181 protein-coding genes and 11 pseudogenes (1 of these 192 cut by a window edge) are annotated in these 230686 nt (G+C 60.2%); 77 read left to right on the forward strand and 115 right to left on the reverse strand.

Features of this window, described 5'->3' with window-relative positions:
- Positions 1-72: 72 nt before the first annotated feature.
- The 6 genes and pseudogenes from KJQ96_RS13825 to KJQ96_RS13850 all read right to left on the reverse strand — a co-directional run bounded on the left by KJQ96_RS13825 (position 73) and on the right by KJQ96_RS13850 (position 8635).
- The gene (locus KJQ96_RS13825) at positions 73-3312 is read right to left on the reverse strand and encodes a bifunctional cytochrome P450/NADPH--P450 reductase (protein WP_213287148.1); all 3240 of its coding nucleotides are present in this window, start codon (positions 3310-3312) and stop codon (positions 73-75) included.
- Between the two features lie 208 nt (positions 3313-3520).
- Positions 3521-4516, reverse strand: a complete 996-nt coding sequence (locus KJQ96_RS13830; RefSeq protein WP_213287149.1) for an alpha/beta fold hydrolase — start codon at positions 4514-4516, stop codon at positions 3521-3523.
- Between the two features lie 10 nt (positions 4517-4526).
- Positions 4527-6070 (reverse strand): annotated as a pseudogene (locus KJQ96_RS41365) (wax ester/triacylglycerol synthase family O-acyltransferase).
- Positions 6071-6225: 155 nt separating this feature from the next.
- Complete coding sequence (locus KJQ96_RS13840; protein ID WP_235782844.1) at positions 6226-6960, reverse strand: triacylglycerol lipase; 735 nt, start codon at positions 6958-6960, stop codon at positions 6226-6228.
- 68 nt (positions 6961-7028) lie between these two features.
- The gene (locus KJQ96_RS13845) at positions 7029-7280 is read right to left on the reverse strand and encodes a DUF6489 family protein (protein WP_065744106.1); all 252 of its coding nucleotides are present in this window, start codon (positions 7278-7280) and stop codon (positions 7029-7031) included.
- A 101-nt stretch (positions 7281-7381) separates the two neighbouring features.
- Positions 7382-8635 (reverse strand): FAD-binding oxidoreductase, encoded by a 1254-nt coding sequence (locus KJQ96_RS13850; RefSeq protein WP_213287150.1) that lies wholly within the window; start codon positions 8633-8635, stop codon positions 7382-7384.
- 197 nt (positions 8636-8832) lie between these two features.
- Between KJQ96_RS13850 and KJQ96_RS13855 the strand changes: the two genes are divergently transcribed.
- From KJQ96_RS13855 to KJQ96_RS13910, 12 genes are all read left to right on the forward strand, one after another.
- The gene (locus tag KJQ96_RS13855) at positions 8833-10422 is read left to right on the forward strand and encodes an ABC transporter substrate-binding protein (protein ID WP_213287151.1); all 1590 of its coding nucleotides are present in this window, start codon (positions 8833-8835) and stop codon (positions 10420-10422) included.
- Positions 10423-10524: 102 nt separating this feature from the next.
- Positions 10525-11505, forward strand: a complete 981-nt coding sequence (locus tag KJQ96_RS13860; RefSeq protein ID WP_028350075.1) for an ABC transporter permease — start codon at positions 10525-10527, stop codon at positions 11503-11505.
- Positions 11506-11516: 11 nt separating this feature from the next.
- Complete coding sequence (locus KJQ96_RS13865; protein WP_213287152.1) at positions 11517-12488, forward strand: ABC transporter permease; 972 nt, start codon at positions 11517-11519, stop codon at positions 12486-12488.
- On the forward strand, positions 12485-13483 hold the full coding sequence (locus tag KJQ96_RS13870; protein WP_213287153.1) for an ABC transporter ATP-binding protein: 999 nt from the start codon (positions 12485-12487) through the stop codon (positions 13481-13483). Before KJQ96_RS13865 ends, KJQ96_RS13870 begins: the two co-directional genes overlap by 4 nt.
- Entirely contained in the window at positions 13480-14478 is a 999-nt protein-coding gene (locus tag KJQ96_RS13875) for an ABC transporter ATP-binding protein (RefSeq protein ID WP_213287154.1), read from the forward strand. Before KJQ96_RS13870 ends, KJQ96_RS13875 begins: the two co-directional genes overlap by 4 nt.
- A 200-nt stretch (positions 14479-14678) precedes the next feature.
- Positions 14679-16484: a gamma-glutamyltransferase family protein gene (locus KJQ96_RS13880; protein ID WP_213287155.1), complete on the forward strand. Its 1806-nt coding sequence runs from the start codon at positions 14679-14681 to the stop codon at positions 16482-16484.
- Positions 16485-16496: 12 nt separating this feature from the next.
- A complete protein-coding gene (locus KJQ96_RS13885) occupies positions 16497-17207 on the forward strand; it encodes a DUF1028 domain-containing protein (protein WP_213287156.1) in 711 nt (236 codons plus the stop codon).
- Positions 17204-18193 carry an ABC transporter ATP-binding protein gene (locus KJQ96_RS13890; protein WP_213287157.1) on the forward strand — a complete coding sequence of 330 codons (990 nt, stop codon included), beginning with the start codon at positions 17204-17206 and terminating at the stop codon, positions 18191-18193. Before KJQ96_RS13885 ends, KJQ96_RS13890 begins: the two co-directional genes overlap by 4 nt.
- Positions 18194-18362: 169 nt before the next feature.
- Positions 18363-19472: an ABC transporter ATP-binding protein gene (locus KJQ96_RS13895; protein WP_213287360.1), complete on the forward strand. Its 1110-nt coding sequence runs from the start codon at positions 18363-18365 to the stop codon at positions 19470-19472.
- A 22-nt stretch (positions 19473-19494) separates the two neighbouring features.
- Complete coding sequence (locus tag KJQ96_RS13900) at positions 19495-21006, forward strand: ABC transporter substrate-binding protein (RefSeq protein ID WP_213287158.1); 1512 nt, start codon at positions 19495-19497, stop codon at positions 21004-21006.
- 183 nt (positions 21007-21189) lie between these two features.
- Positions 21190-22131 (forward strand): ABC transporter permease, encoded by a 942-nt coding sequence (locus KJQ96_RS13905; RefSeq protein WP_028350083.1) that lies wholly within the window; start codon positions 21190-21192, stop codon positions 22129-22131.
- A gap of 4 nt (positions 22132-22135) precedes the next feature.
- Positions 22136-23023: an ABC transporter permease gene (locus tag KJQ96_RS13910; RefSeq protein WP_213287159.1), complete on the forward strand. Its 888-nt coding sequence runs from the start codon at positions 22136-22138 to the stop codon at positions 23021-23023.
- A 204-nt stretch (positions 23024-23227) separates the two neighbouring features.
- Here KJQ96_RS13910 and KJQ96_RS13915 read toward each other — a convergent pair whose 3' ends face one another.
- The 4 genes from KJQ96_RS13915 to KJQ96_RS13930 form a co-directional block, all read right to left on the reverse strand.
- Positions 23228-23971, reverse strand: a complete 744-nt coding sequence (locus tag KJQ96_RS13915; protein WP_213287160.1) for a hypothetical protein — start codon at positions 23969-23971, stop codon at positions 23228-23230.
- A gap of 122 nt (positions 23972-24093) precedes the next feature.
- A complete protein-coding gene (locus KJQ96_RS13920; RefSeq protein ID WP_213287161.1) occupies positions 24094-27186 on the reverse strand; it encodes a MexW/MexI family multidrug efflux RND transporter permease subunit in 3093 nt (1030 codons plus the stop codon).
- 106 nt (positions 27187-27292) lie between these two features.
- Positions 27293-28486: an efflux RND transporter periplasmic adaptor subunit gene (locus KJQ96_RS13925; protein ID WP_213287162.1), complete on the reverse strand. Its 1194-nt coding sequence runs from the start codon at positions 28484-28486 to the stop codon at positions 27293-27295.
- A gap of 1 nt (position 28487) precedes the next feature.
- Positions 28488-29189, reverse strand: a complete 702-nt coding sequence (locus KJQ96_RS13930) for a TetR/AcrR family transcriptional regulator (RefSeq protein WP_213287163.1) — start codon at positions 29187-29189, stop codon at positions 28488-28490.
- A 345-nt stretch (positions 29190-29534) separates the two neighbouring features.
- Here KJQ96_RS13930 and KJQ96_RS13935 point away from each other — a divergent pair, with 345 nt between their 5' ends.
- The 5 genes and pseudogenes from KJQ96_RS13935 to KJQ96_RS41995 all read left to right on the forward strand — a co-directional run.
- Complete coding sequence (locus KJQ96_RS13935; RefSeq protein ID WP_213287164.1) at positions 29535-30755, forward strand: cytochrome P450; 1221 nt, start codon at positions 29535-29537, stop codon at positions 30753-30755.
- Positions 30756-31243: 488 nt separating this feature from the next.
- Positions 31244-32704 carry a Spy/CpxP family protein refolding chaperone gene (locus KJQ96_RS13940; RefSeq protein WP_249734049.1) on the forward strand — a complete coding sequence of 487 codons (1461 nt, stop codon included), beginning with the start codon at positions 31244-31246 and terminating at the stop codon, positions 32702-32704.
- Between the two features lie 151 nt (positions 32705-32855).
- A complete protein-coding gene (locus tag KJQ96_RS13945) occupies positions 32856-33206 on the forward strand; it encodes a cytochrome c family protein (protein WP_249734051.1) in 351 nt (116 codons plus the stop codon).
- Between the two features lie 114 nt (positions 33207-33320).
- The gene (locus KJQ96_RS41990; RefSeq protein ID WP_213287167.1) at positions 33321-33611 is read left to right on the forward strand and encodes a GNAT family N-acetyltransferase; all 291 of its coding nucleotides are present in this window, start codon (positions 33321-33323) and stop codon (positions 33609-33611) included.
- A gap of 1 nt (position 33612) precedes the next feature.
- Positions 33613-33807: pseudogene (locus KJQ96_RS41995) on the forward strand (GNAT family N-acetyltransferase); the annotation flags it as partial.
- A gap of 107 nt (positions 33808-33914) precedes the next feature.
- Here KJQ96_RS41995 and KJQ96_RS13960 read toward each other — a convergent pair.
- The 12 genes from KJQ96_RS13960 to KJQ96_RS14015 form a co-directional block, all read right to left on the reverse strand.
- Complete coding sequence (locus tag KJQ96_RS13960) at positions 33915-34295, reverse strand: hypothetical protein (RefSeq protein ID WP_213287168.1); 381 nt, start codon at positions 34293-34295, stop codon at positions 33915-33917.
- A gap of 189 nt (positions 34296-34484) precedes the next feature.
- Positions 34485-34775: a hypothetical protein gene (locus KJQ96_RS13965; RefSeq protein ID WP_156908787.1), complete on the reverse strand. Its 291-nt coding sequence runs from the start codon at positions 34773-34775 to the stop codon at positions 34485-34487.
- 234 nt (positions 34776-35009) lie between these two features.
- Complete coding sequence (locus KJQ96_RS13970) at positions 35010-35873, reverse strand: sugar phosphate isomerase/epimerase (protein ID WP_213287169.1); 864 nt, start codon at positions 35871-35873, stop codon at positions 35010-35012.
- Positions 35873-37066, reverse strand: coding sequence for a dihydrodipicolinate synthase family protein (locus KJQ96_RS13975; protein WP_213287170.1), 1194 nt, complete (start codon positions 37064-37066; stop codon positions 35873-35875). The genes KJQ96_RS13970 and KJQ96_RS13975 overlap by 1 nt, the downstream gene beginning before the upstream one ends.
- A gap of 12 nt (positions 37067-37078) precedes the next feature.
- Positions 37079-38230, reverse strand: coding sequence for a Gfo/Idh/MocA family protein (locus KJQ96_RS13980; protein ID WP_213287171.1), 1152 nt, complete (start codon positions 38228-38230; stop codon positions 37079-37081).
- Positions 38227-39630, reverse strand: a complete 1404-nt coding sequence (locus tag KJQ96_RS13985) for a hypothetical protein (RefSeq protein WP_213287172.1) — start codon at positions 39628-39630, stop codon at positions 38227-38229. Before KJQ96_RS13985 ends, KJQ96_RS13980 begins: the two co-directional genes overlap by 4 nt.
- An 11-nt stretch (positions 39631-39641) precedes the next feature.
- Entirely contained in the window at positions 39642-40490 is an 849-nt protein-coding gene (locus tag KJQ96_RS13990) for an ABC transporter ATP-binding protein (RefSeq protein ID WP_028350100.1), read from the reverse strand.
- A 156-nt stretch (positions 40491-40646) separates the two neighbouring features.
- Positions 40647-41645, reverse strand: a complete 999-nt coding sequence (locus KJQ96_RS13995) for an ABC transporter substrate-binding protein (RefSeq protein ID WP_065744176.1) — start codon at positions 41643-41645, stop codon at positions 40647-40649.
- 55 nt (positions 41646-41700) lie between these two features.
- Positions 41701-42510, reverse strand: a complete 810-nt coding sequence (locus tag KJQ96_RS14000; RefSeq protein ID WP_213287173.1) for an ABC transporter permease — start codon at positions 42508-42510, stop codon at positions 41701-41703.
- 273 nt (positions 42511-42783) lie between these two features.
- Complete coding sequence (locus tag KJQ96_RS14005) at positions 42784-43491, reverse strand: TetR/AcrR family transcriptional regulator (RefSeq protein WP_213287174.1); 708 nt, start codon at positions 43489-43491, stop codon at positions 42784-42786.
- 247 nt (positions 43492-43738) lie between these two features.
- Positions 43739-44647, reverse strand: a complete 909-nt coding sequence (locus KJQ96_RS14010; protein ID WP_213287175.1) for a VOC family protein — start codon at positions 44645-44647, stop codon at positions 43739-43741.
- The gene (locus KJQ96_RS14015; protein ID WP_213287176.1) at positions 44644-45903 is read right to left on the reverse strand and encodes a Glu/Leu/Phe/Val dehydrogenase; all 1260 of its coding nucleotides are present in this window, start codon (positions 45901-45903) and stop codon (positions 44644-44646) included. The genes KJQ96_RS14010 and KJQ96_RS14015 overlap by 4 nt, the downstream gene beginning before the upstream one ends.
- Before the next feature lie 238 nt (positions 45904-46141).
- Here KJQ96_RS14015 and KJQ96_RS14020 point away from each other — a divergent pair, with 238 nt between their 5' ends.
- Complete coding sequence (locus tag KJQ96_RS14020) at positions 46142-47035, forward strand: sugar kinase (RefSeq protein WP_213287177.1); 894 nt, start codon at positions 46142-46144, stop codon at positions 47033-47035.
- Positions 47036-47059: 24 nt separating this feature from the next.
- Positions 47060-47974: a ribokinase gene (gene rbsK / locus KJQ96_RS14025; protein ID WP_213287178.1), complete on the forward strand. Its 915-nt coding sequence runs from the start codon at positions 47060-47062 to the stop codon at positions 47972-47974.
- Positions 47975-47989: 15 nt separating this feature from the next.
- Here rbsK and KJQ96_RS14030 read toward each other — a convergent pair whose 3' ends face one another.
- On the reverse strand, positions 47990-49210 hold the full coding sequence (locus KJQ96_RS14030) for an NAD(P)/FAD-dependent oxidoreductase (protein WP_213287179.1): 1221 nt from the start codon (positions 49208-49210) through the stop codon (positions 47990-47992).
- A 269-nt stretch (positions 49211-49479) separates the two neighbouring features.
- Here KJQ96_RS14030 and KJQ96_RS14035 point away from each other — a divergent pair, with 269 nt between their 5' ends.
- A complete protein-coding gene (locus KJQ96_RS14035) occupies positions 49480-50271 on the forward strand; it encodes an enoyl-CoA hydratase/isomerase family protein (protein WP_213287180.1) in 792 nt (263 codons plus the stop codon).
- Positions 50272-50447: 176 nt separating this feature from the next.
- Here KJQ96_RS14035 and KJQ96_RS14040 read toward each other — a convergent pair whose 3' ends face one another.
- On the reverse strand, positions 50448-52154 hold the full coding sequence (locus KJQ96_RS14040) for an IlvD/Edd family dehydratase (RefSeq protein ID WP_213287181.1): 1707 nt from the start codon (positions 52152-52154) through the stop codon (positions 50448-50450).
- Positions 52155-52452: 298 nt separating this feature from the next.
- Here KJQ96_RS14040 and KJQ96_RS14045 point away from each other — a divergent pair, with 298 nt between their 5' ends.
- On the forward strand, positions 52453-53145 hold the full coding sequence (locus KJQ96_RS14045) for a GntR family transcriptional regulator (protein ID WP_213287182.1): 693 nt from the start codon (positions 52453-52455) through the stop codon (positions 53143-53145).
- Here KJQ96_RS14045 and KJQ96_RS14050 read toward each other — a convergent pair.
- Positions 53142-53966, reverse strand: a complete 825-nt coding sequence (locus KJQ96_RS14050) for an NAD(P)-dependent oxidoreductase (protein ID WP_213287183.1) — start codon at positions 53964-53966, stop codon at positions 53142-53144. The two genes, KJQ96_RS14045 and KJQ96_RS14050, sit on opposite strands and share 4 nt — an antisense overlap.
- Before the next feature lie 93 nt (positions 53967-54059).
- Between KJQ96_RS14050 and KJQ96_RS14055 the strand changes: the two genes are divergently transcribed.
- Positions 54060-55028, forward strand: a complete 969-nt coding sequence (locus KJQ96_RS14055; protein ID WP_213287184.1) for an SMP-30/gluconolactonase/LRE family protein — start codon at positions 54060-54062, stop codon at positions 55026-55028.
- Positions 55029-55030: 2 nt separating this feature from the next.
- Here the strand turns inward: KJQ96_RS14055 and bla are convergent, their stop codons facing one another.
- The 3 genes from bla to KJQ96_RS14070 form a co-directional block, all read right to left on the reverse strand.
- Positions 55031-55921: a subclass B3 metallo-beta-lactamase gene (gene bla / locus KJQ96_RS14060; RefSeq protein ID WP_213287185.1), complete on the reverse strand. Its 891-nt coding sequence runs from the start codon at positions 55919-55921 to the stop codon at positions 55031-55033.
- A 147-nt stretch (positions 55922-56068) separates the two neighbouring features.
- Positions 56069-57499, reverse strand: a complete 1431-nt coding sequence (locus tag KJQ96_RS14065; protein ID WP_213287186.1) for an aldehyde dehydrogenase family protein — start codon at positions 57497-57499, stop codon at positions 56069-56071.
- A gap of 300 nt (positions 57500-57799) precedes the next feature.
- On the reverse strand, positions 57800-60166 hold the full coding sequence (locus KJQ96_RS14070; RefSeq protein WP_213287187.1) for a transketolase: 2367 nt from the start codon (positions 60164-60166) through the stop codon (positions 57800-57802).
- 137 nt (positions 60167-60303) lie between these two features.
- Here KJQ96_RS14070 and KJQ96_RS14075 point away from each other — a divergent pair, with 137 nt between their 5' ends.
- Entirely contained in the window at positions 60304-60765 is a 462-nt protein-coding gene (locus KJQ96_RS14075; RefSeq protein WP_213287188.1) for an Lrp/AsnC family transcriptional regulator, read from the forward strand.
- Positions 60766-61467: 702 nt separating this feature from the next.
- A complete protein-coding gene (locus tag KJQ96_RS14080; protein ID WP_213287189.1) occupies positions 61468-62361 on the forward strand; it encodes a LysR family transcriptional regulator in 894 nt (297 codons plus the stop codon).
- Between the two features lie 12 nt (positions 62362-62373).
- Here KJQ96_RS14080 and KJQ96_RS14085 read toward each other — a convergent pair whose 3' ends face one another.
- A complete protein-coding gene (locus KJQ96_RS14085; protein WP_213287190.1) occupies positions 62374-63813 on the reverse strand; it encodes an FAD-binding protein in 1440 nt (479 codons plus the stop codon).
- A gap of 426 nt (positions 63814-64239) precedes the next feature.
- Between KJQ96_RS14085 and KJQ96_RS14090 the strand changes: the two genes are divergently transcribed.
- Entirely contained in the window at positions 64240-65385 is a 1146-nt protein-coding gene (locus KJQ96_RS14090; RefSeq protein WP_213287362.1) for a DJ-1/PfpI family protein, read from the forward strand.
- Positions 65386-65514: 129 nt separating this feature from the next.
- On the opposite strand, the gene KJQ96_RS14095 is transcribed toward KJQ96_RS14090, so the two are convergent.
- The 11 genes from KJQ96_RS14095 to KJQ96_RS14145 all read right to left on the reverse strand — a co-directional run bounded on the left by KJQ96_RS14095 (position 65515) and on the right by KJQ96_RS14145 (position 77949).
- Positions 65515-66597: a zinc-binding dehydrogenase gene (locus KJQ96_RS14095; protein WP_213287191.1), complete on the reverse strand. Its 1083-nt coding sequence runs from the start codon at positions 66595-66597 to the stop codon at positions 65515-65517.
- Between the two features lie 165 nt (positions 66598-66762).
- Positions 66763-69651, reverse strand: a complete 2889-nt coding sequence (locus KJQ96_RS14100; RefSeq protein WP_213287192.1) for an autotransporter domain-containing protein — start codon at positions 69649-69651, stop codon at positions 66763-66765.
- A gap of 244 nt (positions 69652-69895) precedes the next feature.
- Positions 69896-70837: a DMT family transporter gene (locus KJQ96_RS14105; protein WP_375293168.1), complete on the reverse strand. Its 942-nt coding sequence runs from the start codon at positions 70835-70837 to the stop codon at positions 69896-69898.
- 198 nt (positions 70838-71035) lie between these two features.
- Positions 71036-71893 carry a CoA ester lyase gene (locus KJQ96_RS14110; RefSeq protein WP_213287194.1) on the reverse strand — a complete coding sequence of 286 codons (858 nt, stop codon included), beginning with the start codon at positions 71891-71893 and terminating at the stop codon, positions 71036-71038.
- A 4-nt stretch (positions 71894-71897) separates the two neighbouring features.
- Positions 71898-72353, reverse strand: a complete 456-nt coding sequence (locus tag KJQ96_RS14115) for a MaoC family dehydratase (protein WP_028350125.1) — start codon at positions 72351-72353, stop codon at positions 71898-71900.
- Positions 72353-73129, reverse strand: coding sequence for an enoyl-CoA hydratase/isomerase family protein (locus KJQ96_RS14120; RefSeq protein ID WP_213287195.1), 777 nt, complete (start codon positions 73127-73129; stop codon positions 72353-72355). Before KJQ96_RS14120 ends, KJQ96_RS14115 begins: the two co-directional genes overlap by 1 nt.
- A 69-nt stretch (positions 73130-73198) precedes the next feature.
- Complete coding sequence (locus KJQ96_RS14125; RefSeq protein ID WP_213287196.1) at positions 73199-73915, reverse strand: ABC transporter ATP-binding protein; 717 nt, start codon at positions 73913-73915, stop codon at positions 73199-73201.
- Complete coding sequence (locus KJQ96_RS14130; protein WP_213287197.1) at positions 73912-74670, reverse strand: ABC transporter ATP-binding protein; 759 nt, start codon at positions 74668-74670, stop codon at positions 73912-73914. Before KJQ96_RS14130 ends, KJQ96_RS14125 begins: the two co-directional genes overlap by 4 nt.
- Positions 74671-74672: 2 nt before the next feature.
- On the reverse strand, positions 74673-75695 hold the full coding sequence (locus tag KJQ96_RS14135) for a branched-chain amino acid ABC transporter permease (RefSeq protein WP_213287198.1): 1023 nt from the start codon (positions 75693-75695) through the stop codon (positions 74673-74675).
- Positions 75692-76594: a branched-chain amino acid ABC transporter permease gene (locus tag KJQ96_RS14140; protein ID WP_213287199.1), complete on the reverse strand. Its 903-nt coding sequence runs from the start codon at positions 76592-76594 to the stop codon at positions 75692-75694. The genes KJQ96_RS14135 and KJQ96_RS14140 overlap by 4 nt, the downstream gene beginning before the upstream one ends.
- Positions 76595-76689: 95 nt before the next feature.
- Positions 76690-77949 (reverse strand): ABC transporter substrate-binding protein, encoded by a 1260-nt coding sequence (locus KJQ96_RS14145; protein WP_213287200.1) that lies wholly within the window; start codon positions 77947-77949, stop codon positions 76690-76692.
- Positions 77950-78118: 169 nt separating this feature from the next.
- On the opposite strand from KJQ96_RS14145, the gene KJQ96_RS14150 reads away from it, so the two are divergent.
- The 5 genes from KJQ96_RS14150 (at position 78119) to KJQ96_RS14170 (ending at position 84126) form a co-directional block, all read left to right on the forward strand.
- Positions 78119-79615, forward strand: coding sequence for an AMP-binding protein (locus KJQ96_RS14150; protein ID WP_213287201.1), 1497 nt, complete (start codon positions 78119-78121; stop codon positions 79613-79615).
- Positions 79612-80262 carry a TetR/AcrR family transcriptional regulator gene (locus tag KJQ96_RS14155; protein WP_213287202.1) on the forward strand — a complete coding sequence of 217 codons (651 nt, stop codon included), beginning with the start codon at positions 79612-79614 and terminating at the stop codon, positions 80260-80262. The genes KJQ96_RS14150 and KJQ96_RS14155 overlap by 4 nt, the downstream gene beginning before the upstream one ends.
- A complete protein-coding gene (locus tag KJQ96_RS14160; protein WP_213287203.1) occupies positions 80259-81032 on the forward strand; it encodes an SDR family NAD(P)-dependent oxidoreductase in 774 nt (257 codons plus the stop codon). The genes KJQ96_RS14155 and KJQ96_RS14160 overlap by 4 nt, the downstream gene beginning before the upstream one ends.
- A 14-nt stretch (positions 81033-81046) precedes the next feature.
- Positions 81047-82957 (forward strand): NAD(P)/FAD-dependent oxidoreductase, encoded by a 1911-nt coding sequence (locus tag KJQ96_RS14165; RefSeq protein ID WP_213287204.1) that lies wholly within the window; start codon positions 81047-81049, stop codon positions 82955-82957.
- Between the two features lie 539 nt (positions 82958-83496).
- Positions 83497-84126 carry a 2-hydroxychromene-2-carboxylate isomerase gene (locus KJQ96_RS14170; RefSeq protein WP_213287205.1) on the forward strand — a complete coding sequence of 210 codons (630 nt, stop codon included), beginning with the start codon at positions 83497-83499 and terminating at the stop codon, positions 84124-84126.
- Between the two features lie 156 nt (positions 84127-84282).
- Here the strand turns inward: KJQ96_RS14170 and KJQ96_RS14175 are convergent.
- Positions 84283-85436 (reverse strand): annotated as a pseudogene (locus KJQ96_RS14175) (epoxide hydrolase family protein).
- A 448-nt stretch (positions 85437-85884) separates the two neighbouring features.
- On the opposite strand from KJQ96_RS14175, the gene KJQ96_RS42000 reads away from it, so the two are divergent.
- Positions 85885-86091 carry a hypothetical protein gene (locus KJQ96_RS42000; protein ID WP_375293169.1) on the forward strand — a complete coding sequence of 69 codons (207 nt, stop codon included), beginning with the start codon at positions 85885-85887 and terminating at the stop codon, positions 86089-86091.
- A 531-nt stretch (positions 86092-86622) separates the two neighbouring features.
- Here KJQ96_RS42000 and KJQ96_RS14180 read toward each other — a convergent pair.
- Entirely contained in the window at positions 86623-87153 is a 531-nt protein-coding gene (locus tag KJQ96_RS14180; protein ID WP_213287206.1) for a hypothetical protein, read from the reverse strand.
- 153 nt (positions 87154-87306) lie between these two features.
- Here KJQ96_RS14180 and KJQ96_RS14185 point away from each other — a divergent pair, with 153 nt between their 5' ends.
- Positions 87307-88557 carry a GTP-binding protein gene (locus tag KJQ96_RS14185; RefSeq protein WP_213287207.1) on the forward strand — a complete coding sequence of 417 codons (1251 nt, stop codon included), beginning with the start codon at positions 87307-87309 and terminating at the stop codon, positions 88555-88557.
- 809 nt (positions 88558-89366) lie between these two features.
- Positions 89367-95051 (forward strand): DUF4082 domain-containing protein, encoded by a 5685-nt coding sequence (locus tag KJQ96_RS14190; RefSeq protein WP_213287208.1) that lies wholly within the window; start codon positions 89367-89369, stop codon positions 95049-95051.
- A gap of 133 nt (positions 95052-95184) precedes the next feature.
- Here KJQ96_RS14190 and KJQ96_RS14195 read toward each other — a convergent pair whose 3' ends face one another.
- Positions 95185-95772, reverse strand: a complete 588-nt coding sequence (locus tag KJQ96_RS14195) for a DapH/DapD/GlmU-related protein (protein WP_213287209.1) — start codon at positions 95770-95772, stop codon at positions 95185-95187.
- 912 nt (positions 95773-96684) lie between these two features.
- On the opposite strand from KJQ96_RS14195, the gene KJQ96_RS14200 reads away from it, so the two are divergent.
- The 5 genes from KJQ96_RS14200 to KJQ96_RS14220 all read left to right on the forward strand — a co-directional run bounded on the left by KJQ96_RS14200 (position 96685) and on the right by KJQ96_RS14220 (position 101913).
- A complete protein-coding gene (locus KJQ96_RS14200; RefSeq protein WP_213287210.1) occupies positions 96685-97497 on the forward strand; it encodes a metallophosphoesterase family protein in 813 nt (270 codons plus the stop codon).
- 1450 nt (positions 97498-98947) lie between these two features.
- Positions 98948-99349, forward strand: a complete 402-nt coding sequence (locus KJQ96_RS42005; RefSeq protein ID WP_375293170.1) for a UDP-N-acetylglucosamine--LPS N-acetylglucosamine transferase — start codon at positions 98948-98950, stop codon at positions 99347-99349.
- Positions 99346-99828: a glycosyltransferase gene (locus tag KJQ96_RS14210; RefSeq protein WP_213287212.1), complete on the forward strand. Its 483-nt coding sequence runs from the start codon at positions 99346-99348 to the stop codon at positions 99826-99828. Before KJQ96_RS42005 ends, KJQ96_RS14210 begins: the two co-directional genes overlap by 4 nt.
- A gap of 29 nt (positions 99829-99857) precedes the next feature.
- Positions 99858-100967 (forward strand): Gfo/Idh/MocA family protein, encoded by a 1110-nt coding sequence (locus KJQ96_RS14215; protein WP_213287213.1) that lies wholly within the window; start codon positions 99858-99860, stop codon positions 100965-100967.
- 28 nt (positions 100968-100995) lie between these two features.
- Complete coding sequence (locus KJQ96_RS14220; RefSeq protein ID WP_213287214.1) at positions 100996-101913, forward strand: hypothetical protein; 918 nt, start codon at positions 100996-100998, stop codon at positions 101911-101913.
- A 342-nt stretch (positions 101914-102255) separates the two neighbouring features.
- Here the strand turns inward: KJQ96_RS14220 and KJQ96_RS14225 are convergent, their stop codons facing one another.
- From KJQ96_RS14225 to KJQ96_RS14245, 5 genes are all read right to left on the reverse strand, one after another.
- The gene (locus KJQ96_RS14225; protein WP_213287215.1) at positions 102256-103305 is read right to left on the reverse strand and encodes a 2OG-Fe(II) oxygenase; all 1050 of its coding nucleotides are present in this window, start codon (positions 103303-103305) and stop codon (positions 102256-102258) included.
- A gap of 601 nt (positions 103306-103906) precedes the next feature.
- Positions 103907-105220, reverse strand: a complete 1314-nt coding sequence (locus KJQ96_RS14230; protein ID WP_213287216.1) for an HlyD family type I secretion periplasmic adaptor subunit — start codon at positions 105218-105220, stop codon at positions 103907-103909.
- The gene (locus KJQ96_RS14235; protein ID WP_213287363.1) at positions 105205-106920 is read right to left on the reverse strand and encodes a type I secretion system permease/ATPase; all 1716 of its coding nucleotides are present in this window, start codon (positions 106918-106920) and stop codon (positions 105205-105207) included. Before KJQ96_RS14235 ends, KJQ96_RS14230 begins: the two co-directional genes overlap by 16 nt.
- A 316-nt stretch (positions 106921-107236) precedes the next feature.
- Positions 107237-110482, reverse strand: a complete 3246-nt coding sequence (locus KJQ96_RS14240) for an Ig-like domain-containing protein (RefSeq protein WP_213287217.1) — start codon at positions 110480-110482, stop codon at positions 107237-107239.
- 738 nt (positions 110483-111220) lie between these two features.
- Positions 111221-112258 carry a glycosyltransferase family 2 protein gene (locus tag KJQ96_RS14245; RefSeq protein ID WP_213287218.1) on the reverse strand — a complete coding sequence of 346 codons (1038 nt, stop codon included), beginning with the start codon at positions 112256-112258 and terminating at the stop codon, positions 111221-111223.
- Positions 112259-113355: 1097 nt separating this feature from the next.
- Here KJQ96_RS14245 and KJQ96_RS14250 point away from each other — a divergent pair.
- The gene (locus tag KJQ96_RS14250) at positions 113356-113748 is read left to right on the forward strand and encodes a hypothetical protein (protein ID WP_249734053.1); all 393 of its coding nucleotides are present in this window, start codon (positions 113356-113358) and stop codon (positions 113746-113748) included.
- A 95-nt stretch (positions 113749-113843) separates the two neighbouring features.
- Positions 113844-114866, forward strand: coding sequence for a UDP-glucose 4-epimerase GalE (galE, locus tag KJQ96_RS14255; protein WP_213287219.1), 1023 nt, complete (start codon positions 113844-113846; stop codon positions 114864-114866).
- Positions 114867-115044: 178 nt separating this feature from the next.
- On the opposite strand, the gene KJQ96_RS14260 is transcribed toward galE, so the two are convergent.
- The 9 genes and pseudogenes from KJQ96_RS14260 to KJQ96_RS14295 all read right to left on the reverse strand — a co-directional run bounded on the left by KJQ96_RS14260 (position 115045) and on the right by KJQ96_RS14295 (position 121941).
- Complete coding sequence (locus tag KJQ96_RS14260) at positions 115045-115662, reverse strand: FkbM family methyltransferase (protein ID WP_213287220.1); 618 nt, start codon at positions 115660-115662, stop codon at positions 115045-115047.
- Between the two features lie 397 nt (positions 115663-116059).
- Positions 116060-116182: pseudogene (locus tag KJQ96_RS14265) on the reverse strand (transposase); the annotation flags it as partial.
- A 10-nt stretch (positions 116183-116192) separates the two neighbouring features.
- On the reverse strand, positions 116193-116918 hold the full coding sequence (locus tag KJQ96_RS14270) for a polysaccharide deacetylase family protein (protein ID WP_213287221.1): 726 nt from the start codon (positions 116916-116918) through the stop codon (positions 116193-116195).
- Positions 116915-117976 carry a glycosyltransferase family 4 protein gene (locus KJQ96_RS14275; protein WP_249734054.1) on the reverse strand — a complete coding sequence of 354 codons (1062 nt, stop codon included), beginning with the start codon at positions 117974-117976 and terminating at the stop codon, positions 116915-116917. Before KJQ96_RS14275 ends, KJQ96_RS14270 begins: the two co-directional genes overlap by 4 nt.
- 430 nt (positions 117977-118406) lie before the next feature.
- Positions 118407-118646 carry a transposase gene (locus tag KJQ96_RS14280; RefSeq protein ID WP_309142409.1) on the reverse strand — a complete coding sequence of 80 codons (240 nt, stop codon included), beginning with the start codon at positions 118644-118646 and terminating at the stop codon, positions 118407-118409.
- Between the two features lie 62 nt (positions 118647-118708).
- Positions 118709-119029 (reverse strand): hypothetical protein, encoded by a 321-nt coding sequence (locus KJQ96_RS14285; protein WP_213287223.1) that lies wholly within the window; start codon positions 119027-119029, stop codon positions 118709-118711.
- A 390-nt stretch (positions 119030-119419) separates the two neighbouring features.
- Positions 119420-120193, reverse strand: a complete 774-nt coding sequence (locus KJQ96_RS14290; RefSeq protein WP_213287224.1) for a hypothetical protein — start codon at positions 120191-120193, stop codon at positions 119420-119422.
- 384 nt (positions 120194-120577) lie between these two features.
- Positions 120578-120997 (reverse strand): annotated as a pseudogene (locus KJQ96_RS40205) (NAD-dependent epimerase/dehydratase family protein); the annotation flags it as partial.
- A gap of 29 nt (positions 120998-121026) precedes the next feature.
- Complete coding sequence (locus KJQ96_RS14295) at positions 121027-121941, reverse strand: class I SAM-dependent methyltransferase (protein WP_213287225.1); 915 nt, start codon at positions 121939-121941, stop codon at positions 121027-121029.
- Between the two features lie 1172 nt (positions 121942-123113).
- Here KJQ96_RS14295 and KJQ96_RS14300 point away from each other — a divergent pair.
- The 4 genes and pseudogenes from KJQ96_RS14300 to KJQ96_RS42010 all read left to right on the forward strand — a co-directional run.
- Positions 123114-124130 (forward strand): glycosyltransferase family A protein, encoded by a 1017-nt coding sequence (locus KJQ96_RS14300; RefSeq protein WP_213287226.1) that lies wholly within the window; start codon positions 123114-123116, stop codon positions 124128-124130.
- Between the two features lie 94 nt (positions 124131-124224).
- A complete protein-coding gene (locus tag KJQ96_RS14305; protein WP_213287227.1) occupies positions 124225-125628 on the forward strand; it encodes an O-antigen ligase in 1404 nt (467 codons plus the stop codon).
- A 93-nt stretch (positions 125629-125721) separates the two neighbouring features.
- The gene (locus tag KJQ96_RS14310; RefSeq protein WP_213287228.1) at positions 125722-126672 is read left to right on the forward strand and encodes a class I SAM-dependent methyltransferase; all 951 of its coding nucleotides are present in this window, start codon (positions 125722-125724) and stop codon (positions 126670-126672) included.
- A gap of 141 nt (positions 126673-126813) precedes the next feature.
- A pseudogene (locus tag KJQ96_RS42010) lies at positions 126814-126891 on the forward strand (IS66 family transposase zinc-finger binding domain-containing protein); the annotation flags it as partial.
- Here KJQ96_RS42010 and KJQ96_RS14320 read toward each other — a convergent pair.
- Positions 126869-127207, reverse strand: a pseudogene (locus KJQ96_RS14320) (transposase domain-containing protein); the annotation flags it as partial. The pseudogenes KJQ96_RS42010 and KJQ96_RS14320 sit on opposite strands and share 23 nt — an antisense overlap.
- A 238-nt stretch (positions 127208-127445) precedes the next feature.
- Between KJQ96_RS14320 and KJQ96_RS14330 the strand changes: the two are divergent.
- A pseudogene (locus KJQ96_RS14330) lies at positions 127446-128247 on the forward strand (IS66 family transposase); the annotation flags it as partial.
- A 501-nt stretch (positions 128248-128748) separates the two neighbouring features.
- Here the strand turns inward: KJQ96_RS14330 and KJQ96_RS14335 are convergent.
- Positions 128749-129726: a glycosyltransferase family 2 protein gene (locus tag KJQ96_RS14335; protein ID WP_213287229.1), complete on the reverse strand. Its 978-nt coding sequence runs from the start codon at positions 129724-129726 to the stop codon at positions 128749-128751.
- 857 nt (positions 129727-130583) lie between these two features.
- Between KJQ96_RS14335 and KJQ96_RS14340 the strand changes: the two genes are divergently transcribed.
- Complete coding sequence (locus tag KJQ96_RS14340) at positions 130584-131630, forward strand: UDP-glucuronic acid decarboxylase family protein (RefSeq protein ID WP_213287230.1); 1047 nt, start codon at positions 130584-130586, stop codon at positions 131628-131630.
- A 242-nt stretch (positions 131631-131872) separates the two neighbouring features.
- Here the strand turns inward: KJQ96_RS14340 and KJQ96_RS14345 are convergent.
- The 12 genes and pseudogenes from KJQ96_RS14345 to KJQ96_RS14400 form a co-directional block, all read right to left on the reverse strand.
- Positions 131873-131991, reverse strand: a pseudogene (locus KJQ96_RS14345) (transposase); the annotation flags it as partial.
- An 85-nt stretch (positions 131992-132076) separates the two neighbouring features.
- Positions 132077-133351: a glycosyltransferase family 4 protein gene (locus KJQ96_RS14350; RefSeq protein ID WP_213287231.1), complete on the reverse strand. Its 1275-nt coding sequence runs from the start codon at positions 133349-133351 to the stop codon at positions 132077-132079.
- Positions 133352-133810: 459 nt separating this feature from the next.
- Positions 133811-134944, reverse strand: coding sequence for a DegT/DnrJ/EryC1/StrS aminotransferase family protein (locus KJQ96_RS14355; protein WP_213287232.1), 1134 nt, complete (start codon positions 134942-134944; stop codon positions 133811-133813).
- Positions 134945-135163: 219 nt separating this feature from the next.
- Positions 135164-136021, reverse strand: a complete 858-nt coding sequence (locus tag KJQ96_RS14360; protein WP_213287233.1) for a glycosyltransferase family 2 protein — start codon at positions 136019-136021, stop codon at positions 135164-135166.
- Positions 136022-136282: 261 nt separating this feature from the next.
- The gene (locus KJQ96_RS14365) at positions 136283-137275 is read right to left on the reverse strand and encodes an NAD-dependent epimerase/dehydratase family protein (protein ID WP_213287365.1); all 993 of its coding nucleotides are present in this window, start codon (positions 137273-137275) and stop codon (positions 136283-136285) included.
- A gap of 74 nt (positions 137276-137349) precedes the next feature.
- Positions 137350-138459, reverse strand: a complete 1110-nt coding sequence (locus tag KJQ96_RS14370; RefSeq protein WP_213287234.1) for a DegT/DnrJ/EryC1/StrS aminotransferase family protein — start codon at positions 138457-138459, stop codon at positions 137350-137352.
- Between the two features lie 135 nt (positions 138460-138594).
- Entirely contained in the window at positions 138595-139089 is a 495-nt protein-coding gene (locus KJQ96_RS14375) for an acyltransferase (protein ID WP_213287235.1), read from the reverse strand.
- Between the two features lie 38 nt (positions 139090-139127).
- Positions 139128-140645 carry an oligosaccharide flippase family protein gene (locus KJQ96_RS14380; RefSeq protein WP_213287236.1) on the reverse strand — a complete coding sequence of 506 codons (1518 nt, stop codon included), beginning with the start codon at positions 140643-140645 and terminating at the stop codon, positions 139128-139130.
- A gap of 3 nt (positions 140646-140648) precedes the next feature.
- The gene (locus tag KJQ96_RS14385) at positions 140649-141710 is read right to left on the reverse strand and encodes a Gfo/Idh/MocA family protein (protein WP_213287237.1); all 1062 of its coding nucleotides are present in this window, start codon (positions 141708-141710) and stop codon (positions 140649-140651) included.
- A 247-nt stretch (positions 141711-141957) separates the two neighbouring features.
- Positions 141958-143274, reverse strand: coding sequence for an HlyD family type I secretion periplasmic adaptor subunit (locus KJQ96_RS14390; protein WP_213287238.1), 1317 nt, complete (start codon positions 143272-143274; stop codon positions 141958-141960).
- 104 nt (positions 143275-143378) lie between these two features.
- On the reverse strand, positions 143379-145586 hold the full coding sequence (locus KJQ96_RS14395; protein ID WP_213287366.1) for a peptidase domain-containing ABC transporter: 2208 nt from the start codon (positions 145584-145586) through the stop codon (positions 143379-143381).
- The gene (locus tag KJQ96_RS14400; RefSeq protein WP_065746225.1) at positions 145564-145875 is read right to left on the reverse strand and encodes a hypothetical protein; all 312 of its coding nucleotides are present in this window, start codon (positions 145873-145875) and stop codon (positions 145564-145566) included. The genes KJQ96_RS14395 and KJQ96_RS14400 overlap by 23 nt, the downstream gene beginning before the upstream one ends.
- A 971-nt stretch (positions 145876-146846) precedes the next feature.
- Here KJQ96_RS14400 and KJQ96_RS14405 point away from each other — a divergent pair.
- From KJQ96_RS14405 to KJQ96_RS14415, 3 genes are all read left to right on the forward strand, one after another.
- A complete protein-coding gene (locus KJQ96_RS14405) occupies positions 146847-149183 on the forward strand; it encodes an AAA family ATPase (RefSeq protein ID WP_213287239.1) in 2337 nt (778 codons plus the stop codon).
- 224 nt (positions 149184-149407) lie between these two features.
- Positions 149408-150604, forward strand: a complete 1197-nt coding sequence (locus KJQ96_RS14410) for a polysaccharide biosynthesis/export family protein (protein ID WP_213287240.1) — start codon at positions 149408-149410, stop codon at positions 150602-150604.
- Positions 150605-151050: 446 nt separating this feature from the next.
- A complete protein-coding gene (locus KJQ96_RS14415) occupies positions 151051-152529 on the forward strand; it encodes an undecaprenyl-phosphate glucose phosphotransferase (RefSeq protein ID WP_213287241.1) in 1479 nt (492 codons plus the stop codon).
- Between the two features lie 413 nt (positions 152530-152942).
- Here the strand turns inward: KJQ96_RS14415 and KJQ96_RS14420 are convergent, their stop codons facing one another.
- Positions 152943-153305: an H-NS family nucleoid-associated regulatory protein gene (locus tag KJQ96_RS14420; protein ID WP_213287242.1), complete on the reverse strand. Its 363-nt coding sequence runs from the start codon at positions 153303-153305 to the stop codon at positions 152943-152945.
- Positions 153306-154009: 704 nt separating this feature from the next.
- On the opposite strand from KJQ96_RS14420, the gene KJQ96_RS14425 reads away from it, so the two are divergent.
- Positions 154010-154381 carry an H-NS family nucleoid-associated regulatory protein gene (locus KJQ96_RS14425; protein WP_213287243.1) on the forward strand — a complete coding sequence of 124 codons (372 nt, stop codon included), beginning with the start codon at positions 154010-154012 and terminating at the stop codon, positions 154379-154381.
- A 1161-nt stretch (positions 154382-155542) separates the two neighbouring features.
- Here KJQ96_RS14425 and KJQ96_RS14430 read toward each other — a convergent pair.
- Positions 155543-157807 carry an Ig-like domain-containing protein gene (locus KJQ96_RS14430; RefSeq protein ID WP_213287244.1) on the reverse strand — a complete coding sequence of 755 codons (2265 nt, stop codon included), beginning with the start codon at positions 157805-157807 and terminating at the stop codon, positions 155543-155545.
- Between the two features lie 955 nt (positions 157808-158762).
- On the opposite strand from KJQ96_RS14430, the gene KJQ96_RS14435 reads away from it, so the two are divergent.
- A complete protein-coding gene (locus tag KJQ96_RS14435; RefSeq protein ID WP_213287245.1) occupies positions 158763-160370 on the forward strand; it encodes a calcium-binding protein in 1608 nt (535 codons plus the stop codon).
- Between the two features lie 337 nt (positions 160371-160707).
- On the opposite strand, the gene KJQ96_RS14440 is transcribed toward KJQ96_RS14435, so the two are convergent.
- Complete coding sequence (locus KJQ96_RS14440) at positions 160708-161121, reverse strand: hypothetical protein (RefSeq protein WP_213287246.1); 414 nt, start codon at positions 161119-161121, stop codon at positions 160708-160710.
- A 139-nt stretch (positions 161122-161260) separates the two neighbouring features.
- Between KJQ96_RS14440 and KJQ96_RS14445 the strand changes: the two genes are divergently transcribed.
- The gene (locus KJQ96_RS14445) at positions 161261-161584 is read left to right on the forward strand and encodes a hypothetical protein (protein ID WP_213287247.1); all 324 of its coding nucleotides are present in this window, start codon (positions 161261-161263) and stop codon (positions 161582-161584) included.
- Between the two features lie 237 nt (positions 161585-161821).
- Positions 161822-162043: a PilZ domain-containing protein gene (locus KJQ96_RS14450; protein WP_249734056.1), complete on the forward strand. Its 222-nt coding sequence runs from the start codon at positions 161822-161824 to the stop codon at positions 162041-162043.
- A gap of 367 nt (positions 162044-162410) precedes the next feature.
- Here the strand turns inward: KJQ96_RS14450 and KJQ96_RS14455 are convergent, their stop codons facing one another.
- Positions 162411-162911 (reverse strand): hypothetical protein, encoded by a 501-nt coding sequence (locus KJQ96_RS14455; protein WP_213287249.1) that lies wholly within the window; start codon positions 162909-162911, stop codon positions 162411-162413.
- 12 nt (positions 162912-162923) lie between these two features.
- Between KJQ96_RS14455 and KJQ96_RS14460 the strand changes: the two genes are divergently transcribed.
- From KJQ96_RS14460 to KJQ96_RS14475, 4 genes are all read left to right on the forward strand, one after another.
- Positions 162924-165164: a hypothetical protein gene (locus KJQ96_RS14460; RefSeq protein WP_213287250.1), complete on the forward strand. Its 2241-nt coding sequence runs from the start codon at positions 162924-162926 to the stop codon at positions 165162-165164.
- A 41-nt stretch (positions 165165-165205) separates the two neighbouring features.
- On the forward strand, positions 165206-166234 hold the full coding sequence (locus tag KJQ96_RS14465) for a TAXI family TRAP transporter solute-binding subunit (RefSeq protein WP_213287251.1): 1029 nt from the start codon (positions 165206-165208) through the stop codon (positions 166232-166234).
- A 140-nt stretch (positions 166235-166374) separates the two neighbouring features.
- Complete coding sequence (locus KJQ96_RS14470; RefSeq protein WP_249734057.1) at positions 166375-166857, forward strand: hypothetical protein; 483 nt, start codon at positions 166375-166377, stop codon at positions 166855-166857.
- Complete coding sequence (locus tag KJQ96_RS14475) at positions 166857-167408, forward strand: DsrE family protein (protein WP_249734058.1); 552 nt, start codon at positions 166857-166859, stop codon at positions 167406-167408. Before KJQ96_RS14470 ends, KJQ96_RS14475 begins: the two co-directional genes overlap by 1 nt.
- 173 nt (positions 167409-167581) lie before the next feature.
- On the opposite strand, the gene KJQ96_RS14480 is transcribed toward KJQ96_RS14475, so the two are convergent.
- The 5 genes from KJQ96_RS14480 to KJQ96_RS14500 all read right to left on the reverse strand — a co-directional run bounded on the left by KJQ96_RS14480 (position 167582) and on the right by KJQ96_RS14500 (position 171254).
- A complete protein-coding gene (locus KJQ96_RS14480; protein ID WP_213287253.1) occupies positions 167582-167911 on the reverse strand; it encodes a hypothetical protein in 330 nt (109 codons plus the stop codon).
- A 179-nt stretch (positions 167912-168090) separates the two neighbouring features.
- A complete protein-coding gene (locus KJQ96_RS14485; protein ID WP_213287254.1) occupies positions 168091-168483 on the reverse strand; it encodes a hypothetical protein in 393 nt (130 codons plus the stop codon).
- Between the two features lie 296 nt (positions 168484-168779).
- Positions 168780-168980 (reverse strand): hypothetical protein, encoded by a 201-nt coding sequence (locus tag KJQ96_RS14490; protein ID WP_213287255.1) that lies wholly within the window; start codon positions 168978-168980, stop codon positions 168780-168782.
- A 1129-nt stretch (positions 168981-170109) separates the two neighbouring features.
- On the reverse strand, positions 170110-170541 hold the full coding sequence (locus KJQ96_RS14495) for an NUDIX domain-containing protein (RefSeq protein ID WP_213287256.1): 432 nt from the start codon (positions 170539-170541) through the stop codon (positions 170110-170112).
- A 335-nt stretch (positions 170542-170876) separates the two neighbouring features.
- Complete coding sequence (locus tag KJQ96_RS14500; RefSeq protein ID WP_213287257.1) at positions 170877-171254, reverse strand: hypothetical protein; 378 nt, start codon at positions 171252-171254, stop codon at positions 170877-170879.
- Between the two features lie 669 nt (positions 171255-171923).
- Between KJQ96_RS14500 and KJQ96_RS14505 the strand changes: the two are divergent.
- Positions 171924-172262: pseudogene (locus KJQ96_RS14505) on the forward strand (hypothetical protein); the annotation flags it as partial.
- Between the two features lie 369 nt (positions 172263-172631).
- Here the strand turns inward: KJQ96_RS14505 and KJQ96_RS14510 are convergent.
- Positions 172632-172877: a hypothetical protein gene (locus tag KJQ96_RS14510; RefSeq protein ID WP_213287258.1), complete on the reverse strand. Its 246-nt coding sequence runs from the start codon at positions 172875-172877 to the stop codon at positions 172632-172634.
- A gap of 135 nt (positions 172878-173012) precedes the next feature.
- Between KJQ96_RS14510 and KJQ96_RS14515 the strand changes: the two genes are divergently transcribed.
- Together KJQ96_RS14515 and KJQ96_RS14520 are read left to right on the forward strand one after the other, a co-directional pair.
- Complete coding sequence (locus KJQ96_RS14515) at positions 173013-174152, forward strand: PqqD family peptide modification chaperone (protein ID WP_213287259.1); 1140 nt, start codon at positions 173013-173015, stop codon at positions 174150-174152.
- Positions 174139-175224 (forward strand): nucleotidyltransferase family protein, encoded by a 1086-nt coding sequence (locus tag KJQ96_RS14520; protein WP_213287260.1) that lies wholly within the window; start codon positions 174139-174141, stop codon positions 175222-175224. Before KJQ96_RS14515 ends, KJQ96_RS14520 begins: the two co-directional genes overlap by 14 nt.
- 79 nt (positions 175225-175303) lie before the next feature.
- On the opposite strand, the gene rfbD is transcribed toward KJQ96_RS14520, so the two are convergent.
- Both rfbD and rfbC read right to left on the reverse strand, forming a co-directional pair.
- On the reverse strand, positions 175304-176215 hold the full coding sequence (rfbD, locus tag KJQ96_RS14525; RefSeq protein WP_213287261.1) for a dTDP-4-dehydrorhamnose reductase: 912 nt from the start codon (positions 176213-176215) through the stop codon (positions 175304-175306).
- Entirely contained in the window at positions 176215-176769 is a 555-nt protein-coding gene (gene rfbC, locus KJQ96_RS14530) for a dTDP-4-dehydrorhamnose 3,5-epimerase (protein WP_213287262.1), read from the reverse strand. Before rfbC ends, rfbD begins: the two co-directional genes overlap by 1 nt.
- A gap of 121 nt (positions 176770-176890) precedes the next feature.
- Between rfbC and rfbA the strand changes: the two genes are divergently transcribed.
- From rfbA to KJQ96_RS42015, 4 genes are all read left to right on the forward strand, one after another.
- Positions 176891-177766 carry a glucose-1-phosphate thymidylyltransferase RfbA gene (gene rfbA / locus KJQ96_RS14535; RefSeq protein ID WP_213287263.1) on the forward strand — a complete coding sequence of 292 codons (876 nt, stop codon included), beginning with the start codon at positions 176891-176893 and terminating at the stop codon, positions 177764-177766.
- Positions 177767-177792: 26 nt separating this feature from the next.
- Positions 177793-178860: a dTDP-glucose 4,6-dehydratase gene (gene rfbB / locus KJQ96_RS14540; protein WP_213287264.1), complete on the forward strand. Its 1068-nt coding sequence runs from the start codon at positions 177793-177795 to the stop codon at positions 178858-178860.
- Positions 178861-179759: 899 nt separating this feature from the next.
- Positions 179760-179954, forward strand: a complete 195-nt coding sequence (locus KJQ96_RS14545; protein ID WP_213287265.1) for a hypothetical protein — start codon at positions 179760-179762, stop codon at positions 179952-179954.
- Entirely contained in the window at positions 179954-180214 is a 261-nt protein-coding gene (locus KJQ96_RS42015; protein ID WP_213287266.1) for a PilZ domain-containing protein, read from the forward strand. The genes KJQ96_RS14545 and KJQ96_RS42015 overlap by 1 nt, the downstream gene beginning before the upstream one ends.
- A 47-nt stretch (positions 180215-180261) precedes the next feature.
- On the opposite strand, the gene KJQ96_RS14555 is transcribed toward KJQ96_RS42015, so the two are convergent.
- From KJQ96_RS14555 to KJQ96_RS14570, 3 genes and pseudogenes are all read right to left on the reverse strand, one after another.
- On the reverse strand, positions 180262-180435 hold the full coding sequence (locus KJQ96_RS14555) for a hypothetical protein (RefSeq protein WP_213287267.1): 174 nt from the start codon (positions 180433-180435) through the stop codon (positions 180262-180264).
- A 720-nt stretch (positions 180436-181155) separates the two neighbouring features.
- The gene (locus KJQ96_RS14560) at positions 181156-181464 is read right to left on the reverse strand and encodes an H-NS family nucleoid-associated regulatory protein (RefSeq protein WP_213287268.1); all 309 of its coding nucleotides are present in this window, start codon (positions 181462-181464) and stop codon (positions 181156-181158) included.
- Positions 181465-182936: 1472 nt separating this feature from the next.
- A pseudogene (locus KJQ96_RS14570) lies at positions 182937-183199 on the reverse strand (protein norD); the annotation flags it as partial.
- On the opposite strand from KJQ96_RS14570, the gene KJQ96_RS14575 reads away from it, so the two are divergent.
- Together KJQ96_RS14575 and KJQ96_RS14580 are read left to right on the forward strand one after the other, a co-directional pair.
- The gene (locus KJQ96_RS14575; protein ID WP_249734096.1) at positions 183158-183850 is read left to right on the forward strand and encodes a hypothetical protein; all 693 of its coding nucleotides are present in this window, start codon (positions 183158-183160) and stop codon (positions 183848-183850) included. The pseudogene KJQ96_RS14570 and the gene KJQ96_RS14575 overlap by 42 nt on opposite strands.
- 128 nt (positions 183851-183978) lie before the next feature.
- Positions 183979-184254 carry a hypothetical protein gene (locus tag KJQ96_RS14580; RefSeq protein ID WP_213287270.1) on the forward strand — a complete coding sequence of 92 codons (276 nt, stop codon included), beginning with the start codon at positions 183979-183981 and terminating at the stop codon, positions 184252-184254.
- 105 nt (positions 184255-184359) lie between these two features.
- On the opposite strand, the gene KJQ96_RS14585 is transcribed toward KJQ96_RS14580, so the two are convergent.
- The 21 genes from KJQ96_RS14585 to KJQ96_RS14685 form a co-directional block, all read right to left on the reverse strand.
- Positions 184360-184557 (reverse strand): hypothetical protein, encoded by a 198-nt coding sequence (locus KJQ96_RS14585; protein WP_213287271.1) that lies wholly within the window; start codon positions 184555-184557, stop codon positions 184360-184362.
- A gap of 167 nt (positions 184558-184724) precedes the next feature.
- Positions 184725-184946: an MBL fold metallo-hydrolase gene (locus tag KJQ96_RS41670; protein ID WP_213287272.1), complete on the reverse strand. Its 222-nt coding sequence runs from the start codon at positions 184944-184946 to the stop codon at positions 184725-184727.
- A 28-nt stretch (positions 184947-184974) separates the two neighbouring features.
- The gene (locus KJQ96_RS14595; protein ID WP_213287273.1) at positions 184975-185559 is read right to left on the reverse strand and encodes a zinc-ribbon domain-containing protein; all 585 of its coding nucleotides are present in this window, start codon (positions 185557-185559) and stop codon (positions 184975-184977) included.
- The gene (locus tag KJQ96_RS14600) at positions 185550-185903 is read right to left on the reverse strand and encodes a nuclear transport factor 2 family protein (protein ID WP_213287274.1); all 354 of its coding nucleotides are present in this window, start codon (positions 185901-185903) and stop codon (positions 185550-185552) included. The genes KJQ96_RS14595 and KJQ96_RS14600 overlap by 10 nt, the downstream gene beginning before the upstream one ends.
- A gap of 17 nt (positions 185904-185920) precedes the next feature.
- A complete protein-coding gene (locus tag KJQ96_RS14605; RefSeq protein WP_213287275.1) occupies positions 185921-186832 on the reverse strand; it encodes a hypothetical protein in 912 nt (303 codons plus the stop codon).
- Positions 186829-188550 (reverse strand): radical SAM/SPASM domain-containing protein, encoded by a 1722-nt coding sequence (locus KJQ96_RS14610; RefSeq protein ID WP_213287276.1) that lies wholly within the window; start codon positions 188548-188550, stop codon positions 186829-186831. Before KJQ96_RS14610 ends, KJQ96_RS14605 begins: the two co-directional genes overlap by 4 nt.
- Before the next feature lie 18 nt (positions 188551-188568).
- Positions 188569-189069 (reverse strand): hypothetical protein, encoded by a 501-nt coding sequence (locus KJQ96_RS14615; RefSeq protein ID WP_213287277.1) that lies wholly within the window; start codon positions 189067-189069, stop codon positions 188569-188571.
- Complete coding sequence (locus KJQ96_RS14620; protein ID WP_213287278.1) at positions 189063-190667, reverse strand: LysM peptidoglycan-binding domain-containing protein; 1605 nt, start codon at positions 190665-190667, stop codon at positions 189063-189065. Before KJQ96_RS14620 ends, KJQ96_RS14615 begins: the two co-directional genes overlap by 7 nt.
- A 198-nt stretch (positions 190668-190865) precedes the next feature.
- Positions 190866-194390, reverse strand: a complete 3525-nt coding sequence (locus KJQ96_RS14625) for a LysM domain-containing protein (protein ID WP_213287279.1) — start codon at positions 194388-194390, stop codon at positions 190866-190868.
- Between the two features lie 209 nt (positions 194391-194599).
- Complete coding sequence (locus KJQ96_RS14630; RefSeq protein WP_213287280.1) at positions 194600-195160, reverse strand: hypothetical protein; 561 nt, start codon at positions 195158-195160, stop codon at positions 194600-194602.
- Between the two features lie 93 nt (positions 195161-195253).
- The gene (locus tag KJQ96_RS14635) at positions 195254-196531 is read right to left on the reverse strand and encodes a DUF1521 domain-containing protein (RefSeq protein WP_213287281.1); all 1278 of its coding nucleotides are present in this window, start codon (positions 196529-196531) and stop codon (positions 195254-195256) included.
- 366 nt (positions 196532-196897) lie between these two features.
- Positions 196898-197269 carry an immunity protein YezG family protein gene (locus KJQ96_RS14640; protein ID WP_213287282.1) on the reverse strand — a complete coding sequence of 124 codons (372 nt, stop codon included), beginning with the start codon at positions 197267-197269 and terminating at the stop codon, positions 196898-196900.
- Between the two features lie 31 nt (positions 197270-197300).
- Entirely contained in the window at positions 197301-200492 is a 3192-nt protein-coding gene (locus tag KJQ96_RS14645) for a DUF4781 domain-containing protein (protein ID WP_213287283.1), read from the reverse strand.
- Positions 200493-200637: 145 nt separating this feature from the next.
- Positions 200638-201279: a tetratricopeptide repeat protein gene (locus KJQ96_RS14650; RefSeq protein ID WP_213287284.1), complete on the reverse strand. Its 642-nt coding sequence runs from the start codon at positions 201277-201279 to the stop codon at positions 200638-200640.
- Between the two features lie 30 nt (positions 201280-201309).
- Positions 201310-203472 carry a type III secretion system export apparatus subunit SctV gene (gene sctV, locus KJQ96_RS14655; RefSeq protein WP_213287285.1) on the reverse strand — a complete coding sequence of 721 codons (2163 nt, stop codon included), beginning with the start codon at positions 203470-203472 and terminating at the stop codon, positions 201310-201312.
- Positions 203469-203876: a lipopolysaccharide assembly protein LapB gene (locus tag KJQ96_RS14660; protein WP_249734060.1), complete on the reverse strand. Its 408-nt coding sequence runs from the start codon at positions 203874-203876 to the stop codon at positions 203469-203471. Before KJQ96_RS14660 ends, sctV begins: the two co-directional genes overlap by 4 nt.
- A 6-nt stretch (positions 203877-203882) precedes the next feature.
- A complete protein-coding gene (locus KJQ96_RS14665; RefSeq protein WP_213287286.1) occupies positions 203883-204269 on the reverse strand; it encodes a hypothetical protein in 387 nt (128 codons plus the stop codon).
- Positions 204270-204302: 33 nt separating this feature from the next.
- Entirely contained in the window at positions 204303-205262 is a 960-nt protein-coding gene (locus tag KJQ96_RS14670; RefSeq protein ID WP_213287287.1) for a hypothetical protein, read from the reverse strand.
- Positions 205263-205421: 159 nt separating this feature from the next.
- Positions 205422-205640 carry a hypothetical protein gene (locus KJQ96_RS14675; protein WP_213287288.1) on the reverse strand — a complete coding sequence of 73 codons (219 nt, stop codon included), beginning with the start codon at positions 205638-205640 and terminating at the stop codon, positions 205422-205424.
- Between the two features lie 181 nt (positions 205641-205821).
- A complete protein-coding gene (locus KJQ96_RS14680; RefSeq protein ID WP_213287289.1) occupies positions 205822-206052 on the reverse strand; it encodes a hypothetical protein in 231 nt (76 codons plus the stop codon).
- A 243-nt stretch (positions 206053-206295) separates the two neighbouring features.
- On the reverse strand, positions 206296-207090 hold the full coding sequence (locus KJQ96_RS14685) for a secretin N-terminal domain-containing protein (RefSeq protein ID WP_213287290.1): 795 nt from the start codon (positions 207088-207090) through the stop codon (positions 206296-206298).
- Between the two features lie 182 nt (positions 207091-207272).
- Here KJQ96_RS14685 and KJQ96_RS14690 point away from each other — a divergent pair, with 182 nt between their 5' ends.
- The 11 genes from KJQ96_RS14690 (at position 207273) to KJQ96_RS14740 (ending at position 215802) form a co-directional block, all read left to right on the forward strand.
- The gene (locus KJQ96_RS14690) at positions 207273-207818 is read left to right on the forward strand and encodes a nodulation protein NolB (RefSeq protein ID WP_213287291.1); all 546 of its coding nucleotides are present in this window, start codon (positions 207273-207275) and stop codon (positions 207816-207818) included.
- 40 nt (positions 207819-207858) lie between these two features.
- Entirely contained in the window at positions 207859-208734 is an 876-nt protein-coding gene (sctJ, locus tag KJQ96_RS14695; protein WP_249734061.1) for a type III secretion system inner membrane ring lipoprotein SctJ, read from the forward strand.
- Positions 208735-208760: 26 nt separating this feature from the next.
- Positions 208761-209426: a hypothetical protein gene (locus KJQ96_RS14700; RefSeq protein WP_213287292.1), complete on the forward strand. Its 666-nt coding sequence runs from the start codon at positions 208761-208763 to the stop codon at positions 209424-209426.
- A gap of 40 nt (positions 209427-209466) precedes the next feature.
- The gene (gene sctL, locus KJQ96_RS14705) at positions 209467-210051 is read left to right on the forward strand and encodes a type III secretion system stator protein SctL (protein WP_309142411.1); all 585 of its coding nucleotides are present in this window, start codon (positions 209467-209469) and stop codon (positions 210049-210051) included.
- Positions 210048-211388, forward strand: a complete 1341-nt coding sequence (gene sctN, locus KJQ96_RS14710) for a type III secretion system ATPase SctN (protein ID WP_213287294.1) — start codon at positions 210048-210050, stop codon at positions 211386-211388. The genes sctL and sctN overlap by 4 nt, the downstream gene beginning before the upstream one ends.
- Positions 211364-211885: a hypothetical protein gene (locus tag KJQ96_RS14715; protein ID WP_213287295.1), complete on the forward strand. Its 522-nt coding sequence runs from the start codon at positions 211364-211366 to the stop codon at positions 211883-211885. Before sctN ends, KJQ96_RS14715 begins: the two co-directional genes overlap by 25 nt.
- A 74-nt stretch (positions 211886-211959) precedes the next feature.
- Positions 211960-212991, forward strand: coding sequence for a type III secretion system cytoplasmic ring protein SctQ (gene sctQ / locus KJQ96_RS14720; RefSeq protein WP_213287296.1), 1032 nt, complete (start codon positions 211960-211962; stop codon positions 212989-212991).
- Complete coding sequence (gene sctR / locus KJQ96_RS14725) at positions 212984-213640, forward strand: type III secretion system export apparatus subunit SctR (RefSeq protein WP_028346778.1); 657 nt, start codon at positions 212984-212986, stop codon at positions 213638-213640. The genes sctQ and sctR overlap by 8 nt, the downstream gene beginning before the upstream one ends.
- A 14-nt stretch (positions 213641-213654) precedes the next feature.
- On the forward strand, positions 213655-213930 hold the full coding sequence (locus KJQ96_RS14730; RefSeq protein WP_028346779.1) for an EscS/YscS/HrcS family type III secretion system export apparatus protein: 276 nt from the start codon (positions 213655-213657) through the stop codon (positions 213928-213930).
- A gap of 16 nt (positions 213931-213946) precedes the next feature.
- The gene (gene sctT / locus KJQ96_RS14735) at positions 213947-214765 is read left to right on the forward strand and encodes a type III secretion system export apparatus subunit SctT (protein ID WP_213287297.1); all 819 of its coding nucleotides are present in this window, start codon (positions 213947-213949) and stop codon (positions 214763-214765) included.
- Positions 214762-215802 carry an EscU/YscU/HrcU family type III secretion system export apparatus switch protein gene (locus KJQ96_RS14740; protein WP_213287298.1) on the forward strand — a complete coding sequence of 347 codons (1041 nt, stop codon included), beginning with the start codon at positions 214762-214764 and terminating at the stop codon, positions 215800-215802. The genes sctT and KJQ96_RS14740 overlap by 4 nt, the downstream gene beginning before the upstream one ends.
- A 303-nt stretch (positions 215803-216105) precedes the next feature.
- Here KJQ96_RS14740 and KJQ96_RS14745 read toward each other — a convergent pair whose 3' ends face one another.
- The 8 genes from KJQ96_RS14745 to KJQ96_RS14780 all read right to left on the reverse strand — a co-directional run.
- A complete protein-coding gene (locus KJQ96_RS14745; protein WP_213287299.1) occupies positions 216106-217599 on the reverse strand; it encodes a serine hydrolase in 1494 nt (497 codons plus the stop codon).
- Between the two features lie 156 nt (positions 217600-217755).
- Positions 217756-218442, reverse strand: coding sequence for a CpaD family pilus assembly lipoprotein (locus KJQ96_RS14750; RefSeq protein ID WP_213287300.1), 687 nt, complete (start codon positions 218440-218442; stop codon positions 217756-217758).
- A 14-nt stretch (positions 218443-218456) separates the two neighbouring features.
- The gene (locus tag KJQ96_RS14755; RefSeq protein WP_213287371.1) at positions 218457-219800 is read right to left on the reverse strand and encodes a type II and III secretion system protein family protein; all 1344 of its coding nucleotides are present in this window, start codon (positions 219798-219800) and stop codon (positions 218457-218459) included.
- 393 nt (positions 219801-220193) lie between these two features.
- Complete coding sequence (locus tag KJQ96_RS14760; protein WP_213287301.1) at positions 220194-220928, reverse strand: response regulator transcription factor; 735 nt, start codon at positions 220926-220928, stop codon at positions 220194-220196.
- Positions 220929-221154: 226 nt separating this feature from the next.
- On the reverse strand, positions 221155-222831 hold the full coding sequence (locus KJQ96_RS14765; protein WP_213287302.1) for an ATP-binding protein: 1677 nt from the start codon (positions 222829-222831) through the stop codon (positions 221155-221157).
- Positions 222832-223265: 434 nt separating this feature from the next.
- Positions 223266-224576, reverse strand: a complete 1311-nt coding sequence (locus KJQ96_RS14770) for an HlyD family type I secretion periplasmic adaptor subunit (RefSeq protein ID WP_213287303.1) — start codon at positions 224574-224576, stop codon at positions 223266-223268.
- Positions 224577-224579: 3 nt separating this feature from the next.
- Positions 224580-226325 carry a type I secretion system permease/ATPase gene (locus KJQ96_RS14775; protein ID WP_375293167.1) on the reverse strand — a complete coding sequence of 582 codons (1746 nt, stop codon included), beginning with the start codon at positions 226323-226325 and terminating at the stop codon, positions 224580-224582.
- Between the two features lie 115 nt (positions 226326-226440).
- A protein-coding gene (locus KJQ96_RS14780) for a choice-of-anchor I family protein (protein ID WP_213287304.1) crosses the window boundary here: on the reverse strand, positions 226441-230686 show its 3' portion. The gene runs 5213 nt beyond the window's last position; 4246 of the gene's 9459 nt are visible here — the last part of the coding sequence; its start codon lies beyond the right edge, outside the window; it ends in the stop codon at positions 226441-226443.

Here is a 230686-nt window from a genome sequence, read left to right on the forward strand (position 1 = left end):
TTCCATGCCGTCGCAATCGGATGGACCCTCAGAAATGTGTGCATGCCCTAGTGCGTTCGCAGGGACGACGGTTTACCCGCCCGCCCAGACGTCCAGCACGTAGCGGTTCTTGGTGCCGAGATCGTCGATCCAGCGCAGGCCGGCATCGGCGTCGGCGCCGGACTTTTCGCGATAGATCGCAACCAGCGCGGCCTTGACGTCCGGCTCCATCTTGCTGCCGTCGCCGCAGACATAGACGATCGCGCCCTGCTCGATCAGGCTCCAGATGCGGTCCTTTTGCGCCGCCACCTGATGCTGCACATAGGTCTTCGGCCCGTCGGCGCGCGAGAAGGCCGTGTGAAGTTCGGTGATGCCGTCGATCGCGAAGGCCTTCAACTCCGCGGCATAGAGAAAATCCTGTTCGGGATGGCGGCAGCCGAAGAACAGCATCGCCGGGCCGAGCTTTGCGCCCTGCGCCTTGCGATGCGCACGCTCCTGCAGGAAGCCACGGAACGGCGCCAGCCCCGTACCAGGACCGATCATGATCACGGGTTGGGCCGGATCGTCCGGCAGCCGGAAGCCGGCCTTGGTCACGCGTATGGTGGCATGCACGGTATCGCCGACACGGCGGCCGGAGAGATAGTTCGAGCAGACGCCTTTGTAGACGCCGCGGCCGGAACTTGCGGGCGCTTCGACGACGGCGACGGTGACGCTGCAGCGCGCAGAATCGGTCGAAGGTGACGATGAGATCGAATAATAGCGCGGTGCCAACAGCGATAGCATTTCCAGATAGGCGTGGAACGGCAGTTCGCAGGCCGGATGCTCTTCCAAGAGATCGAACACCGACTTGCGCTTGGCCAAGACGTCCGATCGGTAATGCTCGGTGGAAACATCGTCGTCGCCGACATAGGCCAGCAGCTTCGGCTTGGTGACGGGACAGCGCGTGTGCTCCGACATGATCTGGATCTGCTTGCGGGTCGCGATCTGCTGCAACTCGACAAACTCGGTCAACAACCGCCCGACCGACACGGCATCGCCGACCGGCAATTGCGCGCGGCGGCCCTCCGCGACGTGCAGCCGGATCTGGTCGGCGGGCAGAAAACCGAAGCGGCGCGCGACGGAATCGACCAACGCCGGATCGTTGCGCGGCACCACGCTGAGGTGGTCACCGACGCGGTAGGCGATGCCGGGCGGCAATTCCACCTCGATGTGGCGGGTCGAGCGGTCGGAAGGACTGGCGCCGGCCTTGTTCTGCAGTTCAGAATTGACCAGCACCTTCATCGGCGCGACGCCGCCCTGCGCCACGATGGTGTGAACGGCCGATGGCGCCACCGGCTCGATCGAATAAAGCGGCGCGTCGTCGGCGCTGCGGGCGAAGCCGGAATCGACGCCCAGCTCCTTCATGGCCGCGGGTGCTGCCGCCGCAAACCATTTTTGGAACTGGCCGTCGAGATCGCTGCGGGCGTCGCCCTCGCCGCGGCCGTAGAGGCTGCGCGCACCGTGCGCCGCCAACTGCTCGTCGATCATGCGCGGCACGGATTGATAGGTCGCGGCCCAGTCGCTGTTGCCGCAGCCGAACACGGCATATCGCACCTTGGCGAATGCGTCCTTTGGCAGGCCGCTGTCCAGCCATTTGACGAACTGCGTTGCGTTATCTGGGGCGGCGCCATTGTAGGAAGCGCAAAAGATCATCAGCGCGCCCTGCTCCGGCAGTTTGCCGACGTAATCGTCGAGCGCGCCGAGTTTTGTCGCGAAGCCGTTGACCTCGGCGAGGTCAGCCACCCGCGTCGCCAGCTCTTCCGCGGTACCGAGGTTTGAACCATAGAGCACCAATAGCGGCGTGTTGTGGCCCGGACGGGTCCGCGCCGGTGGCACCGCCGCGCTTGAGGCAGCGGCCGCGATAGCGGTGCGGCCGGCAAACGCGCCACGGTCCTTGTCCGCGCGCGGACGCACCTTGATTTTGAAACCGTCCGGCTTGACCGTCAGCGTTTCCTTCAGGTGCATCTGGTAGCGGTGCACATCGATCAGCTTGAAGCGCTGCAGGATCATGCCGATCGCCAGCGCCGCCTCGTGCATCGCAAAGCCGCGACCGATGCAGGCGCGCTGGCCGTTGCCGAATGGTTTCCAGGCATTGATCGGACGCGTGGCCTCGGCCTCGCGGCTGAAATTCTCAGGATCGAAGACGTCCGGGTTCGGACCCCAGACGCTGGGGTCGCGGTGCAGCGCCATCACCAAAACGGTGATGAACGTATTCTTCTTCAGCTTGTACTTGCCGCCGCTGATGGCCTCGTCCTGAAGCGGCGTGATGCCGTAGGCCGGCGCCGGCGGCCACATCCGCAGCGCTTCCTTCAACACTTGCGTGATATAAGTGAGCTGCGTGACCTGCTGATAAGTCGGCCTGGCGTTGATATCGGGCCCGAGCACCCGGTCGACTTCCTCATAGGCCTTCCTCAGCACCTCGGGATGCTTGAGTAGCGCGTAGATGGTGCACGAGAGAAGTCCGCTGGTGGTCTCGTGGCCCGCAATCAGGAAAGTGTTGATCTGGTAGCGGATGTTGATGTCGTCGAGCTGCTCGCCGGTCGAGCGGTCGATGCCGGTCATCATCGCGCCCAGCATGTCCTTCTTGCCTTCGGCGGCTTCCGCATTGTCGCGGCGCTCAGCGATGATCTCGTCCACCATCTTGTTCATGAAGGCGACGTCCTGGGCGAGCGTCTTGCGCCGCTTCTGCATCCACAGATTTTCCAGCGGCAGGCCGCGGGTCATCATGATGGTCTCGAGCGAGCGCACCAGCGACTCCACGAACGGGTGATAGTCGCGGCGGTAGAATGAATTGAAGCGGTAGTCGAAGCCGCAGAGACCAATCGTATCGAGCGTCAGCGCCGTCATATCGTGTACGACGTCGATCTCCTCGTCGGCGTTGAGCCGCTCCCATTTCTTCACGAGCTGCTCCGCGATATCGACCATGCTCGCGTGATAGGATTGCATCGCGCGGTTGCCGAACGGCTGCAGCAGGATGTTGTGCGCCTTGCTCCAGTTCGGCTCTGTCGTGTCGGCGGTGAACAGCCCGTCACCGCCGACGGCGCGGACGCGGCGCAGCGAGCCGCGCACAGTCTTGTCGAAACGCTTCTCGTCGGAGAGCTCGTCGATCAGATCGTGGCCGGAGACAATCACGATCGGCGCGCCCATCATGTCGAGCCAGAAGATCGGCCCGAGCTCCTTGGACAGCTTGACCAGATGCTGCACCGGCGCGTTGGGATCCAGCGACAGCATGTTGCCGATGACGGGCTTCTTCGGCGGATGCGGGATCGGACTGAGTTTATTGCTGGACGCCATTGTCGAAGTGTCTCCCCTGCCTAATCCCATCCACGCCGTCATTCCGAGGCGATGCGAAGCCGTCTCAGCAACGTCATTCCGGGATGGTCCGAAGGACCAGACCCGGAATCTCAAGATTCTCAGGTGCGCAATTGCGCACCATAGTTCGATGCTTCGCATCGCCCCGGAATGACGGCGCGAGACGTTTCGCTCGTAGGTCGCGTCATTCTCACCCAAACCGCTTTCTGCGCCACTCGATCAGCTTGGCGCTGACCTCGTCCGGCTTTTCCTGCTGCGTCCAATGGCCACTGTCGCGCACGAGATACTTCTCGAGGTCCGGCACCAGCTTTTCCATGCCCTCGGTGGCCGACGGCGGCAGCACCGCGTCGTTCTCGGCCATGATCATCAGCGACGGTACGCGGACGGTATGGTCGAGCCCTTCCGAGCGCTGCCAGTTGCGGGAAAAATTGCGGTACCAGTTGATGCCGCCGGTGAAGCCGGTCTTGGTGAAAGTATCGACGAACACCTGCTTTTCTTCCGCCGACAGGATCGGCGTGCGCGGATCGTGCTTGGCATCGTAATTCGCGATCATCTGTGGAAACGCCAGGTTGAGTCGCGCTGATGCGCCGACACCCGCAATCGGCTGCTCCTCCGGCGTACCCGGGGGCCGCGCCACCGGCTTGCGCATGAACGCGTCAAAGGTCTGCTCGACCCGGCTGCCGAAAATCCTGTCAGGCTCGCGGCCGGGGTCCTGGAATTGCACGATGTACATCTTGTCGCCGAAGCGCTGCCGAAACAGCTCGATTGGATCGGCCGGCATGCGATCCCAATGCGGGGTGTTGACGCCAACGACGCCGGCGACGCGATTAAGATGACGCAGTGGCATCTGCCAGACGACGAAGCCGCCCCAGTCGTGGCCGACGAAGATCGCCTTGTCAATTTGGAGATGATCGAGCAGACCGACGAGATCGCCGGTCAGATGCTCCATGTCGTAGTCCTCGACCGGCTCGGGGCGGTCGGTCGCGCCATAGCCGCGCTGATCCGGCGCAATCACCCGGATGCCGGCCTCGCTCAGCGCCTTGATCTGGTGCCGCCAGGAGAACGCGATCTCCGGCCAGCCGTGACATAGAACGAGCGGCGGCTTGTCGGACTTCGGCCCCGCCTCGTAATAGCCCAAGCGAATACCGTTCACCTCGGCGAATTGCAGCGGCGGCATTTCAATCATGGCAGGCCCCCTATTCAGCGGCGCGGGTCATGCTCGGCGGCGGCGCGAACGCCGCCTCCAGCGCTTCAAATTCGACCGGAAGCATGTCGCAGAGAATCTGGACATGCGGAATGATGTTGGCGCCGGCGATGAAACCGAAATCGAGCTGGTCGCGATAGCTCTGCACGGTGATGTTGAGCGCGATGCCATGCGTCGAGATCGACACCGGGAAGATGTGCAGCAGCTCGGCGCCGGCAGCATACAGCGTCTGCCGCGGGCCAGGCACGTTTGATACGGTGATGTTGGCCGCCGGTGGCAGCACGTCGGAGAGGTTGGAGCGGCTGTAGAGCAACGCAAGAATCTGGGTCACGATCGGCGCGCCCAGCATCGAAAGGTTGGAGACTTGCGGCATCAGCGCCCGCAGCGGATGCGACATCTCCTTCGACTTGGTGGATTGCGCGATGATGGTTTCCAGCCGCGTCTTGGGATCGCCGACATTGGTGGCGATCGCGCAGATCATGCCGAACACCTGGTTGTTGGCATCGGCGTTGCCCTCCTCGCGCAGCGAGATCGGCACCGCTGCGGTCAGCGATTTGCTGGGCAGCGCGCCCTGGCTGATCAGGTAGCGGCGCACCACGCCTGAAGACAGCGCCAGCACGACGTCGTTGAGCTTGCCGCCGGACGTCTTTGCCAGCGCCTTGGCGCGCGACAGCGAGATCGAGGTGCCGGCGAAGCTGCGCTCTGACGAGATCGTCTTGTTGAGGATGGTCGGCGGCGAGGCCATGCTGGCCAGACTATCGCGCGACTTCGGATCCGAAACCTTGCCCACCACATCTGACACACTCTTGAGCATCGTCGGAATGCTGCTGGCGATTTCACCGCACTCTCGATCTGGAACATGGCGTTGTCGAACAGGATCGATCCGAGATCGCTTTTTCCCGAGCGCGGCAGCTCGAGACTCTTTGGCGCCGCCTTCGGGTCGAACGGCTGGGTCCAGAGCTGCTGGTAGGAATCGATCAGGTTGGCGGCGATGTCGCGCGGCTCCGGTGCCACCTTGCGCGCGGTGGGCGGATCGACCTGGCGCGGCACCGGCGTGATGTCGTAGATCATGCTGGTGAGCGCGGCCCCGGCGCCGCCGTCGATGCAGGCATGGTGCATCTTGGAGTAAAGCCCGATCTCGTTGTCCTTCATGCCTTCGAAGACATAGAACTCCCAGAGCGGGCGGGCGCGGTTGAGCAATTTGGCATGCATCCAGCCGACGATGCGCTCCAGCGTCGCGCGATCGCGCGGCGCCGGCAGGCTGGCGCGGAAGATGTGGCGGTCGATGTCGAACTGGTCGTCCTCGACCCAGGACGGATGATCGATGTCGAGTGGCGCCTTCTCCAGGCGGGCTTTCAGGATCGGCGCGATGTGCAGCCGCGAGGCGATCATCGCCCTGAACTCTTCGAAGAAGTCGCCCTTGTAGCCTTCGGGCAGGCGGAAGATCGCCATGCTGCCGACATGCATCGGCATTTCCGGGGTTTCCAGATACAGAAACGACGCGTCCAGCGAAGACAGCTTCTTGGCGTCCGCCATATTTTCCTCCCGCAGTAGAAAACGCGGCGCCTTGGCGGCGCTTCTGGCGTCTGGAATGTCTTTGTTATTGGAGCATATCCGAAAACCGGCAGCCATCCCGCATCAATTGCAGAACGGTATCTTTCGCGATCATGCCCTTAGCTCAGGGCGTGGATTCAGGATTGTGCATTTTCGGGGGGCCCATAGGCAATGGCAAATGGCCCTGATCGATCAAAATGCTTAAACTCGCCTTCCGCCTGCGCCAGGCGGTCGGCTACTGCCCACAATGCTGCGGGGTTGACGCCAAGCCCGATATGGCTGGCGAGGTGGACCTCGATGTTTTCGGCGGTTGCGGAGGGACGCAACAGGCTGGTGTGCCAGTTCACGATGCCGTCGGTCCGCGAATAGATCGAGGTCGCCGGCACCGGCAGGTCACCGGCAATGGCCAAGCGGATTTCCGGATTGTCGTCGACAGTTTCCCCCGACAGCACCTCATAGAGCCGCGTGGCGTTGGTCGCGCGTATATCGCTGGCAAACGGGCTGCCCAGCGTGATCACCGAGCGCACCATGTCCGGCATCTGCAGTGCGAGATCGCGCGCATAGACGCCGCCGAGGCTCCAGCCGACGAGACTGACCTTGCGGCCTGTGGCTTCATAGATGCGCCTCAGGAGAGCTTGCAGTGCCCCGCGCTTGGAAGCGATGCCGCCGAAATTGCGGCCCATGTCCCAGGCATAGGTGTCGTAGCCGAGTTCTTTCAGATAGCGCCGCATCGGCGCCATCGATAGATCGCTGGCGAGAAACCCCGGCAGCGCCAGCACCGGATGCCCGTCGCCCCTCGGCGCACGCAACAACAGCGGCGACAGCAACAGGCTCGAATTCAGCTCGAACAGCGCCCGCGTCTCGGCCAGCATCAGAAACAAGCTTGGCGGCCGAAGCCGCTGCTCCTCTGTTGCCGCGCCGCTTTCCGCGATGGCCACTCTCACTTGTCCTTCTTGGCCATGCCGCCGAGCCCGGCCATGGTCACGAACATATCCTGGAATCGCTCGGCGATCTTGGGATCGAACGTGAACCAACTCTGGATCAGCGATTCCGGCGACACCTTTTCGATGTTGGCCATCACCTGCTGCTGCATCTTGTCCATCACGGCGGTCTGCATCGGCGAGACGTCTGGCAATCCGAAGAACTGCCTGGCCTCCAGCGGCGTGCAATCGATTTCGACATTAACTTTCATGACCGCTCCTTATCGCGCTGCCCTTGCTGCAGTATCGACACGACGGACCGAGTCATGCAAGGACCAGCGCCGGTCCCCATTCCCTTCAATTCCCGATATGGTCAACCAAAGCGTTCGATCGCAAACGGCCTGACATCGGCAAACGGCGTCTCGCCGGTCATCATTTCGGCCAGCAGGCGGCCGGTCGCGGGTCCGAGCGTCAGGCCGTGGTGCTGGTGGCCGAAATCGAACCACAGCCCGCAATGGCGGGGTGCCTTGCCGATCACCGGCAGCATATCCGGCAGGCAGGGCCGCGCCCCCATCCAGGGCTTGGTGTCGACCGGCTCGCCGAGCGGGAACAGTCGGTGCGCCCGCGGCAGGGCCCGGTCGACCTGGATCGGCGTTGGTGGTGCATCGCGGTGGGCAAACTCGGCGCCGGTCGTGAGCCGAATGCCGCGGTTCATCGGCGCCAGGAGATAGCCGAGATCGGTGTCCAGCACGGGATGATTCAAGACCGCATTGCCGCGCGGCTTGAGATGCAAATGGTAACCACGCTTGACCTGAAGCGGGATCGAATAGCCGAGCGGGGCGAGGATCTGGTCGGACCACGGCCCCATCGCCACCACCACCTCGCGCGCCGCAATAGTGCCTTCCAGCGTCGCCACCCGCCACCGTCCGCTCGACTGTTCGAGCGTTCGGGCGTCGCCGACCAGGTAACGCCCGCCCTTGCGGCCGAACAGCGCCGCATAGGCCTTGGCCAGCCCACCGGGATCGGGCACAAATCCCGGCGCGGGAAAATGGATCGCGCCGCTGAAATCGCCGCTCAGGTGCGGCTCGCGCGCTGATATCGCAGGCCGATCCAGCACCTCGCCGGCGACGCCATGCTCCCCGGCGCGCTTGAGATCCTGCACTGCAGTCGCAAGGGTTGCCTCGGAACGAAACAGCTTGATCCAGCCGGTCCGCCGCAACAGCTCCGGCACATTGGCTTCCGCAATCAGCGCCTCATGCTCGATCAGGCTGCGCTGGATCAACGGCAATTCGGCCATTGCGCTGTGCAGTGCACGCTCCGGTGAAGAGGCGAGGAAATAGCGTGTCAGCCACGGCAGGAAGACCGGCAGATCCCTGAAGTGATAATGCACCTGCGGCGCACGAAGAAACGCGTAGCGCAGGATTTGGCCCACGTCCCGCGGAAACATGTAGGGAAAGACCGAAGCGCATTCGATCAGCCCTCCATTGCCGTAACTGGTTTCCTCGCCGGCTGTATCATGACGGTCGATCAGAACCACGTTCCGGCCGCGTTTTTGCAGGTGCAAAGCGGCGCTGACGCCGACCATGCCCGCACCTAGGACGAGAACGTCGGCCTTCAGTTCCGCCATCCGGCACTCCAAAAGTTTAAAGTTTAATGTCACGTGCTCGCGTGCACGTCTTAAGGTGCAAAATAGACTTTGCCGCACCGCCGCGCAAACCGGCACGCAGTGCGGGATAATGAAGCTTGCGCGGTGGCTGGACTCTGGCAACATGGCTCGGCAATATCCGGCGGAAATTGCTGACCAAAAGCGGGGAAATCGAACAAATGTCGGTACGTCAGACTTTGCTTGCAGCGGCCACGGCTTCCATCCTGGCAATGGCGCCGGCATCGGCCCAGACCCTGCGCTATGCCAACCAGGGCGACCTTAAGTCGCTCGACCCCTATACACTGAACGAAACCACCACCCACGCCCATCTCGGCCATGCCTATGAGGGGCTGATCGCTCGCGACAAGGACCTGAAAATCGTCCCCGCCCTGGCGGAAAGCTGGGAAACCCCAGAACCGACCCGTTGGCGCTTTCATCTACGCAAGGGCGTCAAATTCCACAACGGCGACCCCTTCACTGCCGACGATGTCGTTTTCTCGGCAGAGCGCGTTCGTGCCAAGGGCTCGAACCTTCCCACCCGCATTCCGTCCGATGCCAAGGTCGTCAAGGTCGACGATTACACCGTGGATTTCATCCTGACCTCGCCCAATCCCATTCTGCATTCGCAATGGGATACTTGGTACATCATGGACAAGAAATGGGCCGAGGCGAACAACTCGATCGCCCCGACTCCAGTGGCGGCAACTTCGCCGAGTTTTGCCTCGCTTAACGCTAATGGCACCGGTCCCTTCATCATCGAGAGCCATCAGCCCGGGGTGAAAACGGTGTTCAAGCCAAATCCGAACTGGTGGCGCGAGCCCGAGCACAATCTGAAAGAGATCGTCTTCACGCCGATCGGCTCCGCCGCCACGCGCGTAGCCGCCCTGCTGTCGGGCGAAGTCGACGTCATCGAGCCGGTTCCGATCCAGGATATCACACGCGTGGATTCCAGCCCGAACGCCCAGGTGCTGAAGGGACCGGAACTTCGCACCATCTTTCTCGGGATGGACACGCTTCGCGATGAATTGCTGTATTCCAACATCAAGGGCAAGAACCCCTTCAAGGACGTTCGCGTTCGCGAGGCCTTCTACAAGGCAATCGATGTCGAGCTGATCAAGACCCGGGTGATGCGCGGACTTTCCACGCCATCGGCGCTGATGATCGCACCGCAATTATTTGCGCTGTCAAAGGATTTCACGCGGCCGAAAGCCGATCCGGATGCGGCCAAGAAGCTGCTGGCGGAGGCTGGCTACCCCGACGGTTTCGAAGTCACCCTGGATTGCCCCAACGACCGTTACGTCAATGACGCCCCGATCTGCCAGGCGGTGGTCAGCATGCTGGCCAGGATCGGCGTCAAGGTTGACCTCCTCGCGCAACCCAAGGCGCAGTACTTCGCCAAGGTTCTCAAGGCGGGCGGCTATCAGACGTCGTTCTTTCTGTTGGGCTGGACTCCCGGAACTCTCGATTCCCATAACGTGCTCTACGACGTTATCGGCTGTCGCGACGATCCCAAGAGTTCGCGCGGAGAGAACAATCTCAGCGGGTATTGCAACAAGGAAATCGACGCCCTCACCGACAAGATATTGCAGGAAGCCGACACCACCAAGCGCGATCAGCTGATCAAGCGCGCTTACCAGATCCTCGACAAGGATTTCGGTTATATCCCGCTGCATCAGCAGGCGCTGGCCTGGGGTGTGTCGAAAAAGGTGAAGCTGACGCAGCGCGCCGACAATCAGGTTCTGCTGTACTGGGCGACCAAACAGGACTAGTCGGGCGTCAAACGAGGTCCCGGCGGCTTGGTGCTTCCGGGACTTTTCGTTTCCAGGCGACTGCGACGTCCGCCGCCGCACCAAGAGCAGTGAAAGGAATACATGCTCGCTTTCACTCTTCGCCGCGCAATCCAGGCCATCGGCGTCATGATCGCGGTCGGCGTCATTGCGTTCTCGATGTTCCGTTTCGCCGGCGATCCCGTCAACCAGATCGTCTCATTGGACACGCCGGCCGCCGAACGCGAGGCGGTCCGCAAGTCGCTCGGGCTCGACGATCCCGTGCCGGTGCAATTCGCACGCTATTTCGCCAATGCCGCGCAATTCAAGTTCGGGGTCTCCTATCAGTTCCGTCAGCCGGTTTCGAACCTGTTGATGGAACGAATGCCGGCGACGCTGGAGCTTGCCGCCTGCGCCACCGTTCTCGCCATGGTGTTCGGCATCCTGATGGGGGTCTATTCGGCGCTGCGGCGCGATACGATTCTGACAAAGTTCTTCCAGGCGGTGTCGCTGATCGGAATCTCGCTGCCGACCTTCCTGATCGGCATCCTTCTGATCTATCTGTTTTCGGTGACGCTGGGCTGGCTGCCTTCATTCGGCCGCGGCGAGGTGGTGCGGATCGGCTGGTGGACCACCGGCCTGCTTACGCTTTCCGGCCTGAAGGCGCTGATCATGCCATCGATTACGCTTGGCCTGTTCCAGATGACCCTGATCATGCGGCTGGTGCGCGCTGAAATGCTCGAAGTGCTCCGCACCGACTACATCCGCTTCGCCCGCGCCCGCGGCCTGACCACGCGCGCGATCCATTTCGGCCACGCGCTGAAGAACACGCTGGTTCCCGTCATCACCGTCGCCGGGCTGCAGTTTGGCTCGGTAATTGCATTTGCCATCATCACCGAAACCGTCTTCCAGTGGCCGGGCATGGGATTGTTGTTCGTGCAGGCCGTGCAAAATGTCGATATCCCGATCATGGCCGCCTACCTGCTGATGGTGTCGCTGATCTTCGTTACCATCAATCTGGTGGTCGATATCCTCTACACCGTCGTCGATCCGCGCCTGCGCTCGACCATCCGCCGTCCGGCATAAGCGAGACCGATATGTCTGACGCCGTAGTACCACACCGAGTAGAGTCGAGCCCGCAGCGGGCGCGCCCTAACGCGAGCTGGCTGAACCGCGTGCTCGACAGCGACATCTTTTACTCGTTCCGCCGCTCCCGAATGACGATGGTGGCGGCGGCGGTAACGGTCCTGTTCTTCCTGCTGGCGATCTTTGCATCGCAACTCGCCGTGCAAAACCCGTTCGATCCCGCGCAGTTGCAATTGATGAATTCGCGGATCTCGCCGCTGTGGACCGCTGAGGGCCAAAGCCCGTTCCTCCTCGGCACCGATGAACAGGGCCGCGATGTTTTCTCCGCCATCCTCTACGGCCTGCGGATTTCGCTCGTCGTCGGCGTGCTCGGCGTCATCTTCGCCGGCACGCTCGGCATCACACTTGGGCTCATCGCAGGCTATGTCGGTGGCGCGGTCGACGGACTGATCATGCGCATCGCCGACGTGCAGCTCACCTTCCCGGCCATTCTGATCGCGCTATTGGTCAACGGCGTCGCCAAATCGGTGTTCAACAACCGGCTCGACGCCGTGAGCACGCTGGCAGTCTTGGTGGTTGCGATCGGCCTCAGTTTCTGGGTGCAATACGCCCGCACGGTGCGCGGCTCAGTCATGGTCGAGAAGAACAAGGACTATGTCGCGGCCGCGCAACTGATCGGCCTTCCCGCGCCGAAGATCATGCTGCGCCACGTGCTGCCCAACACGATGGGTCCGATCCTGGTGATTGCGACCATTAACCTCGCGCTTGCCATCATCACCGAGGCGACGCTGTCGTTCCTGGGCGCCGGCATGCCCGACACCATGCCCTCGCTCGGCACCCTGATCCGGATCGGCAACAACTATCTGTTTGCCGGCGAATGGTGGATTGTCGCCTTTCCTGGCATCGCGCTGGCGGGGCTGATCCTTGCCATCAACCTGCTCGGCGACTGGCTGCGCGACGCGCTCAATCCAAAACTCCGATGACCGTTCCCGTCCTCTCCGTGCGTAATCTCGAGGTGGAATTCCTCACCCGCCGCAGCACGTTGCGCGCGATCAACGGCGTTTCCTTCGACATCGCCAAGGGCGAAGTGCTCGGTGTGGTCGGCGAATCCGGCGCCGGCAAATCGGTCACGGGACTGGCCGTGATCGGACTGATCGATCCTCCCGGCCGCATTTCGGGCGGCGAGATCTATCTGTCGGGAACGCGGATCGATCACCTGCCACTGGAAGAAATCCGCCGTATCCGGGGCAAACGTATCGGGATGATCTTTCAGGATCCGCTGACAAGCCTCAATCCGCTCTACCGGATCGGCGACCAGATCGTCGAGACGATTCGAACCCACTTGAATCTGTCGGAGACCGCTGCGCGCAAGCGTGCCATCGATCTCTTGGCCGAAGTCGGCATCCCCGCGCCGGACAAACGCATCGACGCCTATCCGCACGAGTTCTCCGGCGGCATGCGCCAACGCGTCGTGATTGCGCTGGCGATCTGCGCCGAGCCGGAACTGATCATCGCCGACGAGCCGACCACCGCGCTCGACGTCTCCGTGCAGGCGCAGATCATCTCGCTGATCAAGCGCCTTGGGCGAGACCACGGCACCGCGGTGATGCTGGTCACCCACGATATGGGCGTGATCGCCGAGACTTCCGACCGGGTCGCGGTGATGTATTCGGGCCGGATCGCCGAGATCGGCCCGGTGCAGGATGTGGTGCAGAACCCGCTGCACCCCTACGCCAAGGGCCTGATGGGCGCGATCCCGACGCTCGCCGGCGAAGACAAGCGGCTGGTGCAGATACCAGGTTCGATGCCGCGGCTGTCGGCCATCCCGCCAGGCTGCCCATTCAATCCGCGCTGCGCCTTTGTGTTCGACCGCTGCCGCGTCGACCGGCCGGAGCCGCTCAAGCACGGCTCGCACGCCGTGGCCTGCCATCTCTTCGACACCGCGCCCCATGAAGCGGCGAAGGAGACCGTGGCATGAGCCCGCCCTTTGTCGATGTGAGGAATTTGCGCCGTGTGTTCGACGTCTCGAAGCCGTGGCTCAACCGCGTGCTGGAAGGCGGCCGTCCGGAATTCCTGAAAGCCGTCGATGGCGTGACGTTCGACATCAGGAAAGGCGAGACTTTTGCTCTCGTCGGGGAATCCGGCTCGGGAAAGACCACCGTGGCGCGGATGGTGGTAGGGTTGCTGCCGCCGAGTTCGGGCGAAGTGATCATCGATGGCGTGTCGATGACAAGTGCCAGACAGGCGCAGGCGCGGCAGCGGCTGCGCCGCCGGATCCAGATGATTTTTCAGGACCCCTACGCGAGCCTCAATCCCCGCTTCCGGGTCGATGCCATCGTCTCCGAGCCGATCCGCGCCTTCGACCTGATCCAGGGCGAGCGTGATATCCGCCTGCGCGTCGGCGAATTGTTGAATCTCGTGGGCCTGCATCCCGACGATGGCCTGAAATATCCGCATGAATTCTCCGGCGGCCAGCGCCAGCGCATCGCGATTGCGCGCGCGTTAGCGTCAGATGCCGAATTTATTGTTTGCGACGAGCCGACCTCGGCGCTCGATGTCTCCGTGCAGGCGCAGATCCTCAATCTGATGCGTGACCTGCAGGACAAATTCGGCCTCACCTATCTCCTCATCAGCCATAACCTCGCCGTGGTCCGCCATATGGCGACGCGCATCGGCGTGATGTATCTCGGTCGCATTGTTGAAATCGCCGAGGGCCGCGAATTGTTCGCCAATCCGCGGATGCCCTACACCAAAATGCTGCTCGGCGCGGTTCCTGATCTCGCGATGTCCGGTCGGCAGCGGATTCCGGTCAAGGGCGAAATCCCGAATCCGATCGATCCGCCGCCCGGCTGCTCCTTCAACCCGCGCTGCCCGCTCGCCTTCGATCTGTGCCGGCGGCAAACGCCCGAGCTGATCAACGGGGTTGCCTGCCACGCCGTCAACCAACCGGTTGAGGCCACAGCTTTGGTATGATCACGGAGATGGGTGCCATACGTGGCATTCCAGCGGTTGGCATCCAGCCTCGCCTGTGGTCAAGTGCGCGCGCTAGAGCATGCTTCAACTGAGTTGAAGCATGCTCGTCGATCATCTTCTTGTTTGAGCGTGATCTTTTCGGAAAACCGGTGTCCACTTTCCGGATCATGCTCTAGGATACCAGCACCGCATTGGATCCCATGAGCAACATCAATCCCGATCCGTTCACCACAAGGCCGGAAATCGAAGGCACCTTTGGCGTCGTCACCTCGACCCACTGGATCGCGACAGCCGTCGGGATGAGCATCCTGGAAAAGGGCGGCAACGCATTCGATGCCGGCGTTGCCACGGCCTTCACGCTGCAGGTGGTGGAGCCGCATCTGAACGGTCCCGGCGGCGACGTGCCGATCATCGTGCATGATACCAGGCGCGGCCGCACCGAGGTGATCTGCGGCCAGGGTCCGGCGCCTGCGAAGGCAACCATTGCGCACTACAAGAGCGAAGGGCTGGAGATGGTACCCGGCACCGGGCTCCTCGCGGCGTGCGTGCCCGGCACGTTCGAATCCTGGATGCTGCTCTTGCGCGACTACGGCACGATGCGGCTGCGCGACGTGCTGGAGCCCGCGATTGCGTACGCCCGCGACGGCTACCCGCTGGTCGAGCGCGCTTCCGCAACGATCCAGGTCGTCGAGCAGTTGTTCAGGAAGCACTGGACGACATCGGCGGCGGTCTACCTGCCGAACAACGAAGTGCCAAAACCCGGCACGCTGTTCACCAACAAGCAGCTCTCCGAAACCTACGCCCGCATCCTCAAAGAGGCGGAAAGCGCGGGCGGTGATCGCGTCGCACAGATCGAGCTCGCGCGAAAGTCCTGGTCGCAGGGTTTTGTGGCGGAAGCGATCGACAAGTTCTGCCGCACCCAGGACGTGATGGACGTCAGCGGCTCACCGCATCGCGGCGTGCTAAGTGCCGACGACATGGCGCGCTGGCAGCCGACCGTCGAGGCGCCGCTGACCTATGATTACGGCCGCTACACCGTCTGCAAGCCGGGCGTCTGGAGCCAGGGCCCGGTAATGCTGCAGCAACTCGCGCTGCTCAAGGGGTTTGAGCTCGACGGGCTCGATCCTGCCGGGCCCGACTTCATCCATCTGCAGATCGAATGCGCGAAACTCGCCTTCGCCGATCGCGAGAAGTTTTATGGCGACCCGAAATTCACCGACATCCCGATCGCGACGCTGTTGTCGGACGGCTACAATGACGAGCGCCGCAAGCTGATCTCTGGGGATGAGGCCTCGCTCGATTTCATCCCGGGATCGGTCGAAGGTTTTGGGTCGATCGTCAAGCTGCGCCGTGCGGAAGGCCATCGCGAGGCGGTCGGTGCCATGGGCGCGGGCGAGCCGACCGTTGGCCGGTTCGGCGAGGTACGCGGCGACACCGTGCATTTCGACATCATCGACCAGGCCGGCAACATGGTCTCGGCGACGCCGTCCGGCGGCTGGCTGCAATCCTCGCCGGTCATTCCCGAACTCGGCTTCTGTCTTGGCAGCCGCGCGCAGATGTTCTGGCTGGAGGAAGATCACCCGGCAGCACTTGCGCCCGGCAAACGGCCGCGCACCACGCTCTCGCCCACCATGGCGCTGCGCGACGGCGAGCCGTACATGGCCTGGGGATCACCCGGCGGCGACCAGCAGGATCAATGGACCACGCAGTTCTTCCTGCGGCATGTCCACGCCAAACTGAACCTGCAGGAAGCGATCGATGCGCCGGCCTGGCATTCCGAACATTTTCCGATCTCGTTCTGGCCGCGCACCGCGCGGCCCGGCGTGCTCGTGCTCGAAAGCCGCGTACCGAACGCGACCGTCGATACGCTGAAGAGTCGCGGCCATGTCGTCGAGATCGGTCCTGAATGGTCGGAAGGCCGCCTCACCGCGGCCTCCAAGGTCGGTCGTCGCCGCCGCGCCGCCGCCAATCCGAGGGGCATGCAGGGCTACGCGGCGGGCCGGTAGAGGCGACTTGAGATGACCTGGTCGATCATTGCCCGTGATTCCTCAACCGGCCAGATCGGCATCGCGGTCGCGACCCGATTTTTCGCCGTCGGTGCGCGCGTGCCGCATATCGCGCCCGGCATCGGCGGCATCGCGACGCAGGCGCTGGTCAATCCCTATTACGGCATCGACGGCGTGAAGCTGTTGCGCGAAGGCCGCAGCCCCCGCGAGGTGGTGGACATTCTGCTCGTTACCGACGATGGATACGAGGCCCGCCAACTTCATATCATGGATATCAAGGGCCGCATCGCAGCGCATACCGGCCGCGAATGCATCGACTGGTGTGGGCATATCCAGGGTGACGGCTTCTCCCTCGCCGGCAACATGCTGGTGGGCGCGGCCGTGCTCGATGACACAGCGAAAGCCTTTGTCGCCAATGCCAGCCTGCCCTTTGCGCAGCGGCTGATCGTAGCGATGAAGGCCGGCGAAGCCGCCGGCGGCGACAAGCGCGGCAAGCAATCGGCGGCGCTGTTGATCCATGGCGAAGAAGAATGGTCCGATCTCGACCTGCGTGTCGACGACCATACCGATCCGCTGGCCGAACTCGAACGACTGGAACAAGTGAGCCGCGAGCGCTGGGTGCATTTTCGCCCGTTCCTGCCGACGCGCAAAAATCCGGCGGGGATCACCGACCGCATGGTCATCGATGCCCGCATCGAAGCGGCGACGGCGGGCAAGGCATGACCGCGAGCCCGCTGATCGAAATCGAGGGCCTGCGCGTGGTCTTCCACGGCGATGATGGCCGCACCACGCACGCGGTCGACGGTGTCGATCTCAGCGTGGCCAACGGCGCGACGCTTGGCCTTGTCGGCGAATCCGGTTGCGGCAAGAGCGTGACCTCGCTCGCCGTCATGGGATTGTTGCCAAGGCGTTCCGCTGAGGTGTCGGGTTCGATCCGTTTCGACGGTTTTGATCTGCTCGACATTCCCGACGATACGCTGCGCGATCTGCGCGGCAATCGGCTCGCGATGATCTTTCAGGAGCCGATGACTTCGCTCAATCCGAGCTTCACCATCGGCGACCAGATCATCGAAACCATCCTGCGCCATCGCGGCGGATCGCGGCGACAGGCGCGCGAGCGCGCGATCGAACTGTTGCGGCGGGTGCACATCCCCTCGCCCGAGCAACGTGTCGACGAATATCCGCACAAGCTGTCCGGCGGCATGCGCCAGCGCGTGATGATCGCGATGGCGCTGGCCTGCGACCCGCGCCTCTTGATCGCCGACGAGCCGACCACCGCGCTTGACGTCACGCTGCAGGCGCAGATCCTCGATCTGATGCGCGAGCTGAAGGCCGCCAGCGGTGCCGCGATCATCCTGATCACCCACGATCTCGGCGTCGTCGCCGAAGTCTGCGACGAGGTTGCGGTGATGTATGCCGGCGAGATCGTCGAACGCGCACCGGTCGACGAACTCTTCGCCAGCCCGCAGCATCCCTACACCGTAGGCCTGCTCGGTTCGATCCCACGGCTCGGCCGCCGTACCCAGCACCTGGCGACGATCGAAGGCATGGTGCCGAACATGGTAAACCCGCCAGCCGGCTGCCGCTTCGCTGCACGCTGTCCGTTCGTCCTTGAAGCCTGCATCGCCGCGCCGCCGCCGCTTGCGACAGTAAGCCCCGATCACGCCTCGCGCTGCATCCGCGCACCATTGGAGCGGCTGGTATCATGACTGCGCTGCTCTCCGCTCTCGTTCCCCGGGCACAGTGCAGCGCAAGCGAAGCGCAGCGGTGCACTGCTGAACCGGGGACCACCTGTAGTCCGACGCGACACGGGTCCCGGTTCTGCAGCGCACCGCCAAGAGGCGCTGCGCTGCGCCCGGGACACGTAGGATGCCGACGATGACGGCGCTGCTCGAAGTCGAAGGCCTGGTAAAGCATTTCGTCGCCACGCGGTCGGTATTCGGCCGCCCCACCGCCTACGTAAAGGCGGTCGACGGCGTCAGCTTCACGGTCGAGGCAGGCAAGACGCTGGCGCTGGTCGGCGAATCCGGTTGCGGCAAGTCCACCGTCAGCCGGCTGGTGCTGCGGCTGATCGAGGCGGATGCGGGGACCGTTCGCTTCGAGGGCCGCGACCTCGGCGCGCTCGGCGCCAACGAATTGCGCGCCTTCCGCCGCGATGCGCAGATCATTTTCCAGGACCCTTATGCGTCGCTCAACCCGCGCATGACGGTGAGCCAGATTCTAAGCGAGCCGCTGGCGCTGCACGATCTGGTGCCGGCCCGGCGCCGCCGCGAACGGGTCGAAGAGCTGTTGCGGCTAGTCGGGCTCGAGCCGCGCTTTGCCCGCCGCTACCCGCACGAATTTTCCGGCGGCCAGCGCCAGCGCATCGCGATTGCGCGGGCGCTCGCGGTAGAGCCGAAACTGATCATCTGCGACGAGCCGGTCTCCGCGCTCGACGTTTCGATCCGCTCGCAAATCCTCAATCTGCTGCGCGACCTGCAGGACCGGCTCAGCCTCGCCTACATCTTCGTCTCCCACGATCTGGCGGTCGTGAAGCACATCGCCGACCGCGTCGCCGTGATGAATCTCGGCGGCATCGTCGAGACGGCGGACGCCGAAGCGCTGTTCGCCGCGCCCCGGCATCCCTATAGCCGTGCGCTACTGTCGGCGATTCCCGTGCCCAAACCGCAGGCGCGGCGCGGCCGCATCGTGCTGGAAGGCGAGATGCCGAGCGCGCTCAATCCGCCCTCCGGCTGCCGCTTTCATACCCGCTGCCCTTATGTCATCGAGCGCTGCCGCACCGAAATTCCACCCCTGCTCGCCGACGGCACGGGACACGCGACGGCGTGTCACCGCACCGCCGAATTGCCGTCGCCCGGGGCCATCGTTCCCGCCGATGGCGGATTTTCGCCGGTGCTGGAAAAATTGGTCGCCGCCTTCAGCGGTGGCACGGAAGGTGCAAGTCGCGTCGGGGTTGATGTATCAGGGACACGGCCAAGTGCGGTGTAATCGGGGATAAGGGGATGGCAGCATGAAAATCTTTCGTTTGGCAGTCACCGCGGCGGCGCTGCTGCTGTCGCTTCCGGCAACCGTTCAGGCCCAGACCACGCTGCGGATCGGGCTCGCCGAGGACCCTGATATCCTCGACCCGACGATGGCCCGGACCTATGTCGGCCGCATCGTGTTCGCATCGTTCTGCGATAAGCTGTTCGACCTCGACGAGAAGCTCAATATCGTGCCGCAGCTCGCGCTGAGCCACGAGACCTCGGCCGACGGCAAGGAAGTCACCATCAAGCTCCGACCCGGCGTCAAGTTTCACGACGGCGAGCCGCTGGACGCCGAAGCCGCCAAATATTCGATCGAGCGTCACCTCACCATGCAGGGCTCGTTCCGCAAGCCGGAGCTGGCGAGCGTCGATCGTGTCGAGACGGTTGATCCCCTCACGATCAAACTTGGGCTGAAGGCGCCGTTCTCACCGCTGATCGCACAGCTCACCGACCGCGCCGGCATGATGGTCTCGCCAAAAGCCGCCAAGGAAGCCGGCGACAAGTTCGGACTCCGTCCGGTCTGCGCCGGGCCGTACAAATTCGTCGAGCGCGTTCAGCAGGACCGCATGGTCTTCGAGAAGTTTGCCGATTACTGGAACAAGGACAATGTGTTCATCGACCGCATCGTGTTCCTGCCAATCGTGGACGCCACGGTTCGCCTCGCCAACCTGAAATCCGGCGGGCTCGACCTGATCGAGCGCGTGCTTGCCACTGACATCAAGGACGTTCGGACCGATTCACGGTTAAAGCTTTCGACCGCGATCGAACTCGGTTATCAGGGCATTACGCTCAACATCGGCAAGGACAAGGCCAAGGGACCACTCAGCCAGTCCGCCAAGGTGCGCCAAGCGCTCGATCTCTCGCTCGATCGTGAAGCCATCAACCAGGTGGTGTTCAACGGCGAGTTCAAACCGGGCAATCAATGGGTCAATCCGGATCATCCCTATTACCAGAAGGTCTTTCCGCTTCACGGGCGCGACGTCGCGAAGGCCAAGGCACTGCTGAAGGAAGCCGGCGTCGCGCCGCCGGTCAGCGTCGACCTCATGGTGCCCAAGGGTGCGGAGACCGAAGCGGTCGCACAGGTAGTGCAATCGATGGCCTCCGAATCTGGCTTCGACATGAAGATCAGGGTCACGGAATTTGCGACCTCGCTGAAGCAAGCCGAAGCTGGTGAGTACCAGGCTTTCATGCTGGCCTGGAGCGGTCGGATCGACCCGGACGGCAACTCCTATGTATTCCAGAAAAGCGAAGCGCCGCAGAATTACAGCGGCTGGTCCAACAAGGAGGCCGACAAGGCGCTCGACGATGGCCGCCTCGTCACCGATCAGGCGCAGCGCAAGGCGATCTACGAAAAGCTGGCGAAGATCGTGCTGGAGGAGAAGCCGCTGCTCTACATCTACCACCGCCGTATCCTGATCGCGCATACGACGAAGCTCGAAGGTTACAAGCAGATGCCGGACGGGCTGGTGCGGGTGGTCGGGCTGAAGCTGAAGTGAGGGTGGCTCGCATGGTCTCATGTCCCGGACGCGTTGCAGCGCGAAGCGGTGCAACGCTGAGCCGGGACCTACCGCCCCTCTCGCATGGGTCCCGGTTCTGCAGCGCAGCGTGGAGCCTGTGCTCGGGCCGCGCGAAGCGCGGACCCGGGTACGCTGCGCTGCGCCCGGGACACGGATAGTGCCATGCTGAATTTCCTCGCGCGGCGGATCGTCCAGCTCATCCCGACGCTGTTTTTTGTCTCGATCCTGATCTTCTCGCTGCAGCAATTGCTGCCGGGCGATCCGGCGCTGGTGATGGCCGGCGAGGAACGCGATCCTGATGTAATCGCGCAGATCCGCGAGCAGTACCGGCTCGATCAGCCGGTGCCGGTGCAATATGTCTACTGGGTCAAGGGCGTGCTGTCGGGCGATTTCGGCGAGTCGCTTCGCAACAAGGTGCCGGTGCGCGAATTGATCGCTCAGAAGCTGCCAGTGACGATGCAGCTTGCGTCGATGGCGATCGTGATCGCTTTCCTGATCGGCATTCCGGCCGGAATCATATCGGCGGTGAAGAAAGGCACGGCCTGGGATTATGGCGCCAATTTCTTTGCGCTATGGGGGATCTCGACGCCGAATTTCTGGCTCGGCATCATGCTGATCTTCCTGTTCTCGATCCAGCTCGGCTGGCTGCCGGCATCGGGCTATGTGCCGCTGACCGAAAACTGGCGCGCCAGCATCGCCTCCACTATCATGCCGGCCTTCGTGCTCGGCAACGCGATTGCCGCGATCCTGATGCGGCATACCCGCAGCGCCATGCTGCAGGTGCTGGAAAGCGATTATGTCCGCACCGCCCGCGCCAAAGGGCTTCTCGAGCGCTCGGTCATTCTCAAGCATGCCATGCGCAACGCGCTGACGCCGGTGATCACGCTCGGCGCGCTCGAGCTGGGCACGCTGTTATCGGGCGCGGTATTGACGGAGCAGATTTTCTCGATTCCCGGTTTCGGCAAGCTGATCGTCGACGCGGTCTTCAATCGCGATTATGCCGTCGTGCAAGGCGTCGTGCTGACGACGGCGACGATCTACATCACGCTCAATCTCATTGCCGATATCGCCTATGTCCTCGTCAATCCGCGGCTGAGGGCCTAAAGCCATGGCCGACACCACGCTCAATGCATTGCCGATTGCTGTTTCCGACGAGCTGGAGAGCCCGGCGCGGCGCGCGCTGCGCCGGCTGTTCAAGCGGAAGGGCGCGATGGCCGGGCTTGTCGTGATCGCAACGTTCATGTTGCTCGCGGTGTTTGCGCCGCTGATCTCGCCCTATGAGCCGATCGCGACAAGCTGGTCGCTGGTGCGCAAGCCGCCGTCGGCGCTGCACTGGTTCGGCACCGACGAGCTCGGCCGCGACATTCTCGCCCGGGTGATCTACGGCGCGCGGGCTTCGCTTCTGGCCGGCGCCATCTCGGTCGGGATCGCGTTGTCAATCGGCGTGCCGCTCGGCCTCCTGTCGGGTTATCGCGGCGGCTTCATCGATGCGCTGATCAGCCGCATCACGGACGCGATGCTGGCCTGCCCGTTCCTGATCCTGGCGATTGCGCTCGCGGCATTCTTAGGGCCCAGCCTCGGCAACGCCATGATCGCGATCGGCATCTCGGCAACGCCGATCTTCGTGCGGCTGACCCGCGGCCAGGTGATGAGCGTCAAGGTCGAGGATTATGTCGAGGCCGCACGCGCCATGGGCAATCCGCGCTGGCGCATCGCGCTGTTTCACATTTTACCGAACATCATGCCGGCGCTATTGGTGCAGGCGACGTTGTCGATAGCGGCTGCCATCATCGCCGAAGCCGCGCTGTCGTTCCTCGGCCTCGGCCAGCAGCCGCCCGCCCCGTCCTGGGGTAGCATGCTCAATGCCGCACAGCGCTTCCTGACCAATGCGCCGTGGATGGCCGTCTGGCCGGGACTGGCGATCTTTCTCGTGGTGCTGTCGTTCAACCTGGTCGGCGATGGTTTGCGCGACGCGCTCGATCCGAGGGAGAGATAGGCGCCGCTTTCTTCAACCTCTCCCCGCTTGCGGGGAGAGGTCGGATCGCCTCGGCGATGCGAAGCATCGTCCGGCGCGATCCGGTTGAGGGGGTACAGGTCCATCAGTTAGCTGCAGTGCTCGCGGAGAAAGCCCCTCACCCCAACCCTCTCCCCGCAAGAGCGGGGCGAGGGAGCGCAGCGTTATCGCTGCGAAATCCGAAAGCTAAATCACCACCTCCCGCAGCACCCTTCGGCAATCCATCTCATATTCCAGATCAATCACCGGCGGCCGGGCAAAATGCCAGGTCAAACCCGAACGCGCGGCGCCACGGCGAACCAGTGCATCAGCGAAGACGTGGTGGAAATCGTGGATGGTGTAGGTCTGCACGTCCGTCGCATCTTTCCAGCCGAACCCGAATTCGCCCATGCGCCGCTCCATCACGCCGGCGACGTAACGGACCTTGTCCGCAATACCCTCGGGGCTGACGTCGCGGTAACGCACGGTGCGTTCGGCGTAGCTCGCATTGCCCTCCTGCGACTCACCGCTGCCTGCGATCACGAAGCTTGGCGCCGTGCTTTGGCTCGGCCGCGTGAACGAGAAGGCGTAGAATGACGGTTCGGCCGGCGGATCGATCTCCGGACAGACATTGCTGCGCGCCACCGGATTGGTCGTGCCGTCATAGACGCCCCATTCGCTCAGCGTTTTGACGTAGTGCAGGTTGAAATTGCGGAACCCCTCGTCGGTGAATGCCGCCGGCGACCGTAATTCGCAGGCGCAGAACGAGGTCAGTGGCCTACCCGCTGCCTCGATGTACCTTGCGATCCGCGCAAAGCCTTCGGCCAGCGGCAGCCATTTGTCGAAACGCACCCGCTCGATCTCAAACCCGGAATTGGCTGCGACACCGCCCGAATACTGGAACACGGCGGGAATGAAGCGGTAGTTGCCGGCGGGAAAGTCGCTTGTCATGTTGCCTCCCTGTTTTTCTATCTTTTAGCATGGAGACACACCGGCGTCGCATCTCCCGGCATGAAAAAGCGGCGGCAACGGTTTCCCGCTGCCGCCGCTTGCTATTCTGCGGTCACAAAGGCTCAGGTCGGCTTGAGTGCGGACCCAAGATCGAAATCCGCGATCTCCTTGGTCCGCTTGGAGCCGATCTTGGCCTGGTGATCGGTGGCCAACCAGACATAGACCGCCGGCAGCACGAACAGCGTGAACAGCGTGCCGATCGACATGCCGGCTACCACCACGAGGCCGATCGAGAACCGGCTGGCAGCGCCCGCGCCCGTGGCCGTCAGCAACGGGATCAGACCGGTGACCATCGCCGCCGTCGTCATCAGGATCGGCCGCAGCCGGATGCGGGCAGCCATTTCGATCGCCGAGCGCTTGTCGAGGCCTTCCTTGAGCTGCAGTTCGTTGGCGAACTCGACCATCAAGATGCCGTGCTTGGTGATCAGGCCGACCAGCGTCAGCAATCCAACCTGGGTGTAGATGTTGATGGTCGCCACGCCGAAGAACAGCGGGATCAGCGCACCGACGATCGCCATGGGAACGCTGATCATGATCACCAGCGGATCGCGCAGGCTTTCGAACTGCGCGGCCAGCACCAGGAAGATGATGATCAGCGCGAAACCGAAGGTGATCGCGAGCTGATTGCCCTCCTGCACATACTGCCGGGAGTCGGCCAGATAATCGTGGCCAAAACCGGCTGGCATCTTCTTCGCTTCGCCCTCCAGGAAATCCACCGCCTGCCCAACCGTCACGCCCGGCATCGGCACCGCGGAGAACGTCGCTGAATTGAGCTGGTTGTAATGCGTCAGCGCATTCGGATCGGTAGCGGTTTCGATCGACACGATGGTGGACAGCGGCACTAGCTGCCCGGTGTTGGTCGGGACGTAGTAACCGCCAAGCGATTCCGGCGACAGCCGCTTGTCGCGCGACACCTGCGGGATCACCTGATACGAGCGTCCCTCGAGGTTGAAGCGGTTGACGTAATTGCCGCCCAACAGCGTCTGCAAGGTAGCGCCAACCTGCGACATGTTGATGCCGAGGTCGCTCGCCTTGGAGCGGTCGACCGAGACGCGAACCACCGGCTGATTGAATTCGAGGTCGCTGTCGGAGACGATGAACATACCGCTCTTGCGTGCGGCATCCTTCAGCTTCGACATCTGGTCATAGACGGCCTGGAAGCCGGCAGTCGAATTGATCACCATCTGTATCGGCAGGCCACCCGGTCCGCCCGGCAACGGCGGCAGGTTGAACGCAAACGCCTGGACGCCTTCGATCTTGCTGATCTCGGCCTGCACCAACGGCTTCAGCGCGATCGAGGATCGCTCACGCTCGTCCCACGGCTTGAGCAGCATGCCGGCAATGCCGCCCTGCGGGCCGTTGATGCCGTTGAGGACAAAGCGCAAGTCCGTTTCCGGAAACTTGGCAAAAGCCTTGTCGAGCTTGTCGCCGTAGAAGTCGACATAATCGATGTTGGCGTATTTCGGCGCCTTGGTCACCGAGAAGACGATGCCCTGGTCCTCCTCGGGCGCGAGCTCCTTGGAGGTGTTCATGTAGAGGAAACCGACCAGACCCAGGATCGTCAGCGCGAACAAGCCGGTGATCGGGCGATAGTCGAGCGAGCGGTCGAGCTGGCGGCCGTACCAGCGTGTCATCGAACCGAACACCCTGTTGACCAGCCTCGAGAACCGCCCCTCGTCCGCGCTCTTCAGGAGGACCGAGCACATCATCGGCGACAGCGTCAACGCGATCACGCCCGACACGATCACCGAGCCCGCCAGCGTGAAGGCGAATTCGCGGAACAGCGAACCGGTCAGGCCGCCGAGGAAGCCGATCGGGGCGTACACGGCGGCAAGCGTAATCGTCATGGAGATCACGGGGCCGACGATTTCGCGTGCGCCTTGCAGCGACGCCTGGACGGGCGTCTTTCCTTCCTCCAGATGGCGATGGATGTTCTCCACCACCACGATGGCGTCGTCGACCACGAGCCCGATCGCCAGCACCATTGCCAGCAGCGTCAGAAGATTGAAGCTGAATCCCATCATCAGCATCAAGCTGCAGACGCCGATCAGCGACAGCGGAATCGTCACCACGGGAATGATGACCGAGCGGAACGAGGCCAGGAACAGGAAGATCACGACCACCACGATCAGCACGGCCTCGATCAGCGTGTTCTTCACCTCGTCGATCGACGACTGAATGAACTTGGTGGAATCGTAGGCCACTTTCATTTTCATCGACGGCGGGAGGTTGCGTTCGATCTCCGGCATCAACGCGCGCACGCCCTTGACCAGCGTCAGCGGGTTGCCTTGCGGGGTCGCCTGCACGCCGATGAAGATCGCGCGCTCACCGCTGAACGCGACGCTTGCGTCCGAGCTTTGCGCCGCAAGCTCGACGGTTGCGATATCCTCGATCCGCACGAAGCCGCCGTCCTTGGACTTGACGATCATCTTCTTGAACTGCTCGAGGTTCCGCAGGTCGGTATTAGTCTGGACGTTCGAGACGATAAAATAGCCCTTGGACTGACCGGCTGCTGCCTGGAAGTTGTTGGCGGCGATCGCCGCGGAAACGTCGCTCGGCGACACGCCGCGGCCCGCCATTCGTATCGGATCGAGCCACAGCCGCATCGCAAAGGTCTGGCCGCCGAGAATGTCGGCCGACGCCACACCATCGACCGTCGACAGCACCGGCTGCACGACGCGTGTCAGATAGTCTGAAATCGCCGACCCTGAGAGTTCTTCGCTGGAGAAGCCCAGATACATCACGGCCGTGGTTTGGCCAGTCGTCTTGGTTATGACCGGGTCGTTCGATTCCTTCGGGATCAGGTATTTGACCGAGTTTACCTTGGCGAGAACTTCGGTCAGCGCCTGGTTCGGATCGAAATTCAGCTTGATGTAGACCTGAATCGTGCTGGTGCCCTGCACCGACGAGGAAGTGATGTAGTCGACGCCCTCGGCGGAAGCGACCGCCTGCTCGATCGGCGTAGTGATGAAGCCTTGAATCAGGTTAGCCGACGCGCCCGGATATGAGGTGGTGATGTTGACCACCGTGTTCGACAGCTTCGGATATTGCCGGATCGGCAATACGCTGGCGGCGCGCAGACCGATCAGGAGGATCAGCAGGCTGACGACGACCGACAGGACCGGACGCTTGATGAAGATATCGGTGAAGGCCATCGCAAAATCATCCCGCTGGGCTCAGCATTTCGGGGGCGCGGCCGAGCCACAAGACCGCCGCCCATCTTTCTTTCGCCGCGGCTCCTCAAGGGAGCCGCATCATGTATCAGTAGCGCGGCGGCTTCGCCGGAATCGCCGGCACCGGATCGTTCGAAATCGTCACGGCAGCTCCGGACTGCAGCTTGAGCTGGCCCACCGCCACGACGCGGTCGCCCTCCTTCAAGCCCTTCAGAACTTCGGCGCGGCCCTCGATGCGCTTTCCGGTCTGCACGAAGGTGCGCGTCGCGATCAGGCTGGTCTTGCCGTCCTCTTCCTTCTTTTCACTGAGGAGGTAGACGGAGTCGCCGTAGAGCGTGTAGTCGACCGCGGTTTCGGGCACGGTGACGACCGGCGGCTTATCGGGCAGCACCACGGTGGTGGTCGCGAACATGCCCGGCTTGAGGATCTTGTCCGGATTCTGGATCGTCGCCTGCACGCGAATGTTGCGCGTGTCCGCCGCGATCTGCGGCTCGATGGTGGTGATCTTGCCCTCGAAGGTGCGGCCCGGATAGGCGTCGACCGCGATCCGAACGATCTGGCCGACCTTGAGCTGGCCGGAGTCCTTCTCCGTCACGGTGAAGTTCGCATACAGCATCGATAGATCGGTAAGCGAGACGATCTGCGTACCCGCAGTCAGATATTGTCCGACTTCGACCCTGCGAACGCCGAGTTCGCCATCGAACGGCGCCCGCACCAGCTTCTGCGAAATGATCGCTTCGGTCCTGGCGATCCCGGCGCTGGCCTGATCGAACACAGCCTGGGCGTTATCCACTGTCGCCTGTGGTCCGACCTGACGCTCGGCCAACTGCTTGGCGCGATCGAGCGAGAGCTGCGCCAACCGCTGCTGCGCCTTGTAGTTGGCGAGATCCGCCTGCTCGGGACCGTCGAACAACTGCACCAGCGGCGTGCCCTCCTTCACGCTGGCGCCCGCCGTAAACAGGATATCGGTGATGCGGCCGTTGACGTCGGAGGTCACGTTGACCTGGTGCACGGCAGCGAGATCGCCGACCGCGGTCAGAAGATTCGGAATCGTTTCGGATTTCGCCGTGGCGATGTTCACGCTGGTCGGCGGCGGCTTCATGGTCGCGAAGAACTGCGCGATCATCTTGCCGCGGAAGTAGTTGAACCAGACCAGGCCGCCAACCAGCAAGGCCAGCAGCGTCCCAATGATGATGAGCCACCGCACCATCCGGACCGGCCGCTTGTGCGGCTTTTCCGTTATCGGCTTGCCCGAAATCTTGTGTTCGGTCACGATATTCATGTCATGCACTTTCTGCAGTTACCGATTGTCCCGAATTCGGTGACAGCTCGCCGTCCAGATGAGAAGCAATTGCGGCTTCGGTAAGTCCGATGCCGCGCAGGATGAATTGACACAACTGCCGCTCCAGGTCGGCGGCGTTGCCGTAAGAAAGACAGGGCACCGGCGGAAGCCTCGTCAGCGCCGCCATCAGCACGGTATGGTGCGCGAACCAGAACAGGTTGAGCGGATCGCTGCCGATCCGCGCCGCGTCGCCGGCCGTTACAGCGCGCTCGATCGACGCCGTGAACACCGGCCCGATCAGGCCGGCGACCTTGTCGTAGAGCAAACGCGCGAACTCGCCGTCATCGAGATGGCTGGTCGTCATCAGCCGCAGCCGCTGCGCTTCCTCCTGATCCGAGCCGTCCGACACTTCCATGAAATGGCCAACCATGCTCTGAACCAGTTCAACCAGCGTGGCAGTTGAAGGCTGCTGGCCGAGCAGGTGCGCGAAATCCGGATCGGCCTCGCACTCCTCGGCGAGGATTTCGGCATAGAGCGCGGCCTTGGACGGGAAGTGCTTGAACAACAGCCCTTCCGAAATGGCTGCAGCCGCCGCCACGCTCTTGGTCGTGGTGCCGGCAAAGCCGTGACGGGCAAAGCACCGCTTGGCGGCGCTCAAGATCAATTGCCGCCGCAAATCACTGGTCATGCGCAGGGTAGACATGGGGGCGTGAGTAATCACTCACCTTGACGAAGTCAAGGATACATTGCAGCGCACCAGGCGGATTCTGCCACCAAGTGGCGTCAAAGACACGGCCTCATCACCTTGTTTGAGCACGAGTTTTCGGCAAATCAGGGTCTCGCGTTGCAGGCTTATCCCGAATTGGTCGCAACCCCAAGGCGCTTGGATCAAGGCGCTTTGGATCAGGGCGCTTTGGATCAGGGCGCTCGGATGGTGTGGACTGAAAGCGCCGACTTGACGCTTTGAGAGTGGCGTCTAAGATAGTTGCAAATGCGACTAATTTGACGGCCACTTACCTTTCCGTCTTCCCAACGAGTGCGGCGAGCCATGAATCTGGATGCGCGCGAACTGGCGGCCACATTCGACCTCGAAAAGCTGACGCCGGAATTTTATGCCAACCCCTACCCGACCTATCGCGCGCTGCGCGAGAGCGAACCGGTCAAGCGGTTGCCGAATGGGTCGTACTTCCTGACCCGCTACGACGATCTGGTTGCAGCCTACAAGAACACCAAGGCGTTCTCGTCCGACAAGAAGAAGGAGTTCTCGCCGAAGTATGGCGACTCCCTGCTCTACGAGCACCACACCACGAGCCTCGTGTTCAACGATCCTCCCGCCCACACCCGCGTCCGCCGGCTGATCATGGGCGCACTATCGCCGCGCGCGATCGCCGGTATGGAGCCCGACCTGGTCCGGCTGGTCGACCGCCTGCTCGACGCCATCGCCGCCAAGGGCAAGGTGGACCTGATCGACGATTTCGCTGCTGCCATTCCAATCGAAGTGATCGGCAATCTGCTCGATGTGCCGGAGAGCGAGCGCGATCCCTTGCGCGGCTGGTCGCTGGTCATTCTCGGCGCGCTGGAGCCGGTGATCGGCCCGGACGCTTTCGCCCGCGGCAACAAGGCGGTGAAGGATTTCCTGGCGTATCTCGAAGGGCTGGTGGCGCGGCGACGGGCCAAGCCCGGCAATCCCGACCGCGACGTACTGACGCGACTGATTCAGGGCGAAGACAATGGCGAGCGGCTGACCGAAAAGGAGCTGCTGCACAACTGCATCTTCCTGCTCAATGCCGGCCACGAGACCACCACCAACCTGATCGGCAACGGGCTGGTCGCGTTACTGAATCACGCAGGCGAGAAACGCCGGCTGATTGAAAATCCCGATCTGATCAAGACCGCGGTCGAGGAAATGCTGCGGTTCGAGAGCTCCAACCAGCTCGGCAACCGCATGACCGTCGAGCCGTTCGAACTCGGCGGCGTCGCGATGCCGGCGGGCACGGCGGTGACGCTGTGCATCGGCGCCGCCAACCGCGACCCTGCCCAGTTCGCCGATCCCGAACGTTTCGATATTGGCCGCACGCCGAACCGGCATCTGGCCTTCGGCACCGGCGCGCATCAATGCGCCGGTATGGCGTTGGCGCGGCTCGAGGGCGCCATCGCGATCTCGCGTTTCCTCGCGCGCTTTCCTGATTATGCGCTCGACGGCGAACCGGTACGCGGCGGCCGCGTGCGCTTCCGTGGATTTCTGAGCGTGCCCTGCACGGTCAGCTAAGGCGCAGGCGAACTCGATCCTGCGTCGCAAAATCGCAACGTAAGTCATAGCGGCGACGAACGATTCCTGCGCTTGCGCGTTGATGCTCCCAGGCGACGAAGCGAGGGAGTGAGATCATGCTTTCGAGCGGCGCTCGCATCGCAGCATTTTTTCTTGGTGTCTCCGCGATAGCGGTGAGCACCGGCTCGTCTGCCCAACCAGGAAGAGGCCTTGGCCAAGGCGGCGGGGCGGCGCCCGCAGCCCGACCGGCGGGACCACCACCCGCTATGGCCCGCCCAGCGGCACCGCCCGCGATGGCTCGTCCAGCAGCGCCCCCTGCGATGGCGCGACCGGCCGCACCGGCGTTCCGTGCAGCTCCCCCGCCTCAGCGTCCAGCAATGGCCCCGCGCGCGGCGCCGCAAATCGCCGCACCGCCGCGAGCGGTCACACCGCGCGCTGCAGGGCCACGACCGGAGATCCAGCGTGCCGCGCCGGCGCAGCGACCGGCCATGACGAGACCCGAGCCGCGCATCGCCGCACCATCGCGCCCGAGCACATCGCCCGCTGCGGGCGCTCGACCGTCGCGACAGGAACAGATCGAAACGCGTGCGCAGCAGCGTGAGCAGCGCCTCCAGCAGCGGCAGCAAATGGTGCAGGAGCGGCAGCGCGATATGCTGTCGCGCCAGAGCACGGAGCGGCAGAGCCGCATCGATCGCCTGCAGCAGCGCGTCCAGCAATTGCAGTCGCAGAAGCCGGAAGGTCTCCGGGCGCAACGCGAGCAGCAAAGATCACTACAGGCTCAAAACCGCCTGCTCCAGCGCGAGCAGCGCATCCAGGAACGTGACCAGGCACGCCTGCAGCGGCTGGGACCACAGCCCTCGGCTGAACGATCCGCCTCTGCCGCGGCCATGCAGGCCGCCGCCCGCGGGCGATTTTCCGCGCAGTTCCGCAGCAATGATGCCCTGCAAGCCCGTGCGGCGCTGACCGCCCGGGAGAACCGCTGGGCTCCGCGCCATGCCTGGCGGCGCGGCCATCGCGCCGCGTTCGTGGCTTGGCTCGGCCCGGTCTTCTGGCCTTACGCCTATTCCGACATCTTCAATTACACGTTCTGGCCTCACGCCTATGATCCCGGCTATTGGGCGTATGCCTACGACGACTTCGTCGATACGGTGTTTTGGGGTACGGACAGCCCGTATTCCGCTTACGCCAGATATCCTGATCCCGGGGCGGCGGTCACCGATTTCCGGGCGGGCAAGCGCGCAAGCGTGAGCCAGCAGACGCTTCGGCAGGTGTGCAGAGAACCGGACGAGGGCGTCACCGCCTGGCCGATTGCATCGATCGTGCGCGCAGTGCAGCCGACGCCCGAGCAGCGCGCCCTGCTCGACGAGTTGAAGGCCGCCGCGGCAAAGGCCGCCGACGTGTTCAAGGATACTTGCGCCGACTCCTTTGCCATGACGCCGCCCGGTCGCCTGCGGGCGATGACGAACCGCGTGACGGCTACGCTCGACGCGGTAAGGATCGTGCGTCCGGCGCTTGAGCGGTTCTACAATTCGCTAAATGATGAGCAAAAGGCGCGTTTCAACGCACTCGGCCCGAACGTCGGCGACCGCTCGCAACAGCCGCAGCAGGAAGCAGATGCGCAAGCCGAGGCTTGCGGCGATCCGAAGTCCAGCCTCACGCGGCTACCGATTGAGCGAATCGAGGCTGTCGTACGGCCGGCGGGCGAGCAAAAGGAGGCGCTTGACCGCTTGAGCGACGTGACCAAGAAGGCGGTTGCAGGGCTGCAAGCTGCCTGCCCGGACGACGTGCCGCTTACGCCGGTCGGGCGGCTGGACGCGATGGAGAAGCGGCTCAAGGCCATGCTCGAGGCAGCCGATTGGGTGCAGGAGGCGTTGGATAAGTTCTATGCCACGCTGAGCAACGAGCAGAAGGCGCGCTTCAATACGATGCCGCAGGTCGCAAGCCAGTGACCGAAACATGCCAACCATCCTTCTTGATGAGGATCAAATGAGGCAATCGCATTTTGTCACGCTGCTCGTCCGGCCGACATCCGGCCGGCGAGACGCACGTTTGCGGCACGGTCGGTCGTTCTTGATAGGCGCGTTGAGCGGACTAGCGTGCATGCTTTTATCGCCTTCCGCCCTGCCCCAGGCGCCGCAAGGCGCGGAGGGCGTCTCAGGACAACAGGCGTTCAACAATGCCTGTCGGACGTGCCACATCATGAGAGAGGGCGACAATCGGCTGGGCCCCAACCTGCACAAGATTGTCGGACGGAAAGCGGGATCGCTGCCAGACTACGGGTTTTCGAGCGCCATGAAGGAGGCAGGATTCGTCTGGGATGAGGAGAAGCTCGATCGCTTCATTGCCAACCCCGATGAGGTCGTGCCGGGCAACAGCATGAAGCCGTATGGCGGCCTCTCATCGAGCGAGGATAGAAAAAAGATCATCGCCTTCCTTGCTCAGTCAAAGTAGCGCCGCAGCCTGGTTTTTTAGAAAAGAAGCCCCGGTCATTTCACCGTTGTGCGCTGCGCCGCTACTCGGTATGTCTCTACCATGGTTCCAACGCTAGAGACGCCACGTCTTTGCATGCGACCTCGGACCGCCGCTGACGTCGATTCATATGTTGCCATGGATAGGGACATCGAAGTTCGGCGCTTTATCACGCCTGATTTTCGAGACAACTTTGACGTCAGTCAGTACCAAGACGCGCTGCGCGAGCGCTTGGCTTTCGACCCGGGAAAAGGACTTGGATGGCGGACGCTCCGTAGCCGATCCGACGACAACTCGTTCTTGGGCATGGGCCTACTTATCCCACTGGCACTGGAGGGCCCAGAAATCGAAATAGGCTGGCGACTGCCAAGGGGCGCATGGGGGTAGCGGTTACGCGACAGAAGCTGCCTTTCGCATCGTCCAGTACGCGAGAGATGAGGTCGGGTTGAAAGAGGTTATCGCCTGCATTAATCCCGAGAACGAACGATCCATACGAGTCGCGAGTAAACTTGGTTTCCTGCCCGATGGTCGTAGGAAGGCTTATGGAACGGAGTTCGACTGTTATCGGCTCCGATTGGATTAGCTGGGCAATCCCGGTCGGCTCTTAGCTCATCGCGCCATTTCGCGGCTTCGAACAGTTTGCGTCGCGCTAGGGGCAGACCGGACTCACCGAGGTTATACGCACACGCCCTAATTGCCCGCAGTGTTGAAGCGGGAAAGGTCGCAATCCCGTTCGGCATATTTCACGCGCCGCAGGCCCTCGCGGTCTTCGACTACGGTCGGCCGGCAGCGTTCCCTCCAGGCAGCCTGAGCCGCTTCATCGGCCTTCAGATCTTCCGCGGTCCGGGGCACGATCTTCACGGTGCCGCCGCTGCCGACGTAGAAATTGGTTTGCTGGCTGGGAAGCAGCGGCGCGCCCGAGGCAATGGCCGCGGCCTTGGCATCCGCTGCGGCCCGCGCCGCGCGGGCGGCCTGGGCGGCATCTGCGGCATGGCCGTGGTCCATCGCGAATTGCGCGGACGCAGACGATACCGAAGCGACGACGATCGAGATTGCGATGAAGACGCGCATGGACACTGCCCCTTGATGAATGCGTCGTCAGGAATGACCGACAAGCATTGAGGCGGCGTAAAGCTGTGTGACTAACCGGATCGCAATTTGGTCGATAAAGATTTAGCGGTCTTTCGGGCGCGCGTTATCAGCCGTTCATCGAGCTGTGGGGCTCGGAATTCTCCCCGCTCGCGGCGAGGAGAAAGCGTGCTACTCGCTGCGGCCGAACTCGCAGCCCTTGCGGGCGTAAACCAGGCGGACGACGCCTTCGTTGTCGTAGGTGCGCTTCGGCTTGCAGAACGCTTCCCACTTCTCGATGCTGGCGCGCCTTGCCTTTGCGTCTTCCTGATTCTGCGCCTCGCTGCGCACCGGATCGTCCAGATAGGACGTCGTGCACACCCTGCCGTAGAACTTGCTGTAGGTGCAGCGTTCCACGACCTGCCAGGCCTGCGCCGATGTCGACAGCAGGGCCAGTGTTGCAATTGCGTAAAGGACTTTCATGTTGTCGCTCATCGCTCGAGGAGACTTTCTCCGTGCGACTAGCTAGCGCCGGAGTTCATCGACGCGCAACGGTAACCCTTTGTTAATCTAAATACCCGCGGAAAAGGTTAAATCTGGAACCGCGCGCCGTCCCTTCACGTGACGCTATCACAACCAGAACGCGCGTCAGTTCACATACGGGACAACATTGTCCGTCATTGAGACAGCGGAACAAGCGTCTTCGAGTGACGGCTGCTAGACCACCGTCCGATGTCGCGCGATGCAGGTCTGCAGGACCTCATCCATCGGCCTTGTCCACCACTCGTTGGAGAAGATTTCGATCTCGGAATAGCCGGCAAAGCCGTGCGCCTCGACCGCTGATCGCACAGATGTGATGTCGATGACGCCGTCGCCCATCATGCCGCGGTCGTTGAGGATGTCTTTTGTCGGCACCAGCCAATCACAGACATGAAACGCCAGCAGACGATCTTTTCCCGCGCGCGCAATTTGCGGCATCAGTTCCGGGTCCCACCAGATGTGATAGACGTCGAGCGCAACGCCCAGCGCGCCGGTGCGCTGCGGATCGAGTTGATCGCAGATGTCCAGCGCCTGCTTCGTTGTGTTCACGCAGGCACGGTCGGCGGCATAGGCCGGATGCAAAGGCTCGATCGCGAGCGGCATGTTGGCCTCTCTCGCATACTCCAGCATTTCCGCAATCGCGTCATGGACCTGCGTACGCGCAGCCGCAATGTCCTTCGAGGCCGCGCTTCCCGGCCGCGAATATTGCGGCAGGCCGCCGACGACCAGCACGATACAGGGCGCGCCCAGCGCCTTGGCTTCGTCCACGGCACGGCGGTTGTCGTCGCGCGCCTCGACGCGGCGCGCAGCATCCGCCGTAAACATGCCGCCGCGGCAATAGCCGGACAATTCAAGCCCGGCGTCGCGCACGGCCCGCACTGCGCGCTCGAGGCTGATGGCCGCCACCTGGTCGCGCCAGGGATCGATGGCGCGGATGCCGTGGCGCGCACAGGCGTCGATGATGGCAACGAGGTCGCCCTGCTTGCGGACGGTCGCCGTGTTCAGCGACAGCCAGCGATGATCGCTCGAGAAATCGCGCATCACGGTTCGATGCCGCGCATTGCCAGCACCGTCTTCATGCGCCGCGTCGCCAGTTCGGGGTTGGAGAGCAGCCCAGCTTTATCGGCAAGGCGAAACAGTTCGGCCAGATGCAGCGTCGAGCGCGTGCTTTCCTGCCCGCCGACCATGGTGAAATGATCCTGATGGCCGTTGAGATAGGCCATGAACACGATGCCGGTCTTGTAGAACCGCGTCGGCGCCTTGAAGATATGCCGCGACAACGGCACCGTCGGTCCCAACACGTCATGGAAGCCGGCCTGGTCGCCGGCAGCCAGCCGTGACAGCGCGTAGGACGCCGCCGGCGCGATGGCATCGAAGATGCCGAGCAGCGCATGCGAAAAGCCTTGCTCGTCGCCCGCGATCAGTTCGGCGTAGTTGAAATCGTCGCCGGTATACATCTTCACCTTGGGATCAAGGCGACGGCGCATGTCGATCTCGCGCTGCTTGTCGAGCAGCGAGACTTTTACGCCATCGACGTTGGCGGCGTTGGCGTTGATGATCGCAACCGCCGTATCCATCGCCTTGTCGAGATCGGCGGTGCCCCAGTAGCCCGCTAGCGCCGGGTCGAACATGTCGCCCAGCCAGTGGATGATCACGGGCTCGCGAACCTGTGACAGGACCCGGCTGTAGACCTTTGCATAGTCGTCGGCGCTGCGGCCAAGCTTTGCCAATGCGCGCGAGGCCATCAAGATGATGCGGCCACCGGCCTTTTCGACGGCCGCGATCTGTTCCTCATAGGCGCGGATCACGTCGTCGATCGATTTTGCGTCTTCCACCGCAAGATGATCGGTGCCGGCGCCGGAAAACACCAGCGCATTGCCCTTCGCTCTCGCAGCGTTCACCGAGCGCTGGATCAGTTCCAGCGAGGTTGGCCAATCCAGCCCCATGCCGCGCTGTGCAGTGTCCATCGCCTCGGCAACGCCAAGGCCGAGATCCCAGACATGCTCGCGGAACGCGATCGTGCGGTCCCAGTCGATGGCGGATGTCAGCCACGGGTCGTTGTCGGCGAGTGGATCCGCCACGACATGGGCAGCAGAAAACGCCACGCGGTTGAGCGTGCCTTCAAGCTTCGCCGGAAACGTCCGCGATGCCGCCAGGCGATAATCCTCAATTTTGCGATCCGCCGTCGGCAGCTTCAGCGACAGCGACGACATCGGCAGGACTGGCTTGTTCATGCTTAAGCCTCCTCACACCTTGATCGGGGCAACGTCGATCCAGCGCCGCTCGCGCCAGCTCTGCAGCGCGCACTCGGCAAGCTGCACGCCCTTGGCGCCTTCCAGCAGCGTGTATTTGTAGGGCGCGTCCTCGCAGACGTGCCGGATGAACATTTCCCACTGTTCCTTGAAGCCGTTGTCGTAGACAACGTTGTCGGGAACCTTCTGCCAGTCGGCATAGAAATCGTGGGTGCGCTTCTCGTCCGGATTCCACACCGGCCGCGGCGTCGCCTGGCGCGCCTGGATCACGCAATCGGTCAGGCCCGCCACCGCCGAGCCGTGGGTACCGTCGACCTGGAAGGTCACGAGATCGTCGCGGTAGACGCGCGTCACCCAGCTCATGTTGATATGCGCGATCACGCCGCCCTTGAGGCGGAACGTCGCATAGGCGGAATCATCGGCGGTTGCCGTGTACTTCTTGCCCTTTTCGTCGAAACGCTCGGGGATATCGGTCGTGCCGAGGCAGGAGATGCTCTCGACCTCGCCGAAGAGATTGTCGAGCACGTAGCGCCAGTGGCAGACCATGTCGAGAATGATGCCGCCGCCGTCCTCGCTGCGGTAATTCCACGACGGCCGCTGCGCTTCCTGCCAGCCACCCTCGAATACCCAATAGCCGAACTCGCCGCGCACCGACAGCATCCGGCCGAAGAAGCCGGAATCGCGCAGGAAGGCGAGCTTCTTCAACCCCGGCAGGAACAGCTTGTCCTGCACCGTGCCGTGCTTGATGCCCTTGGCCTTGGCGAGCTTCAGCACCGCGACCGCCTCCTCCAGGTTGGTCGCAATCGGCTTTTCGCAATAGACGTGTTTGCCGGCCTCGATCGCCTTGGTCAGCAGTGACGGGCGCGCCTGCGTGGTCGCGGCGTCGAAGAAGATGGTGTCGTCCTTCGCGGCCAGCGCCTTGTCGAGATCGGTCGACCAGCGCTCCACGTTGAAGCGCTTGGCGAGCCGTTCCACCTTGTCCGCATCGCGGCCGATCAGGATCGGGTCGGGCAGCATGCGGTCGCCGTTCGATAGCAGCACGCCGCCCTGGTCGCGGATCGCGATGATGGAGCGGACCAAATGCTGGTTGAGCCCCATGCGGCCGGTCACGCCGTTCATGATCAGGCCGAGGCGTTTGGTCGTCATACTGCTTTCTCCGAGGGAATTTTTGACGAGGGCTGCGCGAGCGGCGACATCGCGGACCAGTCCGGATGCGTGGCCGTGGCGAAGCCAGGTGTGGTCAGCGATCCCGTCAGGAGATCGCCGTCATGGATCGCGAGACGGATTTTATTGCCGTCGCGGACGTAGAGATCGGGATGGCCCGCGAGAAACGCCTGCGCCTCACCGGTCGGCGTGTCGCCAAAACCATCCACATAGTGGTGGCCGTTGCGCTCGGCATGGGTGACGCCGATCAGCGCACCGAGCGCGAGATCCTGCTGCACGGCGAGACCCGCCTGGCAGGTCAGGTCCTCGCCGGCGATGAAGCATTTCTCGCCGGCGGCACTCCATTTAGCAGCGCGCGTGGCGTTGATCACCGACTTATAGATGCCCTTGCAGGATTTCGAGGAGATGCCGCGATAGCCGAGCGCTCGCGCCACCGGGAAGGCGTCGTAGGAATCGTCGGCCTCGTCGACGATGAAATCGCGCCGCGCCAGTGCGCCGAGCTGCGATTGCCGCGTAATGTCGCGCGGCATCGGCTGTTCGATGTAGAGGAGCTTTTGCGCGATCGGCCGCAGCGCGGCATCGCGGTCGAGCCGCTCGACAAGCGCATTTAATGCAATGAGGTCGGCGTACTGTTCATTAGCGTCGAGCGTGACGCGGTAATCGTACGACAGCGTCGCCAGTTCATTGCCGATCCGGATCAGCCGATCGGCGTCGTGCGCGGGGTCGCCGTTTAGCTTGAGCTTGAAGTAGCGCGCGCCGGCGTTTTCTCTGATGTCGGCAACGCCGCCCTCGCCTTCGATCTTGTCGTCCATGCCGACCGTGTGCCGGATCGCGACGCGCTCCAACCGTTTTCGGCCTGCGAGAAAGCGCGACACGTCATCATCGCCGAGATCGTGCGACAGGCGTGCATCCACGCCTGCGATGTTGTCGGCCATGCCGTCGAAGAAGCTGGTTCCCGTGCAACGCAGCAGCGCGTCGAGAATCGCCTTGTCGATTTCGGCCGGCCCGTAGGCTGCCGCCAACGGTGGAATGTCTTCTCGCGCGCAGGCTTCGATCTGCGCGCCGATGCAGGCCGCATGCAGGCCGAACGCAGTCTCGAAGCCGGAATGCGCCAGATAGATGCCGCGCGCGATCAGAAGCGAGCGCCGCAGCTCCTCGACTGTCTGCTCTGGCGCTAGATGCGGCCGCTTGTCGAACCATTTTGGCACCAGAAATTCGGCACTGGCGCCAGTTGCCGTTCCCCCGCCTTCGACCTCGATCTCGACCCACACGAAAGCCTGCGGCGTTGCGTTGATGACGACCGCGCCGAACCGGAACGGCCGGGCAAAGGTGACCGGACGTTCGAAAAAGGAGATGTCTCGTACGGCCAAGCGTAACGGCATCGAGCCAGCTTTCAGTCCAGCGCGCTTTGCGTGAAAAAGTGCTTGCGAATCCGCTGGACCAGTTCGGTGAAGGCGGGATCGGCCATCGCGTCGAGCGAGCGCGGGCGCGGCAGCGGTACGTCGTAGATCGCGGCGATCGCGCCGGGCCGCTCGGTCATGACAAGCACGCGATCGGCCAGGAACACGGCCTCCGGAATCGAATGCGTGATCAGCAGCACGGTCTTGCCGGTTTCGCGCTGGATGCGCATCAGCTCGACATTCATCTTCTCGCGCGTCATGGCATCGAGCGCGCCGAACGGCTCGTCCATCAGCATGATCTTGGGATCATGCACCAGCGCGCGGCAGATCGAGGCGCGTTGCTGCATGCCGCCGGACAATTGCCAGGGCAGCTTCTTCTCGAACCCTTCGAGGCCGACCAGCTTCAACAGCGCTTTCGCCCGCGGCAGATATTCGTCGCGCGGCAGTTTCTTCATGTCGATCGGCAACATCACGTTGGAGAGGATGTTGCGCCAGGGCAGCAGCAGCGCGTTCTGGAACACGATGCCGACATTGCCGTGCGGTTTTGTAACCTGCTCGCCTTCGACCAAAATCTCCCCCGTCGATGGCGCGAGCAGCCCGGAGATCATCTTCAACAGCGTGGACTTGCCGCAGCCGGACGGGCCGACCACGACAAAGAACTCGCCCTCGTTGATGTGGAAATCCAGCGGCCGCAACGACGGCACGTCACCGTCGCGCGAACGATAAGTTTTTGAGACGCCTGATAGCGTGATCCCGGACGCCGCGCCGCCGGCGCGATCCGACACCAGGCGCAGATGCGCGGCTGGTTGGTCGATCTCGGTTGGTTTGGTCGCAGGATTCATTCAGCAAAGTCCATCTTTCCGTCGTCCCTGCGAACGCAGGGACCCATACGCCGCGGCTTATCGTTCGGGCACTCCGGCAGAGACCTTCTGCAATAACCAGGGCCGGTTATGGGTCCCTGCTTTCGCAGGGACGACGGTGAGTGCGTCATCAGTGGCTCACGAACCGCCCTGCGGCAGGTAGTCGTTGGTATAAAACGCCTTTGGATTGTCCTTGGCCTTGGCATCCAACCCGCCATATTCGACCATCAGATTGACCGTGTCGGTCATGTTCTGGTCGGTCACCTGGAACGGCCGCTTGTTCTTGGTTTCAGCCGTCCGGTAGAGCGGGATCGTCAGCTCAAAACCCTTTGTCAGCGTCTCGATCTTGCCGCCCTTCGGGTTGGCATCGAGGATCGACTGCGCCGCACCCTTCGGATCCTTCTCGGCGGCTTCGACCGCCTTCGTCGTCGCCGACATGAAGCGCTTGACGAGATCGGCATTGGCCTTGACGAAGTCGGTGTTGGCGACGACGCCCGAGCAGACCATGTTGATGCCGTAGTCGGCGAACTTGATCGCGTTGACGTCCTTACCCGTCGCGTCCTTGATCTTCATCGACTGGTCCATGACATAGCCGAGCAGCAGATCGGCCTGGCCGTTGATGACGGCGTTCAGCTTGGTCTGGCCGTCGCCGGCGACCGTCTGGAAGTCGCTTTCCTTCAGGCCGGTCTTCTTCAAAAACAGCGGCCAGATCTGCGTCATCGAGTCAGCGGGCGTGATCGCCACCGTCTTGCCCTTGATGTCCTCGGGCTTCTTGATGTTCTTTTCGACAAAGCCCATCGCCGACATCGGGCTGGTCTGAAGCAGCACGCCGGTGGCCACGATCGGGGCACCCTTCACGGCCGCGCGCATCATGGTGGGCACGTCGACATAGCCGAAATTGGCGGTCTTGGCCGCAACGGCCTGCGTGGTCGCCGCCGAGCCGCGGCCTTCCTGAATTTCGAGATCGATGCCTTCGGCGGCATAAATGCCCTTGGCCTTGCCGTAATAGAACGGCGCGTGCTCGCCATAGACGTACCAGTTCAGCATCAGCACGACCTTGTCGGCGGCCGATGCCGGAAGCACCGAAAGCGCGGTCCAGATCAGGGCGGCGGAGATCGCCGTTATCACTCGTATCATGGTCATCCTCCCGTTTGGTGATGCAGCCCTTGGATAGGCCGCCTGTTGGTTTGGCTTAGGAAGCAAAAATGATGTCCTCGCGCTGGCTGACATGCCAGGGGATCACGAGACGTTCGATCCGATCGACGACCCAGAACAGCACGACGCCGAGCAGCGCCAGGATCACCAGCGCAGCAAACATGGTCGGCAGGTCGAAGGTGCCGATCGAGCGCTGCATCACATAGCCGATGCCGGAATTGGAGCCGACGAACTCGCCGACGACAGCGCCGACCACGGCAAGCGTCACCGAGACTTTCAGGCCGGAGAAGATCGCGGGCATCGCGTGCGGCAGGTTGACGGCGCGAAACACCTGGAAGCGGCTGCCCTGCATCGCGCGCGCGAGATCGACCATGTCGGGATCGACCGATTTAAACCCCTGCACGGCGGAGACCACCACCGGGAAAAACCCGAGCAGAAACGCCGAGATCACCTTTGGGATGATGCCGAAGCCAAACCACACCACGAACAGCGGCGCGATCGCAATCTTCGGCACCGATTGGGAGAATACCAGCAGCGGATAGACATAGCTCTCCACCGTCTTCGATCCCGCGATCAGCATGGCGACGGGAATGCCAAACACGGCCGACAACAGGAAGCCGCAGATGGTGGCGTAAGTGGTGGGCCAGGCCTGCCGCAGCAGTTCCGGCCAATCCGTCCGCAGCACCGCCACGACATCGCCCGGCGCCGGGATCTGGTAGGCCGGAATCTGGAACAGGCGAATGGTGACGTCCCACATCACCACGATGAACAGCAGGAACAAAAACGGCCGCACCCACGCCGCGTTCAGCGCTTTCGACACGCCACTCTCGCGCTTCAGCTCGGCCACGTTCCGCTCCCTGATCATCGTCTTATGGGCGGGAAATTAACCTGTTGGATAAATACTGGCAAGCGAGTTTTCGTGCGGCAATTTGGACTATCGCCGTCGTCCCGCGAACGTACCTGGCGTATGAACCCCAGAACGCCGTCGCCCCTGCGAACGCATGCGAATGCAGGGGCCCAAACCACAGGCGTCTGTTTTGCGAATGCTGGGGCCGCCGTTCGGATACGACAACAATCAAGATCGGTGGTTATGGGTTCCTGCGTTCCGCAGGAACGACGGTTAGACCGGCTGATGCGCTGGCGGCCGTACGCCCGGTGTCGCAGGCTTGGCGAAATCCGCGGTCGATTTCCCCGTCAGCGCCGCCAGTACCAGCGCCACCATATGCGCCAGACGCTCGTCCCTCGCCTCCTTCTTCAGGAGGTCGCGGCCGAAGATTACGGAAAGCGTCGCGCTGTTGGAGAGATAGAAGAAGCACAGCGCGGCGATCGAGATATAGAGCTGGACGGGATCGACGGCGACGCGGAAGTCGCCGCTTTCGACGCCGCGCGTCACCACGGTGCGGATCATCTCGACGAACGGCGAGTGCATCGACTTGACCTTGGTCGAGCGCTTCAGGTGGCGCGCTTTTGCGAGATTTTCAGTGTTGAGCAGCGCCAAAAATTCCGGGTTGCGGAGGAAATAGTTCCAGGTGAAATCGATCAACCGTTCGATCGCCTCGGGCGGATCGAGATGTTCGAGATCAAGGCCACGCTCTTCGGAACGGATCTTCTCGTAGGCGCCTTCCAGCACCGCGAGGTAGAGGTCTTCCTTGTTGCCGACATGGTAGTACAGCATGCGCTTGTTGGCGCCGGCGTTGGCCGCGATGCGATCGACGCGCGCGCCGGCCAGGCCATGGGTGGCGAATTCCTGCTTGGCGGCCTCGAGAATGCGAAGCCGCATCCCCTCGGGGTCGCGCTGCCATTTCTGAACGCGTTTTGCCTTTGCCAAATCAATCGCCTGTTGGTCGCATCGAGCAAGCTGTAGCATGCAGGGAAGCGTTTGAGAATGAATCGCGCCGCGTTTCCTTCACCCTCCCTGGAGGGGGAGGGTCGGCTCACGTTGAGCGCAGCGAAACGTGAGACGGGGTGGGGTGATCTCTCCACTCGGGCACTGATCGAGCGGATGGACCGTCACCCCACCCCGCCGCTTCCCGTCGACCCTCCCCCTCCAGGGACCCTCCAGGGGAGGGTAAGCTTCAGTCGGGCTTCCCCGCTGACGGCTGCACCAGCAGCGTGGGCACACCGCATGTGCCGTTCCGCACCGTCATCACCCGCGTTCCCGGCTTGCGGCCGGTGCGGACTTCCGAGACGTCGACGCCGGCCTGGAAAAGCCGCGCATGGGTGGCGTCGATGTCGGTGACGCGCCAGCACAGGCCACGAAGTCTGTCTTGAAGTTTGTCTTGGAGTTTGTCTTGCAGTTTGTCTTGCAGTTTGTCTTGGAGTTTGTCTTGCGACGTATCCGTCTCCTTGCCCGGCCGGTGCGTGACCTCGACGATGAGGTCGCCGCAGCGGAAGAACATCAGCCGGCCCCAATCGGGGTGCGAGCGGTCGAGCGCCATGTCGAGGCCGAGCCGCGCACCGTAGAGCGCTGCGGCCCGTTCCGGGTCCGACGTCGAGACCACGACATGGTCCAGCGCCGTGATCGATCCGGGCGTAGTTCGCACCGACAGCGGGCGCTCCTTGTCGCGCTCGAGGAAAAACATACGGACGCCGCGCGTGGCATCTGTCGCCGCGCGTGTGCGCTTCCACGACAGCACAGCACCCGAGATCGCGTCGCGGCTTTCGACGTCTGCGATCACGTCCGGCTTGAGCGTCAGCCGGTCGAGCCTGCGGTGCATTTTGGCGATGTCGCTGGTTCGGAAGCAGATGCTTGCGAGCCCCTCGCCTTGCGCGGCAAGAACGCTGCGAATGCGGTCGGCGTTGGCGCCGTCGCCGCTCGGCCCCATCAATTCCAGCGTGGTGTTGTCGAGCGTGAACAGGACGCGGTCGGCGCCATCCCCGCTGTTCTGCCAGGCCGGTGCGCGGGCAAACAAGGTCTGGTAAGCGGCGGAGGCTGCGTTGATGTCGCCGGTGAGAACGACGACGTGATCGAGGCCGGTGATCACGGAAACAGTCCCCGCACGTTTTTAGCGGCGCGCACCTTCTCGACGCCGATCGCCATCGCCGCCGTGCGGTGCGGGATCTTGTCGGCCTTGGCCCGCTGCAGCATCTGGTCGAAGGCGCGATCGAGGATCGCGTATTCGCGCCGCGTCACTTCCTCTTCCTCCCAGAACAATTGCTGCAGGTCCTGAACCCACTCGAAATAGCTGACCACGACGCCGCCGGAATTGCAGAGAATGTCCGGGATTAGGAATACTTCGCCCTGGCGCTTTTCCAGCACCAGATCGGCTTCCGGCGTAGTCGGACCGTTGGCGCCCTCGGCCAGCACGCGGCACTTGAGATTCTCGGCGACCTTGGCATCGATCACCCGCTCCATCGCCGCCGGCACCAGCACGTCGCAAGGCAGCGTGAGGATTTGCTCGGGATCGAAAGTCAGTTCGTTGGAGAACCCGGCGATACTTCCATGCGCGCCCGCATGTCGCATCAATGCAGGAATATCCAGCCCCTTTGGATCATGCAGCGCGCCGGTGTGATCGCTGACCGCGATGATCTTCAGGCCATATTGTTGTAGTTCCAGCGCGGCGTAGGAGCCGACATTGCCAAAGCCCTGGATCACGGCGGTCGCGCTGCCCGGATTGATCGATAGCTCCTTGAGCACCCGCTTGGCGAGATAGGCGACGCCGCGCCCGGTTGCTTCGCGCCGGCCGAGCGTACCGCCGGATGAGACCGGCTTGCCGGTCACGATCTCGGTCACGGTTTGGCCTTGGTACATCGAATAGGTGTCCATGAACCAGGCCATCACCTGCTCATTGGTGCCCATGTCGGGCGCCATCACATCGGTATGCGGACCGACGAACGGGATCATCTCCTGCATATAGCGGCGCGACAGCCCTTCCAATTCGCGCTTGGAAATGGTGGAGAGGTCGACATTGACGCCGCCCTTGGCGCCGCCATAGGGCAGCCCGACAAGCGCGCATTTCCAGCTCATCCAGATCGCGAGCGCCGCGACCTCGCCGATGTCGACAGAGGGTGCAAACCGCGTGCCGCCTTTGGTCGGACCGAGGGTGAGGTGGTGCTGGACACGATAGCCTTCGAATACTGCGACCGTGCCGTCGTCGCGGTGGATCGGGCAAGAGACAGTGACCGCCCGCTTCGGCATCAGGATCCGGTCGCGCTCGTCCATCGGGATTTCGAGATGGTTGGCGATGACGCCAAACTGATTAACCGCCATGTCGAACACGGGACCGGAATAAACCGTCATCATTTCCTCCACTTTTGTCGCGCCGCCGGGAAACCCGGGCAGCCGTCAGCCGTTATACGACGGTATGCCCAAGCCCCCCTTAAGGACGGTCGCAGTCTCCTCTATACTCGCATCTCAAGCAGCAAAGACGGCACGGTTGCGAATAATTTCAGCGAATGCATCCGATAACCAGTGCTAATGTGTGCGCCGCGCCGGGACCACCTTCGCTCAACACTCTGCAGGATATGACGGAAAACGCATGCAGGCCCTCTTCATCGGACAGACCTATATAGACGTTACCTTCATCACCGACCACGTGCCGACCGGCGACGAAAAACATGTGGCCTCGGCCTATGCGGTATCGTTTGGCGGCAACGCCGTGACGGCGGCGTTCTGCTGCGCCAAGCTCGGGATCGTGCCGGACCTGATTGCGACCATGGCCAACGACTGGCTCGGCCGCATGTTTCAGGACATGGCCGCGAAGTATGGAATCTCGATCCATCCACGCAAGGTCAACTCCTCGTCGCTGTCGTTCATCATGCCGAAGGACGGCAAACGCGCCATCGTACGCTGCCGCGACGACGAGCACATTCATCCCTTCCCGATGTTGAACTTGAAGGGTTGCCGCGCGCTGCATGTCGACGGCCATCAGCCGGACGCTGCAATCCACTATGCCAAACTCTGCCGCGAGGACGGCATTCTGACATCGCTCGACGGCGGCGGCCTGCGGACCAACACCCATGAGCTGCTGGAATTCATCGATGTCGCGATCGTGGCCGAACGGCTGTGCGAACAGATGGACAAGACGCCGGAGGCCATGCTGGATTATCTGAAGAGCCGCGGATGCCGGATCGGCGGCGTCACCATGGGCGAGAAGGGCCTGCTCTGGTATGACGAGACCGGCGCCGTCCGCCGCCTTCCCGCACTTCCGGTTACACCCGAACGCGTCATCGATACCAACGGCGCAGGCGACGTCTTCCACGGCGCCTATGTCTATTCCTATCTCGCCAATCCCGCTAAAAGCTGGCAGGAGCATTTCGAGCTTGCGCGCGCTGCCTCAACCTTCAAGGTCCAGCGTCTCGGCAACGAGGCCGGCCTGCCGACGCTCGCCGACATCGAGGCGATCACGCGGGAGTTTCAGGTCAGCGCCTGAGGAAGCGAACGGGGGTCAGTACGCATGGGGCGCGTGTTCGTCGCCGGCAGCATCAACATGGATGTGGTGGCGACGGCCGACCGACATCCGAAGGTCGGCGAGACCGTCGCAGGCCAAGCGGTGCATTATTTTCCAGGCGGCAAGGGCGCCAACCAGGCCGTGGCCGCCGCAAAGCTCGGCGCACCGTCAACGCTGATCGGCCGGCTGGGCGCGGATGCGTTCGGCCAGCAATTGCGGCAGTTTCTCACCGCCCAAGGCGTCGACCTCGCTCTGGTCCAGGACACCGCGGATGTCCATACCGGAACGGCCGTGATCACCATCGCCGACGCCGACAACACCATCGTGGTCATACCCGGCGCCAACGCGCTGGTCAGTGCCGGGGATGTCACAGCCCCCGTGCTTGCCAAAAGCGACGTTGCCGTAAGTCAGTTCGAAATTCCGCAAGCCACGATCATCGCCTTCTTCAAACGGGCACGCGCGGCCGGCGCGACCACCATCCTCAATCCGGCGCCGGCGACCGTCTGCGGCCACGAGTTGCTCGATCTCGTTGATATCCTTGTTCTCAACGAAACCGAGCTCGGGCTTCTCGCGCAGACCGAACTTCACGACACCGACGACCCCACCCGTTTCGCCGAAGCGGCGCGGCGCCTGCCGACGGGCTCCGAGAAAATCATCTGCGTTACACTCGGCAAGCGCGGCGTGCTCGCGCTTGTCGGCGGCGAACCCTCGCTGATTTCGGGACGGGCCGTAAAGGCCGTGGACACCACCGGCGCCGGCGATTGCTTCGTCGGCGCCCTCGCCGCGCAGCTTGCCAATGGCAAGGCAATCCGCGACGCGCTCGAATACGCCAATGCCGCCGCATCGATCTGCGTGCAGCGAATGGGCGCCGCGCCGTCGATGCCGACGGCAGCGGAGGTAGCGAGCGTCTTGCACCTTTAGCTCTCGCCTTGCTGGCTAAGTCAACGCACCCTTCAGGTCGAAGCTCGCGTCGGCAGCCTGCTCGGGCGTGATCGAGCCATGGGCGGCAAGCAGACGCCGTCCGAACATGTGATCGCCCGCGCGATTGACGGACTCGATGCCGATGAGTTGCCCGCCCCTGTAGCAAAAAGCCGAGAATGCCGCTTGGGCTCGATCGCCGCGCACCACCACGCGGTCGTAGCCGGTGGTTAGTCCCGCAATTTGGAGCTTGTCGGGCCCCTGATCACTCCAGAACCATGGCAAGCCGTCATACGGCTTGGCATCGCCGGTCAGCCGGGCCGCGACGCAGCGCGCGTGGTCGGTAGCGTTCTGCACCGACTCCAGCCGCAGTGAGCCGCCGAAACGTGGGCTCGCAAACAGCGCGCAATCGCCGATCGCCGAGATATTGGGATCGGCGGTCAGCAGATGCTCATCGACGATGATGCCCGACGCGACCGGGAGGCCGGCGTCCGCCGCCAGTTCCACATTCGGCAACACGCCAACGCCGACCACAATCAGGTCGGCTTTCATGTGCCGGCCATCGCTGAGGCTGACGCCCGTGACCTTGTGGCCGTCGCTCTCGATGCTGGTGACTTGCACGCCCAGATGAATACGAATGCCCGCCGCGGTATGGCGCGCCTGGAAGAATTCCGAGATCTCCGCCGTCACCGCGCGCGCCATTACACGTGTGCCGAGTTCAACGACGTCGACTTCGAGGCCCTTGGCCCGCGCCGTCGCCGCGAACTCCAGCCCGATGAATCCGGCGCCGATGACGACGACGCGCTGGCCTTCAGTGATGTAGTCGCGCAGCGACCGGCTTTCGTCGAGCGTGCGCAAGTAACGCACGCTGTCGAGATTGGCGTTGGGAATGTCGAGCAGGCGGTTGCGCGCGCCGGTCGCCAGCACCAGATGCGCGTAATCGAGCGAAGAGCCGGAGGCGAGCGCCACCTTGCGCGCGGCACGGTCAATCGACACCGCGCGATCGGAGATCAGGTCGATCTTCTGGTCAAGATAGAATTTTTCCGGCCGGAACATCAGGCTGTCGGGCCCGCCGGTTCCTTTCAGATAGGCTTTTGATAGTGGCGGCCGCTGGTAGGGCAGATGGCCTTCATCGTTCAACAACACGATGCGTTCCGAAAAGCCGTGCTGGCGCAGCGAGGCCGCAATTTGATAGCCGGCGTGGCCCGCGCCGATGATGACAACCGCTCCTGCCGTCATAGGGACATCCTACGTTCGAGCGCACGGGAATGACCCATGTCGTTTCCTCTCCAGTGATTTTGGCTTGCCTGCCTCGTCCCCTGGGAGCGGCGCTCGTGTCCGTCCCGAACGATGACGGGGCCATCTGACCTCATGGAACGACGAGACGCAAGGGCGTCGGCGGCCTGACGGCGGCCCTTGCCGCATCTTGCGGGCTTGGCGGGGGATTGTCACCTCTTGCCTTCTCTATTTAAATGTCCGGCCCATCCGCACGCCCCTGAGGCCTTGCCATGTCGACTTCCGATGATACCGCCGCCCCTGCCCTGCTCAGGATCGAGGGCCCGATTGCCACGATCACGCTCAATCGCCCCGCGGCCTTCAACTCGATCAATCTGTCGATTGCGCAAAAGCTCGAGCAACTCGGCGCGGAGGTCGAAGGCAATGACGACATAAGGGTGCTGGTGATCGAGGGCGAAGGCCGCGCCTTCTCGGCCGGCGGCGACCTGCAGACCATCGGCGCCGCCGCCGCCAACGATACAATTGCGCCCGTGGTCGGCGAACTGTTGAAGCACTACCACGCCTTCATCGAAGCGGTGCGGCGGATGCCCAAGATCGTGCTGTCGAGCGTCCACGGCTCCGCCGCCGGCGCCGGCATGGGGCTCGCCTTCGTCACGGATCTGTGCATCGCAGCCGATGACGCCCGCTTCACGCCGGCCTATGCCAAGATCGGCGTCTCGCCGGATGGCGGCAGCACGGTCGGCATGGTCGGTACCGTCGGCACCCGCCGCGCGCTGCAGATCTTTCTGGCCGAAGACAGTTTTACCGCGCAGCAGGCCTATGAGTGGGGCCTGATCGCCGGCGTCGTTCCGGCGGCAGAGTTGAAGGCTGAAACGCGCAAACTCGCCGAGCGGCTTGCGCAGAACCCGCCGGCAGCGATCAGTGGCACCAAGTCGCTAGTCTATCAGGCCGCGGTTACGCCGACGAAGCAGCAACTCGATGCCGAGGAGGCGAAGATCATCGACGCCATGCAAACGGATGAATTTCGCGTTGCGGTGAGGAAGTTCACCAGCAAATCGAAATGAGAGCGTCGGCGACGCTTGCTAGTCCTTCGTCGTCCCTGCGAACGCAGGGACCCATAACCACCGGCGGTCGTTATTTTCGAAGGCGTCAGTCATCTCGCACTAACCGCGAGAGCAACGCGGTATGGGTCCCTGCGTTCGCAGGGACGACGTCAGTTCGGGCAGATGTGCGTGGACAGCTACTCCCTGCCCTGCCCGCGCATGAAGTCGAAATCGCAGCCCTCGTCGGCCTGCAGGATCGTCTCGTTGAACAGATGCGCGTAGCCGCGCTTGGCCCAATCGGGCGTCACGGCCGGTGGCAGCGCCGCGCGACGCTTTTCCAGCTCCGCCTCGTCGACGAGCAGGTCGATGCTACGGTTGGCGACGTCGAGCCGGATCATGTCGCCATTCTTCACCAGCGCCAGCGGCCCGCCCACGGCCGCTTCCGGCGTGATGTGCAGCACGATGGTGCCGAACGCCGTTCCGCTCATCCGCGCGTCCGATATCCGCACCATGTCCTTGGCGCCGCCACGCGCAAGCTTCTTCGGGATCGGCAGATAGCCCGCTTCCGGCATGCCCGGCGCGCCTTTGGGTCCGGCGTTGCGCAGCACCAGCACGTCATCAGCGTTGACGTCGAGATCGGGGTCGTCGACCCGCAGCGTCATGTCCTCGACCGATTCGAATACCACGGCGCGCCCGGTGTGCTGCAGCAGTTTTGGGCTCGCCGCCGACTGCTTAATGACGGCGCCACGCGGCGCGAGGTTGCCATGCAATACCGCCATTGCGCCTTCGGCCTTGATTGGATTGTCGCGCGGACGGATCGCGTCCTGTCCTGGCACATCTTCCGCACGAGCAACGACCTCGCGCAGCCTCTGGCCCGTGATGGTCTTGGCGTCGAGATCAATGAGATCGCCCAGTTGCGCCATCAACTTCGGCACGCCGCCGGCATGATGGAAATGCTCCATGTAATGCTCGCCCGACGGTTTCAGATCGACGAGCACCGGCACCTCGCGGCCAAGCCTGTCGAATATCTCGAGGTCGATCTTGTGCGGCGAGCGATGGGCGATCGCGGTGAGATGGATCAGGCCATTGGTCGAGCCCCCGATCGCCTGCATCACGACCTGCGCGTTGCGGAACGATGCCGGCGTCAGAATCTCGCTCGGCCTCGGTCCCTTGGCTTTCGCCATCTCAGCCGCCACCCTGCCGCTGGCCTCGGCCGAGCGAAAACGTTCGGCATGCGGCGCCGGGATCGTCGCGCTCATCGGCAGCGACAGCCCGAGTGCCTCGGTGATGCACGCCATGGTGCTGGCGGTGCCCATCACCATGCAGGTGCCGACCGAAGGCGCCAGCCGGCCGTTAACGGCTTCGATCTCGTTGTCATCGATCTCGCCCGCGCGATATTTTGCCCAGAGCCGCCGGCAATCGGTACAGGCGCCGAGCACCTCGCCCCTGTGATGTCCGACCACCATCGGGCCCACCGGAATGACGACGGTCGGCAGATCGGCTGAGACTGCGGCCATGATCTGCGCCGGTAACGTCTTGTCGCATCCCCCGATCACGACCACGGCGTCCATCGGCTGCGCGCGGATCATCTCCTCGGTGTCCATCGCCATCAGATTGCGCAGGTACATCGAGGTCGGATAGGCAAAGCTCTCGGCGATCGAAATCGTCGGGAACACCATCGGCATCGCACCCGACAGCATCACGCCGCGCTTCACCGCTTCGATGATCTGCGGAACATTACCGTGACAGGGATTGTAGTCGCTGTAGGTATTGGTGATGCCGACGATCGGCCTGTTCAGCGCATCATCCGAGTAGCCCATGGCCTTGATGAAGGCCTTGCGCAGGAATAGCGAGAAGCCAGCATCGCCATAACTGGTCAGTCCCTTGCGAAGTCCGTCGGCCATTTTCTTCTTCCTGTCGTCGTGGATAGGCACTTAAGGAGCCCGGCGGATTATTGTCAATGTTTGATCATTTGGCGTCGTGAGCGGACAAACCGCCCATCAATGCGGCGTATTATTGACAATAATGTGCTTGCGTGCTGACTTTCCGTCCAAACTGGAAACGCGCTCATGAAGCAACCGTTGCGCATTGGCATCGTCGGTGCCGCATGGTGAGCCGCCATCATCTCATCGCCTGGGCGAGCATATCAGATCAAGCCCGCGTCGAGGATTGCTATCGGCCGTCGGGCCGGGAGGCCTTGCGATGAAGCCGCAGGAATTGTTGACCGAAACTTCCGCGCCGACGCGCGAGGAGGAACAGGCGGAAGTCATCCGCCGGCTGGAAGAGGACATCATCTTCGGCCGCTTCGCGCCGGGCTCGCGGCTGGTCGAGGACACGCTGATGCAGCGCTACGGAGCCAGCCGGCATTTCGTCCGCCAGGCGCTATTCCAACTCGAACGCCAAGGCATCGTGCTGCGCGAGAAAAACATCGGCGCCACCGTGCGGTTCTATTCGGCCGAGGAGGTGCGCCAGATCTACGAGGTCCGGGAAATGCTGACGCGGCAGGCGGCGCTGATGATTGCGCTGCCCGCCCCGGCCAGCCTGATCGAGCAGTTGAACGAGCTGCAGCGGCAATATTGCGCCAGGGCCGACGCGCAGGATTTGCGCGGCATTCACGAGGCCAACGACGCGTTTCACGTCGCGCTGTTTTCCGCCTGCGGCAATCCGTATCTGGTGCGCTCGCTGCAGGATTACATGAACCTGACGCTGCCGATGCGCGCCAAGAATCTCGCCGACAGGGAGGGACTGGCGCTGTCGCGTCGGCAGCATGAACTCATGATTGAACTCTTGAAGGGCCGCGATAGCTGGGCGCTAGCGCAGCTCTGCGTCGATCATATGCAGTTCAGCAAGTCGGATTATCTCGGGCGCATCGCCGAGGATGAAGGCAAGCGCTAGCGCTTGCTCCAGTCCACGATCCGGCTCTCGTCGCCGTCGAACTCCATGCTGCAGAACGTGCCGCCCTGGTAGTAATCGCCGACCGGATCCGGCTTCAGCTTCGCTTGCTCGGCCATCGCGTGCTCGCGGAAATCCTCGGCCCGGCCGGTCGGCCGATAGCCGAGCTCGTAGGCGCGATGGTTGTCCCACCAGGCGCGCTCGTTGTAGGAGGCGCCGTAGAAGATTTCGAAGTGAATGTCGGGATGATCGAGCCCGATGCGGCAGAGCTGCACGAGGTCCTCCGGCTTCAGCCAGATTGACAGGCGGCGGTGATCGAGCGGCATCTCGCCGAAATTGCCGATCCGGATACAGGTGACGCCAAGCCCGTGCTTGTCGGCATAGAGCGCGCCCACGGCCTCGCCGAACACCTTGCTGACGCCATAGCGGCTGTCAGGCCGTGCGGTGACGTCGGTGCCGATCCGGTGATGGCGCGGATAGAAACCGACCGCGTGGTTCGACGAGGCGAACACCACCCGCTTGACGCCTTTTTTCCGTGCCGCTTCGAACAGATTGTAGCCGCCGATAATGTTGGATTGCAGGATCGAATCCCAGGGACCTTCCACCGAGTAGCCGCCGAAATGCAGGATGCCGTCGATGCCTTCACAGATCGCCTCGACCTGCGCCATGTCGGCGAGATCGGCCGGCGTGAACTTCTCGTCCTTGCCGAGATCGGCCGGCGGCTTCAAGTCGCTCAGCAACAGGTCCGGATAGATCGGCGGCAACAGCTTGCGCAAGGATGTGCCGATCCCGCCGGCGGCGCCGGTCATCAATATGCGTGGCATTTGTTCCTCTTAGTCTCGCGATCGATTTGCGGTCATTAGCAGGTAATGATAGCTAACCCAAACGCTCTGGGAACGCATCAACGAGAACAGCAAATGTCCGATGCAGCATCGCATTCAGCAGGCTGGCGCCCGGCCACCTCTTATCCCGATCCGGCCATCCGCGCGCTCGATCCGCGGTTCGAAAAATACTGGCTCAAGCTGTCGGCCGTGGAGCGGCTGACCACAGGGTTGCGCTGGGCCGAAGGGCCGGTGTGGTTCGGAGACGGGCGGTATCTGCTGTGCAGCGACATTCCGAACCAGCGCATCATCAAGTGGGAGGAGGAGACCGGCGCGGTCAGCATCTTCCGCAAGCCGTCGAATTTCGCCAACGGCAATACCCGCGACCGGCAGGGACGCCTGGTCACCTGCGAGCACGGCGGGCGGCGGGTGACGCGCACTGAATATGACGGATCGATCACGGTGCTGATCGATTCCTTCGACGGCAAGCGGCTGAACTCTCCGAATGATGTCGTCGTGAAGTCCGACGGTTCGATCTGGTTCACCGATCCGGTGTTCGGCCTGCTCGGCAATTACGAGGGCTACAAGGCCGAGCCCGAGATCGACGCCAATGTCTATCGGCTTGACGCCGCGACCGGCAAGGCCACCATCGTCGCCGAGGGCGTGCTGGGACCGAATGGGCTCGCTTTCTCGCCGGATGAAAAAATCCTCTACATCATCGAGTCCCGCGGCGTACCCAACCGCAAGATCCTTGCTTATGACGTCTCGCCTTCCGGCGACAAGCTTTCCGATAAGCGCGTGTTTGTCGATGCCGGCTCAGGCACGCCGGACGGTTTTCGAATAGACATCGACGGCAATCTGTGGTGCGGCTGGGGCATGGGCGATCCCGAAGTCGACGGCGTGGTCGTATTCGCGCCCGACGGCGTCATGATCGGCCGCATTGCGCTACCCGAACGCTGCGCCAACCTTTGCTTCGGCGGCTTGAAGCGCAACCGCCTGTTCATGGCCGCGAGCCAGTCGATCTACGCGCTCTATGTCAACACGCAGGGCGCGCCGGGGGGATAGGTTTACCCCTTCTTCTCCTGCGCGGCGGCGGTCTGCTTGGCAAGCGCGTCTTCGAACGCCTTCTCCAGCGTCGCCGCATAGGCGTTGAACTCGCCGGGGCTGACGAACGGATTGGGTCCACCTTCGGCGAGCTTGGCGCGCTTTTCCGCCATCTTGTACATTTCCGGATGTGGCGCGAGCAGCACATCCGGCTTGATGTCCTTTGCCCGCGCGAACGTCTTCCGGTAATCGGTAACGATTCCGGAATAGGTCGGGTTGGTGACGAGGCGGTTCAGCGCCACCGTGCCGCTGCAGAAGATGAGGACCGAGCGCGTGGCATCGCCGTCCTTTACCGAGAATGCCCAGCTCGTGCAGCCCGGCGAATGGCCGGGCGTTTCGCGGGCGGTCAACGTGACGTCACCCACGGCGACCGTGTCGCCTTCGCGAACCGTGCGATCGACCTTCACGGGCGGGAACGCCAGTGCGGTATCGTCTTGCGCGCCCGGATAGTAGCCGCCTTCGAGCAGCGATTTGTCGGCTTCGCCGGCGACCATCTGGCCGCCGCTGGACTGCTTCATTTCGGCGAGGCCGCCGGTGTGATCGATGTGCGCGTGGGTATTGAGCAGGTATTTGACGTCGGTGATCTTGAATCCGAGTTTCTCGATGTTCGCTTTGATCTGCGCCGTTGATTCCGGCATTACCGTATCGACCAGGATATGACCTTGCGGCGATGTGATCAGATAGGACGCGAGGCCGTCGGTTCCGACATAATAGACGTTGCCGATCATCTTGAACGGCTCGGTCGGCGTGTTCCACTTTACCTTGAGGGCCGCGATCAGGTCCTTCGGCGTCTGCGCCTCCGCGGCGGCACTCAGCGGCATCAGCGCGACGAGTGCAACGGCAATTTTCTTCACGGGCATCCTCCACACTTTTCTTGTTGGATCGTCGCTGTATCGGCGCGCATTGACTTGGCTTCACCCTGACGACGATTCTGGCCAAAAAAATGCCGGCCGCGGTTCCGCAGCCGGCATCTTTCACGATCGGCGCCAGCGCCGCATTAATTACGCCGCGTTGTAGCCGGCGACCGCCTTCACCTCGAGATATTCTTCGAGGCCGTACTTGCCCCATTCGCGGCCGTTGCCGGACTGCTTGTAGCCGCCGAACGGCGCGGTGCGGTCGTTCGGCACGCCCTGCAGGTTGACGTTGCCGGCGCGGATCTGGCGAGCGACGCGACGCGCGCTTTCCACCGTATCGCCCGTGACATAACCGGCGAGACCATAGGGCGTGTCGTTGGCGATACGCACCGCATCGGCTTCATCCTTGGCGCCGATGATCGTCAGCACGGGTCCGAAGATTTCCTCGCGCGCGATCGTCATCTCGTTGGTGACGTCGGCGAAGATGGTCGGGCGGACATAGAAGCCCTTGTTGACGCCCTCGGGCAGCCCCGGACCGCCGGCCACCAGCGTTGCGCCTTCGTCGATGCCCTTCTTGATCAGCGCCTGGATCTTGTCCCACTGGCCGCGATTGACGACGGGGCCGATGGTGGTGCCTTCGGCGCGCGGATCGCCTGCCTTGGTCTTGTCGGCGACGCCCTTGGCGATGGCGGCGACTTCCTTCATCTTCGACAGCGGCACGATCATCCGCGATGGCGCGTTGCACGACTGTCCGGAGTTGTTGAACATGTGCATCACGCCGCCGGTGACGGCCTTGGTGAGGTCGGCGCCTTCGAGGATGACGTTCGGCGACTTGCCGCCGAGTTCCTGGCTGACGCGCTTCACGGTCGGCGCAGCACGCTTGGCGACGTCGACGCCGGCTCGGGTCGAGCCCGTGAATGAGATCATGTCGATGTCCGGATGCTCGGCCATCGCGGCGCCGACTTCGGGGCCGAGGCCGTTGAGCAGGTTGAACACGCCCTTCGGCACGCCCGCTTCATGCAGGATTTCGGCGAAGATCAAGGCCGAGGTCGGCGTGAATTCCGAAGGTTTCAGGATCATGGTGCAGCCGGCGGCGAGCGCGGGCGCGACCTTGCAGGCGATCTGGTTCAAGGGCCAGTTCCAGGGCGTGATCATGCCGACGACGCCGACCGGCTCACGCACGACGACGGCCGAACCGAGCGTCTCCTCGAAGTGATAGTTCTTCAGCACCTCGAGCGTGGAGGCGATGTGGCCGAGGCCGGCGCCGGCCTGCAGGCGTTCGGCCATCGGCAGCGGCGCGCCCATCTCGTCGGACACGGCGGCGCCGATCTCCTTCATGCGGCCCTTGTAAATCTCGATGATCTTTTCCAACAGCGCGATGCGCTCTTCGCGGCTGGTCTGCGAATAGGTCACGAAGGCGCGCTTGGCGGCGGCAACGGCCTTGTCGAGGTCGGCCTTGGAGCCGAGCGCAACTTCATACATCGCTTCTTCGGTCGCCGGATTGACGACGGGCGTGGACTTCTTGACGACAGGATCGACCCAGGCGCCATCGATGTAGAATTGCATGCGATTGACCATCGGAAACCTCTTTAATCTCGGAGCAATGGAGGGAGGAACGGAAGCGTTCGGCAGGCATCCTTGCACGAAAGCCAGGGCAGTTGAACCCGCCATATGCGGGATGCCGCGATGCGGCAGGCGCTGGATATAAGGACAGCGGTGTGAGGGTGGCAAGGTGCGCCCCTCACCGTCGTCCCTGCGAACGCAGGGACCCATACGCCGCGGCCTCTCTTTGGGTGCGCTGGCAGACGCCTTCCTAGACAACTACTCCCTGTAATTATGGGTCCCTGCGTTCGCAGGGACGACGGTTATAAACGACGGCTAAACCGCCATTTTCCGATGCCGCACCGGTGCTCCTACGGTGAGGCTTTCGGCGGCGTCGATGATGGCGTTGGCGTCGATGCCGTAGTGGCGGTAGAGGTCGCCGATCGTGCCGGTCTGGCCGAACTGCTCGACGCCGAGCGCTTCAGCGCGATGGCCGCGGACGCTGCCGAGCCAGCCGAGCGCCGCCGGATGGCCGTCGATCACGGTGACGAGGCCGCAATCGCGCGACAGCGGCGCCAGCAGCTTTTCGATATGGCTGAGATGCTGGATGCCACGGCGGTCACGGCGCAAGTTCCGCGCGGCGGACCAACCCGCATGCAGCCGGTCCGCGGAGGTTATCGCCAGTAAACCGACATCGCGGTGGCTTTCGCCGATCAAGCCCACCGCCTCGATCGCCTCGGGCGCGACCGCGCCGGTATAGGCGATCACGATATCGCAATTGGCGCCTGGCTCACGCAGCCAGTAAGCGCCCGCAGTGATATCGCTCTGCAGGGCCGGCGTCATGATGCGCTGCGGCTGGTCGATCGTGCGGGTCGACAGCCGCAGATAGACCGAACCGCCCTCACCGTCTTCGCGCTGCATGTGGCGAAAGCCCCAGCCCATGATCACGGCAAGTTCATCGACGAACGCCGGCTCGAACGAAGCCAGCCCGTCCTGCGCCATGCCGATCAAGGGCGTGGCGATCGACTGATGCGCGCCGCCTTCCGGCGCCAGCGTGATGCCGGATGGCGTCGCCACCACCATGAAGCGCGCGTCCTGGTAACAGGCGTAGTTCAGCGCATCGAGGCCGCGCTCGATGAAGGGATCGTACAACGTGCCGACCGGCAGCAGCCGCTCGCCGTTGATCTGATGCGACAGGCCGAGCGCCGACAGCATGATGAACAGGTTCATCTCGGCGATGCCGAGCTCGAGGTGCTGCCCCTTCGGCGAGAACTCCCAGGTGTAGGCGGACGGAATCTTCTCCTGCCGGAACAGGTCGTGGTTTTCGGCTTTGGCGAACAGCCCGCGGCGGTTGACCCAGGCGCCGAGATTGGTCGAGACGGTGACATCAGGCGATGCAGTTACGATGCGCGCGGCCAGTTCGGTATCGCCGCGCGCGAGCTCATTGAGCACCAGCCCAAAACCCTGCTGCGTCGACATCTGCGCCGCCGGCTTGAAGGTAAGCCGCTCGGGCACTTCGATCACTGGCGCGGTCAGCCGGCGGCGGCCTTCCTGGTTGAAGGGCGCTGCCGCCAAAAATGCTTCGAGTTCGGCCGGCGGCTGCGACAGGCCTTCGAACTTGTCCCATTCATGGCCCGGGCGGATGTTCTGCGCGGCGCGCCACTTCTCCATCTGCGCCACCGTCATCAGGCCGGCGTGGTTGTCCTTGTGGCCCTGCATCGGCAGGCCGACGCCCTTGATGGTGTAGGCGATGAAGCAGACGGGCCGATCGTGATCGATCGATTCAAACGCCTCGATCATGCTGGCCATGTCGTGTCCGCCGAGATTGGACATCAGCGCCAGCAATTCGTCGTCGCTGCGGCGGTCGATCAGTTGCGAGACCTGCCCCTGATCGCCGATGTCGTCCTGCAAGTGCTTGCGGAACGCCGCGCCGCCCTGGAAGCATAGCGCGGCGTACATCTGGTTCGGGCAATTATCGATCCAGCGCCGCAAGGCCTCGCCGCCGGGCTCGGCGAACGCCGCCTGCATCAGGCGGCCGTATTTCACGATCACGACCTCCCAGCCGAAATTGCGAAACATCGTCTCAAACTTCGCCCACAGCCCTTCGCGGACGACCGCATCGAGGCTCTGGCGGTTGTAATCGACCACCCACCAGGTGTTGCGCAGCGCATGCTTCCAGCCCTCGAGCAGTGCCTCGAAAATATTGCCCTCGTCCATCTCGGCGTCGCCGACGAGCGCAATCATTCGCCCTTCGGGGCGCTCCTTCATCCAGCCGTGGGCAGCGACGTAATCCTGCACCAGCGAGGAGAACAGGGTTTGCGCGACGCCGAGGCCGACCGAGCCGGTGGAGAAATCGACGTCATCGGCATCCTTGGTGCGCGACGGATAGGATTGCGCGCCCTTGAAGCCGCGGAAATTTTCCAGCTTGTCGCGGGTCTGGTGGCCGAACAGATACTGGATGGCGTGAAACACCGGGCTCGCATGCGGCTTCACCGCGACGCGGTCCTGCGGCCGTAGCACGGAGAAATACAGCGCCGACATGATGTTGGCGAGCGAGGCGGATGACGCCTGATGGCCACCGACCTTCAAGCCATCGACGTTAGGCCTGACGTGATTGGCGTGATGGATGGTCCATGACGACAACCACAACACCTTGCGCGCCAGCGCGGTCAGCATTTCCAGGCGTGCGGGCTCGATCGGCATGGCCATGCTCCGGAGGCATTCAGTATGCGCCGATTTTAGCGGGCGGTGGGCTACCAAACTTCTCAATTTCCTGCGACATACCGCCCGATATTGGGATAGCTTCCCACAATCCGCCTCCAAACCCTGAGTTCATCCCAATGCCCTCCCTCGACGCCATCGACCGCAAGATTCTTGCCCTGCTGCAGTCCGACAGCCGCGTGACCATGCAGGAGCTCGCCGACAAGGTCGGCCTGTCCGTGTCGCCCTGCCACCGCCGCGTCAAGCTTCTGGAAGAGCGCGGCGTCATCACCCGCTACATCGCGACCGTCGACCAGAAATCGTTGGGCTTGCATGTCAGCGTCTTCATCTCGATCAAGCTGGCGCGGCAGAAGGAGGAAGACCTCAACCGCTTTGCCAAAGCGATCTCGAAATGGGACGAGGTGCTGGAGTGCTATCTGATGACCGGCAATCGCGATTACCTCCTGCGCGTCGTGGCGGCCGACCTCTCCTCCTATGAAGCGTTCCTGAAGACCAAGCTGACGCGGCTCGACGGCATCGCATCCATCGAGTCGAGTTTTGCGCTGAGCCAGGTGAAATATTCGATCGCGCTGCCGGTGTAGCACAGCTCTCATCCCGTTATTGCGAGCGCAGATCCGTAGGATGGGTGGAGCGAAGCGATACCCATCAATGCAGGGCGCAGAAGGTGATGGGTTTCGCTTCGCTCCACCCATCCTACGATCGACACACATTCACGATCTCGCGGCGCTGATCGCCCGAGGTTTGCATCTTGTTTTGCCCCTCTGAAGATAGAGGGCGCAGGGAAGACCGGGTGCTGGCTGCACCCGCGGTCTCGTGTGCAATTGCGCAAAGCAAAAGCGCACACGAGCATACAGGTACAGCGGGAGCATCCCGGCCTTCCCTGCGCAATAGCTTTACGGCTTACTTCGTGCTCTTCCCGGAGAACGGCTCTTTTGGCTCCGTCGCCGACGGGACACTTCCCGCCGACTTAACGCCAGCACCGCGGCGCCCGAACCACACGACTTCGCCGTACGCTTCCTGCGCGCAACGTCTATCGCGCTTTCCGCGTCCATCGCATCTCACCGCACGTTCGTGACGTTCGCGAGCGCCCCTCGATCGGGTGAGACGGGCGGAAATATGCGGCTGATTTGCTTCTCGCGTGAAGCGAAATATTTTTGAATCCCGGGCTTGACACGATTTCCGAAAATCAGAAGTGATTTGCCTGTCGCCCCTGCCGACCTTGCATTCGCTGGATGTTCGATCCACCTTCCCAAGGGGCGGTATATCAGACGCGGCATATCGAATTGGAACGGTTGGACGATCTCGAAGCCTTCCTGGCGGTCATCGAGAAGGGCAGCCAGGCGGCGGCCTCTCGTCATCTTCGGCGCCCGTTGCAATCCCTCAACCGGTCGCTGATGGCGCTGGAACGTGCGCTTGGCGTCGAGCTCGTGAAACGCACCACGCGGCGGTCGGAGCCAACCGAGGCGGGGCGGGTATTTTACGAACGTATCAAGCCGGCGGTTGCAGAAATCATCGAGGCGCGGGCCGAAGCAGCCAACCTGCGCGGCGAAATTCTGGGCCTGTTGAAAATCGGAGCGCCCATTCTGTTTGCGTCGTCCTATGTGGCGCCGATCGTCAGCCGTTTTCTACAACTCTATCCCAACGTGGACGTCGAGCTTCGCGCCTCCGACGAGCAGGTCGATCTCGTTGCTGATGGCCTCGATATTGCCGTGCGGATCGGCGACTCCGCCGATGAATCCCTGATCGCCCGCCGATTGCATACGCTGCGCGTGGTCGTCGTCGGCGCGCCGTCTTATTTCGCCGAACATGGCCGGCCGCAGCACCCCGTCGATCTCGAGCAGCACGCCTGCATCTTGCGGGCCGGCGCCGAGGTGATCGACAAATGGCCGTTTCGAATCGACGGCCGGCTGCAGTCGATCAGGGTGCACGGCCGCCTTCGTTCGAACAGCGCCGCTTCGATCCGCGCTGCCGCGCGCGAAGGCACCGGCCTTGCCCGGCTGCCGCTGTGGCAGATCAGCGATCTCGTCGCGCAGGGCGCGCTCACGATCGTTCTGCCTGAATTCGAAACCGAGGGAATGCAGATCCAGTTGGTCTGGCCGCCGACACGGGCGCCGCTGGAGCGCGTCCGGCGTTTCTCGGATTTTCTGGCGAGCAGCCTGAAGACCGATCTGCTTTAGTTCAGCAGCACGTCAGAATACATTATATCCGGGCGCCAGCAGATGTTGTGGATCGTAGCGCCGCTTGGCTTCGCGAAACTGCGGCCAGCTTGATCCGAAGTGAACCTCCCAATCGCCAGGCGACATGGCGAAGGCACCGACCGGATACTGAACGCCGCCGGCTTCGCGAATGCGATCGTAGAGCGTACGATTTTCCGCAACCATCCGCTCCGCCACCGCCGCATCGCTCGATGCGGGGATGCGAATGAGATTGAAGACGAAGACCATGTCTTCCTTCGGCAGGCGAACCAGCGGCGTATGAAATGCCCGCGTGAGCAAAGGGTAGAGAGTTATCCGCCCGAACGGACCAACAGCATCGCCCTTCAGGCCAGCCAGAATATCGCCAGCGGCCCGTTCGGCGTTGCTGCCGCGCAGGAACGTCAAAAGCCAAGGCTGCGGATTGGACCACTGGCCTTTGGCGCGCAGCAGATTTTCGAATCTTCCAAACGCCAGGGCGTCCTCGCGATAGCTCAGGTCGGCGATGACGGCGGCGCCGCGCTCATCCGTCAATCCGGAAAGTACCGCCTTGTCATCGGGAGCCGACCCGCTGCTATAGGGTATCGCGCCGTCGAGCTGGTACTGCCAACCGCCGCTGCCATCGGGAAGAATGGCCCCCTGCAACTGGTCGAAGCGCCCTTCCGTCAGCACGCGCCGCTGGTCCGCCGTCAGCGATGACAAATCGCGGTAGAAGAGCTGAAAGCGCCTGATGCGCTCGGGAGCGCGCGCCAGGAGCAGCGTTGCCCGGGTGACGATGCCGCATTGGCCGAGGCCGGCGCGGACGCTGTCGAAGAGATCCGTGTTGGAGTCCGCCGAGCAACTCAGTTCATTGCCGTCGCCTGTTACCACGTCCAGCGCGATGACGTTGTCGGTTTGCACACCATGCCGGGATGACGTCGCTCCGATGCCGCCCACCGCGATCGTTCCCCCGACCGATAGGCCGAGATAGTTGGTCAGCACTGGCGGCGTGAGTCCCTGCGCCAGGGTCGCGTCGAGCAGATCTTTCCACGTCGCTCCGGCGTCGACCACGACGCGATCGTGCTGGATCTCGCGAATTGCGTTCATTGCGCTCATATCGACGACGACGCCGTCCTCGGACAGCGAGCGGCCAAAGATCGAGTGGCCCTGCCCGCGCGCCGCCACCTTGACGCCGTGGCCTTTCGCGCAACGCATCAGGCCCGCAATGTCGGCGCTCGCTGCGGGCCTGAGCACGCCGCGCGGTTGCTTGTGAATGAGGCGGCCAAAATCATGGGCTGCGGCGGCGCGAACCTCCGGCTCAAGGCGGACATTAGCAGGCAGATGCGGGTCGTCTGCCGACACCGTCTGTGCCGATGCTGCCAAGGCGCTGGCGTGCGAAGCGAGCGCGGCGGTGACGCCGAGGCCCGCGCCCAAGAACATACGTCTGTCCGACGGCATGAAGTCCTCCTTGTCCAGAGGCCGCGACGTTCACCCGCAAAGCTGCGGCGTCGCACGGCATGAGACAATGGCCGCCGGGCCGGATGGATATTCCCGCAAACCGGGATGATCCCGGCAGCGATCTCTCAGCTTGCGTTCCCCGGACGCTGCGCAGCGCGTCCGGGATCGCGCTTCGCGCGACTCCGGCGGTGCGCTGCAGAGCCGGGGTCCATCTCACGGGCACAATGGGTCCCGGCTCTGCGGTGCAGCGTACCGGACGATGCTTCGCATCGCCGGGACGCGCTGCTCCGCGTCCGGGACACGAAATTGTCGGTTCGCATCTCTCCGCGCATGGCGGTTTTCGCCGGATTTACGTCATTTCAGGCAGATCACTACGGCTGTAGACTGCGGTTGGTCGATATGGGTGAGGCGCGTGCCGGCAAACCGATGAATTCGCGACGTGTATTGTGGAGCGCGCTCGGCGCAGTCGCGCTTGTTGCCGGGGTCGGCGGAGCCTGGATTTTCTCATTGCCACCGGCGTCCTCGGCCGCGGCCCCGCCGGCGATTACGCAAGACGAGCGCGATGCGACGGTCGCGGCGCTGAAGCCGCCGAAGCGGCAGCGCCCGCTGATCGCGATCATCGGGATCAACGACGCCACCGAGACCATTCTTATGCCCTATGGCATCCTCAAGCGCGCCGACGTCGCCGATGTCGTCGCGCTGGCGACGAAACCGGGTCCGGTGACGCTCTATCCGACGCTCAAGGTCGAACCGCACGCGACAACAGCGGAGTTCGATGCGCAGCATCCCGACGGCGCCGACTATGTCATCGTCCCCGCCATGAGCCGCGACGACGATCCGGCGGCGCTGCAATGGATCAGGAGTCAAGCGGCCAAGAAGGCGATCATCATCGGCGTTTGCGTCGGCGCCAAAGTGGTCGGCGATGCCGGGCTGCTGCATGGCAAGCGTGCGACCACCCACTGGTATTCCATCAAGGAATTGCGCGGCAAGCATCCCACCATGCGCTATGTCGAGGACCGCCGGCTGGTGGTCGATGACGGCGTAGCGACGACGACCGGCATCACGGCGTCGATGCCGATGTCGCTCACGCTGATCGAGGCGATTGCCGGCCCCGACAAGGCGCGCGCCGTCGGCCGGGATATCGGACTGGCCGATTGGGACGCGCGCCATGAGAGCGACGCATTCAAGTTCACGCGCCCGTTTGCGTTGACGGCCATCCGCAACACGGTCGCGTTCTGGGCGCACGAGCAACTCGGCATCGAACTCAAGGGAGGCGTCGACGAAGTGTCGCTGGCGCTCGTCACCGATGCATGGTCGCGGACCTATCGCTCACAGGCGGTGACGTTCGCCAGCTCTGCCGGCGCGCAGCACAGTCGCGGCGGCTTGCGGATACTTCCCGACCAGGTCGCGGCGAACTGGCCCGCGGCGCGATTACTGCCGTCTGTCGCAGATCGCAAGCCAGCCGAAGCGCTGGACGATGCGTTACAGGGAATTGCGGCGCGCTACGGGACGCAGACGACCGACTTCGTCGCGATGCAGCTTGAATATCCGAGGCATCGGGCAGCGCCGTAGGGTGGCCAAAGCCACCGGGTCGCGCGAATGCGCGCCCGATGACAGGCTCCGCGTGCCCACCATCAAAATGAAAACGCGGATGCATGGTGGGCACGGCGCAAACGCGCCTTTACCCACCTACGGTAACGATCACCGCCACGGCTCGACGATGATCTTGGTGTGCACTTCCGGGTTGGCGAGATCGGCAAAGGCCTTGGCGATGCCGTCGATGCCGACGGTGGCGGTCACCATCGAGGCGGCGTCCACCTGCCCTTCCGCGATCAGACGGAGCGAATAGGCGAATTCCTCGGGCGTGTAGCCGAGTACGTACTGAACGTTGAGCTCCTTTAGGATGCCGAGCATCGGCTCGGAGCGGTCGGTCTCCATGCAGACGCCGACCACGACGATGCGGGCATCGCGCGGCGCGCCCTCGAACACCTGCTGGATCAGGCCGGGCACGCCGACGCATTCGAAGATCAGCGCGGGTTTCAGCGCCGGCAACAGCGCCTGCAGCGGCGGGCGCGCAGCCTTTTCCTCCGGCGACATCTGGGCGTGCTCGGCCCAGGTCGCGTAGGGCTGCGAGCGTGCGGGATCGACGACGACGTCGGCGCCGAGCTTTTCGGCAAGCGCGCGGCGTGCCGGCGAGTAATCTGCGGCCACGATCGAGTGCAATCCCCTGATCTTCAGCGCTGCGATGACGGCGAGCCCAACCGGGCCGCAGCCGATCACCAAGGGTACCTCGCCTCCCCTGATGTCGGCTTTTGCCACGGCATGAACGCCGACCGCGAGCGGTTCGGTGAGCGCGGCGTGCTCGGCGGCGAGGCCGTTCGGAACTTCGAGCAGCAGGGCTTCGCTGAGCAGCAGGCGCTCGGCATAGGCGCCGACATTGTCGTTGGAATAGCCGATGCCCTTCGGGCCTTCCGGGGTCAGCAGCGCTGGCAGCGAGCAAACCCTGGTGCCCGCCTTGAACTTGCCCGTGGTGCCAGGACCGTAGTCCAGCACCTCGCAGCAGAATTCATGGCCGAACACGACGTCGCGCGAAAGATCCATCGGCTTGCGGCCCGGAAAATGCTTGGCGAGCTCCACCATGTGGTGCGCGTGCTTGCGCGCATGCAGGTCGGAGCCGCAGATGCCGCAGGCCAGCGACTTCACCAGCACCTGCCCGGCATCGGGTTTCGGCTCCGGCATCTCGTCGACGACAATTTCCCCGTTGCGGAAAATGGCTGCGCGCACGAAAGATCCTCCCGGTGATTTTTACTTACCTTAGCGCATCATCGGTTCTGATTGCATCAGAACCGATGTGCCGGATTTTTGCTTGACGCGTTTTCTTCTCGCGAACCGGCGGCCACCCCGCATCAAGTGCGGAACAGGCTTTCGCCTGAAAACGCTATGATGGGATCACCACGAATAGCGCATAACGCCCTTGCCGGCGTAGGAACTGGTGACGTCGGACAACTGGCCTTCGAAGATCGCGGCAGCCGACCAGCCGTTCAGCCATTTCATCTCGGCCGCGCCCGTGACGAGCGCGGAATCATGCGCCTGCGCCGGCCCGTTGACGACGAAGGCCGCGCCCGGCAGTGTCTGGAAAAGCGCCGTGACGTTGCGATCGGTATTGAAATCGTGCGCCCAGGCGGCGCGGCCGCGCAAGGTGAGGACACCATTTTGCACGGCAAAGGACTTCTCGGTGCGAACGCCGAGTTCGCTGCGCGAGGCCGTGACGTCCTTGGCCGCATAGTTCAACGCAAAGGCGCCGGTGCCCGCCAGCACCTGCTCGGCATAGGCCGGCAGGCTGTAGGTGGTGAACTGGCCGGCGGCATAGGGCGTGATGCCCATCCACGGCGTCGTATAGCGGTAACCGCCCTCGATGCGGCCGGAATAAGCGCTGGCGTTGAACTCGGCGCGCAGGCGCTCGAAGCCGGCCACCGTGACGGTGCGCTCCGTGGTTACATCCTGCCAGCCATAGGCGGCAGCAGCGGTGACGTAAGCCTGACCCATATTGTGCCGCACGAAGGCGCCGGCCTGGAACAGGTCCGAGCGCCCCGAGCCGAAACCCGAGACGCTGAAATTGGTGCCGCCGGCGAGCGCAAAGCCTGCCAGCGTATCGCGCGAGAGGCGATAATCGGCACCGACAGCAAAGCCAAAAACACGCGCGGTCGCGTCGTTCGAGCCGAGCGCGGCATTACCTGACGTGTTGCTGCCGCCGCCGAAGACGGAGCCCCAGACGCTCCAGCGCTGATCGAACAGATCGTTGCGCGCGATGTCCGCCTTGGTCGGGAATTTGGCAAAGGCGTCGCGCGCGGCGCGGGGCTTCTTCGCGGCATAGCCGAGCGCGCTCTCCTCGGCGAACGGGATTGCACCGGTGTTGCCACCGAGCCCGCCGTTGCGGCCCGCCACGAACGGATCCGAGATCAGCGACAGGAACAGGTTCATGGCATCGAAGGTCGCCTGCTGCGATCCGGTCGCCAGTTCACCGGAGACCTGCGTCAGGCCGGCCGGCGAGAGCGAGGCGAAACCGGCCGGGATGCCGCCGGTGGTATGGAAGAAATTGGTCAGCGCGTTGGCGACGTTCTGCTGGTTGACGTTGAGGCCGCCGCCGTAGTTCAGCGCGAAATTCAGATAGACGTTGTTGGCGTCATAGCTGAGGCTCGGATTCAGGTTCGGCGAAACGCCTGACACAACCGGATTGAACGTGTCGGCTACGCCGCCGGTCGCGGTCAGGATCGTGTATTGCTTCGTCACCGTGCCGCTCGGAACGACCACGACGGTCGCACCACCAAGCGTCGCCACGCCGGTGACCCTGGTCAGGTCGCTGCTCGCGCCCGAGATTTCGACCATGTAGCTCGACGCCGCTGAGAATGTCAGGCTGCCGGCCACATTGAGAGTGCCGATCGAGTTGCCCGGCGCCAGCGCGCCGCCATTGACGACGACATTGTCGATGGTGCCGGTGCCGCCGAGCGTGCCGCCGGCATTCACGGTCACAAGGCCATTGATGACGCCGTTGACCGAGAGCGTACCGCCGAGCACGTTCCAGTTCTGCGCGCCGGTTCCGGTGACGGTCCAGTTCGAGCTATCGACCTTGTTGAAGATCGAGAAGCCGTCATATTGCTGGCCCGCGCCGATCAGGCTGAGGTTGAAAGTATCCTTACCGGTACCGCCAAGCTGCAACATATCTGTTCCGTTGCCGATCACGAGGCCGTTGATAACGCTGCCGGGCCCGAGCGTCAGGGTGCTGTTGCCGCAGCCGCAGAGTTCGATCGCCGCGAATCCAGCCGCGGCATTGATCGTGCCAGAGTTGAAAACCGTGCCGGTGCCCTGGAGCAAAATACCCGTCGCGTCCGCGCCGACGTTGATCGTTCCGGTGTTGATGACGGAGTTGCTGCCGCCGAAACTGCTGACGTCGATTCCTACGGCGGCGAAGCCATTTCCGACGGTGATGGTGCCGCTGTTGGTGATGGTGTTGGAATCGCCGAGCACGACGATGCCGACCGTATCGTCGACGATGCCGACTGTATCGTCGCCAAGAAGGATACGGCCGCTGTTGCTGATCGTGGCGGACGAGCCGTTATAGGCGACGCCAGCGCTGTCGGTACTGCCATTGATGGTGCCGAAATGGGTGATCAGTGCGCGGTCGCCCTGCGCCAGGATCCCGACGGTGCCGTTGGCAACGTTGATCACGCCGCTGCTCGTGATCAGGGCATCGTCGCCGAACACATCGATTCCGGTGCTGAGGGGACCCGCGTTGATCGTGCCGGCATTGTTGACGATGGCGCGATTGCCCTGCATCGAGATGCCGGAGGCTTGGCCGAATATGGTAATGGTTGCGCCGGCGATGTTGCTGACGGTGTTGTCGTCGTTGATCGCCAGGATGCCGTCCGCCGGCCCGGGCGCGGTGATCGTGATTTGGCCTGCGTTCGTCACCGTGCTGTTGCCGGCGACGAAGATTCCCTGACTTAGGTCGGCCATGGTAATGACGCCGGAGGCGGCGTTGACAATCGTGTTGTTCACGCCGGCGAAGATGCCGGTGCTCAATGTCCCGCCGGTGATCGTTCCGCTATTGGTAATGGTATTGAAGTCATTGACGCCGATGGCCGAGCCACCGCCGCCGTGGCTGACGGTCGCCCCCTCCAGCACGTTGACCGTGAGATTGTCGACGCCGCCGCCAGCCTGAAAGCCAGCCGGAGTGTTACCGCTGCAGGTGACGGTCTGACCGCTCGTCGCCGGATCGGGCGCACACGCCGCGTTGGCGGGCGCCGCCGACAGGCACGCACCGAAGAGAAACGCCGACATCGCGACTGCCCACGCAGCCGCATCCCGGCGGCGTCGGCCGTGCGCCGACGATGGCAACTGAAAAAGCAACGCCCGAACCCCATTATCAGGCGCTCTACTGGCGCCATCGGAACCCAGTAGCACGGGTTCCGCCGTAGAATTACGGATGCGGGGTTGAATCGGCCAGATTTGCGCCACAACCGAGCGTTTTGCGGCGTCGCTGTGGCACCCGTGCCACGTTTTGGACGCCCTGCGAAAGGCAGGATCAGGCGTTGGGCGACGACTCGCCCGAGACCGTCAGGAGCTGCGACCGGCGGACCCGTTCGCGATGGGCGGTGTAGAGGCCGCTAGCGACGATGAAGGCGGCGCCGGTGATCGTGTAGGCATCCGGGACTTCGCCGAAGATCAGGAAGCCGAGCACGCTGACCCACAGCAATTGCGTGTAGGAAAACGGCGCCAGCACGGAGGCGTCGGCATAGCGGAACGCCAGCACCACGATCCACTGCCCCGCGGTCGATGCGACGCCGATCAGGATGCCGAAGGCGATATCGTGCCAGGTCGGCGTCACCCAGACGAACGGGACCAGCGCGGAGAGAATGAGCAGGCCCGCGATTGACGAATAGGTCATTGTGGTGATGGCGCGCTCAGTGCCGCTCATCATTCGCGTCATGATCAGCGTGCAGGCCCAGGCCAGCGCCGAAACCAGCGGAAAGAACGCCGCGGGGTGAAACGCGCCGGTGCCGGGACGCAGAATGATCAGCACGCCGACGAGGCCAACGCCGGTCGCGATCCAGCGGCGCAGGCCGACCTTCTCGCCGAGGAAGATGATCGACAGCGCGGTGACGAACAGCGGCGCAACGAAGCCGGTGGCGGAGGCCTCCGCAATGGGAAGAAACCGCAGGCCGGAGATGAAGAACAGCGACGAGCCCAACAGCGCCGCGCCGCGCAACAGATGCAGGCCGCGGCGTTTGGTCTGCAGCGCATAGAGCGGGGAACCCGGCAGCATTGCCGGCGTCATGATCATCGCGAACACCAGGAAACGGATCCAGGCGATCTCGATCGAAGGCAGGGTCGCGGACAGATATTTCGCCGTCACGTCGGAGGCGCCGAGAAAGATTGTCGAGGCCAGCACCAGCGCGATGCCCTTGAACGGCCGATCGGCGCGCGCGGGCGCCTTGCGGACGGTGGCGGTTTCCTTCGATGGCAAAGGTAATGGAACGCTGTCCAGCCTGGCGGCTGCGGCGGGGGGCGGTGTCACGGCAATCTCGAAGGCAGCAATTTTCGAATCGGGCGAGGTTGTAAAAAACACCAATTCGCCCAATGCGACTAGGTCCGAAAACAGGATGCCGATATGCGCTGAGGGCGCGATGGCAACACTTTGTTAAGGATGGTGCAGATGAGCGCGCTATCGTCCTCGCAGCGCCAAAATCTTCTCCGCGGCGCGCAGATGCGGCTTGTCAATCATCTTGCCGTCAATCTTCACGACACCTGACGTCGGATTGTCGTTGAACGCTTTGACGACCTTCTCCGACCAGGCGATTTCCTCATCCGTCGGCATGAAGGCGGCATTGACGACATCGACGTGCTTGGGATGGATCACCGCCTTGGCAAGGAACCCGTCCTGTCGGGCGGCAATGGATTCCTCCCTGAGCGCGTCGAGATCGTTGATGTCGGTGGCGATGGTATCGATGGCGACGACGCCGGCTGCGGCCGCGCTGATCAGGCAGAGATCGCGCGCCAGCAGGAACGGACCATGAAAGCGGCCGGCGGTCCGGTTACGCGACGCGCCGAGCGACGCGGCGAGATCCTCGGCGCCCCACATCATGCCCCACAGCCGCGGGCTCATGTTCTCGAAATCGAGCAGCTTGAGCACCGCCCTCGCCGTCTCCGTCGCTACGGTGACGATCCTCGTCGATTCCTGTTCAATCTCGGCGGCGGCCTCGAAGGCATCGAGATACAGCGAAAGACGGTTCACGTCGGCAGCGCCGGCGCATTTCGGCAGCACGATGCCATCAGGTCGGCCCGGCATGACCGCGGCGAGGTCGCCAAGCGTCAAGTCGGTATCGAGCGCGTTGACGCGGACATACATCTTCTGGTCCGGTTTCCGGGCGGCAAGCATCTCGCGCACGATCCGCCGCGCGCCGACTTTCTCATCCGGCGCAATCGAGTCCTCGAGGTCGAGGATCAGCGCGTCAGCCGCGGTCTTTTTGGCGCTCTCGAACTTGCGCAGGCTGTCGCCGGGAACGAACAGGAACGATCGCATCGGTTTACGCCTTCGGTTTACAATGCATCAGGCCGGTCCGGCGGCAGCTCGCCACCACCTCGCCACGCTGATTGGTCATGGTGTGCTCAAACTCGACAATGCCCTGGTTCGGCCGCGACTTGCTCTCGCGCTTGGAAATGATCTTGGTGTGCGCCCTGAGCGTATCGCCATGGAATACCGGTTTCGGAAATTTCACATCGGTCATGCCGAGATTGCCGATCGTGGTGCCGAGTGTCGTATCGTAGACACTCATGCCGATCATGATCCCGAGCGTATAGAGGCTGTTGAACAGCCGCTGGCCGAATTCGGTATTCTCGGCGAAATGCGCGTCAATATGCAGCGGCTGCGGGTTCATGGTCAGGAGACTGAACAGCGTGTTGTCCATCTCGGTCACCGTGCGGCTGAACTCATGATGGAATTCGCGGCCGACCTCGAACTCCTCGAAATACAATCCAGCCATCAGCGCCCCCTGTAGTTCGGCGTTCGCTTCTCGACGAACGCATTCAAGCCTTCCTGACAGTCCTCCGTCGTTGCAACGAGTGCAAAGCTCTCGGCGGCATTTTCGACCGAACGACGGAAATCGGCGTCGACCGCCCGCATGAAAGCATCGCGCCCGATCTTCATGACGATGGGTGATTTGGCAGCAAGCTTGCGCGCGATCTCCCGCGCCCGATCCAGCGCGGTTCCCTTCGGAACGACCTCACTCAGCAACCCCATGCGAAAGGCAGTTGCGGCATCGAAAGGCTCGCCGAGAAACAGCGGCCCAAAAGCCTGATGCTTGCCAACCAGCCGCGGCAGTTGCACGAAATGGATCGCCGGGATCAGGCCGACATCGATTTCGGGATAGCCGAAGGTACAGCCTTCGCCGGCGATGATCATATCGCAGGTGATCGCGATCGTCATGCCGCCGGCGCGAACCGCGCCGTCGACTGCAGCAATCGTCGGCTTACCCATGCGATATTGGATATCGTTGAGCGCAAAATACAGCCGTTCGAGAAACTTCTTGATCTCGATTCCGGGCTTGCCGCGAACAATGTCCAGATCGAGCCCGGCGCAAAACACCTTGTGCGCACTGCCGATAATGACGGCGCGCACCGCCTCGTCGTCCCTGGCCTTCGCCAACGCTGCCAGCAGCGCATCGATCAGGTCCATGCTGAGCGCATTGACCGGCGGGCGATCCAGCATGATCTCGGCAATATTGCTAGATACGGAATAACGAACCAGATCGGTACTCATGCCGTGCCTCCCTTGGCCTGGCGCACCGCGCCGGCCTCGACCAGATCGTCGATAGTGCTAGGCCGAAAGCTACAGCGCGAGATAGCGCTGCCGAATATTGTCGTTGGCTTTCAGCTCTTCGATTCCAGATGTGTAGACGATCTGGCCCTTGTCGATAACCGTCGCGTGGCTCGCAAGGCCAAGGCAAAAATGCATGTTCTGCTCGGCGATCAGCACGGTGGCTCCGGTGCCGCGGAGCTGTCGCAAGAGTTCGCCGATCCGCTGCACGATGATCGGCGCCAGCCCCTCGCTCGGCTCGTCCAGCAGCAGCAATGCGGGATTGCCCATCAGCGTGCGCGCGATCGCCAGCATCTGCTGTTCGCCGCCGGACAGCCTTCCCGCGATCCGATGCCGCAGCGGCTCCAGCAGTGGAAACACGTCATGGATGCGCCGGATCGGCCAATCGTCCTCGCCATTGGGTCCCTTCTTGGCCCCGATCACCAGATTGTCCTCGACCGTATGTTCGGGAAAGATCTGGCGATCCTCCGGCACGAAGCCGAGGCCGGCGCGCGCGATGTGATGCGGCTTCAGCCCGGAGACAACCCTGCCTTGCAAGGTGACCGTGCCGCGGCGGGCCGGCGCGAGCCCCATGATGGCCTTCATGGTGGTCGATTTTCCGGCGCCGTTGCGGCCGAGCAGGGCCATCGTCTCGCCCTGCCGCACCGACAGCCCGACGCCGAACAATATCTGGCTGGTGCCGTAATAGACGTCGAGGTCCTCGACCTGCACGACCGGCTGCGCACTCATACAGTGATCCCCGCATGGTGTTCGGTGCCGAGATAGGCCTCGATCACCGCCTCATTCCGGCGGATCGCATCCGGTTTGCCGGTTGCAAGAATGCGGCCGTAGCAGAGCACGACGATCTCGGGCGCGATCTTGAACACGATATCCATGTCGTGCTCGATGAACACCACCGTGATCTTCTGCGTCTCCCAGAGATCCCTCACCTTCTCGATCATCCGCCAGCGTTCTTCGGTACCCATGCCGGCGGTTGGCTCGTCGAGCAGCAGCACCTTCGGATCGAGTACCAGCGCGAGTGCGATATCGAGCAGCTTCTGGTCGCCATGCGATAGCGTCGCCGCAGTCCGATTTCGCTTGCTGGCCAGTCCCAGCAATTCCATCGCATTCTCGGCGCGGTCGCGAGTCTCCGCCAGCGGGAAGCGCCGGTGCAGGACGCTGGCTTTGCGCTGATCGGCACACACCGCCGCCAGCATCGTCTCCTGCACCGTCAGCGATGGGAAGATGCTCGCGACCTGGAACGCGCGGCCGATGCCGTGGCGAACGATCTCAGGTGGCGTGCGCCCGGCCAAGTCGAGACCGTTGAGCAATATCTGGCCGGCGTCGGGCGTCAGCGCGCCGGTGATCAGGTTGAAGAACGTGCTCTTGCCGGCTCCGTTGGGGCCGATCACGGCGGTGAGCGAACCATCTGTGAAATCCAGCGTCACATTATCTGTCGCCTTGACGCCGCCGAATGACTTGGAAAGGGAGCGGATCTCCAGCATGGCTAGCCGCGCTCCCCGGCACCGTTACGGCGTTGCGCGTACCATTCGACGACGAAATCCATCAGGCCCTTCCGCAGGCCGATCGCAAAGAACAGGATCACGATCCCCAGCACGAGGCCGTGATAATCGGTCAGGCGGGTGACGGTGTCGTTGAGGATCAGGAGCAGCACGGTGCCGACCATCGGCCCGAGGAATGTGGTCACGCCGCCAAGCATGTTGATGAAAATGCCCTCGCCCGAAATGGTCCAATAGGCGAATTCCGGATAGGCCCCGGAGACGAATAGCGCCATGATGATCCCGCCGGTCGAGGCGAACAGCGCCGCGAGCACAAAGATCGTCAGTTTGGCACGCCAGACATCGATGCCGATGAAGCTCGCACGCGTTGCGTTGTCGCGGATCATGCGCAGCGTGTAGCCGAACGGCGACTGCGCGATCTGATGCATCAAGAACAGCCCAATCACCAGCAATGCGCAGCTCGCGACATAGAGATGCAATTGGTTCGACAGATCAATGCCCAAAAATGGCGGTCGCGGAATGCCGCCGCGCAATCCCTGATCGCCGCCGGTCAGCGAGACCCAGGACAGGATTGTCGAGTGGATCAGCATCTGGAACGCCAGTGTGACGAAGGCGAAATAGATTTCCTTCAGCCGGACGCAGATGGCACCAATGACGAGAGCGACGACAAGCGTGATCGCCAGCGTTGCAACGAAAGCCGCCGGGACGGGGACACCGGTCTTCTGCATCATCAACCCGAAGCCGTAGGCGCCGAGGCCGAAGAACATGCCGTGACCAAACGAAATCAGGCCGGTGTAACCGACCAGAAGGTTGAGCGACGTCGCGAACAGCCCGTAGGCGGCGCAGCGGATCACGAAGTCGAGCAGCAATTTGCTGCTGAAGACCGTCGGCAACAGCGCCAGCACGACAAAGACCGCAAGCGCGATCAGGGCATCCCGATTGCGCCGCGTCTTTGCTTCACGGGGGACCTCGAGCGCCTGCGCGCCCTGCTCGGCCTGCAATTCGGTCATGCGACCTCCTTGCCGAACAGGCCGGTCGGCCGCGACACCAGCACGATCACCATGAACAGATACATCAGCCCTTCGGTAAACAGCGGAAAGCCGAGCGAACCGAACGAGCGGATCATGCCGATCAAGAGCGCACCGATCAACGCGCCGAGGATCGAGCCCATGCCACCGATCACGGTGACGATGAAGGATTCGATCAAGACCGAGAATCCCATGCCCGGCGTCAGCGAACGCACCGGCGCCGCAAGTGCGCCGGCAAGTCCCGCCAGCATGCCGCCAAGCGCGAACACGCCGCCATAAATGAGCCCGGTGTTGATGCCGAGCGCGGATACCATGCCAGGGTTATGGGCGGCCGCCCGGATTACCTTGCCGATCCTGGTGCGGGCAAGGCCGAGCCCGAGGATCATGGCGGCCGTGAGCGCAACACCTATCAAGAGCAGATAATATGGTGGCACCACCCCGCCGGCGATGAACAGCGGCACCACCTGGAACGCCGCCGGCATGCCCATCGATTTGAATTCAGGGCCCCAGATCATCCGCACCACGTCATCAAAGATCAGCACGAAGGCATAGCAGACGAGAAGCTGCATCAACACGTCAGCGCCGTAGACCCGGCTCATGAAGACGCGTTCGAAGATCAGACCGAGGATGGCGGTACCGGCCGCACCACACAGCATCGCCAGCGCAAAACTGCCGGAGAACTGATAGGCCGTCATCGCGAAATAGGCGCCGAACATATAGAAGGCGCCGTGGCTGAAGTTGACGACCTTGAGTACGCCGAAGATCAGCGTCAGCCCGACAGCGACGAGAAACAGCAACATGCCGATGATGAAGCCGCTGGTGGTTTGCGTCACCAGACAGGCGGAGCTGGCGAGACAGCCGGTAAGCGCGTCGAGGTCCAAGGGAACACATCCATTCCAGCGCGCCGGAACAGCACGCGAAGATCATTCGGCGGCGAGCGGGCGGCAGCTTGCGCCACCTCCGCCGTCGCGGTCAATCAGGCGTAGCCCTTGCTCTTCTTCCACTCGGCTTCGAGTTCGAAGATCGTCTTCCAGTCGCCCGCTTGAACTTGCGGCACGTAGGGCTCCTGCGGGATCGTGGTTCCCCAGCCGATCGCATAGCCGACCAGCGTCTGGTCCTCGGCGCGCATCGTGACGGTGCCGTCGGCGCCGAACGGCGACTTGATCTTCAGGCCGCGGAGCGCCTCCGCAATCTTCTTGCCGTCGGCCGAATTCGCCTTCTTGGACGCCTCCGCGAGCAGCATGATCGCGGTCGCATTCTCCCAGGACCAGTTAGTAGGATATTCGTTGTATTTTGCCTTATAGGCGTCGCCCCACGCGGCGTTCTCCGGGGTTGCAGGATATGTCTTGATGTAACGGTTACCGGAGTGAATGCCCTTCGGTAGGTTCTTCACCACAGTCAGCGCGGTGTAGTCGGCCATGTTGACTGCGAACACTTCCATCTGGCTGAACAGCGCGTAAATGTTGGCCTGGTCGATGTAGGACGTGAGGTCGCCGCCCCACAGGCAGGAATACAGCGCCTGCGGCTTGGCCTGCAGGATCTTTGTCACGACCTCGGTGTAATCAGGCTGGAATAGCTTTGGCCAGGACTCGCTGATGATCTCGATGTCGGGCGCGAAGCGCTTTAGATACGTCACGTATTCGCCGGTGGTGTCGCGGCCATAGGCGTAATCGGGCGAACAGGTCGCCCATTTCTTCAGCCCCTTGGCCTTGGCGATCGTCGCAGCGTAGCTGCCGCCGACGATCGAATCGTGCACACCCTGGCGCGCGGTACGGAAGGCGTTCGGAATGTGCTGCTTGGGATCGGCGGTCAGCGCGGAAGTTTCCGAATTGGTGTGAAGACAGAGCACGCCCAGATCGCGCGCCACCTCGTGCACGGCGAACGCGCCCGACGACGCTTCCGCGTCGATCAGGATTTCGCATCCGTCGGTGTTGACGAGTTCGCGCGCGACGCGGGCGGCTTCCTGTGGCTGCCCCTTTGAATCGCGGATCACCATCTCGATCTGGCGTCCAGCGAGACCGCCGGCAGCATTGACCTTCTCGACTTCCAGCATCACGCCGTTGCGCGATGAGGTGCCAAGCTGCGCCACGCGGCCGGAGAGAATGGTCGGCATGCCGACCTTGATGGTCTTGGCTTGCGCGCGCGCCACCCAGGGCGTCGCGAATGATACGGCACCGGCGCCCATCATCGCCAACGTCGCACGTCGGCTTACGCCCGGTTTGCGGGTTCTCGTCATTGCTTCCTCCCTGTGGGGTTGGCGTTCCCAATCCCTGCCGGAGATCGTGACGCCTCCGTATGAGCAGAGGATTTCAGAGCGAGGGGGGTGACGTCAAGCCAAATATGAATTACGAGTCAGAATTCATATATCAGGAAGGCCAGACCGAAAGCGGCGTTTCGAGCGGCAAATGATCAACCTTTCGAGCTTCATCGCTTTTCACGCCCGGCGGACGCCAGAACGCTGTGCGCTGAAATACCGCGGCGAGGATGTCTCCTACGCCGCGTTCGATGACCGCATCCGGCGGGTTGGCGGCTGGCTCGCCGCGCGCGGGATCGGCCCCGGCGACATCGTCGCGGTGCTGATGCAAAACAGCACGGCTTTTCTCGAACTGGCATTTGCGACCAGCCACATCGGCGCGGTGTTTCTGCCGATCAACTATCGCCTGTCCACAGATGAAGTCGGTTACATCGTCGCCAATTCCGGTGCGCGCATCCTGATTGCGGACGAAGAACTCGCAAGGTTTGCCGCCGGCGGCGCACCGGTGGTGCTGCTCGATCCGTCAGCGCAATCCACGGTCACACGGCTTGCGCCCGATATCGCGCCTGCCCCAATGCAGGTCCGGCAGCCGCGCGACCTGATGCGGCTGATGTACACGTCAGGCACCACCGACCGCCCCAAAGGCGTGATGCTCACTTACGAGAACATGTACTGGAAGTCGGCCGATCAGACGCTGGCTCTGGGATTAAGCGCGAAGACGCGACTGCTGGTGGTCGGTCCGCTCTATCATGTCGGCGCACTCGACCTGCCGGGTATTGCGGTGCTCTGGCATGGCGGCCTGCTTTCCATCCACCGCAACTTCGAGCCCGAGCAGGCCCTCGCCGCCATCGAAGCCGAGAAGCTCAACGCCGCCTGGTTTGCGCCGGTCATGACGACCGCGATCCTCACCTGCCCGACCCGCGACCGCTACGATGTCTCCAGCCTGCGATGGGCGATCGGCGGCGGCGAGAAAACCCCGGAAGCACGCATCAGCGCCTTCTCCGGCTACTTCAAAAATGCCCGCTACATCGACGCCTATGGGCTGACGGAGACCTGCGGCGGCGACACTTTCATGGAAGCCGGCCGCGAGATCGAAAAGATCGGTTCTACCGGCCGCGCTATTGCCCATGTCGAAATCGAAATTCGCGATGACGTCGGCAACCGGCTGCCATCAGGCCAGAACGGCGAGATCTGCCTCCGCGGCCCCAAGGTCACGCAGGGCTATTGGAACGATCCCGAGAAAACCGCGGCCGCGTTCTTCGGTGACTGGTTTCGCACCGGCGACATCGGCTATCTCGACGAAGACGGCTTCCTCTACCTGACCGACCGCAAGAAGGACATCATCATCTCCGGCGGCGAGAACATCGCCTCCTCCGAGGTGGAGCGCGTCATCTACGAGCTGCCGCAGGTGCGCGAAGTCGCCGTGATCGGCATGCTGGACGAGCACTGGGGCGAGAAGCCGGTTGCGGTCGTGGTGCTCACGGATGGCGCAACGCTGGAATTGCCTGATCTCATCGAACATTGCCGCACGCGCCTCGCCAGCTTCAAGGTACCGAAACAACTCATCGTCCGCGATCATCTGCCGCGCAATCCTTCGGGCAAGGTGCTCAAGCGCGTACTGCGCACCGAACTGGAAACTCACGCATGACGCGATCATCGCAAGCCGCATCGGGTAAGGTCACGAAGTTGAACCGCGTCGAGCGCAACGCCTGGACCAAGCGCAGATTATTCGACGCCGCCACCAAGATCGTCGGCAAGTACGGTTACGCCGAAGCCTCCGTCGCCCGCATCACCGAGGCGGCCGGCGTGGCCCAAGGCACGTTCTACAATCATTTCGAAAACCGCCAGGAACTGCTCGATCAATTGCTGCCGAAGATCGGCATCGACATGGTTCACTTCATCCGCGAGCGCACAGGCACCGCAGATGCCGCGAGGCAGGAGATCGAGCGCTTCAGCGCCTTCTTCGAGTTCATCCGCGAGGTGCCGGAGTTCCTGCGCATCCTCAACGAGGCCGAGTATTTCGCACCGGCCGGCTACCAGAAGCATCTCGATAATATCGCGACCGCCTATGTACGCATTCTCAAGCGCGCCCGCACGGCCGGCGCCATCGTTGATTTCAGCGACGAGGAGTTCGAAGCCATCGTTCACATGTTCATGGGCGCGCGCGGCTACCTGAGCCGGCGATACTCATACACCGGCGGCGCGGTAACGGCCGCGCCCGACCATGTGATCTCCGCCTACCGAAAGCTGGTCACGCGCGGGCTGTTCACTCCGGATAAGGGGCAACAGCCATGACCGCTGAAGGCATCGTTCTCGTCACCGGCGGCTGCCGCGGCATTGGCGCCGCGACCGCAACGCTTCTCGCCGCACAGGGCCAAAAGGTCGTTATTGTCGATATTGCGCCCGAACCGCTCGCGGACACACAAACCATCCTGTGGCCCGCGCCCTTCGATGTCGCGAGCGAAAGCGCCGTTGTCAGCGGCATCGCCGATATCGAGACCGCGCACGGCCCAATCATCGGGCTGGTCAACGCCGCCGGCGTGTTCGGCAAGATGCACAAAATCGAACGCGTGCGGATGGAACAATGGGACCGCGAGGTCAATATCGATCTGCGCGGTACGTTTCTGGTGGCCCGCTGCGTCGGCGTGAAGATGGCCGAGCGCCGGCGCGGCGCGATCGTCAACGTTGCCTCCGTTGCCGGCATGACCTCAGGCCCGATCCACGCCTACACGGCCGCAAAGGCCGGTGTCATCCAGATCACGCAGACGCTGGCGGCCGAATGGGGACGCAGTGGCGTCCGTGTCAACGCGGTCTCGCCCGGCTTCACCCGCACCGCGGCGCTGGAAGCCGGCATCGCTTCGGGCGCATTGAACAAGAAATGGCTCGAAAGCCCGACCGCGATGAACCGGCTGGTCGAGCCGATCGAGGTGGCGCAGGCCATCGCTTGGCTGCTGTCGCCGCTGAGCAGCGGCGTCACCGGAATCAACCTTCCCGTCGATGCCGGCTATATCGCCGGCACCACTTGGGCCGCCTATGGCGGCTTGCCGGAAGCACCAGGCGCGTAAACGAGGACTCCAGCATGAATGTCGAGCTGCCGCGCAAGAAACTCGATCTGTCATCGGCCATCGCCGAGGGCGATATCCGCGTCCTACTGATGGTGCTGGTGCACATGACCGGCGATGCGTGCTGGCTGGAACCGCCTTACAGGCCGAAGCGCGACGTCCGCCTGATTCCGGATCCGCACGCCGGTCTGCCTCCGGAAATCCAGGACGAGATCCGCGCGGCCGTCTTGAAGCTGTTCGCAAGCGGTGAACCGAAGCCCGTCATCACCGATCCCGGCAATGAATTGATGCTGAAGATGATGCGGGCGACGCTGGGCGAAGACGTGGCACCTGAATATGCGCCGCTAATGCGCGAAGAAATGGGCTTCATCCCCCGGGAGGCGCGCTGGACCAAACCGCCATCGGATGAAAAGTTGGCGCAGCAGCATGTGCTGATCGTCGGCGCCGGTGTCTGCGCCATTGCGCTCGGCGTCGCCCTTGGCCGCCTCGGCATCCCCTACACCATCGTCGAGAAGAACGACGAACTCGGCGGCACCTGGTATGTCAATCGCTATCCCGGCTGCGGCGTCGACACGCCCAATCACTCGTACTCGTATTCATTCGGCCCGCGTAATCCGTGGACGCGCTATTTCGCCCAGCGCCAGGAATTGCTCGACTACCTCAGGAAGGTTGCGCTCGAATACGACATCCGAAAGCATCTCCGGCTCAACACGGAGCTGATATCGTCGCGCTGGGACGAGCGCAAGCGACGCTGGATATCGACGTTGAGGACCGCCAATGGCGAAGAGATCTTCGAATCGACCACGCTGGTCAGTGCGATCGGTCAGCTCAACGACCCCCACCCTGCGCACTTCAAGGGCGAGGAAGATTTCAAGGGGGTGATGCTGCACTCCGCCCTATGGTCCGACGACATCAAGCTCGACGGCAAGCGTGTCGCCGTCATCGGCACCGGCGCTACTGCCATGCAACTGGTGCCGTCGATCGCCGACCGTGTGGCATCGGTCACCGTTTATCAGCGTACCGCGCAATGGGCACGCCCGGTGGCGGGCTATTCCGATCCCATCACCGAGGGCGCGCGATGGCTGCTCGCGCACCTTCCGTTTTATGTGCAGTGGTATCGCTTCAATATGTTCTGGCGATATGGCGACGGCCTGCTGCCGTTCCTACGCAAGGACCCCGACTGGCCGCATCCCGAGCGCGCCGTCAACAAAGGCAATGACCGGCATCGCGAGGAGCTCACCAATTTCATCCTCTCGGAGTTGAAGGACCGCCCCGATCTGATCGAGAAATGCGTGCCGACCTATCCGCCTTATGGCAAGCGCATCCTGCTCGACAATAACTGGTTCAAGACGCTGACAAGGCCGAATGTCGAACTGGTCACCGACAGGATCGACCATTTCGCGCGCGACGGCATCGTCGCCTCCGACGGCAAGTTGCGGCCCGCAGACATCATCGTCATTTCCACCGGCTTCAAGGTCACCGAAATGGCGGCTCGCCTCAACATCACAGGGCGCGATGGAAAAAATCTGAAGGCAGCCTGGGCCAACGACAATCCTACCGCTTATCTCGGGCTCACCGTGCCGGACTTTCCAAATCTTTTCGTGATGCTCGGCCCCAATTCAGGTCCCGCACATGGCGGCAGCGTGATCTTCCAGTCGGAGTGCCAGAGCCGCTACATCTCGGCCTGCCTCGTCGAGATGATCGAGCAAGGCATCGCTGCGATCGACGTTCATCCGGAAGCGTACGATGCGTACATTGAGAAAGTGGATGAAGAGCACGAGCAGTTGATCTGGACGCATCCCGGGATGACGACCTATTACCGCAACAAGCAAGGTAGAGTTTTTTCGGCGATGCCATGGCGTTTCGTGGACTACTGGGCGATGACCCACGATCCTGATTTACACGATTACCGCCACACCAAGGCCTGACATCCAGTGCCCGCGGGAACCCGGAGGATGTGTTACTTGACACCTGCCTTCATCTGCCGCAGCATTTAGCACGCTGCACCTGTAGGACTCGCGGAGCATTGGGCTCCCCGCTCCGCAGGCATTGGCGTTTCGGTTAGATGATCGAGACGACACGCAGCGGAAGCGGACGTATCGTCCGTTGGCCAACTCTTGGAGAGGAGCATGACGCCACCGGATCAGACCGGTGACCTTGCTCAGCGCAAGGTCCAGGTGCGGTTGAGGTCATAAACAGCTGCCAGCCTCAATGCACCTTCAACAATTCAAAACTATCCGCGGGACTGGAGCGCAAAGGCCACGCGCAAGCCGGATCCTGAGAACATACTGGTGTCTACCAGAAATCCTTCGCCTATAACGAAGATGTAGGGCCCCGCGATGCTCTTATGCACCGGGGCCCATTCGTTTTGGCGGGGCTCATTCATTTGAAATGTCAAAAACCGCGTCGCATGGTTCCATGCTCTATTCGGATCGGAGATACTGATCCGATGGGACAGGGCAACGCCATGGATAGATCGCGCGTCCGCATCTACACCGACTACAAGAGCCCTTACGCGTTCGTCGCCAACAAGCGGCTGTTCGAGCTCGAGGAGATTTACGGCGTCGAACTCGAATGGCTGCCCTACACGCTGCGCATCCCGGAATTCATGGGTACGGTGGAGGAGCGCACACCGCATTTTTGGCGCAAGGTGCGCTACGCCTATATGGACGCGCGCCGCTACGCCAATGCGCAGGGCCTTATCATGAAGGGTCCGCGGCGCATCTATGACGCCTTCTATGCCAGCGCCGGCATGCTGTTCGCCCAGCGCCACGGCTTGTTCCGCTCCTATCATGACACGGTGTTCCGCCGGTTCTGGAGTCATGATCTCGAGATCGACGAGCTCTCCGATATTTCCGGCGTGATCGCCTCGCTCGGCGGGTCGGCAGAAGAATTCGAAGCTTATGTGCACGGCCCGGCGCGAGCAGAACACGCCCGCATCATCGAGGAGGCTGAAGCGCTCGGTGTGTTCGGCGTGCCGACCATGGTCTTCAATGGCGAATTGTTCTGGGGCGGCGATCGCATCGACATGCTGATCGAGCGCATCCGGAATCCGGAATCGATTGCAGCGGCGCTCGGCAGTCATCACCGGACGTGAGATCGCAGACATAGCGAACAGTGCTTGTCCATCATCCTGATTCGCCGATAGCGCAGCAGCGCGCAGCTTGATGGCGTAGGGCGACGCGGTCGAGCCGATCAGCCGGTAGCGTCTTTCGGTCATGGCAGTCACCTCATGGCACGTGCCTGATAACGCCTATGCCGAGGCCTTTCGCAACGTTCGGAAGAAATCGCGCATCTCCCGTACGAACAGCTCCGGCTGCTCGAAAGCCGCGAAGTGACCGCCCTTCGGCATTTCGCTCCAGTGCTGGATATTCGTGTAGCTCGCTTCCATCCACTTTCGTACCGGCGTGACGATCTCCTTGGGAAAGACGGCAATACCGGTCGGCACGGTTACCCTGTAAGCCGCGCGGCGCTTCGCGCCAAAGCTTTCCCAGTACAAGCGCGCCGAAGAAGCGGCGGTAGCGGTCACCCAATAGAGCATGACATTGTCGAGCAACTCGTCGCGGCCGAGGATATTTTCGGGATGCCCCTCGCAATCGGTCCACGCCCAGAACTTTTCCAGGATCCACGCCGCCTGCCCGCTCGGCGAATCCGTCAGGGCGTAAGCTAGAGTTTGCGGCCGGGTCGATTGCTGTTTGGAATAGCCGGAATCCCAGTCAGCGTAGTGTTTGATGCCCTCGAGCGCTCGCGCTTCTTCGGGCGTCGGCTGCCCCTCCACGTTAGGCCGCGCGCCCATCGCGAGGGTGATGTGGATGCCGGCGCAATGTTCTGGGTCTTGCGCGCCGAGCGCGGTGCTAATCGCTGATCCCAATCGCCACCCTGCGCCCCGTATCTCGCATAGCCGAGGCGATTCATCAGCACGGCCCAGCTCGATGCAATACGGTCGACGCCCCAGCCGGTCATTTTCGGCTTCTCTGAAAATCCGAAGCCGGGCAGCGACGGGCAAACGACGTGAAACGCATCGGCAGCGTTGCCGCCATGCGCGGCCGGATCGCTCAACGGTTCGATCACCTTGTTAAACTCGACCACCGAGCCCGGCCAGCCGTACGTGATGAGCAGCGGCATTGCGTCCGGATGCGGCGATCGTACGTGCAGGAAATGAATGTCGAGCCCGTCGATCTCGGTGGTGAACTGCGCAAAGCGATTGAGGCGCGCCTCGCGCTCACGCCAATCGTACTCTTCAACCCAGTAACGGCAGGATGTCCTTGATCCATTTCAGCGGCGTGCCCTGGCTCCAGTCGTCGACCAGCTCGCCTCCGGCCAGCGGGTGTTGCGCAGCCGCGATTTGACGTCATTGAGGACATCGTCGCCGATCGAGATGCGATAGGGCTTGATTTCGGCGCTCATGAAGGCCTTTTCAGATGGATCAGGTGTCACGCTCTCTAAGCTGATGCTACCCGAAATAAGCGAGGTCGTGAGCGATTGCCTTTTGCGTCCGCAATCATGATTCCGCAGGGCAGAAGACCATTCTCGGGGAAATATGGCAGTCCGCCCCTCGCCAGCCGCACGTTTTGGCAACTACAGATGCGCCACTCTGTCGTCATAACTGCCCACCCATTGGGGCGATGATATTCGGCCGTCCGATCTGGACCCGAAGTTTACTCGCAGCGCCGCGCCGCTGTCAGGCCGCCATTCGCCGGGGGCTCAGGGACGTCCCCAATTTTATCTCCACATGCGCGCCTGCCGGGCAGACGCAGGGTCGCGTCAACAGATAGCGATGAAAATGAATTAAATATTGCTACTTGGCGAAATTTAACTGAGATAATTCTTATCCAATAACCGATCGGAGGCCGTCATAGATACCCGCGCGCAAGAAGAGCTCAATGACGGCCGGAAATTTCTCATTTCGGCAGGCAGGTTTGCAGCCGTAACTCCTCCAGCGATTACCTTGTTGCTGTCCACTTCTTTGACATCCGACGCAATCGCACGTTCGGGCAACAACGGCTACGGCAACGGCGGCCGCGACGGCAGCCCGAACGGCAAGGATGACCAATACCGCTAACGAAGCTGCGCGGTTATCGAGCGCCTATTAGCCGCTTTTTGAGCCAGCGTGGCTTCCGGGGACCAGCCCCCGAGCCCAACCCGGAAGAAGGCGGCCCCAGTTTCTTTTTCCGCACGTCGTGAGGCAACTGCCCTCCTTTGCCGCCCTCGAGAAAAGGCCTGTTCTTGAATATCCGGGAAGGCCGAAAGAAGCACTGTAAGTGTAGCTTCTCACAATTGCGATATAGGCCAGCCATCCCATTTCCTGCTCGCGATGCACGGTGTCTCTTGTCACTCTTGCCTAGAGAGTTGCGCAAGGTCCAGATTTCATCACGAGCGCAATAAGGGGCGTTGCCGATCGATCGTTCGTGCTGCTCCGACTTTTATCTGCGGCTCGACAAGGAGAGTGTCGCGCAATCACGGTTCGAGCTAGATCACCGAGTGCGCATGAGGTGGCCGCCGAATTGCCTATTAGGCTGTGATCGCAATCGCTGAGAACCTAAGCCAGTTTGCTAAAAGCGCACGGCTTCATATCCCATGAAAAGGATAGGATCTACTGAGTAGCTCGAAAGCGTCGATACCTGATCGGGGCCGCCTCGGCCGGCACTCCGCTATCCCCCAAAATATCCGCGACCAGTTCTTCCTTAACCACCTTCTCCATCACAGCCCGCACAAGTCGCGTGCGCGAGACGCCGCGCTGTTTTGCAGCCTCCTGGAGATATTCAACTTCTAAGGGGATAACGATATTCTTGATGGTCACAGCCAGTCCTCGATGCTCCTCTGCTCTACTGATCTGCTCTGCTGACCAGCAATCTTGGCAACAGTTAGAGAGGACGGAGGCAACCTTGCCTTTCTGCTTTGCGCTGCGCTCATATGCATCGAAACATGCATAGTCGCCTAAAACTGAGCTAACGAACCAAAACACCGCGACATTCGATGTTTCCGCAGCCGGGATCAGCAGTTCGCGTTCTGCCTCTCGATGCGCACGTATGCGAGTCTGCACATCTGGCCGCTCGCGATTTTTCAAAAAGCCATTGATGACCCAATCCGACTCACAGCAGGACGCCAAGCATCTACGTGTCATTTTATTTCTTGGGCCCGACTAAACTTTACATAATCCACGGGGCCATATTAAATGAATGCCGGTATTTAATCGCGGGCAAACTGCGAACGCAGTAGGAAACGTATGCCTGCGCGCCGCTATGTTCCGCCCGCAGGTCTTAGGCCAGGAAGATTTATGAACGACAGACCGAGCGAGATAAAACGGCTGCCAGTCACGGTGCTCAGTGGATTTCTGGGCGCGGGCAAAACGACATTGCTTAATCGCGTACTGATGAATCGCGAAGGCCTACGCGTTGCAGTCATCGTCAATGACATGAGTCAGTTGAACATAGACGCAGACCTGGTCCGCAACGGTGGTGCCAACCTTTCGCACACGACCGAGTCGCTCGTTGAACTCAGCAATGGTTGCATATGCTGCACATTGCGCGGCGACCTCCTGTCGGAGGTCAGGCGATTGGCCGAACAACGGCGCTTCGATTATCTTCTGATCGAAGGAACTGGGATCGCTGAACCTCTTCCCATTGCGGCAACGTTCTCGTTTCGCGACGAGGCGGGTGTCTCCCTTTCCGATGTTGCGAGACTCGACACGATGGTCACTGTCGTGGACGCCCTGAGCCTGCTCGCCAACTACAGCAGCCGCGATCTGCTGCGCGACCGCGGCGAGTCGCGCGATACGTACGACCAGCGAACGCTTGTCGATCTTTTGGTTGAGCAGATCGAGTTTGCTGATGTGGTGGTAATCAACAAAGTGTCAGAAGCGACAGAGGCGACGCGCGCGGAAATCCGCAAGGTTATTACCGCACTTAATCCCGAGGCCTGCCAATTCGAGACTGACTTCGGAGAAATTCCTCTCAAGGCGATTCTTGACACCGGCCTTTTCAACGAAGCGAAGGCTGCGACTCATCCGCTCTGGTATAAAGAGCTATACAGCCCCGATTCCCATGTGCCGGAGACCGAGGAGTACGGCATATCCAGCTTCGTTTACAGGGAAAGACGTCCCTTCGATCCCGTTAAGCTGTTGTCGTTTCTCAACAAGCCATGGCCGGGTGTGATACGCGCCAAAGGGCACTTCTGGCTCGCCACGCGTCCGGATTGGGTGGGTCTTCTCTCCGTTGCCGGAATGCAGCGTCGGTGCGAGCCCATGGGCTATTGGTGGGCGACAATTCCGAAGCCGAGTTGGCCAAGCAACCCTCAATTTCAAGAACAACTCAACAGCCGATGGGATGACGCTTGGGGTGACCGCCGTCAGGAACTCGTGTTCATCGGTTCAGACATGGACGAAGCGCAAATCCGAGCTTCGCTGGATGCCTGCCTTCTCCATTCGGAGAACGGGTTCGATCCGCAGAGATGGCGTAATCTGAGCGACCCATTTCCACCGTGGCATTATCCTGATCACACCAACACTATCGGCGTGTCCCTTCGTTAGCTGGAGCTCGATGCTTGCCGGCGCGCGCGACGCCCGCGGCGAAGATGGCCGGCTTGACTGGCACCTCCACCACAATGGCGACGGCTGCAATCCCTATCGTCACCGTCTAAACGCCTAGGTCTCGAGGGGGCGCCTGGGATCACACTGCGACCTTCAACTTGGCTCGCAGGACGCAGTCTTGCTCAACCATCATCCCCTTTCCCAAAGGCCTTTGCTTAGTTGCGGAAGGAAACCGTTGCGAGCAGACCCGACGCAAAAATGACCTCGGCAAAGCGTCTCCGGAGCGTTGTCGGAGCCTCCGCGCTGGAGAGGCAAATTGGGGCGAGCTCCAGCATTACAGATCTCAGGTTGATAACCTCAACAAGAACAATCAGAATGGTTATAGCAGGCCAACGTCCTTTCCGGACCAATCTGCTGGAAAACCAAAGCTATTTGCCGATTGGGTCGACTTAGATCGACATTTGATCATCACCAAAATTTTGCCGCTCGACACGGCGAAAAATTTGATATTAAATATCTTTAATGAATTAATATTACATTTAAATTCAATGGAAATTAAACGCTGCCGGTGCGGCTATGGTCTTACCAACTATTGCGGATAGTGACGCGAACGTGGCCGAGCGGCAGATCGAACGCTGTGACTTGTCGAACCAGCATGCGTGCTCGCTTAAGGTCACTACCCAGCGCAGCGTCGCGGTCCAGCGATCCACGAGTGGGCCATCCATTGAAGCTGTCGCTCCTGTATCCGCCCAGTCATCACGGCGGCTGCAGCCTCTCATACGTATTCCCCTTTCTCGCGCGAGGATATCATGAGGTCCTTATACGAAGGTTCCGGTTTGGGCCGTATTGCTCTCGGACTGCAGACCTGGCCGCGCAGTCTCCTGCGAGGAAATGCGCGCGCATCCGATTTGGACATTGAAAGCGAGTCGCTGCTCGCCGCGCGGAAAGGGTGGGAAGGTCTGGGCATGAGCGGCTTAGGTGTCGCCGCCTCGACTTTCACTCAAATCGCCGAGGCACGCTTTGCAGGTTTGACGGCGAAAGTCCGAGCACCCGGCCCTGCTCCAGCCGAGCCAGCAATGCCAGATCCCGTTGTGCTCCTAGGCAGCGCCCCTTCTGTGGCCTTGGCGCCGACAATCATTGGGTCATCTTCGCCCCCTCCGGCGGTTGCCGCCATTTGTGGCTGCGGCTACTTCCTTGCTCCAACGCGGGTGCTCGACCAGATGGCGGCCAATGCGGCACATGTGCATCTGAGCGGCCAGGTGAATGATAGCCGAGTGTCAGGCGGAGCGGATTTCCTGTTGACCGGCCAAGCCGGGATCATGGGAGCCTCAGTCAGCGCGGAGATGTCTTTACAGAATGTTGCTCCAATCAAAGATTGGACATTGGTAGGAGGCACCCAGACTGGTACCAGCACTGGGACCGGCGAAATCGGTGTTCTGTCTGGTTCGGTTACGACTGCAACGGCTTCCAGTACGACCACGACGGCATCGACCAATCTCGCGGCCGCCGCAACGTCCACAAACCCAATCGTTCTTGAGAATCAGAAGCAGGGAACCCCACAGAGCGTGTGGGATATCGACGGCGCTGGCAGTTCGAATATCGAAGGTTTTGCTACCGACATCAGCGTCGATAATGGCAACAGAATTGACTTCAAGATCAACACGGACTCATCAAACTACCGGATCGAGATCTATCGCCTCGGCTACTACGGCGGCATGGGTGCTCGATTGGTCACCACCATCCAGCACACGGGCGTCCAAAATCAGCCTGCGCCGCTGCGCGACGCGACCACCGGCCTGGTCGATGCCGGCAATTGGTCTGTTTCCGCATCCTGGGACATCCCGGCGGATGCAGTGTCCGGCGTCTATATCGCGAAACTCGTGCGCCAGGACGGCATTGAAGGCGCCAATCATATCCCCTTCATCGTGAGGGATGACAGCAGCACCAGCGACATCATCTTTCAAACCTCGGACACGACCTGGCAGGCCTATAATGGGTGGGGCGGAGCAAATTTCTATGGCGGCAACGGCCCTGCGACGGGGCAAGGTGCAGGACGGGCATATGCGGTGAGTTACAACCGTCCCATTGCCACCAGGGGCAGTGTTGGTGCGGCCTCTGGTCCGCAAGACTATCTGTTTGGCGCCGAGTACTCGGCGATCTACTGGCTTGAGCAGAACGGCTACGATGTCTCCTACATGGCAGGAGTCGACGTAGACCGTTACGGCAATCTGCTTCTCAACCACAAAATGTATCTCGACGTTGGTCACGATGAATACTGGTCGGGGCAGCAACGCGCCAATGTTCAGGCGGCCCGCGATGCCGGCGTGAATCTGTCATTCTGGAGCGGCAACGAGATGTATTGGCGCACGCGCTGGGGCAACAGCATCAGTAGCGACGCCACAGCCTACCGCACCTTGATCTCGTACAAGGAAACATGGTCACCGTCAGCGTCGATCGACCCAAGCGATGAGTGGACCGGGACGTTCCGTGACCCGCGCCTCAGCCCTCCGGCGGTCGGCGGCGGAATTCCTGAAAATGCTTTGATCGGACAGATGTTCCAGGTTGATGATGTCGGCGCCAATAATGCCGCCGCCTTGCAGGCAATCACAATTCCCTACGACGACGCCAACCTGCGCTTCTGGCGAAATACCAGCGTTGCAAATCTTCAGCCTGGACAGACTGCGACGCTGACCGATAATTATCTCGGCTATGAGTGGGATGAAGCGGTCGACAACGGATTCGATCCGGCCGGACTGGTCCGGCTATCCTCGACGACGCTTCCAGTTAATACCTATCTACTTGACTACGGTAACACAACAGGGGCCGGCGTCTCGACCCATAACCTAACGCTCTATCGCGCGCCGAGTGGTGCATTGGTATTCGGGGCCGGCACGGTCTACTGGTCGTGGGGCCTGAGCGACAACCACGACCTGGTACCAACTCCCAGCGACCCACGCGTGCAACAGGCGATGGTCAACCTTCTGGCCGACATGGGCATTCAGCCGGGGACGCTTCAGTCGGGGCTGGTTGCCGCTACCGCCTCAACGGACACCAGCGCCCCGACCTCCACGATCAATCCGATAGCAAGCTTCAGCGCGCAAAGTGTGGTCACGATCTCCGGCACGGCCTCGGACGTTGGCGGTGGCGTGATCGGCGGCGTGGAGGTGTCAACTGACGGTGGATTGACTTGGTATAATGCAATCGGTGACGAGAACTGGACCTATACTTGGTCGCCGCAGGTTGCCGGCACCTATACCATCAAGAGCCGCGCGGTCGACGATTCCATCAATCTGGAAACGCCTTCAGGAGGTCGCACGGTCGTCGTCACCGAGCCGTCTTACATTACGCTTTTCCCCGGCTCGGCAACTCCTGCTATCGTCAACGCTACGGATGCAAGCGCGGTCGAACTGGGTGTGAAGTTTCAAACCTCGGTGTCGGGTACCGTAAGCGGAATCCGCTTCTACAAGAGTAGCCAGGATACGGGCATCCACACCGGCCAACTTTGGACCAGCACAGGTACCTTGCTGGCGACCGCCACCTTCACAAACGAAACTGCATCTGGCTGGCAGAGTGTGACCTTTTCCAACCCGGTCACACTGACGCCGAACACCACTTATGTCGCTTCCTACCACACGAATGTGGGCCACTACTCCGTCAGCCCTAACTACTTCACGAGCAATGTGGTCAGTGGTCCACTAACTGCTCCGGCCAATGGCAATGGCGTCTATACTTACAGTAGCACCAGAGCGTTCCCGACGAGCACGTTTTCGGGGGAGAATTACTGGGTTGACGTGATGTTCAATCCTTCCACCACCAACAGCCAGCCGGTGGCCACGAACGACACCGGGCCGACTGTGACGCAAAATACGCCAATGACGATCACGGCCGCGTCACTGACCGCCAACGATAGCGATCCCGATGGGGATGCCCTGAGCGTCACGTCGGTGAGCGCAGCAACAAACGGCACCGTCGTTCTCAACACCCAGCCCAATCCGCAGAACAACACCATCACGTTCACACCCAATGCCGGCTATAGCGGTCCGGCGAGCTTCAGCTATACCGTCTCGGATGGGCGCGGCGGTACGGCCATGGCCAGTGTCAGCCTCACGGTAGCATTGCCAGGAGCAGGTCCCTACAGCCTGTTCAATGCGTCAAATACACCCGCACAGACCAACCTTAATGACGGAGCCCAACTCGAAGTCGGGATGAAGTTCACGTCCTCGGTGGCGGGCCAGATTACGGCTCTAAAATTCTATCGCAGCGCCAACGATACTGGCCCCGATGTCCTCAATCTCTGGAGCGCGACAGGAACCCATCTCGCCAGCGCAACCTTTACAAGCACGACAGCCAGCGGCTGGCAGACTGTTACCCTGCCGTCGGCAGTTTTTATCGCTGCCAACACCACCTATGTCGCTTCCTATCACACTACCGGCGCTTATGTGGCGACCAACAACTATTTCACGACGGCCGTCACAAGCGGTCCCTTGACCGCACCATCCACGACCACTGCCGGCGGCAACGGGGTTTATTCCTACGGTGGTACCAGCACCACCGGCATCTTTCCGAACAACACCTACAACGCCGCCAACTATTGGGTCGATGTCGTGTTCACACCGTCCAGCGGCGCCAACCAGCCGCCGGTCGCCAATAACGACAGCGGTTACACCACCACGCAAAACACGGCGCTGACAATTTCGGCTGCGGCGCTGCTTGTCAACGATACCGATCCGGACGGCGGTACGCTGACGGTCACGGGCGCTAGCGCCGCCGTCAACGGTACGGTCAGCTTCAACAGCCAGACCAATGTGGTGACGTTCACGCCCGGACCCGGCTATACCGGACCCGCGTCCTTCAGCTACGCTATTGCCGACGGACAGGGCGGCACGGCCACTGCAACGGTCAGTCTGACGGTCAATGCGGCACCCAACCAGCCGCCGGTAGCGAACAACGACAGCGGGTACAGCGCCACACAGAATACGGCTCTGACCATCGCTGCTTCGGCCCTGCTTGCCAACGATACTGATCCGAATGGTGATCCGCTGACCATCACGGGCGTGAGTAACGCCGTCAACGGCACCGTCAGCTTCAACGCCCAGACCAATGTCGTCACCTTCACGCCGACTACCGGCTACACCGGCGCCGCATCCTTCAACTATGCCATTTCAGATGGGCGTGGTGGCACTGCGACGGCAACGGCAAATTTGACGGTGAACACGCCTTCGGTGAGTTTGTTTTCGGCCTCCGATACGCCGGCAGTTCTCTCGGACTCCGATACGGGCCAGGTCAACCTCGGCGTGCGGTTCACATCCTCCGCCGCCGGCTCCATTACCGGCATCAAGTACTACAAAGGAGCAAATGACACTGGCACGCACACCGGCTCATTGTGGAGCAGCACAGGCACCCTGCTTGCGACCGCGACCTTCACCAATGAAACGACGAGCGGCTGGCAGACAGTAACATTCAGCAACCCGGTATCGATCGCTGCCGGGACCACCTACGTGGCGAGCTACCACAGCAATGGCCACTACGCACACACCGGTAACTACTTCACCAGCGCGCGCGTTAATGGCCCGCTCACAGCGTCCGCCGGCAACAATGGCGTCTACACCTATGGTAATGCCAACTTGTTCCCGACAAGCACCTTCAATGCCACTAACTACTGGGTGGATGTGCTCTTCAGCCCCGCGAGCGGCGGTGCCAACCAAGGGCCGGTCGCAGCGAACGACTCCGGATTCAGCGTCACCCAAGACTCCACGATTACGATCGCAGCGTCTGCGCTGCTCGCCAACGACACCGATCCAGACGGCGATAACCTGACGATCACGGGCGTAAGCAATGCCGTCAACGGCACCGCAAGTTTCAACGCCCAGACAAACGCCGTTACTTTCACACCCGCCTCCGGCTATACGGGACCGGCCTCGTTCACTTATGCCATTTCCGATGGCCGGGGTGGTTCGGCGAATGCGTCGGCCAGTCTGACGGTCAACCCGGCATCAGCGAGCATCGTAAGCCTGTTCAGCTCCAATCCAACGCCAAGCCTAGTATCAGTTAACGATCCGAACTCAGTCGAGCTCGGGCTAAAATTCCAGGCGTCCAGCAACGGCGACGTCATAGGGCTGCGCTTCTACAAGGGCCCATCGAATACCGGCACTCATGTCGCACATCTCTGGACCAGCACCGGTACCCTGCTCGCCACTGCCACCTTCACCAACGAGACGGCGAGCGGCTGGCAGCAGGTGAACTTCGCCACTCCGGTGACGATCAATGCAGGCACGACTTATGTTGCGTCCTATCACACGTCAGGAAACTACGCCGCCGATCCCGGCCTGTTTACCTCAGCGGTTAGCAACGGACCGCTGACTGCACCATCATCCGCTACGAGCGGAGGCAACGGCGTATATGCTTATGGGTCAGGCGCCCTTTTTCCGACGAACAGCTACAACTCCACGAGTTATGGCGTCGACGTTTTGTTCCGTCCGCAACTTGTGGCCTGACCAGGAGAATTTGCTTGCTTCACCGGAGCCTCGGCGACTTGGACTTGGTCCTCGATCGCGCGGCTCCGATGATGCCTCGCTGCGGAACGGCAAGTCAGATCGACAGATTGCTGCCAAACATTGAAGAGTTAGTTCACTCGTCCGGCCGTTCGGATTTCGGCTGGGATGCTTCAATGCCGTAAAGTCGTGCGGGAGAGCCGAAAGCCTTAGCCCCTGGGGGAATATCCCGATTGACCAGCGAGTTTGCGCCGATCACCGCTCTGTCTCCTACCGTGACCCCCATCTGAATGACGGCATTTGGGCCGATGTAGACCCCGTGACCGATTTTTGTTGGCAAGTAGTCGATCGGCTTCGCTCCAAGCGATGTCGAGCGATTCACAGTGTTGTGCGTGTAGATCTGAACACCCGCGGAAATGGAGCACCAATCGCCGATCTCGAGACCCCCACCCGATCCATCCAGAATGCAGCCCGGGCCGATCCAAGTATTTCGACCAACCATGACGTCGCTCAGAACGAGCACATTATCATACATCGTCGTGCCCTCTCCGAACCCATAAGCGGCAGCGTTGTCATGGCGCTCGGAAAGCAAATCCCCGATAGGCACTCTTCGATTGAACTGTCGCTTCTTGCGAGCTGCAAGAAGTTGAAAAAAGCGCCGGCAGAGCGCCAACCATTCGTCAGCCTGCTCTTCGGTGATTCGATGATCAATCTTTGAGTCCATTGGGCTTCTGCGCTCTCCGCCTACGCATGAATGCGATCTCGACCTGAAACTACGCGTTCTGACATGTCATGGGAATGGCGAAGTTGCAGCGTTGCGCTCGGCTTCATGGCCCTGGTGAACCTGTCAGAAGAATCCGCTTCCTGCATGTCCTTAAGCCGGCCAACGTTTTCGAACGCGCGGTAGCCTTCTTAGAGATGCTTTTCAAATCCCGGACTTCCCAAGGAAAATAGTTCTACGGCTTCGACGTTCGTGGATTGCAACAACTTCGCAGCCAACGGGGCGAGCTTCTCGGCGATCCTTTGCCGGTCAACATGTATCTCGCGACCTATCGCGTCGGAATACAGGCGCAGCATATGGATCGTGTTACGCGGTACCTTGCACACTACCTGACCGGACTCCAGGAGCCTTGCCATCCCAAGTGACCCGGTCGAACAAAGCGAACCACGTTAAATACCTTTCCAACTTAATTGAGATATTATATTGTAAGCGCTTTCTCGGCAGGTTACAGTTAAATATATTATATCGGCATTTAAATTAAAAGCTCGCTTATTTATGGTCGAAGAGCTCCTTGTCATTATTGGCTTGGAAGTGGTTCTACTCGTTTCAATCGCAGCAATGACGCTCCATCATAGGCGAATGGATGTGCTTAGTGGACGCTACTTTGCAAACGACAAAAGCGATCACATGACGCCTGATTCCGGCGGCGAACTCGGGTGCGAGCAAACGGCACGACAGCAAAAGGACGTGGTGGCCGGTCTCCTAAACGGAAGGTCAAGACCGCCTCTACCCCGTAGTTCCGAACCGACACGAATTCGCAGGTGGGCGTTATGGCGCTCTTACATTCACCGCCTTGCGGCCGCCCACGTCTCGGCGCCGACGGGCCGAGCTTGGGGTTCGCGACGCGCGCAATCCATGTCGAAGGCTGACGTCTCGGCCAGCGCGCTTGGCCAGGGTAGCCGAACGCGCGCGGCACTCCCCGAGGGTATCCGAATATATGCAGTGGGCGACATACACGGCCGCTCCGATCTTCTGGAAAGCCTGTTAGCGGCCATCGATGCCGATTGCAAAGAGCGTCCGGTCCCCCGCCCAATTGCCGTCTTTGTCGGTGACTATATCGACCGAGGACCCGACTCGCGAAATGTGCTCGATCTGCTGCTACGATGGCAACAGTCTCACGAAGCAATCTTCCTTCGCGGAAACCATGAAACATTCCTGCCGCGTTTCATCACCGATCCACGCAGCTTGGATGAGTGGCGACAGTACGGCGGTCTCGAAACCCTGCTCTCTTATGGTCTCAGACCGAGCATCAATCCTGATCGAGACGAACAGACCACGCTGGCGACCGAGTTCGCGGAAGTTGTTCCGCGAGAGCATCTCGATTTTCTGCAATCGCTCGACTTGACGTTTAGCTGTGGCGATTTTCTCTTTGTCCATGCCGGCGTTCGCCCCGGCGTTCCAATCCACGAGCAGACCGAGGATGATCTGCTCTGGATCCGTGACGATTTTCTCAACTGGGAACAGCCGTTCGAACGATTGGTGGTGCACGGCCATACACCGGTGGACGAGCCCGATCTGCGGCTGAACCGGATCAATATCGACACGGGAGCCTACGCAACAGGACGGCTTACCTGCGTCGTCATCGAGAACACTGCTGTTACCCAGTTATCCGACGAGGGGGCAGCTGGGCGGAGCGTTCAGCGCTCCTTTAGCGCGCGCTGCGCTTGATCCCGCAAGGGCTTGATAAGGTAGGAAAGCGCGGTTCTTGATTGGGTTTTGATAAACACATCAACAGGCATGAGTTTCATGGGCTTAAGCCAACGGCGCTACGATATATTCCATAGCCCATTGGGAGATGCTGTTGCCAATACAGTCATGCTGGGTCTAATCCTCGGTTGACTGATTTCGGGCGGCGAGGGGAAATCCCCTCGCCTGAGAGTTTTGACCACATCGAGGTCTCGAGATGGGCGGTGTTTATCGCCGCCTTGGGGATTCTGGTGGAACGTGCGCAATGAACCGGCCGTCAATCGCGGAAAATACGCCGTCCACACATCATTGCACGGCCGGCCTGGAGTTCGGATCAGAGTCTCCCGCGGCCTTGGGCGGATGCTTACGTTTATCTCACGACCAATCGCGTCAGAATACAATTGCAGCACGTGAACAGTCTCACGAGGTATTCTGCAAATGGCTTGACCGGATGGCACGGCTGCGCGAAGCAGAAGGGCCCGCCCGTCCCACACAACCTCTCCCCTCAACTAATCCGTCATTTAGGTTGAAGCTCCTCAAAATCAATAAAATCCGACATTTAAACAATAATTGTTTGCACCATTGGCCAAGCTTGTATTATAAATTAATATAAATAAAATTGGGATGCCGCGCAAAGCGTCGCGCCTCCGACACCGAGGATTTAGTAGAGCATGATTCCGCACTACTTTTGGTTCGGCTATCTCTGAGCGACGCGCAATGAGCCTGATCTCAGGCCAGATCATCGGCCGGCCGGACCAACGCGGTTCGGCAGGACAAAAGCCTCAACATCGATGATCGAGCCTTAGCGAGCGGGTGGGCCACCCGCGTTATGATCGAGGAACTGTCCCCATTACCCCATTCCCCCTAGTTCGCGGATCTCAGCGCTCCCTAAAGGCGCGCCCGGCCCGATCCAGCAATGGCTTGACCCGGTACGACAGCGCTGTGAAGTGGACCCTATGCTGAAGGCCACTAGCTCTGGTTTCCTAACCAAGCGTGAGCTGCCGACGCACCGGCGAAGCCGCCCCGGACCAATCCGCATCTGCAGATCATCCATCTTGCTGCAACTGCGGTCACAAGGCTGCTTACGATCTGTCCGCAAAACGGCTCGGCTGGGCGTCCCGGTCGAACTAGTCTCGCTCAGATCAACTTATTTAATCAAAAACATTTAAATTGACTTTATTCTCGGTTTTAATATAACTCCAAGTTGTTTTAACGTAGCGTCCAATTAATTGACTGCCCGAAGCATCGATTTCTGCTCACGTCGCGTTGCACATGTTTTCGGAGGATTTTCCAATCCGTGCAGTTCGGGAGGCGAGCCGACATGTGCGTGCGGAAAATCGGTAGTGATCGTGCGGTTCGATGTCCAGGCTGGAGTGCCATCGTGTCCAACAAAGTACTAGTCGTAGCGTCTGGAGGGGGCCACTGGATTCAAATGCGCCGGCTACGACCCGCATTCGCAGGATTGGAGGTTGCATTTGCAAGTGTTCATTCAGCGTATGCCGAGGAGGTTCCGGGTCATCGCTTCTATGCCATCCGCGACGTGACACGCTGGGACCGAATTGGGTTGGCGATTTTGGTCGCTCAGCTGACATTTATCCTCCTGCGTGAGCGTCCGCATGTAGTCGTCACGACGGGGTCGGCTCCTGGCATGATCGCCCTGGCGCTTGCGAAATGCCTGTTGCGATCCAGAACGATGTGGATCGATAGCATCGCCAATTGTGAACAAATATCCGGATCGGGAGCGCGGGCGAAACGTTTCAGCGATGTGTGGCTGACCCAGTGGCCACATTTACAGCGGACAAGCGGCCCCGATTGTTGGGGAGCAGTCCTATGATCTTTGTGACTGTTGGCTCGATGATGGCCTTCGATCGCCTGATCCTTTGCATGGATAAATGGGCGCTGGCGCACGCCGATTGTGAGGTTCTGGCCCAGATTGGCGGTGGCACTTATCGGCCAAGCCACATGCGCTGCACACGAATGCTTTCGCCGAGCAAGTTTCAGGAAGCAGTCCGCGATGCGGCGGTTGTGGTCGCCCATGCCGGAATGGGGAGCTACTTCGTCGCCGCTGAAATGCACAAGCCGATCGTGATGCTGCCGCGGCTCGCAGCGAATCGGGAGCACACGACTGACCATCAGCTCCACACCATCAAGTGGCTTCGCGACAGGCCAGGCGTTTTTGCTGCCATGTCGGATGACGAACTCGATTCTGCGATCGATAGGGCGCTGAAAAGCGCATCTGCTGCCGGCGCGAATTTCGCGGATTTTGCGCCGGAGCCGTTTCTGATGCGGGTGCGACATTTTTTGGTCAATTGAGAGCCGCTCTCTGTATTGAGGAGACCTCCATGGTTAACGTTGGGCTGATCGGGCTGGGCAAAATGGGCCTCTCCCATCTTGCAATTGTCAACACGCATCCTGCGGCTAAGCTGATCGGAGTTTGCGACACCGCCAGCTACTTGTGCAGCGTCCTGCACAAATATACAGGCATCGAGGTCTTTTCCGATTATCGACAATTGCTCGACCAGAAGTCGCTCGATGCGGTTATCATTGCGACGCCTTCCCGATTTCATAGCGAAATAGTCCGTGAGGCTCTCCGCAGAAATCTGCACGTGTTCTGCGAAAAGCCATTTTGTCTCGATGCGGCCGAGGGACTTGAGTTGGCTGAGCTGGCCGACCGGAAGGGTGTCGTCAATCAAGTCGGATATCACTACCGATTCGTCGGATCGTTTAACGAAGCCAAGCGTCTACTCGATGCGCAGGCGCTTGGCCGACTTCATCACGTCAGGGTCGAAGCCTATGGCCCGGTGGTGTTGCGGCCCAAAGGGGCGACGTGGCGGACGAAGGGCAGCGAGGGCGGGGGCTGCCTCTATGACTACGCGTGCCATGCAATCGATATCGTGAATTATCTCGTTGGCACGCCCAACGCCGTGAGCGGAACTGTGCTCAACAGAGTCTTTTCCCGGGATGTGGACGACGAAGTCTACGCGACGATGCATTTTGCCGATGGCATGACGGGCATGATTGCCGCCAATTGGAGCGATGACAGCCTTCGCAGAATGTCAACGCAGGTCACACTCTGGGGCACGAATGGCCGTATGATCGTCGACCGTCAGGAAGTGAAGACATTTCTTCGAGCCGCGGCAGGGAGCGCTGTTGTGGCAAAAGAAGGTTGGGACGTTCGTTACACAACCGATTTTCATAATGATGTTTGGTATTACCTGCGGGGCGAGGAGTACTCTGCGCAGCTCGACCACTTCTTCCGATGCATCGTGGACGGTCGCCGGGAGAATATCTCGTCCTTCGCATCTGCGGCGCAAACGGATCGTGTGGTTTCCGCGATGTTGCAAAATGCCGGAGACGCGAAGCGCCGAGTGGATTCTAGCCTCACGATCCCAGATCAGAGCCGGAGCCGCTCAGGAGGCTTCCTGTCCTCGGTGAAGGCTGCACTGACCTAGGAATGCCCTTCCGAGGGCGGAGGATCCGATGGAGCGAATACTATTTGGCGACAATCAGTTCTTCGGTATCAATCACATGTCCGAAGAAAAAGCGCGGGCACAGGCCATGCGCTTCGGGGATCTCCGGGAAATCATTGATTTGTTGGACGCCGCCTATGACAGCGGTATCCACGTCTTCATGTGTACCACGCATGATCGAGTCGGTGAGATCTGCGCGCACGTCCGTTTGCACCCGGAGCGATATTCGAAGCTCGAGTTTTATCCCTGCATGCCATACGCCCACAAGTACGCGAATGCCGTGACAGAGCACGGAATGATCGATGCATTGAAGCGCTTTCTGCCCACGGAAGGCGCCCTTTCTGCGCTGGTGCGGGGTGGCGTATCGGTGGCGACGAGAGACGTGGAGGGCATGGCGCGGCTCTTGATTGATGCTGAGATGAAAATGTTCAGCGGGCTGAGAACGCCGGTTATCTTTCTCCAGAACGTGGTTACCGACCTATTGCTTGGGATGGGGGTCAAGGACGCGTTTCGCATTTTTGCCGACCACGTGCGCGAGCGCTACAACGCGGAACCAGGCTTCATAACAATGAACTTGCCGCATCTCCTTGATGTTCTTGAGGAACTAGGGATACCGAATCCAATCGTGTGCGCCAACATAAACAAGATTGGTTTTCGAATGTGCGGAGGCATCAAGCTTTACGAAGAGGAAATTGCCTCGCGCAGATTCAGGCCCGTGGCAATGTCTGTTTTAGCTTCCGGTGCGATTTCGCCGCGCGAAGCCATCGAGTACGTTTGTCGACAGAAAAAAATCCAATCGATCGTTTTCGGTGCTTCGAGCAAACAGCACATCAGGGAGATAAAGCAACACATTGAGGACTTCGATAGCCGTACGAAAAATGGGGTTGCACCGGTTACGTCGATCCACGAGGCCGGTGGAATAGTGTAGCGTCGACCGTGTTGGATTTCATCGCGCTGCTCGCCAAGATCGCTCGGCTCGCCTCGGAATTATTCTCCTTGATCCGGTCGAGCAGCGCCTTCGAAAAGGTGCGATTTGCTCGATCGCCCAGATGACGAACTGACGCCCGCCCTCTTTATCGATCGACATCACACGCTCTGGAAGCGTCGTCGCAAGGCTTCGAAAGAAGCGCGCGCAGGCAGCGCGGGTATGAAGCGCACAACGGCCGACCGGGGGTCCCTGCCGCGGCCTATCAATGCGCCGCTACACTTGGCTTGTCCCTTCTCGACCTGCTCCGCCGGATTGGTGCGCTCGAGGACGGTCTCGCTTTTCTCAAGCAAGCCGGATACGGTCAAGATTTGCTGACGATTCAATACGCATTTTCTCCCCCGCCTCATCGTACAAGAACGACAGAAAAGCATAGCGACGATTGAGCGTGACCGGCGTGACCTCGTGCAGCAAGGAACACGAAAATACGATGGCCTCACCAATCGCTGCGCGATAAATCTTGCGGCCATATTCGGGGAAGACTAGATCGCCGCCGCCGTAACCGTCATTGAGGTTAATGGTCAGCGCGAAACGACGATGCGCATTGATTGCTGCGGTATTGTCTCGGTGTGGCCGAAAATAGCCACCGGTCCTCGCATCATAGCAGCCAACGAGCCAACGCTCGATGCGCGTGGTTTCGAATTGAAAGGCTCGGAAAACCAATGGCAACAGGCGGGTCGCCAGCAACTCTCTGCAACGGATGACCGCCGGCTCATCCGCGATGTAATAGTCCAACCGCTTGCGGAATTCCGGATTGAAGCGCTTGAGCGCCTCGCCCTTGCGCTCGATGGCACCGATTTCGCGCCCACCCGTTTCGTCGTAGAGATTGATCAGGCGCTCGCACAACGGACGGTCGAAAACCAGCGGCACGATCAGGACCGGCGCATTGCTTTCCCCGTCGTTGTTCGTCAATAGCGATGTCAGCGTCGAGCGGATATGGGCGGCAAAGAGGCTGGGATCGTTCAGCGCTACGACGTCAATGACCTGCATTGCCGGGCTGAGGACGAACGCTACCGGTCGCACCGGCGAGGTTAGCCCGTAACGCAGCGTGCCATGGCCCTGCCCATCCAACAGATAGAGATGCCCCGCACGACTTTGCGGCAAAGCGCCTTCGCTAAAATCCTCGGGGCGGTTGCCTACCGCGACACAGAGCGCGCGATCTCCGTCGAAAAGCGGGCAGTGTTCAATCTGGGCCAACGCTTCGACAACGGGTGGGGTCGCATGGCCGAAGAAGAACAGCACAAGATAGCGGCCGCCAAGTTCATCGAAGTGAACTATCTCACCGGCATCCTTCGCTGCCAAGAACCAAGGCGCAGGTTCGCCGACGCCGATCACTTCCCGACCCCCAAAATATGGCGGCCCAATTCCTCGAGTAATCGCGGAATCGCATAGAGAGTGGTCATTGTCCTGGTCCCTGAAATTCGACGAGCGGATCGCGTTCGCCAACGGCGAGGCGCTGCAAACGCCGCACGACACCCAGCAGCACATGCCGGCTCTTCCGAAACGCATACAGCGGCAAGTCGGAGTGGCTGACAGCGATGGAAAAGCTGCTCTCAGGCCACTGAGGAAGTGATGCTCAGGAATAATGGCGCTCTCAAGGCGCGTGGGGCCGGAGCTCTCTCGGCAACGTACATGCCAGATTAAGCCGATATGCTCTTGGTTGTTCTATCCCTGAAATGGGCGGTCCGCGCACACGCAAGGGATTTGCCGCGATTGGCGAGGACGTGGGTCCGTGTCGCCAGGATCAGCTCGTCCAATCTCCAGTAGCTCAGAAGCTCACGGTCAAGCCTCCGAACCAAGGTGCGAAACCTGTCCGGCCTTGTGGCTCGTTTCCGCTAACTCACTCCCTCGGGCGTCAAGCGCATTTGCAAGGGGCTCGTCGCAAGCCCGGTGCTCGCCGATATACCGCCCCGAGTGCTCACGCACCCGAGGCTCATCAGCGCTCCTTTAGCGCGTGCTGCGCTTGATCCCGCAAGGGCTTGATCAGGTAGGACAGTGCGGTTCTCGACTGCGTCTTGATAAAGACCTCGACCGGCATGCCTGGCATCAGCTTGGACGAACCGAGCTTTGCCAGTTCCTCGGGCTTGAGCAGCACGCGAGCTGTATAATAGCTCGCGCCCGTTCGCTGCTCCTGTGTGAGGTCCGCGGAGACCACGGCGACTTCCCCGTCTATTTCGGGAGTCGTCTTCTGATCGAAGGCCGCAAACCGAAGCGTCGCCGATTGACCAACATAGACCTGATCAATTTCTCGGGGAGCAATCTTGACCTCAACTGCGAGGGCGTCGGCATCCGGCACGATGAGCATGATCTGCTCGCCCGGGGCGATCACGCCTCCGACAGTATGGACCGCAAGCTGATGAACTCGGCCGGACTGGGGTGCTCGAATGTCGATGCGATTGAGTTGGTCCACGGCAGCGATCTTGCGCTCAGCAAGTTCGGACAGCTTTGAGCGGGTTTCTATCAAGTCCTTGCCAACCTCGGTTCGCAGATCCTGATCGATTTGAATGATCTGAAGTTCGACCTCGGCGATTTTGCCCTTTGCCTGCGCGATCATCCCGGCCAGTTGACTACGCTCGCCCTCCAGACGAGCGCTGTCGCGCTCCAGCGCGTTGAGGCGAGCAATCGGCACGAGATTCTTCTGCCAGAGGCCGCGAACTCCCTCCAGTTCCCCAAGGATGAAATTGACTTCCTTCTGCTTGGCCTCGGCTTGTCCTGTATAGCCCTTGATTTCGTCCTGTAGCTGCGCTCGTCGCTCCTTGAGCTGCGACTTCTGCCCGTTCCGGGCCTGGCCGCGAAGGTCAAATAACGCCCGTTCGGCAGCGATGGCGCGCCCGGCTTCGGAACGGCTGTCTTTCATCCTTTCCAGCAGCGCCTTCGGAAATGCGATCTCGTCGACGCTGTCCCGTTCCGCTTCGAGGCGAGCCTGGCGAGCGAGCAGTTCGTCGAGGCTCTTGGTGACGATCGTCGCGTTAGCCAGTGTCTGTGTTTCATCGAGACGAATTAGTATGTCACCCGCACTAACCTTGTCTCCGTCCCGCACCCGCAGTTCGCCGACAATACCGCCGGTGCCGTGCTGAACTTTCTTCACGCTCGAATCGACAACGACGACGCCTTGTCCGATCACGGCGCCTGACAACTGCGAAGTTGCTGCCCAGCCGCCGATTCCAAACGTCACGAAAGTCGTCATGATGATCCCGATGACCATGTATCGCTGAATCGAGTGCAGCGCCGGGGTTACCGCACTGTCCATCTGCCGCCTCCCTGGCTATCCGCCACCACCTTGAGCGGGACGGGTGTCCGCAGCACGGTCCTGAGAACCTCCTCTTTCGGACCAAACGACTGCACTCTTCCATCGCCCACTACCAATACGTGATCGACGGCTTCAAGCGCTTTTGGACGATGGGCAACCACTACGACAATGCCCCCGCGGTTACGCACGTTGACGATTGCCTCGGTCAGCGCTGCCTCCCCCTCTGCATCGAGATTTGAGGTCGGCTCATCAAGCACGACCAGGAAGGGGTTGCCGTAGAAGGCACGCGCAAGCCCGATCCGCTGTCGCTGGCCAGCGGACAAGGACATTCCGCCCTCACCAACCTGGGTACTGTAGCCTTCCGGGAATGAAAGGATGAGATCATGCACGCCTGCAATTCGCGCCGCTTCCAGGACGGCGTCCGGGGTGGCTTCTAGATCGAATCGCGCAATATTAACGGCGATGCTGCCCTCGAACAGTTCGATATCCTGCGGCAGATAGCCGATATGTTTACCCAATGCTTCCGAGGACCATTGATCCAGCGCAGCGTTGTCGAGCTTGATCTTGCCACGAAGCCGTGGCCAGACACCAACAAGCGCACGGGCCAACGTCGACTTGCCGGCACCGCTCGGCCCGATGATTCCGACGGCCTCGCCCTTTCGCAGATGGAACGAAACGTCATTAAGGATCAGCTTGTCTGAATCCGGCGCCGCGACATAAAGCTGCTCCACCACGAACGTTTCGGCCGGCGCCGGCAGCGCGAGCGGCTCCTTCTCCTTGGGCAGAAGTTCAAGCAGCTGATCCAGCCGTTGTCCGGACTGACGCGCGGCGACGAATCCTTTCCAGTTGGCGATCGCCGTCTCTACCGGGGCAAGTGCCCTCGCCGTCAGGATCGATCCAGCAATGATGATGCCGGCCGTAGATTCCTGATTGATGACAAGGACCGCGCCAACGGCAAGGACAAGCGACTGGAGAAATGAACGAAACACCTTGGACAGCCCACCGAGTCCGCTCGCCACATCGCTCGTTGTCTCGTGTGCGGCAAGGTACTTGGTATTCGTGGCCTGCCAACGCTGCGCAGCCTGCCGCCTCATGCCCATGGCCTGCAGAACTTCGGCGTTTCGTCGCCCCTCCGCAGCAAGCGCACTACGTGAAACCGCCAACTGCGCAGATGCCTTTGCCGGGCCGCGCGTTCGCGTTTCTGTCAATACTGTTATGGAGACCAGCAATAGCCCACCGATCAGGGCGGTCACGCCGATCCAGAAATGAAAAAGGAAGCAGATGCCGAGATAAACGGGCATCCAGGGCAGGTCAAACAGCGCAGTTGGTCCGCCTCCCGAAAGAAAGCTTCGGACCTGATCAAGATCCCGAAGAGGCTGCATGCCGTCGCCGTCGCCCCGGGTCTTCAGCGGAAGACGAACCATCGAATCGAAGACTCGCGCCCCCAGCGTTTCGTCGAAGTAGCGGCCAATGCGCGCGCTTATTCGATTTCGGACCAGATCCAGGCCACCCTGAAAGACGTAGAGCACTGTGGCAAGGAGCAAGAGCGCTACCAATGTCGGTATGCTCCGTCCGGGTAGCACCCGGTCATAGACCTGGAGCATGAAGAATGAGCCCGTGAGCATCAAAAGATTGCTCAGGCCACTGAACATTGCCAGGCCCCAAAAAATCCGCCGGCAAGACCCCAAGAAGGCCTTCATCTCAGATCGCGGTTCATCGTAGTCCCGCGTCGAGCGCCATCGCGGGAATAGGCGCTGTCGAATCGCTTCGACCAAACGCTCTGCCGATCCAATCAACTCTGAAATGCGCAAGCGCGAGCGCGCACGTTTCGCCAGGATCCCCAAGGCGGCGACAAATACCGCCCAATTCGATACGTCTATTTCGTCTAACTTCTCAGACGGGAGGTTTTCCACCCGCCGTGCGAAACCAGTCATGGTACTTGCCCCTTGAACCATGCCCTTATTGAGGTGATATCCCCAAGGCAGATTTATACCAACTCCCTTTTACGAACCTTGCTCAGGCGAAGTGGAAGTCCTGACTACTCAGCGCACTCAGCTTGGTATTCTTCAGTGTGAGTGTATCGCTTCCACTAGAAATGACGATATCCTGACCAACCTGGCTCGCGTGCGAGAGAACGCTCGCAAAGCTGTCGAACACCGTCTTGCTGAACTGGATCGTGTCCTGCGCGCTTCCACTGGCCGCGAAATCCTTGATGATGTCGCGGCCGAAATTTGCGGCAAACGCGAAAGTATCGGACTGGCCGCCGCCAACCAGGATATCATTACCTGAGGTGCTCTTCAGCGTGTTGCTGCCCGTCGAGCCAAGAATCGCGCTGCCTGAAGTACCAACGACGTGGCCAGCGCTATCGATCTGCTTGGCAGTATAGGTGTGTAACGTGTCGGACACGGCCGACGATGTCTGGAAGGACCAGGTACCATCGGCTGCCGCAGTAACTTTTCCAATCGACGTGTTGCCATCGTACAGCTTGACCTGACTGTTGGCATCGGCGAAGCCCTTGATGGTGACGATGTCGTTCCAGTTCTTGTACATGGTGGTCAAACCAACAGACAAACTCGCACTGGAAGAACCAATGACCCCGTCGCCATTGAGGTCCTGCTTGAAGCTCGTTTCGAAGGACTTCAACGCCGACGCCGACATGCCTGTCACGTCTGAAACGTGGTTGCCGCTGCTATCAGTATTCCAGACAACGTATTGATCCTTGTCTGCGAACTTCCAGGCAATTTGATACCCCGTTGCCGTCTGCTCAGCCCCGATTGGCGCCCAACCGCCAAACTGACCCTCGACTACGGCCGTGCCGTTCATCTTCAACGTGGGACCCGACCCGCCGCCACTGCTGAATATATAATTCTCGCCGATCTGAATGAGGCTAGTTAACCCAACGGACTCGATTGTATTGGTTACGATGCCTGTGGTCCCATCGCCATTCAGATCCTGCTGGAAGCTAGCTTCGAAGGATTGCAACGCCGACGCCGACATGCCTGTCACGTCTGAAACGTGGTTGCCGCTGCTATCAGTATTCCAGACAACGTATTGATCCTTGTCTGCGAACTTCCAGGCAATTTGATACCCTGTGGCCGTCTGCTCCGCCCCGATTGGCGCCCAACCGCCAAACTGACCCTCGACCACGGCCGTGCCGTTCATCTTCAACGTGGAACTCGACCCGCCGCCACTGCTGAATCTATAATTCTCGCCGATCTGAATGAGGCTAGTTAACCCAACGGACTCAATTGTATTGGTTACGGTGCCTGTGGTCCCATCGCCATTCAGATCCTGCTGGAAGCTAGCTTCGAAGGATTGCAACGCCGACCCCGACATGCCTGTCACGTCTGAAACGTGGTTGCCGCTGTTATCAGTATTCCAGACAACGTATTGATCCTTGTCTGCGAACTTCCAGGCAACTTGATACCCCGTGGCCGTTTGCTCCGCTCCGATTGGCGCCCAGCCGCCAAACTGACCCTCGACCACGGCCGTGCCATTCATCCTCAACGTGGGACCCGAATCGCCACCACTGCTGAATTTATAGTTTTCACCAATCTGAATGAGGCTGGTTGACCCAGCGGACTCGATTGCATTGGTTACGACGCCCGTAGTCCCATCGCCATTCAGATCCTGCTGGAAGCTCGTTTCGAGCGACTTAAGGGCAGAGTTCGTACCCGACACCTGGCCGCCCGACACGGAGCCGGTCAGGGCGCTGACATGGGAAACGTAGTTGCCGTTGTTGTCGGTGTTCCAGGCCGTGTACTGACCGGTGCTCGCCTCCTTCCAGGCCACCTGATAGCCCGTCGCCGTCTTCTCCGCACCGATCGGCGTCCAGGTGCCATCTTGTCCGTCCACAAAATCCGCACCGCGATACTTCAACGTGGGGCCGGATCCGCTGCTGCTGTTGAGGTAATATTTGCCGCCGTTCTCAACGAGACTTGTCGAACCAGCCGACTCGACTAGCTCACCCGGAGTTGGCGTTGGCGACGTCCCACCAATCACGCTGCTGACCGACTGCGAGGCGGCGCTCACATTGCCGGCCGCGTCCGCAGCCTTGGCCGTCAGCGCGTGCGTGCCGGTCGACAAGGCGTTCGTCGTGACGCTCCAGGCTCCGGTCGAGTTTGTTGTCCCCGTTCCGACGACCGTGGTGCCGTCGTAGACCGTAACCGTGCTGTTGGCCTCGGCGGTCCCGGACAGCTTGACCTGATTGGTATTGACGATGGCGTTGCTGCTCAGGGTCGGGGCAGTCGGCGCCAGCGTATCCACCGTCACGGTCACCGCACCGGACTTGGCACTGGTCTGGCCGCTCGAATTGGTCGCAGTCGCCGTCAGCACATGCTTGGCGTTGTTCAGGACGCCAGTGATGTAGTCCCAGCTGCCGTTCGCGTCGGCCTTTGTCGTGCCAATCTGGTTGCCGTTGTCATACACCGTGATCGTAGCGTTGGCGGCGGCGGTGCCCTTCACGTCGATCTTGTTCGCATTGGTGATCCCGTCACCGGTCTTGCCCGAATCGGGCGACCAGGAGGAAATGCTGGGTGCGCCCGGAGGCGTGCTTGGCGAGCTCGGAGGCGTGCCCGTTCCGCCGCCTGTCACCGGCTGAGGGGGTGGAATGAGATTGCCCGGGACGAGCTGACCATCCACAATTGTTGCCCAGCGCACATTGTCCCACTGAGTGATGTTTAATGTGGCGCCCTCATATCCGGGCGGAACGTAAATGAGAAACGGAGCAGACCCAAAAGAGCCTTGAATGAAATAGACATCTTTGAGGGCGACGTTGTAAGTGTAACCGGCTCCCGCATCCGCGTTAATTCGCAGACCAAACGGGCCGCCGTCGAATACCACATTATTGAACGTGTAATCTCCGCCCAAACGATCGTCTGCAACGAACACCCCAGCGGTTGCATTTTGGTTGTGGGACACAATTGTCGTATTTGTAACGGTCAAATTCCCCTTGGTGCCGGGAGCATAGACCTGAATACCGTCCGCGTGATCGCCGGCTGCTCCCGTTGTGTCGATGTACGAATTATTGATGTATACATCTCCGCCTGAAAAAATGTCCACGCCTTCCGTGCCCTGCATGCGGACGTCGTTGAGGGTGAACGAGCCACTTCCGGTGTAGCGGACCCCGACTGCGACAGACGCTCCCCCGGCTTTGGTAATACTCGTATTCGAAAGCGTCCCCGGATTGACCATATTGACAAAGCCGGAATTGGTATTGTCGCTAAACAACGGGTCATTCCAGCTCAGAGGTATGGTAGCCATCTATTTCTCCTGATAGCTTCTGATTTGTCCCTGGCACGTGCCCATCTTGGCGAGACTCCACATGCGGCTCTGTAGCACCCGTAGTGGTCATGGTCGTCAGTAGAGGCTTTTTTGGGACGACATGACGGCCCACCCGAGGTGAATCCAAGCTGCCTCGGCTAGAGGCTCAGTGTGTGCTAGAAAAGCCACAAAGAAGATAAATCCGGCGTTCTCAGCACCGCAACCATGGCCTTAGAGTAAGAAGCCGCAATTTCGGTGCAGTTAATTTGATCGTGAAAAAGACGCCGACCTCCCGCAGGTCCTTGCGCAGAGTAAATTTCGCATCAAGGCGTTTAATAAGATCAACGCGTTTTAAATCTGCAGTCTCGGTTTTAATTTTCGAGCTGGGCTCGTTTCGTGCCACCGCAACGTTGAGCCGTGCGCCGGATCCCCTGCCCCATCCGAATCAACCCCACATGACAATATCATTGTCCAGACAATCATTGTCCAGACAAAAGGGAACCATGCCGCCGAAAACGGACGATCCGGCGGTCAGGCACCTCGTCTGCGTTGTTCAGTTGGCCGGGGCAGCATTATTCAGACGATTATTCCGTCCAGCCAAAATCATCGTCGATTCGATTTTTAATAAATTGCCGCTGGCGATATTGCAGGGGCAATCGAAGTGCGGCGAAGGCCTCCACCATTCGGACAAGTCCAAATTGTCGCGTGTGCCCCTTCGACCGCGACCGGGTTCGCCGATCAACCGCGCTGTTGCGTCCCGAAGAATGTATCCGGCCGCCCTGTCTTGCCTTTGGCGCCGTCCAGCAAACCGACGAAAGCGACTCTCCCGGCCGACACGGAGCTTTTGAGAACATATCGCGCTGCAAACAACAGCCCGACTCCGAAATGGCAGATCCAGCGCCATCCCGCAAAGCGCCGAGCATACACAATGCTGTTGCGCGCAGACAGATAGATCGAGAGGTGTGAGCGCTTCTCGGGAGCAGTGGCCGAGCCGATGGTCGTTCCCCCAACATGACGAATGATAGCTTTGCTCGCAAAGCCAATGCGGTGCTTTCCCCGCCGGCGCCCCCAATCCAGATCTTCCATATAAAGAAAATAATCCTCGGCCATCAGACCGACGTCTTCGACGAACGCTCGCGTTGCCAGAACACACGCGCCGCTTACCGCATCGAGCCTACCAAGGTCGTCGACGGAGGGTGCACTGCCAAGTGGCGCATTCCTTCCTACGGCGATGACACGGCCTGTCATTCGGGACCAGTGCAATCCGTAGTTGATGATCTTATCGGGGGTGTCGTCGAAGACCAGGCTTCCGCCAACCATGCCGAATCCCTCAGCAGACTTGGCAATTAATTCAGACAGACCGCGGCTCTCCACTTCGGTATCGGGATTGAGGACAAGCACTGAACCCCAGCCAGGGACGCCGAGCAATGGCTTAAGCCACGCGTTGACGCCGCCTCCGTAACCGAGGTTCTCGGTCGCGAGCCCAACTCGGACGACATTCGCGCGATTCTGAAATCGGCATTTCGTCACTGAGGCCAGTCGCTCCTGTGGCTGATCAAGAGCGTCCGCTTCATCGGAAGTTCGTTGCAGCGTTCGATCTGGTCCTACGAGCGCAGCCAGCAATCTCCCATAGGCTGCTTCCCCGCCATTTTCGCAAATGAAGACCTCAAAGTTACCCCAGTCCGAACGAGCGAGCGACCTCAAGCAACGATCGACATCATCGGCATTGCAGTATGAGACGATTATGACGGCAAGTTTGACGCTAGCGGTCGACATAGCCAGACACCTACTCGTTTGCTGTCGAGGCTGACGAGCGACCGTCGCCCATGCAAAGTACAACAGGTGCATCACCCCCGCGTCAAGAGCAGCGGGAAACGACGCCAATAGCGCCACCATAGGCGGCCAATCCAACTGCGGAATGCACGCCGATTCGCTTTGACGTCAGCCCGCACAAGTCAGAAGTTCAGCCCTCGAAGTTCGCTTCAAAAAACTCGGCAACGTGCTTTCGTGCCAACGCGTTCAAGCCAGCGATCCAAGGCACACCATCGCGGGTACCGGCAAGCTTAAGCCGCTGCTCGACCATCGAATACCCAGGGGGTCCAACTCACCTGCATAAGCGGCCAAGGCGCGCTCAATCCATCACAGGGCGCAAGGTCGGAAGAGTTCAGGCGATAGTATTGCCGGCCGTTCACCCGCCCGCCGAGCATTCGCGCGCGTATCCAGCACCAAAGGTTGATTGCGTGGCGTCGCATGTGGGCAATCGCGATCATCCACAAAAGCTTCCCGCACGCGGCACGCGACTCGTCGAGCGTCGTGGTACGTAGTACAGCATCGAGGGCTAGCCCGAACCGCGTGAGACAACCTCTAGGGCAAGCCGATGGTGGAAAGCGTGAGGCGGCGTGTCAAGAAATGTTCGTCCATTTCTCAAATAAAACCAAATAAATACCATTAACTCAACAATAAGCTGGGTATCAATATTTTTCTACCCCTGGCCACCAGCAGCCCATTCGTCGAAGGCGCCCTGTCCTTGAATAAGATCAAAATGGCCACTGGGTAAGGGGAAGTATCGCCTACCCTTTCTCGACCAGAAAGTCCGCGAGGCTACGAACTTGAATCCATCGCTTCCGATATAGTCAGCACGATCTTCCGCCACCCGTAGTTTTCACAAACTACCATATCCCACGGCCGTAGAGGGCATGGCGGACCGCAGCAAGGGTCCGCCGGCGCCGCACCTTTCAGGGTGGAGGCGCCATTACGCAATCCAGTACGACCGACATTAAAAGCTGCGACACCGGTTTAGGATTTACCTTGCTCGATTTAAGCGTATTCTCCATTATATTTTAGGCGTATTCTCCATTATAAGAGACGTGCGGATGTTCCGCCTGCTTTGCCCAATTTTCTTAGAGGCTCCCTTGGTCCGCGAGGATTTTGGGTCCGTTCCGCGGTGCGAAACGCAGAACGGGACAAAGCTCGTATTTGCCTTGTCATGGAGGCTATCGACGGCATTGCGCGCAGGGGAAGACGAGCGATCGGGGTTAAGACGCAAGGTAAAGGATGCTTTGTCGCGCGCAGCGGTCACGATTGGCACCGGCACTGACGAATACACGCAACAAGAGCCACTGGACAGTCGTTATCAAAGTTTCCTTGGCAAGATCCAGAGCGGGAAAAATCGATTAGGAGAACTCAAGGAAGCTATCGCGCATTTCAGGTTTCTTAAACTGGCAATGTTGAACAGATTTTCGATCACGTCGGATGAGCGCTTATAGGTCTCTCATCATGAGACAACATAGAGCGGGGGCACAGCGCCTAGCAGGCCGCAATTTGTCCTACAGGCCAACTCAACCTGGAAAAAGGATCCCGTATGGAAGAACCAAGAACGAGGCCTCTTAATCCGCAACCTAAGTTAACGTGCCTGGTCACAGGTGGGGCTGGGTACATTGGGGGTCACACAGTTCTCGCCCTTCTCGATGCGGGACATCAGGTTATTGTTCTCGACGACCTTTCTACCGGCTTCCGCTGGTCCGTCCCAAGCACCGCTAAACTTATTGTAGGCGACGTCGGCGACTTTGACCTGGTTTGTCGAGTGATCAGGACAAACAAGATAACTTCCATTCTGCATTTTGCGGCAAAGACTGTCGTTCCGGATTCATTTCAAGACCCGCTCAGCTATTACTTGACGAATGCTGTGAAGACGCGGACGCTTCTCGCGGCAGCGGTAAGCGAAAACGTCAGTGATTTCATTTTTTCTTCGACCGCTGCGGTTTACGAAAGCTCGGAATCTCTTGTTTCGGAAGAACAGAACGTCGGTCCCCAATCACCGTATGGCCGGTCAAAGTACATGGCCGAGTGCATGATCGAGGATACGGGAGCCGCGCACAACGTTCGTTATGCAATTCTGCGCTACTTCAACGTGGCTGGCGCTGATCCGAAGGGCCGAAATGGTCAATCAACGAAGAATGCTACCCATCTCATTAAGGTGGCGATTGAAACAGCTCTTGGGAAAAGACCTTGCATGGAAATCTTTGGAAATGACTACCCTACACCCGACGGATTTGCTGTCAGAGACTACATCCATGTTGCAGACTTAGCGAACGCCCATGTCCTGGCCCTTAATCGTTTGCGAGAAGGGAGTGAGAGCTTCACTGTCAATTGCGGATATGGTCGAGGCTATTCGGTTAGAGAGGTTGTTGATGTCGTCAAGGCAGTAACCGGAATTGATTTTAAGGTTAGGTTCGCCCCGCGTCGAACTGGGGATTTGGCATCGGTAGTCGCAAACAGTGATCAGCTTAGATCATTCGGTTGGATCCCCCGCTATGATGAGCTATCAACAATCGTGCAACACGCATACCGGTGGGAATTAGAGCTGGCAATCGATAGGCATTGAAAAACGCCTCTTCGCCGCGGCACGCCACAACTCAAGCCGCGTCCCACACCAAGCGCCTTCCGACCTCAAATCGGACGATTCCAAACCGGGCTGTGAGATATCCGGGTTAGGTGACTGCGCTAGGTCGCAGGAGATTTAGGCGGATTTCTCGTCGCGCTGCTCGGGCTTCTTTGCATTTTCAGCCCAATATCCGCCCACTGCAGGCGCGCGGCAATACCGGACGCGGCGTCTTCTCTCGCAGCATATACCAAGTGTTAGCTCCGTTATCGTATATCTCTTTGAATTGATTCTTGGCCCGCATCACGGACGCATAAGCGCCGGGACTCGAGTGATCGTGAATCTCTACGGTCAGCGAACCGATGCGGTCAATCCAATCGGCGCAGCCCTCGAAGACTTCTCTTTCCGCCCCTTCGATGTCCATTTTGAGAACATCGATTTGCGGCATGTCATAGCGCCGCATGATCTCCGGAAGCGTCAGTCCATCCACGCGCCCATCGGCCGAGACCTTGGTCTGCAAGCCCCATGCGCCCTTTCCGGGGTCGAACAGATCCAGCTTTGCGTTCACCTTCCAGACGGCGGCCTGAACCGGAGTGATGTTCTGATACGGCTTGCCGTTCTCAACTAGGACCTCGAAGTTCGCGGGGTCCGGTTCGATTGCCACGATCCGAGCATTGGGCCATCGATTGGCAAAGTAGATCGAGGCGAAGCCGACGTTGGCGCCGGCATCGACAATGGTCGATGGAGTCTGTGGCGGATTGAACAGGTATTCATGCCGCTGGAAGATGTCGCTGAACACCCTGTGGTCTGAGGTCTGCATCCTGATTGTCAGGGGGAATTTCACCCCAGGCATCTGTACTCGAACGCGCCGAGGGCGGCCCGTGAGGCGGTAGCTCGCAATGCTTGCTACTCCACCAAAACCAAATTCAGTGTAATAGGAACGCAACTTATTTATAGTCCCAATTTATTCTCTCCCAGTGGACGGATTTATTTGAAAAGTAAATATGGCTGTGAGTCTAAACACCAGGTTGCACTTACGCAAGCTGGCTTGCACCTCTGGCTTAAGACTGGGGTGGGGCGTACTGCTTATAGTGTAGCCCGCAATATATTCCGCTAATGACCTGCCAAGACACTCAAACTGCACCGCTATCTCCGTTGCGGCATCCAGATCTTGGCAACATCGGTAGGCTTGAGCCCGGAAAATAGGAGCCCCTGCACAGCTTTGGGATACGAAGTTCGACCGACCCGGCACGGGTCTCCCAGATCCGGTCGCGGCAGCCGTTGCGCTGTGCAAGGCGCTCGGGGCTCTTCTCGCCATAGGCCACGACGTTATCGATACCGCAAGCGCATCAGTTGGCGATACAGCCCCAGTTTTGTGCTGATCCTCCAGGCAAAGCCGCGCATCGCATCCGGATCAATCAAGTGCTGGCGCATGTACTTCGCATCCATGTTGTTCGTCAGGCAAAGACGGGAATAGAGAAAGGATTCGAACCCGCGATGGTACCCAAGATGGATTGTAAAGAGGTGCGTGTAGCCCACTTTCAGAGCCGCCTCCCAAACCCGTCGGGAAAAGCGCCCATATGGGAAGGCGAAAAGAGTAACTTGTTGCCCGAGGCGATTCTCCAGCATCGACTTCGACACCGTAAGCTCGCGATAGAGTTCGACATCCGAGACTTTGGTCAAATCGACATGGGCCATACCATGTGAGCCGATCGCAACGCCGGCCCTGCCAAGTTCCTCAATCATTTCCCAGCTCATACGTCCCGGCGAGCCCACAAAATCAACTGGGATAAAGGACATGAAACCCGGAATCCGACCGGTCGTCACGTAACGAGCATAGACATGCGTGTAGTCCGAAAGAAATCCATCATCGAAGGTGAGCAGGACCGCATCGGTCCGGCTGGCTTTCCGATCGGCGCAATGCTCCAGAAAGCTTTGAGGCGAGACCAGCCTCTCCCCGCAAAGCGCGAGATGCGCATCGAACGCTGCATGCGTCAGGCACCACGCATTCGAAGGCGTGGCTTCCACCAGTTCGTGATAGTTCAGCGCTATCATAGAGTTTGTATCAGCTCAGAGACACGCCGGCCCCAGGCCTGCCAGTTCAACTGGGCCTCGAAAGTGTCGCGGCTCGATTGTTTCAAGCGTGCCAGCCGGTCGGGGTTCGCAAAAATCTCGGCGATGACGTCAGCGTAGTCCGCCTTCGTCGCGTTCGGCGGCACCAGGACGCCGGTCTCCCCCTCGCGAACAGCATAGGGCACACCACCGGTGGCACGCGCAACGCTCGGCACACCGTGGGCTGCCGCTTCGCACAACACGATAGGGAAGCAGTCCGCCCGGGTCGGCAACAGAAAGAAATCCGCGTCGCGATAGAGTTGTTCGAGCCGGCTGCGCTGTGCAGGATCATTCTTGTCGAGGTAAGGGATTATCGTCAGGCCATCCTGGGCGACAGGCTCCGTCGGAGTACATCCGCAGATCACGAGTTCAGCCTTCACCCCCCTGTTGTTCAGTTCAGCAAGGGTCTCGATAGCGATGTCCGCGCCCTTCTCCTTCCAGTTGACGCCGATCAGGAGCATCCGACACGGACCAGGCTTCCGGCGTCCGAGCACAGAGTCACGACCGGGCGCCTCCCTGAGGTTGGCGCCCCAAGGAACAACATGCACCCGCGCAGGATCGGCACCGTAATCCCTAACGGCAGATTCAGCTGCCCATTTCGACGGATAGAGGATTAGGTCCGCGCGCGCGATTGTATCGCGTTCCAGGCGTTCGGAGGTCTCCCGAGCTGCACGTGACAAGTTTCGATAATTGGGATGATAGTTCGCAATAAGCCGAAAGGTCGCATCGGATGCATAGACGAGGGGAACGCCATCGGGCACCCTCCAGGCGAAGGTGGATCCGGCGGGTGCGAATACGACGTCGGGCGATACGGCGCGGATCTTGCGTGCTGCGTCCGCTGAGTATTGTGCAACGACAGGCGCCGCCTGGAATGGGGAGAGGTTCTGCCTGAGAAAGGTACGGCGAAGTCTGGAATACGCTTTGTATAGAGGCAGGATCGGTGCGCTCAACGGACCGATATGGATAACATCGTTGCCCTGGTCCGCGAGCGATTTGGACATGTGGAAAGGAGTGCCGGACCAGAACCGGACGTTGCTCCCATCGCCGATCGTGGCGAATGCGATCCGCCGCGCTACTTGGCTGCCGGAGATGCGACAATGATTCATTTTGTTCCCTTGTAGACGGCGCAACCAGCAGATGGTCCCGAAAAGAGATCAAGCCTGGGAAGCAACGACTTCCGACGTTCTGGGTGGAGAAATGAAAAATCACCTCGTTCTTGCTGGTAGCCAACAAGCAGGGGGCCGGGAACGCGCAAATACAGATAACCCGCCAACGCCTTCAGCCTCCAGAGTACCGGTATCGCCCTTCATCGCTGGCAAGTCGCAGGATGAGAAACCTGAGTCCTCATCGCCGAAAACATATATAACCAGATTTTAAATATCAATAAAACTATTTAATTCCACAATTCTCCATATTAACGAACTTTAAATTTTAATCTCGGAAAAAACTGAATTCTATTTCGTAATATCCAACAAAATCAATGACATCCCAAAGGCGGTTTCCAACTTTTGTTCGATCTCGATCGGCTTCAGCGTCCCTCCCAACCCCGCCGTCGACGGCGTGCGCTGCGCTCTCCAGCAGTTGCTTCTTCCAGCTGTAGATTTGGCTTGGATGAACCCCGTACTGCTGGGCAAGGTCGGCCACAGTCGCCTGTTCCCGCACCGCCTCCACGGGTTCAGGGCGGCGTCAATCTTCCGTCTCGTCTTCGTCATGGTTCGCGGCGGATCTTTAACTTAGCCGTTGGCCCCAAAAAAGAGGTCCATTTCAGACGTCGCTTTGAGCGCCGCCGGGAGCGCGTCGTATTGCATTGCAAATTCGTCCGATGTTTCGTCGAGCGGCAGCGGTGTGAGTTTGGAGGTTCGGGGGTCGCGGAAGTAGACGTAGCCGGGCTTACGGTAGAGGTACTTTCGCTTGGTCAGTGTTGTCACGATTTGATGCCCAATATCTCGTGGCTGCTGTTGCATTGCTGGTCGACCTTGAAGTTCGCGTAGGCCGGATCGAGTTGGAAATCGGTCCCACGTCACGACGCCCTTGATCCGGACGGGTTCAGGCATCAGCCCCCTCCTCGACCAACCGCAAAGAGGCCGTTTCGCTCATGTCGAGATAGGCCGCCGCCCGATCGGAGCGCATGGCGCGCGGCGGGTAGGCGCGGCGCGACTATTTGGGCTTGGTCGTCGGGGCGTCCGATATCAAAACCTCGACAGGAGAAGCTCGGAGGAGTTTTTCGGTCGAGGCGATATCCCGAGGCTACCGCATCTCGGGTCGCGTAGGCGCTGTGCCGCTAGGCAACGGCGGGCCTGAGTGCTCAAGGCTAGGGGCAAGCCAGAGGGGCATGCCGCATCTGTTCGGGTCACCTTAAGGTCCGCTTTCAGGGGGTTAGAGCGGACCAGGATGTGGCAGCGCACGGACTTCGGCTTGTGACCCCACCGCAAACTCGTACGTCCTTATGGCTTGACGGGTTTCGGCGGCTTGATCGGCGAGCCCGGCTTCAACACGCCGTTCTCAATCGTCGCCTTGCGCACATTCTCCCACTTTCTGATGCGGTTGACGTGGCCCCCATAGTCGCTGAAATAGATTGGCCCATACGCAAATGGGCCGACAAAGTACACGTTCTTGAGGTAAACGTCGTTGTCGCCGCCTGCATCTGGATGCAGCCGCAGACCGTAAGGTCCACCCCAGAACATGCAATCCTGAATATCGATGGTCCCGGTCCAGTTATCGGCAACGAACATCCCCGCGGTGGCTGATGTGTTGTTCACTCTTATGCTGGTGTTACGTACCTTGATCGTTCCCCGGCTGCCGGGCGAATAGGCTTGAATACCGTCAGCATGATCGGCACCCTGTCCGAATGCCTGGATCCAGCAATTCGTTACGTTGAAGTAACCGGGACCGCAGACGTGGAATCCCTCCCGGCTGTCACAACGGCAGTAATCCCAGTTGTTGTTGCCCCAACCGGTGGAGGCGGCATCTCCCGACGCCGGTCCCCTGATCGATTTGTGGCTCGCACTCTGACCCGTCTGCAAGTTAAATGACGACGTCGTTTCCGTCATGTTGGTGAACATCGGATCATCGAAGCTCATCGGAATCGTGCCCACGCTTGGCGGATCGGACGGCATGGGATCGGGAGGAACGGCGGCATCCTTCGCCGCCAGGGTAACCGTCCCGGAATAGTTGACAACTGATCCCGATTGGGCCCGAGCCGCAAATGGCAAGGTCATGGCACCTGTCATGCAAAGGAATTGCCGCCTCTTCATGGCTCCCCGCTTAGCAAGTCGGTCGATCGTTTAACCTCATTCCGCAGACCATCAAAACACATGGACGACCTTCGCGCTAGTCAGGCTTGGCAAAACTGTCCAGCAGATAATGTGCTCCCTATTAAAGGCTTGTTGCCCATCATCGTCGCGCGCTGTGCCGAACCGGCATGTTGCACATCCACTGCCCCTATCGCCGGGCACACCGTTGTGGAAGGTGGTATCGCAAGTTCCAACCAAAGCAATATCAACTTTCCATGACCGTCACGCGGCGCGGTCATCCGAGTGGCGGCTGAAACGCGCGCGCGACGTGTCGACTCGGGCCGCGCCCACAGCGGCAGTTTGCCGAACTTTCGCCAATGAAATATCTGGTTGGCGCTGTCTAGGGTCGTCCTGAGGCAATGCCATATTGACCAATTTTGACGAAGATTCAGTCGCCTTCAGAATGAGTTCGGCAAGCTCCCGCATGGTGAAATTCGACTGGACTGCCTAGATTGACCGGCCCGGTGAAAGAAGGCGTAGTTCCCATCAAACGCACGAGGCCGTCCATAAGGTCGCTGACAAAACGGTTGCCATCGCCGAACAGAGTGATCGGCTCGCCAGCCAACGCCTGAATGGAAATTTGAGACTACGCGCCCGTCGGCGCGGTGCGTGCGAGGTCCGTAGGTGTTGAAGATACGTGCCACTTTTGATCTCAACGCCGGCCTGGCGATGGCAATCAAAGAATAGGGTTTCGGCGCACTGTGAGCTCGATCCGAGGACGTGCGTGGGCCGTCCCGCCGACTCGGGGCTATCCAGCCCTAAGCAGCGGTCAACAGGAAAGCTACCTGATCTCCCTGTTGTTGGGTATTTAACCGTTCTGCCCGTTTGGCAAAGCTTCTCAACTCGTGGCGGCTAAACACATTGTGTGGCCCGGATGATGTGAGCGGCTTAGACTTCCTGTACATTTCGCTTCCCCAGAACTGAAACGCAGTAGAATCATCAATTGAATGCCTGACAGACAAGTCGCAGCGCTCCGCCAATGCGCTCATTCCCTTGCGAGAGGGAATCACAATGTGGCGCGGCGCATCCAGTTGCACCCAATTCGGGCCGTACTCCACCCACGCATGCGAGGACGAAGTTGGGATGCGGACCAGAATGCGACCGCCAGGCGCAAGCAGCCTTTTCGCGTTGCCAAGACTTTGGTCCGGGTCAGAGACGTGTTCCAACGAGTGATTGAACATGATGAAATCAAACTCGCCGGACATGCTCTGAAGATCCGATTTGTGGATCGTCACGGCACCTGATGTTGACTCGGAAATGTAGGGGTCTACTCCGGTAAGGTTCTTGAACCCCGCCGCAGACATTCTATGAAGAAGCTTCCCAGACCCGCAGCCTACGTCCAGCACCCGAAAGCTAGGATCAATTCCAAAATATCCGATGACCGCCACGATCGGGTCGTACCTCACAAAGGACGCCACGGCTCCCAATATGCTTTTGGTGCCGAGTGCATGCGCGTCCCTGATTGCAGCAACTCGCGAATTTCGCAGAGGCTTGGCGAACGAGTAATACCCAACGGGGTAAAGACGACTCTCATCGGCTACATCCGACAGACGCTGGATCGTCCCACAATCAATACATTCTTGGTATTCAAACCGCTCTCTTGTGCCAAACATCATCTCAATAAACACGTGGCGGCGATGTTCGCCGTCTGATAAGCAAGCTTTACAAATCATCTCGAGTTCCTAGCCACAGCAGGGGATTGAATCGGGCTCAGCAGCCAGCATCGGAGATGCCGTAGGGCGTTGTCGCTGTGATAGGAGCGGTGAAATTGATGGGTCCGTCGATACTGCCGCCTTCGGCTTGGTCGCTCTGCCCAGCCCCGTTGATCGGATCACGAGTCCTCTGACTTTGCAGCATATTCATCTGAAGCATAAGGTGCGCCCCACCTGTTGATCTCGCCGGCCCGGCCTGCACCAGCACGTGGTGTTCAACGCGTGCTGATGCTCTGGCCGAGGTTTGTGCACTTATAATAAATATATTGAATAAAGATCCCGCTGTCCAAATTAAATGATGTTCACTTTCGGTTATTCGACTGAATTTCCAAGGAGCAGCGCTCAGGTTTGATCTCGCAAAATCTTTCTAGCGCGGCTATCCTGCGCCGCCATCGTTAGCCGTTCGCATGCTGTTCCGCCTCTCCAGGACGGAAAGCCCATCCTCGCCGGCGACCTCGAAAGTCAGGTTCCCGTCAGGCGGATGACGACCTCGCCTCCCGGTTCTATGAAATCCGGAGTTTGCCCCGGCTGTTGCATCGGCCGATTGGGCGGTGGAGCGATGGCAGCTGAGGCGGAGCCCCTCCCCCAGACAGCGCCAAATCCCGGTCCAGATGGCAGGTGAAGGCGAACTCGGACGGCGTGTTCTATCGGTCGGCGCCTCTTTCACTTTTCCGAAATTAAATTACATGAAATGCCAATTTAACCAAACTCGTCCGAGCTGGATTTAAGTAGATAACAATTGAAATTAAAAGTCTATTTATTTATGTTCGCAGCGGCGAGGAGCTTTACGGCTTGGTCAGGACTTCAATGAAGGGTCGTCTTGCGGTGATGGGCGGTATCAAAATGCCGTTTGCGGCGACGCTGAGTTCTATTGTGGACACAGATGGAAGCGGTAAGCAGGCGGAATTTCATGTGCTTGCAGACGGCATGTCTGACGGAATCCGAAAGAGGACAATCACTTCGCTATCCGGAGGTTCGGCTTCAATCCGGATCTGGGATGATACTGGGACGATTCTTGGCTTACGTGCCGAGGCATCGTGCAAAGGTCTGCCGAACCAACCGGGGGAGAATCCTGCAGGAGGCGCTAGCATGTTGAAGACGAAACACCGGACTCGACTGACCAGGAGCCCGTCATGATGCCCCAAGCACATCCGCCCAAGGCTGACGGGGTGGCTGAAGGCCCCTTGGTCACTGTCGTGATGTGCGTCTACAATGCAGGCAGATATCTTCGGCCTTCGCTGTTGAGCATAATAGATCAGACATACAAAAATTTGGACATTCTCATTATCGACGATGGCAGTACGGACGGCTGTTTCAGCTCAGTTCAAGATTTGCTGGTAGATAAGCGTGTTCGCGTAATCCATCAAGCGAACTCAGGCAAGCCTGTTGCTGTCAATCGAGCGCTCGATCGGATCCGCGGCGAGTTTTTCGCAATTCAAGACGCGGATGACATCAGCTATCCAACGCGAATTGAAAGACAGGTTCGTGCGCTGCTCAACAATCCGCATTTGGCTGCGGTATTCTGCGGTAACGAGCTCATCATTAACGGGAGGTTCATGGCCCCCGTGTTTGCGCCGAAAAGCGAGGACGATTGCCAGTCCGAGATTAGAGCCTTTCGAATGCCTGCCCTTGATCCCACAGGAATGTTTCGAATGTCATTGGTTGGCCATATGCGGTTCGAGCCGTCATTGAAGGTTGCTGAGACCTGCGATTACATATGGAGAGTTGGGGAAGTGCATCCGATGATCGTATTGGGTGAGTGCCTTTACGCGTACCGCATTCTTCCCAATTCACTTAGCCGACGTGCGCCAATGCGGCGCAAGCAGTTTGAGCTTGAGGCTTTCAGGCGAGCGTGCGAGCGGCGCGGTTTGCGGTTTGAGCAGGAATGCGAGGATACCAGCTGGGGCTACAGGCTGTCTCATAACAGTTTACTGGACAACAACATCGCCGCCCATTTCATAAGGAGCGTGTTGGATTGGCGTCGGTCAAACCGTCGCTTGTCGGCCTTGAGGACGGGTTGGCAATGTGCATGTTTGCACCCCGCGGATCCGTACTATTACAAGGCGCTGGTTTACGCGTTGATTTCACCCAGCATAGTGCGCCGCCTACGTCGTGCCTTCCTGCCGAGTCCTTTGGAGACGGCTAAATGAAGCGCTTCTTGGGACGGAATGGTCGCTTTCTGCGGCGCCTCAATTTTGAGCGCCGCTTGTTTGCGGAACGTCTCAGACATTAGAGGTATTCGCGTTGAGCCGCAAAAGCCTAGAATTGGATTCGCGTTTTCAACGTGCCTATCTGCAGGATCGGCAGCATAGTTTAGTCGGGCATGCGGCAGGCGGCTCGCTCTCCGGGACCGAACTATATCTGAAACTATTATTGGTCGCGATTTTTTTGCCCGAAGGCCTGTCTTTCTTCCTCGGTGAATTTCGGCTCTCGGTTGCCCGAGTTATGATTCTTCTTTCGTCCATCGCCGCGATATCGCAGCTGTCTCGGCGCGCAAGCGCGCGGGCTACAGTCTGCGTCCCATCGGATATCTTGGCTCCGCTTGCGGGCGTTTGGATGGTGTTGGTTGCCACCGTCACGGATGGTTTTGACGGTCTTAAACAAGCTGGCATGGCGACAATTGAATTCACTGGTGCATACTTGACTTTCCGGTATCTTCTCGGTCCGGTCGATAGTTCGGTGCGACTCGCACGCTTCGCCTGCAAGCTGATGATTCTGATTGTCGGTATCGCGCTTCTCGACCCTCTGAATAATAAGCTATTCACCTATGAGTTCGTCAAAGGTATTACCGGTTATGTAAAACCCAGTTATGAAGGTGCATTGGCGCTGATGTCGGAGACGGTCTATCGGGACGGGGTCGTTCGCGCCATGGGGCCGCTGGAGCATTCGATATTGTTCGGCGCTGTTTGTGCCTGGTTTGGGACCATGGCCTTCACTGCGTTTAGGTCCCAGGTATTCGGCTGGGGTATTGCAAGCATTGCGCTCATCGGTGTGTGGTTTTCTCAGGCGCGGAGCCCATTGCTGGGGTACCTGATCGGATTTGCGCTGGCGACTTTCTATGGTGCAAGCCCTCGCTTTGCAGCTCGCTGGAAGCTGGTCGGATTGTCTGTGACCGCCCTTCTCCTTGCTGTTTTTACTTTCTCTGGCAGCCCTGTCGCAACACTTGTGCGGCTTAGCGGAGTAAGTCCGGAAGCGGCCTGGGCCCGTCAAGCGATCTGGAACACGGCGGGCCCTGTGGTACTCGGTTCGCCGATCGTCGGAATTGGTTTGCAAGGCGAGTGGAACTGGCAGGCGCATGGCGGGCTTGTGAGTTCGAGCGTGGATGCCTTTTGGCTTGCCACCGCAATGTCGTATGGAATTCCCGGAAGCGCGTTGATCCTCTTGACAATTGCGAGCGCATGCGGGCTTGGCTCGATCGACAAATCGCCTCACCTTACTCCCGAAGAGGGACGGCTATCAGTGGCGCTCGGAATTGTCATAACAATCATCGTTTTTCTGGGGTTCATGGTTCACTTTTGGGGCATCTGTTGGATCCTTATCGCTGTTTTTGCCGGGATGCGAGCGAACCTCGCCGAAACTGCGGTATTGCGCGATAGAGCCGCACGAGCGGCAGAAACCAAGTGTGATTCGATTACCGGGGGCATTTGACTGCGATGTCGTGACCTGCGCGTGCCGCTCGGAACGGCGCCTTGCTCAAAAGCGTCGTCGGGCATCTAACATTTTCTTTGGAGGTCCCTTGCCATGTTAACCAAAGAGAGACGGGCCATCAACGCTGTACCGGTGGCTAAGTGCAATAATTGCGGATCGCTGGAATACGGCGTCGTTTTTGAGGCCGGAAGCGCGCAGGTCAATCAAATCGTCCGATGTGGAGATTGTGGGTTGATGTACGCGTTCCCCATGAACAGAAACAATTTGTCGCAATATCTGAACGACGCGCCAGCGACCCTGACGGATCAGAGCCGTCAGGTCAAACATACAGCGGATAAGATGCCGGACTATCGAGTTATGGCACGCCGCCTGGAGGAGATTCTACCTCGAAAAGGCGCGCTCTGCGAAATCGGGGCCTATTCGGGGGTGCTGTTGGATTACTTGCGTTCGCGCGGGTGGACGGTTTCAGGGATCGAGCCCGACGGCTGTGCTGTGGGCTACGCCCGACGTGTCTTCGGACTTGATGTCCATCACGGCACGTTGGACACCGCTTCGCTTAAACCCGAGTCCATCGACGCGGCGATCATGCTGCATGTGATCGAACATTTGGATGACCCAGCGCGCGCGGTCGTTCAAGTACATCGCATTCTCAAGCCCGGCGGAATTTTTGTGGTCGAGACGCCGACTTACGATTCCTGGACCTTCAAGATCCTTGGGCGGCGAGAACGCAGTGTCAGCTGCGACGGACACATTTTCTTTTACACTCAAAAGACTCTTTCCGCCTTGTTGCAGCAGCACGGATTCGAAATCGTTAAAACCCAGCTGGTAGGACGGACGATGTCGCTGGGTCGGCTGTTGTTCAACATTGGCGTCATGGCGAAAAACAGAAAAATCCAGGATCGGCTTGCGGCTCTCGCGGCGTCGCTCGGTCTGGAAAAGTACTACATTTACCTTAATGCCGGGGATATGGTGCGGATGTACGCTCGCAAGGCGAGCCCCGGGCAACGAGGAGCAGAGCATGCACCAACGCTCGATGGAACTTGAGCGCGGCGCTTGAAGGGAACAGCATCCGTCATAGGTTAGCGCGGCGCCCATCCGATACGACGGTCCGGTGTCGACGGAAAACCGCCTGGTCTCTCCACTCCCCGAACGCGGTTGCGCAAAAATTCCGTGAGATGCAATGGGCCGACGTCGTGCGCCTGTTGCGGCGGTGCGCGGTTGTCCAAGCTCGGCGAGGACATTATTGAGACGCTGGAGGTGATCCGTACGCATCCGGCGACGGCCCCTGGTCAGGTCGCTTTGGGCGGATAGCCGATTGCGCACAGGCGGCGTGAGCGACGCTCTGAGGGCGCCAGTTCCAAGGCAGGAGTTCGTGGATGCGCCTGGCGGGATGATCCGGCAGGCGAGCCAGCACGTCGGCGAGCCAAGCCTGTGGATCGATGTCGTTGAGCTTTGCGGTGGCGATGAGGTTGTAGATCGCCGCCGCACGTCGGCCGCCCTCATCGGAGCCGGCGAAGGTCCAGTTTCTTCTGCCGACGGCGACAGCCCGTAGCTCGCGCTCGGCGGCATTGTTCGACATATCGGACAGCGCCGCGACCGCGGCCTTCAGCATCGCCGCGCCGTCGCCGCAACCTGGCGCGGCGCCTGTAAGCTCTCCAGGACTATCTTGAGCTTCTCGCCCTCGGACCAGCGGCGGCGCCGGCCGGTATCCACCACTTCAAGCCGTTCGACTTGCGCACTGCGCCTATCACTGTCCATAAGGACAGTTCTCGACACCGCTCCTCATTCGGCAAGGTGGCCGCCACCGGATGCGTACGGTGATCCCGAAATCCTGGAAGGTGATCCAGCAGGTCCGGGAGAAGTTCAGCTGCCGTGATTGCGAGAAGATCATCCAGGCCCGGCGCCATTCCACGTCATCGCCCGCGGTTGGGCCGGTCATAGCGTTCGGCCTGCCGGTTCAGCGGCTGATGCTGGCCGAACTTCTCGAACAGCAGGTCCGATCTTGGAAGCCGCGTGCTGGGTCCATGCCAGACGGCCGTTCTTCGTCATCTGGCGGAGAATGCGCGCCGCAAGGTGCAGGGCAAAAAGCCAGCGGTGGTCTCGCCTCTGGCGCTGGAAGCAGTCCGCCGGATCGACGCCTTGTTCGAGATCGAGCGAGGCATCAACGGCGAGCCGCCCGAACGGCGCCAGGCCGTCCGTCAGGAGCTGAGCTCGCCGCTGGTCGCTAATCTGGAAGCCTTGATGCGTGAGCAACGTGCCAAGCTCCCGCGCGGAAACGACGTCGCCAAGACGATGGACTATATGCTCAAGCGCTGGAAGGTGTTCACCCGCTTCCTCGACGACGGACGTATCTGCTTGTCGAATAACGCCGCCGAAGGAGCCCTTCGCGGGATCGCTCTGGGTCGAAAGTCGTGGCTGTTCTGTGGCTCCGATCCGGTGCGGACGGTGCCGCGGTGATGTACAGCCTGATCGTCACCGCCAAAATGAATGACGTTGATCCGCAAGCCTGGCTCACCCGACGTTCTGGCGAGTATCGCTGCGCATCCCATGCAAAGGCTCGACGAACTGCTTCCGTGGAATTGGCGCGACCGAGACAGGCACGTCGATCGGGCAGCCTGAAGTGATCGCTACGCGGTCTTCACCGGATGCTTACTTATCATCCAGAGCTGCAACTCATAAGCGGGGCCTCATGCTGGTTACGGTCAACAAGCATAGACACAAGCCGATCCCTTCATAGAGATCGTGAAGCTCGCCTATCCCATGTGCCGCGAGAAGGTGGGAGCGGAACGACCGTTACATTCTAAGCCTACCGGTTTATAACGAACCGCAGATCACGCCGTCATCCGGAAGGTAGCCGCTGAGCAGCGCTTATGCTTCATGCTCTGGTCCTTGTTTTGGGCCAGAGCGAACTTCAAACCGGATTAAGCCGCGGTGCAGGTCATCACGCTTCAGCAATGATGCGCTCGACTTCGTAAAGAAGTGTGCCGACTCGTGCGGTCGATTTGGTCACGATCGCAGCGAAGCGATCAAAGCGCTACGGCGCCCGCAATAGATAATTGCAACGCGTATGAGTGACCCGATTCATGCTAGAATTCGGCTATAGACCTCTGAAGACCTCGCTCAAGACTTACTCGGACTTCTATCTCCTCCTGCAGCACGCATGCTTTGGATCAGCGATCTTTTGCATACGCGAAGAATCATAATCGCCGTTTGCCAGATATGGCTCGCGGTGTGAAGGTCGCGCTGCTTCCAAGAAAGCTTGAGCATGTGTGCCGCTAATTTAGTCCATTGCCGCTTGGCTACAAATTCGGACCAAGCAAACATCGAGTCATAGAACGAGATCACCGGCTGCTTGCCATTTTCGATGAGCTTAGTATTCAAATACTTGTCTAAAACGTGACGGAATTCTGGCGTTTTTGCCCTATCGGAGTGATACCAATTGTTGCTACCGTGAAGCCGGTACGTGCTCAGATGTTTATCCATAGAGTACGCGTCCCCGATAAGAAAAGAACCGTATACGATGAAGTCATCGGCCGAAACACGCACGCCCTTTTCTGGGATCGGGAAAAGCCTATCGGCTAGCATTCGGTTGATTGAGATCCCGGTCGTTGGCCCAGCGAGGTACTCAAGAAAATGATAACGCTTGGCGGAGTCGTAAAGATTCATTGGAGATTGGTGCAATCGACGCGCTAGAAAAGATGCATCAACATCATCGCCTGCCAGATTTTTCACTGCCACGCTATGATGCAGAAGTATCGGGTTTGAACTAACCCCATGCGCACAAAAAAATTCAATCACTTGCGCAACCTTGTTCGGATAAAAGTAATCATCAGAATCTAGAAAGCATAAAACATCGCCACGGCACGCCAATACGCCGGCGTTCAGCGCCGATGCTTGGCCGCCATTTTCCTTAAGGACCGCGATGATTCTGTCGCCGTAGTCAGTAATGATCTGCCGCGACTCATCCTTAGAGCCGTCATCTACCACTATGACTTCTGTACGCGGATAGGTTTGATTCAGCGCGCTGTCGATGGCTTCCTTCAAGAAACCAGCATAGTTGTAGTTGTTGATAACGATACTTACGAGAGGGGTTTGCATGCCCGCTAACCTTCATCATGTGAAGGGAGATTAGGTCTACTCGATCCAACAATCGACACTGCCGGAGATTGTTCGCCGATGTCATTGCACGAAACGTAATCAACGAGAAGAGGAGGTGGCATCCCCTTGCCGCACGGGATTTCTCGAGGTGGCAACGCGTTTGAGGACGTGCCAGCAGCCTTCGAACATCCAGATCCGGATTGAAACCGAACCTCCGGATAGCGAGGTGATTGTCCTTTTTCGGATTCCGTCAGAGATGCCGTTCGCAAGCACATGAAAATCCGCCTGCTTACCACTTCCATCTGCGTCCACAATACGAACTCAGCGTCGTCGCAAACGGCATTTTCACGCAAGACGACCCTTCATCGAAGTCCTCGACCAAGCCGGAAAGCTCATCGCCCTTCAAACATAATAAATAGATATTAAATTTCAATTGTTATCCACTTAAATCTTAAATCCGATGGCCAGTTTGATTAAATTGGCATTTTTAATTGCGGCAAGGTGGAAAGAAGCGCCGACCGATGGAACGCGCCATCCGAGTTCGCCTTCACCTGCCACCCTGACCGGGGATTTGGCGCTATCCAGGGGCTCCGCGCCAGCTGCCGCCGCTCCACCGCCCAGTCGGCCAACGCACGGCTGGGGCAAACTTTCCGGATTTCATAGAACTGGGCGCTCTCCATTACGTGCTCCAGATTCTTCGGCTGCTATTAATTCATTTGCCTTTAATGCCGTTTGCAAGATAAATTAAGGTTGGTTATTATTTAAATAAAGGCGCTTTAAGCTTAATTTCAATCGCAAATTTGCTTTCACCCCTTGCAGGGCCGGGGGTTCTTGCATGCGGGCGATAGGAGACCAAAATGGCACGAACCTATGCTAGCCGAAAACGCGTTCTAGTGACAGGAGGGGCGGGCTTTCTCGGTTCGCATCTGATCGACCGGCTGTTGTCAGACGGACATGAAGTCCTTTGCGCTGATAACCTATTCACGGGCACGAAGCGCAACATCGAGCACCTTCTTACGAATCCTCGCTTCGAATTTCTACGCCACGACGTGACCTTTCCGCTTTACGTTGAAGTGGATGAAATTTATAACCTTGCCTGTCCCGCTTCCCCCATTCAGTATCAGCACGATCCGGTGCAGACGACCAAAACGTCGGTGCATGGCGCAATCAACATGCTCGGCCTCGCCAAACGCTTGAAATGCCGCATACTGCAGGCATCTACGAGCGAAGTCTACGGTGACCCCGCGGTTCATCCGCAGACCGAGCACTACTGGGGTCATGTCAATCCAATTGGACCCCGTTCCTGTTACGATGAAGGCAAACGGTGCGCCGAAACCCTGTTCTTTGACTACCATCGCCAGGCCGGCGTTGAAATCAAGGTAGCACGCATCTTCAACACCTACGGACCTCGCATGCACCGCGCCGACGGCCGCGTAGTCTCAAATTTCATCATTCAGGCGTTGGCTGGCGAGCCGATCACTCTGTTCGGCGATGGCAACCAAACCCGCTCATTCTGTTTTGTCAGCGACCTTATCGACGGCCTCGTGCGTTTGATGGAAACTCCGCCTTCTTTCACCGGGCCGGTTAACCTAGGCAATCCAGTCGAATTCACCATGCGGGAGCTTGCCGAACTCATTCTGAAAGAGACTGAATCTTCGTCAAAACTGGTCAATATGGCATTGCCTCAGGACGACCCTAGACAGCGCCAACCAGATATTTCATTGGCAAAAGCAAAGCTCGGATGGGAGCCTCAGATAAAATTGGCCGATGGCCTCAAGCCGACCGTGAACTACTTCAGGCAGGATAATCTACAGGCTGGTGCGGTTCGAAAACACGTCCAGACCACAGTAGCGGCTCCACAGGGCCCCACGATTTTACGCGAGTTCGCCGGCACTGCCGGCTGAGCTGGTATCGGTTGTCTGAACAGAATCTCCGCATCGATAGGTGGAGTCTCTGACGACGATGGTCGAACGACGCGGCGAGTCAGGAAATGAGCGTGTATCCGATCATGGCACGGTTCACCTGCAACGCCATGCTCGCCTGGAGCAAGGACACAGTCATCGAGGGTTCAGACCACCGTCAGGCAGAAACTCCACTTAACGCGCTGTTCATATTCACGAGATCAGCTCGCCTGGCATCGGACACTTTCCGGCCCGCCATACTTGGCATTCCATTTGTGCAAAGCCGCGCTGCTGATCCCGTGTTTGCGACACACGTCGGCCATCTTCGCCCCGCCTTCCTGCTCTCCCGCAATATCCCGACGATCTGTTCTTCCGTGAAGCGACTCGACTTATGTCCATCCCCCGGGACCCCTACGGATGGATACGATCCTTACCTGGAACGGCGTGGATCATCCTTTCGGTGATCTCCCAACTCCCTCTTGAACCGGCCGCGTCTGCGCGAGAAGCGAAGCCGCTGTTTTTGCTTCATGGCGTTTGACCAGATGACGGATTCCGTTCGGCGCGTACTTTCCAAAATGGAGTAAGGCCGCGGTTCTCAATCCGTCCGCAACAACGGCCAAAACGCGTTGCCGCTGGGCAACTGCGTCTTGGCAATACTTCTCAAGCTGTGCACAGATTTTCTCTATGGCGAAGTGTTCTACGACAAACTGACGCGAGAACACGCCTAATGCCGGTAGCCTGTCTCTGCTCTCCGCCAAAGCACGGATATGATTTATCAGGCGCGTATTGCTCTGGCTACCGTCGCCGATCCCGTAAATACCATAGTAGTAGAATGAATTCGCAGTCTCGGGCGTGAGCGGTGAAGAAAAGTTCTGCTCCCCCACAATGATAACCGGCTTACCGAATGCCATTCCACGCAATGCTGATCCGCCCATCCCCACAACGATGTCGGCCGCAGCATATGCTGCACGAGGATCGAGAAGCTCGCCAGTAAAGATCACCGCGTGTCGGCCTATTTCCGCGTTGGTTTCGGCGGCAAGTCGTTCCAGTTCCTCTCTCGCCTCACCGTCACCGACGATTATGAGCCGCAGAGGAAGATCACGACCCAATACACGGACAGCATCAATGGTTCGGCGCAGACTTTCCCCTTTCAACTGTGTTACGAGCCGCGAGACAGTCACCAGCACCAAGTCATTTGTCTCAATGTTGTAGCGATCCCGAAATGGTCTTGGATCCACAACGCCCGGCTTGTTCAAATCTACATCCACGGGGGGGACGAGGAGTTCCGCCCGTCGCCGGCCCGCCGCTTTTGCCCGGTCCACGAGCTCTGGCGTCCCAAACATGGTGAGCGGGGTCTTGGGCAGAAGCCTGTGTAATACGTCCGAAAGCGTATATGATACGAGCATCGGAACTCGTTCCAGGTGCAACGTGTAAAAAGCATCAATGCACTGCCACCAATCCCAAACATGAACCAGATCTGGACGCTCGCGCCGTACTACGTCGCGCAGTGTTCGCATCATATGAAGTGTGGGAAGGAAGTTCTTATTGTGCGGTGCCGGTATGAAGCGAAGACCTTTAGCCTTTGCGAGCTCGACCATGGGCCCAGGCGCTGCAAAGAGCACGACATCGTGCCCATGGAGATCACGGAGCGCCGCGGCTAGTTCAATCGCATTTGTTTGACTTCCGCCCACTTCCATATGAAGAGCAAAGACAACGATTTTCATAGGGCCTGCCACTCCAAGCTGCGGTGTCTAAGTCGTTTCATCTACTATTCTCCCGTCGCTGAGGCTGACTCATGCATCACCTTCAGTATCTCCGCCGGCGGGGGATAAGCATGGAAATCAGTTCGCATTGTTCAGACAGCATCCGTAGTCTAGGCAAGCGATGTACTCGGCAAGCACGCGTTGCATGCCATCGGGCGCAGCTCTCATCTATCGTCGCCACTTCCAGGCTCAACGACGTCAAACCCGTTGCCAACTTCGCCGAAACCCTCACGGCCGTCATCAACGGCTACGCGCAAATCCAGATCGAAGACCTCATCCCTGTCCATTCCGAAAGACGTCAAGCCCGAGTCGTTGGGGGATTGGTGACGCGCTTACATGGAACTGAAAAAACAGCAGATTGGGCCTTGGCAACATATCGTACATATCTCGCGAGTTCTCGCATCGCCACAATTGTCGGACTTACAGGTGTGCCCTCAACGCGTCAGCCACACGCGACTGATCATGTTCGTCCATTTGCGCATAGATCGGCAGCAATATCGAATGATCCTGCGCATGTTCCGATTGACGAAGATCTTGGTGCGGCCCGCCGTTCGAGTAGACTAGCTCGCGGTGTGCGCACATAATCCCTCGCCGTGTCGCGATACCTTGATCGAGCAGACTCTGCATGACAGCTCTCTGATCTACCCGCTCCGGTAATCCCACGCAGTAGCTTTGCCAGTTCGATCGCGCCCAATCCGGCTCGTTTGGCAACCTGAGGTTCCTGAGATTGCCGAGCAGTTGGGCATATCGAGACGCGAGCGTACGCCGCCGCGAGAGGAGTTCTGGCAGCCGCTCGAGTTGCTTGCGTCCAACCGCGGCCTGAATGTCGGTCATCCGGTAATTGAAGCCGACCATCAGATAGTCTTCAAAAATCACCTGCGATGATCCGTGCCGGACGGTATCCGGTACACTCATCCCGTGCTGCCGGAGCAGCCGAAACTTGCGGTCAAACTCCGGATTGGAAGTGGTCAGCATGCCACCCTCTCCGGTCGTAATCACCTTGCGTGGATGGAAGGAGAAGCAGGCGATATCTCCGTGAGGCTTTCCGATCCGCTCCCAGTGACCATTGAACCTGATCTCGCTACCCGCAGCACAGGCGGCGTCTTCAATCAGTATCAAGCCATGCCGCTTCGCCAACGACACGAGCGAACCAAGATCGCAGGGCATGCCCATTTGATGAACTAGAACGATGGCACGCGTACGCGGCGTAATCGCATCGGCCGCTAATGCGGGGTCGATGTTGTATGTCGCCGGATCGATATCGACGAAGACCGGGATTGCCCCGCAGTATCGGATGCAGTTGGCCGTCGCGATGAAGGAGTGACTGACGGTGATCACCTCGTCACCCGGCCCGATGTTTGCCGCTATCAAGGCGACGTGCAATGCGGTCGTGCAATTCGAAACCGCGCATGCATGAGGCGCACCAACCAAAGTAGCGAATTCTCGCTCGAATGCAGCAACCTGCGGCCCCTGCGAGACCCAGCCAGATAACACGGCCTCGCGAGCCGCGTCGGCCTCCTCCCTCTCAAGAAGCGGAATGGCAATCGGGATCACGAAGCGAGCGCCTCCTGCTTGCGCGCTGGGCCGCTCGGTCTCGTAAGACCTGGAGTTGGTCCAGCTTGTTGAGTTGATCCCGTTCGGGGAAATAACTTGCGCTGCATTTAATTTCAATAGTCCACGTTTAATTAGCTGATGGGCTATTAAAATCAAGTTATTTTTATGCCGTGATGTCCGATCCTGTTTCCTAAAGGGGCTCTAAGCAAATTACGACCCTCATTTGATCGAATCCGATAGTGCCGCGCGAGAAGTCTCGTCGCGTTGCCAGAGGCGAGCTTCCCCAAGGGAATCTGTGGCTGCCCTCCACCGAGCAACAATATTGACACCACAATAAATCAATAAGCCGGGCCATAAGTGAGGTTCTTTGAACAGTGCGATGAGCGCCCGATTATTTGCCTCTCCGTTGTTTGCCCGCAGCTCGGGAAAGCGCTGGGTGAGCTCTAGTGTTCCCCTATAGGCACGAGTTCTGACCGCAATCAGCTGCGACAGAGTGCGTGGGGCGAATACCCTAGACCTCACGCAGGGCAGTGTCTCCCGCTCCTCTCGTCTGAACTGAAGCCGGACATAGGTGTCATCAGCAATGACGTCCGGAAATTGGCCGAACCGCCTCCGCCCCGCCTCGGACAAGGCGTAGACGCCGGAACCGCCGATTCCCTCGCGCGAAGACGGCAGGCGTGACCGAATGCCGAAATACTTGCGGACGAACCAGGAACAGCCCTCCAGATTGATATCGGCCATAGGAGCCACCGCCAAGACGTCGCCTTGCTCGAGGCGACTTGCCAAAGACAGAATGGCATCAACGGCAATAACAACGTCGGCGTCAACATACATCCGCGGAAACACGTCTGCGATTTGATCGCCAAGGTTCAGAGCGTTGGTCTTCCCTGCGGTGTCCGTTTCGACAACATGGACGGTTGGACCGAAACGCCGGGCGACGTTTGCGGTTTCGTCTGTACACCCGTTACAAACGACGACCACGCGGATGTCGTCCGAAGCAGGGTTGCCGACCCATTGGCTCAACGCCCGTGCAATCACAGAACTCTCGTTGTGGGCTGGGACGACGATCGAAATCATGGCGAGCTGGGTCGGAATGGATCAGATGTGCACACCTCTTTGAGGCTGCCGTAGGCCTTGTCAGTCTTGTCGCGGTGCTTCAGCCTCACAGGTGTTTCCCTTGCGGGGGGTGCGGCGCAGGCATCTGCCATGCCGATTAGAGCGGCTAACCCGTACTCAAAGGCTGCCATTTGCGGACCCCGCGAGATATAGCCAGATGGCACGGCCCCGCGCGTGCCGCCTCGGCCTCTTGATCTGCAAGGAGCGACATTGCGATCGAAATCACGACGCAGCCGCCTGTCGCAGACGGCCAGCCGTGAGCTCGCGTTCGGCGCGCCACCATTTCACGAGATCTGCCAATCCCTGCTCAAGCGTCGTGGTGGCGCGGAATCCCAGCAGACGCTCTGCCTTCCCGGTCGACGCCAGCCGACGCGGCACCGGATTGACCGAGCGCTCCGGCGCAAACTCCGGGAGCATGCCATGGCGGCCCATTGCCGATGCGAGCGCCGTTGCAAGCTGCACAAGGCTCGTCTCCGTGCCGGTACCCACGTTGAACACTTCGTCCGTCACCTTCGCCCTGGCTGCGAGAATATTGGCACGCGCGATATCACGAACATGTACGAAGTCCATCGTCTGCTGACCGTCGCCAAAAATGACGGGCGGCAGGCCGGCTTCCAGCCGCTCCATCCAGCGGATCAGCACCTCGGTGTAGCGCCCGTGGATGTCCATCCGGTCGCCGTAGACGTTGAAATACCGGAAGGCGACGTAATCGAGCCCGTGCATGTCGTTGTAGGAACGAAGCAGCCCTTCGTTGAAGGCCTTGGCGGCGCCGTAGAGGGTGCGATTGTCGTAAGGATTCTGCCGTTCGGTCGTAGGAAACTCCTCGGCCATGCCGTACACCGATGCCGAGGATGCGGCGATGACCTTCTCGATGTTGTACTTGACGCATAGTTCTAGCAGATCGAACGTCGAGTCGACCATGACTTCCATGGCCAGCCGCGGCTCGGCCGCACAGTGGGTAATACGAAGCGCTGCTTGATGAAAGACGACGTCGGCCGCCTGCACCAGTGCCGCCATGAGTTTGCCGTCGCGTATATCGCCATGGACCAGGCGCACGGGACCGCGCGAGATGGCGCGCCGAAGATTTTCCGGTCGCCCTCTCACCATATTATCGAGCGCAACGATTTCGGCGCAGCCTTCGTCGCACAGCAGATCGATGATATGCGAACCGATAAAGCCGGCCCCACCCGTAACCAGAATGCGCCTACCCTTCAGATCAGCCAAGATGCTCTCCTGTTGTTGGGCCTCAGCAAGCAGACGTGCACGACATGTGCTTTGACCGAGATGCCTTAGACAGCCTCAACGAGTACCGCCTTCTGCAGCTGAGCCACGACCTCTCCCACCTGGTCCGGCCGCAACTCCGGATAGATCGGTAGCGAAAGGAATTCGTTCGCCAGCCGCTCAGTGACGGGAAAATCGCCTGCGCGATAGTCAAGACTCGCGTAGGCTTTCTGCAAATGAACTGGGACCGGATAGTGAATGCCCACACCAATTCCGCCTTCCTGCAGCAGCTTCAACGTCTCGTCACGCCGGGGAAGCCTCACCGCATACACGTGGTAGACATGCCGGCTGTGGGTCGGCGCTTGGGGGCGTTCGAAAGGAAGCTTCTCCAGCAGGGAATCATATTGCGTTGCCACCGTCCGGCGCCCCTCGGTCCAGGATTCGAGGTGGTCCATCTTGACGTTAAGCACGGCGCCCTGAATGCCGTCCATGCGGAAATTGTAGCCGGCGACAACATGATTGTATTTGGATTCCTGGCCCCAATCCCGGAGCAGCGAAATTCGTCGTGCGAGGTCCGGGCTGTTGGTAACCACCGCTCCGCCCTCGCCGTACGCGCCCAAATTCTTGCCCGGATAGAAGCTGAAGCAGCCGAGATCGCCGATGGATCCGGCGCGCCGGCCCTTGTACTCCGCACCGTGGGCCTGCGCCGCGTCCTCGATGACGACGAGTCCATGGCGGCGAGCGATCTCCATGATCGGATCCATGTTCGCCATTAGCCCGTGCAAATGCACAGGCAGGATTGCCTTGGTTCGCGGCGTGATCGCGGCCTCTATCAAGGCCGGGTTCATTGTCCAGGAGTCAGGATCGACGTCGACGAAGACCGGCGTGGCACCGCTGTACAGGATTGCTGCGGTCGTGGCGACGAACGTCATCGATACGGTGATCACCTCATCGCCCGGCCCGACGTTGGCCGCGAGCAGCGCAAGGTGCAACGCCGACGTGCCGCTATTGACGGCTCGGCAGTGATCAACATTGCAATACGCTGCAAAGCGATCCTCAAAGGCCGCTACTTCCGGTCCCAGAACAAATTGGGCGCTGTCGATGACCCGCGCAACCGCGGCATCAACCTGTGGCTTGATCTGGCGATATTGAGCCTTCAGATCCAGAAAAGGTATCAAGTGATTTGTCCTCTCCGGGCCACTCGCCCGGGACCCATTAAATACATTAAACGATTATTTTCAACACAATTAAATCACGTAAGCAGCGCAATGAAAATAGTATGCAACTAAATTTGAGCTGAATTTAATCCTTGATTAATGGTGAGCAGTCTCCACCGCGACGTGGCGCGATTCTCGAACCTGCGCGGGCACCCCGGCAACAATCGCCTGCGGTGCAACGTCCCTCGTCACCACCGCGCCGGCACCCACGATAGCCCCGGCGCCGATCGTGACACCGCAAAGAATGGTAGCGTTGGAGCCGATGGATGCCCCGCGGCCGATGTGGGTTCGCTCGACCTTCCAGTCGGCCGGCCCCTGCAGCTTGCCGTCCGCAGTGGTTGCCCTCGGGTATTTGTCATTGGTGAACATCACGCCATGCCCGATGAAAACCTCGTCCTCGATGGTCACGCCTTCACAGATGAAACTGTGCGAAGATATCTTACAGCGCGCGCCGATTTTCGCGCCAATCTGGATTTCGACGAAAGTTCCTATCCTTGTGTCGTCTCCGACCGAGCAGCCGTAGAGATTGACGAGATCGGGATGGAATATTCGGACGTCGCGACCGAGCTGCACGTCCTTCGCTATGGGCATCTGCAATCTCCAAGCTCTTCAACAACATTGCAACAGTCTCACAGACGCCGCGGCCTAAGCCACGGCGCAATCACGATCAGACCACTTGCCGCTCGATGAAGGTGATGCAGCAACGGATGTCCGGTGAGCATCAGCCCGAGCCACCAGCAGAGGGCGGCGACACCGCCCGCAGCGACCAGGCCAACGAAGGATGGTACGATCCTCGCTTCAATGAGCGCCGCGCAGACCATCACCCCTGAAGCGGTGATAGCCGTCACAACGGCGCTTTTCAGCAAAGCACGAGAGAGCTGTTTCGGTTGAAAAGTAAGCCGTCGACCGATGAAATACAAAGCCACCGCAGCCTGGAACGGCAGGGTCAACAATGCTGATGCGGCCACGGCCTGGGCCCCAAAGAAAGCCGCGCACAGAATGACGAGAAACGAGGGCGGCAGGGAGATCAACGACGAAGTTAGCGCGTCGCGCACGCTGCCGGTAGCCACCAGTGTAGGATAGCTCAAACAGGCGGCGAACAGAGCCAAATTCGCGACGCAGAGAAAGCGAACCAGAGGCACGATTTCTAGCCAGTTCTGACCAAGCAGGATCAGAATGATCGGATGTGCCATGATCGCGACGAAGAGCAGAAAGGGCCATTGTACAACCGAAAGCAGCTCAATCGCCTCAAGATAAGCGCTCCTCAAACTCGATGTATCTTTGCTCCTCGAGACAAGTGCGGGCATGATGATGGGATTCAAGACCTGCACAACGAGCCTGTCGAAAACCTGAGTTATGTTCGTGGCACGGCTATACAAACCGACGGAGGCAAAGTCGAGAATCTTCGCCAAGAAGAGCTGCGGCGACAGGTTGTACAGCACGTTGATGACGCTTACGCCGCTGGAATACAGGCCGAAGCCCACGACATCGCGGAACTGTGCAACTGAAGGCATGAACGCGCCGAAATCGCGATGCTGCCTCAGCAACATGATAGTCAAGACCACGTTGCCCGCAACGCCGCCCCAGACCGGCGCCATAAAGCCGAAGCTCATCATTGCAAGTACGATGGAGACCGTGGCGCCCACGACGCCGGATGCAAGATTGCAAATGGCGAGCTTTCCAAACTCCATATCACGGCGAAACAGACCGGTAATCGTTCCAGAGAATGGTACAAGCAGGAAGCTCAGCGCCGAGACAGCGATCCCTTTCCGCAAACTTTCCTGCTCGAACAGCTGCGCCAGAACGTCCGAAAGTGCGAACAGCGCCAGCCCGATAAGTGCCGAAATGCCAAACGTGACCGTAAAAGCAGTCTGCACATTGGCACGCGACAACTCGCGCTTCTGAATCAGGTAATTGACACCTCCGAACTCCTGGAAGGATGCGGCAACGACTGCCGTCACAGCATTGACGACCGCATAGATACCGAACTCAGCGGGCGTCAACAGACGTGCCAGCACGACAGTAGTGACCAAGAACAGCACAAGATTGCCGTATCGTTCGATCGCAGAAAAGAAGATCGAACGGTGCACGGAACGTTGCGAACCCGCCACGCTGCTCGACGGATCGGGCTGATCGAGGTCGCTCATGTATCAGGCCATGGCTCTGATCGGCCTTACGGGGCTTCTCCTTCCCGTCAGCGGAACGGGACGGCCCTGATCGGCTATCGACCGTGACGCCGCCTCGAGAATTTCGACCACACGCAAGCCCGACATGCCGCCGGAGATTGGCGGCGATCCTTTACGCACGCAGTCGATAAAATGCTCGATCTCGGTCTGCAGTGCCTCCTTCGCGGAGATATGAGGCGCCCACATGTCACCGGCACGATATCCGATCCGAAATTGATGGGAATTTTCGGACGGCCCGCTGAGCGTAATGCCCTTGTCATAGACCTTGACCTTCTCGCTCGGCTCAAGATCGTCATAAACAATCATCTTCTTGCTGCCGCCCACGAAGGTTTGACGGACCTTGATGGGGGAGAGCCAGTTAACGCTCACATGAGCCACACACTTGCTATCGAAAAACAGCGTGATATGGGCCATGTTTTCCGGTGTGCCGGTCACATGGCACGACCCGGTCGCCGAGACAGCCACAGGATCCTCATTCAGAATATATTGAATGATGGATAGATCATGGACCGCCAGATCCCAAATGACGTTCACATCGCTTTGAAACAGGCCAAGGCTTGAGCGCGTACTGTCGTAATAATAGATATCGCCGAGTTCGTCCTTTTGCACGAGCTCGCGTATCTTCTGAACCGCCGGCGTATAGAGAAAGGTGTGGTCGACCATCAGCGTCAGCCCGCGGCGATCAGCCTCATCGATCAGGCGGCGCACCAAATCCGCGCTTGGCGCTAGCGGCTTCTCCACCAGAACATGCTTGCCGGCCCTGAGAGCCGAAAGTGCCAATTCGTAGTGTGTTCGCACTGGCGTAGCGATGGCGATTGCATCGATGCTCGGATCCTTGAGCAGGTCCTCGTAGCAGCCAGTGGTGGCCACCCCCGGATAGAGGCGCTCGCTCGCCGCGCGCTTCTCCGGATCAAAGTCGGCGACGCCGACGAGGCGAGCGGATCGGTTACTGACGAAGTTGCGTACAAGATTCGGCCCCCAATAGCCGTATCCAACGACGCCTATACCAATGCGGCTATCTTGCATGAGCTATCCTCGATTCCCTTACTTTCCCTGCCTTGCTCCGGCTCGCGGCGCCGCAGTGGGGCCCGTCGAGATGGTAGATTTGCGACCAGCGACCGCGCTCAGGCAGCCAGCATTGCCGAAGGCCTCTCAGCGCATAGTTCACCAAGATCGAATTTCGTGACGGCTCACTCGCGGCAGCACCCACCGCCAGTCGAAGGCCAACATTTGAACTTGTCTTCATGCAATGACTGCCATGCTATGATTGCGTTCAATATTCGCGGATGCTTTCGTCCAATCCACGCAGCAATGGATAGAGGAAGTAAGAGATCACGCTACGTTGCCCGACCTTCATTTCCGCCGTAACGGCCATGCCGGGGATGAGCTGCGTACGGGCGGAGGGCAGCCGAAGTTGCACGTCGGACAAATCGATCAGTACGCGGTAATAGGGAACTGTCGTGCGGCGCGCAGCTTCGGCTTTAGGATCTGGCACAAATGAATCTTGGCTGATGACGCGGACCGTCCCTGTTCCCGTCCCGTATTTCTGGAACGGGAAAGGCTCGAACTTGATCCGCACCGGCTGGCCGATTGATACCTGCCCGACATCCCTGCCCTCAACGTTGACCTCCGCCTGAAGCGGTACATCCCGCGGGACGAGCACGAAAAGCGTTTCCGCCTCGCGCACGACCGAACCGATCGTACGGCTGGCGATCTCGAGCACGATGGCGTCTGCCGGGGCCCTCAATACGATTAGTTGTCTGCGCAGTTCGACCTTCTTTAGCTCTTCCGATGCGCTGTCTCGCTTGGTCAGCGCCTCGACCAGGTCCTGGTACGCCGTGCGGCGAAAATCCTCGGCGAACACTTTCTGATCGGCTCGTGCTTTGTCGACCCGGTGGGTGTAATCGGCGATATTGCCGCGAACACGAGCCAGATTGCTTTCGACGTCGAGTCGGGCATCGCGGGAAAGCAGGAAATTCAACTTCGATCCGACTTCCTTGTCCATCAACGTGCTGCGCATTGACTCGATCGACCGCATGTTATCAAGCCGCTGCACCAGGACCGCTTCTTCGTTCTGCGCTGTCTTCAAATTGGCCTGAGCAGAAGCGATCTGCGCATCGAAATTCTGCATCTGCGCTTCGCGCGCCGACTTCCTTTGGAGGAACATCTTGTGCTGCAGGACAGAATCGGCATCGCCGAAATCGGCCACGACATAATCGGATCCAGCCAACTCAGCTTTCAGACGAGCAATCGATGCATCGAAAGCAGCAACCCTGTTTCGCAACTGGTCGTGATCCGCCTGCGAGAAGGTCGGATCGAGCGTCGCCAGCAGGTCGCCGCGGTTTACCCGATCACCAGCCTTGACATGGATCTCGCGGATAACCGAGGTCTCAAGCGGCTGCACCACGAGGTTCGGGCGCATGGTAACCAGCTTGCCCTGGGCCGTTACAATCATGTCGACCTGTGACACCGTGGCCCAGGTAACCGCAGCTACAATCAGTGCAAGGATACAATAGAGCGTGAGGCGAGCGAACCGCGGCGGCGATCGTTGCTCTACCTCGATCGCATCGGACTGGAATTCGGCAATCACGCGCGGTTGTCGGGAGGCCCTGAACAGCTTTCCCCTGCGCCGCTCAACCTTTCGGGGCTGCGCCAACTGATCCGCTTTCGCAACGGCTCGCGGTTTCTCCGTCCTCATGCGATTTGCTTCGTCTGTTGGTTCCAGAGATGTCGGTAGATCGTGCACTTCGAAAGCAAATGATCGTGACGATCCACGTCAACGATCTGACCACGGTCGATCACCAGGATTTCGTTGGCGTCCGCGAGCATCGACAGCCGATGCGAAACGATAATAACGGTTCGTCCCTCGGCGATCCGTCGCAAATTGCGGCGGATGATCATCTCGCTCTCGGAATCGAGTGCACTGGTCGCCTCATCGAGAATGAGAATACGGGGGTCGGTGATGAGTGCCCGCGCGATCGCGAGACGTTGCTTCTGACCGCCCGACAGGTTTGAACCGTTCTCTTCAATCATCGTATCGAAGCCACGCGGCAAGCGCTCGATGAACTCGTCGGCGCCGGCGAGCTGCGCGGCCCTTACTACTTCGGCAAACGTCGCATCGCGCTTCACGCAGGCGATGTTGTCTCGAACCGTACCTCGAAACAGAAAACTGTCCTGCAGAACTACGCCGAGATTCCGGCGCAGATGCTCGAGCTCGAGCTCCCGGGAATCGTAGCCGTCGATCCGCAGCAAGCCCTGCTGCACCGGATACATTCCAGCAATCAGGCGCGTGAGCGTTGTCTTGCCCGAGCCGCTTCGGCCGACTATTCCGAATACGGAGCCGGGCGCAATCGAGAACGACACGTCATTCAACGCCGGCGCACCTTCGGCGCCGTACCGAAAGGAGACGTTTTCGAACTCGATTTTCCCGGTCAGATCCGGCCGCAATCCGTCGCGGTTGCCGTCCCTTTCCGGCTTTTGGTTCATCACCTCGCCTAGCATTTTAACGGCCAGGGCGACTTCCTGATATTCATGAACCATGGTGACCATTTGAACCAGCGGCCCAGAAACCCGTCCCGCCAGCATATTGAAGGCTACCAGTGCGCCGATGGTCAATTCGCCGCTAAAGACGTCGAGCGCACCCAGGCCAATGATCCCAAGCGTCATCATCTTCTCGAGAAATCCGGTGACCGCCTGGGCGGTCGCCGAAATCTTCTCGACTCCGAAACGCATGGACACCGCTTGTGCACAGCGGTCGTCCCAAGTCTTGCCCTGCAATGGCTCCATGGCCAGTGACTTCACGGTGCGCATGCCGTGTACGGTCTCGACCAGCAGCGCCTGCCGCGCACCCTCCGCTTGGTACAAGTCATAAAGTCGTCGGCGGAATGGCCCCATCAACAAGGCAACAACGAGACCGCTGAGAGCGGTGAAGGCCAGAACGACAGAGGTCAGCTTCAAGCTGTAGAGCGCCAGTACCGGGATGAACACCAATAGCGACAACGCGTCGAGAGTTGTCAGGAAGAGCCGCCCCGTCAGGAATTCACGAATTCGCCCCGCCTGCTGCATATGCTTCACGAGAACGCCGGCCGAAATGTGCTCGAAGAAAGTTACAGGCAGGCCGAGCAGATGGCCGAATGTCTTGGTCGCTATGCGGATGTCGACCTTGTTCGTCGCATAGAGCAGCAGGTAGCGCCGCAGGAAACCGAATATCGCATCGAAAGCCAGCGCAGCGGCGGCGCCGGCCGCCAGTACGTAAAGCGTGGTAAAGCTCTCATGCACCAGGACTTTGTCGATGACTAACTGAAAGAAGATGGGGAGCGCGAGACCAAGCGCGTAAAGCAGCAGGGCACAAATGGCGACATCGGTGAACAGCCGCCACTGACGCAGCAGGTCGGGGACGAACCAGCGAAGCCCGAATTTCTTCCGGCCGTCCGACAATATGTTTTCGCGTTTTATCAGAATGGCGTCCCCCCGCCATCGCGCGCAAAATTGCTCTTGGCCAACGACGAGCGGCTCATTCTGACGCTCGGCAAGCGGGTCAAAAACAACAACCGCCGCGGTGCCATCAGACATCTCCGCAGCGCGAAGAACGACGACCCAATTACCGTTCGAGAGGCGGAGCATAACCGGGTATGCCTGCCCCATCCGGAAGAGAACGCCCCAATCAAGCTGGGTGGCCTGCGCGCGCAGGCCCGCCTCCTTCGCCATCCGAAGCAAGAGGTCCACCGACGTCGGAGTGCCGTCGACCGCATAGCCATGCCGCAGGCGCTCGGCCGGCAGATCGATGCCGTGGTGGGTGGCCACCCTGGCAAGGCAGTCTAGCGCGGTCTGCGGACACGTGTCCTTCGACGCCACTTCCAACGCGCCAGCACTATCGGTTTCAGCGGAAATTGCTTGAGACATTCGGAGACCGTGGGCTATTCGGAGTAGGCTGCCCCGTAGGTGAACCAGCATGTGACGGGTCGGTGCGCCGAACTGCGCCAGCATCGACCAGGCCCTGAAGCGCCTTCTGCATCACCTCGACCGAGTTCGCGAACGACTCCACCGAGAAGATCAGTCTTTGACGGAATACCCGCTTCGGAGCGTTGCTGGCGTCCCGTTCCGTTGGTGAAAGGCTGAACAGGTCAACACGTACGATCGAGCCGCCCACGGTGATTTCGCTAATCCCGTCCGTAAAGAGTTCCGTGTCCATTGTGGTGACTCCTATGCTGCCAATTCTGGCCTGATGATTGGGTCAGCGCCGTAGCTGATCGAATTGAAGCGTCGGTCGCAAACAGCCTCGAACCGCCGCAGATAGGTGCCTGTGTCCGAGGCTAAATCGTAAAGGCGGATCGGAAAGCATTTTGCATCAGCAGCATGGCAACCCGACGGAATAATAATTACATTAATCTGTATTTAATAGAGCCGTCAATTCGATTCTAAAAATTAAATGAAGTATCCTTTATAGGGACGCGATTGGGCTGATTTCAATGAGCGGCGGCGGCGGAGTGCCATTCTGAACGATGGATCCATTTACCATCTGCAGCCGCAAGATAAGGAATAGCGGCGAGCGGCGGTTCCAAAATTAACATCCTGAGCGCCTATCAAGCTTAATCAAGGAGTTTTGTTGCAGGCGATTGGGCTCTCGCTAAGTTGCAGCACATGCCAAAGCGCGATAGGCCGCACATGAAGGATGATCTGACGGTTCGTTACGAGGAAATTCTCCGCCTGCGAGAAGAACTCGAGAGGCTGCTCGCCCGGTCAAAACAACCACATTCCCGGAAAAAATCGAATTCTCGCAAAACCCCTAATCGCTCGCGCGATTGAACCGTCATATTCCCCCGAGCAACGGCTATCCCGCAACCGTGCCGGGCATGTTGCAGCGGAGCTTAGCTTGTCCAAGCAGTGCCGGCCATGTTCATGGATGGTACTTCCGATCCGCGGCAGATGGTCACGCCGCCCGAAATTCAATCTGCCTCACCTCTTTGGTCCATGCCTTTGAGCCACGGCGTATTGGAAGCGTCACATTAACTATCATCATTTAATTTGGACACCAGATTTCTTTCCTGTTATATTTAAATGCCTCAAATCCTCGGCCGGAGGCTTCCACCGGCGTCCGGCCCCACACAATTACCGGTGCGGCCGCCGGGCGGCGAGATCACAGGCGGCGCAGCGAGCACCGAAATGCTTCAAACCAACATGTTACAAGCCGAAAAAACCCGCGGTCCTCAGATCGATGCGAGGTATAGCGATAATGCCGGATCCGGCGGCATGGCCGAGATTGTCAATTTCGCGCTGGGGCTACTGCGACGCCAATACCTTGTGATCATCATCACAGCGGTGTTCGCAATAACGTCCTGCATAATCTATCTGCGGATCACTCCACCGACCTATACCGCACACGTGCAGGTCCTCTTGGCAAACCCCAAGCCAGAGTTCGTACAGCAGCAGTCGATACTTGCAGACCCAACCTTCGACCGCACGCAGGTCGAGACACAGATTCAGCTGGTCAGATCGAGCGCAATCGCGACATCAGTCATCACTCAGCTTAACCTTGTCAACGACCCGGATATCAGCGGTCTCGGCCCCTCGCTGTCCTCGTTGTTGTGGCGTGGGCCACGAACATGGAACTCGACCCTGGAGCAATCTAAAGCAGACACTCCGGCGAGATTGTCCGATGCCGCTATCACTGCATTCCAGGACCGGCTCTCAGCAAGTCGGGTCGGCATGAGCAGCATTCTTGAGATCAGCTTCACTTCGAGCAACCCCGAACGGGCCGCGGAAATCGCAAATGCAGTTGCAAAGACATACATCACGGAACAACTTAATGCGAAATTCGAAGCCAATCGAACTGCAACAACCTGGCTGCAGGACAGGTTGCGCGATCTTGGCGACCAAGCAAGCAATGCTGAACAAGAAGTTAATCGATACAAGTCTCGGAACAACATCGTTTCGTCGGACGGAAAGTCGATCGACGACCAGCAGGTCAGCGATCTCAATAATCGATTGAGCGCCGCTCGGGCTCAGGTGACCGAAAATTCGGCCAGGTTAAACCAGTACGAAAGTATACTGCGCAGCAACCCAGCCAATTTGTCTTCGATTGGCACTCTGGAGGCAGCGGGCTCCGATGTCTTGAGCAATCCGATTATAAACAACCTCCGACAGCAGTATCTCGAGCTGATGAGACGCGAAAATGAGTACGCGGCCAGATTTGGACGTAACCATCAGGCCGTACTCACCATCCGGGATCGCATGCAGAATTTGCGTTCATCGATTCTTGAGGAAGTCAGAAGAGTTGCCGAAACCAGTCGAAACGACCTAGAGGTTGCCAAGCAGCGACAGCAAGATATTGAGAAACAGCTGACCCAAGCCGTGCAGCAATCGCGCGCAACGGGTGCAGCTGAATTGGCCATAAGGGAGCTGGACAGTCGTGCAAAGGGATTGCGCAGCCTATCTGACATTTTCCAGCAGCGCTACGTGGGCTCCAAGCAACAGGAGACTTTTCCCATCACCGAGACGAGGGTGATCCAGCCTGCGTCGCCGCCGCAGAGCAAGAACAAGCCGAAAAGCAAGATGGTCATGGCGATGGGCTTGATTGGCGGCATCGGTTTCGGGGTCATGTTAGGCTTGTTCCGAGAGCTAATGGATCGCGTCTTTCGCACCTCCGCGCAGATTGAAGCTGAACTGGGGCTGCCATGCCTCGCGTTGGTGCCAGGGCTCGTCTTGCCGCAATCGCCAATGCGCAGAGCCAAATCGCGTCCGACCGATGGGGATATGGGGCAGCGAACTATTGCGAGGGATTCGGCTATCCACCGCGCCGTCATCGACAGGCCGCTATCGAGGTTCGCCGAAGCGATACGTTCGATCAAGCTGGCAATCGACCTGAACGCAACCAAGACCTCAAACCAGGTCATTGGCTTCACCTCAGCTCTGCCCAATGAGGGCAAGACAACGATTGCAGCTTCCCTGGCGCAGCTCGTTGGGCACGGTGGAAAGAGCGTCATCATCGTCGACTGCGACCTGAGGAATCCCTCGCTGTCTTCCAGTCTCGCACCACATGCAGCCGCCGGCATAATCGAGGTCACCAATGGCAGTCAATCGATAGAAGAGACCGTTTGGCGGGACCCGACGACGAACCTGGCCTTCTTGCCGGCCGTTCGGCGGAGCGATGTACTGCATAGCAGCGAACTTCTTTCGACCGATGCGATGCACAAGCTCTTCGACCGGTTGCGGGCGAGTTATGACTACGTCATCGTCGATCTTCCGCCCCTGACTCCCCTGGTCGACGTTCGCGCGACAACACAGCTCGTCGACCACTTTATCCTCGTCGTCGAATGGGGACAGACGAAGATCGACGTCGTCAAGCACGCCCTCCACACCGCACCTACCATCCACGACAGCCTGATCGGCACCGTCCTCAACAAAACCGACATCAAAGCAATGGCTCGCTACGACAGCTATCTGCGCGACTACTACAGCGACGACCACTGCGCCCGCTACGGCCTATCCAATTCCGGCTAAGCAGGGATTTGTTATTCAATCTCGGCGATAATTAGTTGTTCGCGCCGGCCCGCAACTGTTGCAGGCCCGCAACACACGGGGACTGCTTTTCAGTTAGATAGACGAACAGGCTGGCTCGATTCGCCGGGCAGTGCCAACGTGCCGCCATTGGTCTCAGTTTGATAGTTGGGGGAACGGCTCTGATCCGGACGCTGCAAATCGGGGCGAGAATCGCGGTCGGCATTATGACCCTGTTCTGTGCCGGATGTATCATCACGCCGGGTAGCGGCCCGTTGGGCGCTGACGTCCAGAGAGCCAAGGAAGGCAGCGAGCCGGCCGCCCTCCCCTACGCGCTGGTCAAGCTGACCCCGGAAGTCGTCAACATTCTTGGAAACCATATACCCAGGCTGTCCACGGCGTTTGCCGCTCAAACGCCGCCGAAAGCATTTCGCTTCGGGATCGGCGACATTGTCAGTGTCACTATTTTTGAGGCCGCAGCCGGCGGTCTTTTCACGTCCGAAGCGGGCGTTCGCGCTGGCAACTTTGTCACTATTCCCAACCAAGCGGTCGACGAACAAGGCAATATCTCGGTTCCATACGCGGGTTCTATTCGGGCCAAGGGCCGCACGCCCTTCGAGATTAGCCAGGAGATCACGGACAAACTCAAGGCTCGCGCCCTTGAACCGCAAGTCGTCGTCAACCTCGCGACGCAAAACACTTCTTTGATCACCGTCCTAGGGGACGTGCGAGCCGCCGGACGTTTTCCAGCCAGTCCCTCTGGTGAACGCGTCCTCGATGCGATCGCACGTGCGGGCGGCCCATCTGCGCAAGGCTACGACACCTGGGTCTCACTCAAACGGATGGGACATCGTGCGAGCGTGCCGTTTGGCGCGCTCATGTATGAGCCCGCCAATGACATTTATGTACTCCCCAACGATGTCATCTACCTATTCAATATGCCGCAGACCTTCGTCGGGTTTGGCGCCGGCGGGACCCAAGGCCTATTCAAGTTCGACGCCTGGCGCCTGTCATTGGCCGAGGCAATCGGAAAACAAGGCGGACTGAATGACTCTCAAGCCGATCCAGCGTCGGTGTATTTATACCGCGGTGAAACGCGAGCGATTGCTAAAGAGATAGGTATCGACGTCACACCGTTTCAGGGCGAGATCATTCCCATCATATTTCACGTGAACCTCCGAGATCCCTCGGGCTATTTCCTTGCCCAGTCATTCCAGATGCGGAACAAGGACGTCATCTACACATCTAACTCGGTTAGCGTGGAGACCACAAAATTCTTGGTCTTCCTGAGAACCATCATGGCGACCGTGAACGACCCGATCATCTACGCAACCAACTTCTTTGCTCTCAAAGCTGCTGCTTCCGGCACCGGAACGACGACGATCATCACAACGCCGCCGCCGATTACCACCACGACCCCATAATCGTTGAGTCCCGGCTGAACAACCGGAACACGCGGCCTGATGCGGCCAATAGATCTGAGTATCGGTGCGGGGTCGCAAGTGACCGTGCCGGCGGCTTCCGCCAAGGAACTGCTCTTCGTTTGGTTGTCCTACTCGCGCCATAGCGGCGCAACATCGCTCAGCCACGCTGCATAACGACTTGCCCCGCGGGCAACCGACGCTGACCGAAGGGCGACCAGTATTTGGGCAGATCGATCCCACGAGGATCATCATCAGCGGCGGGCGACGCGACGCCCCACTACGATTTGCTGCATCGATCATTCCCCGGAGAAACCGGTCCCGCTATAATCAGCGCCCCAAAAAATAACCCGACTCATTTAATTCGACGCGGTTTTTGCTTGATTTATTTAAAGCGTTAATAATAGATTAAACTTATTACAGAAAGCCTCGAACAGTCTGGTTCTGGCATGAACTTTATTAACCGACAGGTTGCAGCCGGCCTCCACGAGGAGATTGCCCTCGAACTGTACAGCCCTCCCTCGGGCGCACAGCGAAAATGGCCAATCCGATATGGGTCCATCGAGTTGGTCGCGATTTGTACCGATCTCGGTACCATCGTCCTCGCAAGCATCGTTTCAGTCTTCTTGTATCGGCTCTGCACTAGCTGGGGCGCGACCGGATTCGCAAACGCCATCGGCTCGGCCATCATAGTATCAGTGATGTTCGTATCGTTGCTAAGGGTGCAGGGTATGTACAATCCACGTGAACTGCTGGTCCTGCGCAGTCAGGCTCGCGCCGTTTGCGGCGCCTTGCTTTTCGCATTTATCGTTCTCGCCGCTGTCGCCGGCTTGCTCAATGTCGGTGACGAATATCCTCGCGGCGCCGGAATGGCCTTTGCGCTTACCAGTCTTGCATCACTCGTTGTCGGACGAGCTCTCATCAAGAGCTTGCTCATGAGAGGCCTCAGCAAAAGGAAATTCGCCGGCGGCAATATCATTCTGATCTCGGATCAACCACAGTCTAGTGACGTGGGACTTTTGCCAACGCTGAACATGCTCGGATTTTGTGTGACCAAGCATTTCAGGTTGCCTTCGCCTCGTTTCGGTTCTGATCACCGCAAGCGGCTTAGCGCCCGCGTAATTGAAAACGCTCGCGGCTCAAACGTCGAGGAAATCATCGTTGAGGCAGACCCGAACCAGTGGTCGGAATTGCGTGCATTTATCGCCGAACTGCGGGTTCTGCCGACTCCTGTCTCCTTTGTACCCGTCGGCGCGCTTTCGGAGATGTTCAGGCGACCCACGCGGGACCTTGGCAGCACGGTATGCGTGGAAATCCAGCGAGGGCCACTTACATTCTTTGAGCGAGCCATCAAGCGGTTTACGGATTTGGTCGGCGCCGGACTTGCCCTGGTTGTTCTGTCGCCGCTGCTTGCTGTAGTTGTATTAGCGATCAAGCTGGACTCGTCTGGTCCGGTCCTTTTCAGGCAGCAACGCTGTGGCTTCAACGGTCGGAGTTTCTCAATCTACAAGTTCCGCACCATGCGCGTGCTGGAGGACGGGCCATCGGTCATCCAGGCGCGGCCGGTCGATAGTCGTGTGACTCGCGTTGGAAAATGGCTGCGTCGGACCAGCATCGATGAGCTACCGCAGCTCATCAATGTGCTCTACGGAAGCATGTCACTTGTCGGGCCGCGGCCGCACGCCATCTCTCAAGACGGCCAGTTTGACAAGGTTGTCCGCAATTATGCCTTCCGGCGACGCGTGAAGCCCGGGTTGACGGGTTGGGCGCAGATACACGGGTGTCGAGGACCCACACCCACCGCCGCCTCCATTGAACGGCGGGTTGAGTACGACCTTTGGTACATCGACAACTGGAGCGCTCGATTGGATCTGGCTATCCTGGTCCGGACACCGATTGAGGTGCTGCGCGGTCGCAACGCCTACTAGGCGCTAGAATTGGCCTGACAGCGAGCAGATTGATCCGAACTGATTCAAGGCGCTCTCAGTGAGACAGCACCTTGTAAGTCAACATAGCCGGCGTAGCGCCAACTCAAGCCCGGGAATTACACGTCAGTATTGTTTCTCTTGGACTAGAGCGTCAGCTATGTGCGCCAGAAGCGCCTGTTCGTCCGTTTGGATCGTTTGGCGAACGCTTTGAGTGCGCGACGTCCTCTTTTCGCCTTGTGGAAGGCCGGGCACCAGCCCATTCAGCTCATTCTCGATTTCTGTCCAATCCCGATTGGTCACCGCTTGCCTCTGCCGCGCATCGATAATGCCTGACGGCAAGTTATCTCAGTTCGCCAGCCGCGCCTCCAACCCATTAATTTTGTGGTTAATAATAAAATACCCCGTCGATCAGCTCACGCTCGCTGACGAGCCTTCGTGCCAGCCTCGCCAATCCGGAAATCTTCGATCTTGCGTCCCGACTTGACTGCCGCAACCAGCCACCTCGGCCGCTTGCCGCGACCCGACCAGGTTTCGGAGGTTTGAGGATTCCGATACTTTGGCAATACCCGGGGATACTTGCGGCGAGGCTTGCGGTCCGGTTGCAAATTTCCCGAATCATCACCGACAATTGTGCCGCGACTAAGCACCGCCAAGCGCTTCTCAAGTTCGCCTTTTTCGGCCCTGATCCGCGCTGACAAAATCCCGCTGATCTCTCCGTGAAGCGCCCAAAGCTCATCCAGAGACCAGGACTCTAAATCGATTTTCTTCGAAGCCATGCCGTCGCTCTTGATTTCCCCTTAGAACATAATGCGATGTCACACCCACGAATAACAATCAAGGGGGATTACAAGGGTTCCACGGGAAATGGATTATTCTGGCGCTCTTCGCGATTGCTTTACACAGAAATCTAGCCGCACGAAATCCTCCGCCTGGGCGGCCCTTTGAACTGCACCGATCAAAAAGCTGCAGTCAAGGACGAGGAGTTCGCCAGCCGTGGTCCTGGCGTGCGCCAAGGCTCGATCGACCCCGCCGATGCTGCGCTTTCCTGCGCGGCCCCTCGCCTCTGTGGCGAAAGAAAAGCGACAGCCGGCATCTGATGACTTCGATATCCTTCAGGACACGCTGCCTAAGTTCAATCTGGTGTCTAAGTTGGCCAACATCACTCGATGCGGCGGACGGTACCATGCAGCGGCCAACCGCATCTTGAAGGCGAGAAAGGGAGGAACCGATAGAATCCATTTGAAAATCCATTTGGGCACCTACGCAAAAACTCTACAGCAAACGACCCTACCCTGCTCAAAACCCCAAATACGCCCTTGCTTTTAACTGAATTAAATTATTTAATTTACAATCAAATAATGTTTAAAAGCCTAAATCTATCGATTCAAACTTCGCACGTATTTGGCGTCATCGCCAGCGATATTTCGAGGATTGGATGCTTCCGTCAAAACCGCAATCTGTTAGCCTTAACGGACCCGCGATGCGCAGGACAGACTTGGAGGCTATGGATTTTGACGAGCTTTGGCTCTTGCATGAGCAGCTCACCAAACTCCTGTCAGAAAAAATCACCACAGAAAAACTTCAGTTGGAGAGGCGGCTGGCGCAATTGAGCCGCGTAGAGCAGATGCGCGACGTTGAGGGCACGCCTGCCAACCGTCCGCGACGCAAATATCCAAAAGTTCAGCCAAAATACCGGAACCCCTCTCAGCCCTCGCAAGTGTGGTCTGGGCGCGGAAAGCAGCCGAGATGGCTGGTCGCCGCCTTAAGCGCCGGACGGAAGTTGGAAGATTTTGTAATAGACAAAAGCGTTAACCTTGCAGACGACGATAGTCACAACGACGAGACCTCTTGAAGCGGGTCGCGGTTAACGCATTCCATTGCATAGGAATTTTGGCCCGCTGCACGCGTGCACTCGAGGTAAGTCACTAAGTTGCTGCGAATACCTGTGACTTCCCCAAGCAATATCCCGTAAAGTTCCACGCATGATGTGAGGGCTGCCGGTGTTGCGTTAGCCTTGGTCACAACGTGAAGCTGCTTGTGAGCCTGTTTTATTGTTTTGAGCGAATCCTGAAGAGTTCTATTGTAGGCTTTGCTTGTAAGATCGTCACCCATAGAAGCCGCCCGTGTATCAGGAAAGCTAGAATTCCCGAGAAGATTAGACGACGGTGGCGGGAAGTAGGTTCAATGTTTCCGTGAAGTTTATGCCTTGTAATGAGGGGGCGCCGACAGAAGCCGGACGATAATCTGGTCGGATGCTACGGTGGCTGATCAGCTCCCACCAAAGCACTTGGCAGGGGACCTAGCGGGAACGGTTCACGGCAGTTCGAGCCTCAGGATGGAATCCTGTGAGAGTTGGGGATACCGGGGCGGGACCTTTCCCTGTTGATCGGGCTGGGGCAAGCTGGAGCTTGAGGATAGTCTCGGGACACATCAACAAGAGGGACCGTAATGTCGACTGCGCCTCGAATTCTCATTTTGTCGGTCTCGTTGACCGCATTCCTCGCTATTTCCACGAGCTCCATAGAAGCAGCAGATAGGGTCGTCCAGCCGATTTCGGTGGCAGGAGCGGATCTTAGCGCGCACCGCTGGAACGCAAGGCCGCCGCGTTCAGTCGGACCTCGCCATGCTCGGTGCGAGCTGGTAGAAGGCGTCCGGGGTGCGACCCCCCTAACCGTGCCGTTTTTCGGGTCCGGCTGGTATCCTGGACCTGCGCATTACGGACCTTGCTGGCGCTATCGAGCGGGTGCGGTCATTTCAGTCAGGTATTAGGCGGCTAGCGGCTGGGCAGGTTGATACCTGCTGGCCGTGGCGCCAACGTTCGAGGGGTTCAATACAAACAACGCGTTACGTTGCCGTCACTAGCTAGCTCATCGGTGATCATCAATCCCTGCTAGCGGTTCGCGAGCCAGCGTTTGCTCTCTGGCGATCCTTCGCACGACCAACGCTTATGCCGATACTTCGGATGCGCTCATAAATTTGGCTGAGCGCATCCGAAAGCTTTCAGGCTGAACTACTACGAGAAGTGGAAGTCGTGACTACTGATGGCGCCCAGCTTGGTGTTCTTTAACGTCACCGAGTTGTCCGCATCAGCCGAAATGACAACATCTTGGCCTACCTGCGCTGCATGGGCGAGAACGCTCGCGAAACTGTCGAAGACGCTCTTGCTGAACTGAACCACGTCGTGGGACCGTCCGTACGTACCGAAATCCTTGACGACGTCGTTCCCGAAGTTCGGCGCAAATACGAAGGTGTCAGCGCCTCCATTCCCAACGAAAAGGTCATCGCCGGAGGTACTCGTCAGCGTATTGCTCCCTGTCGAGCCGAGGATCGCATTGCCCGAAGTGCCAACAACCTGACCGGAGCTATCGATCTGCTTGGCAGTATACGTATGCACCGTGTCGGATACGGCGGACGATGTCTTGAAGGACCAGCTGCCGTCGGCAGCTGTATTCACCGTTCCCAGCGATGCGTTGCCGTCGTACAGCTTGATCTGACTGTTGGCATCGGCGACGCCTTTGATCGTGACGATATCGCTCCAGTTCTGGTACATGGTGGTCAAAGCGACGGACGAAGTCGGCGCAGTTGGACTGGAAGCACCGATCTGTCCGTCACCATTGAGATCCTGATGGAAGCTCGTCTCGAGCGTTTTTAGGCCATAGTTCGTACCCGACACCTGGCCGCCCGACACGGAGCCGGTCAGGGCGCTGACATGGGAAACGTAGTTGCCGTTGCTGTCGGTGTTCCAGGCCGTGTACTGACCGGTGCTCGCCTCCTTCCAGGCAACCTGATAGCCCGTCGCCGTCTTCTCCGCTCCAATCGGCGCCCAGGTGCCATCTGTCCCATCCACAAAATCCGCACCGCGATACTTCAACGTGGGGCCGGATCCGGTGCTGCTGTTGAGGTAATATTTGCCGCCGCTCTCAACGAGACTTGTCGAACCAGCCGACTCGACTAGCTCACCCAGCGTTGGCGTTGGCGACGTTGGCGTTTGCGACGACCCATTGATCGCGCTGCTGACCGACTGCGACGCCGCACTGACATTGCCGGCCGCGTCGGCGGCCTTGGCCGTCAGCGCATGCGTGCCGGTCGACAAGGCGTTCGTCGTGACGCTCCAGGCCCCGGTCGAGTTCGTTGTCCCGGTTCCGACCGCCGTGGTGCCGTCGTAGACCGTGACCGTGCTGTTGGCCTCGGCTGTCCCAGACAGCTTGACCTGATTGGCATTGACGATGGCGTTGCTGCTCAGGGCCGGGGCAGTCGGCGCCAGCGTATCCACCGTCACGGTCACCGCACCGGATGCGGCACTGGTCTGGCCGCTCGAGGTGGTCGCGGTCGCCGTCAGCACATGCTTGGCGTTGGTCAGGACGCCAGTGATGTAGTCCCAGCTCCCGGTCGAACTGGCGGTCGTCGTGCCGATCTGGTTGCCGTTGTCATACACCGTGATCGTAGCGTTGGCGGCGGCGGTGCCCTTCACGTCGATCTTGTTCGCATTGGTGATCCCGTCACCGGTCTTGCCCGAATCGGGCGACCAGGAGGAAATGCTGGGTGCGCCCGGAGGCGTGCTTGGCGAGCTCGGAGGCGTGCTCGTTCCGCCGCCTGTCACCGGCTGAGGGGGTGGAATGAGATTGCCCGGGACGAGCTGACCGTCCACGATTGTTGCCCAGCGCACATTGTCCCACTGAGTGATGTTTAATGTGGCGCCCTCATATCCGGGCGGAACGTAAATGAGAAACGGAGCAGACCCAAAAGAGTCTTGAATGAAATAGACATCTTTGAGGGCGACGTTGTAAGTGTGACCGGCTCCCGCATCCGCGTTAATTCGCAGACCAAACGGGCCGCCGTCGAATACCACATTATTGAACGTGTAATCTCCGCCCAAACGATCGTCTGCAACGAACACCCCAGCGGTTGCATTTTGGTTGTGGGACACAATTGTCGTATTTGTAACGGTCAAATTTCCCTTGGTGCCGGGAGCATAGATCTGAATACCGTCCGCGTGATCGCCGGCTGCTCCCGTTGTGTCGATGTACGAATTATTGACGTATACATCTCCGCCTGAAAAAATGTCCACGCCTTCCGTGCCTTGCATGCGGACGTCGTCGAGGGTGAACGAGCCACTTCCGGTGTAGCGGACCCCGACTGCGACAGACGCTCCCCCGGCTTTGGTAATACTCGTATTCGAAAGCGTCCCCGGATTGGCCATATTGACAAAGCCGGAATTGGTATTGTCGCTAAACGACGGGTCGTTCCAGTTCAGAGGGATGTTGTCGTAGGTGGCCATCATGTTTCCTTAAGCGCCGCGTCCGAGCACGCAGCGGTTTTCTATTGAGCAACCGTTGTACCGACCAACGTTACCGTGTTGCGTGGTCCCGTCGTCGCCAACCATACATTCCGACGGACGAGGTCGCCGTCGGCGGAGGCTTTTTTGGGACGACATGTCGGCCCACCCAAGGTGATTTTTCAATTGTCCCGTCAAAGTTCCCGCGCCGGAATTTAGTGCAGCAGCTCGTCGACTTAGCTTCCAGCTTCAGATTCTTCTTCAGTTTCGCTGCCATGTTCGTCGGGGTTCATCCCTCACGCTCGTCACCTGCATATCGTCCGCCGGCTTGTCCTCAAAGCTTGTCGAAGCTTGGGAACTTGCGCGCCATGCAATGCGACGCAGCACGACGGATGCTGTGCGCGATCTTCTGAGAGCCCTGAGTTTGGCAACGAGATCGTCGGCTGTTCTTCAATTTCAGCAGGACCGATCAGCGAGTGGCAATGTTCAATGACATACAGGCGCGCTCGGGTCGATTGTCTGTTGGAAAAGCAGCCTCTGATTTTGTCACCGATCATGCCCTGGCGGACCGCAGACTGGCGAAGCTGGAGCTGGCGTTGCGAGACGCATAGCGCTGGAGCGTCGTCCATGTTCCTGGCACGACAGTCCATCGAGCCTGAGATGTCATTTCCGCCTAGCAAGGGTTCCCGCCGAGAATCAAGGGTTCCCACCGAGAAAGAGAAGTACTTCAGGGCGAAACACGATGGCATGCCCCCCTCAATCGTAATCGCGTCCGCGCTCATTGCCGCCCGGCTGCCCTCACATTCACAAATTAAATGTGATTAGACACGATGCAACTTTTAATTTAATTATCTCATCGCCAACCAAATTAAATTGACCTCGTATGTTTCAGCGCATTTTTAATTCGATTTCAGCGCTGGTTGGTTGATGTCGTTATCTGGGTGCCATGGAGGAAAAGATGACGAATGCCAATCCAACAAAAAGCCGGGCCGTTCAGCAATTAATGGGAACTGAGTCTTCTGCGGATTCTGCCTTTGATTGGCTCTCCCTAGTTTATCCCATCAACAGTTTGATCATTGGCACCCGAGACGACGATGCCCTAGCTGCACAAGCTGAAGGCGATGTGGTCTTGGGCCTTGCAGGCAATGACCTTCTAAGCAGTGCATTCAACCGCACAGCATTGATCGGAGGTAGCGGCAACGACACGCTGACCTCTACCGTTGTTGTCCCACTCCAAAGCGATGCGCCTGTGCACGGCATTGCCATTCAGTTCGGCGGAACAGGCGACGACGACCTCGATGCGACCGTCACCCTTCAGGGCGGGAGCACGCCTCAGAGCACGGAGCCAATCGCAGATGTGCTAGTCGATGGCGGCAGCGGAAACGACACTATCAATGCCACGGCAAATGTGACGCTTCCTGCCTTTGGAATTGTGACCGTCAGAACCGACGTGATCGGCGGAAGCGGCAACGATACCATTCATGCCGTTGCTGATGGCCGTAATGTTATCGGAACCAGTATCGCGATGAACACCGTCGACGGCGGCTGGGGCAACGACCACATCACAGCTGATGCCGAAACGGAATTCTCTGCGCTCCGCGGCACAGCCAGCAACGTATTGTTCGGTGGCAACGGCAACGATGTCCTGGACGCGTCTGCTGAGGGGCGATCCAATTTCACCGAGTCGGTTACAAATGAGCTTCACGGTGGTCGGGGCAACGACGTGCTGCATGCCTTCAACCTGACAGACTCCAATAACGGCAGGCCGGTTGGTATCAACCAGCTTTGGGGCGATGATGGCAACGACACCCTCGATGCGACTCATTCCACCGACGGGGAGAACACCGTCACGGATGTCACGAATTACCTCGATGGCGGGAAAGGCAATGACAACCTGACTGCGAACTCCACCGCGCTTGGCGGATTTGTTCGCGCACTCAATCAACTCGAGGGCGGCGATGGAAGAGACAGCCTCACGGCACATCTCGACGCTGTAGCTCACGGCGGGCCGGATCTCGGGCTGGATCTCTACAATGTCGCGAATATCCTGAATGGCGGTTCCGGAGATGACCAGCTTACCGCATTCCTTTCGGCAACCCCTGATCCTGTGGTTACAGACGATTCTATTGCCGAGAATCGTCTGGATGGCGGCGCCGGAAACGATGTCCTGACGGCAACCGTTGTGTCAGGCTCAATAGGATCAAGCTTCCTCAGTGGCGGCGCGGGCAATGATCAACTCACCGTCTTTGGTGGGTCAGGAAACGTTCTCGATGGGGGCGATGGCAACGACACGCTCACAAGCGGCATCGGAAACGACGCTATGTTTGGCGGATCCGGCGCGGATACGTTCGTCTTTGCCGCTGAGAACGGGCATGACACGGCCCATTTCGAAAAGGGGCAAGACAAGATCGACCTTACAGCTTTGGCAGCAGATGGCATCCATGACATTGGCGATTTGAGTATTGAAGCGATCGGTGGAAACACCATCGTTCACTTTGATGGAGATAACGACCTCACCGTCGCCGGCGTCGTGAATCTCAGCGCAGGTGACTTTTGGTTCGCGTAGCCGGAAGCCATGTTGATTGTTCCGCCAAGACAGACATCAAGCGTAACACACGCAAGTTTCGTTGCAGCCGATTTAATAGAATCTAGTATGGGTACAAGCCGCGCGGATCTGCAAATCAGCGCGCCATGCCTCGTTATCACAACTTGGCGCCTAATTTGATTACCCGACGAGACTGCTTATGCGATCCGCGACGGCGACTTACCGGCAGCTCTCGATCCGGTAGGGCGTGGCCGATCTATTGTACTGGCTGCTGATTGTACCCTGTTTCTGGGCCGGGTGCTTACGTCACATTTGAAGGCGGCGCATCCCCGACCGCGTCGTTCTCATCGGACCATTTCTAGGTCACTCCACCATCTTTTGCGTGGGAGGTGTTGTGTCCAAGGTCGAAGTCAGGGAACCTTGTGATGAGCGCCGTCTTCAAGAACTGGATATGCCTGATAGTCGCTTCCAGCTCATTTAACCGCCTCTGCCCTTCCGCTATCTCGCTGCCGAGCAGATTCTGATAATGGTTATCCTCCGGATCGCGCGTCAGATACTCATCGGAATCATTGCCCAAGGTTACTGCCGATCGCGCTAACGCGTCATCGATACGTGCCTTCAGACCGGCCTGCTCAGCTCTCGCGCCCTCCAGCGCATCTTCTATCGACCGAAAAATAGAAGTAGCCCGGGCACGGTCAGTTTCGGTATCCCGGCTGGCCGATCGCGCCTTGAAATTGACGGCGGCGCGCGCCTTTAGAAATCGCTGAAACATCTTCGAGCTTCTCCAGAATGGCTGGGTCGAGATAGATGCTGAGTCGTCACCGCCAAGTTATCACGAAATGCGACCGTTCGGCGCAAGATCGCTTTCGTGCGAATGATGCCGGTCTATGGGCAGGGTCGAGGCTCCCAAGTTGATCATCCAAGCAATCGCCCGCGCATGGGGCAGCCCATCGCTGCCCGATTGGAACTGTTTTGATGCCGCACCGATGCCGATCTCCGATCAGCAAACTCCGAAACCACCCGAACGAGATCAAACCGTGAAACGAGTTGTGCTCGCCGGAATGAACCTGAAAGGCCACCAATCTGAGCGCAAAGCCTCGCGCCATAATTCACCCTCCAGCAATCTGCATTGGGGCACCCTCAACACAATCGACTCGATGCGACCGGCGACACCTATCTTTCCGCTGCTTGCAGGTTTCTGGGCATGTCCGCCCGAGTTGACGGGTCGCCAATAAATGCCTAATACTATTTAATTGCAATTAAAAACAATAACTCTTGATTAAAATGGGGTTGGAAGGAGGCACGCCGACTTGAGGCAAAGGCTCATTCCATAGTCGCCATTGAAGGTAAGGCCGGAGGGCATCCAGTCTAATTCGATCATGGATCGCGTTTAGCCGTATGCGCGCATCTGTCGCCATCGGAAATAGCGAGGAGGATTTTGCGCGCCTCGAACTGATTGCGTGGAGGAAATGATGGTTGAGAAGCACTCTGCAAGGCTGGGCTCAATCAGCTTCGGCCGCTCGAAAACCATTTGCACAATTCGTAGTATTTCTGCTTACGGCGCCGCACTTGATGTCGCTGCAGATGAGCAAGTCCCTGATGAGTTTGCGCTGACCGTCATCCCCGACGGTGACCCGCGGCGCTGCGCGGTCGTTTGGCGCAAAGAGAAACGCATCGCTGTCGCGTTCTATTAACTTGCCCACGAAAGAAAATTCTGCAGGACGCCCTCCGGGAGCGATGCGCCGCCGCCTGGTATTGTCTTTTCATCCTGTGGATGATCCTTGAAAACTCAGCCTGTGAGTGACCGTTGAAAACGCCACACGCGATGAGAGCGACTGGACGGTAGGTAAAGGACCATCATTATTAATTTGATTTAATTTTGATTTAATAATATAAATGCGCATTGACCTTAGGACGTACTTGCGAAGTGAATTGTGAAGTGACCCCGTAGACCTGTTTAAAAAGGCGTCACATTTGCGCCAGCCCATTGAAACTGCTCCGAGGGACGGAAAGGAAATTTGGGTCGAGGATGATCAATCGGCTTACGATGTCGCGCATTGGTCATCTGAGACAAAAGAATGGGTCTGGAAGAACGGCAGACCAATCAGGATCACGCCGACACATTGGTCTCCAATAGCCGAGCCTCAGTATCAGGAAGACGATCAGTCGAGCGGCCCCCTTTGGAACGATCGTGTGCGCCGATGGTTTATCGCTTCCTTTATCGCTGCAAGTCTGGTTATGGCTGCGTTGCTCGGAGTGCATTTCCGCACGGAGCTGGTCGCTTTTGCGGCGCGATACTTTGATCTGCCAGACATTGCCGATCTCGATAGCAAGGTGGAGTTGTCGAGCAAGCCGCACGACGAAACTGCGCGACTCCGCCAAGCGGACATCATGGTGGAGGAACTGCGGCGAACCCTTCAACAGGAACAGGCCGGCGCCAACGCACTCGCAGACGAGCTTTTGGAAGCTCGCCGCGAGATCGAAACGCAAGCCATGCAATTGCAGAAGGCCGTCGATGAAGCTCGGCAGCAGAAGCAGACGGCAGAGTCCGCCGCTTCCCAATTACAAGAATCCTTGCGGCAGGAGCAAAAAAAGGCCGCCGCGCTCACCGAGGAGATCGGTATAACACGTCAGGCGATGACGGTAGAGGCAGAACAGCAACGCCACGCGCTCGAAGGCGCACAGGCGCGCGCCGCGACACTTGCGAGTGAGCTTGCCGGAATGCGGCGCGAGATCGAAACGCAGGCCGCACAGTCACAAAAGGCCGTCGATGACGCCATACTGCGGACGCAGGCGGCGGAGGCCGTCAATGCCGAACTGCGAGAAACGCTGCGGCAGGAGCAACGGAAAACTGCCACTCTCACCCAGGAGGTCGACGCTGCGCAGGCGATGAAGGCAACCGCCGAACAACAACGCCGCGCGCTCGACGAGGCACAGGTGCGTGCCGCAACGCTGTGGAGCGAGCTTGTCGGAGCGCAGCGCGATATCGAAACGCAAGCCGCACAGTCGCGAAAGCTCATTGATGAAGCTGTGCATCAGAAGCAGACGGCAGATGCTAGCGCTGCCGAATTGCGAAAATCTCTGCAGCAGGAGCAACGGAAAACTGTCGCTCTCACCCAGGAGGTCGACGCAGCGCGGCAGGCGATGAAGGCAACCGCCGAACAACAACGCCGCGCGCTTGACGAGGCACAGGCGCGTGCCGCAACGCTCTGGAGCGAGCTTGCCGGAGCGCAGCGCGATATCGAAACGCAGACCGCACGGTCGCAAAAGGCTATTGATGAAGCCGTGCAGCAGAAGCAGACGGCGGATGCTAGCGCCGCCGAATTGCGAGAATCCTTGCAGCAGGAACAACGGAGAACTGCCGCTCTCACCCAGGAGATCGGGGCTGCGCGCCAGGCATTGACAGCAGCCGCCGAGCAACAACGCGGCGCGCTCGAGGAAACTCAGGCGCGCGCTGCGACACTCGTGAGCGAACTCGCTGAAACCCGTCGCGAGATCGAGACACGGGTCGTGCAGTCGCAAGTGACAGAGGGTGAGGACACGCAACAAAGACAGACGGCGGAAGCAACTATCACCGAGTTGAGAGAATCTCTACGGCGGGAACAAGAGAAGACTGCTGCGCTTACCCAGGAATCCGACGCTGCGCGCCAGGCGATGGCGGCAGCCGCCGAACAACAACGCCGCGCGCTCGAGGAAACTCAGGCGCGCGCCGCAGCACTCGTGAGCGAGCTCGCTGACACGCGTCGCGAGATCGAGGCGCGGGTCGTGCAGTCGCAAGTGGCAGAGGGTGAGGACGCGCAACAAAGACAGGTGGCGGAAACAACTATCGCCGAACTGAGAGAATCCCTACGGCGGGAGCAAGAGAAGACTGCCGCGCTTACCCAGGAGTCCGACGCTGCGCGCCAGGCGATGACGGCAGCCGCCGAACAACAACGCCGCGCGCTCGAGGAGACGCAGGCGCGTGCCGCAGCGCTCACGAGCGAACTTGCTGGAACGCGTCGCGAGATCGAGATGCAGGCCGCGCAATCGCAAAGAGCGATCGATGAAATCTTGCAGCAGAAGCAGAGGGCGGAGGCTGCCACTGCCAAATTGCAAGACTCGGTGCAGCAGGAGCAAAAGAAGATCGCCGCCCTCGCTCAGGAGGTCGACGCGGTGCGACAGGCGATGACGGCGAGCGCCGAGCAGCAACGTCGTGCGCTCAACGAGGCTGAGGAGCGTGCCGCAACACTCGCGGGCGAGCTTGCTGGAACCCGCCGCGAGACAAAAGCGCAATCTGCGCGGTCGAAAACGGCGGATGATGCGGCCATACGACAAAGGCAAGCGGCGGAGCGCACCATCGCCGAATTGCGGCAATCGCTACAGAAGGAGCGTGACAAGATCGGAGCAATGGCACGCGATCTTACCCCCGCACGGCGGCGCCCTGCGGACCAGCGCGAGTCCTTCGGGCGCGCGCAGGGCTATCCGATCAGTCCGATTGTCCAGACGGCGCAGACCGCAGGCGCGGGCGCAACGAAACAGCCGACGGCCTCTGACACACAGAGTAAGACAGACGCATCACGATTGATCGCGCGCGCCGGTGCGCTGCTCAGTCAAGGCAACATCGGTGCAGCGCGAATCGTACTCGAGCGCGCCGTCGAGAGCGGCGACGCCCGTGCAAGTTTCATGCTCGCAGAGACATATGATCCGGTCATTCTATCCGCATGGGGCACCTATGGAACGCGTGGCGAGTCGGCGAAAGCACGTGAACTCTACGCGAAGGCGCACAGCGGCGGCATTCCGGAGGCAAAGGACCGGATCGACGCATTGCGTGAGTGAGGGATCAGGACCGCATTCACGACGGACAGGTGGAGACGGAGATGAACACGCTGCCGAAACCATGGTCGTTGTTGCTCCTCGCGGCGATGGCGCCTGTTACCTTGATGCTTCACTCGGCGGACGTATGCGCGCAGCCCGCCAAGAGCGAGCGGGCCATCAGCCGCGCCTCTGCGCATGACCAAAGAGAGAAGATCAACGCCTGGACTGTCGGCCTCGCCGGCGGCTTGCTGGAGGGCGCGCCCATTCGCCTGGCGGCAGAGATGGCCCGAATCGTCGATGACGGCCCGAATCTACATGTTCTGCCGATCGTCACCCGGGGCGCCACCGAAAATGTGAATTCGCTGCTCTACCTGCGTGGCGTCGACACCGCGATCATCAATTCCGACGCACTCGAAGAGTACAAGATTCAGATACCGCAGATCCGGAGCCGCATAACCTATCTCCTCAATCTATTCCCGTCGGAGCTCCATATCTTCGTACGACCCGAAATCAAGACTTTGCAAGACCTCGCCGGCAAGAAAGTGAATTTCAACACCCAGGGCACGGCCGCCGCCTACTCAGGGCCGCTGATCTTCAGCCGCCTAGGCATCAATGTCGAAAAGACTTTTATTCCACATCAGGTCGCTCTGGAGCAGATGCGCAAGGGCGAGATTGCCGCCGTCCTGTTCATCACCTCGAAACCGGTTGACGCTTTCGTGCGCGGACGCTGGGACGAAGGCTATAAATTTCTGTCCGTCAATTTCGACAGCAAGTTCGAGGATTACTACCTGCCGGCAACGCTTGAGGCGAAGGAGTATCCCAACTTAATCAAGCAGGGCGAACGCATCTCAACGATTGCGGTCCCAACCGCCTTGGTTGCATTCAACTGGTCACCGCGATCGAAACGTTATCCGCGTGTTGCTCGTTTCGTGGATCATCTGTTCTCGCGGATCGACCGGCTGCAGGCCCCGGGATTCGATCCGAAATGGAAGTCGATCAATCTCGCTGCGACCGTCCCTGGGCTCGACCGCTTCTCGGCGGCGCAGGAATGGCTGGATCGCAAGGCGCGCAGCGCACAGGCACGGCCATGAAAAGAACAGCGCTCCCGCTCGCTGTGCTGTTGGATGCAGCTTACAGCATGGCTTTCGCGCAAGGTGCCAGCGAGGTAATGGCGCATCTTCGCGCATGCTCTAATATGGAGCTTGCTGTGAGGACGGAATGCTTGGAAACCATGCCGCGCAGTATCGCGCACGCGGCCGCGGCAGGTAGTGACAACTGGCTGGTCAGCGAGACCACCTCGCCCGTGGACTATTCACCGGTCGTTGTGGCCACCGCGTCGTCTCGCGGCGGCTCTGATAGCGCCACGATGCAGCTCTCGATCCACTGCCGCGGCGGCCGTACCGAACTCGTGATCACGGGACCTGCGGTCTCGCGCAGCGCCGAGGAGTACCTGATCTCCTACCGCGTCAATGACGATCTCCCAGTGCAGCTTCCCGCTGCCCGCCCATCATTCGGAGTTGGCGCCGCGCCCAGGGGCGACGTGGTGCGCATGCTACAGGCGCTCCCAGATGAGGGGGAATTCGCCGTGCGCCTTTCCTCGCGAACAGGTGTGGCGGCCGAGGGACATTTCTTGCTTGGCGGCCTGAAGACTGTCCGCGAGAAGCTAGCGACGGCATGCAAATGGCCACATGCCGTTGCCAGGCCACGCAACTAATGGTCATCGGACAGGGAGGAACTCACATGACAAGACTTGGAAAAATGGCTGGAGCCACAGCGGCAATTGCAGCACTGCTCTTGATCGCACCGCCGTCGGAAGCGCAGGTGAACAAAAAGCAGCCTACGCAGGCGACCAAGCTCACGGCCGTTACCAAAATGACGCCCACTCAGGATGCCACGAAGCCGCACCGCCTTATTCTCCAGGTGAATAGCAACGAGCCGGCGATGATGAATCTGGCGCTCAACAACGCGAGCAACGTAGCTCAGTATTATCAGGACCTCGGCGAGAAGGTGAATATCGACATCGTCACGTTCGGTCCCGGCCTGCATATGCTGCGTGACGACACGTCGCCCGTCAAAGCAAGGATCAAGGCGCTCTCGGAAAGCCAGCCCTCGATTTCCTTCGAAGCCTGCGGCAATACCCGCGAAAACATGGGCCGGGCCGAGGGCAAGGAGATTCCGCTGATCTCAGAAGCAAAGGTCGTAAAGTCGGGCGTGGTACGTGTGATGGAATTGCAGGAGCAGGGCTGGACCTACGTCAAACCGTGACTCTCGATCCACGCGAGAGCCCGCGACATGGCGGGGGCGATTGATAATCCTGGGAGGGCGGAAATCGCGGCGACTTCGCCGGACGGTTGAGATGTAATCGAGGGTGAAGGCGATAACGTGCAGCATCGACACAGACCGCGCCGAGCTATTCGCTCGACTCAGCGAAAGGACGTCTAAGCACGGTCGTTAGCCTGGCAGGTGATGGCCACAACCTCCACTCTGTCTACCTTAATCAGCATAACAAACGTGAAATCGTCTGCAGCCGGCGCCAATCCAACACCACGCTCGAAGGCGGCTATTTCTTTCTCTGTAGCCGGCCGAAGCCCGAACACAGAATCCACTGGGCAGACGGGGACGCCGTCCGAGCTGATCTCTTGCAAATCCAAACGGAACTCTGGCACCGCGCACATACCGCGTGCAAACTCGATGTCTTGCGCCTGAAGAGCAAGCGTCGGCGTTCCGTTGATATCGAGCGTGAAGATTTTGCGTTCCAGCTGCTCCAATTTTCCTATGCCCTTAGATACAATCTATTAAAAAGCGGAGAATTTTGCGTCGCGATCACGAATGGTCGATCTTGATCGCCATTTGAATGCAGCGTCAACAGAAATCACCCTAGGGGAGATGCTGACCGGCCACCGAGGCCCTACCCGGCAGTACTCAACGTCCGCAACTCGAAAATCTTTTAACCCGCCTCTCTTAAGGGCCGGGGTTCAGGATATGCGCAGGCCTCTTTTAACAAGGCATCGGTGGCTTCCTTCAAGACAGCCGCGTCATCGCCCGGCAAGTAACACGCTTCTAGATTGAACATGATAATGGTTAGTCCCAGCGCGCGCGGCCAATCACCTGCATCCGATAATTGATGTATAGTTTTTGAAGCGTGCTTCAAAACTTCCTTTCGTTCTGCGGTGGAGGCGCTCGCGTAACGCCTACGTAGAAACTCGAAACTCGACTTTACAACACCAAAGCACGCCGATTTTGCAGCAGGATCTGCCGCATCAATCCGCGCCTTCAAGTCTTCGTATCGCTTGCGGAGGACATTGGCTCGCGCTTCGTGCCAGAGGTTCAGAAATTTCATTCCCCCTCCCGAACAGCTTCCCTGATTAACAACCAATTAGAAACGTGGAAAATGCGGCAGCCATGCGGCGGAACCCCGGGATCGCCCCGGGGAATTTCCCTGGTCTTGCGCCGCAAGAGCTGGCAGGCGCCCGACGATGAACTGCCCCTTCCCTCTGAATCGGATTGCCGCGTTGGAGCGCTCAGCAACAATATAGGCCGTCTACGCGAAGCTATCGCCGTACGCTTGTCTCAAACCACCAATAAACGGCGTTCCAACCTGACGAATTAACCTCAAACATTGATTGAGAACGGGACTCAGTGCTTAGGCAATTCCCAGCCCCGCACACCGGGCCTTTCTTGAAGAGTGGCCAAGGACTCGATGGCCGACTCTTCTTCCAAAAGACGACGTTCAATAAACTGGCGCTCAGCGTCCGTCAGCATCGTCTTCAGTAATTGCCGGTAGCGATGCACGTTATTGCGATGCGTTCGTAATCGAACAAAACTCTCTTCAATCATGGGTCGTTGCTCTCAACCGATGTATCATTAAAAGATATATCAATGTATTTGGCTTAAAAAAGAACTCGCCCGCCTGAGCTTATCGTCGGCGAGTAAGCTGTCAATAATAAACGGAGCGGTGGTTTAAGCGCCGGCGTCCTGGCGATGGTCTAGCATTTGACTTCTTACACTTTCCTGCTGGGCCCACCGTGCCGCCGGCTGCAGGGCGCCTATCCAACGGACCCGCCCGGCCCTCCGCCAATCCCGCAATTTACGTTACCCGCCTTCATATTGCTTGCATCGTCCAGACTCTTGCGTCCCGGCGTCAGTGCTGACCAAGCGGCTCACGATGCACTCATTGATTGACCGTTTCCGTGATCTAATTGCGAACTGAGCCAATTGGATCCCGCGACCGGACCGCCTCAGGAGTGCGTGCTGACACAATCGGGGGGAAAGGCGATGTTTGAGGTCGCGCTTGGCGCTGCTCAAGTGCATCCCTTAAAACTGCGGTTACCTTACGGTCTATGAGCTCGAGGCGGTCGGCAGTTGCATTGGTTTGAAGACGAAGCTCCAGCAATTCATCGCCGATGAGCCGCCTAACCGTTACCCCCACAAGCACAGAGAACACGTAGCAGATAAATAGCCCGACTAAAATGCTACTTATGATTGTTCGGTATTCAGGAAATACGTTCCAGACGGCAGCGCCCAGAATTGCGGCAGTAGTCCAGCCAACGACTTTGAAGAATGTCTCCATTTCCAATACCCCTACAAAGAAAGTCGAAGCTTCGTACTCAAGCTATTTAAATGCTCCTGATTGCGGCGCGGGATTTCAGTTAGACGGAACGGACTGAGAGTTACGACCGTAATGAGTCGATGCCGTGGGCCACGAAAATTCCGAGACCTAGAACCAACAGAAATGCGATTACGGCATCAAACATGGCGATAAGCGAAGGCCGCTTCTGCTGATCAGTCAAAAAGATTCGACTTCATAAAGAGAAGGTTTTGCCTGACTGGTGCATGAAGGCCACAATGAAGCCGGCTAAATTCGGGCTACCGTGGCGCGAAGAGGGATGCTTCGCGCTTTCCGCAATTTTGTTGGTCGCTGCCGGTCGCCATGGTTAGGCGCTCAAAAACACACAAAAATGTTCCGTCAAGTATTCAGGTAAGCTTTCAATGCAAGACGTGTAGTCGGTACAAGCCTGGGCTCTATCTCGGCAAGCTCCACCGGTTCTACGATAAGGAGAGATCCTTCGGTGATGGCCAGCGCATCCACTGGAATATCGCGCACGACGAAAAGATGTCCATGGATCGTTCCTCCCTCGCTATCGATGTCCTCACCCTCAAAGCTTCCAAGATGCTCAAAGCGATCCGCTGGGACAAAATATCCGATCTCCTCGTGTAGCTCGCGAACCATGCATTCCAAGAAAGTTTCGTCGCCCTCGCGGTGACCACCAAATAGACCAATCTTACCCGGGTTGGTGATGCCGACAACATTGTCGCGCAATTGAAACAGGTAACGCCCAAAAGTATCAATGACGATCGCACCGGTAGTTTCGCGGTACCGCAACTGCTTGTCCGTCATTTCGCAATCCCTTGCCACCACGCTCTTTGATCCCCTCCGATTTGCGATCTCCCTCATGTGGCACTTCCCGGTGATCAAATTATTCTGCTCGATGTCGCCTGCCCCGCCATGCATCGCAGTTTGTCGTGACTGAAAGTCGTGATGGCCTCGCAGCGACCCATGCCTAGCGACGGCCCCTTAGCAAACAAGACCCGCTTCGCATAGGCCGATCGCGATTTCCGCGATGATGTGACCATCAAGGATGAGCATCAATTGAGCCGCAGGCGTGATCTCGCTTACTCACTTCGCCCTATCAGATGGACAGACACGCACGCTCCCCCCGTTCGACAGTGCATTCATCGAGGCTTCGAGCTTCGATTTAATTTTTCGAGCAATTGCAACACCTCGGAGCTCACCTCAATTACGTCTGCTGTCGGCAATTGCTTCTGGGAGGGACGCGGCGCCTGCTTTTCCATCTGCGCGCGCGATGCGGCTTGCGCCAAAGCGAGAGCTGATGCCTTCCTCTCTGCGATGGCTAGGAGTATGAGCCCGATAGCCATAGGAAACAGGCCGATGAACTCCCAGTCGTCTATCGCAAAACATAGTACGAAACCGAGGATGAGAAGAGTTGCTCCAGCAATACGCATCCTCACCCCAATAAAATTACTCAAAAACCTAACATTTTTATTGGCTTTGGCGCGCCTCCACAAGCTTGGGCGGGTATTTGCGATCATTTGAGAACAGCCCGGCCGCCAGAAAGCGGCCGCGATCCTTTTTCATCGCCACTGCGATTGCATGAATAATCTGCCAGGGAGAGCTCTTGTTTTCTTTGTGCCGCTTTGAATGCGCGTTTGGTGAAAATGTTCCGGTGAAATTGAATCGGACCGCCGAGCTACCGATCTGGAAAAAAGCTGATTTCCGCTCTGACTTCGCGCGGGCCTCTTGGATTCCGCTGCCTGTTCGGCCCTTTGGACCGCTTCTCGCAACTTGAGCAATTCGGTCATCTGAACGGCGAGCGTGTGCGTAATAATAGCTGCCGCTCTCAGTTTTTCTAATGATGGACGCGATCCTACTGTCACGGGCACACTCCCTAAGGAAGTGTGAGCCTTACCGAATCGCGAATTACGTGTCGATCAGCGCTCACGTTTAACCCTACCAGTGAACGTTAATTCAGCGGTACCGCTTCAATGCCCGCAATTAAACCCGCTGTTGAAGGCCCATGGGCCGGAAGTTCTTGTACCAAACGGTGTATCCGCCCTAACTTCTTCGGTATAAAAATACCTCCGCCTGCAACTTGCGCGCGCTATTCCGTCCGCGAGCGGCAAATGGTACCGCACATTTAAATTGTCTGCTTTGTGATTATGATTTAATATGCCCTGAATTAATTGAGTGGGAATTGCGCCATGCCGAACGACATCGAGATCGAAGATCGCCGCAAATTTCTGATTTCTTGCGGCAGGTTCGCCGCTGTAACTCCGCCGGCTATGACTTTACTTCTGTCCACTTCATTGACATCAACGGCGATTGCCCGGTCTGGCCACTCTGGCAATCACGGCCGGCCGGGACATTCCTTTTTCGACAATGATCCCGATCCCCCCGGCGACAAGAAAGTCTCCGATAACAAGAGCCCGCGTGAGGAACAAGCAAGGCACGGAGACGGCGATCACGCCTCCCTCGGTGGCGGTGGAGGCGGCGGCGGTGGCAGTGACGGTAGTGGTTCAGGAGCGAATGCCTCGGGAGGCGGAGGTTCGGGCGGCTCTCGCGGCGGTGGCGGCTCAAGCGCGCTCTATGGTGGCGGTGAAGACGATAAATGGCGGAGAGGCAGCAAGCCCCAATAGGTAATGGTGTTGGGCGTCGTCCTCGTTGCGGGTGACGCGTTTCCTTCCAGCGGACTTCGCTGAAGAACCGTGCCGACTTTTTGGAGTCCTGTCGGGGACATGGAAACAAAGGGTCAGACGTAACTAGCAATTGCGCTGCGCCCCTTGAATCGCTGACACCAGATGCAATTGCGCACTCAGGAAAACAGTTGCTGCCCGCAGCGGCGGCGATGATCACCGCCCAAAGTGTAACAATCATCGCAAGCGCTGGCGAGCCGCGGAACGTCGGAGCGCCTAGAACAACCAGTCAAGAAACCGCTCAAGCCAGTTGGGCAGATCGGGGCGGTGACGCGGTCTTCCACCTTTCTCACCGCTGCCGGAGCGTGCAATCGCATCGGAATTCAGTGAAGTTGATAGTAACAGCGTCACAGCGGGAGGCGTAACGACGGCAAATCTGCCGCATGCCGCCAGAAACTTCCGCCTGTCAGCATCGAGCTCTAGCTCCGCGTTGAGGACTGGTTCTTCAGTGTTCTTGTTCATGGCTGGGGATCCATCCAGTTTCGATCGACCGTGTTAAGTTCCCTCTACTTCCAATTTACTCGATTTAAATTTTCGGCTTAAATAATGTCAACTTCATCGCGAAGATTATTTTGACGCAGCCTTATGGAGCCCTGCGTGATATTCAGACCAGATCTGATGGAATCCGGGCCTGACAGCCCGGTTCTACTGCGTCCAGCCGCAGACGCGTCGTTCGCGTTGATTGATGATCGACCGGTCCTGTTCAGCGAGAAAAGCCAGCATATCTATGAATTAAATCAGATCAGTGCTTTCGCGTGGTGCAAGCTTCTTGACCAAAATAAACTCGAAGGGATTGCTGATGAATTAAGCGAGCTTGGTCTAGGCCGCGAGCAGGCGCGTAACCTTCTGAGTCAAGCCTTGCAACAATGGCTGGATTTGGAACTTGTAGAAATGGAATTGAGGCTTCCATTTGCCAGCGCGCTTCAGACCCGGTTAGCGCAGCGAGCAATCAGCATCAAAGCCTCCAATGAAGCATTGATCAAATCTCTTGAGCCGCTCTTTTGCAACTTAAACTGGGAAGGCGACCGAGCAGATATCACAATCGAAGTTGTAGAACTCGGTGACGAGGTTCTCTTCCGCAACTGCAGAAAGAGCATCACTCGGTGTCCCATCACGAGTTTGGCTCCCGCGATCAAGGCTGACCTCACTGAGCGCATTATCTTACAGGATCAGCCTGATTTCGCTTTGCATGCTGCTTCGCTCGTCTTTGGCGATAAGGGACTACTCTTATGCGGGCAGCCAGGCGCCGGCAAGTCGACCCTCGCGCTTCAGTTAGTCAGTGACGAATACCGATATTGCGGTGATGACGTCGTCATGATCTCTCCAAACGGTCTTGCGCAAGGGCTCCTCTTCGCGCCCACCATCAAGCCGGGCACTTGGGAGGCGATTTCGAAGGCTCGCGACGATTTAAGTCATGCCACTGCCCATGACCGCACAGACGGCATACGCGTCCGGTATCTACCTGTAGCAGATGTGCACACGGGAAGCTTTCAGGTCGAGTGGATTATCTTTCTCAAAAGAGTTGACGGGACGTCGGCAGAACTGAAGCCTCTCGGACAAATTGAATCCATGCAGCGAGTGATCAATGGATCTTTTGCTGCCAACGGCAAACTATCCCTGGCGGGGTTTGCAGCGCTGAAGAAAATCATCAGTGGGGCCGGCTTGTTTGAGCTGACCTATGCCGAGGCTGCCGACGCAGGACGTAAGCTGAGAGGTCTCTGTCATGGTTTTTCCTAGCAGCACTCTGGTCAGGCTCTGCCAATGTCTCGGAGGCAACGCGCCCAGCAACCTGGATTGGATGGCCGTGTTGGAACTGGCCAACAATACGCTAACAACCCCCCTCTTGATCGATCTGGTTGATCAACCTGATCAATCAATTCCCAGGGATGTAGAGGCTTTCGTTCGAGAGATCTACCGGCGAAACGCGCTTCGAAACGAGTTCCTGAGAGCTCAATTGGAAGAGGCGGTCGCTGCGCTTAATGAACGGGATGTGATACCGGTGCTGCTAAAGGGCTCAGCAATCCTCGCAACAGCCGCCCCCCAACGCCGCGCAACGCGAATCATGGCTGATCTCGACATATTGGTCGAGCCCGATCAGATGGAGACGGCCCTGCGCGCGCTCTCCGACCTCGATTATCAGTCCCATTTTCGAACCCCACCGGAGAGCAGAAAGCAATACATTGACTTAAAGCGACCGCGCGACGTCGGTATGATAGACCTACATCAAGCAGCGCCAGGTCCAGAATATTTCTATCGTTCTTCTGGAAAATTGCTTGAACATTGCATGCCCGTATCGGTTGGCCGCGGGGCCGCTTATCTTCCGACACCGACCTTTCAAGCTTTCATGCTAATCATTCACGACCAATTTCAGGATAATGATTACTGGGTCGGCGAAGCAGATGTGCGACATCTGATCGAGCTGAGAGACTTGGCTAACGCGGCGGAAGGAATAGACTGGAACCGCCTGATGTCGTTTGCTCCGGGCCGCCTGGCACGAAACGCCATCGCGAAGCAGCTGGTCGCCTTGGCAGAATTGCTTGGAGTGGACGTACCTGTTGACCTTCGCAAGGGGTCCATTCCACGGCTTCAGTTTACGAGGTTATTGCTACAGTCCCGTTTCCCTCTCGCACGTTGGCCCCTCCTCGCGGTTGCGCTTCTTGACTACGGAAATTACCGAAATTACCGGAGAGAGCTGGGAGCAGACTACCAGACCGATACCCGAAGGAACGCAACACTGACATTGCCACGAGCCTATACGCTACGGCATCTTTTCGGACTCGTTAGCAATCACCGCATCGGGAAAGTCTAGCCGAGAGCGTTGGAATTGCCGTTCGTATCCGAACTGCCGGGCCGAGCGGGAAAAGGCAGTCCGGGATTGACAGGCCGTTTCATCGCCGGATTGAAACCTCATCTGCAACGAAACCATCAAGCTCCAGCGCCAATGCATCTCGCCAATTCGGCATGACTACACCGAACTTGTCCCTCAGGCGGGACAGGTCGAGGCGCGAATTGCATGGCCGTTTGGCTTTCGTCGGAAAATCCGCAGTTGCGATTGGAACAACGGTTTCGACTTCGAGTTTAACGCCGCGGTATTTCAGACCTTCGACAATGGCGCTTGCAAATTCGTGCCAGCTGGTTTCCCCAGCACAAACGAGATTGACCACGCCACCTTTCCGCGCGAGCAGATCGTTCAGGTTCGCGAGGTTCGGCAGCACGATGTCGGCAACCGCATTACCAATCGCTTGAGCCGTGGTTGGCGCTCCGATTTGATCTGCGACGATGCGCAGCTCCTTGCGCTCGCAGGCCAGGCGCGCGATGGTACGGAGGAAATTGGTACCCTTGGCGGCGTATACCCAAGACGTGCGCGCGATCAGATGCGGTCCACCGGCCGCCATGATTGCCATGTCCCCTGCAAGCTTGCTCGCGCCATAGACCGAGATTGGGCCCGTGGGGCTGTCCTCGCGACGCGGCGCAGCACCGGAGCCATCAAAAACGTAGTCTGTTGAGAAGTGAACGAGCGGCACGCGGTGCTTGGCCGCCCACTGCGCGATGACCTCGGGCCCTTTGGCATTAACGAGGAACGCAAGCTCGCGCTGCTCCTCTGCGCGATCAACGGCGGTATAGGCGGCCGGATTTATGATGAGATCGGGTCTGAAATGCTCAAGCCGGTCCGTTAACGTTTCCGGTTTCGACAGATCAAATTCGGAAGACGAAGGCGCTATAATTGTGCCTTGGCCAGTTAACAAGGGGCGCAATGCGCCGCCGACCTGGCCGCTCACTCCCGTCAACAATATCCGCATCAGGTTTGCCCATACATCGGCAGATTCTTGACGTCTTTCAGTAGCGGGGCATCGGCATCTTTGGCTGAAAGCGAGGGAGCCTCAATGCCCCAGTTTATGCCGATCGCGGGGTCGTTCCAGCGGATGGAGACTTCATCCTTGGGGCTGTAAAGATCGTCACATTTGTAGAAGAAGTCCGCGGTCTCAGATAGGACGACAAAGCCATGTGCGAAGCCACGGGGAACCCACAATTGCCGTCGGTTCTCCTCGCTTAGTTCTACGGCAACATGGCGTCCGAAACGCGGGCTCCCCATCCGGACATCCACCGCCACATCCAGAACCCGGCCGCGCAATGCAGTGACGAGCTTACCTTGGGTGAAGGGGTTTTGCAGGTGTAGCCCACGCAACACTCCTTGGCTGGAGCGGGACATGTTGTCCTGCACAAAAGGAAGGCTAATGCCGTGCTCCGCATAACGCGGCAATTGGTAGGTTTCCAGGAAGAAACCGCGTTGGTCGCCAAACAGCCTCGGCTCCAGGATTAGGACTTCGGGAAGCGCTGTCGCAATAACGTTCATCTCGTCCGACCGAGCAACATTTCACGTTAGCCCAATACCAAATTTATCTAACCAACACCATTTAATATGCTATATTAAATACGCTATATTTAATATGATTAATTGAATGTATGAGGGGCCGATGAAGGGCATTATTCTCGCCGGAGGCACGGGTTCACGCCTCTATCCGGTGACGACAGTTGTTTCGAAACAACTGCTTCCGGTCTTCGACAAGCCGATGATCTACTATCCTCTCTCGACCCTCATGCTGGGCGGAATCCAGGACATCCTGATCATCTCTACCCCCCAGGACAAGCCGCTATTCGAGCGCCTTTTGGGTGACGGCTCACAGATCGGGGTGCGTTTTTCCTACCTTACACAGGCGTCTCCGCGAGGGATAGCGGATGCCTTTATCGTCGGTCGCGATTTCGTCGGCAATGATCCTGTTGCGCTAGTGCTTGGCGACAACATCTTCTACGGCAACGGCCTGGCGGAGCTGCTCTTGAATGCGACTGCCCGTAGGAAGGGCGCGACCGTCTTCGGTTATGTCGTCAAGACACCCGAGCAATATGGCGTCATTGAACTCGATGGCAGCGGCCGCGCGCTCTCTATCGAGGAAAAGCCGAAGCAGCCAAAGTCAAATTTGGCCGTCACAGGACTATATTTTTACGACAATGACGTTCTGAAGATTGCTGCCGAGCTCAAGCCATCGGCGCGCGGCGAGCTCGAGATCACCGACGTCAACAAGACTTATATGGAACGCGGCGATCTCTATGTGCAGGCGCTAGGCCGTGGCTTTGCGTGGCTCGACACCGGGACGCATTCCTCTCTCGTAGAGGCCAGCAACTTCGTCCAGGTCCTCGAGCAACGCCAGGGCCTGCGCATTGCATGCCCGGAAGAAATCGCGCTGCGGCAGGGCTACATCTCGCTCGAAGCTTTTGAGGTTTTGGCCGAGAGGACCGCCAAAAGCAGCTATGGCGAATATCTGAAATCTGTAGCCGCTTCCTTCAAACGGTAGATGCGCGACATAGGGGCAAACTGATCATGCGGTTTAGAGGCTGGACAATCTTCGTTACGGGAGGCGCAGGGTTCATCGGATCCGCAGTCGTACGGCATCTGCTGCAAGGCACCCACGCAAAGGTCGTCAATATTGATAAGCTGACTTACGCGGCGAACCTTGAATCGCTACCCGGCACGGCCGGAAACATGAATTACTTCTTTGAGAAACAGTGCATTTGCGATGGGCTTGGCCTCCGTCGCCTGTTCGAGAAGTATCAGCCAGATGCAGTGATGAATCTCGCCGCCGAGAGTCATGTTGATCGATCGATCGATGGGCCCGGCGAATTCATTCAGACCAACGTAGTCGGTACTTTCACAATCTTGCAGGAAGCTTTGCGCCACTGGCGCTCGCTCTCGGGCGAGAAGCGCAAGCGTTTCCGCTTCTTGCACATTTCTACCGATGAGGTGTTCGGCTCACTTGGGAACGAGGGGTTCTTCATGGAGACAACGGCCTACGCGCCGAACTCTCCTTACTCCGCCAGCAAGGCATCCTCCGACCATCTGGTACGCGCGTGGCATCACACGTACGAACTTCCGACGCTGGTCACAAACTGCTCGAACAACTATGGACCCTACCATTTCCCCGAAAAACTAATCCCGCACATGATCATCAGGGGATTGGCGGGCGAGTCCCTACCCGTCTATGGCGACGGAAAGAACATCCGCGATTGGCTCTATGTCGAGGATCACGCCAAGGCGTTAAGTCTGGTCCTGGAGCGGGGAAGTATAGGCGAGACCTACAACGTCGGTGGCCGTAACGAGCGCACCAATCTGTACGTGGTCGAACGAATCTGCGACCTGCTCGACGAGATCAGCCCTAACCGGGGCGGTTCCCACCGAAATCTTATAAATTTTGTTCCCGACCGCCCTGGGCACGATCGCCGCTATGCAATTGATGCCTCCAAGCTCGAGCGAGAGCTGGGATGGCGTGCGGAAGAGGATTTCGAAACCGGAATCTACAAGACAGTGCGCTGGTACGTCGACCACCAACCATGGTGGCGGGCGATTGCGAACCGGGGATACACGGCGAAGCGGATCGGATTGAATAGGTGAGCAGCGTACACCAGCCGGCGATAACATCCGCTCGCACTAGAACGTAAGATGTAAGTCGCCCTTTCAACTTTTGGGGAGGTCGCTTTTGTGATCAGAGCCTGCTCAGAGCCTGCATCGGCTCGTTGACCCCTCCTGATCGCAGGGCCGGAAGGAGATCCAGGCCTCGATGGAGGCTCCAATGCCGGTGGTCGAAGTAGACGGACCCCACGCTGCTGGCTCGCGTTAGTGTCTTGCGTACGGCGAACCGCCGGCATGCGCGAAGGATGGACAGACGCGAAGAAGGAAGAGGGATCAATGACAGGAATCCGGCTAACCTTGCTCATTGTCGCGAGCTCTTTTTTCACGCTCGCCGCTCAGGCCAGATGCGTTTGCCAATGTGTTGAGGGGCGCTTGCTACCGCGATGCACAACGAGCACCGATATTCCACCCGCCTGCCCCTTGTCGGTCTGTGAAATGACACCGCCATCCATTTCGCCGCCGATGCAGGTGCCACCCGTTGGCCGCTCCCAATGCTCGCAGCGTCAGGTCTTGAATCCCGCAACCAGACAATACGAATCGCGTGTTGTTTGCAACTGAAGCGATTCGCGAGCGTTCTCGAAAAGAGGTCTGCGTCAGCCCAGAATGAACATTACGGAAGCGATGGCGACCGAAACCTGCGCAATGATCCGGATCCCCACTCGCCGCTGTTCCCGATTTAATTCTTACCGCCCATATCAAGCTTAACGAGCGAATTCTGTTGCTCTCGATCTTCGTGCGTATAGCGTACACCACGCCGGACAATTGCCCCCGTCCGGCTCAATGTGACGAAGCCGTCGGGCGGCTTACAGTCAGTTTCGCCCGCCGCTCGGCGACTTCGTTGGCGTATGAGGCCGCTAACGAAACTGCGCGGAGACGGCTCCATGTTCACCGCAATTGACCCTCCTGAAACGCAAAGCTTTAAGCCAGCAGGCGCGGAATTCTGGCATCTTTGGACCGTGATATTTCCCAGGCGATCCATCACCGGCCGTCTCGTACACGGACGCGTGTGGCGCCGACATGACGGCCGCCATTGGCAATACAAGAAATTTATCGAGTACAATGAGGATGGAGAATGATGCCGAGTCCTCGCAACGATCGACGAGCAGTTCGCAGGGCAGGTATCGGGAGAGGCGCGCTGCTGTTCTTCAAGGGGCAGCCCGGCGCGCGCGGCTGCAGGGTCATTGACATCTCGGACTGTGGCGCAAAACTTCGGACACACAATCTATCGGTACTGCCGAGCACCTTCGAGCTGACCTTCGACAATTTTGAGACTAACCGAAGGTGCCGCCTGGTTTGGCGGGATGGCGAATTGCTCGGCATCGCTTTCGAAAATTAAAGGCTGAGCCTCATCGCATCCAATGAGCTGCGCATCTGAATAAGCGACTAGGGATTGTGAGACTTCGTCGGCCCTACATCGCTCGACGGCTGATTGAGAATCTGCAATCTACGCTCAAGCTCGGCCTTTTTGGCCTTCAGCTTCGAACTCAGGACATCTTGCATCAGCTCGCGGAGCTTAAACAGCTCATCGATCGTCATAGATTCCCATTCGCTGTTCATGACGCGCCCCCACAATCATGAGTCGAAACGACTATCGATTGTAATGAGGAGTTCTATGATTCGATAGAGGGCCAATGCCCGGTATTCGGCAATTGCCCGACTATTCCATTCCGTCGAGCTCGCGAACGTTCCATAGCGAAACTGCCAAGATGATAAGAGATGGCATCCACGCGAGCGTGGCTCCAAATGCTACGGCTTGCAAAGTGGTCATGGATCGCTCCCAATTCCCCACTCACGAACCTGACTGCTCGTAATTAAATTGTAGTTGACAGCTCAAATCTTGACGTGCCGATGCCGATATCAAGGCATTTATGCGGTGCGAACAGTTGGCCGCTTGGTCCGACTTGCCTGGTGATTGTGCGTGTGCGATGCAGCGCGAACGCCCGCCAGCGGATGAGCCTCAAAGTTTTTTATGCGACGCCTGACCGTCCATGCGCCGCCCATGCAAGCACAACTGATCGGCGGCCCCGGCAGGCTTTGCAGCCAGCAACCGGCAGTCTGAATTCCGTGTTGTTTGATCTGTCGCAGCTTCAAACGCGAACTGGGTATAATCCACTGACAGTGTGGATCTACGTCGACAGTCGCAAGCCGCTGTCGGGGAACAAGGTAGATCTCAAGCTGTTCGCAAACGCGGAGGTAGCGAAAGCGTGGTTGAACGGTACAACCCAGAAGGCGTTGCGTTTGCCTTGGGCTTTAGAGTTAGCCTTATCGGACGACGGCTTATCGTCGATTGACCGCCTTCTTAATTCTGAAATCCTCGATACGCCTACCCGAGCGCAACTGCGCTACCAGCCAAAGCGGCTGCTTGCCACGTCCGGCCCAGGTCTCGGAGGGCTGATCAGGATTGCGATATTTCGGGGGTACCGCAGGGTAGGCCCGGCGCCCTGACATTGGGGTTTCCAGCAGCTTCAGACGCGCTTCTAACTGCAGTTTTTCCGCCTGGATTCTTTGCTGCAACAACTGACTGACCTCAACATGCAGCGACCAAAGGTCGTCGGTACTCATCCGTTCGAGATCGATTCGTTTCATGACTAACTCCATCATCATTTCTCATGCACAGCTTCCGTTATTTCTCCGTTATTTGAATAATAAACCAACGTTTGCTTTCGGATTAAAGTCGGGTAAAAAGCGTAGTGAGCGCTTTTTAAAGTAAAATCGCGGCCAAAATACTCACAACTGGTTCCGATTGTGGAACCAACGCTGTAGCCAGAATTTTGTTTAGTTATTGGTGCATTTTGTTTTTAGTTGTGTAGGGGTTGAGTTATGCCAAAGCGCAGCCGCGACATAGAATTACTTTGTCAAAATAATGATCTAAGAGCACAATATGAAGAGCTAATTCGCTTGCGAGCGGAGGTCGCCGGCTTGCTCTTTCCTTTGAGAAGATCGCCGCCTCGCAAACTTAGGGTTGGCCGCAGCAATCGGTCGGCAGCACGAATAGTACAGCGAGGCAAGCGGCCAGCGTCCTGCGCACCCATCCTGTTACTAATGCCGGGGCGTAATGCTACATAGACCGCACTATGCCTCCGCTCCGGCGCCCGGTCGGCTGCGATTGCGTCGCATACGGCCCCACAGTCCGCCCGGGGCACTGAAGCCGCCCATTCGGCTTCACGCTGACGCCTAATTCGGCCTCCGCCATTAGCGCGGCGCGCCGTTCATGCCGGCGATCGCGACAGTCGTGGTCGTGTTAACACGCTAGTCGGGCCAGCCAGTTAGCCTTCGCCTGCCGTCTGGAAAGGACGTCCTCAATAGGGCTGGGTCATCTCTTTCGCGCCCGTCCAAGCACGAATCCTTGCTAGCGAGATGTGGCAAAGCGGCATCCAGTATCGGGGCTCCGTAGTTGTACTGTGAACACCGGCAACTGGCACGGCTTCTGCTGTTTAGGTGCCGCTGGGGTTTAATCGGTTCAATTTAGGACGAAGATGCAGCCGTACAAGTATTTTGATACCGGCGGCTTTTTTGACAGAGCAACGGGCGCATTCTTGTCCGGAGGCGACGAGAATCTCCGAGTATTTTCTGCCTTATGTGAACCTGAATACAGACTGTCACGACGAAGTAAAGGATAGCCTGATATTGTCAGGTGTGTGCGGGCGTAGGGGTAGAAAATGAAACAGCCGGTTGAAGTACGGACACATCGTCTTTTGCAAATCTCGACCGATCTTCACAACCGAATGGCTGAAGTTCAGAAACTCAGAGAAATGGTGCGATCAGCAGAGGCGGCAAAGCGCTGCCAAGAGCCGGTCCATCCAGCAGCCGTCATGCCTCCCGTCAGCAATGAGCTGCGCGTCTGAATCAGGCTTGCGCTCACCGTAGCTCAATCTTTGGCTGCTTGTACTTGCGTTGATCGCCGCGGCCGTCGTCACTTGAGGATCCGTGCCGTGCCTTGACCGCCTGCGGCAGCCCGCTGCGGACAGGCGGTCGAGCATTAACGGGCAAGCTGCCGGTAGATCGATGGAAGCGCCGCCGCCAAGCGGCCGATGTTGCCGACGATGGCGTAGCCGCCGCGCATGGCGCACCGCCGCGCCGATCCGCGCGTAGTAGCCCGGCTTGAGCGCGCCGATACGCCGCTCGACGGCAACTCCCATCGGCTCCTCGAACGACTTGGCCGTCTCGATACGCACCCAGCGCCGCCGCGATGTGAAGGTCAGGATGCTGTGATGGTCGCCACCGGTGGATAGCCCATGCGCGAGGACAAGCAGCGCTTCCTATCCACATCGAGAACGCGGTGGCCATCGACCCACGCGTCCGTGGAGAGCGAAACGTCGAGCTTCGGCCGGGCCGCTTTTCAGTGTTCGGCTATGCCCATATTCCCTCGTTCAAGGAGCATCAGCGCAAGATCGCGGAAGACTCCTTGCCCGACAGCATCGAGCGGCACCTCCAGTCCGAAACGATCGCGGAAGCCTTGCTGGACGCAGGCTACGTCCGCATCGGCCTCGATCACTTCGCGCTTCCCGGCGATAGTCTCGCCATCGCGAGGCAGGACGGCAGGGTGAGGCGCGACTTCCAGAGCTATACCGACGATTCCGCCGACACGCTCATCGGTCTCGGCGGCAGCGCCATCGGCCGCATGCCACAAGGATTCGTGCAGAATGTCGTTCCGACGCGCGACTATCTCATAGCCACTGCGAAGGGATACGCGTTCACCGATGAAGATCGCTTCCGTGCTGATATCATCGAGCGCATCATGTGCGGTCTTGCCGTCGATCTGCCCCGGGTATCGCGGTTGCATGGCCGCGACCTTCGATCCGCAATCGTCGACCGGTCACGGATCGAGAGCCTCATCGCGGACGGCGCTGTGACGATGGTCGATGATCGGCTTTCGATCAGCGACGGTGCCGAATTCCTGGTTTGCAGCGTCGCCTCGGCGTTTGATGCTCACCTTGTGCATTCCGCAGCGACGCATAGCCGCGCGGTCTGACCCGAATGTGCAGCGCAACAGCGGTGGCAGCATCCGCCGCGCCATCGCCAACACGCGCTCGGCTGCCCCGGTGGAACACTCCGCGCCCCGGCCCGTTCTCTTCAATTACAAGAGGAAGGAACTGTCAGATGATGAAAATCGCTATTACGGTGGCGGCTGCCGCAGCGGTGCTGACGACTGCTCCGATTGTCACTCCGGTTGAGGCCCAAGGCGTCGACGTTCAGGTCGGGCGGGACCGCGATTACGACAGGGACCAACGCCGACGGTACGACTCCGACACCACGGTAGGCGTCGGCCCAGGCGGTGTCACCATCGGTCAAGGACGACGCTGTCGTACCGTGACCACCACAGTTGAAAGAGACGATGGCCGCATGATCAAGCGCAAGGAGCGCCGCTGCGACTAAAAAACGGCGGAGCTACGTCCGGTCTCTGACCATAGCTCAACTCGGAGCGGGCATCGAGCGATGACGCTTGCGTCGCCATCACTTTGTGCGCCGGCGTGTCTCCGATCAAGTCTTGGCCTTCTGATCCGAGGCCGCCTCGCGGGCCAGTCGCTCTGCCTTCAATCGCTCCCTGTTTGCATGGAGCGCCTGTTGGGCGCGTTGATACTCGGAAAGTGCTACTTTGGCGTCCGCGTCTCTGAAGACCTTTCGAGCTTCCCGTTCGGCCGCGGTGGGCGTCCTCCGCTCGGATGTGCGATCGCTCATTTGCTCCTCCTTCGGTCGCAAACGGCCCTGGCGCCAAGTGGTGCGCGCATCAGGATCGCCAACCTAGGTGGTAAGGTTTTCCTCCGGCTTGAATTTTGGGGTGTAAGTACCAGAGGCAGGGATTCGACGCCTGACGAACCCGTTGGTTCCATTCTGTCTTGGCGGCTTCAAGTCGCATGGCCGGTGCCCCCACCTCGGATATCGCATAAGCGCCCCGTGGCGTACGTCAGTACACGCTCCTGCAGATGGAGGCGCGCGTTGGGGAAGCGGTCGAAATTACCGACATGGTCATAGTGCAAATGCGTCAGGATGACATCCGCGACCTCGGTCGCATTGATGCCTAACGCGCCGAGCGTCTCCACCGGATCATGGAAAAGGCTAGGCCGCATCGCAAAGATATTGGCGCCCTATCGCGCGTCATCGAGAACTACTGGGCGGGGCGCCGAGGATGCGAAGCAAATTGGGATCGTTCTGCAGGGTGTGAGCGCCAATCCCTAGGCCACCGAGCGCGTAGACGCCAATCGCAATCCCGCCGACGGCCCAATATCCCGTGGCGATTCCGCCGGCCCCGAGGCCCAGCGCCAGCGCCATTCCACCAACGCACAGGATGCCGAGGCTGATGCCGCCGAACGCAACCACGCCCATCGCAACCCCACCAAAGGCGGCGAAGCCAACGGCGATATTGCCCACCGCAATAATGCCGCGGGCAGGCCTGAAGCCGACAAGCCACGTCGGGCCGAGCATGACGTGGATGAGCGGCAGACCGAACAGAATTATCTGTGACTTGTATTCATAGAAGTACGGCCGCCCTGCCCATGCACCGCTCGTCGCTGTTGCGGAACTTCGTTCCTGCAAAGGCCTGCCGCATTCGGGACAGGCCGTCGCCTGTTCGCTGATCTCCCGGCCACAATCCGCGCACCGCACCAAAGTCATCCTGGCATCTCCCGCATTCCTGATGTGCAGGTTCGCCCCATTTCTCAATCGGAGCTGAATCAGTTCCACATGTGAACGGCGATAAGCCAGCCCGTGCGTTCGCGCGCGAATATGTTCAGCCAGTTGCCCTTGTAGGGACCGCCGCCGCCGAGTCCCCGAAGTGTCCAGCGGCCCGACGCGACCAAAGCGGCATCCTTCGCGAACACGTCACCAAGATCGACGACATAGTCGCGAAAGCCCTGCGCGCGGATATCGGCGAAGAACGTGCAGATCGCCTCCGCGCCGACGACGGTCGATCGTCCGGGCGGCACGATCCGGGCGTCCGGGGTGTAGAAGCGGGCCAGATCGGCGACCTTGCCTGAGTTGAATGAATGAGCCCACTCATCGATGAGGGCTTGTGTCTGTTGCTGCATGATTGACGATTTCTCCCTCATCTGCGTGCGAAATCATCGGGCGCGACGGCCTGCTGCTGTGCTACGCCAAGCAAAGGCCAGAATACCCAGTCCTCAAGCGGACAGAGGGGCGTGATGGCCTCGTCCACGCCGGTTGGTCGGATCCGCACGCTATCCGTCGACGGGTAGTCGAGCACAATGCGTATCGCTCCGAGCCGACGGGCAAAGCTCTGCGAGCCGGAGATCGTTTCGACCTGAAGCGCCGCTCGCGGCCCATGGGTGAGCAGGAGGCGCGATCGGCCGCTCTCTTTCCTGACCGCTTGGGCGAAAGCCTCCGGCGGCATATCGGTCAGATAGTAGATGACTGTGCCTGGCGTCGTAAGGCGTGCGAGGCGTGGAAACCAGCGCCCTTGTAGCGGCAGCAATACCAGAGTGATTCCGTGCGCCCGGCGCAACAGGTCGGCGATGATGCGCAGCCGCGGCTCGGGCCGCTGACCCTGATGCAACAGGACCACCTGACTGAACCCCCGGTTCTTGCCAAGAAATGCCGCAAGCCGAAACAGCACAGAGAAGACGCAGACATGGTGGATCGTATCGACCCAGAGTGGCCCGAAGCCATCGAGCCCGCGCGCCTCGCGAACGTGAAGCGTGTGCTCCACTGCGCCGAGATATCTCATCACCTGATCCGTCGACATGTTCTGCATGACAAGCGGCTCAAACGCGAAATCGATGATGTTCAGCGCGGCCTTCCGGTTGGCTGCATCAGGCAAATTCATGACACCGCTGCGGGCGCGCAAGAGCATGTGGTCGAGGCGACTCCCGTCGACCTGCGCGATCAGGCGGTCGCGCACATGGCGGCTCGCCCTGCTGGCGGCAAAGGCGTTGGCGACAAAGGTGTCGAACCTGTCGGCAGTCAGATCGAAGGCGCCAGCCGGCGTAATCGCATTCACGGCTCTGAGCTCTCCAGCACCTGATCCGCCCCGGTCGGCCGGTGCGAAGGCGCAGCCTCCAGCGCCGGTTCACCGGCAAAGAGCATCGCGCTGTCGATCTGCCGTCCGTGCAACACGCTCACCTTTTCCAGCACGCGCGCCTGGGCGGCCTGCAGCGTATCCAGCGAATGACGCTCGCCGGATTGCCTGGCTTCGACAGTTGCTTCCTCAGGGACCCATTGCTCGGCCGAGACCACACCGAGATCCTTGGCACGGCTGAAGATGTATTCGGCCGTATTCCATTTCCAGCTCGGACAGGGCAGCGCCGCCTCTGCCGGATTGCTGTAGATGAAGCGATGTGCACAGAAGCCGCCGCACATCGGCAATATCTTGCACGAGGCGCAAACCGAGTTGTCGAACGGCGTCCAATGGGACCACAGGCTGGCGTTGACGCTATCGTGGAGCTTGTCCGGCTCGAAGATGCTGCCGGTCCGCTTGCTGGGATCGTGCGCCGTCTCCCAGCACTTGTGCACATCTCCCTCGCCCGACACGACATAGCCGCCGTGCGAGGCCGCCACGCACATTCCGGCGAATCCGCTTGACGGCGTCTGAATGGATGCGAAGCCAAGACGGCGCGCGCGCTCCTCCAGAGCGAGCACCTTGCGATTGAATTCCGCGCGCGAGAGTCGCTCTTCGAAGGCGCTGCCGCTCTCCGGCGTTGAAGCCTCAATCGGCGCAAAATAGGCGCTGAAGTTGCCGCGCTTGGCGAAATTGCGCTCGACGAAACAATCGAGCATCGCATTGACGTTGTCGACGTTGGTCTGGCCGACATTGACGCGCGCATTGATCGAGATTGCAGTCTGGTCCAGCGCTTCGGCGATATTGTCGAGGATGCGATCGAAGGTGCCGTGCCCTGACGTCAGGGGCCGCATCTTGTCGTGGGTTCCGCGATCGCCATCGATGGTCACCTGCACCCAGCGGACGCGACGCGTGTAGAGCTGGGCGGCCATTTCGCCGTTCAGGAACCAGGCGTTGGAGACGATTCCGGCGCTGTAGGAAATCTTGTGCTTGTCGCAATAGGAGATCAGCAGGTCTGACAGGCGAAAGATCGAATCCTTGCCCATCAGGGGCTCGCCGCCGTACCAGACGACACTCAGCGATTTGAGATCCTTCTTTGCCTTGACGAAATCGACGATGGCATTCTGCACGTCGGGCTTCATCTTCGTCGTCGGCTTGTTCAGGCCCTGGAAACAATATCCGCAGGCAAAGTTGCAGGCCATGGTCGGCGCGATCGTAAGCGTAAGGCTACCTTTGGCGCTCCGTGTCGCTTCGTAACTGTCGCGGACGACGGCAAACTCGTCGACGATCGCGCCGACCACGTGGCCGCCGCCGACGAGCGCTTCGAGCAACAGGCGGTCGCTCACCTCGCTGCCTGAAAACGCCGGTCGTTCGGCCAACCCGCGATAGATCCCGGCCTCGCCATCGGACAGCAGGATGAGCGATCGTGTCCGCGAATTGAAAAGCAGCGCGGCGCCATCGGCAAGCCTGACCGGAATGTCGTAGCGCGAGACTTTGTAGCGGCTCGCGCCCGGCTCCCGCTGGCGGCCATGAACGGTCGCCAGCGCCTGCCGGGCGGCCGCCTCCAGCGCATCGGCTCGCGCGGGATTCTGCGCCAGCAACGCGATCTCGGCGGCCTGCGGCTCGCCGTCCTGGGAAACCTGGCATTCGAAATCTGGCATAGCTCGGTCCCGTGCTGGTTAGCGCGTCTGCGACAGGGCGGATCGTGCCGCCGCGATCTGCGCCAGTGTTGTTTCCGCCAGGTTGGCAAGTATGTCGTTCCACAAGGCGAGGAACGCGTCGGCCCGGATCGAGGCATCGGTGATGGCAGTGCCGGAGGCCTCGTCGAGCGGCAGCCCGGTCAGCGTGACCACCCGCCGGTTGACGGCCATGGTGGTGAAATCTCCATGGCGGCCGATTCCGGTGACACGCAGAGCGAAGCGGCCGCCCAGCGCCTCCAGATGGCGAACATCGTAGAGCTGTGGCAGTAATCCGAGCATCAGATGGCGGAAGAACGCGAAGTTTCCCGCCGCTCCGGCCGGGCTACGCCACGCACCCTCCAGCAGCACCTCCGGCGTGAGCCGCACGCCTGACATGAAGCTCGCGAGCGCGATCGGATTCGACGCGTAGCGGCGGCCCGCCGCCGCGATCTCGCGCATGCTGATGCGCGCGGTGCTGTTGCGCATATCGATCATCAGCATGACGGCAGCACCGGGATGACGTTCACCGCGCAGAACGAAATTGGATCAAGCACCGGCGCATCGACGCCGCAGACGCCACCGAGATTGGCGGCACAGACACCGGTATCGACGCCGCAGGCGTCGGCGCCCGCCTTGGCGGCGCAGGCATCCGCATCGGCCGCACAGGCATCGAGCGAGGCGTTGGCCGCGCAAGCATCGGCATCGGCCGCGCAGGCGTCCGCCGACGCATTGGCGGCGCAGGCATCGGCATCCGCCGCGCAGGCCTCCGCGACCGCATCGGCTGCGCAGGCGGCGGCGTCAGCGGCGCAAGCCTCGACGGACGCGTCGGCGCCGCAGGCGTTGCTGTCCGCCGCACAGGCTTCCGCGCCCGCATCAGCGCCGCACACATTGCCGTCAGCCCCGCAAGCTTCGACGGTGGCATCCGCGCCGCACACGTTGCCGTCCGCCACGCAGGCCTCCGCGCCTCCGTCGACGGCGCAGGCGTTGCCATCAGCCACACAGGCTTCGACGGTGCCGTCCGCGGCGCAAGCGTTGCCGTCGACGCCGCAAGCGTCCGCCCCGACGTTGGTTCCGCAGGCATCTCCGTCTGCGGCGCAGGCCTGGATAGTGCCATCGGTCCCGCAGAGGTTCCCATCCGTCCCGCACGCGCCAGCGCTACCCTTGGCGCCGCAGGCGAGATTGCCGTCGACCCCACAGAGCTTCGGCCCGCTGTACTTCGAGCCACAATAGCTTCCGTCGACGCCGCAGGCCTTTCCTTCCGTAAACTTGGCGCCGCAGGTCGCGTAGTTGACGGCGCAGACCGCACCGGCCCTGGCGTTCGCCGCACAGGCGCTTGCCTTCGCGGCGCATCCGGCACCGCCGCCCGCGGCGGCGCCACACGCACCGATGTCAGCGGCACAAACCGTGCCTATCCCTGCAACGGCGGCACAGCCGGTTCCCTTTGCTCCGCACGCCGTGCCTTCGCTGAGCTTGCCCGCGCAGGGCGATGCGTTCAATCCACAGGCCGTGCCTATACCCACATCGAAGGCGCAGGGCGTGGTTGTGTTTGCTGCACAGGCTGCGCCGGCGCTCGCATCGATGCCGCACGGCACGGTCGGACCCGACGCGGGCTGTGCGGCCGGCGTTCCTGTTGAGGGCGGCGTGCTCGGTGCCCCCGTCGAGGGTGGCGCACTTGGCGTTCCAGTGGGAGGCGGCACGCTCGGCGTGCCGGTGGGAGGCGGAGCGCTCGGCCGCGGCGGCGAGCCCAGCGGCACATGCACGGTTTCGCTCGGATGAATCCGGTCCGGATCGCGGAACTGTGGATTGGCCTTGACCACATCCGGGTAGGGACGATCGTACTGGCGCGAAATGCTCCAGAGCGACTCGCCTTCCTTGACGCGGTGGTCGATGACGTTGTCGTTGGCGGCGGCATTGGGCCCTGCCCGTCCGTCTTGGACCGCAGACGCACGGTCGGCGCGGGAGGCATCACGAGGGGCGGCGTCAGGCCGGCTCGCGCGCTGCAAGCTCTCTGACCAGGCCTGAGCGTCGCTGCTGCTTTCCTCTTTCTTCGCCGGCCGCTGTGAGCGGGCGGCGAGTGGCCTGTCGATGACCTTCGCCATTGTCCAATCCGCCAGTTGCTAACAAAGGTTCGCCGCTGAAGCACTCTGGTGGCTGCGGCCACCGCTTCCTACACACATTGGATAGCGCGCAGACCTGACATCGACCTGACGAGGCCATGACTACGGTTAAGGGTGCGGTGGTTATCGCGAAGCCTGGCAAGCAGCGAGGAGTGGCTCACAGGGATGATCGAAACGTGCTCAGCCAAGAATTGCCTCGCCGAACAGCACCCGTGCATAGTCGCGGAGAGCCGTCATGCTTCTTGGATTGGGATCTTCGATTCGTGCCGGGTACCAGCTTCCCGGCACGGCACGATACTCGCCCCGGAAACGATGATCCTGCGGGTCATACAGGTAGCTTCCGCCGAACTCCGGATCTTTGCCGGGAGGCGCCCACACGTTGCGATCGTTGGATGCCGTAAGCGGGAAGCGCCCCGAATCGTCCTGATCGACCGTATGCGCCTGATCGACGAGATCGCATACCTTGTCGGGATCCATCCGATTGAGCCGCTCCATCAACTGCTCGGGCGTCACGCCGAACTGGCTGGCGGTTGTCGCAAGTGCGGGCCCGGCACTGCCGCCATCATTGTTGCTGTAGTCGGACAGCGCCGCGGCGATCTCCGGCCGATAGCCGGCCGCCTCGAGGAATTCGCGGCTCGGCCCCTCGAATCGAGCCTTGTCCTTTGCGTCGTTATAAAAATAGAGACCGATTGCGGAGGCGAGCACCAGGCCTGCGCCCACCGGACCGCCCCACGTCGCCAGCCAGCCGCCGCTCGAGGCCACGGAGCCGGCCGCCATCAGGAAGCCGCCGCCGGCGCTCGTCGTATAGAGGCCGGAGGCAATCCAGTCGCCACGGGCGGCCGCATCGACGGCGAAGGCGCTGTCGATCAATCCGCCTCCGATCTTGAAGTAGGTACTGAACTTGACCCAGCCTGGCTCGAGCGCAAGCCCGGTGCGGTTCGCTTTTGCGAGAATGGATGTCGAAAGACGCTCGGCGCCCGGCATGGCACCGAGACCGAGCCAGCCGCGCTGCGCGCCGACGGCAAGCAGTTCAGCCGTTTCTTTGCCAGTGCCGATCGAGTAGTAGACCGCCTTGGTCATGTTGAGCAGATGGCCTGGATCCTTCGCGAACTTGTCCCATGCCAGCGCCGCCTGATAGCCGTTGAAGGCAGCGCCAAGGCCATTCATGCTGCCAAGGAAAGCGGACGCCTTCTTCGGATCGAGCTTGACCTCCTGGCCGGTTCCGAAAATGTCGCGGACGGTGTTCGAGGCGGTCGCTCCCGCCGATGGTATGGCGGCGGTTGTGCCGGCGCCGAGATCGACGATCGCGTTTGAAGAGGACGGCTGCGACGTCATCAATGCGTTGCCAAGCTCCTTGACAAAGCCTCTGGTGCTGCTGACCGATGAGTTCGGCGTGGCTGACGGCGACAACGTCCCCGCCTCCTGTCCAAGCACAATGCGCAACACCTCGTTGCTGCCCTTGTCGCTCAGTCCCATCGCGAACTGCACTTCCTTGCTGCCGACGAACTCGTTGCGCGTCTCGGTCAGCCGCTCCGTCGTCGGCAGGCCCTGCAGCCGCGGCAACGCATTGTTCAGCGCCATGCTGGTGCGCACCGCGCTATAACCCAACCCATCGACCGCGTTGTATGCGCGATCGAAGTTCGGCAGCAGATCCGGCCGGTTGGCGACGTATTCGATGGTGGCGCGATCGAGCTGCTCTGGCGACATCGTGCCCGACCAGTCGGCGCGCAGGCGGCTCACCTCGGCAGTCGCATCGCCGAACGCCTTTACATCGTCCTTGATCCTGCCATGCAGGACCTCGACCCCGACCCGGGTTGCACTAAGCAGGCTGTCGGCCTCGCCGGTCCGGCCAGTGTCCTTGAGTTGCGTCGCCATCTCCAGCGCCAGCGTCGCACCGGTGCCGTCGCTAACCGATTGCATCACGGCTTCCTGGTAGGCGGGCAGCGGATAGGTCGGGCTGTTCTGTGCGTGCGGCTGGAATTTCTCGCTCGGCAGGTGCCGCACCATGATATCGGCGACCTGCCTCGTCACCTCTGCACCATCATTGCCGCGCGCGGCGTAGTCCGTTGCGGTGGCAATATTCTTGTAGACGCCGGCGACGTCCTGATATTCGATCGGCCCGCCTTCGGTGAGGCTGCGCTTCATGTCGGCGGCAATGCTGTCGATCGTCGGCCGACTTGCCGCGACGATCCGCTCCGCCGTCTCCGGCGAGACGCTTTCGGTCTGCTGACGCAGTGCCTCGGCAGCCGCCTTCGCGCCGCCGGTCTGGTAGGCATTGCGCACGGCCTCGACACCAGGCTGCACGGTCTTGTTATACGTCGCCTGGTCGACGATCTCCCTGAATGCGGCGTCGTCCGGACCGTGCTGCTGGATCAAGGCGGCGCGCGCAACGATCGCCATTTCACGCTGCTCAGGCGGCACCTGCCCGGCCACGCTGTCGAGCTGCCGCTCGATTTCCTCGCGCAACACCGTCCGCTGCGTTTCGAGATCCTGCTCGAGAGCGGCCAGTCGTGCCTGCTCGGCAGGACCGGCGTTGCGCGCCGCATCGACGTCGCGTTGCGCCTGCGCAACCGCGCCATACTTGTCGACGATGGTGCCGAGCGTGTCGCGCGTCCAGCCTTGGCGACGCCATTCGTCGGTCACGTTGCGATAGGCGGTGTCAATCGTATCCCCAACCTTGGGATCATTGGCGAGGCTTCGCCTGAGCTCGTCGATCTGCGGGAGGACGGCTTCCTCCGGATAAGGCTTACCGGTCCCGATCAGCCGCAGCTGCCCCTCGACCTCCGTTCGTACGTTGCCCCACGCCGTGCCTGCGGCGTTTCGCGCCTCCTGCAGCTCAGCGCTGGCAAGCCGTCGATCGCCCGCCGTTGCATTCGGATCGTGCGCCATAGCTTCGAGCGACGCGAGCGAACGGCCGGCCGCCCGCGCATCGCGGACCATTCCATTCAGTTCGGCCCGCGTCGTCCCGGTCTCCCGCCATTCCCTGTCGACCGCCGCGCGCGCATTCTCCACCGTCTGCTGATACTTCGGATCGTCGGGAACCCGGCTGCGGATTTCATCCAGCGCGGGACCTGTCGCCACGTCCGGAAGCGCCGTCTTGCGCCCTGCTTCACGCAGCTCGTTCTCCACGGAACGCTGAATGTCGCCCCATTGCTTCGACACCTCGCCGCGCGCGCTTTCCAATTCGATGTTCGCAAGTTTGCGCGCTGACGGCGTGGAGTTGGGATCACGCGCCAAACGTTCCAGCGACACCACGTTTTCTTCCGCGCGATGGGCACCGCCGACTTGCTCGCGCGCACGCACCACCCGCGGATCAGAATTTGGCACGAACGCGACATCGCCGGGCTTGATGAGATCGGGATCGCGAAGCTGCTTGTTGGCCTTCAGAACATCGGAAAACGGCGCGCGATACTCCTTTGAAATCCCGTAAAGTGTGTCCCCGGGCTTTACTTCGTGCGGGATCTCGTTTCCGCGCACAGCTTGCGGATTTCCGTCGATCCGGCTGCGCTCGCGCTGTGTCTTCTGCAGGGCGGCATCGAACTCCGGATCAGTTTGCCCGGTAGCGGTGCCGCGGTCGTTCCGGGCGACGCCCGGCTGCACCTGGTTAGCATTTGCCCGGGACGTCCTTCGATCTTCCGCGGCAGCTTGCTCGGGAGCCGTTCGCTGCTTCTCCGTTACACTCCGCGCAGGGCTTGCACCAGACATCGATTTAGCTCCGGTCCTCAACAAGATTAGGCATCAGAAATGGCGGCATCTGCCGCATGCGCGTCATTGATCCGCGCGACGTCTTACGGCTTCAATTCGGTGATTTGCGCCCGCATGAGATAGACATACGGCCGACGCCGATCGGTCAGCAGAATTTCTGGCCGACGAAGCTGATGACAAGCTGACGTGGGAAGATGCTGGCGGCAGCGTCAGCGCGGCGCCGAGACCGAGCGCGCCACCAGTTCAAACTCCGCCCGGCGCGCGCCGAATTTCTGCTTCTCGCCGACGCAGACCGTGGTGGTTCGCCCCTTTGGCGTCTCGATCAACATGAAGAGAGTTCGAACGTCCTGCGCCCGCGCGGGCAGGCCCGGCCGCGACTTGAAATCGCCTATCATTGCAACGCCGCCAATTCCGTTGACGTTGAAATGCTCGGTCGCGGACACATCGTAGTTGATGGCAATGGTTGCCCGCGCAAGATCGAGCCAGCGCTGCGCTTCGACGATGTCGTTGATGTCGCTTTGCTTGAGCTCGGCGTTCTGCGGCAGCGGCGTGAACGCAACCTGACAACCCGTATCGCTGTCGGATGGCTTCTTCACCTCGAACCGCACCACAAAGGTCGGCGTCGGACCCAGCGCGCGGGCGATGTAACCCTCGGGAGGATCGATCGCCAGTCCGGTGCTTGCATCGCGCAATGGCTCCGCCGTCGCGGGCGTAATCAGCGCCAGCGCAAGGCACACATCAAAACATAGACGCTTCAAGCGGTCGAGCACGATCACGCTCTCCTGCGCGGCATTGAGAGAAACGGCGTTAGCCCTGACGGAACGACCGTCAGGGCCAAACACTTCACGTTAGTCAGGCGAAAATCAGGCCGCCTGTGAAAGGTCCTGCTGTCCACCGTCGGCTCCGCCGAGCAGGCGCCCAAGCAGCGATACGACCGTCTTCAGGGCATCCTTTTCGTTCTGCGGCAGGTTGAGGCGATCGACCAGCGACGAGAGCGTGCTCAGGATCTGATCGAACGGACCGCCGCTGGCTCCGTCCTGCTGATGGGCCGGAGCAACGTCACCGCCCTCACTGGCCCGCGGAGCCGCAACTGGCTGCGGCTGCTGGCCACCGCCAACGCTGCCGGCGCCGTTCATCACGCGACCGAGCAGCGACACCACCGTCTTGAGCGCGTCCTTCTCCTGCGGCGAGAGGTTCAGCCCGTCGATCACACGGTTAAGATTCTGCAGGATCTGATCGTCGGTACCGCCAGTACCCTGGGTCGGCCCAGTTCCTGCATAACCGTCAATATCCTTGATACTGTTTCCGGTGATTTCCTGGCCGTTCGGCAGTACAAGATCATCGATCTCGCCGTTCTTCGTCTTCATGACAGTGCCGTCTTCATACTGCTGATCGAGCGCCTGCCCTTGTCCGGACTTCAGCTCGGTCTTCAGATTACCTTGGAAGCCGGTCATTTCGGCAGCCTGATCGCCGCGCGTAATGGCGACCTTTTCGATGTAGGTCTTGCCTTCGCCATTGGTCGGATCGATCGTGATCTTGGTGCCGTCGGGCAGTTCGAAGGTCGCGGGCTTGCGATGGAAGTCGGTCTTGTCGCCGTCGCCGGTCTCGATATGAGGGTCGCCCCAGACCTTGAACTTCTTGCCGGTCTGCTTGTCGGTGACTTCCAACTGACCCTTGTGTTCAGTGCTGGCGGTGATGCAGTAGCGGCCGGTGTCGACCGTGTTGCCATTGACCTTGAAGGGCTCGCCGCATGAGCTGCCGGAGGAACTGCCCGTCGACGGCGAAGAGCCCGAGGGTTCTTCTGCGCCATCGCTGCCGTTGCAGCCGCAGTGGCCGCCCGGCTTCTTCCCTCCACCGAGCACGTCATCGCTGGCGAGCCTACGGACGAGCCCGGAGAACGTCTCAAGCGCGCTGCCTTGCGCGTTCGGATCCTGGCCAGCCGAGACGAAGTTTAGTGCCCCGGTGATCAGTCGAACGCGTTCGCCGTCGCTCCATTGAGCGCCGGATTGGCCGGCGCTTTTCAGGATACTCGAGAAGATCGACGCCACGTCCTGCTGCTCGTTCTGCTGTACACCGCCGCCCGCAAGTTGCCGGAGGCGATCGGCGTTGCCCATCATGCTCTGTGCGACATCTGAAATCATCTTGCTGCTCCTTCGCATCCCGTGATTGGTCAGTCGCAGAAGCGACCGAACTTGGTCCTTGCCCGGCCTGCCGTAGTGCTCGTTCCGTGCAGGCTTCGGGTCAGTTTGATCGATGAACCTTGAAAAGCGTGGGCACCGCTGACGTACCGCACGCCGGCTCATGGCCGCACCATAGGCATGCAAGCTTTCGAGAACCTGACGGGGGTGCGGATTTTGCGGCACCGCCGGCCATCACCGGAGTCCGTCGCAAACCTCGTGCCGACGAAAATCTCACCGGCAGCTCGATTGCGATCGTTTCAAGATTAGCCGACGCGACGTCCGACTGGAGCCGGCGATTGCCCCCGCCACTGCGAAGGACTCAAGTGGTCATTGCTGGCGTGTGCGTGCGGCCGCCGCGTCCAGGCGCGCCGACAGGTCGGCGTCGTAGACGAAGTTCGCGAAGAATTCGCCGTCCGGCGTCACCCGAAATGTCGCCTTGTTCCAAGGCTCGTGCGCGCTCGAGGTCATGATCGTCTGCAGCTTCTTGATGGCTTTCGCAACCGCGTAGTCGAGACGATCGACATCCAGATCGGCAACGCCTCGCTCCGCGGGGTCGCGCGTATAGTCTCCGGTAAATCCGGTCGACGTCTTCCAGATCTCGGTCTCAAGCCGGATTTCCTGCCACGGTTCGTCGACCGCGGCCACGAGCGCGTTCGCCACGAAATCGTAGATTTCCTCGACGGTATTCAATTCAGCCATGGCATCTGCTCCCCCGTCGGCGTCGCGCAGCCTACTCGGTCGTATTCTCGAAGAAGCGCGTATGCTTCTTGCCGTCGATCCAGAACGTCACCCGGAACGCCACCGGCCGTCTCGAATCACCATCGAACTCGGCGCGGATTTGCGCATCGACCCTCCTGTTCTGCTCGAGCGCCGACCGCCATTCCTGCTCCATGTTATACCAGTCGCCGCCGCTCCCGTTCAACTCACGCGTCATCGGGTGATAGTTGATCTGCTCGCCGGGGCCGTCGAACATCGCCGCGAACAGGTGTCCGCCCTGGTCGCCCTCGATGGCGTCCTTGATGCCGCCGACCTCCGCCGCCTTGCCCTGCTGGTGCGTATTGCGGTCATGGCCGTTCAAATGGACCCGTCCCCTGGCTTCGACGACGCGTCCGGCCTCATCCGTCGTATAGGTGTAGCGTCCCACGAGGTAGTCGGCGTTGGGCGCCAGTTCGCCGTTCAACGCCTGGTTCCAGCCGTCGGCCTTGTGTCCGGGATCGAGCACGATGCGCGCGCGCTCACCGGGCTGGCCGCGCGTATTTCGGGCTTCGATCGCCGCGCGGGACGGGTCGCGCACGAACGAGCCGACATCTTCGGCCAATTGATCCAAGTGCTGCTGATCGAGCGCGTTCTCGCGAACGATGTCAGCCCGTCGCTCCGCGGTGATTGCGGGATCGGCCAGCTCGCGCGATCGTATCTCCATTCGCTCGCGGACCTTGCTGATATCGATCCGCGCTGCCCAGCCGACCGTGCCGGTTCGTGGCTCGCCATGCTCGGTAAAGAGCGTTCGGAGCTGGCCCTCGAGCGTGAGGCTTCGCTGGATATGTTGTGCGGTCGCGACATGCAGGTCGATATCGGCCGCTGTTGCCTGCGGACCATGCCTGATGCCCAGGACTGCGCCCGTCGACGGATCGTAGTCGATCTGGACTGCATTGCCCTGCAGCGAGCCATCGGGGGCGACTTGCGGCGCGAAGTTGCGCAAGAGCCCGTCGCGCACGGCAGTCGGGTTGAACATGTCGCCCGGCCGCAAGCCGCCGGCGCGCATCGCAGCGCCAGCGCCGGCGGCCCAGACCCCCATGGACAACAGCGATTGCGCGCGCTGCTCGCCCGACATCTCCGTCCAGTGGCGCGACAGTGAGATGCTCTCGTTGGCGATCGCTGCCGTGTCGACAATTGCTGCGCCTGCCTGCGCGTAGCCATGGATCGATGCTTCAGCCGGCGCGATCGCGCGGCCGGCGCGCCCGAGCTGGGCGAGCCGGGCAGCACTGCCAAATGCGCCGATCGACAACGCACTCGCTCCGGCATTCAGCCACAACCCGCGCGCGGTTTCGTCGCTGAAGGGATCGATCGACTGGCCATGACCGGCGCGGTCTGCAAGCTCGCTGCCGCTGCGATATGCGCCCCAAGCGCCGGCGCCAGCGGCAACCGCTCCGGCTCCAATCACGATCGGCGTTGCGAGACCCCCGGTGCCGACGATCAGAACGCCGCCGGCGACGATACCGCCGACCAGCGCGATCTTGTCGACCGCCTGCGTGAGGTGTTCGCCGAACGTATCCACCGTCTTCGGTGTGTTATCGTGCTCGAGCGCGACGGTTCCGTGAGGACGGGCGGTTAGATGTCCGCCGGACGGATATGTCATTGATCCTGGCGGAAGCTGGTTGTTTTCCCGCCAGTCATCGAAGTTGTCGTACGCGCGCCCGATATTATCGACGAAGCGCTCGCGTCCGTCGGCGCCGGTGACGCGAAAGAGCGGTAGCTGGACTGGGCCGGTGTCCGCGCTCGAATAGGTGACCGGCAGAACCGTTACCTGCGCGGCGTCGCCGCCTGCCACTGCGCGAATCTGATCGGTGACGGCGCGAACCGCCGCAGCGTGTTCGCCACTGCCATAGAGCGAGAGTTCGGCGCGCGAGACGGCCGCCTGAACTTGCGCAAAGCTTGTGCTGGGCGGCAGCGCCGGCGGCATGCCCATGGCAAAGCCGACGGTATTGTCGAGATCCGTTCCGCGCAGATGCTGCGGCGCGTCGCCCCGCGCGGACCGAAAGCGTTGGCTGGCCGCCTGTGCCTGCGGCTCGACAATCGCACGATTGGTCCAGGGATCGTCCGCTTGCCGCACCGTATCGGCGGTGATCGCCGGATTCATGCGAATGGTCGCGAGCGCATCTATGCGCGCCGCAAGCGGGGCCTTGTCGGCGCCCTGCGAGCCCAGCAGTTCACGTCCCTCCCGGGTTTCGAGAATGCCGCCAAGCCGTTTGGCCTCCGCGCGCTGCCGTGCGGGGTCATTGGGATGCCATTCGCGCGCGAGCGCATGCGCCATCGTCCGGCGCAGGGCCGGCACGGTGCTGTAGTCCATCGCCGATGTTCCGGCGAACGCGTTCTGCACGAACGCACTCGCCGCTTGCGAATGAGGTCCCTGATTGAGCCCCGACAATGCGCGCTCGCGCATCGACGCGGTCATCTGTCCGGCGAAGCCCGCCGACGGATCAGTCGAGAGCGCACGGGCAAAGCCCGCCGCGTCTTCGGGCCGCAGTCCGGTCAGCATATTCCGTAGCGGCTCGAGATCTGCGGGCACGCTTCCCGCCGGACCTGATACGGCCGTGATGGCGGAGACGGCATAGGAGGCAGCCGTCATCCGGCGCTGCCACTGCTCGCCGGATTGCGCAGCAGCGATCGCGGGATCGCGCGCAAGCTCGGCCGCCTCCAGCGCCGTTCGCTCGGCGACGACGGCGCGCAGTTCAGGCGCGTCGCCCAGCGATCGGGAAAGACGGGCGGCGCCGCCCGGCCCCTCGCCACGGCCGGCAGTCCAGCGATCGAGCATCCGATCCATCAATAACTGCTGCTGTTGCTGGTCGAGTGCTCCGAGCTCAGACTGTCCACGCAGCGCGCCGATGACTTTCTCGGTCGTCGAAGTCTGACCGATACCGAGAAAACCTCCGCTGGGATCCGACTGCCGCTCGACCCAATCTGCAATTTGCTGCCGGCGCTGCGGCGAGACTTCCTGCGCCGCCGTCGCGGCGATATCGGCCGAATTATCGTTGGCGCTCCGGACTGATGTATCGCCCGCATTGACGGGCGATCTCGCCGCTTGCTCTGATACCCGTGCCGCGTCGATAGCGTCCTGAAACGCCGTATCCGGCGCTCCCGATCGGCTTTCGTTTCGGGGAGTCTGGCGTCGCTCGGCAGCGACAGCACTGGCTCGTGGCGACATGTTGCCTCCGTTGACATGCGGAGCGTCGACCAACTTTCGCCACGGCCGGCCTCGACGGCATCATGCATGCATCGGCGAGCGTGGCAGTCGCTGGCAACCTAGCGTTCAAAGCTGATGCGAAGCTGACGCCACAGAGCCGGACACACTATCGAACGTTTGTGGTTCCCAGCGTCTTCGAAAGCGCGAGATTGTTGCGCGCCGCGCGATCGTCAGGCGCAACTGCAAGAGCGCGGTCATAGTGTCGCTGCGCCTCCTGATGCCGACCGACTGCATCGAGTGCTATTCCGGCGCCATTGAGCGCTTTTACGTTTTGCGGATGCCGTTCGAGGATGGCGCCGAACGCTGCGAGGGCTTCTGCATGCTGCTGTCGCCCGAGCATGATCTGAGCGAGGCCGACCTCACCATCGACATTGCTGGGCGCTACCGCAAGCGCCTCGCGAAACGCGGCCTCTGCCCCGTCGAAGTCACCATTGCGCATGAGCGCGCGGCCGAGATCGATCTTGGGCTGTGCTGCGGACGGCTGACGTTCCGCGATCCGCCGATAGATATTTGCTGCGTTTAGCGCATTTCCGCTGCTCTCGGCGGCCTGGGCCAGCCGCGTCAGCGCCGCGGTGTCGAGATTGGCGCTGCTCGCCGGAGGCTCGGATGATCCGGCGACGGTACCGAGTTGTGGGCCGGCGCCGGCTCCGGCGCAGGCGCTGACGCCAAGGGCAAGCAACGGTAGCGCGAGCGAGCGCAACCACTTCGATCCTGCGCGCGATCCAGACGGCTGCGGACCCTCACTCAACACGCACCTCGCGGCTATCCAACCGTGCGGTCAGCCGACGGCCGGTACGACACCCTGCGGAAACGAACCAGATCGCGGAGCCGAATCGGAACCGAAGGTCCCGGCGAGTCCGATCGTACCGACCGGTTGAATAGTAAAGTCGCTTGCCAACTCTTGATACGAAAGAACGGGAATGTCCAGACCGTTGCGCACGAGGAAGCCGCGCACGAAGCGGCGGATGTCCATCGACGTCAAAATCACCGGCCGATTGCGATCCGAATGCGCATTTGCCCCGATGCGGCGAATCCTTTGCAAGAGCCCTTCCGAAACCTTGTCCTCCATAACGAGATAAGGACCGACCGCGGTATCGCGGACTGCGCTGCGGATCGTGTCTTCTGCAGCACGCTCGATCATGTAGGCCGGCACAATCCTGTGGGCGTTCGCATATTTATGACAGATTTGTCGCTTCAGTGCGGCGCGGACGTATTCCGTCAAAAGCACGACATTCGGTTCCTTTTCACCCCATTCGGCGAGCGCTTCGAGTACCAGGCGGGGATTGCGAACCGAGACGCCTTCGTCGACCAAACGCCGCAGCACATCGGCGATCCTCTGCACCGGGGTCGTACGCGTCACTTCCTTCACAAGTTCGCCATACCGGCCTTCCAGCCGCGTGAGCAGCGCCCTGGTTTCCTGAATGCCGATAAATCGTGCGGCATTGCGCGCGAGCACCTCTTGCGCTCGGGCCGCAATGACATCCGTGCAGTCTCGGTAGCCGATACCGGCCGCCGACAGCGAACTCTCGTGTGTTGCATCGATCCAGACCTGATCGGACGATCTGGCATCGCCATCGGTATGCGCCGAGATGCCGGCGAGTTGCAAATTCACGGGATCGTCACACAGCAGTAGCCGCTGCGGATCAACGTAACCCTCCTCTGCCGGTACGCCTTCCACCTCGATCCGAAATCGTGACGTGCCAAGCGTCGAATCGAAAACGACGCCAACCTCCGGTATCAGAATGCCCAGCGTATCGGCCAAACTGGCACGTGATGCATCAAGCTTCGATCGCTGATTCTGCATCTCTGCGGTGGAACGCAGATCGTCCGCCAGTAGAACGATGACCGGCGGCGCTTCCGCAGGCGCCGCCTGGCGCATCTCTCGCGTGCGCGGCGGGGCGCTCGCGCGCGCGTCGCCTGCTCTCGCCATGTCTTCCTTGGCGATCCCCCCATCCTCGTCGCCCGCATTCGATCTCGTTCCTGCGACCAGACTTCCGGCGCCGAACGCAAGCGCAAGCACCAGGAATACCGCCGTCGGAAAGCCGGGGATCAAGCCCATGGCAAGCAGAACGATGGCTGCGAGCCGCAGCGCGCGCCGATCTGCGGATAGCTGGCCGGCGATATCGCGTCCGAGGTCCAGCCGGCTGTCGCCCGTGACCCGCGTGACGACCGTCGCCGCGGTAATCGAAAGCATCAACGCGGGAATCTGCGAAATCAGCGCGTCGCCGATCGTCAGCAAGGTGTACTCGCGTACGGCCTGCACCAAGGGCATGCCGCGGCTCAACGTGCCGACCGCGATGCCGCCAATCAGGTTCACGACAATGACGACCAGTCCGGCGATGGCGTCGCCCTTGACGAACTTCATGGCACCGTCCATCGCCCCGTAGAGCTGGCTTTCCTGTTCGAGGCGACCGCGCCGGCGCCTTGCCTCGACCTGATCGATGTCGCCGTTTCGCAATTCGGCGTCAATCGCCATCTGCTTTCCCGGCAGCGCATCGAGAATGAAGCGCGCGCCCACTTCGGCGACGCGCTCCGCGCCCTTCGCGATGACGATGAACTGCACCACCGTGATGATCAGGAAGACGACCAGGCCGACCAGAACGCTGCCGGCGATGACAAATTCGCCGAATGTCCGGACGATGTCGCCTGCATTGGCCTGGGTGAGAATGAGGCGGGTCGTGCTGATGGTGAGCGCCAGCCGGAAGACCGTCGACAGCAATATGATGCCCGGCAATGTAGAGAATTCGAGAGGGCTCAGCACATAGAGCGACACCATCAGCAGCAGCACCGCAAATCCGAGATTGAAGCCGATCAGCAGGTCGACCAGCAGCAATGGCATGGGGAGGATCATCATCGCGACGGTGAGTATGAGCACCAGCGCGATCATCAGATCCGGACTGCCGGGCGCCCGGGCGACCAGCGTCTTCAGTCGTTCCATCATTCGCGCCCTCCATGCGACCGGGCAACCACAAACTGATCAAATCGCCGGCGTGCGTCGGCCATCTGCCCCTCGAGACGCAGCGCATGGCTTCGCAGCAACAGAAGCGGTGCCTCCGATGCCGGATCGGTATCCAGATCGTCCAGGCGATCGATCGCGGCAAGCGCGGCCGCCCCGTCCTTGTTCGCGAGGTGCGCGTACGCCATTATCCTGTTAGCTTCGACATCGTCCGGCCGCGCCCGCACGACGAGGCGCAGCAACGCAAGCGCGCGGCGGCACTGTCCGCAGGCCGCATAGACATAGGCGAGCGCGCAGAGCAGATCGCGCTGGTCGGAGCCCACAATCGCGCCTGAACGGTGCTGCGGCGGATCATCGGACGGGTCGGGCTTCCGCATCACGCCACGCATGGCACACTAACCTTCGACCAGGCTGTTGCTGTTCTGGCGCAATTGCGACAGCCGCTTGAGTTCGCGCCGGATGGTCAACACCCCCTCGCGAACGAGTCGCTCGTCTGCGCTGCCGGCAAGGTCCGACTGCAGTTGCTCGAGCAACGCGCGATGGCGCTCAGCCTGCAGGACGTGCGGATTGCGCAGCCGCGGCATCACGAATGTCATCAGCGCGTCCACCAGATTTCGGCCCGCAAAGCCCGAAGCGGCGTCGGGCCGATCGGCCCGCGAAGTGATGGTTTGCGCCTCGTCCAGATGCCTGCGGGTGACGCTGTCAAGGCCCGGCGCGGCGAGCGTTCGTTCGATAGCGGCGTCGAGGCGCACGCCGGGCGGCAGGCTGGTCAGCTTTGGCATCGTCCGCCCCCCGTTCCGGTCAAGGTGAACGCATCAGTAACGAACTGCGACAAGCTTCCCCTCGCGCCGCAGCAGGACTTTCTCGGCCTCGATGCGCTCGATCGCCCATCCGCCATCGAGCATTGCGCCCTCGAGGTATTTCTGACCTCTGATGAGAAGGTGGGGATGGGCTCCGCGCCACACGCCTTCGATGGACAGCGACAGCGGCACCTTTTCCGCCCTAACGCTGACGCCGTTCACAAGCGTGATGTCGCCTTCAAAGCGTTCGTCGAACCATCTTTGAACAGTCTGCCATTGCACTGCGGCCTTCGGATCGATGGTCCCGGTCGCGGCGACGATTCCGACCCCAGGCTCGACCAAAACATTCAGGATGCCCATGCGCTCGACTTCCGCCCGCATGGCATCGGCCGCAGCCTTGACCGCGTCGGATCCGGGATCGGGAATGCTAAGGCCACCTTCGCGCTCGCGCTGCACCGCCTGCCTGACGATCCCGGTCACCGGGATCTCAATCGGGTTCGCGGCTGAAGCGAGCCAGGTCTGCCGCAGATCCGCGTGAATCGCACCGGCCGTCTGCGAAATCGGCGCGTCCGCCAGCGAGTGCATCATCAATGCGATCGAGACGATGCTGACCAGTCCTACCCCCATCAGCAAACGCGACCGGGACATTGAAACGCCGAACAGGCTGCCGCGCGATTGCGGGCCCGGATCGTTGGCACGGCTGAAATGCAACTGCGCGGCGCCAATGTTCATTCGCAAAGGCGTTGCGACTGCCTGGCGCGCTCCGGCTGCAAGGTACTTCTGCGGACCGACCAAAATCCTGCCCGCCAACGCCTCGACCTGGAGCTCGGCTCCGGAGGTATCGATCATGGCATGGAGAGGCTCGACATCCGCATCCATCAGGACGATGTCGGCATCCATCGAGCTGCCAATCGTGTAACGCCCCGGCACGAAGGCATGCGACGAACCGGCATACAGCCCGGACTCAATTGACATTGTCAGACAATTGGGCGGTAACGACATGGCTCGCTCCGATTCTCCGTGGCAGGAAGCCCCGCGTTCTGCAAGGCGGTTCCGAGGCGGGCTCGGGACAAAGACAAAGACGAGTGCGCGATGCGCGCAATAGAGCGCGCACCGCGATGTTGAAGCAGATGATTACTGAACGCGCTCGTCAGCCACTTTTTTCTGCGTGTTCTGATCGACCTGCAGGCGACGCAGCTCCATGCTCTTCTGCATGGATTCCTGATACGTCTGCTTGAGCTGGTCCATCATGGCCTGGAAGTCACCGCCGGCCGCGCCGCCGCCGCCGTTACCGCCGCCAGCGACGGCACCCGCCGCCGCGTTCACGCCGACACCACCAAGTATTCCGCCCATTGTTCATCTCCTGTCGTTGATGTCCTGGATGTCTTTGCCGTCTTCGTCACGCCATGGCTTCCGACTGCTGTCGAGCCCCAACGCGACGTCCATCAGGCTGCCGCGCGAAGGCGGCAACCTGAACTCTTGTGCCTGAATCGCACCTCACCGAGCGCAGTTCTTCGCGAACGGCGCTCTAACCTTAGGAATCCTCTTCTTCCTCGAGCGCTTCCCGGCCCATGTCCATGATGTCCATGAACGGCTGCACCGACATCATCCCGATGGCCTTCTGCAGTTCCGCCTCGAAGGCTTGCGAAGCGCCACCGCCGCCATTGCCGTCGATCGCGCCGCCAACGGCTCCGCCGACCATGCTGCCGACGGGGCCGCCGACAATGCCTCCAGCGACCTGTCCAATCGCTCCGAGTACACCCATGACGAATCTCCTTCGCTCATCTCGTGGCGCGACGGGCGATTTTGGCCGGCGCGATACGCGGAGTTGAATGCGATCGGGCTATCGGTAGGTCACCGCAGCCGACCGATGAGGCGTCTTGCGATTTTCTTTTCACAACAGACCTCATGGCGCACACGCTATGAGCGTCAGCTTTCGGGAAGCTGACGAGAGGTCGGCTTTTTGACGAAGGAGAAATAGAGGATGTGGACAACCGCTTAGCGCGGACTAGCGTCGGTTGGGGCTACCGGGATCGCCGTCACGTCCACCAGGCTGCTCGCGTCCGGCCGACGTGCCTGAGGGTTCGTTCGGGCCGAAGGTCGCCTCCAATCGTCCGTTACGAAGGATCGTGGTCTGAGAACCGCGAAAAACCGTCAAGAACGTATCCTGCGGAGGCGACGATTCCACTCGCACGCCGGCGGGCTTTGGGCGCGCTTGCTCCTCGGCGATCAACCCATTGAGGGTCTGCTCGACCAATGCCACGAATCGCGGCGGTCCCGTCACCAGAACAAGCTGCGTATTAGGAGCCGGCCTCACCGCATATCGCTCGTCGGCGACGTCGAACGCCGCAAGCGTCGACGCAAGCTGTTCAAAGGATACCGGACCGGGAACAAGCAACCTGCTTTGCGATTCGCGGGCCGAGGTGACATGCAGCACCTGTCCGTCGAAGTACCACTCCAAATTATAGAGTGCGGCCAGCCTGTTCAGGAACGCCAGCGGCGCTAGATCAGGGAGCCGGCCTTGAATGCGTCCGCGGATCTCCTGGCTCACATTGACCTTGATACTGAGATTGCTGCCGAACTCCAGAAGCGCCGCCGACAGATCCTGGTTGATAACCGTGTAAGTGTAGGTGGCGTCGGGCAGTTTGAGGTGCGCAGCGATCGCTCTCGAAGACAACAGCAGCGACGCCGAGACGCTCAAGCCCGCGACAACAAAGCTCGCTGCAACGAGGCGTGCAACAAAACCACGCCCATTGTCGCGCGCGGCGCTGGAACTCTGCTCGGGCACCGTTCTTGGCGTCATATATCCGTCGTTCTGCAAGCCGTCTCTTCGATCGTTATCCGACATACATGTCGAATCGATGACACCAGGTTCGGAACAGCGGCGATAATCTCGTCACTTTCCGGTCAGCTAGCCTCAATAGCCTTCCCTGCACCGTATGCAATGCAAGAGCAGCTTCTCGAACATCAAGCCGAGGCGAAAACATGTCCTTCGATCCGCTGGCGGCTATCAATGGTGCGGTTTCCACCACGGCGCCCCTGTCCGGAAGCGCCGCGCCGGCTGGCGATGCCGCCGGTGCATTTTCCCGCGTGGTCGCAAACGCATCGTCGGAGGTGAGCAACACGGCTACACCCCACGCGTCGGCACGCGCACAGGAAAGCCGGCACGACGCCACGCGTGTGGCGGCCGTGCGAGAGTATCCGCTGACGTCATTGCCGAGAAATCCACAGGACGGACTGGGACACCACGTGCTGGATCGGCTGGAAACACTCTATCGCGGCGATCAGAGGCTGCGCACGGCGAATGCCCATTCCGCAACCGATGCTTCGCCGGTCGCACTCGCGGGTGCTGGACTTCCGCGCGGACCCGCCGCGGCGCCGCTGAACGGTGCGATCAGGCCGGATGACGCTTTCAACGTCATGCTTCGCAACTTCGAGCAAGTCTATCAGCAATCCATTCAGGTTGGCTTGATGACCAAGGGCACGGGCGCCTTCACCACTTCGATGAACAAATTGATGTCCTCGGCGTGAGCCGCGGCTTGGATATTCCCGACCTCAAGCGGAGACGCATATGATCGCCGTCCGTGCAATGGTGAAACTGGTCGTGCTCGCGGTCGTGGTTTGTACTCTGGCAGGATGCCAGACGGAGCTTTATTCCAAACTGGACGAGCGCGAAGCCAACAACATGATTGCGCTTCTGCACAAATACGGCATTTCCGCCGAGCGCTCGTTCGCCAAGGACGGCACCAGTCAGATCAGTGTCGCAGAAAACCAGCTCCCGCAAGCGATCGAGCTTCTCAAGGCAAACGGCTTGCCGCGCAGGACGTTCACCAACATGGGAGAGGTCTTCAAGAGCAGCGGCCTGATCTCGTCACCGACGGAGGAGCGCGCGCGCTTTATCTACGCGCTGAGCGAAGAGCTGTCGCGCACGATCTCCGATATCGACGGCGTTCTTTCGGCCAGAATTCACGTTGTTCTACCAAAGAACGACCTGTTGCGTCAGGATGCGACGCCGTCATCTGCGTCGGTGTTCATTCGTCACGATGCGCGCGCACCGCTGAAATCGTTGTTGCCGCACGTCAAGATGCTGGTAGCGAACAGCATCGAAGGACTGTCCTACGAGAAGGTGTCGGTTGTGCTCGTTCCGGTGGAACGTCCTGCGATTGACGTGGCGGCGCCAACGACGGTCGGCGCAGCAACGCAAGCCGGACTGATGGCCGCCCGGCCGGCTGGTTCGTCTCAAGCGCTCTACCTTTCTCTCGCGGGCGTCGTCGCGTTGCTCCTGACCGGGGCGTTGGCCTTCTGGCTCGGCCGCCGCCAGGAACGACAGTCGCGCGGCGGTTCGTCGCCAGTGTCCAGCGCCGCCCGCAATGACTCACCAAGAATCAAAAGTCTCTCCTCGAATGATCGCAGCGCCGATCAGGCGGTCGCGCAGCGTGCTGCCTGAGGTTGGCGCTTCCGGCAAAGGACTTCATGTCAACCGAATCGACCCTACGCTCCGAATGGAAGGAAATGGCTCCGCCTGATGCCGCGCGGCTCGTTCTCGCCACTCATCCGCGAAGACTGGCGGATGCGCTCGACAGCCGGCTCTCCGTCGCCGTTATCGGCCGCCTGCAGGGCTGCCCTCGTCTGCATGCCCGAATTGCGCCGTTGCTGATCCAGCCGGAGGTCGACGGCCCGGGCGATGTGCCTGCAGACGATGCGACTGCGTTGGCGAACCGGCGAGCGACATTCGAACGTCTCTTCCAGGTCGATCTGAAGCAGGCGTCGTCGCTGGCCGGCGCTGCCTGGCACGCGCGGTCGCTCCGGCAGATGATCCGCGGCCGCGACGTCGCCGATCTGGTGGCTCAAATCGGGCAGCGCGCCCATGCCTTCGGTTTGCGTCGCGAGGGCGTCGCGCCCGCGCTGCGTTCCGTTGCGCCCGGCGCTTTGGCCGAACGAATCACGCGCGACGGATATGCGTGCCTTGACGTCTGGTTTTCGTCCTTTCCGCAGCCAATGCGACAGCAACTGTATGTCCGGCTGCCGCCTGAGAGCGCCGAGTCTTCCGAATGGAGCGACGCGCAGCGGAGACTGGCACTCGGCCTGATTGATCCTGTTCTGTCAGAACTCGACGAGTTGATGAATGCCTCCGCTTGAGCCGCCGGCACGTCCCAAATTGAAGCCATGCGGCCCCGTCGTGCGAGCTGAGGAGTTCAACCATTGGCGCGAGGCGGCGCGCGCGGTCGATGCAGCCCACCAATATTTGAAATCGATGCAGGAGCTGGCTCAGGCTGCCTACGAGCAGGAAAGGCGGCGGGGCTTTCTCGAGGGTCGCGAGGCGGGTAGCCGTGAGGCCGCGCAGCTCGCGACGAACCTGGCCGGAGAAGCCACGCGCTATCTCAGTGAAATCGAGCGTGCTGTTCCGTCCATGATCATGGTCATCGTCGAGCACATTCTCGGCACGTTTGACGAGGTCGAGTTCGTGACGCGGGCCGTCCACCAGGCGGTGACGACGCTGGCGGGGTCCGAGATATGCCTGCGCGTCGCGCCTGAGATGGTCGAGCCGCTGCGCCGGTCGCTTGACGAGGACGACTCCTGCGACGCGCGCTTGCTGCGCGTTGAGGCCGATGCCGGCATCGACCCCGGCGACTGTCAGATCGTGACGCAGGCCGGCAACATCGAGATCGGTCTGGCCGCGCAGAGCCGGGCGCTGCGGAACGACCTGCAGCAGCGGCTGAGCGCGATCGAGATCGCCGGTAGCAATGGACAGCACGCCTCATGACCGAGGAACGATTATCCATTCGCTTCGCGTCGAACCTGCCGCGGCTGCATGACGCGGTCAAACAGATTGACACCCGGCCGGTCCGGGGTCGCGTCACCAAGGCAGTCGGCACGCTCGTTCACGCCGTCGTGCCCAATGTTCGCATCGGCGAATTGTGCACCATAGCGGACGCCCAGGCCGGGCACTCGATCAATGCCGAGGTCGTGGGCTTCACCAGCAAGGGCGTGCTGCTCACGCCGATCGGCGGATTGCATGGGCTGTCGATGCGCAGCGAAGTGATACCGACCGGCCAGACCATGACGACACCGGTTGGCGACGCCCTTCTGGGGCGCGTCATCGACAGCCTCGGACGTGCCATCGATGGCGGTGCGCCGATCAACCGTCGCGAGAACGTCCGTTCCCTACATGGCCCGGCCCCCAATCCGCTCACGCGGCAGATGATCGATCGTTCATTCAGCGTCGGATTGCGTGCGATTGACGGGCTGCTTAGCTGCGGCGAAGGCCAGCGCGTCGGCATCTACGGAGAGCCGGGAAGCGGCAAGTCCTGGCTGCTCGCCCAAATCGTCAAGAATGCGGACGCCGATGTCGCGGTGATCGGCTTGATCGGCGAACGCGGACGCGAGGTGCGGGAGTTCATCACGCGGCAACTCGGCGAAGCGGGGTTAAAGCGGGCCGTCCTCGTCGTCGCCACATCGGACAGGTCGCCGATCGAACGGCTCAAGGCGGCCTATGCCGCAACTGCGATTGCCGAACATTTCAGCGACGGCGGGCGCCGCGTCCTGCTCTTGATCGACAGCATCACCCGCTTTGCCCGCGCGGCGCGCGAAATTGGCCTGGCCGCAGGTGAACCACCCACCCGCCGCGGCTTCCCGCCATCCATCTTCGCGACCCTGCCGCAATTGATCGAGCGCGCAGGCATGGGCGAGCGCGGCTCGGTGACGGCGTTCTACACCGTTCTGGTCGAAGGCGACGGTACCGGCGATCCGATCGCCGAAGAGACGCGGGGCATCCTCGACGGCCACATTGTTCTATCGCGCACGCTCGCGAGTTCGGGCCACTTTCCAGCCATCGACATCCTCGCAAGCCGCAGCCGGCTGATGGAGGCGGTGGTCTCCCGCGAACATGGCAAAGACGCCGGCAAACTGCGCGCCCTGCTCGGCCGCTACGCGGAAGTCGAGTTCCTGATCCAGGTCGGCGAGTACAAACAAGGAGCAGACAAAGTGGCCGACGAGGCCGTCGCGAAGATCGACAACATTCGATCTTTTCTGAGGCAGCCGGCCGACGAGCGGACAACCTTCGAGGAAACCAGACGATGGATGGCACGCCTCGCCTCATGACAGATGTGCGCGCACTGTCGCGCTACCGCGCGTGGCGCGAGCAGCAGGCTTGCCGCCTCATGCAGGCGGCTGCCGCGGCGCGCGACGGGGCACGCTCGGCAAACGAGGCGGCGGCGGCTGCGCTTGCTTCCGCGGAGGACGACCGAAGGCTTGGAGAGCAGTGTTACTACCGCGATCTCGCATCCACCGCGCGCGTTACGATCGACATGCTGTATCGGCGGCATGACGACCTAGCCCGATGGGGAGCAGCGGTGGAAGGCGCAAGCCGCCTCGCGGAAACGGCGCGCGCGGCGCTCACACGCTGCGAGAGCGAGTTGCTGCGGTCCACGGCTGAGTACCGCGCGCGGTTTCGCGAAGTCAAAAAAGCGCGCCTGCTGCAGGGCAGGCTTGAGGATGCCTTCCTTTCTCACATGGAGCTGATCGACGAACTGGATACGGAAGAACAGAGCAGCATTCGGTACGTGAATAGGCCCAGCGGCCGGAGTGAATGGCCGTGATGAGTGCCCACGGAGCGCTTGCGCCGCACCGAGAGCAGCCGCAGAAGACGGGCATCGCACCGTGGCAACCGCGGATGCTGTGCGAACTGCCGGATTTAGCCGTCCTGAACGCTTGTTCCATCCGACGCGCGCCGTTCAGGGGCTCCATCGAAGGCCTGCCGATCGAATTTGACCTGTCGCCCACCTACACGTCCGCGCCTGCCGCCAGGGCAGACGATCGTTTCGAAGCGATCCTGAGCTGGGGAGACGCTCAAGCAATCGCTACGCTTGCCTTCGCACCCGTGCGCCGTCTGCTGGAGCGAATTCAGCCGGAGCTTTCTGGCGATCCGCCGAGCGATCCGGCTCTGTCGCTGCTGGTGGAGCTTGCGCTGGCTCCCCTGTTTACGAAAATCGAGATGTCCACCGGCACGCCGCTCGCGCTTCGGTCATCTTCCCGTCGCGCGGCCGGCGATCTCTCGAGACCCGGTCCGCAGTCGCGCAGGCTTGCCTTCCGCGGCACGCTGGATGGTGATCTCCTCGAGCTTACGCTTGAGTTCGATGGTCATGTCGTCGAGGACTTCGTCAAGCTGTTCCAGTATGTTGCGCCGGCAAGATTACCGTTGGCACAGACATTCGTGCCTATCGTCACGATCCTCGGCGCAGGCGCCGTACGGCTGCCGGTGCGCATGCTGCAAGACCTGCAGCACGGCGACGTGCTGATACCGGACGAATTTCCATTCGAGCGCGGCGAAGTTGCTCTCACGGTTGGGCATCGATATCGGACGATCGCGCGCCTGGAACAAAACGGAGCGCGTGTTCAATCCGTGCTTCAGCACAGCAAGTCGATTCGGGAGATCAATGCGGTGGATGGCAAAGGCACATCCGGCGTCGTCGAGATGGATGATCTCGGCGACCTCGAAGTTCAGTTGACGTTCGAGTTGGGTCGACAAACCGTCGAACTGGAACAACTCCGCACGATAACGCCCGGCTCTGTATTTCCGCTCGCACGTTCGCCGGATGACCCCGTCGACATCGTCGCCAACGGACGCCGCATCGGCCGCGGCGAGATCGTGCGTGTCGGTGATGGTCTCGGCGTTCGCCTTATTCGCCTGTTCGACCATGGCTGACATACAGCCCGGCATACTTGCGCTTATCGCGATCACCTTCGGCTTGGGATTGCTGGTCTTCGTCGTCGTGACGACGACCTCATTCCTGAAGATCTCGGTCGTGCTGTTCCTCGTCCGCAACGCGCTCGGCGCCCAGCAAGTGCCTCCGAACATCGTCCTGTATGGCGCCGCGCTGATTCTCACCGTCTATATCAGCTCCCCTATCATCGAGCAGGTCTACGGACAACTGAACGATCCGACCCTGCAGTACAGGACATTCGATGATTGGGGCGTCGCGGTGAAGCGCGCCCAGGAGCCGGTGCGTGACTATCTGAAACGCTTTACCAGGCCGGAAGAGCGGCAATTCTTTCTTACCGCCACCGAGCGCGTATGGCCGGCCGACATGCGTAATCGCGCGAGCGAGGATGACATTTCCATTCTTGCCCCTTCCTTTCTGCTCGCAGAACTCAAGCGTGCCTTCGAGATCGGCTTTCTGCTCTATCTTCCGTTCATCACCATTGATCTCGTGGTGACGACCATCCTGATGGCAATGGGCATGTCGCTTGTATCGCCGACGGTAATTTCAGTTCCGTTCAAGCTGTTCCTGTTCATTGCGATCGATGGCTGGTCACGGCTGATGCACGGGCTCGTCCTGAGTTATGCGCAATAGCGGAGGACGCTCTCATGGAAGAAGCCAGCATTCTGACGCACATGAGCACATCGCTCAGCCTATTTCTCGTGCTGACGTTGCCGCCATTGCTGGCGGCGCTGGTGGCCGGGCTGATCGTCGGGATCCTGCAGGCCGCCACGCAGGTCCAGGACCAGACGCTGCCTCAGACTGTCAAGCTGCTCGTTGTCGTCGCCGTACTCGGCCTGCTTTCTCCGCTGCTTGCCGGCCCGCTGATCGATCATGCCCGGCGCCTGTTCACGGAATTTCCTGCGCTCACCACGCGTTTGTGAGGGATAGTCGACCGCGATGACGTCACTGCTCTCATCGGCGGATTTTCAGCAATTCATTGACGGCGCGTTGATGGCTTTGCTCGGCCTAGGCATCGCTGCCATGCGGACCTTAGGCATTGCCCTGGTGTTGCCGGTGTTCACCAAGGCGGAGCTCGGCGGCGTCATCCGGTCGGGCTTTGCGCTCGCCCTGGGCCTTCCTGTGATGTGGCACGTGGCCGACAGCATCGGCGCGCTGGGGCCGCACCAGAACGCCCAACTTGTTTTGATCGCGATCAAAGAATTGATGGTGGGCGGGCTCATCGGCTTCATGTTCGGCGTGCCGTTCTGGGCCGTCCAGGCCGTGGGCGAGTTGGTCGACGAGCAGCGAGGTGTGACCAACGAGGAGGCCTTCGATCCTGCAACGCGGTCGCAGGCGTCGTCGCTGAGCCTGTTTCTCGGTATCAGTGCGATCGCCGTCTTCGTCGCTGCGGATGGCCTGCGCATTGTGGCCGGCACTCTCTACGACAGCTACGCGATCTGGCCAGTGACGAGCTTTACGCCCAGGCTCACGCTCGACAACGCCCTTTCGATTGCCAAGGTCCTCGACCACATCCTCGGCTACGCGCTCCTGGTCGGCGGTCCGGTCATCGCACTGTTCCTGCTGCTCGATTTGTCGGTGATGCTGATCGGCCGTTCCGCCCCACAACTGAACGCGTACGATCTGCCGCCGACCCTGAAGAACGTGGTGTTCGTGGTCTTCATCGGCATCTACGCGACATATCTCATGAACTATATGCGGGACGAGCTGGCGGGTACGCACGGCGTCAAGAGTCAACTCGAGCGTTTCCTGCAATGAGCGATGCCAGCGAGCAAAAATCGCTCCCGCCTTCGACGAAGAAGCTTCAGGACGCGCGCAAGAAGGGACAGATATCCCACAGCCACGATTTCGTCAGCGCGGTCGGCGCGGTGGCGGCGATCGCGTATCTGTGGACGTTCTCGGCGAGTATCGTTGGCCTTTGGCGGGACGCCCTGCTGCTCGCCGTTGGTATGCAGAACGAAGCGTTCCAGGTAGCGTTGCCGCAACTGGGCGCGGCGCTCATCGCTTTGTGCTGGCGAACGGTTGTGCCGCTGCTGACGGTCGCTGTCGCGGCTGCAATACTTGCCAACCTCATCATTAATCGCGGCCTTCTGTTCTCGCTGACGCCGATGACCCCGGATCTGGAACACATCAATCCGTTCACCGGGTTCAAACGCATCTTCGCTCTCAGGAACTGGATTGAGCTTGCCAAGACCGTCGTTAAGGGCGTTCTGCTCGGGTCCACCTTCGTCATCGTGTTGGCAGGCACGCTGAACACGCTGGTCCGGCTGCCGATCTGCGGCGAAGGCTGCATCGGCTTCGTGTTCGGCAGCATGGCGCAGTTGCTGCTCGGCATCGGCATTGCCTTCCTCCTGACAACCGGCTTGATTGACATTCTGCTTCAGCGCTGGCTGTTCCTGCGCGAGATGCGCATGACGATCACGGAAAGCAAGCGCGAGCTGCAGGATCAGGAGGGCAATCCGCTGGTGCGCAGCGCGCGCCGGCGCCAACGCGAGCAGCAGGCCCAAGAACCCGCGATCGGTCCGCGTCATGCTACGCTGTTCGTGCGCGGCGAGAGCGTGATGGTAGGCCTTCGCTACGTCCGGGGCGAAACATCGGTGCCTATCGTGGTTTGCCGCGCCAGAGGCGCTGCCGTCCGATCGCTTCTGGACATTGCAACCTCTGCCAACATTCCCGTAGTCCCGGAAGCCGCACTCACGCGCAGCCTGCGGCGCAAGCCGCGGCTTGGCAGCGCCATCGCAAATCAGCAGTTCGAACGCGTGGCCCGCGCGATGCTGGCCGCAGGCCTTGTCTAGGGCGTGAACGAACTCATAAATTTATAGACTTGGCGGACGTCCGCCTTGGTGCGCACTACGGACTCAAGTCGGACATCTCGCCTGGTCCAAAAGGGCCAACAACCGACCTTCGTCGCGACCCGCGAAACCACTCCGATAGATCCCGCCCGGCTTATCAAATGTCTCTATCCCATCGGAAGCGGACTGGTCAGCATGATTGGCATGTGTCTCATTTCCCGACAGGTGGATCGATAGCCTCGTTGACACGATTTTCAGTATTTTTGCTTCTCCTCGCTTGGTCCGTCGTGCCCTCTGTTGCCAAACTCAGGGGGCCCGGGTCTTTTGTGCTTTTGGCATCGCCTCGATCAACAGCGCGAGCGCTTTGCTGAAACCTGAAGCGGCGTAAGATTGGCCCCGATAGTGCCCGAGACGCACGACGACGAGATCGTGCGAGGGAATGATCAGCGTGGTTTGCCCGCCAGCGCCCGCCATGTAGTAGGCATGGCGCGGGACTGGATATTGCCCGTCGCCGTTGAGCCAGAAAAAGGCTCCATAGATCGGCCGATTGTCCGCGGCCCAGGCAGGCGCAAGTGTGCTGACGAATGTGGTATAGCCCTCTGGGAGAATGCGCTCACCGTTCCAAACGCCCCCCTGAAGATAGAGATTGCCAAGCCGCGCCCAATCGCGCCCGGAGCCAACCACATAACCTTGCCCTAGAAAATTTCCGAACGGATCAGTTTCGATCACCATGGTACGGATGCCGAGCTTATCGAACAGCCTCCGCTGAGGAAATGAGAGATATTCGTCGCCGCGTTTTTCGACAGCGAGCCGGATTAGATAGTTGATCAGGACCGGATCGGTGTTGCGATAGCGTCCGACCGTGTTGGGAGGCCATTGCAATGGCCGTGTCGCCGCGTAGTGAAAGGAATCGATGCCGCCGGTATAAAGATAGACGTGATCCGGGTAAGGCCCCGTTGGGTCATAATCGGGGTCTTGGGGCGCCCTGATCCGAAGCCCGCTCGACATGTGAAGGAGATCCGCAATGCGTATTTTGGCGCGCGGGTCGCCTGGTGTCTGCCATTCGGGAATCGGTGCCGGCTGGTCCAAATCATAGACGCCGTCTTTGACCAGAATGCCAAAGAGCGCTGCCGTGACGCTCTTGCCCATGGACCAGCTTTCGAGCGGCGTCTGCGCCGTAACACCTTGCGCGTAGCGCTCGGCAATGAGGCGGCCTTTCCACGTCACAACGAACGCCGCGGTCAATGCTTCGGCCGGTTGGAACGCGGCATTCACGGCAGCTTTGAGTTTCTCGGCGTCGATCTCTGACGGCAGGGGCTCCTGCGGCAGCATGTCGCCCATGGGCCACATTTGGGTCGCAGGATCGGGCAATCGGCTCTTGACGGCGACCGGCTTGAAATTGATGGCGCTCTCGCCGATCGGGAACGTGACGCAACCCTGGCTCCCGAGATGTTTGGCCGTCCGCGTCACGCCGCTAGGGAGCGTGACGTGGACCGCCTTGTTGGCGCGATCGATGACCGGCTTGCCGAGCTTCGCGCGCTGTCCGTAGGGCGCCGTGAAAAACCCAACATTGCCGGCTGCGAAATCGGGCGCTAGGCCGGTCATGAATACAGCGGAGCACATGACCTTCGCATATCCGGCGGCGTGATGCGTCAAGGGCTCGCCTGGCGGCGGCACATAGGGCGTATCGAGTTCGAACGATTTCGCGCGGGCGATGAGCGCATCTTTGGCGGGAGCCTGCGCAGCCGCCGCCGTACCGGTGAGAGTCACAAGAATCGTCACCAGAAGACGCTTATTCATGATCGCTCCCGCGAAAACGAACAATAATCGTTTGGTTCAATTGCTGCGCATGCAACACATCAATATGCCCTAACGCGCATCTGAGTGAGAGTATGGACCAGCCCTCGCGACGCAGGATATCAGATCCGCGGCACGAGCGCTCGGCCCTAGACTACGCTACTGGGCGGGCGCGCCGCCTGCACCACCGGCCGGCGTCGCCGGATTGGACGGCGGGACGTTGACGAGAACAGCACCACGTCCGGCTGTCTGTGGGGTGAGAACGGAATTGCCGCTGAACGTGCGGTGGCGCGTCACCGGAATAGCCGCGCGCTCGCCATCGGACGGAGGCACTGCGGAACTTTCCAGCAGATCCTTCGGGTCGTTGACCATGGTGGCGAGGTTCGACAGATTCGAGCAACCGAGCGTCGGCTCGAAATGATTTTCATTCGGCGACGCCGTGATCTCCAGCGACGGACATCCCGGCGCAAGTGCTGTGTAGCGCACGGCAACGACACGGATCGCGAAGCGATAGCGTTCGTCGGCCGGCCCGTTGACTTCCTTCACCTTGAAGGGCGTGACGCCCATGCGGATTGTACTTCGCCTCACCGCATAACGTGCGCGCGGATCGATCCCGATGACGTGCACGTGGATGGCATCGAGCCGGCCAGAGCTCGCAGTATATATGAAGTCTTCCAGACGGCGCTGGTCTGCCGATGTCAGCGCACCACGTGAGCCGCTGGAGAGCAGAAGGATATGCGGCGCGGGCTCGACCAGGGCGGCTGGCGGCGTCTCGACATAGGCATGACAGGCCGAGAGCAGCGGCGCGAACAGGCCGACGGCCAGGAACATCATGGTCGTGCGCATCCGGATTCCCTTCGTCATTCGAGAATAAAGCCATCTTGGAGCGGTCGCGTAACTTTAGCCTTCGGTGCCTGACGTCCCGGCGGCGGTGACCCTACCCTGTTCAGCAAAACGCGATCGACGTCGGAGGGTGGCGCGACACGGTCGGTCGGCGCCTGGACGCGTGTCGCACTGATAGCGGGCCGCACGATGTAAGGCGTAACGATGATGACGAGTTCGGTTTCGTCCTTCTGGAAGTTGCTCGAGCGGAATAGCGCGCCGAGCACTGGGATATCGCCTAGCCAGGGGAATGCCGAGATGTTGGTGCTGAAGCCCTTGCGGATCAGGCCGCCGATCGCAAAGCTTTGTCCGCTCGCGAGTTCAACGACCGTATCGGCACGCCGCGTCGCAAGGGCTGGAATGGTAAAGCCATTAATCTGGACCTGGCCGTGACTCGAAATGTCACTGACTTCCGGCTTGACCCGAACGCTGATCATTTCGCCGGCAAGGACGGTCGGGATGAATTCAAGGCTGACGCCGAAACGCTTGAATTCGACGCTAAAGCGATCCAGCCCCTGTGCGACCGGTATCGGAAACTCGCCGCCCGCGAGAAAGCTTGCAGGCTCGCCGGAGACCGCGGTGAGGTTCGGTTCCGCCAGAATGGAGACCAGACCTTCGGCTGCGAGCGCGTCAAGCACAGCGGAGATGTTCGTACCTCCAGCGCTAAATCCGACAAAGGCAGAACCGGCTCCCGTCGGCGATCGGATAAGTTGTCCCGTCGGACCAACGGCAGTTCGGCCATTCACGAGACCGAAGCGGAAACCTCCCGTCTCGGCGGTCGCGTTGAGATTGAAGCCGAACTCCTTGGCCGCGTTTCTGGCCACTTCCGCGACCCGTACCTGGAGATTAACCTGCAATGCACCAGCAACGCGCAGCCTGTTGGTGATGATGGCACCCTGCCCGAGGAACTGCGCTGTAATGGACTTTGCGCTTTCCGCAACATCGGCACTGGGCACGGTGCCGCTCAATACCGCACCGTTGGGCGTGTAGGACACCTGGATCGCATAATCGCCGACCTCGTTGCGGAGCATTTCGCGCAGGTCCTTGATCGGCTGGGTAACAACGACTTCGTATTCGGCGATCGCCTGCTGGTTGTCGTCGAGCGCGAAGAAGCTCGTTCGACCGGGCTTCTTCCCGAAGATAAAGGCCGCGTCGTTGGAAGGTGTCTGGATATCGGCAATGGCGGGATCGGCGACAAAGATCGTCTTCGCCGGCTGCGACAGCCGTATCGTCTGGCCGCGCGCCACATCCAGACGAATTTGGCCACGATCGGCGACGCCGGTCGTCGTATCCCGCATCGCCGCCTTGCGCAAAGGAACCATACGCACGGACGGCTGTTCAGCCGCCAATGCTTGGCTGCCGGAAGCGCCAACGAGAACGCACAGCAACAATATCCAGGATCTTGTTGGTTGAAGCTTCTTCGGCACTTGTCGCCGGCCTTTTCGGAATTACGCAGTACGGGGCATCGTGAGGTCGACTTTGACGCCTGGCGCTCGATCGAGCTTCAGGCGCGCTCTCCAAGATCCCGACTGAGTGAAGTGCGCGGAGCTTCGGATTGCATGGCTTTATTCTATTCACCCGCTGCAGTGCGGTCAGCACGCGATGCGCATCAGATGCTGCAAGTGAAACAACGTGTGGTCAGGACAACACACTTACATCGAGCTCCTCCTTCGATTGTCATGCTGGCGTCATCAAATTGAATCGTTACCACCACATCAGGCGCGGGACGCTTCCGAACTCTTGCCGGTTGCGTGCTTGGGGTCGGAAATGGCCGGCCGTGAGAGTTCGAGAATGTAACCGATGCCGCGGTCCGTTCTGATCGAAACCGTTGCTCCCGATTTCGAAAGGTGAGTCCTCAGCCGGTAGATGCCGACTTCCAGCGCATTGGAAGAAACCTCATTGTCATAGCTGAACAGGCTCTCCTCCAGAGCGGCCTTTGGAACCACGCGTCCGAACCTGCGCATCAACACCTCAAGCAGGCAGATCTCGCGCCGCGGCACCTTGACCGAGACGCCGTTGATCCACACCTGCCGTCCGGCAGGATCGAATTCGACATTGCCCGCGCGCATCACTGGTCCAAATGCGGTGGAGGGTCGCCGCAACACGGCGCGCAGTCGCGCGATCAACTCATCCATGTTGACCGGCTTGAGAATGTAGTCGTCGGCGCCCCCGTTCAGGCCTTCAACACGATCGTCGACGCTGTCCATTTCCGCCGTCAAGATCAGCGCAGGCACCGGCCATCCCGATCGCCGCCGGTGGCGAAGCCAATGGAGTCCGTCGCCATCCGGCAGCTTGCGATCCAGGAGGATTGCGTCATAGGTCACCACTGCGACGGATTCCGACGCGTCCTCCAAAGTGCCGACCGAATCCGCAGTGAAGCCGTGCAGTTTCAGGATATCGGAGATGACAGCGGCGACCTTCGGCTCGTCCTCGACCAGGAGCACCCGCATCCATTGCCCTCCCAAGGCGACCGCCGCGCCGGCCTCAACCGTTTCGACAAGCGAGCACGCAGCCGTACCGAACGGGCATCGTTTGGAAGGCGATGCGGCTGTTGCTTGTGAGGCCGCTTCGCGAACGTGCGCATTCAGCATTTCAGGTGCGTTGAACCTCTTTTGAATGACGTTCTAATGAAGACACCGCGGCGAAATCCGTTCGCATGCTTGCAGCGGGTACCTGTCATGCGGACAGATCAAACAACGTCGATTCGATTTCAGGTGGAGCCTCCAATCGCGCCCGTGGAAGATCGAGACAGACTTGGGTTCCACTGCCAGGAGCGCTTCGAACCGTGACATTGCCGTTCGACTGCCTGGCGAAATGCCTGACCATGCTGAGCCCAAGGCCACTACCCTTTCCGCCGCTCTTTGTGGTGAAGAATGGCTCGAAGATTTGCTCCGCAACCTCGGCCAACATGCCGACACCGGTATCGCTCACGACAATGCGGACATATTCCCGTGTCGCCGGATCCTCGTGATCTCGGTCATCCGCACGACAAATATTCTTCACGCAAAGGTCCAGTTGGCCGCCATCGGGCATCGCATCGCGCGCATTGATCGCCAGATTGACGATGGCAGCTTCGAGCTGCGGCCGGTCGACGTAAACGGGCCAGCAGTCCTTGTCGTAGCTCGTGCGGATCTGAATGTTGGCGCCAAGCGCGCACACCAGCAGATCCCTGATCGACTCGACGGTTTCGATCACGTCGACAACATCGGTCTCGATCGAGCGGCGACGCACGAAGGCGAGCAGGCGGCCCGTCAACTCGGCGCAAGTCTGCGCCCCTTCGAGCGCCGAGCGGAGGCGGCGACAGGCGCCGCCGTTGTCGCGAATGAGCAGATGAAGCAGATCGAGGTTGCTGATCACCACGCTCAGCATATTCCTGAAGTCGTGAACGATCCCTCCGGTTAGGCGGCCGACTGCCTCCAGCTTGCTTGCGTGCAGAAGATCCGTCTCGAGGGATCTTCTGTCGCTGACGTCGAGCCAGAAGCCAAAGAGCTCGCGGCTGCCGTCCTTGCGAACCTCGCTCAGGACGACATGATCAGAAAAGTACTTTTCAGTCCCGTCCGCGCAACGCCAGCGGTACTCGACGCTCACGGAGCCGGCCTTTTCGATGCCCGCGAACGCTTGAATCACCCGGCCGTGCTCTTCGGGGTTGAGTCTGGCCTCCCACAGATTCGGCTGCTTCACGAAATCCGAACTCGAAAAGCCCGATAAACGCCGGATGCCGTCGTTGATGAACCGCAAACGTCGCAAACCGGGGCCGCTGGTTGCCGTGTACAACGCAATCGGCAGCGACTTCAGTACGAGTGATTGGTGTTCCTCGCGATCACGCAATCGCTGTTCGGCAACGATCTTTTCCTTCTGAATACGCCGGTTCTCCAGCAGCAACCGCTTTTCCTGCTCGGCAAGTTGGCGTACTTGCTCGGTCTTTCGATATAGATCGATGAGGATGTCGACCTTCGAGCGGAGAACCGTCGGATTGACAGGTCTGAAGACGTAGTCGACCCCGCCAGCAGCATAGTGACTTGCGATCTGCAGTTCGTCGTCACCGCAAGTCGCGACAAAAACGATGGAAGCCCGCGACGGGCAATGGTCCGCCTTTATGCGCGCGGCCAATTGAAACCCATCAAGGTCAGGCATGCGAACATCGAGAACAACAACCGCAACATCGTTCTGGCGGACGGAGTTCAGCACTTCCGACCCGGATTGCGCCTGGACGACCTCACGATCGGGAGCCGCCAGGATCGCCTCCAGCGCCATCAAACTCCGCGGGTCTTCGTCGGCGATCAGAATCTTTGGTCTCGCGACCGGACCATTTGTCTGATGCGAAGTCCGTGGTGCCAGGGCTTCGATCAGCATTCTTCGCAGCCCCAACCGGAAACAATGCAGGATAACTCGACCGAACGCCGAACCGCAAAGACCTGATCGAATGGCAGTGCGGAGTTGCGAACGATCACGATGACAGCCGATTTCAGAAAGCGACATCGTCGCTCAATAACTCTGTCCATCAATCGTGGAGAGAATAAGATCATTCGTTAGCAGAGAGCATTTTCGAACCGCTCAAACCCGGGGTTGCTTGCGCTTGGAGTAATCGCCATGCGCACCATTGGTTCCGGCGCGCAACGAGCAGAGCGCGAAAACGCATTTTTAAATTTGTGACAGATTTTTTCGCGAGCACGCACCTCGTTGACGAGGTTGGTCAGCTTCGCGTCAGCAAAGTCCGCAATGTATTTGGTAAGGCTCTCGCAGCATGCCGCGGCTTCGATCGCCCCGGCACAGACGTTGACGTGTCTCTAACGCTCGCGAAATGCACGCGCAACCTGGTCATAGAGCGGTTTTGTAAGATAGGATCCAACGGTTCGATCGTTCGTTTTGATGAACGCCTCAACCGGCATTCCCGGCACCATCTTGACATCGCCCAGCCGGCTAATTTCCGCCGGCTCGATTGCAATTCTCGCCGTATAGTACGTGGCACCCGTGCGGGGTTCGGTCGTAACATCGGCAGATACGCGGCTGACGGTGCCATTTATTTCCGGCGTGGTGCGCTGGCTGAATGCAGAGAACCGAAGAAATGCGAGCTGGCCGACACGCACCTGGTCGATATCTTGTGGCGCGATCCTCGCCTCTACCGTCAAACGATCGGTCGCCGGCACAATCAGCATCAGTTGTTCTCCTGCGCTGATGACGCCGCCGACGGTGTGAACGTTCAATTCGTGAACCGTGCCCGAGATCGGGGCGCGGATGTCGATCCGCCGCAACTGATCTTCAGCAGCGACCTTCCGCTCCATGTACTCGTTGGCCTTTCCATCGATCTCGCGCAGTTCGCGGCCAACCTCGCTCGCCAGTTCGCGGTCGATTTGGGTGATCTGAAGTTCGATCTCGGCCATCTTCCCTCGTCCCTGCGCCGCCGCCGCGATCAATTGCGCGCGCTCGCCTTCGAGCCTCGCCGCATCGCGCTCGAGCGCCGTCAGCCGATTGATCTGGATCAGATTCTTTGACCAGAGTTGCCGCACCCCCTCCAGTTCCTGGCTCACCAAAGCCAGTTCCTGCGATTTCGCCGCCTGCTGAGCGATAATCCCGTTGGCTTCCTCGTCAAGCTGAGCGATGCGCTCGCGGAGCTGGCGTTTTTGACCATGCCTGGTGCTGCTGCGCAATTCGAACAGACGCTGCTCATCCGCCATCAATTCGATGATAGTTTCATCCTGCCGGCGGCTTTTGAACGCAGCCGGCCATGACACTTCCGATGCACCATCACGTTCGGCCCGCAATCGCGCGCGCCGCGACGTCATCTCGTCAAGGGCCCTCGAAACGATCTGCAGATTTGCCCGCGTCATGGTTTCGTCGAGACGGACCAGGATATCGCCGGCCGTTACGCTCATCCCGTTGGTCACTGCGATTTCGCCAACGACGCCGCCGGTCGGGTGTTGAACCTTCTTTGCGTTGGACTCCACGACAACACTTCCGGGCGCGATCAAGGCGCCTGCGATTTCGGTGGTTGCCGCCCATCCACCAATGCCGCCGGCAACGAGCATGACGGCAGCCAGGCCAAAGACGATATGCCGTCTGATCGACGGACGCGCGTCAATTAATTCCGTATCGGGCATTGTTCATCCTTGAACGGCCTGGACGACCTTGGGCGTGCTAACAACGGCATCGCGCCGCAGCACCTTGGCAAGCACCTCGTCTTTGGGGCCAAATGCCTGCTGGCGTCCACCGTTCAGCGCGAGCACATGATCGACTCCGGACAGCGCGCTAGGCCGGTGCGCCACCACGACAACGATCGCTCCACGTGCCCGGGCACCGAGGATCGCCTGCGTCAACGCCTCGTCCCCTTCGATGTCCAGATTGGAATTCGGCTCGTCGAGGACGACCAGGAATGGATCCCCATAAAGCGCTCGCGCCAGCGCGATGCGCTGTTGCTGCCCAGCCGACAGCGATGAGCCCTGCTCGCCGATTTCGGTGTCATAACCCAGCGGCAGCGCAAGCACGAGTTCATGGACCCCTGCAGCTTTCGCAGCAGCGATGATGGCCTCCGACGTGGCGTTGGGGTCAAACCGCGAAATGTTTTCTGCAACTGTTCCCGCAATGAGCTCCACGTCCTGCGGCAGATAGCCAATGTGCGGTCCGAGATCATCCGGAACCCATTGGTCCAGCGTCGCGCCGTCGAGGCGGACAGTACCGCGCGCCGGTGTCCACAGACCGACCAGAACCCGGGCAAGCGAGGATTTTCCCGAGGCACTGGGACCGATTATTCCGAGCCCGTTGCCGGCCTTAAGGGAAAAAGTCACCTCGTGCACGACCGCCCGCTGAACGTCCGGCGGCGCCGCACTAACATTCTCGACCGCTAGCCCGCGTTGCGGTCTGGGCAGCGACGTCGGTGTTCTCAGTTCCGGCAACAGCACGAGCAGCTTGTTCAGGCGCTCGCGGGCCTGCCTGGCGCCGACGAAGCTGCGCCAGTGGGCAATCGCGAGGTCGACCGGTGCGAGCGCCCGCGCCGAAAGTATCGAGGACGCAATGATGACGCCGGCAGTGGCCTCTTGATTGATCACAAGGTAGGCGCCGACCGCAAGCACGCCCGACTGCAGCATCATCCGAAACGACCGCCCCGTTGCGCCAAGGCCCGCGGCGAGATCGCTTGTTTTGGCGTGCCCGGACAGGAATTTTCTGTTCAATGACTGCCAGCGACCAGAGATCCACCTGCCCATGCCGAGCGCGGTCAAGGCTTCGGCATTTCGACGGCTTGTTTCCGCCAGTCGCGCGCGTTCGTTACCGATGCGATTGGCGTCGAGCGCCGACTGCTTTGCCAGCAGCTCCGACAGCAGCGTCAACGAAACCAGTATCAGCGCGCCCGCCAGCACCGTGACGCCAATCCAGAAATGAAAGGCAAAGCACACCGCGAGATAGAGCGGCACCCAGGGGAGATCGAAGAATGCCGTTGGCCCGGGACCCGACAGATAGGCACGCACCGTGTCCAGATCGCGCAGCGGCTGGATCGACTCGCCACGCTTCGGCGCCTGGATCGGCAAGCGCATCACCGTTGCATAGACGCGATCCGACATTTCCTGATCGAGCCGGATGCCGATCCGAACCAGCAGCCTGCCACGCAGGGCATCCATCAATCCCTGGAAAACGTAGAGAGTCAGCGCCAGCACAAGCAGGCCAACCAGCGTCGGCACGCTCCGGCTCGGCAGAACCCGGTCATAGACCTCCATCATGAACAGTGAGCCTGTCAGCGCCAGAATATTGAGGATTGCGCTAAACCCGGCGATGGCAAAGAAGGCCGAGCGATACTGCGCGAGCGCAGAATCCAGCTCCCCACGGGCTCCCCCGGATTTCTGCCGACCCGTTGTCAATGGCTACACTCACTCATCCGACTTTGGCGGTATCCGAGAATTGTTACAGATATCTGACAACAGAAGTTGGGGGGCGCATGCGCCCCCCTTCCACATGAACAATCCGAGATGGTCGTCAGGCGAACTTGAAATCATCCACCGTCAAACTTGCCTTGTTGACCCCGACCAGAGTGATGCTCGAGCCGTCATCGTAGCTAATCTGGACGCCGATCTGCGTGTCGTGCAACGCACTGGAAGCCATCAGCGCGTTGAAGTCCGCAAACTTCGACTGATCGAGCTGAACGACGTCATGGTCCGGACCAGAGCCCGCACGGAAGTCGAACACGGTGTCGCGCCCGGCCCCGTCACTGCTGAACTGGAACACGAAGGTGTCGCGACCCGAGCCGCCGTTAAGCAGATCGTTGCCTCCTCCGCCATTCAGAATGTCATCGCCGTCTTCGCCGAGCAGGTTGTCGCGGCCGCCATTGCCGTTAAGGGTGTCATTACCGGTGCCGCCGAACACGTAGTCCTTGCCCTCGCCCCCATGCACGACGTCATTGCCGCCCTGGGCGAGAACAAAGTCGACGCCGCCGCGTGCATTGATCAAATCGACGCCGTCGGTTCCGAGCAGAAGGTTCGTGCCGTTGGTTCCATTGATCACGTTGGCATCGGTTTCGCCCGTGACCGTCAACGTGAACGTACCAGTCGACTGGGCGTTCAGATTGTCGGCGGCCGTATAGCGGATCGAGACCGTGGCATTCTGTCCGTCGTTCAGGCCGTCGAACAGATTGCCCGGGGTGAACTGCAGTCGGCCGTCCGGAGCAATCGAAAACGCTGACTGCGCCTGTGCGTTGGTCAGGTTGATGCCGTCAACGCCAATGACCTCGAAAGCCGCTAGGCTGAGCGGCAGGTTGCCCTCGACGTCGGTGTCGTTGGCCAGAAGATCAAACGATTTGGCTTCGTTCTCACCCGCACTGCCGGCGTCCGCCGCCGTGACCGGCGCATCGTTCACCGCGGCTACCGTGAAGCTGACCTTGCCAATATCCGAGCCGCCGTTGCCGTCGCTAAGGGTATACTCGAACGAGGCGGGTCCGTTGAAGTTGGCGGCCGGCGTGAATCGGATGCCACCGGCCACGATCTCAGCCGTGCCGCCCACGATGTTGGCGAGCGCCGTGATCGAGAGCGCGTCAAGATCGGCATCGGTGTCGTTGCCGAGAATGTCGGCAAACGGGATGACGAAAGCCGCGGCATCTTCCGCTACCGCCGCTGCCGTGTCGTCGACAGCCACCGGGCCGCGATTGACGATCGCGCCGTTGATGCCGTTGCGATCGAGCTCCTGGCCGTTGGCGAAGGTCACCTTTTCGACGCCACCGCCAATCCGCTGATCCTTCAAGGTGATCACGCTGCCGTTGGACAGCTCGATCAGGGTGTCGTTGCCAAACCGGCGGAACGTGACGTTCGCAGCATTGAGATCAACCAGCGCCAGCGTATCGGTATCGGCCGGCGTGTTGGCCGCTTCGGTAATGATATCAGAGCCGTCGCCCAGCTTGTAGGCATAGGCATCCGAGCCCGCTCCGCCGTTGAGGTTATCGTTGCCAACGCCGCCGATCAGCATGTCGTTACCGTCATTGCCGCGCAGGCGGTCGTCGCCGGCATCGCCCACCACGGTATCGTTTCCTGCGTCGCCGAAGACGAAGTCGTTGCCCTCGCCGCCCTGGACACGGTCGTTGCCGTCGCCGCCTTCGATGACATCATCACCGCCGCCGCCGAGCACGAGATCGTCGCCGCCGAGGCTGCGGACGCGATCGTCGCCATCCTTGGCAAAGATCGAGTCCTTTGCGGCGGTGCCGGAGAGGTCATCCTCACCGTCGGTTCCCATGATCGGCAGAACGGTGTCGTTACCGCCGTTTGCAACCAGATTCTGGATACGCTGATCCTGGGCCGGAGCCGTATCCGCCTGCGCGTACGGAGTAACCGAGAAGTTCGCCGCGAGATACTCGGCCAGCGCATCCTGCTCGAAGCCGTCATCGGTGAAGTTGGCATCGCCGGTGCGGGCTGCCACGTCGTCTGCCGGCAAATTGTCCGGAGACAGGTCGACACGATTGGCAAACGCCGGGTTGGCCGCGATGTACTCAGCGAACCGGAAGCCGTCAGGCCGGTTGAACCCGCCCGGAGCGTTGGGGTTAGCCCCACCGATCAGGAAGCTCAGCGTCACCATGCGGATCGCCGCCGGCGCATCCGCAACCACCTCACCGTCGGCGACAATGACCGCGATCACGTGCTCATTTTCGTCGACCAGGGTGACCGAGCGAACCCGATCCCCGGCAGGGCGGCTCAGATCATAGCTGAACCGGAGGCCGCCGACCTGGGCGAAGATGCCGCCCGGGTTGGAAACACCGTTTTCCAAAGCTTCAAGCAGTTGCTGCGGCGTCAACGTGACGAGGCTGAGCGCGTTGTTGAAGCGCAGCGAGTTCTCGATGTCGAGCTGGCTGACCTCGCCGGCTTCCTTGCCAACCTCCGGATTCGCAGCAGGCGGCAGTTCCGCGCCGTCGCCCTCGGAGCTGATCGAGCCGATCGAGTCACGGATGCCACCGCCGTTCTTGATCGAGATCTGAACGGTGCTGTCGTAGCCGGACTTGGCGTACCACAGGTTGGCATCGGCGGAGAGGTTACCGAGATTGGTTTCCTGAGCGCGCACCTCGCCACGTCGGCCCTCAAGGTAGACGTCGGTACGGCCAAAGGTGACAGCATCCTTCTGCGTGATGATGCCGTCAATCACGGTGGTGATATCGCGCACGGCGTCGCCGCGCGACCCCTCGGCGAAGGGATCGATGCCGGAGCCTTCATAGACCCGCGCCAGACCCGCATCGTCAGTTGCATAGGCGCCATTGATGTTGGGATCGAGGCTGGCTGGAATGATGTCGCCGTTGGCATCGAACTCGAGCACCAGCCGGCCGACGTACTTATAGTTGCCGTCGGTGTTGACGAGAACCGTGTTCTTGCCTTCGGCATTGGTAATGATCTGCGCGTATTCACCCTCGCTGACATCGCCTGGACGGAGAACGTCGTTGCTATCGGAGAGAAGCGTATTCGAGCCGCCGCCGATTACCACGTCGACGCCCTTCAGGAAGGTGATGAGCTTCTGTTCGTTCTCCAGCTCCTGTAATTGCGAAACTATTATGACCTTGTTCACGCCCTGGGCGATAACGGCATCGATCGCCGGCTGGATGACCGCGGCAAGCGCGATGAAGTCGGCATCGGTTTCCAGCGTACGCGGGCCGACGATCCGGACGCCGCCCGGCGTCGTGATGTCTTCGAACACCGGAGTGGTGACGCCGACCACGCCGATCTTCTCGCCGTTCTCCTCGAAAATGGTGGACGGCGCGATCCGACGCCCGCCGCTTGCACCGACGCCGAACGTCGCCTCGGTCAGCGGCGTGGTCTGGGCGTTGGGCGCCAAATCCGGCTCGCCGGCAAAATTCAGGTTGGCGGCGAGATAGGCAAATTGTGTTCCTTCGTAGCCGCCAAGCGGGCCGGCGCCATCGGGATCCGCGACGGGGCGGATGAGATTCTGCACATCGCGTGGGCCCGGATCGAACTCGTGGTTGCCGATGACGGACGCCTCGATGCCGATCGAGTTCAGGATGCGGATATCGGCGCGGCCGATGCTCGGCGGGAAGAACGAGGCCAATGCTGGATCGCTGGCGGCATTGAAGAACGGGCTCGGAATGTAGTTGTCGCCCGATGCCAGCGTGATCGAGTTGGCGAACGTATCCTCGAGCCGGTCTACGATGGCCGCGAAGCGCGGCGCGTCGTCGATCGCCTTCAGACCTGCCTCGAAGTCGGACGCATGCAGGATCTGCAGCTTGTAGGTCTGCGGTGCCGCGACGGTGAAGTCGAGAGCATCCTGTGCGATGCCGCCGAACGCGTTGCCCGCAACGTCGGTAATCACGCCCGACGCCAGCGTGACGTCGTAGGTGGATCCGGCTGCCAGATCAGTGGTCGGGTTGATGGTGACGGTGTTGCCGGAGATCGTGACCTGCGAGGCATCGTTGATCGCGATCGTCCGCGTGTCGCCCGCTCCGTTGCTGATGACGATATTTCCGGTGCCCGCCATGACTGCTTCGTCGAAGGTCAGGACAATGTTGTTTCCGGCCGCGACCGCGGTCGCATTGTCCGCCGGCGTCGCAGCGGTAAGCGTGGGGCCCGTTGCATCGGTCAACTCGGCGGCCGTGAGCGTCCGGTCCGCAAACTCGAACCTCTCGACGTTTGTTACAGTGTCATTGCCGTCCGAAGAGCCGGTGCGGTTGTCAGAAATGACAAACGAACCGCCCTGGACAGTGACCGTGTAATTGCTGCGTGCACCGGTGAACACCGCAACG

It is taken from the genome of Bradyrhizobium sp. sGM-13 (assembly GCF_018398875.1).
Classification (GTDB): Bacteria; Pseudomonadota; Alphaproteobacteria; order Rhizobiales; family Xanthobacteraceae; genus Bradyrhizobium.

Coding starts and splice junctions, on each gene's coding strand:
- KJQ96_RS14685 (WP_213287290.1), bottom strand. CDS start 207,090: ATGACGCCAAGAACGGTGCCCGAGCAGAGTTCCAGCGCCGCGCGCGAC.
- KJQ96_RS14120 (WP_213287195.1), bottom strand. CDS start 73,129: ATGAGTACCGATCTGGTTCGTTATTCCGTATCTAGCAATATTGCCGAG.
- KJQ96_RS13970 (WP_213287169.1), bottom strand. CDS start 35,873: ATGCGCGATTTCTCGAGCGATCATCGCTGGCTGTCGCTGAACACGGCG.
- KJQ96_RS14215 (WP_213287213.1), top strand. CDS start 99,858: ATGGTTAACGTTGGGCTGATCGGGCTGGGCAAAATGGGCCTCTCCCAT.
- KJQ96_RS41670 (WP_213287272.1), bottom strand. CDS start 184,946: ATGCGGCCTAGCCTTTTCCATGATCCGGTGGAGACGCTCGGCGCGTTA.
- KJQ96_RS14190 (WP_213287208.1), top strand. CDS start 89,367: ATGAGGTCCTTATACGAAGGTTCCGGTTTGGGCCGTATTGCTCTCGGA.
- KJQ96_RS14185 (WP_213287207.1), top strand. CDS start 87,307: ATGAACGACAGACCGAGCGAGATAAAACGGCTGCCAGTCACGGTGCTC.
- KJQ96_RS14660 (WP_249734060.1), bottom strand. CDS start 203,876: ATGCGTGGCGTGATGCGGAAGCCCGACCCGTCCGATGATCCGCCGCAG.
- KJQ96_RS13850 (WP_213287150.1), bottom strand. CDS start 8,635: ATGGCGGAACTGAAGGCCGACGTTCTCGTCCTAGGTGCGGGCATGGTC.
- KJQ96_RS14145 (WP_213287200.1), bottom strand. CDS start 77,949: ATGACGAGAACCCGCAAACCGGGCGTAAGCCGACGTGCGACGTTGGCG.
- KJQ96_RS13895 (WP_213287360.1), top strand. CDS start 18,363: ATGACGGCGCTGCTCGAAGTCGAAGGCCTGGTAAAGCATTTCGTCGCC.
- KJQ96_RS14610 (WP_213287276.1), bottom strand. CDS start 188,550: ATGCCAGATTTCGAATGCCAGGTTTCCCAGGACGGCGAGCCGCAGGCC.
- KJQ96_RS14375 (WP_213287235.1), bottom strand. CDS start 139,089: ATGCCCATAGCGAAGGACGTGCAGCTCGGTCGCGACGTCCGAATATTC.
- KJQ96_RS13920 (WP_213287161.1), bottom strand. CDS start 27,186: ATGGCCTTCACCGATATCTTCATCAAGCGTCCGGTCCTGTCGGTCGTC.
- KJQ96_RS42005 (WP_375293170.1), top strand. CDS start 98,948: ATGCGCCGGCTACGACCCGCATTCGCAGGATTGGAGGTTGCATTTGCA.
- KJQ96_RS13965 (WP_156908787.1), bottom strand. CDS start 34,775: ATGAAAGTCCTTTACGCAATTGCAACACTGGCCCTGCTGTCGACATCG.
- KJQ96_RS14415 (WP_213287241.1), top strand. CDS start 151,051: ATGAACTTTATTAACCGACAGGTTGCAGCCGGCCTCCACGAGGAGATT.
- KJQ96_RS14310 (WP_213287228.1), top strand. CDS start 125,722: ATGTTAACCAAAGAGAGACGGGCCATCAACGCTGTACCGGTGGCTAAG.
- KJQ96_RS13845 (WP_065744106.1), bottom strand. CDS start 7,280: ATGAAAGTTAATGTCGAAATCGATTGCACGCCGCTGGAGGCCAGGCAG.
- KJQ96_RS14045 (WP_213287182.1), top strand. CDS start 52,453: ATGAAGCCGCAGGAATTGTTGACCGAAACTTCCGCGCCGACGCGCGAG.
- KJQ96_RS14350 (WP_213287231.1), bottom strand. CDS start 133,351: ATGAAAATCGTTGTCTTTGCTCTTCATATGGAAGTGGGCGGAAGTCAA.
- KJQ96_RS14230 (WP_213287216.1), bottom strand. CDS start 105,220: ATGGACAGTGCGGTAACCCCGGCGCTGCACTCGATTCAGCGATACATG.
- KJQ96_RS14750 (WP_213287300.1), bottom strand. CDS start 218,442: ATGCGCACGACCATGATGTTCCTGGCCGTCGGCCTGTTCGCGCCGCTG.
- KJQ96_RS14410 (WP_213287240.1), top strand. CDS start 149,408: ATGACCCTGTTCTGTGCCGGATGTATCATCACGCCGGGTAGCGGCCCG.
- KJQ96_RS14385 (WP_213287237.1), bottom strand. CDS start 141,710: ATGCAAGATAGCCGCATTGGTATAGGCGTCGTTGGATACGGCTATTGG.
- KJQ96_RS13925 (WP_213287162.1), bottom strand. CDS start 28,486: ATGAATATCGTGACCGAACACAAGATTTCGGGCAAGCCGATAACGGAA.
- KJQ96_RS14290 (WP_213287224.1), bottom strand. CDS start 120,193: ATGACCTTGCCATTTGCGGCTCGGGCCCAATCGGGATCAGTTGTCAAC.
- KJQ96_RS14150 (WP_213287201.1), top strand. CDS start 78,119: ATGATCAACCTTTCGAGCTTCATCGCTTTTCACGCCCGGCGGACGCCA.
- KJQ96_RS14520 (WP_213287260.1), top strand. CDS start 174,139: ATGGTTTTTCCTAGCAGCACTCTGGTCAGGCTCTGCCAATGTCTCGGA.
- KJQ96_RS14340 (WP_213287230.1), top strand. CDS start 130,584: ATGGCACGAACCTATGCTAGCCGAAAACGCGTTCTAGTGACAGGAGGG.
- rfbB (WP_213287264.1), top strand. CDS start 177,793: ATGCGGTTTAGAGGCTGGACAATCTTCGTTACGGGAGGCGCAGGGTTC.
- sctR (WP_028346778.1), top strand. CDS start 212,984: ATGGCTGACATACAGCCCGGCATACTTGCGCTTATCGCGATCACCTTC.
- KJQ96_RS14050 (WP_213287183.1), bottom strand. CDS start 53,966: ATGCCACGCATATTGATGACCGGCGCCGCCGGCGGGATCGGCACATCC.
- KJQ96_RS14435 (WP_213287245.1), top strand. CDS start 158,763: ATGACGAATGCCAATCCAACAAAAAGCCGGGCCGTTCAGCAATTAATG.
- KJQ96_RS14195 (WP_213287209.1), bottom strand. CDS start 95,772: ATGGACTCAAAGATTGATCATCGAATCACCGAAGAGCAGGCTGACGAA.
- KJQ96_RS14465 (WP_213287251.1), top strand. CDS start 165,206: ATGAACACGCTGCCGAAACCATGGTCGTTGTTGCTCCTCGCGGCGATG.
- KJQ96_RS14360 (WP_213287233.1), bottom strand. CDS start 136,021: ATGATTTCGATCGTCGTCCCAGCCCACAACGAGAGTTCTGTGATTGCA.
- KJQ96_RS13995 (WP_065744176.1), bottom strand. CDS start 41,645: ATGATACGAGTGATAACGGCGATCTCCGCCGCCCTGATCTGGACCGCG.
- KJQ96_RS13940 (WP_249734049.1), top strand. CDS start 31,244: ATGACGAGACCCGAGCCGCGCATCGCCGCACCATCGCGCCCGAGCACA.
- sctQ (WP_213287296.1), top strand. CDS start 211,960: ATGCTGTGCGAACTGCCGGATTTAGCCGTCCTGAACGCTTGTTCCATC.
- KJQ96_RS13855 (WP_213287151.1), top strand. CDS start 8,833: ATGTCGGTACGTCAGACTTTGCTTGCAGCGGCCACGGCTTCCATCCTG.
- KJQ96_RS14055 (WP_213287184.1), top strand. CDS start 54,060: ATGTCCGATGCAGCATCGCATTCAGCAGGCTGGCGCCCGGCCACCTCT.
- KJQ96_RS14235 (WP_213287363.1), bottom strand. CDS start 106,920: ATGAAGGCCTTCTTGGGGTCTTGCCGGCGGATTTTTTGGGGCCTGGCA.
- KJQ96_RS14335 (WP_213287229.1), bottom strand. CDS start 129,726: ATGCAAACCCCTCTCGTAAGTATCGTTATCAACAACTACAACTATGCT.
- rfbD (WP_213287261.1), bottom strand. CDS start 176,215: ATGCGGATATTGTTGACGGGAGTGAGCGGCCAGGTCGGCGGCGCATTG.
- KJQ96_RS14545 (WP_213287265.1), top strand. CDS start 179,760: ATGTTCACCGCAATTGACCCTCCTGAAACGCAAAGCTTTAAGCCAGCA.
- KJQ96_RS14110 (WP_213287194.1), bottom strand. CDS start 71,893: ATGCGATCGTTCCTGTTCGTTCCCGGCGACAGCCTGCGCAAGTTCGAG.
- KJQ96_RS14405 (WP_213287239.1), top strand. CDS start 146,847: ATGCTTCAAACCAACATGTTACAAGCCGAAAAAACCCGCGGTCCTCAG.
- KJQ96_RS13875 (WP_213287154.1), top strand. CDS start 13,480: ATGAGCCCGCCCTTTGTCGATGTGAGGAATTTGCGCCGTGTGTTCGAC.
- KJQ96_RS14020 (WP_213287177.1), top strand. CDS start 46,142: ATGCAGGCCCTCTTCATCGGACAGACCTATATAGACGTTACCTTCATC.
- KJQ96_RS14200 (WP_213287210.1), top strand. CDS start 96,685: ATGTCGAAGGCTGACGTCTCGGCCAGCGCGCTTGGCCAGGGTAGCCGA.
- KJQ96_RS14035 (WP_213287180.1), top strand. CDS start 49,480: ATGTCGACTTCCGATGATACCGCCGCCCCTGCCCTGCTCAGGATCGAG.
- KJQ96_RS14085 (WP_213287190.1), bottom strand. CDS start 63,813: ATGCCGTCGGACAGACGTATGTTCTTGGGCGCGGGCCTCGGCGTCACC.
- KJQ96_RS14245 (WP_213287218.1), bottom strand. CDS start 112,258: ATGTCGACCGCTAGCGTCAAACTTGCCGTCATAATCGTCTCATACTGC.
- KJQ96_RS14585 (WP_213287271.1), bottom strand. CDS start 184,557: ATGAGCGATCGCACATCCGAGCGGAGGACGCCCACCGCGGCCGAACGG.
- KJQ96_RS14430 (WP_213287244.1), bottom strand. CDS start 157,807: ATGGCCACCTACGACAACATCCCTCTGAACTGGAACGACCCGTCGTTT.
- KJQ96_RS13870 (WP_213287153.1), top strand. CDS start 12,485: ATGACCGTTCCCGTCCTCTCCGTGCGTAATCTCGAGGTGGAATTCCTC.
- KJQ96_RS13885 (WP_213287156.1), top strand. CDS start 16,497: ATGACCTGGTCGATCATTGCCCGTGATTCCTCAACCGGCCAGATCGGC.
- sctT (WP_213287297.1), top strand. CDS start 213,947: ATGACGTCACTGCTCTCATCGGCGGATTTTCAGCAATTCATTGACGGC.
- KJQ96_RS13830 (WP_213287149.1), bottom strand. CDS start 4,516: ATGATTGAAATGCCGCCGCTGCAATTCGCCGAGGTGAACGGTATTCGC.
- KJQ96_RS14090 (WP_213287362.1), top strand. CDS start 64,240: ATGAATTCGCGACGTGTATTGTGGAGCGCGCTCGGCGCAGTCGCGCTT.
- KJQ96_RS13985 (WP_213287172.1), bottom strand. CDS start 39,630: ATGCCGTTACGCTTGGCCGTACGAGACATCTCCTTTTTCGAACGTCCG.
- KJQ96_RS13865 (WP_213287152.1), top strand. CDS start 11,517: ATGTCTGACGCCGTAGTACCACACCGAGTAGAGTCGAGCCCGCAGCGG.
- KJQ96_RS14625 (WP_213287279.1), bottom strand. CDS start 194,390: ATGTCTGGTGCAAGCCCTGCGCGGAGTGTAACGGAGAAGCAGCGAACG.
- KJQ96_RS13975 (WP_213287170.1), bottom strand. CDS start 37,066: ATGAACAAGCCAGTCCTGCCGATGTCGTCGCTGTCGCTGAAGCTGCCG.
- KJQ96_RS14740 (WP_213287298.1), top strand. CDS start 214,762: ATGAGCGATGCCAGCGAGCAAAAATCGCTCCCGCCTTCGACGAAGAAG.
- sctV (WP_213287285.1), bottom strand. CDS start 203,472: ATGATGGAACGACTGAAGACGCTGGTCGCCCGGGCGCCCGGCAGTCCG.
- KJQ96_RS14135 (WP_213287198.1), bottom strand. CDS start 75,695: ATGACCGAATTGCAGGCCGAGCAGGGCGCGCAGGCGCTCGAGGTCCCC.
- KJQ96_RS13915 (WP_213287160.1), bottom strand. CDS start 23,971: ATGACAAGCGACTTTCCCGCCGGCAACTACCGCTTCATTCCCGCCGTG.
- KJQ96_RS14030 (WP_213287179.1), bottom strand. CDS start 49,210: ATGACGGCAGGAGCGGTTGTCATCATCGGCGCGGGCCACGCCGGCTAT.
- KJQ96_RS14115 (WP_028350125.1), bottom strand. CDS start 72,353: ATGGCTGGATTGTATTTCGAGGAGTTCGAGGTCGGCCGCGAATTCCAT.
- KJQ96_RS13945 (WP_249734051.1), top strand. CDS start 32,856: ATGCTTTTATCGCCTTCCGCCCTGCCCCAGGCGCCGCAAGGCGCGGAG.
- KJQ96_RS13980 (WP_213287171.1), bottom strand. CDS start 38,230: ATGACGACCAAACGCCTCGGCCTGATCATGAACGGCGTGACCGGCCGC.
- KJQ96_RS14760 (WP_213287301.1), bottom strand. CDS start 220,928: ATGCGGGTGCTCCTGGTCGAGGACGAGCCGAAGGTCGCCGCTGTCATC.
- KJQ96_RS14395 (WP_213287366.1), bottom strand. CDS start 145,586: ATGTCTCAAGCAATTTCCGCTGAAACCGATAGTGCTGGCGCGTTGGAA.
- KJQ96_RS13900 (WP_213287158.1), top strand. CDS start 19,495: ATGAAAATCTTTCGTTTGGCAGTCACCGCGGCGGCGCTGCTGCTGTCG.
- KJQ96_RS14555 (WP_213287267.1), bottom strand. CDS start 180,435: ATGAACAGCGAATGGGAATCTATGACGATCGATGAGCTGTTTAAGCTC.
- KJQ96_RS14510 (WP_213287258.1), bottom strand. CDS start 172,877: ATGAACAAGAACACTGAAGAACCAGTCCTCAACGCGGAGCTAGAGCTC.
- KJQ96_RS14560 (WP_213287268.1), bottom strand. CDS start 181,464: ATGAAACGAATCGATCTCGAACGGATGAGTACCGACGACCTTTGGTCG.
- KJQ96_RS14500 (WP_213287257.1), bottom strand. CDS start 171,254: ATGATCGCAAATACCCGCCCAAGCTTGTGGAGGCGCGCCAAAGCCAAT.
- KJQ96_RS14295 (WP_213287225.1), bottom strand. CDS start 121,941: ATGATTTGTAAAGCTTGCTTATCAGACGGCGAACATCGCCGCCACGTG.
- KJQ96_RS14240 (WP_213287217.1), bottom strand. CDS start 110,482: ATGGCTACCATACCTCTGAGCTGGAATGACCCGTTGTTTAGCGACAAT.
- rfbC (WP_213287262.1), bottom strand. CDS start 176,769: ATGAACGTTATTGCGACAGCGCTTCCCGAAGTCCTAATCCTGGAGCCG.
- KJQ96_RS14015 (WP_213287176.1), bottom strand. CDS start 45,903: ATGACGGTTTATTCCGGTCCCGTGTTCGACATGGCGGTTAATCAGTTT.
- KJQ96_RS14400 (WP_065746225.1), bottom strand. CDS start 145,875: ATGGACACGGAACTCTTTACGGACGGGATTAGCGAAATCACCGTGGGC.
- rfbA (WP_213287263.1), top strand. CDS start 176,891: ATGAAGGGCATTATTCTCGCCGGAGGCACGGGTTCACGCCTCTATCCG.
- KJQ96_RS14180 (WP_213287206.1), bottom strand. CDS start 87,153: ATGACACGTAGATGCTTGGCGTCCTGCTGTGAGTCGGATTGGGTCATC.
- KJQ96_RS14170 (WP_213287205.1), top strand. CDS start 83,497: ATGGATAGATCGCGCGTCCGCATCTACACCGACTACAAGAGCCCTTAC.
- KJQ96_RS14645 (WP_213287283.1), bottom strand. CDS start 200,492: ATGTCGCCACGAGCCAGTGCTGTCGCTGCCGAGCGACGCCAGACTCCC.
- KJQ96_RS13935 (WP_213287164.1), top strand. CDS start 29,535: ATGAATCTGGATGCGCGCGAACTGGCGGCCACATTCGACCTCGAAAAG.
- KJQ96_RS13890 (WP_213287157.1), top strand. CDS start 17,204: ATGACCGCGAGCCCGCTGATCGAAATCGAGGGCCTGCGCGTGGTCTTC.
- KJQ96_RS14165 (WP_213287204.1), top strand. CDS start 81,047: ATGAATGTCGAGCTGCCGCGCAAGAAACTCGATCTGTCATCGGCCATC.
- KJQ96_RS14690 (WP_213287291.1), top strand. CDS start 207,273: ATGTCCTTCGATCCGCTGGCGGCTATCAATGGTGCGGTTTCCACCACG.
- KJQ96_RS14125 (WP_213287196.1), bottom strand. CDS start 73,915: ATGAGTGCGCAGCCGGTCGTGCAGGTCGAGGACCTCGACGTCTATTAC.
- KJQ96_RS13960 (WP_213287168.1), bottom strand. CDS start 34,295: ATGCGCGTCTTCATCGCAATCTCGATCGTCGTCGCTTCGGTATCGTCT.
- KJQ96_RS13990 (WP_028350100.1), bottom strand. CDS start 40,490: ATGAATCCTGCGACCAAACCAACCGAGATCGACCAACCAGCCGCGCAT.
- KJQ96_RS14420 (WP_213287242.1), bottom strand. CDS start 153,305: ATGGCTTCGAAGAAAATCGATTTAGAGTCCTGGTCTCTGGATGAGCTT.
- KJQ96_RS14155 (WP_213287202.1), top strand. CDS start 79,612: ATGACGCGATCATCGCAAGCCGCATCGGGTAAGGTCACGAAGTTGAAC.
- KJQ96_RS13880 (WP_213287155.1), top strand. CDS start 14,679: ATGAGCAACATCAATCCCGATCCGTTCACCACAAGGCCGGAAATCGAA.
- KJQ96_RS14580 (WP_213287270.1), top strand. CDS start 183,979: ATGATGAAAATCGCTATTACGGTGGCGGCTGCCGCAGCGGTGCTGACG.
- KJQ96_RS13930 (WP_213287163.1), bottom strand. CDS start 29,189: ATGTCTACCCTGCGCATGACCAGTGATTTGCGGCGGCAATTGATCTTG.
- KJQ96_RS14475 (WP_249734058.1), top strand. CDS start 166,857: ATGGTCATCGGACAGGGAGGAACTCACATGACAAGACTTGGAAAAATG.
- KJQ96_RS13825 (WP_213287148.1), bottom strand. CDS start 3,312: ATGGCGTCCAGCAATAAACTCAGTCCGATCCCGCATCCGCCGAAGAAG.
- KJQ96_RS14700 (WP_213287292.1), top strand. CDS start 208,761: ATGTCAACCGAATCGACCCTACGCTCCGAATGGAAGGAAATGGCTCCG.
- KJQ96_RS14450 (WP_249734056.1), top strand. CDS start 161,822: ATGGTTGAGAAGCACTCTGCAAGGCTGGGCTCAATCAGCTTCGGCCGC.
- KJQ96_RS14665 (WP_213287286.1), bottom strand. CDS start 204,269: ATGCCAAAGCTGACCAGCCTGCCGCCCGGCGTGCGCCTCGACGCCGCT.
- KJQ96_RS14380 (WP_213287236.1), bottom strand. CDS start 140,645: ATGAGCGACCTCGATCAGCCCGATCCGTCGAGCAGCGTGGCGGGTTCG.
- KJQ96_RS14275 (WP_249734054.1), bottom strand. CDS start 117,976: ATGTCCAAATCGCTCGCGGACCAGGGCAACGATGTTATCCATATCGGT.
- KJQ96_RS14600 (WP_213287274.1), bottom strand. CDS start 185,903: ATGCAGCAACAGACACAAGCCCTCATCGATGAGTGGGCTCATTCATTC.
- KJQ96_RS14715 (WP_213287295.1), top strand. CDS start 211,364: ATGGATGGCACGCCTCGCCTCATGACAGATGTGCGCGCACTGTCGCGC.
- KJQ96_RS14675 (WP_213287288.1), bottom strand. CDS start 205,640: ATGGGCGGAATACTTGGTGGTGTCGGCGTGAACGCGGCGGCGGGTGCC.
- KJQ96_RS14270 (WP_213287221.1), bottom strand. CDS start 116,918: ATGATAGCGCTGAACTATCACGAACTGGTGGAAGCCACGCCTTCGAAT.
- KJQ96_RS42015 (WP_213287266.1), top strand. CDS start 179,954: ATGCCGAGTCCTCGCAACGATCGACGAGCAGTTCGCAGGGCAGGTATC.
- KJQ96_RS14615 (WP_213287277.1), bottom strand. CDS start 189,069: ATGCTGATGATCGATATGCGCAACAGCACCGCGCGCATCAGCATGCGC.
- KJQ96_RS14495 (WP_213287256.1), bottom strand. CDS start 170,541: ATGACGGACAAGCAGTTGCGGTACCGCGAAACTACCGGTGCGATCGTC.
- KJQ96_RS14210 (WP_213287212.1), top strand. CDS start 99,346: ATGATCTTTGTGACTGTTGGCTCGATGATGGCCTTCGATCGCCTGATC.
- KJQ96_RS14250 (WP_249734053.1), top strand. CDS start 113,356: ATGTTCCGCCTGCTTTGCCCAATTTTCTTAGAGGCTCCCTTGGTCCGC.
- KJQ96_RS13860 (WP_028350075.1), top strand. CDS start 10,525: ATGCTCGCTTTCACTCTTCGCCGCGCAATCCAGGCCATCGGCGTCATG.
- KJQ96_RS14300 (WP_213287226.1), top strand. CDS start 123,114: ATGATGCCCCAAGCACATCCGCCCAAGGCTGACGGGGTGGCTGAAGGC.
- KJQ96_RS14100 (WP_213287192.1), bottom strand. CDS start 69,651: ATGTCGGCGTTTCTCTTCGGTGCGTGCCTGTCGGCGGCGCCCGCCAAC.
- galE (WP_213287219.1), top strand. CDS start 113,844: ATGGAAGAACCAAGAACGAGGCCTCTTAATCCGCAACCTAAGTTAACG.
- KJQ96_RS14485 (WP_213287254.1), bottom strand. CDS start 168,483: ATGAAATTTCTGAACCTCTGGCACGAAGCGCGAGCCAATGTCCTCCGC.
- KJQ96_RS14670 (WP_213287287.1), bottom strand. CDS start 205,262: ATGTCAATTGAGTCCGGGCTGTATGCCGGTTCGTCGCATGCCTTCGTG.
- KJQ96_RS14440 (WP_213287246.1), bottom strand. CDS start 161,121: ATGTTTCAGCGATTTCTAAAGGCGCGCGCCGCCGTCAATTTCAAGGCG.
- KJQ96_RS14640 (WP_213287282.1), bottom strand. CDS start 197,269: ATGGCTGAATTGAATACCGTCGAGGAAATCTACGATTTCGTGGCGAAC.
- KJQ96_RS14745 (WP_213287299.1), bottom strand. CDS start 217,599: ATGAATAAGCGTCTTCTGGTGACGATTCTTGTGACTCTCACCGGTACG.
- KJQ96_RS14635 (WP_213287281.1), bottom strand. CDS start 196,531: ATGATTTCAGATGTCGCACAGAGCATGATGGGCAACGCCGATCGCCTC.
- KJQ96_RS14285 (WP_213287223.1), bottom strand. CDS start 119,029: ATGCCTGAACCCGTCCGGATCAAGGGCGTCGTGACGTGGGACCGATTT.
- KJQ96_RS14425 (WP_213287243.1), top strand. CDS start 154,010: ATGCGCAGGACAGACTTGGAGGCTATGGATTTTGACGAGCTTTGGCTC.
- KJQ96_RS14040 (WP_213287181.1), bottom strand. CDS start 52,154: ATGGCCGACGGACTTCGCAAGGGACTGACCAGTTATGGCGATGCTGGC.
- sctJ (WP_249734061.1), top strand. CDS start 207,859: ATGATCGCCGTCCGTGCAATGGTGAAACTGGTCGTGCTCGCGGTCGTG.
- KJQ96_RS14065 (WP_213287186.1), bottom strand. CDS start 57,499: ATGGTCAATCGCATGCAATTCTACATCGATGGCGCCTGGGTCGATCCT.
- KJQ96_RS14680 (WP_213287289.1), bottom strand. CDS start 206,052: ATGGGTGTACTCGGAGCGATTGGACAGGTCGCTGGAGGCATTGTCGGC.
- KJQ96_RS14470 (WP_249734057.1), top strand. CDS start 166,375: ATGCCGCGCAGTATCGCGCACGCGGCCGCGGCAGGTAGTGACAACTGG.
- KJQ96_RS14490 (WP_213287255.1), bottom strand. CDS start 168,980: ATGATTGAAGAGAGTTTTGTTCGATTACGAACGCATCGCAATAACGTG.
- KJQ96_RS14130 (WP_213287197.1), bottom strand. CDS start 74,670: ATGCTGGAGATCCGCTCCCTTTCCAAGTCATTCGGCGGCGTCAAGGCG.
- KJQ96_RS14765 (WP_213287302.1), bottom strand. CDS start 222,831: ATGCTGATCGAAGCCCTGGCACCACGGACTTCGCATCAGACAAATGGT.
- KJQ96_RS13910 (WP_213287159.1), top strand. CDS start 22,136: ATGGCCGACACCACGCTCAATGCATTGCCGATTGCTGTTTCCGACGAG.
- KJQ96_RS13905 (WP_028350083.1), top strand. CDS start 21,190: ATGCTGAATTTCCTCGCGCGGCGGATCGTCCAGCTCATCCCGACGCTG.
- rbsK (WP_213287178.1), top strand. CDS start 47,060: ATGGGGCGCGTGTTCGTCGCCGGCAGCATCAACATGGATGTGGTGGCG.
- KJQ96_RS14160 (WP_213287203.1), top strand. CDS start 80,259: ATGACCGCTGAAGGCATCGTTCTCGTCACCGGCGGCTGCCGCGGCATT.
- KJQ96_RS14755 (WP_213287371.1), bottom strand. CDS start 219,800: ATGGTTCCTTTGCGCAAGGCGGCGATGCGGGATACGACGACCGGCGTC.
- sctN (WP_213287294.1), top strand. CDS start 210,048: ATGACCGAGGAACGATTATCCATTCGCTTCGCGTCGAACCTGCCGCGG.
- KJQ96_RS14770 (WP_213287303.1), bottom strand. CDS start 224,576: ATGCCCGATACGGAATTAATTGACGCGCGTCCGTCGATCAGACGGCAT.
- KJQ96_RS14620 (WP_213287278.1), bottom strand. CDS start 190,667: ATGGCGAAGGTCATCGACAGGCCACTCGCCGCCCGCTCACAGCGGCCG.
- KJQ96_RS41990 (WP_213287167.1), top strand. CDS start 33,321: ATGCGACCTCGGACCGCCGCTGACGTCGATTCATATGTTGCCATGGAT.
- KJQ96_RS14075 (WP_213287188.1), top strand. CDS start 60,304: ATGCCCTCCCTCGACGCCATCGACCGCAAGATTCTTGCCCTGCTGCAG.
- KJQ96_RS14070 (WP_213287187.1), bottom strand. CDS start 60,166: ATGCCGATCGAGCCCGCACGCCTGGAAATGCTGACCGCGCTGGCGCGC.
- KJQ96_RS14730 (WP_028346779.1), top strand. CDS start 213,655: ATGGAAGAAGCCAGCATTCTGACGCACATGAGCACATCGCTCAGCCTA.
- KJQ96_RS13840 (WP_235782844.1), bottom strand. CDS start 6,960: ATGCTGGCCGAGACGCGGGCGCTGTTCGAGCTGAATTCGAGCCTGTTG.
- KJQ96_RS14220 (WP_213287214.1), top strand. CDS start 100,996: ATGGAGCGAATACTATTTGGCGACAATCAGTTCTTCGGTATCAATCAC.